Here is a 230,686-nt window from a genome sequence, read left to right as displayed (position 1 = left end):
AAACAAATAAAAGGGAGTGTCATAAATGAAAAAGTTATTAGCAGGATTATTTTTATCAATACTTGTACTAGCATTAGCAGCTTGCGGTACAGATAAAAAGAAGATGAAAAATCAGCATCTGGCGATCAAACAGATAACAAAGAAAACGTAACATTAAAAGTAGGTGCTTCTAATACACCGCACGCAGTTATTTTAGAAAAAGCAAAACCGATCTTAGCTAAAGAAGGCATAGACCTTGAAATTGAAACGTATACAGATTATGTTCTACCAAACCAAGATTTAGAGTCAAAAGATATTGATGCAAACTATTTCCAGCACATTCCTTACTTAGAGCTACAAATTAAAGACAATGGCTATGATTTCGTTAATGCAGGTGGCGTTCATATTGAACCAATCGGTATTTACTCTAAAAAATATAAAACGTTAGAAGACCTGCCTGAAGGCGCAACAATTTTACTTTCTAATTCAGTATCTGACCATGGTCGTATGCTGTCATTGCTAGAGGCTAAAGGCTTAATCAAATTAAAAGAAGGCATTGATAAAACAGCAGCAGAATTAAAGGATATTGAAGAAAATCCTAAAAACTTTAAATTCGATGCAAATACTGCCCCAGAAATGCTTGTACAAATGTACGAAAATGATGAAGGCGATGCAGTACTTATCAATTCTAACTTTGCCATCGATAACGGTTTAAACCCAATTGAAGATGCTATTTCTCTTGAAGATAAGGAATCTCCATATGTTAACATCATCGCTGTACGTGCAGGTGATGAAACAAAACCTGAAATTAAAAAATTATTAGAAGTATTAACATCTAAAGAAATCCAAGACTTCATTTTAGAAGAGTGGAAAGGTGCAGTAGTACCGGTAAAATAAGAATTAAAAATTTTATAAAAGGGTACATAAGTTTAACGACTCATGTACTCTTTTTTATTTGTAGTTAAATTGATGAGAAACTATGTATTTTTTATGACGTCTATTTATGTTTAGATATTGTTTAGTCATATTTATTACTATAGTAATGTTGTTAATCTACGAAATAAATGATAGAAAGTAATAATAAGAAAAAACTAGATGGAGTGATTCTAATGAATGATATAAAATTCACCCATGACATCATGCAAGAACATGAAGTAGAGCGCTACTTTAAAATATGGCGAGAAAGTGTTATTAGATCACGCCTTACTATAACAGCAGTCTTTTTAAAAACAGCTAATGCTACACAACTGAATGAAAATGTGAATGATCAAGTTACCTCGTTTTTACAATCAAAAATACGCAAGACAGACTTGCTTTTTCAATTATCCGACGGAGATCATTGGGGCATCTTCTTTTACAAAGTAGTGAAGTAGAAGCTAGGGCGTTTTTAAAACGAATATTTGCCATCTTAAAAGCAGAACGGAAGTTCCAACAGATTGCATTAAAGGCCTCTATAACAGAAATAAGAAATAATAACGTTATTTTTGAAGAGCTGTTAAATAAAAATAAACAGATGTTATCAGGGGATGAGCAATTAACATGGAGTATAGCAGAGGTAAAGGATTACTGTGAGCAACCAACTGAATTAGTGAAAGTTAGTATTATTGAGCAAAACGCCATTTTTAGACAAGTATTAGAGTCAACGCTTAAGCAAATAAATATCCCTTATTTTTCTTTAGATGTAAAGGTTTATGAGGATGGCTATAGCTTTTTGCAATCGGATGATTATAAATCAGGGCATATGCATCTAATTCTTATGAATGATATTTTACCTCTGAAAAATGGCTTAGAAATATTGCATATCTTACGACATATGCCAAATGAAAAGAAATTTATTATTTATATGATGTCAGAACGCAATTCTGAAGGAGCAGCGCTTAATGCTTATGAGGGCGGTGTTGATGAATATATTGTCAAACCATTTAATTTACGTTTGCTAGAAGCCAAAATTAAAAGAACGTTTGCGAGGTTTTGGCAATGATCAAGCTGACTGTTTCGACGCTTTTGGCAATAATTTTCTTCTTATTAGTTGTGCTCTTTATCTTTTTAATGTATTTACTTGTTCAGCGCCAGCGTGAAAGCTATTTTGAAAAAGTTCGTGACCGTTATTTACAAAATTATTCTCAACTTTGGTATGATTACTTATTCAATAACGCATTATTTAGTATCGTATTGGTTCCTCGAGGCAGGGCCCAAGTAGAAGCTATTGAAAAAATTTTTTCATCCTATTTAAAGAATATAAGGAATGAACAGGTGGAACTAAAAATAAAACAATTCTCCAATCAATATTTAAAAGCATTCTACGAAAAAGATTTATCAAGTAGACGATGGAGTATTCGAATGAATGCCCTTTATCGAATTGCAGACTTACAAATAGATGAATTGCTAACGAAGTGCCAAGAATTCGAAAAAAATAACATTACAGATGAAGAACATTTCCAGTTATTAAAAATATACTCCCTTTTCCAACCAGATTTATTTATGGAGAAAATAAAAAATTCCAATGTAAATTACGCTGAAAGTGAATATAGAAGACTATTTGTATTATTAGATGATAATGTATTCATTCAATTTCTCCATGATTTTAATAGCTTGCCAGCTAATATGCAATTTGCTGTTATTGATACTGCTGCTGTAAAAAGAAAGATGGAGTATTTGGATGAATTAAAAAAATTATTACACCATGATACACCGGAAATTAACATCAGAGCATTAAAAGGGCTTTATGAAATTGGTATTATTGATGAGATGGATCCCTTTATCCCTTTTGTGACCTCTGAAATGTGGGAAGCCAGGTTAATGGTTGCCAAAATTTTCAAGCATGTACCGCTTACTTACACTTATAGTTATTTAGAGCAGCTTCTTCAAGATGAGAATTGGTGGGTACGTTCCCAAGCGGCAAAAACGATTGTAGAAGATCGACATGGTATTGCCAAATTACAGCAATTCATTGAATCCTCAAATGATCAATATGCAATTGAAATGGCCCAAGAAATTGCAGCGAGAAAAGAGGGGAAGTAAATGAAAATAATTGATTATTGCATGATGTTTTTTGGGGGCATTATTTTATTTTATATGCTGTTCGTTATCGTGTCATATTGTACAATGTTCATCATTGCTATGCTGGATTTAAGAAAACGCTATCGTCTCGATCTATCAGAGTATGATGATGCACATATCGATGCCTTTTATTCAAAACCGGTATCGTTACTTGTTCCTGCTTACAATGAAGAAGTAGGAGTTGTAGATACAGTATATTCATTATTGAATTTACGTTATCCTCAAACTGAAATTATCATTATTAACGATGGATCTACAGATCAAACCCTTCAAACGGTCATCGAACATTTTCAAATGAAGCCAATCAATAAAATTGTTCGAACTAACATCCCTACAAAAGACATTAAACAAATATATGAATCAGAAATCTATAAAAATTGTATTTTAGTTGATAAAGAAAATGGTGGTAAGGCTGATGCACTAAATGTGGGTATTAATGTATCTCAATATCCATATTTTTGCTCCATTGATGGGGACTCCATTTTAGATGAAAAATCCTTGCTGCGGGTGATGAAGCCTATCATTTTATCTGATGGTGAGGTCATTGCAGCAGGAGGTAATATTCGTATTGCAAATGGTGCAAAGATGCAGTTTGGCTCTATTTATGAGACTCAATTACCTAGTAATTACCTAGTAATCATGCAAGTAATCGAATATTTGCGGGCATTTTTAATGGGGCGAATAGCGTTAAGTAAATTCAATTTAGTCCTTATTATTTCAGGAGCATTTAGTGTTTTCTCTAAAAAATGGGCTGTTGAAGCAGGTGGATATTCAACCAATATTATTGGGGAAGATATGGAACTAGTGGTGAATATCCATCGACTTATAAAAGAAAAAAAAGAAAATAAGCGTATTGAATTTGTACCTGACCCAGTTTGCTGGACGGAAGCACCTCAAACATTAGGAGTACTACGCAATCAACGAAGAAGGTGGCATCAAGGGTTATTTGAAAGTCTATGGAAGCATAAAAAAATGACCTTGAATCCTAGATATGGAATGATTGGATTTCTTTCGTTCCCGTATTTTTGGCTAGTGGAATGTCTAGGGCCTCTTGTCGAGTTAGGAGGATATATTTATATTGTCATAGCCTTTTTCTTAGGGAAAATTTATTATGAGGTTGCGCTCATGCTGCTACTACTATTCGTTATTTATGGTGTTATTTTTTCAATAGCGGCAATATTGTTTGAATCGTGGAGTATGAATACGTATCCGAAAAAAAGAGAGTTGTTACGCATGATTCTTTTAGCGTTTACAGAAATTTTTTGGTATCGCCCACTAACATTATTCTGGCGCTGTGAGGGATTACTTCGTTTTGTCTTAAGAAAAAGTGACTGGGGTAATATGAAACGTGTCGGCATTGCTGAAAAGGAGAAAAGTGTATGAAACGAATCTATATAGGGGTTATGGTCGTACTAGTCCTCATGATAATCCCTATTACATGGTGGTACTTAGAAGATGAAAAACAGCTTAATGTGGCCATTATAGATAAAACCGTTCCGAATGAGTCTTACCGAGAGCACTTAGGAGTGAATTGGTTTTTAAACCATTATAAATATAGATTAAATAATGAACCTTATGACGTAGAACGCGATTACTATGGTACGGTTCCAAATGATGAAACTAAAAGTGTTGTTGAAAAGAATTTGCCAAATGATTATAGTGACTATGATGTCATTTATTTGGCAGATACGTACGGAGTTTATAAAGATGATTTACAACAAACAAAACGTTTAGGTGAACGTTCTGAAAAAATTGTTGGAGGACTTGAACAAAAAGAATGGCAGTCAATCGTCGAACGCTTAGCCAGCAAAAAAAAGAGCATGTTAATTGCTGAGTATAACACGTTTGCTTCACCAACATCAGGGGAAGTTCGTAAAGAATTACAGGATTATTTAGGAATTACATGGTCTGGCTGGATCGGACGTTATTTCGATGAGCTTGATTATCATAAAAATTTAGAAATACCACAATGGGTGATCGATGAACATGGCGATAATTGGTCATATAAAGGTGGAGGCTTTTTACTATTTAACGAAATAACTGAGGAGCTTCTTGTTCTAGAAATGGACAAGCATGTTAAATCTGAAGGCATTCAAGTGCAGTTTACTGAAAATGGGAAAAAATTCTTTCATTCATCTGCAAGGGCGCAATACGATTATTGGTTTGATATTATTACACCTAAATATGCTGAAGATGCTCTTGCAAATTATAAATGGGATTTAACAAAAAAAGGAACAGAGCTGTTAAAGGCTAATGGCATTCCTGAACAATTTGCAGCAATTGTAGGCCAAGATAAAAGTTACACATCTAGTTATTATTTTGCGGGAGATTTTAATGATATCGCACGGGTACCGAATATTTATAAAATAAAAGGGTTACCTACAATCTATAAATATGCTGAGAAGTATGCGGACAGTTCGTTTTATTGGTCCATTTACATCCCAGTAATGCATAAAATATTTGATTCATTTGAACACAAAGAGGTTCAGGACACTGTAAATCATGAGAAATTAAACTATAATGCACGAATTCAGGGACAATCTTTTGAGGTGCTAAGAGATGGCAAATGGGAACCAACCGTATTTAAGGGTGTCAATATCGGAATGGGGAAACCTGGCGCTTTTCCTGGAGAAGCAGCAATTACTGAAGAGGAATATTATCGATGGTTTAAACAAATAGCAGACATGAATGCTAATACGATACGAGTCTATACAAAACATCCACCAGGCTTTTATAGAGCACTTGCTAAATATAATGAAGAACATCCAAAAAAACCATTATATGTTTTACATGGAGTTTGGATTAATGAAGAGGGCTTAGCAGGTTCATTGGATGCCTATGACAAAGATACATTAGAAGATTTCCAATTAGAAATGAAACAAATGGTAGATGTCATTCATGGAAATATCTATGTGGAGCCTCGCCCAGGACATGCATCTGGCTTGTATGATGTAGACGTATCAAAATATGTTATAGGATGGGTACTAGGAATTGAATGGTATCCACACATGGTTGTGGGAACGAATGAAAAACATGCAAATATTGGTCAATACAACGGTACTTTTTTTGAAACCAAGGGTGCCTCTCCGTTTGAGCATTGGCTAGCAGAACAAATGGATGTGGTGTCAGTTTATGAAAAGGAAAAATATAACTGGCTACGTCCAATGAGTTTCACAAACTGGGTCACAACTGACATTCTTGAACATCCGTCAGAGCCATCTGAGGATGAAGATTTAGTAGGGGTCAATCCAAATGTTATTCATACAAAAGGAGAGATGACTGCACCGGGACAATTTGCTTCCTATCATGTGTATCCTTACTACCCTGACTTCTTTAATTTCGATAAAGATTATTTAAATTATGTCGATTTCCGAGGGAACAAAAATAGCTATGCAGGTTATTTAAAAGAGCTCCATGAAGCTCATACTATGCCTGTTCTTATTGCGGAATTTGGTATTCCAGCATCACGTGGTAAAACACATGATAATGTATATGGTTGGAATCAGGGGCAAATGTCAGAGCAAGCACAGGGAGAAACACTTCAACATTTATTTGAGGATATTATGCATGAAGGGCTCATGGGAGGACTTGTTTTTACATGGCAAGATGAGTGGTTTAAACGAACGTGGAATACGATGGATTATGATGATCCGAATCGTCGACCATTTTGGTCCAATGCTCAAACAAATGAGCAACAGTTTGGATTATTAAGCTTTGATAGACTTAAGGTAAAAGTAGATGGAGAGACAACGGAATGGACGGGTAAACAGCTATATGATACTGCACCAAACAATCCAACAGATTTTGCAGTAGACTATGATGAGCGCTATTTGTACATTAAATTAAAAAGTGAGGAGTTAGCCAATACCTCCCCTCGCATTTTATTAGATGTTGTACCAGGTCAAGGAAATATGTCTGCTACATCTATAAAAAATATGACGTTTTCCAATGGTGTTGATTTTATAGTTGAGCTCAATAAAAATGGTCAATCTAGGGTTGTTATTGATGAATACTACGATTTCTATGATTATTTATATGGCCACCGTTTAAATTTAGTTGCTCCCCGAATGGCAAATGCCTTGAAAAATAGTGGAAAGTTCGCCCCTATTTACTATGTGTTAAATAAACAACTATTTTTACCTGAGCAAAATAGAACGACTGATTTTAGTATCTACGAAACAGGAAAATTACTTCAAGGAAATGCTAATCCAGAAGCAAAAGATTATGATTCTTTAGTTGATTATACTTGGACCGATGACAATGTTATCGAACTTCGCATCCCTTGGTTATTGATTCAAGCTAAAGATCCGAGTCAGCGTGAGTTTATAGGTAACCTGTATAAAGATGGCGATAAAGCGGCGGTTAAAGTAGACAATATTTATATTGGTGCTTTATTTGTAGATAAAGAGAACAACGTTGTTCAATCTATGCCAGCAGCTTCTAATGGTGTTTTACCACCACTGTCTGCTTTTACATGGGAAACATGGCAAGTTCCAAAATATGAAGAGCGCTTAAAACAATCCTATTATATTTTACAAAAATTATTTAAAGCATATTAAAGGAGCTAAGGGTAGATTGTTCTGCCCTTAGCTCTTTTTTATTTACCAATCCCCTTAAGTGTCGGTGGACAACCGAGGCTTAAGGGGATTTTTAGAATTGTAGAAAGAAAAATTTTTCTAAACAAAAAATTTACAGTTAATGGTTAATGTAAAAAACGTCGTAAATAGACGTTTTTATAATGAAAATTTGATTTATTTTTTAGGAGAATAGGTTTTTATTACCTTGGATGTAATTGTTTAGAAATTGTTTAGCTTCAATTAGTACTATATAAACGTTAATAAACTTATTTTGAGTGATGTTATCCTACTGATCTATTTCGACTAAAGAGTCCTGTGTAAGTTTGAATGTTGAAGGGGGTTTTTACAAAAGATGACGAGAATTGAACCATTGCTTTATGGAATGCGTTCCTCAATTAAATAAAGAAAAAACAATGAAAATACAGATTAAATAAAGGAGTAATTTTAATGACGAGCGAAACGAAATCACTAAGTACAGCTTTATTGAAAAAAATCCAAACAAAAAAAGCAACAATTGGAGTGATTGGACTTGGCTATGTAGGTTTACCGTTTGCTGTGGAAATAGCTCAAAATGGATTTAAGGTAGTTGGCTTTGATAAGAATCAAGGAAAAATCAGACAATTGCAAAATGGTGAAAGTTATATTGCTGATTTACCGAGAGAAAATATAGAGCAAATGATCGAAAGTAAACATTTTGAAGCAACTAAGGATTTTTCTATGCTTTCACAAGCAGACGTTGTGATTATTTGTGTACCTACACCTACTACTCCTGATGGAACACCTAATATTTCATATATCGAAGAAGCAACGCATGCCATCGGTCAAAATATTAAAGCCAATGTGCTAGTTATTCTTGAAAGTACGACTTACCCTGGGACAACAGAAGAAATGGTCCAGCCTATTTTACAAAAATATGGTTTTACTATTGGTCATGATTTGTTTTTAGCGTATTCACCAGAACGTGTTGATCCAGGAAATAGCAACTTTTCCGTGTCGAATACACCAAAAGTGATTGGGGGAATAACAGCCACATGCCTAGAATTATCAAAGATTTTTTATGAAACAGTTCTTCATACCCATGTGTGTACTGTGACAAGCCCTAGAGTAGCTGAAATGGAGAAATTACTGGAAAATACTTTTCGCCAAATTAACATAGCCCTTGTAAACGAGTTAAGTCAGATTTGCTATAAGATGAACATTGATATTTGGGAAGTTATTGATGCAGCTTCTACAAAGCCTTATGGTTTTATGCCATTTACACCAGGGCCAGGAGTGGGGGGGCATTGTATTCCAGTCGATCCTAAATATCTACTATGGGCTGGGCAACAACATGGTATCTCTGCAACGTTAATTGAAGCAGCTGATAAAATCAATGACTCAATGCCCAACTTTGTAGTAGAGAGATTAAGTAATTACTTACGTACTCAAAATAAAGAGCTGTATAGAGCCAATATTGTTGTCATTGGTGTCACTTATAAACCTAATATAAACGATTCACGGGAATCGCCAGCACTTCATGTTATTCAGCAACTACTAGATAAACAATGCCAATTAACAATCATTGATCCTTATATACAAACATTCACTATCGAACAATCCCATTTCGATACGGTTGCATTAACAGCACCAATAATCCAACAAGCAGATGCAGTATTAATTTTAACGAATCATTCAACTATTGATTACTCTTTAATTGATCAACAAGCTTCTTTAATTTTTGATACACGTAATACCCATTTTTTGTTCGAAAATAAAAATTATTACAAATTATAAGGGGGAATTCATAGGAAATGAAACTACTAAAACTATGTGGTCTGCTCATCATACTATTCTTAGTGGGCTGTCAGTCAGCGACCCAAGAAACGATTCATCCCATTGATTCTTCTATAGAGGTTAAAAAATCTGATGGAAGTAAAAGTGATGTAATCAGTCATGCCAATATTGTAGTGCCGAAAGTATCGTTAACATTTAATGGTTTAGCAGATAACGACACAATGAAATTGCTATTAACGAAACTAGATGAATCGAATATGAAGGCTACCTTTTTTCTGGACGGAATGCGTGTTGCTCAAGAGCCAGAGCTTGTGAAAGATATCTTAAAAAGGGGACATGAGGTGCAAAACGGTACATTGACATTTCCAGATGTAACGTCTTTGGATTATGACCAAACGTATGAAGAAATCATGTTAACCAATCAAATTTTTGAAGAGCATTTAGGCTATACACCAAAATTTGTTCGTAGTCGTTCAGGCGATGTTACCGATAATATGCGCTTAGCAGCTAAGGCGCTTGATATGAAAGCCGTTATTGGATTATCTATTAACCCACTTGATAGAAAAATGCAAAGTGCTCAGGAGCTGATTAATTATATCAGTAAATATATTGATAGGGGCTCTATTATTCATCTCAACACATACATTAATCCTGCCATTATTGATGCTATACCATTATTAGCTCAATTAGCTAAAGAACGCGAGTATACCATTACTACTTTGAGTGATCTATTGGATAAACGTTATTTAACAAAGTCCGTGGAAGAAATTTCAGGATATGATGCTGTCAGTCCAAATGTAAATTATGAGCAAGCCAAGCCGAATTTATATTATCGAAAAGAGACAACAAAAAAGGAAATAGCTATTACTTTTGATGATTGGGCACATGAAAAACGAGTAAAAGAAGTGTTGGATGTTTTACGTAAATATAATATCAAAAGTACCTTTTTCCTAATAGGAAGTGGTGTGGAGAAGAATCCACAATTAGCGAAGATGATTGTAGAGGAAGGTCATGAGGTAGCGAGCCACTCCTATTACCATTTAGATGTTACAAAAATGACACCCGAAGAATTACAAGATGATTTAGTGAAGGCACATCAGGCATTAACCTATGCTTTACAAGAGCCCCCGCTTCTATATTTCCGACCAGCCCAAGGAATAATGGATGAGCGAACGGCCAAGATCATTACTGCTGCGGGAATTAAAACGATTGCTATGTATGATATCGCTTCTTTTGATTGGAATTTAGATTACTCAGCACAAGACATTTACGAACGGGTGATTTCTAGGGTTGGGCCCGGCAAGGTCATTGTCATGCATATCCTAGATGGAACAAATACGGTAGAAGCACTTCCACTCATTATTGAAAAACTTCTAGAAGATGGTTATAGCTTTAGCAAAATGTCTACTTGGATTGAAGAAGATTCAAATAGGGATGTGAATGAACAATGAAAACAAAAAAGAGATCTTAACGATACCACGCTCTGACCGTCGGATTCTTTCAAATATTCCCGATCCCGAAAATGTAAGGAGCCTTGTGAATCGTCGTGGCGCCTCCTATCAGAAAGAGGAAATTGATCCGACAGATGTGAATGAAATCTATCGACTTCAACAATTAAGTTTACGCTACGAAACTCATTTTGAGGTTCATATTAAAAGGGCAAAACGCCAAGTGAACGCAGAAAAACTTTTTGCAGAGGATATTTCGGTAACGGGTATCCTCGTTTACTCTAATCAACCTCATGAATTTTTAATAAATGAAATTTTAACAATGAATTTCAACATACCGGGTGGTGCAATGCCTGAGGGCTATGAAGCCAAAGTGAAGTTAAAGGCTAAGGTTGTCCGTTATTTTACGAAAGAAGTGGATGGAGAACTACGTTATTATGCTGCCTGTGAATTTTTACAGCCTTTAAACGAATATATGACAAAAAAACGTTGGGGCATTTCTATTTTTATGGCTAGTTTATTTTTATTGGTCGTATCGATTATTGTCATGTTAATGAGAGCAGAAAGCGTGATTTACTTTAGGTTTAATAAATTTTTATATCTTTATAGTATTATTGCAGCAACATTTCTGTTAAGTAGATATTTATTTGGTATTTTCTATAAAAATGTACCGATCAATCCAAAGTTTGAACCAGGTGTCTCCATTATTATTCCAGTCTTTAATGAGGAAGAGTGGATTCATCGCACGATTTCTAGTTGTATCAATCAATATTACCCAGTAGATAAATTAGAAGTAATCGTTGTAGATGATTGTTCAACAGATCGTACAGAGGAAAAGGCATACGACATGATTAACCTTATTCATCAAGAGGGTGAACGATTTAAGACGAATGATCGATTAAAGTTTTATAAGCTTCCACAAAACGGTGGGAAACGGGAAGCGTTAGTTGCGGGTGTTCATCAAGCGAAGCATGATTTAGTTGTTTTTGTGGATTCCGATAGTTTTTTAGAGCCACATGCAATCCGTAATTTAGTGCAACCTTTTCAAGATCCCAAAATGGGCGGTGTGGCTGGCCGAACAGAGGTTGAAAATAAATTTACTAATGCGCTAACTAAATTACAGACGGTTCGTTATTATATTGCCTTCCGTATTATGAAAGCAGCTGAAGCATGGTTTGATACGGTTACTTGCTTATCAGGACCACTAGCCTGTTACCGGAAAGAGCTAATTTTAAAAAATGAAACAGCATGGCTTAATCAAAAATTTCTTGGTCAGCCAGCAACTTTTGGTGATGACCGTAGTATGACGAACTATATTTTAAAAACACATCGAACAGGCTATCAGGACAATGCCATTTGTTCGACAATTGTTCCATCTGACACAAAAGTTTTTCTGTCCCAGCAAATGAGATGGAAACGTTCTTGGCTTCGAGAATCTTTGCGTGCATTTTTATTTATGTGGAAAAAAGAACCGTTTATGTTCCTTTTCTTCATTATTGGTTTAATTGTTCCTATTGCAGCACCAATTGTCGTTGTTTATAACTTAATTTATGTACCAGTCATGTATGGTATTTTTCCTACAACGTTTTTAATAGGTTTACTATTAATGGCCATGCTTATGAGTTTGGCTCATCTATTCTTTAGAAAAAGTAAACTATGGGGATTTGGTTTTATCTTTGTCCTTTATTATGAATTTATTTTGCTATGGCAGATGCCAGTTGCTTGGGTGACTTTTTGGAAATCTACATGGGGGACAAGGGAAACACCTCAGGATGTTCTAGCGAAGGAAAAGAAAATGGAAAAGCAAAAATTACGAAAATCCCGATTTTCGATGGTGAAAATTAGAAAAAAGGGTGAGAAGGAATGAACGGAAAAAGTGTAGAGCTTCAGCCAGCTAAAAAAAATCGTCGGAAAATCATCCGTTCGATCGCTCAATTAATAATAGTAGTATTGTTAGCTGTCATTTTAATTAAAGCTGTTTTTCTAACAGAGAAAAGGGGAGCTGAAACAGTTCCATTAAATAATAAAGAGGGTTTTATTGCCCTTTCCTATTTTGGTGTCAGTAGAAATGAATCACCTAAATATGTGTCTAAAAAGAATTTAGAAGAACAATTAACTTTGTTAGAAAAACAAGGGTATCAAACCATTACTCAAAAGGATATTTTAGACTTCTATCAGCATGATAAACCATTGCCAGAAAAAGCTTTGTATCTATCATTTGAAGATGGACGTACAGATTCTAGTATTTTTGCTCAAAATATTATGGAAAAATTAAATTATAAGGCGACGATGTTTACGTATGCCAATAAAATGGATACAACCGATAATAAATTTTTAAAGCCCAAAGATTTAAAACTGATGGAAAAAAGCGGTTATTGGGAAATGGGCTCCAATGGATATAGGTTAACCTATATTAATATTTTTAATGATAAAGGACAGTCCTTAGGCGTCATAGATGAAAATAACGTACCTAATAAAACAACAATAGAATACTATAATCATTATTTAATGGATTTTATTCGTAATCAATATATGATACCAAGTGAAACTCGACAAGAGATGGAGGCTCGTATTAAGAAGGACTACAATTTAATGCAGGATATCTATCATGAAGAGTTGGGGGAAGTCCCTAAAGCCTACGCAATTATGCATGCAAACTCACTTTATAACAATATGGATCCTCTCGTGGAAAGTGTGAATAACAAAGAAATTAAAGACAAGTTTCGTATGCATTTTAATCTAGAATTAGGAGCCTACAATGATAAAGAGGCAGATATTTATAATTTAAGCAGATTACAAGTATCGCCATATTGGTCAACTAATCATGTGATGATGAAGATCAGACAGGCCAGTAGGCAAAACATACAATTTAAGATAGGAGATCAGGAAGTAGCACAACACTGGAAAGTGATAAATGGTGCGGCAGAATATGAAAATAATGAGATTACATTAACTTCAGCACCATCAAGTGAAGGCAGAATTCTTTTAAAGGAGGAACTACCAGATCAATATAATGTGAATTTTGCGTTTAAAGGGAATGTGGTTGGCCAACAAGCTTTCTATGTAAATTACGATGAAAAAACAAATAGTTATTTACGAATTGTGCTAGCCGATAATGAGATTGTAATAAATGAAAAATTACCAGGCGGGGGAATTGTTGAAAAAGAACGCTTTCTATTAAATGGAATTAAGTGGAATGAAGAAGAATACGCATTTAATAAAGCAACAGTTTACACTTACCATGATACGCAAAAAGGGTCACGTATAGATGAAGAAGAGTACCCAAGAAACTTAACGGAAAATAGAGTATTTAACATTGTTATAAATAAGGATAAAATAGAAATAGATGTAGATAATGTATTATCCGAGACCGTTCAAATAAATCCGAAATTACAAGGGGCACAGATTGGATTTGGTGCGTTGTACAGCAATAAGAACACTTCACACGAACAGTATGCAGATGATATTTACGATACATTAATTGAAGATATTTTGATTACAGATAAAAACAATCAAACTATTTTTACGAACCAATATACGAATTTCGAGAAGGTTAAGTATAAATCCACTGAGTTATTTAATCATGTCGTTGATTTCTTTATCGAGACCTTCTAAATCGGGGTGAAATTAGAGTCAAGTGAAGAACATTATGTTATTTATTTGTATTGCGCTACTATTAATTACAGCTTGTAGTAATAGTAAAGAACAGCCAGCGAAAGCAAAAGAAGAATTTAACGATAAGGAGAAGCTCCGATTATCTATTTGGTTACCAGAATGGCAAAATAAATCCGCCATGAAAGATGTAGAAAATTCTCAGCTTGGATTACAAGATATACGTGTTTTTGGCGCATATTTTAATAGCAATGATGAACTATTGTTAACAGAAAATGCCGTAGATATGTTGCAAAAGACCAAGCAGCAATTTAATGATTCCCATCATGTGATCCTAACACTCATCAATGATTATGTAACAGAGAATGCTCCATCTGTTCAAAAGGATAGCACGCTTTTGCATAGATTATTGCAGGATTCCTCAGCAAGGCAAAAGCATATTGGAAATATTTTGCGGGTTGTGGAACAATATCAAGTAAATGGCATTGAGATTGATTATGAAAAGGTGGCTAAAGATGACCTTCAAAACTATATCCTATTTTTAGAAGAGCTTTACCAAGAGCTTTCCAAAAAGGATGTTACATTGCATGTTGTACTCGAACCACGCTTTCCATTTGATGTGAAATTGCCAGATGGACCTCACTATACAGTAATGGCCTATAATGTTCATGGTTACCACAGTGGGCCAGGTGCTAAAGCTACTTTTTCTTTTCTAGATGATTTAGTAAAAAAAATGAAGAAGTCTAATCAAGATTTAGCTATCGCCTTTGCCACTGGAGGTTTTGATTGGGTAGCTCAGGGCAAAACAGTCGCTTTAACAGAGCTTGAGGCCGAACAATTACTAGCCGATAGAAAAGCAGCTAAGCAGCGTGATCAAGCAAGTGGAGCCGTTTATTTTTCATATGTAGATGACAATAATGTCAGCCATGAAGTTTGGTATGCTGATCAAGAAACGCTAGAAAAATGGGTTACTTACGTTCAAAAGAAAAGCTATCATGACGTTGTATTATGGCGTGCAGGAGGCTTAGGAGAGAAAACAATAGAATGGATTGCTGAGCAATCAACAGAATAATAAAAAAATCGCCCAAAAGGCGATTTTTTTATTGGAATTGGGAAAGACGAGAAAAAAAGTTTTTTACAAAGTCTAAGAAAATGATTTCTGATGGTGCAATTTCTCGATTTACGGGTGAAATAATACCAACAGTTCTAGGGATTGTAGGAGATTCAATAGGGACCTTGATGGTAAAGCGAGCTGCTGAATCATAAAGAGAACTTTCTGGTAATAGACTAACACCTATGCCTGCGGCGACTAAGCCCTTTAGTGCATCCAAATCTTCCCCCTCTGAAATGACATTTGGTAAAAAGCCTGCAGCTCTACAAGCATCCATCGCTACCTTATGCAAAATGTAACCATCTGGAAATAATACGAATAAATCATTTTTCAACTCTGCAAGCTGTATGCTTTCTCTTTTAGCTAATGGATGATTGGCTGGTAGGAGTGCGGCAATATTTTCAGTAAACAGAATGGTTGATTGAATGGATTCGTCCTTCGGGGGCAGGGGTCCCAAAAAGGCGAGGTTCAACTCCCGATTTTTAACTGCATCAATCAAAAATCGATAAGACCCTTGACGGAGTTGAAATTGTAAATCAGGATATTCGCGTTTAAAGGCTGAAATAACGGTTGGCAGAACATAGCTAGCTAAACTTGTTGGAAAGCCGATTTTAATTGAGCCCTTTGCAGGATCAAGATATTCTTCTACTTGCTTTGCTGCAAAATCGATGGCCTTTAATGCCGTAATGGTATGCTCAAGAAATGTCTTCCCTATTGGTGTTAATTTGACATTTCGTCCCACTCGTTCAAATAACGGAGTGCCTAACTCATCTTCAAGATTTGCGATTTGCCGACTAATGGCAGATTGGGCTACATGAAGATGCTCAGCAGCCTCTGAAATATGCTCACGTTCAGCAACCTCTACAAAATAGCGTAATTGACGTAACTCCACTAACATTTCACCTCTATTAATCTAAAAATAAGATTGATTATACCTTAATTATATATTATTTAAGATAAAAAATGACTGTTTATGTCAAAATAAAAATTATAAGCTGTTAGATATTTGAGAGTTCGCTATTGTAAGATGAGGAGGAGGTGGGATTCATGATAAAAAAAAGTTTAAGTTGGTTATTTATTTTATTAGCCATCACGATGCTAACTTATTTAATTTTTAACGATCAAGATACAAGCAATACTAAGTTACAGGCGGTGGATGGTCAATTAGATTTATCAGAAATAACAAAAGAGGAAGAGATTGTAGCATTGTCTGGAGAATGGCGTTTTATAGGCCATAAATTTCTTGAACCTGCTAATTTTCCTGATCATGCTCCAATTGAAAAGGTTCCTGGACCATGGCAGGCCGATGCAGAGTATGGTACTTATCAACTTAAAATTAAGCTACCACCTCATTTCAAAAAAATAGGTATTCGGGTACGAAATATTTGGTCATCTCATCGACTTTTTATAAATAATGAGATCGCTGCCTCCTATGGTAAACTTGCTACTGCTCGTGAAGCATCGAAACCAAGTAATCCTGTTTATGAAGTGTATTTTTCACCTTCTTCAGATTCGGTGATCCTAACAATACAAGTTGCAGATTTTCATAATGCAAGGCATGGCATTATATTTCCTATAGATATAGGAGATGCGGATGCTCTTGCAAAAGATGTCATTCAAGATGTGTACTTAGAAAAAACAACGATTATCATGTTATTAATATTTTCAATCTTTCATTTTAGTTTGTATTTATTAAGAATAAGAGACAAAGCGTTTTTTTATAGTGCAATGTATTTTTTTACGTTGGCAATTTTGGTATGTACAAGAGGCGAACGAACTCTTTATAGAGAGTTTCCTACTATAGAATTTGAATTTTATTTTCGTTTGCAAGATTTTATAACCTATATAAATGCAGTGATGCTATTCCTGTTCTTTGCCTATACGGTAACAGCTATGATGAAGCGTAGGACAGCTTTATTATTTGTGTCACCACTATTATTATATGGCGTTGGAACACTGCTTTTACCAGCAAGATCCTTATCGGAGCTACAATATATATTTTTTACCTATATAAATTTCCTAGCATTTTTTATAATAGGACGATTATTGTATTTGATCATGAAGAAAAGTGCTCATGTTCCGAAAAATGAACTGATAATATTAAGTGCAACAATTATATCTCTATTAATTTTTAGCATAAGTGGAACATTTGATCAGCTTTTTTTCTCTGGGCGAAATGTTTTTAATCGTATTGGTCTGCTATTCTTTGTAGTATGTATGAATATTTATTTGGCAATGCGACTAATTAATCGAACAAGAGACGCTGAATTATATAGCCAACGTCTGGAAAAGGCGACAATCGGTAAGGATTCCTTTTTAGAAGTGACAACAAATGAATTAGAACAACCTCTTTATCATGCATTAAATATTACAAAATCCTTATCAACTCAATCTATGACGGATAAGCAACAACTACTAGAACAACAATTAGAACGTTTATTATATCTAGTAAATGACTTAAAAGATTTCACTAGAATAAGGTTTCAGGATTTTAAAATAGATGTACACCCAGTTAATATTCAAATGATTATTCAGCATGTATTAATTATGCACGAAAAGAAAATAAAAAAAACGCATATTCGTTTATACAAGCACACCAATCCAAAATTATTAGTTCAAGCTGATGAGCAACGTCTAGGTCAAATCTTATACAGGGTACTTGAAACAGCTATTGCTCATGCTGGGAATGGGGATATGATTCTAACTGTTTTACATCTTGATACAGACGTAAGAATCTTGGTAGAAGGAGCTGGCCCTGAGCCTATACAGCAAAAAGCAGCAGATGAGACTGGACAGTCGATAGGGAAAGCCATCATTGAGCAGATGGGTGGTACATATTCGGTAGATTTATTACAAAATGGCATTCGATTTATCATCACCTTGCCATTCGGGGCTATGAGCAAGTGCTAAAAGACAATGAGATGATTATCATTATGAATGATCAGCCACTGTTCAATGAAAATTTGCCAAGATTACTCATAGTTGAGGATGATGTCATTCATGCAGAGGTTTTACAATCGTTACTACAAAGCCACTACGCTATAGAGGTAGTGCATTGTCCTGAGGAGGCACTCAACGTTATTCAGCAAAAAAGACCTGATTTTTTATTGATAGATGAAGTGATGCCTGGAATGGGAGGCATTGCCCTAACCAAATATATACGTCAGTATTATAGCTATATAGATTTACCGATTATGATGTTAGTAGCCAATGAATATCCAACGAATATTTCACTTATCCTGGAATCAGGGGCCAATGATTATATCCGTAAGCCAGCTACAAAAGAAATGTTACTTTCACGTTTATCGGCTATAGCATTAACGAAAGAGGCTATGGGCAAAGCGATACAGCATGAAATGGCTTTTCTACAGGCACAAATCAATCCTCATTTTTTATACAATGCACTCAGCAGTATTATTTCGTTTTGTTATACAGACGGAGAGCGAGCAGGGCATTTATTAACGATGCTTTCTACCTATTTACGTTATATATTAGAATCAGGTAAGGATGGGCAACGCGCAACGTTAGAGAAAGAGCTTGAAATTATACGTGCCTATGTAGAGATTGAACAAGCACGCTTTGGTGATAAGTTAACGGTTATTTTGACAATAGAAAATACATTAGATGCTGAAAAGATAGAAATCCCAAGTTTACTGATACAGCCTTTAGTTGAAAATGCAATTCGTCATGGGATTTTGAAAAGGATGGAAATGGGACAGTCTTTATTGAAATTAAAAGGCAGCAAAATAATTTAAGCATTCAGGTGAGGGATGATGGCGTTGGTATGACTGAGGAACAGGTAAAAGCTTTAAACAATGGAGAAAATATATTTTCAAATGGCATCGGATTTACCAATGTTCTACGTCGAGTAAAAGAAATGCCGAGTGCTACTCTTTCTATTACTTCTAAGAAAGATGAAGGTACAACAATGGTATTCATACAACCTTTAAAGGAGCTTCAACATGTGGAAAATTATTATGGTAGAGGATGAACAGCCAATTTTAGATTTGCACAAACTATTACTTGAAAAAGAGGGGCTTTTTCAAGTTATTGCCACCTTTACATCACCTTTAGAAGCAATAACTCAAATTTTGTCCATTAAGGGTGAATATGATGCGCTAATTTTAGATATTGAAATGCCAAAGATGAATGGATTAGAGCTTGCAGCTATTTTAGTAGAAGAAGGCATTGATGTCCCTATTATTTTTTCAACAGCCTATGCAAAATATGCTGTAGATGCATTTCGAGTCCAAGCACTAGACTATGTATTAAAGCCCATGACACCAGGTATTGTACTACAAGTAAATGAAAGACTTACAAAATATTATGGGCGTCAAACACAGCGAAACACTACAAAATTGGAAGTTAGTTTAAAAGGTGAGGTTGGAACAAGGATACATGACAAAGCTATTAAATGGCGAACAAAGGTTACGGAGGAGCTTTTTTATTATTTATTAGTCCATGAAGGAATCGTAGTATCGAAGTATCGTATTTTAGATGATATTTGGCCTAATATAGATGAGAAAAAAGCGTTAGCTAATCTTTATAATACGATTTACCGTCTACGTCAGCTTTTTATAGAGCTAGGTTTACCTATTCAAATAGAACGCGTGAATGAAGGCTATGAGCTGAAGACAAATGATGCAATTGTTATCACTTCTACCTTAGAGTCAGATGCTTTTTTACTGGAATCAAAAGGATATTTATGGGCATATCATCTAAATTAATGGAGAAATGGCAGAAATGTTGGATACAATCTACGTTTCTGTCTTTTCATTTGCCTAAAATTACTTTCTTTTGAGGAGACAATCCATTAATTTTTATAGCAAAATTTCTTTCTTCCAATATGAACTTAAATTGATTCCATTTTAATGAAATAGGTTATAGTATAGATATGTTGTTTATGCTAATTTGTCACAAAACCGCTACAATTAGCACTTTTCTCGAGGTTTTCACTATGTAGCTAGATGAAATCAATTCTCAATTAGGTAGATTTTATTGAAAATGAAGAAAGTCTATTCTCATTGTTTAGGTGAAGTAGTAATAATCTGAAAATGCTTACAAAGTCTTTATTTTTAAAGATTTTATTTAAGGAATGGGAAAGTAATTGAAATGGTTTGCATAGAGAACGATTTTCAGTTAAGATTAGAATGATGATAATTAAGGAATGGTTGACCCATTCACTGAACACTATGGAGGTATTTTCATGTCAACTTTAGTTATTAAAGATCTTCACGTTGCTATCGACGGAAAAGAGATTTTAAAAGGCGTAAATCTTACAATTAATACAAACGAAATTCACGCAATTATGGGACCAAACGGAACTGGTAAATCAACACTAGCTTCTGCTATTATGGGTCATCCAAAATATGAAGTAACTTCAGGTACTGTTGAGTTAGATGGCGAAGATGTGCTTGAAATGGAAGTAGACGAGCGTGCTCAAGCTGGTTTATTCCTAGCAATGCAATATCCATCTGAAATTGCTGGTGTTACAAATGCTGATTTCTTACGTTCAGCAATTAACGCGCGTCGTGAAGAAGGCGATGAAATTTCATTAATGAAATTTATCCGCGAATTAGATAAAAACATGGAATTTCTTGAAATGAACGAAGATATGGCTCAACGTTATTTAAATGAAGGTTTCTCTGGCGGCGAGAAAAAACGTAATGAGATTCTTCAATTAATGATGATCAAACCAACATTTGCAATCTTAGATGAAATTGACTCTGGTCTTGATATCGATGCATTGAAAGTTGTCTCAAAAGGCATCAACGCAATGCGCGGTGAAGGCTTTGGCTGCTTAATGATTACACACTATCAACGCCTATTAAACTACATTACACCAGACCATGTACACGTAATGATGCAAGGACGTGTTGTAAAATCAGGTGGTGCAGAGCTTGCACAACGCTTAGAAGCAGAAGGTTATGACTGGATTAAAAAAGAATTAGGAATCGAAGAAGAAACAGAAGAACAAGAAGCATAAGAAGGAGGACGAACTAGCATGACAGTGGAACTTAACTTGCCTGTAACAGTACAGGACGTGCGCTCGTTCTCAGAAGCAAATGGTGAACCTACTTGGTTTACAGAACTTCGCGCGGCAGCACTAGACAAAGTAGCTGGTTTAGATTTGCCAAAACCAGATAGAACGAATATTACAAAATGGGATTTCATGAACTTCCCAGTGTTTGCAGTTCATAGTGAGGCATTCCCTTCATTGGATGCTCTACCTGAAGAAGCAAAAGGTTTAATTGACCTTGAAGCACAAGAAAACCTATATATTCAACGTAATAATACACCAGCATATATTAAGGCATCACAAGAACTTGCTGATAAAGGTGTTATTTTTACTGATATTTTCACAGCAGTTCGTGAGCATGGCGAACTTGTACAAAAATACTTTATGACAGAAGCTGTTAAAGTAGATGAGCATAAGTTAACAGCACTTCATACAGCACTTGTTAATGGTGGAGTGTTTGTATACGTACCAAAAAACGTGATCATTGAGCAACCACTTCAAGTTGTTTTCCTTAATGACAATGCGGAAGCTTCATTATATAACCATGTTTTAGTAGTAGCAGAAGCGAATTCAGCAGTAACATATGTGGAAACTTATGTTTCAACAGTTGAAGAGGCAAAAGGGCAAGCGAATATTATTGCGGAAGTCGTTGTTCAAGATAATGCACAGGTGACATATGGTGCAGTAGATGTCCTTGCAAAAGGATTTACGACATATGTTAATCGTCGTGCACGTTTAGCGCGTGACGCAAAAGTTGACTGGGCTCTTGGTCTAATGAATGATTCTGATACAATCTCTGAAAACATTACGCATTTGATTGGTGACGGTTCTCATGCAGATACAAAAACAGTCGTAGTTGGTCGTGGAGAACAAAAACTTAACTTCACTACTGAGGTTCGTCACTGGGGTAAAAACTCAAACGGGCATATCTTAAAGCATGGTGTAATGAAAGATGCAGCTCAGTCAATCTTTAACGGTATTGGCTATATCGAGCATGGTGCGACAAAAGCCGATGCACAACAAGAATCACGTGTATTAATGCTGTCAGAAAAAGCTCGTGGGGATGCAAACCCAATTTTATTAATTGACGAAGATGATGTAACAGCAGGACACGCAGCATCTGTTGGTCGAGTAGATCCATTACAGCTTTATTATTTAATGAGCCGTGGTATCTCGAAAGCAGAAGCAGAGCGCCTTGTTATCCATGGATTCCTTGCGCCAGTTGTTACGCAATTACCAATTGAAGGCGTTCAAAAGCAACTGACGGAGGTTATTGAAAGGAAAGTTCGCTAATGATGAATAAAGACATTAAAAGCTATTTCCCAATTTTAAATCAGGATGTAAATGGTCATAGACTTGTATATCTTGATAGTGCAGCGACGTCTCAGAAGCCTGTTCAAGTGATTGAAGCGATTAAAGCTTATTATGAATTTGATAATTCCAATGTTCACCGTGGCGTGCATACACTAGGAAACCGTGCAACAGATAAATATGAAGGTGCTCGTGAAAAGGTTCGTAAGTTTATTAATGCGCAATCAACACAGGAAATTATTTTTACGCGTGGTACAACAACCGCTTTAAATACAGTTGCGACAAGTTATGGTCGTGCAAATGTTGTTGAGGGTGATGAAATTGTCATTACTCATATGGAGCATCATTCCAATATTATTCCTTGGCAACAATTAGCCAAAGAAAAAAATGCAACTTTAAAATACATTGAGCTTGAAGCAGACGGCACTCTTAGCCTAGAGAAAGTACGTGCGACAGTCACACCTAAAACAAAAATTGTTTCGGTGTCTATGGCATCAAACGTACTTGGAACAATAAATCCAATTAAAGAAATTGCTCAAATTGCACATGCTAATGGTGCTGTCATGGTAGCCGATGGTGCACAAGCTGCGCCACATATGAAAATTGATGTGCAAGATTTGGATGTAGATTTCTTAGGTTTCTCAGGGCATAAAATGTGCGGACCAACTGGAATAGGTGTACTATATGGTAAAAAGGAACACCTTGAAAAGATGGAGCCAATTGAGTTTGGTGGCGAAATGATTGATTTTGTTGGGCTTTATGAGTCAACGTGGAAGGAATTACCGTGGAAATTTGAAGGTGGAACGCCTATTATTGCAGGTGCAATAGGTTTAGGAGCCGCTATTGATTTCTTAACTGATATCGGGTTAGATAACATTCTAGAGCATGAGCATAAGCTTGCAGGCTACGCAATGGATCAACTTGAAACAATTGACGGTTTGAAAATTTTTGGCCCACGTGACCCTATGAAGCGTTGTGGATTAGTAACATTTAATCTAGATGATGTACATCCACATGATGTGGCAACGGTGCTTGACATGAATGGTATTGCTGTTCGTGCAGGACATCATTGTGCACAGCCACTAATGAAATGTCTTCAGCAAGTAGCGACAGCACGAGCAAGCTTCTATCTGTACAATACAGAGGAGGATATTGACCGTTTAGTTGCAGGGTTACGTTCTGCGAAGGAGTATTTTGGCGATGTCTTTTAATAATTTAGATCAACTATATCGTTCAGTGATTATGGATCACTATAAGAATCCTCGTAATAAAGGATCTTTAGATGAGAATGCTGTAACGATCGATATGAATAATCCGACTTGTGGCGACCGTATTCACTTAACATTGAAAGTGACAGACGGTGTTGTAGAGGATGCAAAATTTGATGGTGAAGGCTGTTCTATTTCTATGTCCTCTGCATCAATGATGACACAGCTCATCAAAGGAAAAAAAGTAGAGGAAGCTATTGAGCTTTCTGATATTTTTTCTAAAATGATGATGGGTGAGGAGTACAGCGATAAATATGACCTTGAGGATGTTGAGGCACTGCAAGGTGTTTCACAATTCCCAGCACGAATTAAGTGTGCAACATTGGCTTGGAAAGCAATGGAAAAAGGTGTGAAATAAATCTTACTTCCTTGTTCTTGAGTGAAAGCTACTATGCCTTCACTCAAAGCAAGGGATGATTACCTAGAAAAATACATCTCAATGAACGGAGGAGAAACGATGGCTAAAAAAATGCCTGATATCGGCGATTACAAATACGGTTTCCATGACAAGGACGTATCAATTTTCCGTTCAAAACGCGGTTTAACTGAAGAAATCGTCCGTGAAATTTCAAATATGAAACAAGAGCCAGAATGGATGCTAGAATACCGTTTAAAAGCTCTTGAAACTTTTTATACAAAACCGATGCCACAATGGGGTGGCGATCTTGGAGATTTAGATTTTGATGAAATTACGTACTATGTAAAACCATCAGAAGCTACTCAAAAATCATGGGATGAAGTACCTGATGAAATCAAAGCAACTTTTGATAAATTAGGTATCCCAGAGGCAGAGCAAAAATATCTTGCAGGTGTATCTGCACAATATGAGTCTGAGGTAGTTTATCACAACATGAAAAAAGACCTTGAAGATCTTGGTATTGTGTTCAAAGATACTGACTCTGCTCTACGTGAAAACGAAGATATTTTCAAACAATATTGGGGCAAAGTGATTCCTTACACAGACAATAAATTTGCTGCTTTAAACTCAGCGGTATGGTCAGGTGGATCATTTATTTATGTGCCACCAGGTGTTAAAGTAGAAACACCGTTACAAGCTTACTTCCGTATTAACTCAGAAAATATGGGTCAATTCGAACGTACACTTATTATTGTAGATGAAGGCGCTCACGTACACTATGTTGAAGGTTGTACAGCTCCTGTTTACACAACAAACTCTTTACACTCAGCAGTTGTAGAAATTGTTGTACGTAAAGATGCCTATTGCCGTTATACAACAATCCAAAACTGGGCGAACAATGTTTACAATCTTGTAACGAAACGTACAGTTGTAGAAGAAAACGGTACAATGGAATGGATTGATGGTAACATCGGTTCTAAATTAACAATGAAATACCCTGCATGTATCCTTAAAGGTGAAGGTGCTCGTGGTATGACATTATCGATTGCATTAGCAGGTAAAGGACAACATCAACATGCTGGCGCAAAAATGATCCATATGGCACCAAACACATCTTCAACAATCGTTTCTAAATCGATTGCTAAACAAGGTGGTAAGGTAACGTATATGGGACAAGTTCGTTTCGGTCCTAAAGCAAGTGGTGCTCGTGCTAACATCGAATGTGATACGCTGATTATGGATAATCAATCGACTTCCGATACAATTCCTTATAACGAGATTTTTAATGATAATGTATCTTTAGAGCACGAAGCAAAAGTTTCAAAAGTATCTGAAGAACAATTATTCTATTTAATGTCTCGCGGAATTTCCGAAGAAGAAGCGACAGAAATGATCGTAATGGGCTTCATCGAGCCATTCACAAAAGAACTACCAATGGAATACGCAGTAGAAATGAACCGTCTGATTAAATTCGAGATGGAGGGCAGTATCGGGTAATACACCTGAAATGCTTGATATATAAGGATTTTAGAGGCGTTAGAAAAACAATCAAAATCTGCCGTGCCGAAAACGTGCCGATTCAGATTTTATCATTTGTGTAGGAGGCGAACTTTTTTAGTTCGTCTTCTTCTATTTTCTCAGAAATATCTAAGTAAGTATCAGAAGTTGTTTTAATTGTTTTATGCCCTAATCGGTTAGAAACAAATTTTATACTAGCCCCCGATTTTAAAAGCAACACTGTATGTGTGTGTCTGAAACAATGAGTACCTTTATAATCTACACCAGCTTTTTTACAATACTTCTCTATACTTTCTCGAACCGTAGAAGGTGTTAAATAATTTCCAAGATAGTTTTGAAAAATGATATTACCATTATTTTCATTTGAATTTGTTTAGCCATTGCTTTCTTCTTACCAAAGCCAGTGAATTTAATTGTTTCTGCTATTGTATCCATGTCATGCACCCCTTACAGATATTTGTAATCTTATTTTATAGAAATATTACCAATAATACATATAAAAAAAGCCACTCAGTTGAGCGGCCTATACCTATTTTTCATTTAAAGCTGGGTGTTCATTATAATTAGTAACTACATCTGGGAAGCTTTCTGTTAAAAAATTATCCCAATTTATTTTATCTAGTGTTGCTTTATCTATACTAAACTTCATTACTGCGGAATCGTTCTCTTTACCGTAATTGTCAATAAGAGGTAGCTGCCAATCGACATTTATTTGTTTAATATTATCAACTTTTGAAAGTGGTTCTAAAATTTTTATAGAATCCATCCACATACCACGTTTCATCATATCTAATGTGAAATTATCCGAAGCATTTAAAGTTAGATTTAAACCACTATCGGTTGCTTCTACTTTTTCTATTACTTTTTTCTGCGAGTTATTATTTTTTCCTAGTTTATCAGTAATGATTTTTTCGACTTCTTCTGTTGAAACTTTACTAATTATTTGGGCAATGTTTTCATCAATTTTCTCTTTTTCTTCTTTAGTTAATTCTTTTTTGGGTTCTAATAAGCCAGTTTCAATAAGTGTCTCTAATTTTCCATCTTTAAAAACAAGTGATACAGAAGATTCTTTATCTATCCCATTTTCTCCGTCATAGTCTAAAAACAATCGTAAGTCTTCATTTTCTTTTGCTTCTGGATTTTTTGATTTGCCACCTACTATTTCTTCTACTTCATCTAAACTCATACCTTGTTCCAACTTTTTAAATTCGTCTGGGGTTATTGTAGCAATGTTTTCATCACCGCATGCAGCAAGTAATAATACTGATAATGACCCTATGTATAGTAATTGTTTCATTATACATTCCTCCCTCCATAATTACATTTTAGGGAATTTATTGGTGAAAGTACATAAAAAAACAGACAACCAATATTAGTTATCTGTGTCCTTGTCTATATGCTGCTGTAAGTCACCTAAGTTCTTTACATCCAATGTAATCATGATTTTTTCTAACGCATCCTTTGGATACATCCAGGAGCCTGTCATTTGAAAGCTGCCACTATTGCTGCAGCATTGGAGATCAGCACAAAGACAGTTTATCGTAGCGTTAAAAGTTAGAGAAATTAGGCATCATCGAAAAAGTACCAAGAATGAGATTAAACGGTAATAAAGGGGCTAGTATTTATCGCATTTTACCTTATGTCCCATCGAGTGTGTCCCAACGAGAGACAGACGATAAAGTTAAATTGTGACTAGGGGTTTTTTGTGTTTTTATGTTGCGAATAAAAATGGAGAGAAATAGTACTGGATTTTTTTAAGATTACATACTAAAATGATAATGAGAATCAATATCAATTAAGAAGGGGTTGATAAATCTAGAAGATGTTCAGTACTTCAATAAGCCAGATGAGATAGTTAATCATCTTCAAAGGAGAATATGTAAATGAAAAAGAAGTTTTTATTTATTAGTTTCATAGCATTATTTATGCTCATTCTCGCCGCATGTGGAGAGAAGAAGGCAGTAGAAGAGGAATCTTCCACTGATACACCAAAAGAAGAAGAAGTGACACAAACAAAAGAAGAATCAACAAATGAAAATGGCACGAGAACGATTGAATATCTTGGTGAAAGCTATGAAGTGCCAGAAAAAGTGGAAAGAATTGTTGTAACAGGAGCTATGGAAGCAATGGAGGATATGGTGGTGCTGGATGTTCACCCAGTTGGAGCTATTGCTATTGGTGGCAAGTTCCCTGAGCTCTATGCTTCTGTAACAGACAAAGCAGAATCTATTGGTGAGAAGATTAAACCAAACTTTGAAAAAATATTAGAATTAAATCCAGATGTAATTTTAGGGTCCACAAAGTTCCCAGAAGAGGTACAAAGTAAATTAGAGAAAATTGCACCTACAATTTTAGTTTCACATATTTCGACGAACTGGGAATCTAATTTGAATTTACTAGCAGAACTAACTGGTAAGCAAGCAGATGCTGAGAAGATCTTATCTACATATAAAGCTGATATTGAAGCTGCTAAGTCCACGTTAACTGAAAAACTACAAGATCAAAAAGTAGCGGCTATTCGTATTCGTGGGGGACAAGCGTATGTTTATCCAAAAGAAGTATTTTTAAATGCAGTTCTTTATGGCGAGCTTGGTTTAGCAGTACCTAATGAAGTTGCTAAAGCTAAATCTCAAGAGGCCATTTCTGTAGAACAGCTTGCAGATATGAATCCTGATTATTTATTTGTGCAGTTTTCAACAGATGAAAATGCGGACGCGCCGAATGCTTTAGAAGACTTTAAAAAGAATCCAATCATCCAAAATATTACTGCATTTAAAAATGACCGAGTATTTGTTAATGTTCTAGATCCACTAATGGAAGGTGGCCCTGCATATAGCCGAATTAAGTTTTTAGAGGCTATTCAGCAAAATCTTGTGAAATAAACGTCGCCTGTTATAGTAGCATGAGTTCAATGGAATATGGACTCATGCTTTTTCTTTGGCATAATTAAGTGATAAAAGAAGGTATATTTTTTACATGATGTTTATTTGTAGTGACATACTGTGTGCTATGATTATGTACATAGAGGAGGATGTCACATGATTGTAGTAGGATTAACTGGTTGGGGCGATCACCCTTCACTTTATAGTGGAGTGACTACTTCAAAGGATAAATTATTTGATTACACAGGTCATTTTTTAACGGTTGAAGTAGATACTTCTTTTTATGCCATACCAGCCAAAGAGCATGTTCGGAAATGGTGTGAGGATACACCTGAAAACTTCCGTTTTGTTGTGAAAGCTTACCAAGGAATGACGGGTCATTTACGTGGAGAGATTCCCTTTGAATCAAAAAATGATATGTTCAATGCATTTATTGAATGTGCCAATGAATTTAAACGTTATGGAAAGCTAGGCATGGTATTAGCACAATTTCCACCATGGTTTGATTGCCAAGGAAAAAATGTGCAATATTTATTGTATATCCGACAGCAGCTAAAGGATTTTGAAGTAGCGATTGAATTTCGAAATCAAACATGGTATGCAGAAAATGTTGTCAAGCAGACGATAGATTTCTTACGAGAACATCAATTTATCCATACGATTTGTGATGAACCACAGGCTGGTGTAGGATCTGTTCCTTTCTACCCTGTAGTGACTGCAAATAAAGCGTTGATTCGTCTCCATGGTCGCAATATACATGGATGGCGGAACACAGGAAATGCAGAAAATTGGCGTAAAGTTCGCTTCTTATATGATTATAATAAAGAAGAATTACAGCAGCTTGGGGATAGCATGAAAAAGCTTGAACCAGAGGTCAATGAACTCTTCGTTTTATTTAATAATAATTCTGGTAATCATGCAGCGAAAAACGCAAAGGAGCTACAAGGTATGTTGAATATTAACGATGTCGGGTTGGCACCTAAACAATTAAACATGTTTGAAGGGGAACTATAATGGAGTTTATTTTATTAGTCATCATTGCCTTGCTTGCTGGTCTAATTGGCTCATTAGTTGGGCTAGGTGGTGGTGTAGTATTAGTACCAGCAACATTATACATCGGCTTAAATTTAGGAATGATCCCAGATATTACACCACAAAAAGTAGTCGGTTTATCAGTGGTGATGATGATTTTCACGGGACTTGCCTCCACGCTAAGCTATATGAAATCTAAGACGGTGGATTATAAAAGTGGTTTTATATTCTTTATTGGAAGTATTCCAGGAACAATCCTTGGCGCATGGGTCAATAAAGGATTAGATTTACCATCCTTTAATTTATATTTCGGTATTTTACTTATTATTTTATCGATTATTTTGCTTGTGAGAGACAAACTGAAGCCTGTAAAATGGTTTGTAAAAAATGGTATGCAGCAAGAGTTTACTGACTCTGAGGGAAAAACCTATGTATATGGCTATCCCATTTGGTTTGCTATTACATTAACATTTGGTATTGGCTTTGCTTCTGGTTTATTTGGAATAGGTGGCGGCTCCATGATCGTGCCAGCAATGATTATTTTATTCTTATTCCCCCCACATGTCGCGGTGGCAACATCGATGTTTATGGTATTTTTAACGTCCATTGTTAATTCTGCAAGCCATGTTTATTTCGGTCATGTACCCTGGCTTTATACTATTCCAGTTATTCCTGGGGCTTATGTTGGAGCAAAGCTGGGTGCTGCGTTAAATAAGAGGATTAAATCCGATACACTTGTACTAGCTTTAAGGATTATTCTATTATTACTAGGAATTCGATCTATTATAGAAGGCATATTAGCTTAATTTGAAGTGAGGTGGCTTTAATGCTTGAAAAGATCCATATTTTTCACACAAATGATTTGCATAGTCATTTTAAGTATTGGCCACGAATGCAAAGCTATGTGAAAGAAATGCGCAATAAATTAGGGAATATCGGGGAAACAAGCTATTTGTTTGATGTTGGAGATCATTTAGATCGTTCCAACATTTATACAGAAGCAACAGTTGGGAAAGGTAATGTGCGATTGCTAAATGAGGCGGGTTACGATGTAGTGACAATCGGCAACAATGAAGGCATTACATTATCCCATGAAGAGCTCTTCCACTTATATGACAATGCTAATTTTGATGTTGTAGTTGCAAATGTATATGCCTCCCACGGGAAGAAGCCAGCATGGATGAAGCCTTATGTAATCTTAACAACAGCAATGGGTACGAAGATTGGCGTCATTGCAGCCACGGCCATGTTTGAAGTATATTATGAAGAATTAAATTGGCATATGGACGACGCTAGAAGTACACTGCTACGTTTAGCGCATCAACTACGTGAAGAAGTAGACATTGTTGTATGCTTATCCCATTTAGGCATTACAGAGGATGAGCTCTTAGCGGATGAGTGTCCAGAAATTGATGTTATATTCGGCTCTCATACTCATCATGTCCTACCAGAGGGCAAAGTGATTAATGGGGTTTTACTGACAGGTGGAGGTAAGTTTGGCCAATATACTGGACATCTTATCATAGAATATGATAAAAAATTGAGGAAAATTGTTGAAAAAAAGGATACTTTAATTCATAATAAGGATTTGCCAATTGTTAAAAATGAACAGAAAGTGGTACAGTTTTTGGAGGATGAAGGAAACAGAATATTGGATACTCCAGTTTTTACAACAAAGAAAGCCTACAACAAGGAATGGTTCCATTATTCACAGCTATCTGATTTATTTGCACATGCAATTTTGGAAAAAAGCGGAGCAGACTGTGCATTATTCAATGCAGGGATATTTTTAGATGGTCTTCCTAAGGGAATAGTGACTGCCTTAGATTTGCACCGAATTTTTCCACATCCAATTAATTTATGTACAATTGAATTATCCGTCGCTGAAATGAAAGAAATTTATATGCAATCCAAAAATGAAGAATGGCCCTATATCGAACTAAAAGGACTAGGGTTTAGAGGCGTCATTTTTGGAAAAATATTGACATATGGATTTTCCATGAATGAAAATCGGCAATTATTAATTAATGGTAAGCTAGCAGATCAAAATCACATTTATAAACTGGTCACATTGGATCTGTTTACATTTGGTTATTTTTATCCAAGTTTTAAATATGCAAAAAAACAATATATTTTACCTGAATTTTTACGAAACATTATGATAGATTATGGTCAAAGATTCTTTAAACAATAGAGAGAGTTTAAAGAATGGAATGGGGAAGAAGTCATGCGATTAATTTCAATCGATGTATTAAAAGAAGGAATGGTATTAGGAAGAACCATTTGGAATGAGGCAGGTCATCCGCTTTTAAAGAAAGATGTTGTCATTAATGACCGTATTATTCAAAGACTTCAACAGTTAAATACACATTATTTATATATTGACGATGAGATTTCTGAGGGAATAGAAGTAGAAGAGACCGTTCCACCTGCTATGCGAAATAAAGTCATCAAAACTATAAAGGATTCGTTCCAGTCCATTGATGGTTTGAATCCAGTAAATGCTTCTTATATATTAGATCAGCAATCAAAGACAATTGTTTCGATCGTAGATGAATTACTTTCTGCAGTTACTGGAAATAATGAAATTCTAACCATTTTAACAGATGCTTATTTATTTGATGAATATTTATATCAACACTCTTTCCAAGTGACATTGTATTCTATTGCCATTGCCAAAGAACTTGGCTACTCTGCTGAGGATTTACGTTTGATCGGGATAGGTGCATTATTACACGATGTCGGTAAACTAATGGTACCGAAAGATATTTTAACAAAGCCAGGACGTTTAACGAATGATGAGTTTGAAATGATGAAGATGCATGCTCGTTACGGTTTTGATTTATTACGGAATTTACATTCAATCTCTCTGCTTGTGGCGCACTGTGCTTTCCAACACCATGAACGTATTGATGGAAGTGGCTATCCAAGAGGACTTGTTGACTTTGAAATTCATCCATTTGCCAAGATAATTGGTGTTGCAGATGTTTTTGATGCGGTGACAACGAATCGTGTATACCGGGAGAAGATGCTCCCTTCACAAGGACTAGCTATTGTTGAAGCTGGCTCGGGCACTCTTTATGATGCTCGAATTGTAAAAGCTTTAAAAAGAGCTGTTGTTCATTATCCAAATGGTGTTATTTTAAAATTATCAGATGGACGCCGTGGGATTGTATCTAGACAAAACACGTTGGATGCGGCATTACCATGGATTCGTATTTTTGAAGAACAAGATCAATTGCTCGCAGCTACATATGAAATTAATTTAGTGGATTATCCTGATGTAACAATTGAAAATGTTGAGACGGATTATGTGGTTCCCGCAAAAGTAGAATAAATTACTCCTCCTGTTCATACGTTATGGAACAGGAGGAGATTTTTTTGTTTTTCCCTCGAAAAAGAATGAAATTACGCTCATATGGTAGAAGGGGAATGCGTCTTAATAAATTAACGATTTTAATTGTTAGTATGGTTGTTTGCCTTATATTATTTATTTATTATTTAAATGAACGGCTCATGCCAACCTATTTGCAATATGCGGAAGTGCAAACTACGAAGATTGCCTCATATGTTGTGAGTAAAGCCATTAATTCACGTACCTCTAATGTATTAGATGTAAATGATATCATTGAAGATATTCCTCCAGGTACGTCTGAAATGATGACGACTAAGTTTAATACAGAAATTATTAATCGTGTTCGAGCAGAGACATTAGAGCTTGTTAAAATGTATTTAGAGCAAGCTGAACAGGGAGAGCTATCCCATTTACCTGAATTAGATAATGTTGAATATGATATTAACAGGATCCAAGATGGTGATGGCATTGTCTTTTTTGTACCGCTTGGTCAAGCAGCCAATATTCCCTTGCTTGGAAATTTGGGGCCAAAGATCCCGATTCGCTTCCATGTGATTGGGAATGTTCATAGTAATGTGACATCCTCTATTCAAGAATTTGGAATCAATAGTGCTTATGTGGAGGTAGGTATTCATTTAGAGGTAAATGTTCAGATTATTGTTCCTTTCGCTAGTAAATCTTCTACCGTTGCACAGGATATACCTGTAGCGATGGGCCTAACAAGGGGACCTGTTCCAAACATTTATACCAATAGTAGTGACGCGCCACAACCGTCCATAGAAATACCTGTCCCTTATAAATAGAAATGTTTGTTGTGATAGTTGTTGGAGTGCCTTTAATATGTTACATTGACAACAGTGAAGATAGTTAATATTAAAAAATGTATATTTTTGATAGGGGCGATATTCGTATGACATCTTGTAAACCTACAAGTAAAGAAGAACATGTAAGAAAACCAGATTGGCTAAAAATAAAACTAAACACGAATGATGAATATAAAGGGCTTAAAAAGCTGATGCGTGAGAAAAATCTGCATACAGTATGTGAAGAAGCTCGTTGTCCAAACATCCATGAATGCTGGGGAGAGAGACGTACTGCTACCATGATGATTCTTGGTTCCGTTTGTACACGTGCTTGTCGTTTCTGTGCAGTGAAAACAGGTTTACCAAATGAACTAGATTTGGCAGAACCAGAGCGCGTTGCAGATTCAGTAGCCATTATGAATTTAAAGCACGTTGTTATTACAATGGTCGCACGTGACGATTTAAAGGATGGCGGAGCGCAAGTTTTAGCAGAAACAGTACGTGCAATTCGTCGTAAAAGTCCTTTCACATCTGTTGAGGTATTGCCATCAGATTTAGGCGGGATGAAGGAGAACCTTCAAATGTTAATGGATGCAAAACCAGATATTTTAAATCATAATATTGAAACAGTACGCCGTTTAACACCTAGAGTGCGCGCTCGTGCAAAATACGAACGCTCTTTAGAGTTCCTGCGTTTAGCTAAAGAGATGCAGCCTGAAATTCCAACGAAATCATCACTAATGATTGGATTAGGCGAAACACATGAAGAAATTTTAGAAGTCATGGACGATTTACGTGCAAATAATGTAGATATTATGACGATCGGTCAATATTTACAGCCAACGAAAAAGCATTTACCAGTTAAAAAATACTATTCACCAATAGAATTTGGTAAACTGCGTAAGATTGCCATGGAGAAAGGCTTTAAGCATTGTGAGGCTGGCCCACTTGTACGTAGTAGTTATCATGCAGACGAACAAGTAAATGCTGCAACGAAAGAACGTCAATTACAAGCGGAAGTGTAAACGTCAAGGCTGAACGAAAAGGGTGGTGTCACTTTGATCATAGTTGAAGGATTAGAATATGAATTAATAGAAGATTATCGCGAGGCCTTTCAGGAGGAAGTTTTTCAGGAAAGATACTCAGATATCTTAGCCAGATACGATTATATTGTAGGTGATTGGGGCTATAACCAGTTACGTTTAAAGGGGTTTTTTGATGATAAAAATCAAAAATCCACTTTTGATACAAAAATAAGTACGCTTCAAGATTATCTATACGAATACTGTAATTTTGGCTGTGCTTATTTCGTATTACGTAAATTGGGGAAAGTTATGAAACAGCCAGAAGTAGTGGATATGAGTGAAGTAACAAAGCCAACAGACCATGAACCTTTAGCAGAATAAACTCTTATACAAAAACCTGATGTGATAGGCATCAGGTTTTTTTTTTCATGATTGTTAGCTTTTGTGTAATTGGGGAAAACTAAAGCACAAAACAGCTTATCGAAGGTGTGTTGCAAATGAAAAGAGCCGTATTTTTAGATCGTGATGGTGTTATCAATGAAGTACTGACCAATCGTGTGAAGTTTGTGAATAAGCCTAAGGATTTGTATTTTTTACCGCAAGTGCCTGAGGCAATCAGAAAGCTAAATAAGCATTTTGATTATGTGTTTGTCGTGACAAATCAAGGTGGGGTCGGTTTAGGCTTTATGAAGGAAAGTGGCTTACAGAAAATACATGAACATATGGTGAAGGAGTTAAAGAAAAAAGGGGCAGTGATCCATGAAGTCGTTTATTGTCCGCACAAACCTAAGTCAGGTTGTGCCTGCCGCAAGCCCAATAGCAAATTAATTGTGGATTTAGGAAAGAAATATAACATTGATTTATCAAAATCCTATATGGTTGGTGATACAGATACGGATATTATTGCAGGAAAACGGGCAGGAACAAAGGGTGTTTTCCTAGGAGAACAAGATCCATTAGCAGATGCTGTCTTTCCAGATTTAATAAGCGCTGCCCAGTGGATTATTAAGGATGTCACAGCTTAAATGTATTGAGAAAAAGGGCGTATAAATCATTAAAAAAGGGATAATTTATGAATGGAGGTGATGATGTTGGGAAAAGAAAAACGCAATAAAAAGCCATTAGATCGAGAGGAATATGGGTATGGTTTTGATATTAGTGTAGACGATTTAGCTGTGATTGGTCAAAATCAGCAAGCGAAAAAGCAAAATGATAATGAAAATAAAGACAAGCCCCATAATAAAGATAATCCATCCACTTTAAATAAATAACAATACGTAAAAAGATTTCGCAATCGCTCAGGGTTAGCGAAATTTTTTTATGTTATATAAAAAAACACCCAATAAAATGGGTGTTAGTTCAATAATTCACGCAAGTATTCCCGTAATTCGATTGTTTCTTCCTCTGTGCGATTGTACACATGTTCTAAGTAACCAGGCTCTTCTACATCATCAGGACCAATAATAGCAAAGCGACCGAACTGGATATCCATGACAAGCACTTTTCCAAAGAAGCGGCCAGATTGTAATATAGCTAAATCATAACGTAGCTTTTGTCCAGCAAAACTAACAAATCTTGTTTTCGTATCTTCTACATCATCATATAAAAAAAAACGTTCCATCTTTTAATCTCCTTCCAATCCTATAGTTATGGTACTATAGAAGAGAAAAGACTATCAACTTTTAAAGATTTGAATGGGGGCTTTCCTTGTGTATTTTGTAGATCGTAATAAAATCACAAAAAATTTACAGTACTTAGATGGGCTATTAACTATTTTGGAGACAGAGGATAACTGGCTTCAGAATGATATAAAGAAATTAGCTATCGAGCGAATTGGACACAACATTATGGAGTCAATGATGGATGTAGGAAATTTAATGATTGACGGTTTCATTATGCGCGATCCAGGAAGCTACGAGGATATTATTGATATTTTAGTCGATGAAAAAGTTGTAGCTGCTGATTTGGAAGCACCATACAAAGCAGTTGTTGGCTTACGTAAAATGCTAGTGCGTGAGTTTATAGAGGTAGATATCCAAGAGGTTATCCATGTATTAACAGCCAATCTAATGGCTTTAAAGCAGTTCTCGCCAGCAGTTCATAATTATTTAACAAATGAATTAGGACCTGTTTCAGCATTTTTGCCAGAGGATCATCAATGAAACAATATAAGGCCTATTGCTTTGATTTAGATGGTACTGTCTACCGTGGGAAGGAAGGTATTCCTTCTGCGGTAGCTTTTATTCATCGTTTACAGCAAGCAGGAATTGAGCCATTCTATGTAACGAATAATTCTTCGAAGACGCGAGAACAACTGCAAGAAGCTTTACTGTCTATTGGCGTGAACGCGCCATTAGAGCATATTTATTCAAGTGCATTGGTCACAGCAAAGTATGTGGCCCTACATTTTCCAAGCAAAAAAGTAGCGATGATGGGTACAGATGGTATTCGTCAGGCACTACTCAATGAAAATATTGTGCCTGTTGAGGATGAGCCCGATGTATTTGTTATGGGGATTGATCGTACGCTTGATTATATGGCACTTGCTAGGGCAACGGTTTTTGTTCAGCAAGGAGCGACCTTTATTGCCACGAATCAAGATATTAAATTCCCAACAGAATATGGGTTCTTACCAGGCAATGGTTCTTTTGCACGCTTGGTAGGAGAAGTTGCAGATGTTGAACCAATCTATATTGGTAAGCCATCGCCAGCCATGCTGGAAGTAATTGCGACCGAACATGGAATTGCGAAAGAAGACATGGTAATGATCGGTGATAATTATGATACGGACATTATGTGTGGCATTCGATTTGGCTGTGACACCATTCATGTGAATACTGGGGTGACGCCTACAAAGACTGTCCTCGAAAAAGAATGCCAACCTACATATGTAGTGGACGTACTAAAGTAATAAAAGGATGTTTATGCTAATTTTCAGCATAACATCCTTTTTATTTGTTCAAATTTATTCATATAGGCATTTTAGAAAACTACCATAAAGGATTTTCTTCAATAAATTGATAAATGGCTTTCGTTAATTCATCAGGAGAATCAGCTTCTACTAATTCACCGTTTACTATTGCATAGAAGGATTCTGAGCACTTTGTACAATAACTGAGGCAGCCATATTCCAAAACGTCGATGTTTGGATCGCGTTCGAGTACTTCATAAGTTGCTTGAGAGCCATTTGCTAAATTACTTATACAAAATTCAACCATTGGATTCATCCATGTCACCTCACCAAAGTAATGCTACTCGGTTTTACGATTTTCGTCAATTATTTATGTTTAAGAGAAAAGAAACGTTTTTTAATAAAAGATAAAGGGAATTTGTTATTAATGGCTTAAAAATCAATAGAAATGAACAGGTTCTCGTTTATTTTGTGAAATCTTTCACAAAATTTCATTCTGATATTGTGAAACTTCTCACAATCGGTTATACTCGTTTGTGGATACTTTGTGAACAATTATTAAAAGAGATATAAAAGGAGACTATTATGGGAAAATTAGTACTTTTAGGTGGCGGCTACGGCAATATGCGTGTCATGCTTCGTCTATTAAACAGCCTACCATTAGACAGAGAGGTAGTTATAGTAGATAGAGCCCCTTTCCATAGTTTAAAAACAGAGTTTTATGCATTGGCGGCAGGGACAGCAACAGATAAAGAAATTCGTGTAAGCTTCCCAGAGCATGAACGTTTAACAGCCGTATATGGAGAAGTCGTTGAAATTAATCGTGCGGAAAAAGTAGTCATTCTTGAAGACGGACAACGTATAGAATATGATGATTTAGTCATTGGGCTTGGCTGTGAAGATAAATATCATGGTGTACCAGGTGCGGAAGAGTATACGTACAGCATTCAAACAATGGGTAAATCACGTGCAACATTCCAAGCACTTTGTGGGTTACCAGCTGGGTCTACAGTTGGAATTATAGGGGCTGGCCTAAGTGGAATTGAGCTTGCAAGTGAGCTACGTGAAAGTCGCTCAGATTTAAAAATCAAGCTATTTGACCGTGGTCAACGTATATTGAAAGATTTTCCAGAAAAACTCAGTAAGTATGTAAAGGATTGGTTTGTTAAGCATAATGTTGATGTGGTTGCCAATTCAAATATTACAAGAGTAGAGCCAGGTAAAATTTTTAATCATGATGATGAAATTTTACTCGATGCAGTGGTTTGGACTGCGGGGGTTCAGCCAGTCAAAATTGTGCGTGATATGGATGTTGAGAAAGATAAACATGACCGTCCACTTGTCACACAGTATTTTAATTTACTCGATGATGAACATGTCTATGTTGTAGGAGATTGTGCTTCATCAGATTTAGCCCCAACAGCACAATTAGCAGAGGAACAAGCGGAGCAAATTGTGAAAGTACTTCGTATGCGTTGGAAAGGTGAACATTTACCAGAGAAGATGCCAGATATTAAATTAAAAGGCTTTATGGGAGCTCTTGGTAAAAAACAAGGCTTTGTATACTTAGCTGATACAACAGTAACTGGGCGTATCGCTCGCTTAATGAAATCAGGATTATTATGGTATTACAAACGTCAAAATGATTAATTAGCTGAAAGGGATTGTTTCAAAAATCATTTTGAAACAATCCCTTTATTTTTATTAAACCGTTTCGTCTGGGACAAACCCTAAATTTTCAAGGGCCGTAAATACAGGCTTTAATTGGACATAGCCCTCTCCAACTACCTCATTGTTAATGAGGACAAGGGGGTAGAAAAATTCATCGTCTTGAATACGTGACGCATACTCTTGGTCGCGTTCATTCTCAATTGGACCTTCAATATCGATATAGCGAATATCATATGCTTGATCTGGATATTTGCGATTGATGGCTGCTTGTAGCCACTCATATGTATCCTTGGAAGATGGGGCATTGACACAACTAGCACAGATGACAGCTGTTCCATAAATTTCAATCATAGGTTTTGTTGATGGCATAGTATTTTCTCTCCTTGTGATTCAATATTGGATTTTTTCTGTTGCTAACATTATAATCATTATAAGGAAAGGAGTCGAGATAAATGGCAGAAGCAACAATTAACGACCAAGTTCAAGAGGTATTAGATAAATTACGTCCATTCTTACTACGTGACGGTGGAGACTGTGAATTAGTAGATGTTGAGGATGGCGTTGTGAAATTACGTTTATTAGGTGCTTGTGGCAGTTGCCCAAGTTCTACGATTACATTAAAAGCTGGTATTGAACGAGCATTATTAGAAGAAGTACCAGGTATCGTGGAAGTAGAGCAAGTATTCTAAGCCTTTTTAAAAAGTTCTAGCTGTTTGCAAGCTAGAACTTTTTTATTTACCTATTTATGACGCGCATGTTCTTTTTCTTCACGAATAATGGCCCACTGTTCTTTCGCCATATCTATAATTTTTGCCTCACCACCGACACTTTGTTTTTCAATGACTCTAGAAAAGAAGCGTGTCGCATTTTCAATATCTCCAATACGTCTAGATAATTCAGCAATCATATACATAATTCGGACAGCTGACATTTGTGTAGAGCTGTAGTCCTCGGTAGAATAAGATTCCATATAATAATCACGTGCTAATTTCATAAAGCGCTCTTCTTGTCCACTATTGTTTAAGGAACGATAAAGCCATGCAAGACGTAAAGTTAGTCCAGCAATCGCTACATTTTTTTCTTTTTTAATCGTGCCACAAAGAAACGCTAACTTATAGGCTTGAATGGCTTGAAATACGGTACGTTCACCCTTGAAATCATGATGCACCCATTTTTCTGTAATTTGTGTACGTATATCATCTTGGATACCCGGTGCAAAATATTTTGTAAAGTCTTCTGTAAAGGAAAAGCCACAATGCTCACATACAAAAACATTATAATAGAGAGCATTCACTTCATCTGCATAAATAGGTTGAAAATCTGTTTCCGTATGATCTACTTTAATAAATTTTGAACGCACTTTTAATGTTGGAAATTCTTTTTTGCAATTTAAACATTGAATTTTTTTCTCATAATATGGTGAAATCTCCATATATATTACCCCCTGCCAAGAATTCGTTGTAACTATTATACCAATGATGTTTTTATTAACATGAATAAAAAATACTATTAATGTGAAAAATATGAGAATTATAACTTATAATCGACTTGAAGCTGAATGTTTGTCATACAATGGTCAAAATTGTTATGATAATACGTAAGAAGGAAGGTGATTGGGATGACAAGTACAAAGCAAATTATAGAAGTGACACAGGCTGCTGGCTTTCATATTAATGAAATGATGGAGCATAATGAAGAACAAGGTTCTTTTTTACGTGTAGTGGTGAATGGTGGCGGCTGTAGCGGGCTATCCTATGGCATGCATTTTGATAAAGAGAAAAAAGATGATGATTTTGAAGATGTTCAGCATGGTTTAACAATTCTTGTTTCCCGTGAAGATGCGCCGATTTTGATGGGAACAAAAATTGACTATAAACAATCGCTAATGGGCGGTGGCTTCACAATCGATAATCCAAATGCCATTGCATCATGTGGCTGTGGTACGTCTTTCAGAACAGCAAAGCGTGAAGGTACGCCTGAGGTTTGTGAGTAAAAGTAAATAAATCCATTCGAATAATGGGCTAACAATAATAGGCTTCTTTGATTGATGATGTTGCAAAACATGATGAATGAAAGGAGCTTTTTTTTTCTTTTTATTTACCTGTTTGTAAGTAACTATGTTAAAAATCATCTGACACTTCCAACAAATTTTTATGACCTTATTTAGTGAAATTCAAGGCAATGTATAATAGCTTCTTTCATTGAGGTTGAATGAAAGAAGCATTTTCACTGTGGATTAACTGTAAAATTCAGAATAAATGCTTCATTCCATAGAAAGTGAGCAGGTATAATAGGTAGATAGAGGTGAAGGTTATGAGAAAAGATCGAGGGAAAATATGGTTGGGTGTATCAGGTGTTACGGTGAATGAGCTTGGGCAATGGTTGGTTGTAAAGAAGGCTTATAGTGGCTTGAAGGGGCGTTGGTCATTGCCAGCAGGTTTTGTTAATGCAGGAGAAACGGTAGATGAGGCGGTTATTCGTGAAATCAAAGAAGAAACAGGCATCGATTGTAGAGTCTCAGGCTTAATTGGATTTAGAACAGGTGTCATCCGTGATGATATCAGTGATAATATGGCGATTTTTTATTGTCGAATGCTAGATGAGCAGCAGCAGGTTTCCATTCAAGAAAAAGAAATTTTAGAAGCAAAATGGTTGTATCCACAGGAACTAGCACAAGATGAAACAACCTCTGTGATGTTAAAGGAAATGGCTTCCAATCAATTTGAAAGACATCAATTAGAGGCGATAGAAGGGATTAATCCGGGTGATATTTTTGGTTATACCTCTTATCGTTTATTCTTTAAAAAATAATATGACTTTTAGGAGGTGACCTTTGATGGAGCTGTTTTTATTTATGTTAGAGCGAGTTGGGCTGATCATTGTGTTTGCCTTTTTAATGTCAAGATGGCGACTCTTTCGAGAAAAGCTGTTTCAGGAGCAAGGAACGAAAGAGAAAATATGGCTCATTATTATCTTTAGTAGCCTATGTATTATCAGCAGTTATACAGGGATTAAAATTGAAAGTGGGACAATCCATCCTTTAAATCAGATGATACATAGTACGATCAATGCGGAGGAGGCCATTGCTAATACGAGATTAATTGGTGTCGCTATTGCAGGAATTTTTGGTGGACCACTTGTTGGTGTATGTGTAGGAATTATTGCAGGTATTCACCGAATTACACTTGGTGGTTTTACAGCAATAGCCTGCGGTGTTTCAACAATTCTAGCTGGCTTTATTACAGGTGGTTTAAGTAAACGCTTTAAAATACGTCAAACTTTTTCCTATAAGAAAGCAGTCATTATCGGCATCTGTGCAGAAACGATTCAAATGCTGGTGATTTTAGTAGTCGCGAAGCCATTTGAGCAGGCCTTGCAGTTAGTTTCATTAATTGCAATGCCGATGATTTTAATGAATGCCTTTGGGATATTTTTATTTTTCATGATTATTAAAACGTTTATTGATGAAGAGGAGCGAACAAAGGCATTACAAACCCATCAAGCTTTTTCAATTGCCCAACAAACAATTGAGCATTTTCGTAAGGGCTTGAATGAAGAATCATGCCAAACGGTTGCAGAAATTATTAAAAGAGAAATAAAAGTAGATGCGGTCGCTATTACCGATAAAAATGGGGTGTTAGCACATGTTGGCGTTGGTGAGGATCATCATTTAATTCATCGAGAAATCATGACAGCTTTGACAAAACGAGTATTAGAGGAAGGCAAAATTTTAATGGCTACATCTCAAAAGGAAATTCAATGTCCACACGCTAGCTGCCCATTAAGTGCTGCTATTGTCTTGCCCTTGAAGGTACAGCATCGAACAGTGGGAAGCTTAAAGCTTTATTTCACTAAAGCGGATTCTTTGACAGGGGTGAAGAAGGAGCTAGCAGAGGGTTTGAGTAGACTATTTTCCTCTCAGCTTGAATATGCTGAAATTGAGCAACAGCGAAAATTATTAAAGGATGCTGAAATCAAGGCATTACAAGCACAAGTTCATCCACATTTCTTCTTTAATAGTCTGAATACTATTTCAAGCTTGATTCGGACAGATGCAGATGAGGCAAGAGCATTATTAATCAAGCTTAGTACATTTTTTAGAAGCAATCTGCAGGGCGCACGGCAAATGCTAATTCCACTGAAAAATGAAATAGATCATGTTGAAGCTTATTTATCTATTGAGCAAACACGGTTTCCAAATCGTTACGAAGTTGAATTTATCATGGATGAAACACTCTTTGATGTGCAAATTCCTCCATTTACCTTACAGCCTCTTGTCGAGAATGCTATTTATCATGCCTTTAAAAATCGTAATGAAGGCAAAATCTATGTCAAAGTACAACGTGTGAATGATAAGCTGGTCCTGTTAACGGAAGATAACGGCTGTGGTATGAGGAAGGAGCAGGTAAAACAACTTGGCAAGCGCATAATGCAATCTGAACAGGGGACAGGAACCGCTCTTTGGAATATTTATCAGAGGATCCATGAAATTTATGGTTCTGAAGCGGATTTTCATATAACAAGTACGTTAGATGTGGGCACAAAAATTATGATTCAACTGCCGTTAAAGGCGACTAGATGGGAGTAGAAAAATTTGAATGTATATATTGTGGATGATGAACCCTTAGCACGCGCGGAACTGCGATATTTATTAGAGCAAACAGCATTAGTGAATGTTTGTGGTGAATCTGAAAATCTTGAGGAGTTGTGCAAAGCGTCACAGCTTGAAGAAGTCGATTGTATATTTCTAGATATTGAATTAGGCATGAACAATGGACTTGACTTAGCCAAACAATTATTACTGAATGCACAGAGACCTGAAATTATTTTTGCTACAGCCTACGATGACTATGCTTTGCAGGCATTTGAAGTCAATGCATTTGATTATATATTGAAACCCTTTGAGGCAGAAAGGGTACAAACAGCTGTGGAAAAACTGTTAGCTAAAAAAAGAGCTGCGCAAGCAAAAACAATGGAGGAGTTAAAGGCATCTCAGTTGGACAAGCTCGATAAGTTAACAGTTTATGTAAACGATCGAATTTTATTATTGAAAATACAGGATATTTTGTATTGTACCTCTGAGGATAGTAAAACGGTTGTTGTGACAGAGCAGGGGCGTTTTTTTGCTTCTGAATCATTGGCCGCGTTAGAAAAAAGACTTACCTTAAAAGGCTTTGTACGTGTCCATCGCGCGTATATTGTCAATTTAGAGCATATTGTGGAATTAGAGCCTTGGAGTAGTTCTAAATTTAATTTAATTGTGCATAACAGACATTCCATTCCAGTAAGTAGGCTATATATGAAGGATGTACGGAAAATTTTTGACCTTTCGAAGTAGTTGCATTTCAACGGACAACTACTACCTTTCAACTTTAATTTCTGACATTTCAGTTATTTTACGAATAATATGGACATTCCTTTGCTATGATGTGGAAAAAGTAAAAGGGGTGTTTGCATGAATGCGATTACAATAGTGATAGGGTCTATTTGTATTTTGATGATCAGCTATCGTTTGTATGGCATTTTCTTTACAAAGAAGGTACTTAAAATAAAAGATGATACGCCCACCCCAGCCCACGCTTTGGAAGATGGTAAAGACTATGTTCCGACGAATAAGTGGGTAACCTTTGGGCATCATTTTGCAGCGATTGCAGCAGCAGGACCTTTAGTTGGACCAATCCTAGCTGCACAATTTGGGTATTTGCCTGGACTTATATGGCTATTAATCGGAGCAGTAATTGGTGGGGCAGTTCATGATGCTGTTGTTTTATTTGCTTCCATGCGTCATGGTGGTAAATCCCTATCGGAAGTGATGAAGGAGGAGTTAGGCCCTATCGCAGGTTTCTGTACAGGCCTTGCGATGCTATTCATTATTACGATTACAATGGCAGGTCTCTCGATGGTGGTGTTAGGTGCTTTAGAGCGCAATCCATGGGGAACGTTTGCTGTAGGTATTACGATACCAATCGCCATGCTTGTGGGTATTGCCTATCGTAAAACAGGCAATTTAATTGTTACATCTACTGTAGGCTTTATTTTATTAATGATTGGGGTATTTATCGGACCGCTTATTCAAGGCACAGCATTCGGTGATTTTTTAACATTTGATCGGGATACATTAGCTATCATCTTACCAATCTATGCCTTTTTTGCCGCTGCATTACCTGTGTGGCTTTTATTAGCACCTCGTGATTATTTAAGTAGTTTCATGAAGATTGGGGTATTTATTGCACTAATTATTGGCGTGTTCTTTGTTAATCCTGCTATTCAATTCCCACCATTGACAGAGTTTATTCATGGTGGTGGACCAGTAATTGCCGGTCCTGTGTGGCCGTTTGTTTCTATTACAATTGCCTGTGGTGCCATTTCTGGCTTCCATGCTTTTGTAGGCTCAGGAACAACGCCTAAGATGATTGATCGTTGGGAGGACATCCGTATTGTAGGCTTTGGTGCTATGTTAGTAGAGTCACTAGTAGGTGTGATGGCTTTAATCGCAGCTACTGCTCTTCATCCAGCCGACTATTTTGCGATTAACTCAGCACCAGCTGTATTTGCTACATTAGGAATGGAGCCGGTTCATCTACAAGCATTGTCTCAAAGTATCGGCATGGACTTGGAAGGACGAACAGGAGGTGCTGTAACGCTAGCAGTTGGTATGACAGATATCTTTACAGGTATTCCTTGGTTCGCAGAGTTATCTTCGTACTTCTATCAATTTGTCATTATGTTTGAAGCGGTTTTCATTCTTACAGCCATTGATGCTGGAACAAGGGTAGCTCGTTATTTAATACAAGATTTTGGTGGCAATGTTTATAAACCACTGAAGCGTACCAATTGGGTACCAGGTACAATTTTTGCTAGTGCACTTGCCTGCTTTATGTGGGGCTATTTATTGTATTCAGGGGATATAAGCTCAATCTGGGTATTATTTGGTGTATCCAATCAGCTAATGGCAGCCATTGGTCTAGTATGTGGCGTGACGATGGTATTGAAGGTCGCAGATAAACGCATCTATGCATTGACATGCTTTATCCCATTGGCTTATTTATACATTACGGTCAACGTTGCAGGCTATTGGATGATTAAAAATGTATACTGGAATCCAGCCGCTGCAGGCTTTAATATGTTAAATGGGATTTTATCTGTTATCATGTTAATGCTTGGCTTCTTAATTGTGCTGACAGCATTTAAAAAATGGGCACAGCTTTGGAAATCACCAAAGTTTTTAGTAGCTTAATCAACTTCATAAAATCATAGAAACTATTGAAGATAAGCATTTGTCTTCAATAGTTTTTTGGTGAAAAAAGCATCTACGACGAAGGAGAAGCAAATACCCGCGGAAGAAGCATCTACCCCTAAATTCAAAGATCAACCATAGATGATCGATTGATGATTTTCCTAAATATGACGAACAAGCGAAAACAAGGATATGTTCATTGAAAGCGGTGTCGTAATCATGTAAACTAATGAGAGGAAAACGGAGGTTATACATACATGGATGGTCCAGTTTCATTAGTGCAGTTAATCATTTCTATTTTGTTATTTTTCGTCATGTTCTTTGGTATCGGATTCTTGTTAAATATGCTGTTACGGATGACATGGTTAATGGCAATTGTGTATCCAATTGTTGTCATCTTTATTGTAGATGAAGTAAGCTTCTTAGATTATATTTTTAAGCCAGGCTCAGCATTCCCAGCATTAATTGATAAATTACAGGCACTTCAGTTTGTGGATATTGCTATTTTATCAGGTGGCTTTGCGGGTTCTATTGTGGCTGGTATCGTGATGATTTATTTACGTAAAAGTGGCTATCGAATGTTCTAACGTGCTTAGTATTCTTTCTTCAATTGAAGAAAGAATACTTTTTTTATACAAAAAAACACAGCCTCCTCTAGAGGATGTGTTGATGTCTGTTAGATGAAAAACTCGTAGGCTATGATGGCGATAAAAATACCCGTTAGAGCCCCAAAAAATACTTCACTTCGTTTATGGCCTAATAATGTTTTTAATTCCTCCATTTTTTCTTGTCCGTCCATCTGTGGCCATTTTTTTAAATCATGAAGCAATGTTTGGAAATCCTTACGCAGTTGATTTAAAATGGCTGCATGCTGACCTGCTTGGTAACGAACACCACTAGCATCATACATCACGATAATGGAAAACATTGCAGCTACCGCAAAAATGGGGGATTCCAAACCCGTCTCATAGGCAATTGAGGTTGCCAATCCAGTGACAGAAGCAGAGTGAGAACTAGGCATTCCACCTGTTGAGGTAAAAAGTCCCCATTTTACTTGTCTGGTCATTAAAAAATGAATGGGGATTTTAACAAACTGTGCAAAGAGAACCGCAAAGAGGGCAATTAGTAATGGGGTATTGTGGAGTAAACTCAATTTCATCACAACCTTCGCAAATAATTGCTTTTATTATAACATTCATTATTTTCTAAAAGAAGATATAGGCAAATATTACGCGCTTTTCAGAAACTTCGTTATAATAGTATATGGAATGGAGGAATTTACATGCATATTGTAAAAGAAGCAAAAACATTTGAAACGATTTCTACTGAACTATTAGTGGTAGGAGTCTCAAAACATCGTGAACAAATGCAGGACTGGGCAAGCTTTTCATCTTTTTACGGTGAAGCCCTTGATACATGGATTAGTGCAGGAGACGTCTCAACTGAATTAAAGAAACTAACGAAATTACCATTTGTGAAAGACCATGCTAACCTGAAACGTATTGTATTTGTAGGTTTAGATGAGCGTAAAAACCTCACAGAAGGTGATATTCGCACAGCATTTGGTTTAGTGGGAAAAGAATTAAGATCTTTAAAAGTAAAAGAGTATTCCATCTGGCTTGAATCATTTACAACAGAGTCAATTTCAACAGCAGATGTAGCATTTTTAGCAGGTGAAGGAATTGGCCTTGGCTATTATGCTGTCCCACATTATAAAACAACTTCAAACGAAGTAGATAAACGTATTGATGCTGTTCACCTTGTGACTACAGCAGAGGATTTAGATGAAGTGGTGGCAAGCTTTGAGGTAGGTGTGATTTATGCAGATGCTGTCAATGAAGCTCGTAGCTTAATTAATTTACCTCCAAACCTACTAACAGCTACGGATTTAGCTAACTATGCACAATCTCTTGCTGTGGAATACGATTTTGAAGTAGAGATATTAGATAAAGCACAATTAGAGGAACTAGGTATGGGTGGTATATTATGTGTTAACCAAGGCTCTTATGAAGAACCACGATTAATTACCTTAAAATATAAAGCGACTGAAGATTTTGAAGATCCAATTGGCCTTGTTGGTAAGGGTGTAACGTATGATACAGGCGGCTATTCTTTAAAACCAAAGGACTCTATGGTTGGTATGAAAGGTGATATGGGCGGTGCCGCTGCTGTACTTGGTGCGATGAAAATTATCGGTGAATTACGTCCAAATAAAAATGTTGTAGCCGTTATCGGTTCTACAGATAATATGGTGTCTGATACAGCGTTTAAACCAGATGATGTGATTACGACGTACAGCGGAAAAACGGTAGAAGTATTAAATACGGATGCAGAAGGGCGTTTAGTTCTGGCAGATGCAACTACATATGCTAAACAGCAAGGGGCTACATCACTGATCGATGTTGCTACTTTAACTGGAGGCGTTATTACTGCACTAGGTATGGATAAAACAGGTGCTCTTGCAAATGATGATGCATTTTTTGAAGCATTTATGGAAGCTGCAAAAGAGACCGATGAATTTGTTTGGCGTATGCCTTTAACAGAAAATGATAAAAAACGAATTCGAAAATCAGATGTAGCTGATTTAAATAATTCACCTGGTCGTGATGGTCATATGATTTTCGGCGGCGGTTTTGTGGGCGAATTTGTTGGTGATACACCATGGATTCACCTGGATATAGCAGGCACATCTGATGCAGTAGCTGTACATGATTTAGGACCTAAGGGTGGTACTGGTGTTATGGTCCGTACACTCGCGAATTTTGTCCAACGTTTAGGGGAAGAAAAATAATAAAGCGTGTCAATCAGCGGGAGTTTATTCTCGCTGATTTTTTGTGATTTATGCACTAATCCCGATAGAATAGGCATTCTACATATGATAGATGTATCTTCCTTCATACGATAGAGTAAAAAGGGGAGGTAGCATATGCGCAATTTCGGAGGTTATCCAGGCGGAGGATTTGGAGGCTTTATTTGGCCATTTGGCGCACCGTTTTTTGGTGGTTTTTTAGGCAGTTTCCTTGGCTCTCAATTTAATCAATATCCTTACAATCCATATTATCCAAACTATCGACCATATCCACCAGGTCCATATTTTCGACCAGGTCCGCGATATCGTAGACCATGGTAAGCACATAATTAGATCAGCCAGTTGTCGATCTTGATATCGACAACTGGTTTTTATTGTGCCTAACGAAGTATCAAAATTAGTGTTGACAGAATATACTAAATTATTTATTATTCTTATTATATTACTAAGAATTAAATATGTGGCTGACTAGCAAACTAGAGGCTTTTATTATTCATAGGCATTTTTGTGTCTAAGGATAATATTAGCCTTTTTTCTTTATCTTAATTTAGTAAAAGTTTTTGTACCGAAAGCAAAGTGTCAGGTTTAGAAAATCGAGGACCCTTATTAGTAAGTTTAATCAATCTGAAATGCCATGACAACGAGGCGTAATTGACAGAAGGAGTGAGATGAAATGGGGAAAGTTTATATTGTTGGTGCAGGTCCTGGAGATGTTGACCTCCTTACGATTAAAGGATTACGTTGCATTGAATGTGCAGATGTCATTTTATATGACAGACTCATTAATAAAGAGCTATTAGCCTATGCCAAGAAAGACGCTAAATTAATCTTTTGCGGGAAATTGCCTCAGCAACATGCCATGATTCAGGAGCAAATCAACCAAACGCTTGTTGATTATGCCCAACAAGGATATGTTGTCACAAGATTAAAAGGAGGAGACCCATTTGTTTTTGGTAGAGGGGCAGAGGAGGCAGATGTGTTAGCGAAACATCAAATTCCCTTTGAAGTTGTTCCTGGTATTACGTCAGGTATAGCAGCTCCAGCATATGCAGGTATTCCTGTCACACATCGTAACTTAGGTTCAAGTTTTGCTATGGTTACTGGGCATATGCAGGATGGAAAAGAAGATGCTATCCGTTGGGAAAGTCTTGCAAAAGGAATTGATACGATTGCCATTTATATGGGTGTTGGTAATCTTCCGTATATACGTCAACAATTACTCAAATATGGCCGTGATGAAAAAACACCTGTGGCTGTTATTCACTGGGGAACAGTTTCTACTAAGCAAAGAACTGTTACGGGGACTTTAGCTACAATTGAGGAAATTGTGCGTACAGAAAATATTCATAACCCTAGCATCATATTAGTAGGGAAGGTTGTGACCTTAAGAGAAACCATTCATTGGTTTGAGCAAAACCCCGCACAGCCAATCCAAATAACGGGATAAGGTTGTGGGATTATGCAGGCTATTTTATATATTGCACATGGCAGTCGTGTCAAGGAAGGTGTAGAGCAGGCCGTAAACTTTCTTCAAGGCGTACAACAAGAAGTGACAGTAGCTATTCAGGAAATATGCTTTCTAGAGCTGGCAACACCAACCATTGCAGAAGGCATTGCTAGCTGTATTCGGAAAGGGGCAACAGCGATTGCCGTAATGCCTATTCTCCTACTAGCTGCTCAACACGCAAAGCATGATATTCCGAAAGAAATGGCAAAAGCTCAAAAACTATACCCATATGTAAAGTTTACATATGGTGAGCCTCTTGGCATTCATGAACGATTAATTGACACATTACAAGCTAGGATAATAGAAAAACAGCAACCTAACAGCAATGCAAGTGTTTTACTCATAGGACGTGGGAGTAGTGATCCAGCCGTCAAGAGGGATTTAGCCAAAATTGCCAAAAGGCTACGTACTAAATATCACTATAAAGCCGTTGATATATGCTTCTTATACGGAATGGGACCAACCTTTGAAGACTGGTTACTGCAAGTTAAAGGGAAGCAACAGCAAATTTTTATTGTCCCTTATTTATTATTTACAGGCATTTTAAGACAAAGTATTGCCAAGCGATTACAAGGCTTTGACAGTCAAAACATTATGTTATGTGAAAGCTTAGGCTATGACGACAATGTGAAAAAAGTATTAGTGGAACGTATTGATGAATTACTACATTTTAAAGAGGAAGGTGTTTCGTAATGGTAGATAAAAGAACTGAAAATGTAAATCTAGCATTAGATAATGTCCGCCAAATGTTAAATACTGTGAACCACGGATCAATTACATTGATTGTTCAAAATTCCTATGTGGTTCAGATTGAGAAAAAGGAAAAAATAAGGCTTCGATAAATTAAAAAATATGAAATGAAGATGATTCGTGAGGTGGCAAAGATTGAAATTACAAGTAATAAACAGTCCATTTAATGAAGAGCAGGTGAAGTTATTAAACGAGCTTCTCCCTAAATTAACAATTGAACAAAAATTTTGGCTAAACGGTTACCTAAGTGCTCCCCAAGCAACTCTTGAAGCAATTGTTGAACAGGCACCACCAGCAGCCCAGCCGATTACCAAAACAATAACAATTTTATATGGTTCCCAAACAGGCAATAGTCAAGGATTAGCTGAAAAGTATGCAGCAGCTTTAAAAGAGCAGCAGGTAGATGTAACTGTCTCATCATTAGGGAAATTTAAAGCTAGTAATTTAAAAAAGATCACCAATCTATTACTTATTGTGAGTACACATGGAGAGGGAGATCCACCAGATCAAGCGATACAATTCTATGAATTTTTGCATAGCAAGCGGGCGCCTAAGCTAGAACACCTACAATATTCGGTTCTTGCTTTAGGGGATAGCTCCTATGAATTTTTTTGTAAGACAGGTAAGGACTTCGATGAGCGATTTGCGCAATTAGGTGCAACAAGAATTGTTCCTCGTATAGATTGCGATGTAGATTATGATGACGCAGCTGCACAGTGGTTCTCCGCGGTTCAACAGGAATTTCTTCAGCATACAACTTCAGCAACGTCTACTTCAGCACACACCGAAGGGGCGCAAGTACTTGAAGAATCTACATATTCAAGAAAAAATCCATTTTACGCTGAAGTACTTGAAAATATAAATCTAAATGGTCGTGGCTCCAATAAAGAGACGCGTCATCTTGAATTATCGATTGAGGGAGCTAATTTTCATTTTGAACCTGGCGATAGCATTGGCATTCTGCCAGAGAATGATGAACAATTAGTCAATGCATTGCTGACAGCACTTCAATTTGATTCGGAGACAGAAGTGACTGTTTTTGATGAAACAATAACAATAAAAGAAGCACTACAGAAAAAATTAGAAATTACGGTGTTATCTAAACCGTTACTCGAAAAAATTGCTGCTTATACAGAGCATAAAGAATTTTCTAAGCTATTTGAAGAACCAAAAGCCTGGAAGGACTATGCAAAAGGAAGAGACTTGCTCGACCTAGTAGAGGAATTTACACCATTTACTTGGAGTGCACAGCAATTTGTAGAGTTACTGCGTAAAATTCCAGCTCGACTTTATTCTATTGCTAGTAGCCAAAAGGCCAATAGCGAAGAGGTTCATTTAACGATTGGCAAGGTAAGCTATGAAACAGCAGGTAGACAACGTCTTGGTGTTTGCTCTGGAAGTGTGGCAGAACGAATACAAATAGGTGATACATTACCAATCTATGTTCATAAAAATCCGAATTTCAGATTGCCAGAGAATAATGAAACGCCAATTATTATGATTGGTGCAGGCACAGGTGTTGCACCATATCGAGCTTTTCTAGAGGAGCGAGAAGAGTTAGGGATTGAGGGGAAAGCATGGCTCATCTTTGGTGATCAGCATTTTGTTACGGATTTCCTCTATCAAACGGATTGGCAACGTTGGCTAGCTGCTGGCACATTAAGTCACATGCATGTAGCCTTTTCACGTGATACAGACCAAAAAATCTATGTTCAACATAAATTGCAAGAAAATGCCGCAAGTTTTTATGAGTGGCTGGAGCAGGGGGCTGTCATTTATGTATGTGGTGACGAAAAATCAATGGCATCTGATGTGGATGCAACCATTCATCAAATTATTGAGCAGCAAGGACAGAAAACACCAGAGGATGCAAAAGCCTATGTGAATGAATTAAAACAGCAAAAACGCTACCAACGTGACGTTTATTAATGGAGTTCAACACAAATTTCTCGAAAACCTTCCCTTATTAATGAGTTGATCTCTTTGTTAGCAAGTAAACCCTCAGGTATGCCCAATACGCTGAGGTGTAATGGATTAAAGGAGCGATAAAGAATGACTGAAAAAATAGTGTTACCTCCACAGCCCGGGAAACCAAGTGATGTAGAGCGTATTAAAACCGAAAGTAATTACCTACGTGGAACACTCGAACGTACCATGAATAATCCATTAAGCTCTGGTATCCCAGAGGACGATAATCGCCTTATGAAATTTCATGGCAGTTACTTACAGGACGATCGAGATCTTCGGAATGAACGTCAGAAACAAAAGCTGGAACCGGCCTATCAATTTATGGTACGTGTACGAACACCAGGTGGAGCAGCTACCCCAGCGCAATGGCTTGTGATGGATGAAATGGCTAGAAAGTATGGCAATGGCTCTTTAAAATTAACAACACGCCAAGCATTTCAAGTACATGGCATTTTAAAATGGAATGTTAAAAAATATATGCAGGAAATCAATGAGGTGTTATTGGATTCTCTTGCTGCATGTGGAGATGTGAACCGTAATGTGATGTGTAATGTCAATCCAAACCAGTCTGCATTACATGAAGAGGTTTATAATTGGTCTGCAAAACTAAGTGAGCATTTACTGCCGAGAACACGTGCTTATCATGAATTATGGTTAGATGGAGAAAAGGTAGTAGATAGTCAGGATGTAGAAATTGAACCGATTTATGGAGCTCAATATTTGCCGCGTAAATTTAAAATTGGTATTGCGATTCCACCAAGTAATGATGTAGATGTTTTTTCACAAGATATCGGACTGATTGCCATCGTTGAAGACAATCAGCTTGTTGGTTTTAACGTAGCGGTTGGTGGAGGCATGGGCATGACACATGGTGATCATGAAACCTATCCACAGCTTGCTCGTGAAATTGGCTTTATAACGCCAGATAAATTACTAGAAACAGCAGAAAAAATAATAACGATACAGCGTGATTATGGGAATCGCTCTGTCCGTAAAAATGCACGATTTAAATACACGATTGATGCGAGAGGACTTGAATGGTTCCAAGAAGAATTAACGCGTCGTCTAGGCTGGGAAATTCAGCAGGCTCGTCCTTATACTTTTGAGCGTACAGGTGATGAATTTGGCTGGATTAAAGGGGCAGATGGTCATTGGCATTATACGTTATTTATTCAAAATGGCCGTATAAAAGACTTTGAGGATTATCAGTTGTTAACTGGCTTACGTGAAATAGCTAAGGTGCACACGGGTGATTTTCGTTTAACACCGAACCAAAACCTAATGATTAGCAATGTAACACCCCAGAAAAAGAAACAAATAAATACGCTTATTGAACAATACAAGCTAACAGACGGTGCGCATTATTCTGCCTTACGCCGCAATTCCATTGCCTGTGTCTCATTACCGACATGTGGCTTAGCCATGGCAGAAGCAGAACGCTATTTACCTTCTCTTATAACAAAAATTGATGCCATTATTGATGAGGCTGGCTTAAATGAAACAGAAATTGTTATTCGCATGTCTGGTTGTCCAAATGGCTGTTCACGTGCAGCAATGGGTGAAATCGGCTTTATTGGCAAAGGGCCAGGTAAATATAATATGTACCTTGGTGCAAGTTTTACAGGCAATCGCTTAAATAAAATCTATCGTGAAAATATTGGTGAGGAGGAAATTTTAGCAGAGCTACGACCAATTCTTCTGCATTTTTCAAAGGAACGTTTAGAGGGCGAACATTTTGGAGACTTTGTCATTCGTGCTGGGTATGTCACAGCTGTCTATGATGGAAGAGAATTTCATTAAAAATAAAAACCATGTAGCAAAGAAAAATTTGCTACATGGTTTTTTATATAGAATAATCCTCAGGAATAAATACCTTTAATTGTTTCGGCTTTACAAATACCTGATCGCCCACCTTCAGTTGAAGAAGATGAAATTGTTCTTTTGATAACTCCGCTTCTAAAAATTCATCAAGATCCTCACGGCGTAGTTCAATTTGAACGATAGGTCCTAGCAAATGAATGTGGCTGATTTTAACAGGAACTGTACCTGAAATACTTGTTTTCTCAATCTGAATATCATGTGGACGTACATAGCCTATCGCATTGTCCTCTGAATGTGTTAGGGCCTCAGGTACATCAAGTGCAACTTCACCCTGCATGAGCTTACCATTATGTAAGCGACCTTTAAATAGATTAACATTGCCCAAGAAGTCATAGACAAATGGACTTTTGGGGTTTGTATAGACCTCATCTGGACTACCAATTTGCTCGATTTTGCCATTATTCATGACCACAATGCGATCTGCAACATCGAGAGCTTCCTCTTGGTCATGTGTCACAAAAATACTTGTAATATGAAATTCATCATGTAACTTTCGAAGCCAGCGACGTAACTCCTTGCGTACTTTTGCATCGAGAGCTCCAAATGGTTCATCTAGTAACAGTACCTTTGGCTCTACAGCAAGCGCTCTTGCCAGTGCGACACGTTGTCGTTGCCCACCTGAGAGCTGTGTTGGATATCGATCTGAGAAATTTTCAAGCTTCACAAGTTGCAATAATTCCATCACTTTATCTTTGATTTGTTGTTTTGAAGGTCTGCTTTTTCGAGGACGTACCTTCAGGCCATAAGCTACATTGTCAAAGACCGTCATATGGCGAAAAAGCGCATAATGTTGAAAGACAAAGCCCACATTGCGTTCCTTTGGATGACGATCTGTGATGGATTGACCATCAAATAAAATATTGCCGACATCCGTTGTTTCAAGCCCAGCAATCACACGTAATAATGAGGTTTTTCCTGATCCAGAAGGGCCAAGCAGTGCTACTAGCTCCCCAGACTGAATATGTACGGATATATCCTCTAGTGCCTGAAAGGACCCATATTTTTTGGATACGTTTTGAATTTGTATACTCATTGAGACCATCTCCTTTTAACTAGATTTTGATTTCCAAGCAATAATGTCTTTCACAATTAATGTAAAGATGGCCATTACGCTCATTAAGGAAGCAACTGCAAAGGCTGCTGCAAATTGATATTCATTATAGAGAATTTCAATATGAAGGGGCATCGTATTTGTCATGCCACGGATATGACCAGATACCACAGACACAGCCCCGAATTCTCCGATGGCTCGTGCATTACATAAAATCAAACCATAGAATAGTCCCCATTTAATATTGGGTAATGTGACATACCAAAAGGTTTTAAAGCCACTTGCCCCCAATGAAATGGACGCTTCTTCCTCAGATATACCTTGGGTTTGCATCAGCGGTATTAATTCACGTGCAACAAAGGGCAATGTGACGAAAATTGTGGCAAGGACAATGCCAGGTAGTGCAAAAACAATTTTAATATCATGTGCAAACAACCATTCACCAAATAGTCCCTGTGAGCCAAACAATAAAATAAACACTAAACCTGCGATAACAGGTGAAACTGCAAAAGGTAAATCTACCATAGTAAGTAATAGATTTTTCCCCTTAAAATTAAACTTTGTAAGTGCCCAGGCAGCCATTACGCCAAAGATCGCATTGAGGGGTACAGTAATGGCTACGACGATTAATGTAAGCTTAATAGCAGCTAATGCATCTGGATGTGTAATCGCAGCAAAGTAAACATCGGATCCTTTTTGAAAGGCTGTAATAAAAATAGATACTAAAGGTAGTACGATAAAGAAAGCTAAAAAAGCTAAGGCAATAAATATTAACGTATAGCGAATAATACGAGGCTCCTGTAAGGCAGCAGTCTGTGTAGCTGCTTTCCTTTTTCCTGTACTAGCCTGCTGAATAAAAGTTGATTGTTCCATATAGTACCTCCTAATGTACAAACCGACGATTGGCTAGCCATTGTATCAAGTTAATGGTGAACAACAAAATAAAGGATGTCACAAGCATGACAACAGCTATGGCAGTTGCCCCCGCATAATCATATTGCTCAAGCTTTGTCATAATAATTAACGGCGTAATTTCCGTTTTCATCGGCATATTTCCTGCAATAAAAACAACCGAGCCATATTCACCTAAAGCGCGCGCAAAGGCCAAGGAAAAGCCAGTTAAAATTGCTGGTACTAGCTCTGGTAAGATGACTTTACGGAAGGTTTGTAAACGATTGGCTCCAAGGCTTGCCGAAGCTTCCTCCACCTCAGCACTGATATTTTGTAAAACGGGCTGGACCGTTCGTACAACAAATGGTAGCCCGATAAAGGTTAAAGCAATAATGATGCCAAGAGGTGTAAAGGCAATTTTAAAATCAAAAAATTGACCAATCCAACCATTTGGTGCATAAAGAGATGTTAAAGCAATTCCAGCGACAGCAGTAGGCAATGCAAAAGGTAAGTCTACAAGCCCATCAATGATTCGTTTAAAGGGAAATTGATAGCGAACGAGAACCCATGCAATAGTCGTACCGAAAAAAACATTTAGTAAGCCTGCAATCAGTGCAGTGCTGAAGCTCACTTTGTAGGAAGCAACAGCACGGGGATCTGTAATGATATTAATAAATGCTGACCAGCTTAAGGACATGGTATGAATGAAAATCATGGAAAGTGGTAGTAACACTAGTAAACTTACGTAAAGCATTGTATAACCAAGAGATAAATGAAAGCCTGGAATAATTCGACGCGATTTTTTAGGAATGATTAAACTGCTCATCAAAACGCTCCTTATTGTGGTACGTATATTTCATCAAAGGTACCACCATCTTTAAAATGGGTTGCTTGTGCTTGTGACCAACCACCAAAATCATCGATGGAAACAAGTTCAAGCTGAGGGAATTGATCTTTATACTTTGCTAGAATCGTTTCACTACGTGGTCGATAATAATTTTTCGCCGCAATTTCTTGCCCTGTATCACTATATAAATGCTGTAAGTAAGCTTCAGCGACTTCACGTGTCCCTTTTTTATCTACGATTTTGTCTACAACTGCAACTGGTGGCTCTGCTAAAATACTTAATGAAGGCGTGATGATTTCAAATTCATCCTTACCTAATTCATTGAGAGAGAGGTATGCTTCATTTTCCCACGCAATTAAGACATCACCAATTTTACGTTCTACGAATGTTGTTGTAGCTCCACGAGCGCCAGAATCAAGTACTTCTACATTGCTGTAAAGTGATTTCATAAATTCCTTTATTTTTGTCTCATCATTGTTATATAACTTTCCGGCATAAGCCCAAGCAGCTAAGTAGTTCCACCGTGCACCTCCAGATGTTTTGGGATTAGGCGTTATGACAGATACATCATCTTGAATCAAATCATCCCAATCTTGTATGTTTTTTGGATTGCCCTTGCGAACTAAAAAAACAATTGTAGATGTATAGGGAGTCGAATTAAGATCAAATTCGGTTTGCCAATCTTTATTCAGCAGCTCACGAGTTTGAGCAATTTCATCAATATCGTAAGCGAGTGCGAGTGTCACAACGTCGGCTTCAAGACCATCAATAACTGCACGCCCCTGTTTGCCAGATCCACCATGTGATTGATTGATTGTGACGTCTTGGCCAGTATCATCCTTCCATTTTTTTATAAAATCTTTGTTGAACTCATCGTAAAGCTCCCGTGTTGGATCATAGGAAACATTTAGTAGCTCTACAGACTTCTTGTCTTCCTGACCGCTTGTTTTTTCATCTGAGTTAGCACTTCCACAGCCAGTTAAACTAAGCGTTAGAATAGTTAATAATGCCAAGGATTGTAGAACATAGCTCTTTTTTTTCATAGTTAATCCGCCCCTTTTCTGTCTTAAGAATGCAAAAAGCCATCACCCACAATGACATGACAACATTGGGTAGATGGCCTTCAGATCCTCTGATCAGCGTTTTTTTAGGTCAAAGCTTTAGTAATACATTAAACATATATTTCCTATTAGTCAACAAGGAATTATAAAAAAGATTATTTATTTTGAAAATTAATAAAAGTGTCCTTAGATACCACTCATCATATGCAGCAAAGAGCAAAAAAAATGGGTGTATGGAAAAGATATTTAAAAAACCTAGTTGACTGCTTGGTGTACTTTAGTATATATTTGGTAATAAGAAGAATGATTGTAGTACGAGGTAACAACTACTAGTGAACAATCATTAAATATAGAGCTGGCTAGTCAAACTAGAGGCGTTTTAACAAAGACCTGTTTTTCCTATGTCTTTTGTTAGAACGCCTTTTTTGCTATGAGGGGGATTCGATGTTAACTTACGAAAATTGGCAAGAACCGATCATTGATTTTCAGGTTGATGATATGTATAAGGCTGCACTAGAGGTTTTACAGTGGAGCTATCAAGAATATGGAGATGAAATCGTCTATGCATGTAGCTTTGGTATTGAGGGCATTGTCTTAATTGATCTCATTTCAAAGGTAAAGCCTAACGCTACGATTGTATTTTTAGATACAGATGTACACTTTAAAGAAACATATGAAACCATTCATAAAGTCAAAGAAAAATATCCACAACTCAACATTGTCATGAAAAAGCCAACCCTTACACTTGAGCAACAAGCTACACAACATGGTGACGAACTATGGAAAACCAACCCAAATAAGTGCTGTGATATTCGTAAGATAAAACCTTTACACGAAGCCTTATCAGGTAAAAAGGCTTGGATATCAGGTTTACGTCGTGAGCAATCACCAACACGTCAACAAACAAACTTTTTAAATCGTGACGATAAATTTAAATCGATTAAAGTTTGTCCATTGATTCATTGGACTTGGAAGGATGTCTGGCGTTATGTTTCGAAGCACAGTTTGCCATATAATCCGTTACACGATCAAGGCTATCCAAGCATCGGCTGTGAGCATTGTACGAAACCATCATTTACAATGGAGGATTTACGTTCAGGTAGATGGCAAGGTTCTGGTAAAACCGAGTGCGGGTTACATGAATAAAGGAGTTCTGCCATGCTTGAATATTTTGCAATAGCTATTAGTTTATTTTTTGCGATGAACATAGGAGCAAGCGGTGCAGCAGCCTCAATGGGTGTTGCTTATGGGGCAGGTGCCATCAAAAAAGCGTGGCAAGCATTGCTTTTATGCGCGATAGGCGTCTACAGTGGAGCTGTATTAGGCGGAGGAGAGGTAGTTAAAACGATAAGCTCAGGCATTATGCCCCAGGAATATATTACGGTAAAGGTTGTCATCATTATCTTGATTTCTGCGACAAGCTCGTTATTTTTCGCCAATCTTTTAGGCATTCCCTTATCAACAAGTGAAGTAACAGTGGGTGCTGTCGTGGGTGTAGGAATTGCCTATAAAGTACTATTCGTCAATTCGCTGCTTGTCATTATATCATTTTGGGTGATTGTACCGCTTGTTGCCTTTGTCATTGCTCTTGTATGTGGAAAGTTATTATATAAGTTACAAAACACAGGATTGCTGAAAGATCGGCCAATTTTAACTGTTCTTCTCGTTTTAGCAGGATTTTTCGAAGCATTTTCAGCGGGGATGAATAATGTTGCCAATGCAGTTGGGCCGTTGGTGGGAGCAGGAATGATGGATGTGACAACGGGCATTGTGCTTGGCGGTGCATTTGTCGCAATAGGTGCTCTGCTACTTGGTAAACGAGTGCTTGAAACAAACGGTAAAAAAATAGTGCGCTTTCAAAAGGCAGAGGGCATTCTTATTTCAAGTACAGGTGCACTGCTTGTTGGCGTAAGCTCAATTTTTGGGCTTCCAGTACCCTTAACACAAGTCACTTCTTCATCCATCATTGGGATGGGGATGGCGAAAAACGGAAAACAAATCTTCCATAAGCATATTGTGAAAAAAATTATACGTATTTGGGTTGTATCACCCATCTTTTCATTAGTCATTTCTTATTTTTTAGTGCAGTTATTTTTAGAAAAAGACCTTTATACCATTATTTTAAATGGCAGCATTATTGTTGGGACGCTAGGGGTCATTAGTCTGATGCGTACGATGCGTGAAGAAGAGCAGTCTATCTATGATGCAGGGGAAGGCATTTAAATTGAATCATATCATCACTATCTTTTGACTACAAAACTTAGTATTTAACTAGAATTAGGAGGAGATTTTTATGAGTCTACAACCACATGGTGGACTACTTGTGCAAGCATTTAATCCGGAAAAAAAAATCACAACTATTCATAAGGAAATTGAATTGGATGCAATTTCGTTGAGTGATTTAGAGCTAATTGCTATAGGGGGGTATAGCCCAATTGAAGGTTTTTTAACACAAGTAGACTATGAGTCAGTCGTGGCACAAAGTCGTTTAGCATCAGGCGTAGTATGGAGTATTCCGATTACATTACCTGTTACAAAAGAGAAAGCGTCCATTTTACAGCCTGGTGACGAGGTGAAGCTGGTTTATGGTGATGAAGTATATGGCGTTATTGAAGTAGCAGATATTTATGAGCCGAATAAACGGAAAGAGGCTTTACTTGTCTATGGAACAGAGGATTTAGCACATCCGGGCGTTCAAAAGCTTTTTGATCGTCCTGCCATTTATGTTGGAGGGAAAATTACGTTAATTAAACGTCTTACACAAAAGTTCCCTGCTTATTCATTTGACCCAATAGAAACGCGACAATTATTTGCTGACAAGGGATGGAAAACTATTGTTGGCTTCCAAACACGTAATCCAGTCCATAGGGCGCATGAATATATTCAAAAGGCAGCACTTGAAACGATTGATGGGTTATTTCTAAATCCACTTGTTGGAGAAACAAAGTCAGATGATGTGTCAGCTGCTATACGTATGGAGAGCTATGAGGTTTTATTAGAAAACTATTATCCTGAAAGTCGTGTACAATTAGGTATTTTCCCAGCCGCTATGCGATATGCAGGACCAAAGGAAGCTATTTTTCATGCACTTGTTAGAAAAAATTATGGCTGTACTCATTTTATTGTTGGTCGTGATCATGCAGGTGTTGGTGATTATTATGGCACATATGATGCACAAAAGATTTTTGAACAGTTTACTGAAGATGAATTAGGAATTGTCCCACTGAAATTTGAGCATAGCTTTTATTGCCAGCAATGTGAAGGCATGGCGACGACAAAGACGTGTCCACATGATAGCTCTGCCCATGTCATTCTATCAGGAACGAAGGTACGTGAGATGCTACGAAATGGAGAAGTACCACCAAGTACATTCAGTCGTAAAGAAGTCGTAGACATTTTAATTAAAGGCATGAGTAAGGAGGTAGTGAAATGAGTTCAAACATTGTTTGGCATGAAGCCTCCATTACAAAAGAAGAACGCCGTTCAAAAAATAAACATCAAAGCTTTATTTTATGGTTTACGGGTTTATCTGCTTCAGGAAAATCATCAGTGGCTAATGCATTTGCCCGTCGATTATTTGAAAGGAGCAATCAAGCCTTCGTATTAGATGGTGATAATGTGCGTCATGGCTTAAATAGTGACTTAGGATTCGATGAGGCAGGGCGCAAAGAAAATATTCGTCGAATAGGTGAAGTCTCAAAGTTATTTATAGAGAGCGGTCAAATTGTGCTAACGGCTTTTATTTCACCTTATCGAGAAGATCGTCAGGTAGTCCGTGAACTTGTAGAGGATGGTGAATTTTTAGAGGTCTTTGTAAAGTGTTCAGTAGAAACATGTGAAAAAAGAGATCCTAAAGGTTTGTATAAAAAAGCAAGGAATGCTGAAATTGCTAATTTTACAGGGATTAGCGCTCCATATGAAGAACCGATTAACCCAGAAGTTATTTTGGATACAGAACAGCATTCCATTGAAGAATGTGTGGAGCAACTGACAAATATTTTAACTGCCAAGGGATATATTTAACTAAAAAAATCTGCTCGATTTAGTAATCGGGCAGATTTTTACGTTTATTTTACACCTTGTTCCTTTTTCATTCTGTCAATTTCAGGACCTAGTTCATCACGTACGGTACCTTTCCAAGGCTTAACACCAGCAATATAGGAAGAACGCGTCATAATGTGTCCGCCAACAGGACCAGTAATAAAGAGGAAGAGTATCCCCAGTAAAATACGAGGGTTGAAATGATCTTCAATCAGCCAAAAGTGAAAGAATACACCAATCAGTACACACATGACGCCAAGTGTTGCACTTTTTGAAGCGGCATGTGCACGTGTATACAAATCAGGTAAGCGGACAAGTCCGATAGCTGTCACGACAATAAAGAGTACTCCAACAGTAATGAAAAAGATAACTAAACTATTAGCGAGAATTGTCACGTTTGATGATATCTCCTTTCTCTATGAATTTAGAGAAAGCCATCGTACCGATAAACGATAAAATTGCTAGCAATAAAATGATTTCAAGAAAGAAGCTTGTTTCCACTAAAATCGAAAATAGTCCGATTAAGGAAATGAGTGAAACACCAAGTGAATCCAAAGCTACAACACGATCGGATGCGGAAGGACCTTTTACCATTCGATAAATGACCGCTATCATTGATAAGCAAATCACTACGATTACAGCAATAATAAATGTTGTCATGATTTACTCACCTCCAAAATCGCTTTTTCAAATGAATCTCGAATGGAAGCAATGGCTTCATCCACATCGTTAATATCAATTGCATGTACATACAATGTTTTCGCATCATCCGAAACATGCACTACAACTGTTCCTGGTGTTAAAGTAATAAGACTTGATAATAACGTAATTTCCCAGTCTTGTGTTAAAACAGTTGGATAAGCAAAAAAGGCTGGTTGCATGTCCAGTTTAGGCTTCAACACTACTTTTAACACTTGAACATTTGCTAAAATTAATTCTTTAAAGAACAACAACGTTAATTTTAGCAGGGCCCATAATCGATAGACATAAAGACGGGACTTGAAAAACCTCCGCATGAGAATAAGTAAAAGTATCCCCATCATGAATCCTATGATAAAACCAGTTGCTGTGTAATTAGAGGAAAGGAACATCCAGACAAAGGCAAGTACAAAATTTAAAATCATTTGAAATGCCATAGTGCTAATCCTCCTTCATCACAGCATCTATATAGATAGATGGATCATTTAATAGTTTTGCAGCATCATCCATAAATGGCGTAATCCATTCAGAACCCACACCATATGCGACCGTAATAAGTACTAACAAGGCAGTAGGCATAAACAGCATTTTATAGGTAGATTTGTCGACGGTACCTTGTGTTTCTTTTTCCTCACCCCAAAAGGCATAGAGGAAAATACGAATCACGGATAGTAAAACAAGCAGTGAAGATGCTAAAATGAAAATACTGCTCCACATACTTCCAGCCTCAAAGCCTCCCTGAACAATTAACAGCTTTCCAACAAACCCGCTAAGTGGTGGAATTCCAGCTAAGCCAAAAGCTGCTATTAAATAACACCAACCCAGTGCAGGGTATTTTTTCATAAGTCCACCCATTTTACGCAAGTCAGATGTACCAGTAATGTAGATGACAATGCCGATTAACATAAAGAGTGCTGCCTTAATCAGCATATCGTGAATTAAATAAAACATCGCTCCTTTTAAAGAAGCCTCATTCATTTGAGAGACACCAAATAAAATGACACCTACTGCAATGACAATGTTATAGATAATAATGAGCTTTACATCAAAATAAGCGAGTGCTCCAATACAACCAGCCACAATTGTTGCAATAGCTAATGCCATTAGTAAATCATGCGTATAGGATAAATCATGTACAAAAAATAGTGTGTAGGTACGTGTAATGGCATAGACCCCAACCTTTGTGAGCAGAGCGCCAAATAGAGTTAAGACAGGGATCGGGGCTGCTGCATACGAAGTAGGAAGCCAAAAGTATAATGGGAAAATAGCTGCTTTTAGTCCAAATACCATTAAAAATAGTACGGCAATAACAGTAATAATCCCTGGTTGATTAATTTCAGCAATTTTTACCGCAATATCAGCCATATTTAATGTCCCTACTACAGAATATAAATAGGCCACGGTTATAACAAATAATGCCGAAGAAATAACATTAATTAAAATATATTTAATTGACCCTTTCAGTTGCCCCTTCTCACCACCTAAAACGATGAGTAAATAGGAAGCCATTAACAATACTTCAAAGAACACAAATAAGTTAAAAATATCACCTGTTGTAAAGGCACCATTGACCCCAGTTAAAATAAACATAATACCAGGGTAATAAAAGAAGCGTTCGCGTTCCTTCGTGATAGAACCGAAGCCATACCAAACAACAAATAGTGCAATAAGCAATGTCGTTGTAACGAGCAATGCAGACACCATATCAGATACCATTGTAATACCGTAAGGAACAGGCCAATTTCCAAATGTGACCTTTTGAATACCATCTTCTTTCACTGTTAAAAGCAGTGAGAGGGCAGAGAGGAGGGCTAGTCCAATCCCAAGTAATGAAAATGATCGCTGATAAGTTAGATTTTTTTGTCCAAACATTAAAATCATACCGAAGAAAAACGGGATGATAATGGGTAATAGTAGGAAGTTATTCATCCTCATCACTTCCTCTCATTAAGCTAATATCATCCATGTTAAGCTCTTGATAGGAACGGTAGGCAAGTACAAGGAAGAATGCTGTCACCCCAAAACTTATAACAATTGCAGTTAAAATAAGTGCTTGGGGTAAGGGATCAGCAAATGTTTTGGCTCCTTCGTTTAAGACAGGTGGAGCTTCACCACCAAGACCACCCATTGTTAAGATGAGTAGATGAGCACCATGACTTAACAGACCTGTTCCAATAATAATGCGCAATAAACTTTTTGATAAGATTAAATAGACCGCTGCCATAAAAAGAAAGCCGATCACAAAGGCCATAATTATTTCCATTATTCATCCTCTCCAATCGTTTGAATAATGGTCATCGTAACGCCGACAACAACCAAATAGACCCCGCTATCAAAAAGCATAGCCGTGTGTAATGACTGTTTGCCTAGAAGCGGTAAATCGAAATAATCAAAGAAATGTGTGAAAAACGGTTTGCCCACAAACATTGGGTATGCCGCAGTAGCAAGGGCTAATAGTAAGCCAATGGCTGTTAAATATGTGTAATTAATAGGTAGAATACGGCGGACTGTGTTGATATCATAGGCTAACACTAAAAGAACAAGTGCACTTGATGTTAACAGACCTCCAACAAAGCCTCCACCAGGTGTATAGTGACCAGCTAAAAAAATATGAATGGAGAAGAAGAAAATAATGAAAAATACAATTTTAGCTGTAAATTGTATTATCACATCATTTGTTTTCATGAGTGTTCTCCTTTCTATTCATACGTAACTTAATCATAGCTAAGATGGCCATGCCAGCTATGCCGAGTACTGTAATTTCAAACAATGTATCGAAACCACGATAGTCTACTAAAATTACGTTTACAATATTTCCGCCACCAGCTAATGAATAGACGGTTTCCTCGTAGTACTTAGCAATAGAGGGAATTAGTTTTTGGGAATGAGCTGATAGCGCAACAAGTGTTACCATCACACCAACTGCAATGGAAACAATGGCACGATTTAACTGGAACCTCATACGCTCCTCGCGTTTACCAAGCTTAGGTAAATGGTAAAATGCTAATAAAAATAATGCTACTGAAATCGTTTCTATAACGAGCTGTGTCAGCGCTAAATCAGGTGCGTTAAAAATGACAAAGAATAAGGCTACTGTATAGCCTACAGTACCAAGCCCAATAATGGCTGTTAAACGTGATTTGGCCAAGATGGTGATGGCAGTACCAATTAATAAAACTACGATCAAGATAATTTCATACAAATTAATTGGTGAGGCCCCTTGGAATGAAATACTAAATGCATCTTTCACGAATAGAGAGCCGATAACAATAATAGTTATTCCGCTAAACATATAGAGTAAATAGTGACGCATAGAACCTGTCATATAGCGTCGGGAAATACGATTTAAGCCAACATCTAATCCCTGCATGATTTTGTCATAGGCATTGTTTAATGTTAACGCTTGCGGGAATCGTTGATACATCCCTTGCCATTTTGGTAAGGCAACAAATAACAATACCCCAACTATTATAATTCCAATGGTCATCAGTAACTCTGGGGTAATGCCATGCCAAGCAGATACATGAATATCAACAGCTTGAGGTGAATCATACAAAAATGGCTGTATCGCTTGAACGGCTGGTTTTACAAAGGTATTACCGATAAAGTTTGGAATAAAGAAGATTGTCACAACTAAAGCTGCTAAAAGAATAGGAGAAATTAGCATACCAATCGGCGCCTCATGTGGTTTATGAGGTAACTGCTCTGGTTTGTAATTCCCATTAAATGTTCGGAAAACAAAATAGAAACTATAGATAAATGTAAAAATACTAGCAATCCACGCAACAATAGGGAAGAGTGCTCCCCATGTTTCAAAGCCGAAGAATTCAAACTTTTGAAGTGCAAGCATCGCTGTTAAAAACATTTCTTTACTTAAGAACCCATTAAATGGTGGAAGACCAGCCATTGATAAACTTCCTATTGCAGCCACTGTAAAACTAATTGGCATAATACTCATTAAACCACCGAGTTTACGAATATCTCGAGTTCCAGTTTCATGATCCACAATGCCTGCAATCATGAAGAGACTGCCTTTAAATGTTGCATGATTAATAAGGTGGAAAATGGCAGCAAATGCAGCAAATTTTATGGTATCGATTGAGCCATTTGCATGAAAAGCAACAGCACTTGCCCCGAGTAGTGACATAATAAGCCCAAGCTGACTGACTGTAGAGAATGCTAGAATACCTTTTAAATCAGTTTGCTTCACTGCAAAGAAGGAACCCCAGAATAAAGTTAAGATACCTACACCTGTTACAAGCCACACCCAAAGTTCAGAGGCTGCAAATATCGGCGTAAATCGTGCAACTAAATAGATACCTGCTTTGACCATTGTAGCTGAGTGAAGGTATGCACTTACTGGTGTTGGCGCCTCCATGGCATCTGGTAACCAAATGTAGAATGGGAATTGCGCGGATTTTGTAAATGCTCCCAAGAGTAATAGGACAAGTGACCAAGTGAATAAAGGTTGGTCTACTAAATTTGGTGCCATGACTATCAATTCTCGAATCGAGTAGGTTCCTCCCATTAAATAAAGAAGAACGAAGCCACCTAACATCATTAAACCGCCGCCAACGGTAATCATCATAGACTTTAATGCACCGAAGCGTGAGGCATCCCGATTATACCAATAGCCGATGAGTAAAAATGATGATATGGATGTTAGCTCCCAGAAGAAATAAAGAGTAATTAAATGATCTGACTGTACTACTCCCAGCATGGCTGACATAAATAACAGTAAGTAAACATAAAAGTTATGTAATTTTTCTTTATGTTTATCTAAGTAAAAAATGGAGTAAAGCACAACTAACGAGCCAATTCCAGTAATGAGTAATGAGAATAATAAGCTAAGTCCATCTAAATATGAGATGATGGAAATATCAAGCGATGGAATCCAAGGTAGCTCTGCAGTAAATACTTCACCTTTAGCAACTTGAGCAATATATGTTGTATAAATAACAGCAAGCGTAACAGGTACAGCAAGAACAAACCAACCTGTGTGAATATTATTCATGCGTTTATATAATAATGGCACTAATATTGCAACAAGCATTGGAATAAAAATATAAAGTACTTGTAACAAAAAAACCCTCCTTTATGCAGGTAAGTAAATCAATTATAACGTACTTTAATTGGGAATGCATATGTACTATTGGGATTTAGCTTGCGGTCGTTGGAGAATTTTCGTTATATTATAAATAGGAAGTTATCAATAAAAATAGAGGAAAAAAATTTTTTATGAAGAACCCATATATCTATGGTTATCTACCATTAATTACAATTTTATTGTTTAGTTTGACATTTGGGATGTATGCTGTTGGTAAATCTTTACAGATTTTTCAAGCCATCGGTGTGTATTCAGGAATGCGAGAGTTTTTATCAGATTTTGAGTTACGTGTATTTCTTCTCATCGTCTTTGCCATTGTTTTTTTTATGTTATTTTCTGCCCTTAAACTAGTAGGCGAAACCATTCATGAAGTAGGAATGCTGTTCTTTTCAAAGGACAACGAAGGAGCCACAGTTAGTCAGGCTCGAGGTGGCTATATTATCTTATTTGTAGGTGCTATGTGTTCTGCATTTGCCATCCAATTTATTTATGTTTTAATAGGTATTTTCGTCATAACGATATTTACCTACTTTATTTATCTGATTTATAAAATGAGTCATTTTATATCAATGGGCGGCACAATCGGTCTATTAATCTTTGAGCTTTTTATGTGGACGATTCTTTTAACATTAGTTATTTATGTCGTATTAAAGCTATATAATGGCATTTTGGCAAGTTTGCCGTTTGCAAATTAATACATACTATTAAAATGGTGATGTTAATAGTAGAAAAAGAGAGTTTGAAAGGCGAGGGGTTGATTTCCGCTCCGCCAGCGTCCTTTCCAGGGGGCGTTGATGAGCCGCTTCACTCCTTTACATTCGCTCCAGGGTCTCCTCTGTGACGTTAAATCCCATGGATAGTGAGACAGGCGAGCCCCTGTACGGAGCGGAGGAAGCGGCTCGGCGCTCGTCCACAGGAAAGCAAGTAGCCTGTAACGGAAAACCATTTACATCTTTAATAAAAATTTAATTGATGGTTTTGTTTTTTAACACTTTAAAAAGGTAGTAGTCTTAGCGACTACTACCTTTTGCATGTTTCACTACTCAAGCAACACGTTAAATAATTGGTGATGAATTTTGTACTCTTCTAATTGCTGCATCGATTGAGGTTTATCATACCCTAGCCATACAGCAGCAGTATATTCATTATTGAGTCCAGCAAGCCAGTAGTCACGATAGTCATTCGTTGTCCCTGTTTTTGCACCAACGTAGCTGCTATTACTATAGACACCTTGACCCGTACCGTTTGCTACAACATCTGCAAGGAGTTCACGCATGTATTTTACTGTTTTAGGAGACCAAATTTGATCACGCTGTGTATCCCAACTATAAAGCTCTGTTCCATCTAATGCTGTGACTTTTCGAATACTATGTGCAAGTACATAAGAGCCATCAATAAAGCTAGTATAAGCATCTGCTAGTTCTAATGCTGTTACACCATAGGTTAGTCCTCCTAATGATGCAGCATAATTATAATCTTTCTCTACAATCGAGCGGAAGTGAAAGCGATTAAGGTAATGAAAGGCTGTCTCGACGCCAACGGTTTGAAAGAGACGAAGTGCAGATGTATTATAGCTATGTCGAAAAGCAGTACGAATTGACACATCACCATACGTATAGCCCCCATAGTTTTGTGGGCAAAACGAGCCCACACAATAACGCCCACCATTGACAATCGAATCAGGTGTATGAGATGTTGTTTCGAAGAATGGAGCATAGACTGCCAGAGGCTTAAAAGCTGAACCAGGCTGACGTGTTCCTTGGAATGCACGATGGAAATCAAATTTTTCATAGTTCTTTCCTGCATACAGACTGACTATTTCTCTTGATTGGTTTTCAATGGCTGCACCTGCAGCTTGCCATGGGCTAGTACCTAAAATAGCTGACATTTTTTCCTCATCATGTTGCTGTTTAGTAGGATCAAGTGCTGTGTGAATGATGAGTCCATTTTGAAATAATGTATTGAGTCGAATGTCTAATTGTGCTTTAATTTTTTTCTTTTCTTCCTCATTATCTGTAGAGCTTAGTCGATCCGCATAACCTTCTTTTTCTGCAATAAGCCATTTTAGCTCTTGAAGAACATAAGTGCTATACATTGGATAACTTTGAATTTTATCTTTCACATTTAATGTAATGGCATCAGCCTTATAGTTTTTTGCCTCTCCCTCTGTAATAGCCCCATTTGCTGCAAGGGTATCTAACAAACGCTCCTGCCTTGCTTTAGTTTGATCATAATTCTTTAAAGGATTATAAAGGGAAGGGTTATTTGGGATGGCAGCAATGAAAGCTATTTCAGCGATGGATAATTCTTGGAGTGGCTTTTGAAAATAATAGGTGGCTGCTCCGCCAATGCCATAAACTTGATTGCTGAAATAGGACTCATTTAGGTACATCGTTAAAATGGCTTCTTTATCAAATTCTTTTTCTAATTCATAGGCATAAAAAAGCTCTGTTAATTTCCGTTCATATGTTTTTTCTTCGGATAAATAACGCATCCGAACAAGCTGCTGCGTAATTGTACTACCACCTTGAGAGGTTGTGTTGCTATTTGAATTGGCTACAACTGCACGAATAATAGCACTTAAATCAAAGCCAATATGCGTATAAAAATCAGCATCCTCACTGGTAATGAATATTTCCTGGGCAATTTGTGGAATTTCTTGTAAACTTAGTGGCTGCCGCCATTCGACATATTCCTCACTAAATGTTTGCCCATTTCGATCAATAAGTGTAACAGGTAGTTGGGCCTCTACCTCGGGTAAATGTATTGCATTAGTCATTTGTTCCTCATGTGCTTGTGCAATATTGATTTCTGTTTTAATGTTTGTGCTAATCCACCATAAAGCAGGAAGGGATAGAACGATAATAAAAAAACCAAAAGCCTTTTTCATGTGTGCCTCCACTCTTTCGATAAATCCTTCATCAGAATAACATATTTTGGATTGATTCCAAATACTCGCTCAGACCTATTTACATAGTTTTAAACATGAATAGTAAAAGTGCAAAAATCGTCAATACTTAGAGGGAGAAAACCAGTAGGAAGTATGTTAGACTAAAATGAGGTCGGAAAAGGTGCAAGGGCATCTTTTTCATTGAAACTGAAATTTATCATTAAAGGAGAGACTTCCATGTTTCCACAGTTAACAACAGACGTACAAGCAGGCGAAGTGCTTGTAGAAATGAACACAACATTAGGTGCTATCAAAATTAAATTATTCCCTGAGCACGCACCGAAAACGGTTGAGAATTTTTTAGGTCATGCTAAATCAGGCTACTATAACGGCATTATTTTCCACCGTGTTATTCAAGACTTCATGATTCAAGGTGGCGACCCAACTGGTACTGGTATGGGCGGAGAATCAATTTGGGGTAATTCCTTTGAAGATGAGTTCTCAGAGCAATTGTTTAACCTACGTGGAGCGCTTTCAATGGCAAATGCAGGACCAAACACAAATGGTTCTCAATTCTTTATTGTACAAATGAAGCACCTTCCAAGTGATATGCTTCGTCAATTACAAGGGGCGGGCTTCCCTGAAGAGATCATCGAAGCTTATGCTCAAAACGGTGGTACACCTTGGTTAGACCATAAACACACAGTATTCGGTCATGTAGTAGAAGGTATGGACATTGTGGATAAAATTGCAGATGTGGAAAAAGATTTCCGTGACAAACCATTAGAAGATGTGAAAATTGAGTCAATTACAGTCTTTGAATAATACGTATAAGGACGTGTAGAACATGCAGAACTTTATGTATCAATTTTTATATTTCCCAGAAGACAAATCAGGTTATATTCCAGCAGCATTTGAATTTTTAATTATGCTTATTTTATGTATTATCGTGTTTACGCTTTTCAGAAAAATTTCTAAGAAACAAGAATTAAAATCAAAAGAAATTGAAGCACGTATTTTAGCAGAAAAGAAAAACACAAACAATCAACAGAATATATAAGAAAAAGAATCCGCTTGCCACAGAGGGCGAGCAGATTCTTTTTTATTGTATCAATTTTTTTTAAAGCGTCGAATAGTATTTTGCAGGGCCTTGATGGCAGTGAAACAAACCAGTACAAGTGACAAGCCAATCCCACTCAATGCAGTAATAAAGGCTACCCATTCAAAGAGTGTATAACTACCGATGCTATCGAAATCACTGCTATCTTTCCACCCTTCAATGACTAAGTTCATCCCATAAATGCCCGATACCACAGTAAAGACTGTTAAAATAAATAGTAAATTATTACTTCGATTATCGGATTGATCTTCCTGTGTTCGATACAAACTATTCAATGTTTCTTTCGTTTCTACATAATGTTCATTTATACGGAAGTACTTTCGTAGCAATTGAGCAATTTCTCTGCCTTCTGTTCGTACGATGACTTCTTCAAAATAATAGCGTGCAGAAAACTTTGTAATCAGCTCGATTAGTTCATTGACAACCTGTTTATCTTTGCCCCACTTTATTTCACTATACTCATAGGAAAGCTTTAAGAGCATCATTTTATAAAAATAATGAATGAACAAATTGTAATAGTGCGTACCCATAAATTCTTGAATACTATGTGTACATTTGGCAAACGGCCTATTTGTAATCGTTATTTGTGCTTGTGAGGAGGTGATAATATAACTGTTAGGAGCCCAGCGTGTATGGGCATGCTCTTGTACATAATTAGAGATATATGAAGGATTAGTGCTAGAAATAAAGGGTTTGCCAGCAGGTGTCCTACCGTCTACTTGTCCTAAGCGAAATAAATGCTCAGGTATAATTTTAGCTTCTTCCTCTGCAATTAAATAAGCTGAGGCAAACATTCTCTCATCTTCAAAGAAAGGTAAGCCTTCATAGCTATGGTCTTGTTGATGTAATAGAAAGGGTTTTAAATAAGGTATAAAATACTTAAATAATAATTCACTCGTAGAAGAACAATGACCAAATGAAAAATGATGACTTGCACCTTTTTCCTCTCTTAGTTTAGCCTCTAATACTCTAAAATAGTGGATAAAATTTAAGATATCACTTAGATCATGCGATTGATCTGTAATATTTGTTCTGACTGTTATAATCCCATTCCCAAAAGGACATAATGTCACATCAATACTCATCACTTCGTAATCATAATTGATTTGACTTTCTTGCAGATGTAAGGTGCCTTGTGTATAAAAAGCTTTCGAAAAACGAATAAAGTCAGGGTTATTCATTTTGTTTGGAAATAATTTATCCTCCAAAAAAGGATAGAAAAATTGGGCAAGTTCCTCATGTATAATCGTCATATCACCATAAAAAGCGTCTTCAAGAGATGTATTGTTTAAGGTGAAAAAGGAAAAGCCCTCGTTTAGTAGTATATCACTGATTTTTTGACGATTTTTTTCGGAATAGGCGAAAGGAAATAGGAATGTCATATAAGCACGTTTAATCGTTAATGGGACAATGTCCATGTAAAATCACCTCTGTATAAATCCGTTTGATAAGAACCTTTTCCACAAAATTTTGTTTTTAAACATAGAAAAAGGATAGCTCTAAGGGGAGAGATATCCTTTCAATCATTTTATTGCGCAAAGACCTTTTTAAAACGCTCGACTCCATCTTTCACAGTATCAAATGAACAAGCAACATTCATACGTAGGAAGCCACGACCTTCTTCTCCGTATTTTGTCCCTGGTTCTAGAGCAAGCTTTCCGATTTCAAGTAAGCGGTTCATGATCTCCTTCTCTTCAAGCGCTAGTTCTCGGTAATCAATCCAGATTAAATAAGTGGATTGAGGAATCGTAACACGAATACCTGGGATCTGCTCTAACTCCGTTTTCACATAATCCATGTTGGCAGAAATATAAGGAAGTAATTCATCTAACCAAGGAGCCCCTTCTGTGTATGCTGCATGAAGGGCAACAGAGGCAAATGTATTTAATGAGCCTTGACCACTTGCCATATTGATGGCCTCTAGCTTCAAGCGTTTTTTCTTATCTGTTACGATCATATATGAAACTTGAATTCCTGCTAAGTTAAATGTTTTAGTAGGAGCCATACACGTAACAATGCGATTGATTTCATCACCTGCAACTTTAGCTAAAGGAATATGTTTATCCCCATTAATCATTAAATCAGCATGGATTTCATCAGAAATAATGATGACATCATATTTAGCGCAAAGTCGTACAATTTCCTTTAAAGTAGCTTCATCCCATACATAGCCTCCTGGATTATGCGGGTTACATAGTATGTAGGCTTTCACATCTTGAGCTAAAGACTGCTCGAAGGCTTCAAAATCATAGACAAACAATCCGTCTTTTTCAATTAATGGGCAGCTCACAACTTCACGACCATTACTTTTTGGTATGTTAAAGAATGGCGGATAAACTGGAGGTGAAATGAGTACTTTGTCCCCAGGGTTAGTTAGGGCAACAATGCTGTTAGCTAATGCAGCCACAACACCATTACAGAATAGGATGGCTTCTTTCTCTATGTGCCAGTCATGGCGAGTACTTTGCCAGTCTACAATGGATTGTATCGCTTCTTCGCTCATATAACTATAGCCAAAAATAGTATGTTCAGCATGTTGTTGTAAAGCCTTTGAAACGGCTATTGGAGCAGGAAAATCCATATCGGCTACCCACATTGGTAAGATATCTGAGGCATCGTTTAGGCCATAAACCTTTTCCATTGCGTCCCATTTTACTGAGTTTGTACATCGACGTTTGATAGTTTGATCAAAAATAGACAAGCAAATCACTCTTTTCTTTTTTTTTACTATGGTATCATACGAGTATGATCAAAGGATAATAGGTGAGTATTTTGGAAAATATAAAAATGAATCAAGCAGCTGTCCATCTGCTAGAGGAGTGGGATCCATTCCACTTAGGTCCAGACCATTATGATACAGAAACAGCAGATGTAGTTGCAGCATTGCAAGGGATTGATGATCCATCAACACTTGCAAAAGTTATTCAAGAAACATATGAGCATTCGTTTGAGCAATGGATACCGTTTGAAGATTGTGTAGCCATTTCTTACAAACTAATTGCCATTAAATTTGAAGCGAAATGTATTATTTAAAATATTTTGCATATTCCTTATAAAAAAAGGGGTTGTCAATGGACAACCTCTTTTTAATGCATCATGAGGCTATTACTTATTTAAATAAAGGCAAAATCCCCTGAATGAAAATAATAAAAATGGCGAGTGGGGAGACGTAGCGAATTAAAATGTACCAAATATTAAACATGAAGCTAGACGCAGCTAATTCTTTACGTGAAATATCCCTTGTATAATAATAACCTGCAAAAATTGAAATCAACAAAGCTCCAATCGGCATTCCGATGCTATTAGTCATAAAATCCACAAAGTCAAAAATAGAGCGATCTACTATTTTTACATCTGCTAATATGCCAAATGAAAGGGCACTTGGAATACCAAAGATGAAAATAATGATTCCACCAATCCAAGCAATTTTTCTACGTTTTTCTGGTTTATCACCAATAGCGATTGCCACGACTATTTCTAACATGGAAATGGAAGAAGTGACTGTAGCAAAAAGCAATAGAATGAAGAAAATAGTTAAGAATAAGCCACCAAGAGGTAACTGCTCGAATACAGCTGGCAAAATAATGAATACTAAGCCTGGCCCTTGATCAGGCGTATAACCAAGCGCAAATACTGCTGGGAAAATAACAAGTCCTGCAAGTAAAGAGATAATAATATTCATAGATGCTACATTAATCGCAGAGTTACCAATCTTCTCTGTTTTAGATAAATAGGAAGCATATGTAATCATAACCGCAATACCTACACTTAATGAGAAGAATGCTTGTCCTAAGGCCATTAAAAATGTTTCAGCATTTAAATAGGACCAATCAGGTACAAACATAAATTTAACGCCTTCCATAGCCCCGTCTAAAGTTAAAGAGCGAATAACTAGGACAATAAAGAAAATAAAGAGGAGAGGCATCATCCATGTGCTGGCTTTTTCAATTCCGCCCTTAATACCTGCTGACACAATGACTACTGTTAATAACATAAATAGTCCCTGTACAAGTACTGCTTCAAAAGGGCTTGAAATAATATCGCCAAATAAATCAGCGTAGTTGATGTCAGAGCCAGCATTCGTTAGCTTAAATGTAAAGGCACGACCTAAGTAGCTTAAAATCCATCCACCAACAACGCTGTAGAATGATAAGATAAGGCCTGCAATTACCATACCGCCCCAGCCAATCAAATACCATGGCTTTCCTGGTGCTTGTTCCTTAAAGGAAGTGACGGCATCCTTTTGACCTCGACGACCTATCATGAACTCAGCAATGAGGACGGGTAAGCCAATAAAGAAAGTACATAAAATAAATAATAAAATAAAGACACTACCGCCATTCGTACCCGCCATATAGGGGAATTTCCAAATGGCTCCTAACCCTATAGCACTTCCTGCGGCAGCTAAAATAAACCCAATTTTTGTTGTAAATTGATCCCTCGATGACACGAAAATAAATCCTCCTTATACTAAAGTATTATTTTACCTCAATATTCTCATAACACAAGCAAATATCAGAAAATTGATGATAGCAAGAAAGACATTTGATGGAGTAAAAATATAGAGAGATGACATATGAGGAAAGACATTTAAATTATGTAACAATTAGGTAGAATACTTCGTTTCATTATCAAAAAGGGGGGAGAGCTATGACGGAGGTTGAACTAATAGCAAGGGCGCAGCAAGGAGATAAAGAAGCCTATATCGAGCTTATCCGCATACATCAGCAAACCGTTGAAAAGTTTGCCTTTCAATGTGGCGTACATACAAATGATTTAGCTGATGTTTCACAGGAGGTATTTGTTAAACTATATCGCTTTTTACACCAATTTAAACAGGATCGATTTACCACGTGGCTCTATAAAATCACATTAAATGCTACGCGTGATTATTATCGTAAGGAACAACGGCAGCAGGCTAAAGAGGACAAGCTACAAGCCCAACAGCAGAAGACTCATTCATCTGCTGAAGAGGATGTTCTTTTGTTTGAAGAGGACAGGCATCTACATCGTGCTATTCAGGCACTTGACGAAAAATACCGTTATCCTCTCGTGTTGTATTATTTCCACGAATTAAAATACGAAGAAATCGCTGAAGTTTTAAATATTTCGTTATCGACGGTGAAAGTGCGATTATTACGAGCGAAGGAAAAGCTAAAGGTAGCATTAATGCAAGATGGGAGTGTTGAAAATGGATGATAAGCAATTTGACCAACGTATGGCACTACTGAAAAAATCCTATGAACGAATGGAAGCGAAGCTTGATCCTGATACTGTCTTTAAACAAATTGAAGAAGAGGATATATCCAAGGAATTATCTTTTGAAATTATCAATAAAGGTCATCAGCGCCCCTCAAGATGGCAAAAGTCGGTTGTTTGGTTTGTAAGTATTGCGAGCGTGTTATTAGTGGGTTTATTAGGAACTTCATATATGATTAGACAGCCTGAAACATACAATAACAGTGATAAACAGATTTCCCAAGAAAATGATGACAAAACGATAGGGACGTATGAAAAATGGGTAGAGCGAATCACCAAGAAATATAAGAGAGTGAAAGAAGATATAAGTAGAGAGTTGAAAGTTTCAGTAGAAGAACTGAATACTTTTTCATATATTCAAAATGCAGATTCCATGTTGGCCTTCTATACGAGTTACGAACGTCCGATAGAAGAGGATTGGGAATTGCAAATAATGGAGAAAGAAATTTTAGACGGATTAATGACCCCAAGACGAGCCTTAGAGACAATCAAAGGATATGGGCCATTATCCTTTAATGAATCTTACGGAATCTTTAGCTTATATAAGCAATCGCTTAATGACATAGAAATGTATTTTAATTCTTTACTTGAACCTTATGAACAGTTTTTCAAGAAAAAGATAGATCGTAGTCAGTATCCATCAGATTTAAAAGCAATCATTGAAACAGCAAGCAAGCAATATATGGAACTTCATTTGGATACGGATGGTTCCTATTATTTTAAAGCTAATCCCATCGATGGGGAATTTGCTTTTGAGCCTACAAAATACATGCACCCTGATATTTTTGGTTACTTTGAGTTTTTACAAAAAGGATTTTTAGTAGGAGAAGAAGGCTTGAGGTATACACGAGAAGAAACAGCTGAATCCTTGAAAATTATGGAGCGTTCATTGTTGTTTGATATCAATACGGCGAATGTTACTTATAAGGAATTAAAGGCAGTATTTGAAAATACTTGGTTAGCTCTAATGAAAGGATCCACTAATTATCAAGTGTATGCTGAAAAGGGAATCGTTAATAAAGAATACCTGAATTTTTTACAAAAAGTTGCTAATGGAAAGTATGGGGAGGTAATGACAAAGAATGCGGCAACTATTTTAAATGAATTACACCAATATAACAACTCAGAAACGTTAGTAGGGCTGTCAATACAAGATATTTCAACGGCCATTTTGCAAGTTAGGAAAGATACGGCAGTTGAAGAATTTAATATTGTAGACATCGATGATGCAGAGATTGCACAAATTAAGAGAATTTATGATCAGTATTTGAAAAGTGACCCTGAACCATTTATTAATCAGCTCAGTCCTTTAAATATGGTATCCCTTTATTTATATGCAATTTCTATTGGAGATGAATCATTGCAAGAGAAAGTAATCCTATCAAATGTAGAAATAGAGTCTGATTTTTTAAACAAAGTAAAAGGATTATCCATAATTAGCCAAATATCACAATACAATGGAATTTATCCAATGGTGGCTGTACGACTTGATGAAGAACATCAAAAAGAGTATGGCAAGCAAATTTTGTTTAGATTATCTCAAAATGAAGATGGTTTTTACCGTATAATTGGTATCATGGATTGATGAGATGATTTTTTGCCCCGTTTTTACACGTATGTTATAATTTAAGCGATATATACGTAGCAAACAAAAGAAAGTGGGCAAAGGTTATGGTAAAAAAATATGAATTAGGAGACGTGTTGACCGGAAAAGTTACAGGTATTCAACCATACGGTGCATTTGTTGCACTAGATGACAATACGCAAGGCCTTGTGCATATTTCGGAAATAACATACGGCTTTGTGAAGGACGTTAGTGAATTTTTAGCTGTTGGGCAAGAAGTTGAAGTCAAGATTCTTGAAATCGATGAAGAGGCCGAAAAAATTAGTTTATCGATGAGAGCGCTACAGGATCGCCCAGCAACAGTAAGAAAAAAAGATGCACCACCACGTAAATCATTGCAGGACCGTGTAGATGAATCGGATGCAAATGGTTTTAATTCCTTAAAAGATAAATTGCAGGACTGGATTGAACAATCTGGTCAATAAAGAAACGAGGATGCTTTCGAATGAAAGTATCCTCGTTTTTTCTATTGCTTTTTTATTTTGCGGATTCGATATTGCAGGTTTTGTCTGCTCATACCAAGTGCATTCGCTGCCTTTGTAATATTGCCCTCATATAAATTTAAGACATTTTGCACATAATATGATTCGGCTTCACGCAAATAGGCATCGAGTGGCATGACATTGTGATTTTGATGGAACATAAAAAATTCTGGTTCACGATTATTTGTATCTTGCTGCTGCACTTTGAAGCGGAAATGTAAAGGTAATAAATCCGAAGTAACAGTGGACTCCGTTGTCATAAATGAAACAATTTCATCCAGTAGTAGCTCAAGCTCTTTTAGATTTCCTGGCCAATCATATTGTAAAAATAATTCCTGTACATCTGGTGCAAGTTCAGTGACTTGTGAAGCAAATCGTTCTCGATGTCGACTAAAATAATCTTCTACAAATGGAAGAATGTCTTCTTTTCGATCCGTTAAATTAGGAATGGTAATGGCCATTGTAGCAAAGAAATAATATAGAGATTTTGACAGCTTCTTTTCGGCAATCAATGTAATGGGATCACTGCCCACACTGCCAATTAGCATATATTTGGACTGTGGAAGTGAATGTAGTATATCCAAAAGTTGCTCTTGAATGTCTAAGCTTAAAAAATCTATACGTTCGAAGAAGAAGGTGTAATCTTTATCTTCTTCTAATAATTGCTGTAATTTATCAAGCACCGATTGAGCTGAACGGCGACTAACGAGTGTCACAAAGGCATCAGGATCAGGTGAAGCGGCGTGGTGAATGCCCTCTGCTACTAAGTCTTTCCCTGTGCCAGATTCGCCAATTAATAATACTGGTAATTTTACAGCAGCTGCTTTTTTAGCGTTGTCGATAACCTGCTTCATGGATTCAGAATCAGCTTTAATCATATCAAATGTTAATGGTTCATCGTAACGACGAAGGGGTTGATAAACAAGCTTTTCCAGAGAGGTAATATCACGTGCAAATTCAATTGCGCCAATCAGTTTGCCTTCAACAAAAAGTGGAAAAGTATCATTGATTGTTGTAATTTCATGACCATTTTTATTCCAGTAGGATTGTTTAACGTTAATTTCTTTTTTTCCCGTTTGTAAAACACGCATTAACGTACTTTCATGTTGACGGAAGGAAAACATTTCAATAATGGAACGATCCGCAAGTTCATCAAAATGAAATCCTTCAATTTCTTTCATTTTCGTATTGTAAATAATCGTTTTGCCAGATAGGTCTACTGCATGAATACCAACGGATACATTTGTTGCAATAAACTCATAAAAAGGTAGTAAAGGTTCAGAATTTTTCATAAAAATGTGCACCTCAAAAATTTTTACTTGAAATATGCAACGAAATTTTGCATTATAATAAGTGTAAGAATATTTTATACGCAAAGATATTTTGCGTCAATGTTTTTTGCATACCCAAACACATCTCACAAGGGAGGATTAAGTATGATTCCATACAAACACGAACCATTCACAGATTTTTCACAAGAGGCAAACTACAATGCTTATGTAGAGGCTTTAAATAAAGTTGAAGGTTACTTAGGTCAAGACTACCCACTAATTATTGGTGGCGAGCGCATTACAACAGAAGATAAAATCGTTTCGTACAATCCTGCAAAGAAAACAGAAGTCATTGGTCGCGTTTCGAAAGCAAGCAAAGATTTAGCTGAAAAAGCGATGCAAGCGGCAGATGAAACATTCAAAACATGGAAAAAAGTTGATCCAGCCATTCGTGCGGACGTTCTTTTCAAAGCGGCAGCGATTATCCGTCGTCGCAAACATGAATTCTCTGCACTATTAACAAAAGAAGCGGGGAAACCATGGGCAGAGGCTGATGCAGATACAGCGGAAGCAATCGACTTCATGGAATACTATGGTCGCCAAATGCTACGCATTAAAAACGGTCAGCCAGTCGAAAGCCGTCCAGGTGAATATAATCGTTATGACTACATTCCATTAGGAATCGGTATTGTCATTTCTCCTTGGAACTTCCCATTTGCAATCATGGCTGGTACAACAGTAGCTGCTTTAGTAACAGGGAATACAGTGTTATTAAAACCAGCTTCAACAACGCCAGTTATAGCGTATAAATTTATCGAAGTATTAGAAGAAGCTGGTCTTCCAGCAGGTGCGGTGAACTTCGTACCAGGTTCTGGTGCTGAAGTAGGTGACTACTTAGTGGATCATCCAAAAACACGCTTCATCAGCTTCACAGGTTCACGTGATGTCGGCTTACGTATCAACCAACGTGCATCTGTATTAAACGAAGGCCAAATTTGGATTAAACGTGTCATCGCTGAAATGGGCGGTAAAGATACAATCGTAGTGGATAAAGAAGCAGATTTAGAATTAGCTGCACAATCCATCGTGAAATCAGCATTTGGTTTCTCAGGTCAAAAATGTTCAGCATGTTCTCGTGCTGTCATCGTAGAAGATGTGTATGAGCAAGTGGTAAATCGCGTAGAAGAGTTAACAAACGCTTTAACAGTGGGTGACCCAACTGATTACAGCAACTTCATGGCAACAGTAATTGACCAAGCAGCATTCAATAAAATTACAGAGTACATCGAAATCGGTAAAGGCGAAGGTCGTTTAGTAGCTGGTGGTACAGCAGACGATTCAGTCGGCTACTTCGTACAACCAACTGTATTCGCGGACGTAGATCCTTCTGCTCGTATTATGAAGGAAGAAATCTTCGGACCAGTGGTAGCCATTGCAAAAGCAAAAGATTTCGACCATGCGATTGAAATTGCAAACGATACAGAATACGGTTTAACAGGCGCTGTTATCACAACAAACCGTATGAACCTAGAAAAAGCACGTGAAGAATTCCATGTAGGAAACCTTTACTTCAACCGTGGCTGTACAGGTGCAATCGTAGGTTACCAACCATTTGGTGGCTTCAACATGTCAGGTACAGATTCAAAAGCAGGTGGCCCAGACTACCTACAGCTGCATATGCAAGCAAAAACAACTTCAGAAATGCTTTAATTTTCACATTGACGTGAGGGCTGTTCAAAGTAGGTAGAAATTGAGGCATTTTGAATGAATTTGTGACACTTCTCCAGGTAACGCTACCCTGGCTAAAACCGTAGACTTTCATGACGTAGTTTACCTTGGAGAAGTTAGCAAATTTACCGTTTGAATTGTTGCTATATTCTTAATCATTCTACTTATAGTGATACATAGTCCCTTTCTTTTATAAAGTTTTTCAACATGATTAGTAAGGAGAGAATAGGATATGACAAAAACTCAACAAGTTATTGAACAAACACAAAATTTTGGTGCAGCAAACTATCATCCACTGCCAATCGTTATTTCAGAGGCTGAGGGTGCTTGGGTTAAAGATCCAGAAGGTAACAAATATTTAGATATGTTATCTGCTTATTCAGCAGTAAACCAAGGACACCGTCACCCAAAAATTATCGCTGCTTTAAAAGAGCAAGCTGATAAAGTAACGTTAACTTCACGTGCTTTTTACAGTGAAAACCTTGGTGAATGGTATGAGCTAGTAGGGAAACTAACAAATAAAGAAATGGTATTACCAATGAATACTGGTGCTGAAGCAGTAGAAACTGCGTTTAAAGCAGCTCGTCGTTGGGCATATGATGTAAAAGGCGTAGAAGAGGGTAAAGCTGAAGTTATTGCATGTAATGGTAACTTCCATGGTCGTACAATGCTAGCTGTATCTTTATCTTCTGATGAAGAATACCGTCGTGGTTTTGGTCCAATGCTACCAAATGTTAAATTAGTAGATTATGGTAATCTCGAAGCTTTAAAAGCGGCTATTACACCAAACACTGCTGCATTTTTAATTGAGCCAATTCAAGGTGAAGCGGGTATCGTCATTCCAACAGAAGGCTTCTTAAAAGCAGCTCGTGAACTTTGCCGTGAAAACAATGTACTTTTCATTGCTGACGAAATTCAAGCTGGTTTAGCACGTACAGGTAAAATGTTTGCTTGTGATTGGGAAGAAGTAGAACCAGATATGTATATCTTGGGTAAAGCTCTAGGTGGCGGCGTATTCCCAATTTCTTGTGTGGCTGCAAACCGTAGTATTTTAGGTGTATTCAACCCGGGTTCACATGGTTCAACTTTTGGCGGTAATCCTTTAGCTTGTGCAGTTTCAATTGCATCAATTAAAGTATTATTAGATGAAAAATTAGCAGAGCGTTCACACGAACTTGGCGAATACTTCAAAGGTAAATTAAAAGAAATTAACAACCCAGTTATTAAGGAAGTACGTGGTCGTGGTTTATTTATCGGTATGGAGCTAACAGAAGCAGCTCGTCCATACTGTGAAAAACTTAAAGAATTAGGTCTATTATGTAAAGAAACACATGATACAGTAATTCGTTTTGCACCACCACTTGTTATTTCTCAAGAGGATTTAGATTGGTCAATTGAACAAATTGAAAAAGTATTTAAACTTTAACAAAATGTTCACATTTTAATTCGGAAGTATGTTACAATGATGCCGATAACTATCATTAAAAAAACAAAGAGGCGATTTAATAATGTCTGAAAACTTAAATCTTTTCACATCAACACAAGATGTCATTCAAGATGCTCTAAATAAACTTGGCTATGATGAAGCAATGTATGAATTACTAAAAGAACCGCTTCGCATGCTACAAGTACGTATCCCAGTGAAAATGGATGATGGTACAACAAAAGTATTTACTGGTTACCGTGCACAACATAATGATGCTGTAGGACCAACTAAAGGTGGGGTTCGTTTCCACCCACAAGTGTCTGAGGAGGAAGTTAAAGCGCTTTCAATGTGGATGACATTGAAATGTGGTATTGTCGATCTACCGTACGGCGGTGGTAAAGGCGGTGTCATTTGTGATCCTCGTCAAATGTCAATGGGCGAAATCGAACGTTTAAGCCGTGGCTATGTTCGTGCGGTAAGTCAAATCGTAGGACCAACAAAAGATATTCCTGCGCCAGACGTATTTACAAATGCACAAATTATGGCATGGATGATGGATGAATATAGCCGAATGGATGAGTTCAACTCTCCAGGCTTCATCACTGGTAAGCCACTAGTACTTGGTGGTTCTCAAGGTCGTGACCGTGCGACTGCACAAGGTGTTACAATCGTAATCGAAGAAGCAGCAAAAAAACGTGGTATTGATATTAAAGGTGCTCGTGTTGTTATTCAAGGATTTGGTAACGCAGGAAGCTTCCTTGCAAAATTCATGCATGATTTAGGTGCGAAAGTAATCGGTATTTCAGATGCTTATGGTGCACTTCATGATCCTGAAGGTTTAGATATCGACTATTTATTAGATCGTCGCGATAGCTTCGGAACAGTAACTACTTTATTTGAAAACACAATTTCAAACAAAGAATTGTTAGAACTTGATTGTGATATTTTAGTACCAGCTGCTATTGAAAACCAAATTACTGCTGACAATGCACATAATGTGAAAGCAAATATCGTAGTAGAAGCAGCAAATGGTCCAACAACAGCTGAAGCAACTAAAATCTTAACAGAGCGTGGCATTTTACTTGTACCAGACGTATTAGCCTCTGCAGGTGGAGTTACAGTTTCTTACTTTGAATGGGTGCAAAATAACCAAGGTTATTATTGGACAGAAGAAGAAGTGGAAGAACGTCTATACAAAAAAATGGTCGAAGCATTTGATAATGTATATACAACAGCAACAACACGTAACATCAACATGCGCTTAGCAGCTTACATGGTAGGTGTTCGCCGTACTGCAGAAGCTTCTCGCTTCCGTGGTTGGGTTTAAGTAAAAAGAAGATAATGAGTCATTCCTATATTATTGGGATGACTCATTTTTTTCGTTTTTATTTGATTGAAGAAGGTGGTCTAGGCGCTGCTCTAATAGCATCTTTTTTTCGTTCCTTATTTTTTTGATTTTAAAAAATCTTAGCAGAAAAAAGCCCAAAATTATGGTTACGACAACAATTACAATAATAAGCATGTGCAAAAATTCCTTTTATTTTATGTAATGAGTAGTACTATACAACTATTGTCTGAACAAAATCTGAACAGTTTGAAAAAACGCTTTCGAAATAGCAAAGTGTTGACAGCGTTTAATCTTTGCTTTCTCTAGCGTAATTATGAGAAAATCCAACTAGAAAGGGGCGAATTAGATGGATTCATTTACTTTTTTAACCCAGTGAAACTACATTTTGGTGAGGATGCACTTGAAAAATTGCCGAAAGAATTAGAGCAATTTGGAAACAAGGTATTAGTTGTATATGGTGGCGGAAGTATTAAATCGAATGGTGTATACGATGCTGTTATAGAAAAATTACAACAGGCGGATAAAACCGTATTTGAATTAGGTGGTGTAGAGCCAAATCCACGAGTAGAAACAGCTAGACGAGGTATTGAGATATGCAAAACTGAAGGAATTGACTTAGTTCTTGCTGTGGGTGGTGGTTCAGTAATCGATTGTTCTAAATTAATTGTTGCTGGCGCTAAGTATGATGGCGATGCTTGGGATATCGTGAAACGTAAAGTGTTTGTAGAACAAGCTATACCACTAGGTACGGTATTAACACTTGCTGCTACAGGCTCAGAAATGAATGCTGGATCTGTGATAACGAATGCTGCTACAGAAGAAAAACTAAGTTGGGGTAGTCCAGCAGCCTTCCCGAAATTTTCAATACTAAATCCAGCATATACAGTGACTGTACCTAAAAATCACACTGTGTATGGAATAGTGGATATGATGTCGCATGTATTTGAGCAATATTTCCACAATACAACGAATACTCCTATCACAGATGAAATGTGTGAAGGGGTATTGCGAACAGTTATTACGACAGCTCCAAAATTATTAGAGGACCTAGAAAATACGAAGTTACGCGAAACCATTCTATTAGCAGGGACAATTGGTTTAAATGGATTCCTATCAATTGGTTCACGAGGGGATTGGGCATCTCATAATATTGAACATGCTGTATCTGCTGTATATGACATTCCACATGCAGGTGGTTTAGCCATTCTTCAACCGCATTGGATGCGTTTAAATGTACCAGTAAATCCTGAGCGTTTTGCAGGTATAGCAACACGTGTGTTTGGAGTCGAGGCAATAGGTAAAACAGTAGAAGAGGTTGCTTATGAGGGGATTGATCGTTTATCTGCATTTTGGACATCATTAGGGGCACCTAGTCGTTTGGCAGATTACGATATTGATGATTCGAAATTCCAGCAAATTGTAGATCATGCTATGCAAAATGGCCCTTTTGGCAACTTTAATCGATTGCAAGAGGAAGATGTAAGAACCATTTTACGAAATTCTCTTTAATACTTTAAGTATGAGGCTATGCTTATAGCCTCATACTTTTTTTATTGCAAGGTTAAGAAAAATTAACGATTAATGTAGAATTTTGTCGTAGAAGTTTCTTTAGTCCTGCAATATAATAAAATAGATACATAATAGAAGGGATATAAATGTATTTTTCTTTATTTTAAGTGAGGAAAGTCATGTTTTTAATTGAGTCATTCAACCTATATTGTAGATTATTTTACTATAAGGTGATTTATGGGATGACAGAAAAGGATAGTTTTTTGTCGTAATCAGTCAATTCGTGTGTCAATGTTCAGAAGTTGTTCAGCCACCTTTACTAAAATAATTACAATATTAAACAAAGAGGAGAGGGATCAAATGTTGAAACAATTGCTACAGGATCGTATTGTTACATTAAGTTGTATAGAAATGCCATTTCAGCAACATGTTTATAAAATGCAAAATTGTGTAGAGGTATTGGGGATTGAAGCGAAATCATTGCAAATTGAAAATGATAAAATTATCACTGGATACATTGTAGATCAAAGTATATTTTTTAAAAGCGTGCGTTTTGGGCGAACGAATGTTATTTTTTCGGATGGTGTAAATAAAGCAATTGTACAATTATTTGTTCGTCCTTCTGGAGAAATTGTTGTAGAAGTTAAGCCGTATTTGGGGGGTGCTGAGATTGTTCCTGTTTATTATCGAACAATTTTAGCAGATACAGCTATTGCAATTGATTTAAAAGGTGCTTTAAAACATTATTTGGTAGCCCATCAATTTATGAATATAGAAGATTCAATTGCTGAAGTACATTACCAATCCATGCATCCGAATGTATTAAAGGATTCTTTTTTAGGAAATTTCGTGTTGGGTTGTCATGTGGATGGCAGAAATATTCTCAATGCAGAAGAATATGCATTAGCTAATCGTCAAGCCTCCTTACTATTTTCAAAAATCGTTATTCAGCAGAATGGTAAAAGACAAATGATTGCTTGTAATAAATTACTTACTTTTATGATTACAAACCATGTTTATGTAGGTTATGAGGATATTCCTAATTTAAAATTAGTCTAACAAATAGCCAACTGCCTGAAATACGGCAATTGGCTATTTGTTTTTATAAAGTATTAAATGGAGTTGTTTGGTTTTTCACCAACGTGTATCCAGCTTGTTTTCCCATCATCTTCGTCGAATAATATAGCTACTTTAGATACTCCTTTTTGGCTTAGGATTACCTCTGTTAAATGATCCCGAACATCATCTAAAAAGGCTAACGATAAAAGCGGATCAGCTTCAGCCACTAATTCTACATGTAAAAACTCTCCTTCTTTAATCACTTCAAGACGCACAATATCTTTGATATTTGGATCATCCATTACGAGGTGAGCGATATGGTTTAACATCTCTTCATCAGTTTCACCAATGACACCACGTGCGTTATCAAGGAATACCTTACCTACAACATAAAACATCATGACCCCAATTATCATCGAAACTAGTCCTTCTATTCGACCCCAACCTGTAAAATAAGCAATTAAAATAGCAGCAAAGGCTAAGAAGTTGCCCCCAGTAGCAACTAAATCTTCCATAAAAACTAATTTTGTTGCCGGTTTTGCTCTATTCAAGTATGTGAATGCTTTCGGAATAGATGCGATACCTGCTTTTTCTTGACCTGATTCATGTAGCACTTCTGCAGCCGCTTTAGCTAGCACTGTCCCTTCTAAAACAATCCCGATGAATAATACTCCTAGGGCAATCAATATCCCGCTAGACTCTCCTGTGGGATGAATAAAATGATGCCAACCTTCTTTTATTGTTTCATAAGAAAGGATAGCTACAATTATTACGGCGAAAAGGCATACTAAATTGACAATACGACCAAAGCCACCGGGAAATTGTTTTGTAGGTGCCTTTTTAGAGAGTGCTGACCCTATATACACAAATAATTGGTTTGCTGCATCGCCTAGAGAGTGCATCATTTCTGCAAACATCGCAACGTTACCTGTAAAGAAAAAGGCGATTCCTTTAATAATTCCTAAAAATGCATTTACACATGCAGCCATTAGAGAGGGTTTGTTACCGTCTTTTAGTAGTTTTAATAGTTCTGCCATAAAAAATCCTCCAACTAGTTTAAAATTTCCATTTCGATTTTTTCTATATAAGATAGTGCTCGTAATGAACGATAAAATGACAACAAATTATCCGAGACGATTAAGGAAAGACGTAAATCTAACTCATGTAAAACACTATCATTTTTTAAGTGCACATCTTTAATGCGTATATTTTCAATGATAATGTTGTTGTCCTTTAAAAATAATAGAAATGATTCTGTATGGTTGTCATCATCAATTTGGACTTTTAATAAAATTTCCCGCATACGAATTCGCTTTGGTCCGATTTTCATAAGAAAAGGTGATAGTACTTCAATTCCAAAAACAATGATCACAACAGCTAGTGTTGCATCCATGTAAAAACCTGCACCAACCGCTATACCAATACCAGCGGCTCCCCAAATCATAGCAGCGGTTGTTAAACCTGTAATGCTGTCATTCCCGCGTCTTAGAATGACTCCTGCACCAAGAAAGCCAATTCCACTAACAATTTGTGCGGCTAAACGAAGAGGGTCCATCGTAATATTAATATCTTCTCTAGCGGGGGTTGAGTAGGCAGTTTCAATGGAGATAATCGTTAATAAGCAGCTGAAAGTAGCAATAACTAAACTTGTTTTTAATCCAACTGGTTTTTTCTTTAATTCCCTTTCGATACCGATTACTAAACTTAATGTGGCTGCAATAACTAATTTTATGCCAACTTCATATGTAATCATATTTTCGAATAATGTTTCCATACACAACCCTCCATTGATATTTCGTATTGCTAAGAGATATGCAAACTGTCATTATTATATGTGCATCACTTTTTTGTATTGTACAACATGAAGTAAGGACATATAAGTATTTTTTTAGGAAGGTGGGGTTTTTTGGAGCAGCCAAAAATCCATCCATACATCCCGATTGTGATTGGTGTAATTTCAGTATCGATGTCAGCTATTTTTGTGAAATTAGCATCGGCGGAAGCGGGGATTATAGCATTTTATCGCATGCTATTTTCCGTTTTAATCATGGCGCCATGGTTTTTAAGGGGATATACAAAGGAGTTAACGACTTTAAAAAGACGTGATTGGCTATTTTCTTCAGTTGCAGGGATTTTTTTAGCTTTTCATTTTATATTATGGTTTGAATCACTCAACTATACTTCAGTAGCAAGTTCAACAGTTTTAGTAACACTACAACCTTTGTTTGCGTTTGTGGGCACTTACTTTTTCTTTAAAGAGAAAATTACGATGAAAACAATCGTAGCAGGATCAATTGCAATAATAGGAAGTGTTTTAATTAGTTGGGGCGATTTTAAAGTAAGTGGAACAGCCTTATATGGAGATGTACTGGCACTCATTGCTTGTGCACTAGCGACAGCTTATTTTCTATTAGGACAGGATGTACGTAAGAGATTATCGCTTGTGACCTATACAATGGTTGTATATGTTGTAAGTACCATCACTTTATTTATATATGTAATGGTTAAAGGGGAATCTTTTGGTCCATATTCTTCGATGGATTGGTTATGGTTTATCTTATTAGCGTTAATAGCAAATTTACTTGGTCATACTTTGTTTAATTGGTCAATTAAATACGTTAGTACGAATGTTGTTTCAATTGCTATATTATTTGAGCCTGTAGGAGCTGCTCTTTTAGCTTTGGTGATATTTAAAGAGTATTTAATCATGACACAAATCATCGGTGGATTGATTGTATTAGCAGGAATTCTATTGTTTGTAATAGATATTAAAAAGATTTTTAATTTTTTTAAGAAAAATGCTTGATTTTTAAAATGCTATATTATATATTATTACTTGTCCTTAACAAGAAGGAACGCTTGAAAATAAAATTTTGGAAAGTTGTTGACTTTTAGTTGGGAATGAGATAAGATAATAAAGTCGCTGAAAACGACTTAAATAAAATGAACCTTGAAAACTGAACAAGCAAAACGTAATCAATAAAGTTTTAAGTAGCTAGTTTTGCTAGTGAATAAAACACAATTTTGGACATCAAACATGATGCCAGCAAAACAATTTGAGCTAATCAAATTTCTTTTATGGAGAGTTTGATCCTGGCTCAGGACGAACGCTGGCGGCGTGCCTAATACATGCAAGTCGAGCGAACAGAAAAGGAGCTTGCTCCTTTGACGTTAGCGGCGGACGGGTGAGTAACACGTGGGCAACCTACCCTATAGTTTGGGATAACTCCGGGAAACCGGGGCTAATACCGAATAATCTCTTTTGCTTCATGGTGAAAGACTGAAAGACGGTTTCGGCTGTCGCTATAGGATGGGCCCGCGGCGCATTAGCTAGTTGGTGAGGTAACGGCTCACCAAGGCGACGATGCGTAGCCGACCTGAGAGGGTGATCGGCCACACTGGGACTGAGACACGGCCCAGACTCCTACGGGAGGCAGCAGTAGGGAATCTTCCACAATGGGCGAAAGCCTGATGGAGCAACGCCGCGTGAGTGAAGAAGGTTTTCGGATCGTAAAACTCTGTTGTAAGGGAAGAACAAGTACAGTAGTAACTGGCTGTACCTTGACGGTACCTTATTAGAAAGCCACGGCTAACTACGTGCCAGCAGCCGCGGTAATACGTAGGTGGCAAGCGTTGTCCGGAATTATTGGGCGTAAAGCGCGCGCAGGCGGTCCTTTAAGTCTGATGTGAAAGCCCACGGCTCAACCGTGGAGGGTCATTGGAAACTGGGGGACTTGAGTGCAGAAGAGGAAAGTGGAATTCCAAGTGTAGCGGTGAAATGCGTAGAGATTTGGAGGAACACCAGTGGCGAAGGCGACTTTCTGGTCTGTAACTGACGCTGAGGCGCGAAAGCGTGGGGAGCAAACAGGATTAGATACCCTGGTAGTCCACGCCGTAAACGATGAGTGCTAAGTGTTAGGGGGTTTCCGCCCCTTAGTGCTGCAGCTAACGCATTAAGCACTCCGCCTGGGGAGTACGGTCGCAAGACTGAAACTCAAAGGAATTGACGGGGGCCCGCACAAGCGGTGGAGCATGTGGTTTAATTCGAAGCAACGCGAAGAACCTTACCAGGTCTTGACATCCCGTTGACCACTGTAGAGATATAGTTTCCCCTTCGGGGGCAACGGTGACAGGTGGTGCATGGTTGTCGTCAGCTCGTGTCGTGAGATGTTGGGTTAAGTCCCGCAACGAGCGCAACCCTTGATCTTAGTTGCCATCATTTAGTTGGGCACTCTAAGGTGACTGCCGGTGACAAACCGGAGGAAGGTGGGGATGACGTCAAATCATCATGCCCCTTATGACCTGGGCTACACACGTGCTACAATGGACGATACAAACGGTTGCCAACTCGCGAGAGGGAGCTAATCCGATAAAGTCGTTCTCAGTTCGGATTGTAGGCTGCAACTCGCCTACATGAAGCCGGAATCGCTAGTAATCGCGGATCAGCATGCCGCGGTGAATACGTTCCCGGGCCTTGTACACACCGCCCGTCACACCACGAGAGTTTGTAACACCCGAAGTCGGTGAGGTAACCTTTTGGAGCCAGCCGCCGAAGGTGGGATAGATGATTGGGGTGAAGTCGTAACAAGGTAGCCGTATCGGAAGGTGCGGCTGGATCACCTCCTTTCTAAGGATTATTTCGGAATACAAACCTTGGGTTTGTAAGATTACGTTTTGCGTTCAGTTTTGAAGGTTCATTCTTCTGAATGAAACACTTCAAAACTTGTTCTTTGAAAACTGGATAAAACGACATTGAAATTGTAACAAACACATTTATTTTTTAAGTTTTTTAGGCTTAATAACTTGGTTAAGTTATTAAGGGCGCACGGCGAATGCCTTGGCACTAGGAGCCGAAGAAGGACGGCACTAACACCGATATGCTTCGGGGAGCTGTAAGTGAGCTTTGATCCGGAGATTTCCGAATGGGGGAACCCACTACGTTTAATCGCGTAGTATCTTGACGTGAATACATAGCGTCTTGAAGGCAGACCCAGGGAACTGAAACATCTAAGTACCTGGAGGAAGAGAAAGAAAAATCGATTCCCTGAGTAGCGGCGAGCGAAACGGGAAGAGCCCAAACCAAGAGGCTTGCCTCTTGGGGTTGTAGGACACTCTATACGGAGTTACAAAAGAGCGAGTTAGATGAAGCGACTTGGAAAGGTCCGCCAGAGCAGGTAAAAGCCCTGTAGTCGAAAGTTCGTTCTCTCCTGAGTGGATCCTGAGTACGGCGGAACACGTGAAATTCCGTCGGAATCCGGGAGGACCATCTCCCAAGGCTAAATACTACCTAGTGACCGATAGTGAACCAGTACCGTGAGGGAAAGGTGAAAAGCACCCCGGAAGGGGAGTGAAAGAGATCCTGAAACCGTGTGCCTACAAGTAGTTAGAGCCCGTTAATGGGTGATAGCGTGCCTTTTGTAGAATGAACCGGCGAGTTACGATTACGTGCGAGGTTAAGCTTTAGAAGGCGGAGCCGCAGCGAAAGCGAGTCTGAATAGGGCGAAATAGTACGTGGTCGTAGACCCGAAACCAGGTGATCTACCCATGTCCAGGGTGAAGGTGAGGTAACACTTACTGGAGGCCCGAACCCACGCACGTTGAAAAGTGCGGGGATGAGGTGTGGGTAGCGGAGAAATTCCAATCGAACTTGGAGATAGCTGGTTCTCTCCGAAATAGCTTTAGGGCTAGCCTCGTGATGAGAATACTGGAGGTAGAGCACTGTTTGGACTAGGGGGCCATCCCGGTTTACCGAATTCAGACAAACTCCGAATGCCAGATATTTATACACGGGAGTCAGACTGCGAGTGATAAGATCCGTAGTCAAAAGGGAAACAGCCCAGACCACCAGCTAAGGTCCCAAAGTAATCGTTAAGTGGAAAAGGATGTGGCGTTGCACAGACAACCAGGATGTTGGCTTAGAAGCAGCCATCATTTAAAGAGTGCGTAATAGCTCACTGGTCGAGTGACGCTGCGCCGAAAATGTATCGGGGCTAAACGATTCACCGAAGCTGTGGATTGACATCTACGATGTCAGTGGTAGGAGAGCGTTCTAAGTGCGTTGAAGTCAGATCGGAAGGACTGGTGGAGCGCTTAGAAGTGAGAATGCCGGTATGAGTAGCGAAAGACGGGTGAGAATCCCGTCCACCGTATGACTAAGGTTTCCTGAGGAAGGCTCGTCCGCTCAGGGTTAGTCGGGACCTAAGCCGAGGCCGATAGGCGTAGGCGATGGACAACAGGTTGATATTCCTGTACCACCTCCTCACCGTTTGAGAAATGGGGGGACGCAGTAGGATAGGGTAAGCGCGCCGTTGGTTGTGCGCGTCCAAGCAGTAAGGCGTGTGTGTAGGCAAATCCGCACACTGTAACGTTGAGCTGTGATGGCGAGTCCGTATGGACGAAGTTCCTGATTTCACACTGCCAAGAAAAGCCTCTATCGAGGTGAGAGGTGCCCGTACCGCAAACCGACACAGGTAGTCGAGGAGAGAATCCTAAGGTGTGCGAGAGAACTCTCGTTAAGGAACTCGGCAAAATGACCCCGTAACTTCGGGAGAAGGGGTGCTCTTGAGCGTGCAAGCGCATGAGAGCCGCAGTGAATAGGCCCAGGCGACTGTTTAGCAAAAACACAGGTCTCTGCAAAACCGTAAGGTGACGTATAGGGGCTGACGCCTGCCCGGTGCTGGAAGGTTAAGAGGAGTGGTTAGCGCAAGCGAAGCTGCGAATTGAAGCCCCAGTAAACGGCGGCCGTAACTATAACGGTCCTAAGGTAGCGAAATTCCTTGTCGGGTAAGTTCCGACCCGCACGAAAGGCGTAACGATCTGGGCACTGTCTCAACGAGAGACTCGGTGAAATTATAGTACCTGTGAAGATGCAGGTTACCCGCGACAGGACGGAAAGACCCCGTGGAGCTTTACTGTAGCCTGATATTGAATTTTGGTACAACTTGTACAGGATAGGTAGGAGCCAGAGATCTCGGAGCGCCAGCTTCGAAGGAGGCGTCGGTGGGATACTACCCTGGTTGTATTGAAATTCTAACCCATGCCCCTTAGCGGGGCAGGAGACAGTGTCAGGCGGACAGTTTGACTGGGGCGGTCGCCTCCTAAAAGGTAACGGAGGCGCCCAAAGGTTCCCTCAGAATGGTTGGAAATCATTCGTAGAGTGTAAAGGCACAAGGGAGCTTGACTGCGAGACCTACAAGTCGAGCAGGGTCGAAAGACGGGCTTAGTGATCCGGTGGTTCCGCATGGAAGGGCCATCGCTCAACGGATAAAAGCTACCCCGGGGATAACAGGCTTATCTCCCCAAGAGTCCACATCGACGGGGAGGTTTGGCACCTCGATGTCGGCTCATCGCATCCTGGGGCTGTAGTCGGTCCCAAGGGTTGGGCTGTTCGCCCATTAAAGCGGTACGCGAGCTGGGTTCAGAACGTCGTGAGACAGTTCGGTCCCTATCCGTCGTGGGCGTAGGAAATTTGAGAGGAGCTGTCCTTAGTACGAGAGGACCGGGATGGACACACCGCTGGTGTACCAGTTGTCTTGCCAAAGGCATCGCTGGGTAGCTATGTGTGGACGGGATAAGTGCTGAAAGCATCTAAGCATGAAGCCCCCCTCAAGATGAGATTTCCCATTACGCAAGTAAGTAAGATCCCTCAAAGACGATGAGGTAGATAGGTTCGAGGTGGAAGTGTGGTGACACATGGAGCTGACGAATACTAATCGATCGAGGACTTAACCAAAAAAGTTTGAAACATTCAATGCACCGTTTATCCAGTTTTGAAAGAGCAAATCTTTCTAAAAAGAGAGCTTCTAGACACAGCAGTACGCCGTGTATGGAAGGTCGACCATAGTCTAGTGATGATGGCAAAGAGGTCACACCCGTTCCCATACCGAACACGGAAGTTAAGCTCTTTAGCGCCGATGGTAGTTGGGGGCTTCCCCCTGTGAGAGTAGGACGTCGCTAGGCATAATACCCAGGAGGATTAGCTCAGCTGGGAGAGCATCTGCCTTACAAGCAGAGGGTCGGCGGTTCGAGCCCGTCATCCTCCACCATATGCCGGTTTAGCTCAGCAGGTAGAGCAACTGACTTGTAATCAGTAGGTCGTGGGTTCGATTCCTATAGCCGGCACCATTTTTTCGAGCCATTAGCTCAGTTGGTAGAGCATCTGACTTTTAATCAGAGGGTCGAAGGTTCGAGTCCTTCATGGCTCACCATTTATAAATAATAATAAGCGGGTGTGGCGGAATTGGCAGACGCACTAGACTTAGGATCTAGCGCCGCAAGGCGTGGGGGTTCGACTCCCTTCACCCGCACCATTATTTTCATTGCCAGATAAAAAAGCTTATGCACATGCGGAAGTAGTTCAGTGGTAGAACACCACCTTGCCAAGGTGGGGGTCGCGAGTTCGAACCTCGTCTTCCGCTCCAAATGTGCCGGGGTGGCGGAACTGGCAGACGCACAGGACTTAAAATCCTGCGGTAGGTGACTACCGTACCGGTTCGATTCCGGTCCTCGGCACCATTTTAAATGCGCCCGTAGCTCAATTGGATAGAGCGTCTGACTACGGATCAGAAGGTTATGGGTTCGACTCCTGTCGGGCGCGCCAAAAGAACAACGGGAAGTAGCTCAGCTTGGTAGAGCACTTGGTTTGGGACCAAGGGGTCGCAGGTTCGAATCCTGTCTTCCCGACCATTTCCAAAAAGATTATGGGGCCTTAGCTCAGCTGGGAGAGCGCCTGCCTTGCACGCAGGAGGTCAGCGGTTCGATCCCGCTAGGCTCCACCATAAGTAAATTAACCAGTATAAAGATCCTGGCGGCGTAGCTCAGCTGGCTAGAGCGTACGGTTCATACCCGTAAGGTCGGGGGTTCGATCCCCTCTGCCGCCATCTTAAAGGACCTTTAGCTCAGTTGGTTAGAGCAGACGGCTCATAACCGTCCGGTCGCAGGTTCGAGTCCTGCAAGGTCCACCATTTATATATTGTAACGGAGGTATACCCAAGTCTGGCTGAAGGGATCGGTCTTGAAAACCGACAGGCGGGTAACACCGCGCGGGGGTTCGAATCCCTCTACCTCCTCCAGTTTTAAATTTTTATAAATGGTGCTTTAAAAACTCGAAACAACATAAAATTATCGCGGGGTGGAGCAGTGGTAGCTCGTCGGGCTCATAACCCGAAGGTCGTTGGTTCAAATCCGGCCCCCGCAACCAAAAGGTCCCGTGGTGTAGCGGTTAACATGCCTGCCTGTCACGCAGGAGATCGCCGGTTCGATCCCGGTCGGGACCGCCATTTTTAAAATAAAAGTCATGAGAAGCAAAAAAGTGAGCAAGCTTAGCATGGACGAAATGGGTCAGTAGCTCAGTTGGTAGAGCATTAGATTGAAGCTCTAAGTGTCGGCGGTTCGATTCCGTCCTGACCCACCATTTATGCGGGTGTAGTTTAATGGTAAAACCTCAGCCTTCCAAGCTGATGTCGTGGGTTCGATTCCCATCACCCGCTCCAAGGGCCTATAGCTCAGCTGGTTAGAGCGCACGCCTGATAAGCGTGAGGTCGATGGTTCGAGTCCATTTAGGCCCACCATTATTCCGAAGTAGCTCAGTTGGTAGTAGCACCTGACTGTTAATCAGGTTGTCGCAGGTTCGAGTCCTGCCTTCGGAGCCATTTTTATTTTGGGGAAGTACTCAAGAGGCTGAAGAGGCGCCCCTGCTAAGGGTGTAGGTCGGGTAACCGGCGCGAGGGTTCAAATCCCTCCTTCTCCGCCATGGGCCCGTTGGTCAAGTGGTTAAGACACCGCCCTTTCACGGCGGTAACACGGGTTCGAATCCCGTACGGGTCATACTAGAAACAGTAGATGCAATTGCATCTACTGTTTTTTGATATTCATAGATACAAAATTTACTCTTGATTCAATGCATTTTCGTCCATATAAACTACTTCCCAGATATGCCCATCTACATCTTGAAAACCCCAACCATACATAAATCCGTGATCTTGTGGTTCACTATAAGGTTTACCACCAGAGGCAAGTGCCTTATTCACTAGTTGATCTACTTGTTCTCGGTTTTCAGCAGAGAGACATAAGATTGCTTCTGCAGAAGTAGTAGTATCTGTAACTTCTTTTTTACTAAATCCTTTAAATCGTTCTTCAACCATTATTAATACGAAGATATTTTCACTAATAATCATTGAGGCTGTTGTTTCATCACTGAATTGTTGATTGAACTCAAAACCTAATTCCTTAAAAAACTGATAGATTTGTTTAGATCTTTTACTGGTAAATTGATAAAGATATTTTTCGATTGAAAAGCCATTTAGTATCACCTCCAAATTGACAGTATCATGGAGCATAAAGTCGTGTCAATTATAGCAAAGCGGGGCGCAAATGGAAGCCATTAGCACTATTAGAAGTAGGCGTTATGTGAACAAAAACAGAAAGGTTATATCTTCAACCTTTCTGTTTAAAAAGTTTTAACTATTTATCCTCTGGCTAGCATTCTTTCAAGTGAACTAAGTGCTTCAGCGGTAGTATGTTCATCTACTTGTATACGGTTATGAGGTTGACCTTGCTCAATATTTTCTAAGCTCCATAACAAATGTGGAAGGTCAATTCGATTCATTGTTAAACAAGGACAAAAGTTTTCGTTTAAGGAGACAATATGTTTATCAGGATGCTGCTTAATAATGCGATTGACAAGGTTCATTTCTGTTCCAATTGCCCATGCAGATCCGCTTGGAGCTCGATTGATTGTATCAATAATGTATTTTGTGGAGCCTGCATCATCAGCCGCTGCAACCACTTCACGGCTGCACTCAGGGTGAACAATTATCCTCATAGTCGGGTGTTCTTTGCGAATAACCTCTGTATGTTGAACAGTAAAACCTTCGTGCACAGAGCAGTGACCCTTCCAAAGAATAACCTGGATATTTTCAAGTGGCTCTTTTGTTTCGAGCAAGTTCTTATGCGGATTCCAAACAGCCATATTTTCAAGAGGTATACCTAAATCATAGGCAGTATTTCTTCCTAAATGTTGGTCAGGTAAAAAGAAGATACGCTGTTTTTGGGTAAAAGCCCATTGAACAAGTTCCTTTGCATTCGATGAAGTGACACAAGCACCACCATGTCTTCCAGTAAAGGCTTTAATAGCCGCAGTTGAGTTAACATAGGTTAGAGGAATAATCGTATCACCAAAGAGTTCTTGAAGAATTGGCCATGCTTGTTCAGTTTGATAAATATCAGCCATATCAGCCATTGAACAACCAGCGCGCATATCTGGTAAATAGATATGTTGCTGTTTCGTTGTCAGCATATCAGCAGTTTCTGCCATAAAATGTACACCGCAAAATACGATGTGTTCAGCTTCCTTATTTGCTGCGGATAATTGAGCTAACTGTAAAGAATCCCCAGTTGCATCTGCAAATTGAATGACTTCATCTTTTTGATAATGGTGGCCAGGAATAAATAATTTAGGACCTAATTTTTTCTTTATTGATAAAATACGAGATTCCATTTCCTTTACAGATAGTGCCCGATAATGCTCTGGGAGTAATGTCGTCTGTTGTAATAAACTAGTGATGGACAAGGGAATGATCTCCTTTCATTTGAACGAGTGCACTAATATCAAAAGCTTTAACTGAATGTGTTAAGGAGCCAAGTGAAATCCATTGAATACCCGTTTGGGCATAAGCCTTTAAATTTTCAAGTGTGATGCCCCCAGATGCTTCAGTCGCAATAGTGGGAGGAACAATGGGAAGCCATGCACGGATTTCTTCTGGGCTACGGTTATCAAACATAATAATATCTGCTCCTGCGTTGATAGCTTCTTCTAATTGTTCTTTTGTTTCAATTTCAACTTCAATTTTTACGGTATGACCGACTTTCGCTCTAGCGGTCTGAACTGCCTTTGTAATGCTACCAGCAAAGGCAATATGATTATCCTTTAGCATAATTGCGTCATACAGGCCATTACGATGATTAAAAGCACCACCAATTCGAACAGCATATTTATCTAGCATACGCAGTCCTGGTAGTGTTTTACGCGTATCACATATTTTTGCGTGAGTACCTACTGTTTCTTGAACGGCAAGATGGGCAGCCGTTGCAATAGCAGACATACGTTGAATAAGATTTAAAATGACACGCTCACCGATTAATAATTTTTGTAAGGGACCTTTAATCACAGCGAGTACATCACCTGACTTCACCATCTCTCCATCTTTTGTATGAAGATTGACTTCGATTGATCGATCGAGTAAGAGAAAGCCATGCTCAATAATGTTAGCCCCACAAAAAATTCCGCTTTCTTTCGCGTAAAAAGAAAAAGCTCCCTGTTGTTCGGCTGAAAAGATAAATTCACTCGATAAATCTCCATCTCCTAAATCCTCATTAAAAAATTGCTTGAGCATTTCCTCAAGTTTGATGATATTCATACAATGAGTTCCTCACTTTCATTTGTCCTTGCGAAAAAATAATCCATCGGCTTGCCCATTGTGATTTCATTTCGGATTTATCCTTCCGAATATGAGCTCCTCTTGTTTCCGTTCGCGTAATTGCTGCATGTGCCATTAATGTGGCGACTACATGCATCATAAATAATTCCAACTCAGCTAGTTCTAGACCCTTTAAATTAACTTGAATAAGTGATTGCAAGGAGGGTAGTTGCTTTACAAAATGCTGCAAGTCATCAATATTTCTAACAATACCTAGGAACCGCATCATGTGTTGCTGTAATTGGGGTTTGCTAAATAAAGGTGGCATTTTATCAGGACATTGATGCTTTTCCAGTAAAAAGTTTTTTTGATGACACCCTTTTTGAATAATGAACTGCGCCATTTTTTGACCAAATGTAATACCTTCCAATAGGGAGTTACTTGCTAAACGATTCGCACCATGTACGCCTGTACAGGCAACCTCACCGACTGCATATAAGTTCGGTATAGTAGTTCTTCCTTTGTCATCAGCAATAACACCACCCATCAAGAAATGACTTCCCGGAGCCACGGGGATTAGACCATCTTGTAAATGAACGTGATGAACATGGCACAGCTGAGCAATTGTTGGAAACTTTGCTTCAAAGTCTTGAATGTTAGTGATATCAATAAATGTTTCTTCACCCGCTGCACGTTTTGTAAATAGGGCAAGTGCAGTAATATGTCTTGGTGCTAGGTCAAGTTGAGCATGTAAACCTGTCATAATGGGCTGATGCTGGGCATTAACAAAAATACCACCAGCCCCTCTGACAGCTTCAGAAACTAATCCCTTTGCTTCATTTTTACACCACAGAAGACTCGGGTGAAATTGCATAAATTCCATATCACTAATGGCAGCGCCTGCTCGAAATGCTAATGCGATCCCATCCCCTGTATTAGTTGGGAAATTAGATGTACTTGAATAAAGGGCACCTGCGCCACCTGTCGCTAAAATAACATGATGAGCCAAATAACGTTTTGTACCTTTTTCTCCTTTAGTTAGTACTCCTACACAGTCACCATCTGTATTCCGTAAAAGCTCATAAGCCATTTCATAGCAATTGATCTTTGTTTTGGGCGAAAGTTTATGAAGCAAGTAATCTATGAAAATCTGACCAGTACGATCACCACCTGCATGTAGAATACGATGATGACTATGTGCTCCTTCAAGTCCTAGAGCAGGTTTTCCATCGACCTGCCGATCAACAGGGAGGCCATCCTTTAGATAGTTTTGCATAATCTCAGTGCCATCTTTTATAAGTGTTTTAACATGCCTTTTCTCATGATGATACTCTCCAGCTTTCAATGTATCAGCAATATGATGTTGAATATGATCCTCCTCACTGGTAACAGCAGCAATCCCACCTTGTGCACGATAAGAACTACTCATATATATAGATGATTTTGTAACAATTTGTATTTGAAAATGTTTTTCAAGCACTAAAGCAGCCTGAAGTGCAGCAATACCACTACCAATTATAAGGACGTCTGTCTTTACATCCATTGTTATACCTTCTTTACAGTTGTCTTGACACTTATCTTTACATAAAATATAAAAGAAAACAAGACCTGATGAACAAGAGAGGAAGAAGACGATGATTTATATGGATTATGCTGCAACATCACCTATGATGAGGGAATCTCTTGAGGCATATGTAGAGGTGGCACAACGGTATTATGGAAATAGTGCGAGTTTGCATGATTTAGGGGGACAAGCTTTTTATTTTGTCCAGCAATCAAGGGAGGTTGTAGCCCAAGCCCTAGGTGTAACTAGTGATGGCGTAATTTTTACGGGTAGTGGAACAGAAGGAAATCTCATAGCCATCTTGTCGTTAGCGCTAGCCTCAAAAAAAGGAAAACACATTATTTCATCTCAAGCTGAGCATACGTCAGTGCATGCGGCTTTGAATACACTTGAGAAAAAGGGCTTTACTGTAACAAAATTACCTTTGCAGAAGGATGGTTGTGTTGATCTGGGGCAATTGCAACAAGCAATCCGGGAAGAGACTGCTTTGATTACCATTCAACATGTCAATTCTGAAATTGGTTCAATCCAGCCTGTAGAGAAAATCGTAAAGATGGCAAGAAAATCAAATATATTCTGTCATGTTGATTGTGTACAATCATTTGGCAAACTAGCTATACCACAAGGGGCAGATGCGATTACCATCTCGGCTCATAAAATAGGCGGACCAAAGGGCTGTGGTGCTATATATCTGAACCCTGCAATCAGAGTACCTGCATTAACACCAGGTTTGACACATGAGAGGGGTCTTAGAGGGGGGACATTAGATACTCCTGCAATCGTGGCCTTTGCCGCGGCAATTGAAAACTATCAATATGAATTGCAACATTATGAAACGCTAAGAAATTATTTTGAAAATAATTTACCTGAAAAATGTCAGCTCGTTGAGTGTAAACAGCAACTACCTAATATTTGTGGGGTAATGATGGAAAAAGTAGAGGGGCAATATGTTCTTTTAAAGTTAAATGAGGCGGGAATCTGTATCTCTACAGGTAGTGCATGTGATATTCATAGTGAATCGGGAACAAAGGCTATTCTATCAATGGGATTTTCTTTGGAAGCGGCACGCCAATTTTTTAGAATATCTTTTGGTCCTTCCACTACACTTGAGGATATTGTAAAATTAAAAATAGAGCTTTCAAATATTTAACGAAAAGACGAGTGAAGGATTATCTATATTCTTCACTTGTAGTGAAATAGATTATAAGCTAATAATATCGGCCAAATAAAATAATTGTTTTCTTTTGAACCAACAATTGCTATAATATTTTGCAGGGCAATATTTTCTCTTACTTAACAAAAATATCTTTAAAAAGTAATAATTTCTTTTTTTTATAAAAAAGTATTGCACAATGTTAGAAAACGTTATACAATAATTCTTGTCTTGAAGGACAGGTAAACAACTTCAAAACATGATACATAACCAAGTCTAGTGATGATGGCAAAGAGGTCACACCCGTTCCCATACCGAACACGGAAGTTAAGCTCTTTAGCGCCGATGGTAGTTGGGGGCTTCCCCCTGTGAGAGTAGGACGTCGCTAGGCATAATACCCAGGAGGATTAGCTCAGCTGGGAGAGCATCTGCCTTACAAGCAGAGGGTCGGCGGTTCGAGCCCGTCATCCTCCACCATATGCCGGTTTAGCTCAGCAGGTAGAGCAACTGACTTGTAATCAGTAGGTCGTGGGTTCGATTCCTATAGCCGGCACCATTTTTTCGAGCCATTAGCTCAGTTGGTAGAGCATCTGACTTTTAATCAGAGGGTCGAAGGTTCGAGTCCTTCATGGCTCACCATTTATAAATAATAATAAGCGGGTGTGGCGGAATTGGCAGACGCACTAGACTTAGGATCTAGCGCCGCAAGGCGTGGGGGTTCGACTCCCTTCACCCGCACCATTATTTTCATTGCCAGATAAAAAAGCTTATGCACATGCGGAAGTAGTTCAGTGGTAGAACACCACCTTGCCAAGGTGGGGGTCGCGAGTTCGAACCTCGTCTTCCGCTCCAAATGTGCCGGGGTGGCGGAACTGGCAGACGCACAGGACTTAAAATCCTGCGGTAGGTGACTACCGTACCGGTTCGATTCCGGTCCTCGGCACCATTTTAAATGCGCCCGTAGCTCAATTGGATAGAGCGTCTGACTACGGATCAGAAGGTTATGGGTTCGACTCCTGTCGGGCGCGCCAAAAGAACAACGGGAAGTAGCTCAGCTTGGTAGAGCACTTGGTTTGGGACCAAGGGGTCGCAGGTTCGAATCCTGTCTTCCCGACCATTTCCAAAAAGATTATGGGGCCTTAGCTCAGCTGGGAGAGCGCCTGCCTTGCACGCAGGAGGTCAGCGGTTCGATCCCGCTAGGCTCCACCATAAGTAAATTAACCAGTATAAAGATCCTGGCGGCGTAGCTCAGCTGGCTAGAGCGTACGGTTCATACCCGTAAGGTCGGGGGTTCGATCCCCTCTGCCGCCATCTTAAAGGACCTTTAGCTCAGTTGGTTAGAGCAGACGGCTCATAACCGTCCGGTCGCAGGTTCGAGTCCTGCAAGGTCCACCATTTATATATTGTAACGGAGGTATACCCAAGTCTGGCTGAAGGGATCGGTCTTGAAAACCGACAGGCGGGTAACACCGCGCGGGGGTTCGAATCCCTCTACCTCCTCCAGTTTTAAATTTTTATAAATGGTGCTTTAAAAACTCGAAACAACATAAAATTATCGCGGGGTGGAGCAGTGGTAGCTCGTCGGGCTCATAACCCGAAGGTCGTTGGTTCAAATCCGGCCCCCGCAACCAAAAGGTCCCGTGGTGTAGCGGTTAACATGCCTGCCTGTCACGCAGGAGATCGCCGGTTCGATCCCGGTCGGGACCGCCATTTTTAAAATAAAAGTCATGAGAAGCAAAAAAGTGAGCAAGCTTAGCATGGACGAAATGGGTCAGTAGCTCAGTTGGTAGAGCATTAGATTGAAGCTCTAAGTGTCGGCGGTTCGATTCCGTCCTGACCCACCATTTATGCGGGTGTAGTTTAATGGTAAAACCTCAGCCTTCCAAGCTGATGTCGTGGGTTCGATTCCCATCACCCGCTCCAAGGGCCTATAGCTCAGCTGGTTAGAGCGCACGCCTGATAAGCGTGAGGTCGATGGTTCGAGTCCATTTAGGCCCACCATTATTCCGAAGTAGCTCAGTTGGTAGTAGCACCTGACTGTTAATCAGGTTGTCGCAGGTTCGAGTCCTGCCTTCGGAGCCATTTTTATTTTGGGGAAGTACTCAAGAGGCTGAAGAGGCGCCCCTGCTAAGGGTGTAGGTCGGGTAACCGGCGCGAGGGTTCAAATCCCTCCTTCTCCGCCATGGGCCCGTTGGTCAAGTGGTTAAGACACCGCCCTTTCACGGCGGTAACACGGGTTCGAATCCCGTACGGGTCATACTAAGTGCAGTAGATGAATTTACATCTACTGCACTTTTTAATTTACTTGATATTTAGATTTATAACATAGCTATAATAAATGAAAGCCTACACAGAATGATTAAACTGTGTAGGCTTGTTTGTTGTTTTTTAAATTAGTGATTAAATTTTTCGTCCTTTTCCATATGGGATGCAAAGAGGTGTACCAAAGATTGGATCTGTCGTCATTTGGCAATCAAGGTCAAACACATGATTAACTAAATCAGTGGTCATAATTTCTTCTGGTTTCCCTTGACGATAGACACCACGGTCACGCACTGTAATAATATGATCGGCATAGCGACAAGCAAGATTAATATCATGTAGTACCATAATAATAGTTCGCTTTTGCTGTTGGTTCAATTCGAATAGTAAATCTAAAACGTCTATTTGATGAGTTAAATCTAAGTATGTCGTAGGCTCGTCTAAAAGAATGATATCTGTATCTTGAGCAAGCGTCATAGCTATCCAAGCACGTTGACGTTGTCCTCCTGATAGCTCATCTACTGGTCTATCTTGTAAATGCTCTGTACCTGTAGCTTTTAAAGCGCTTAAAACGATTTCTTCATCCTTTTCAGTCCACTGTTGTCGCCAACTTTGGTAAGGATAGCGACCTTGTTTCACAAGTTGTAGGACAGTTAAGCCTTCTGGTGCAACAGGAGATTGAGGAAGAATAGAGAGGTTTTTAGCCACTTGTTTTGTAGATAATTTAAAAATATCCTCACCGTCTAATAAAACGGAGCCTTTTTTAGGTTTTAATAATCGAGCAATGGAGCGTAAGAGTGTGGATTTACCACAGCCATTCGCTCCGATTAATACAGTAATTTCATTCAAAGGAATAGATAAATTGAGATCTTCGATAATATTGAAATCACCATAACTTAATGTTAGAGATTTGGTTAATAAAGATTCAGTCATGTAGTATAGACTCCTTTATTTTTTAGGGTTTCTAAATAATAAATAGATAAAGTAAGGAGCACCGATAGCAGCAGTAAAGACGCCTGCGGGTACTTCTAATGGGCTAAATGCTGTACGACCTATAATATCTGCAACCATTACAAGCAATGCACCAATTGCTGCGGATGCCGGAATAAGTACACCGAACGATGAACCAACAATGCGTCGTGCAATATGAGGAGCCATTAATCCTACAAACCCAATAGCACCAGCAAATGCTATGGCACTCGCTACTAAACTGGAGCATAATAGAATTAAGTAAAGGCGTGTTTTTTGAACAGGCTGCCCTAGGCTTGATGCTGTATCATCACCTAATTCTTGAACATTTAACTGCCGAGTAATAAAAAAGGTTATAAGTAGAAGTACAAAAATCAATGGAATAACGATTTGTACTTGATCCCAATCCGAACTTTTGACACTACCCGTAATCCATTTATTCGCTTCACTTGCTTGATAAATTGGGCCGATAATCATTAACATTGTAGTAACTGCTTGCATGAATGCCGACACGCTAATACCGATTAAGACAAGACGATTTGGTGTGACACCATCTTTCCAAGCAAATAGGTAGACTATACATCCGACGATAGTAGCACCTATGAATCCTGCTAATGGCAACCACTCTATACTAACTGTTAAAGAGTGATTAGAATCACTGAAAATGGCTAAGAAACCAACAACCGCTGCCCCACCACCAGCAGATATGCCGATTATATCAGGTGAGGCAAGTGGATTTTTAATGATTCCTTGTAAAACTGCACCTGCGACGGCTAACGCCATTCCAGCAAACAAGGCCATGAAAATTCGAGGCATTCGAAAATCAATAATAATCAGTTGATCAAAATCTGAGCCGTAACCAAAAAAAGCTTGTAAAACTTTAAATGGATTGATGAATGAATCACCAAATGATGCACTAAGAAAGAACACGGCAAGAGTTAGTATGCAAATCACTGTTAATTTTTTTATAGCTTGTACATCTATTAAAAATGAAATTTTTTGTTGAAGTAAACGAATTGTTTTTACATGTTTCATTATTTTTTTCCACCTTTTCGCGCAAGGTAAATAAAGAATGGTGTGCCAATCATAGCAGTCATGACGCCTACTGGAACTTCTTGTGGCATGATAATATAACGAGCCGCAACATCAGCCAGCAATAAAAGTATCCCCCCAAGTAAAGCAGCCATAGGAATAAGCCATCGATGATCAGTGCCGACAAACTTGCGCGCAAAATGGGGAACGACAATCCCTATAAAACCAATGGGGCCAGCAATTGCAACTGCTCCCCCTGCTAAAAAATAACAATAAGACCGACCAATATCTTCATAAGTCCTAAACGTAAACCAAGACCTCTTGCTACATCATCGCCAAGAGCGAGAATATTCATTTTGGGGGAAATGATGAGGGCAGCAATCCACCCAATTACTAGATACGGTAGAACAGATAGTAGAATTTCAAGTTTTCTACCTTGTACAGAACCTGCTAACCAAAACAAAACTTGATCAAGTTCTGCTTCATTTGTAGCGAGTAAACCTTGCGTAAATGATGCAAATAGGGCACTGATGGCAGCACCAGCTAAAGTTATTTTCACTGGAGTAACAGCATCTCTACCTGAGAAACTAATTCCATAAACGGATAAAGCAGCGATTGCTGCACCAAGAAATGCAATCCACGCAAAAGATTGCAAGCTTGAAATGTGGAAAAAAATCATGGCAAAGACAACAGCAAAGCCTGCTCCTGCATTAATGCCCAAAATTCCAGGAGAGGCTAATGGATTTTTCGTTAAGGTCTGCATAAGCACGCCTGTAATAGCTAATGAAGCACCAACGCAACTGGCTATAAGAGCTCTTGGAATTCGAACATTTTGAATAATAAGATGCTCATTTGAATTGTTAAATTGTCTAAAAGATTCATACGTAGTTTGAATAGAAGTATTTGCATAACCATACACAATACTGATCCCCATAGAAAGAAGTAATAGTATGACTCCTACTAGTAAAGCAATCATTTTAGAATAATTATTTTTTAATATCATATTTAACGTGTACTCTTTTCTTGGAAAATTATTAAATTAGTTATTGACATTGATAGTTACATACAATACGATTAATATCGTTCTTAGACAGATGAAAGTGATTTTCATTCTCGTCAAATATGCTTAAATATTTTATCATATACAATGGAGGAAGAAAAGGTGCAAAAAGCTTTTCAAAAACTATTAGTTTTACTAGCTGTGGTTGCTATTTTTGTTCTGGCAGCATGCGGTACTTCTAAAGATAATGCCAAAGAAGAAAGTACAAAAGAAAGCAATGCTTACAGTGTTGACCATGCAATGGGGACAACTGAAGTAAAAGACACACCAAAACGTATCGTTGTTTTAACTAATGAAGGAACAGAAGCATTATTAGCTCTAGGTATTAAACCAGTAGGTGCTGTTCAATCTTGGACAGGCGATCCATGGTATGATCACATCAAGGATCAAATGGAAGGTGTAGAGGTTGTCGGTATTGAACATGAAATAAATATCGAAAAAATTGCTTCTTTAAAGCCAGATTTAATCATTGGCAATAAATTACGACAAGAAAAAGATTATGCTAAACTTAGCAAAATTGCTCCAACTGTGTTTTCTGATACATTACGTGGTGACTGGAAAGAGAATTTTAAATTATACGCTAAAGCAGTAAATCAAGAAACAAAAGGTGAAGAAGTTCTAAAAGCTTACGAAGATAAGTTACAAGCTCTGAAAGAAGAACTTGGAGAACAAACCAACCAAGAAGTTTCATTTGTACGCTTTATGGCCGATAAATCTCGTATCTATTACACAGATTCATTCTCAGGTGTGATTTTTGATGCTTTAGGATTTAAACGTGTTGCAGCGCAAGCAGATTTATTTAAAGATAATGCTAAACTAGGAAACTTAGCGATTGAAGTAGGGAAAGAAGCGATCCCTCAAATGGATGGGGATGTTATTTTCTACTTCACGTACATGCCAACAGGCGATGATTCAGCACTAGCAACTGAACAAGAGTGGACACAAGACCCGCTTTGGAAAAACTTAACAGCAGTCCAAAAAGGCAATGCACATAAGGTGGATGATGTCATTTGGAATACGGCTGGAGGCATTTTAGCTGCGAATATTATGTTAGATCAAGTGAAAGAAATCTTTGTTAAATAATTTTCTTATAAACTATACATTTATCGATGTTCGATAAATGTATAGTTTTTTTACTTCCTAATATATACTCTCCTAGTACTTTAAAGTTAGATAGACTATGATGTAGATATTGACCATAAATTGAGGGGGATGGCGATGAAGGAAAAATTAGGGTGGGTTTATAATCAGCATTATTTAAAGCAAGATCATATAAAACAAGCAACAGCAATACTTCCATATTTTTCACTAGATCAAGTGAGGAAGGTTGGTCAATTTCAGCGTACATATGAGCAATCTGAGAAGACACCACTTCATCATCTTGAGGCACTATCTTCATATATGGGTGTAGAAAAAATTATGGTTAAAGATGAATCTTATCGATTTGGTTTAAATGCCTTTAAAGTTTTAGGAGGTATTTATGCAATTGCGCAATATGTTGCCAATAAGCTTGGAAGGAATATAGAAGAGCTATCGTTTGAACAGTTAAAAACTCCAGAAGTAAGAGCGCAAGTAGGCAATCTAACATTTATTTCAACGACAGATGGAAATCATGGTCGTGGTGTGGCATGGGCTGCAAGAGAACTGGGTTTTCAAGCAAGAATATATATGCCAGCTGGTAGCGCCGCTGAGCGGTTACTGCATATTAAAAGTGAAGGGGCTTTTGCTGAAATTACGACAATGAATTATGACGATACTGTTCGTTATACCTCACAGCTTGCACAAGAAAATGGCTGGGTCTTGATTCAGGATACGATGTGGGAAGGCTATGAAGAAATTCCATTATGGATTATGCAGGGGTATACAACCCTTGTACAGGAGATTGATGAACAGATTCAGCAAGCCCCTACACATGTATTTTTGCAAGCTGGTGTGGGGTCCTTTGCCGGAGCAGTAGTAGCATTTTTACAGCAATACTATGAGCAGGATATTACATTTGTCTTGGTTGAGCCACATGTCGCTAATTGCTATTATGAAAGCTTTAAGAAAAATACAGATCAATTTGTCACTGTTGGTGGGGAGATGCAAACTATAATGGCAGGTCTTGCTTGTGGTGAACCGAATCCACAAGCTTGGCAAATCTTAAAAGCCTACACAAAAATAAGTATCTCCTGTGAGGAAGAAATAGCAGCAACAGGTATGCGCGTTCTAGGAAATCCTTTAGCTACAGACACTCGCATTATAGCTGGTGAATCAGGAGCGGCGCCATTTGGTTGCTTTTATGAAATAATGACTAATGAACAATATAAGGAATTAAAACATGCCTTGCACCTAAATGAACAGGCAAGGGTGCTGTTTATTAATACAGAGGGTGATACAGATAAAGAGAGTTATCGAGAAATAGTATGGCATGGGAAATATGCGAATCAATAGCAAACTAGTGATTTACTAGTTTGCTATTTTCCTTTTGTAAAAGGATTTGAAAGTATAATTAAGTTTAATTAAATTTTTTTATTTTAACTCTTGACCTTAACGTTGCGTCAAAGCTTACAGTAGCATTAGTGGAGGTGATGAGATGGAATATACCATTCAGGAGCTTGCTCAACTATCGGGCGTTAGTACAAGAACATTGCGTTATTATGATGAAATTGGATTGCTGAAACCAGCAAGAACCAATGAGGCAGGTTATCGATTTTATGGCCAATGGGAGGTCGATATGTTGCAGCAGATTTTATTTTACCGTGCTTTGGATATGAAATTAGCGACAATTCAGGCTATTATTCAAGCACCAAATTTTCAGCATGCTGAGGCGCTCAAAACACATAGAGCTGCTTTGCTTCAACGCAAAGAGCAGTTGGAAACGATCTTACAGACAGTAGAAAAAACAATACAATCCATTGAGGAGGAACAACCAATGTCTAATGAAGAAAAATTTAAAGGCTTTAAAGAAAAGTTAATTGAGAATAACGAAAAGCAGTACGGCAAAGAAATCCGTGAGAAATATGGGAATGAAACAGTGGATGCATCCAATGCTAAGCTTATGAACATGACGGAGCAACAATATCAAGCGATGCAACAGCTAGAACAGCAAATGTTTGAACGTTTAGCAGAGGCAATGAAACTTGGAGATACAACAAGTGACATTGCGATGGAAGTTGCAGAGTTGCATAAACGCTGGCTCAACTTTACGTGGAAAGAGTATTCCAAAGAGGCACATGCAGGGCTGGCACAAATGTATATTGCTGATGAACGCTTTACCGCTTATTATGATGAGCGTGGTGAAACAGGAGCAGCAAAATTTTTGCATGACGCCATTATAGCTTATACAAGTAAGTAAATAGGTCTTCCTTATGCTGACATGTTTTAGAAATCGTAAAACAGGAAAAAATGAAAGCATGAGGAGGAGATTATTGTGGATCAACAGGTAATGCAACAATTAAAAAGACAACTAGAGCAAGAATTACAAGAAATAGAACAACGAATAGAAGAATCAGAGCGACCTCAAGCGACAGAATTATCGAATTATGATAATCATCCAGCTGATAATGCAAGTGATTTAACGGATCAGCTTACAGAAATGGCTATTGATGAGCATCGTGGTGATAATGCTGAAGAAATAAAAGAAGCTCTTCAAGCAATGGCAGACGGTACATATGGCAATTGTACAGTCTGTGGTAAGGAAATTCCGATTGGTCGCTTAGAGGCAATGCCGCAAGCTCTGACTTGTGTGGAACATGCAGAAAAGAAAGAAGACAATTTACGACCAGTGGAAGAAGATGTTCTTTCTTCAACACCAAAATCAGATGATTTTATCGAGCTGGAGGAATACGGCTCTTCTGATACACCACAGGATAAAATTTAGTAAGTTTTACCTCGCAGAAGCAGTATAATAACTGTAGAGGTGAGGATATGAAGATTATTGATTTACATTGTGATGCGCTTTTAAAGTTAACTACTCTTGAAACGGCAAATTTTGCTGAGGATGTGCGAATACATGCTAATCAAAAAAGATTGCAATTAGGGCAAGTAGAGGCTCAAGTATTCGCTATCTTTATTGACCCAACAATCCCACAAAGTCTACAATTTCTTGAGGTCATGCGCCAAATCGAAGCATTCCATACTCACGTATTACAAACAGAGGGCATGGTGCATATTACAGGTTGGGCACAGTTAGATCAATTAGCTCCCCACGAAATAGGAGCCATTCTAAGCTTAGAGGGCTGTAGTGCCATTGGCGAAGATTTAACAAAACTGACAGCTGTACTGGATGCAGGGGTGAAGTTGGTAGGTTTAACATGGAATGAAGAAAATGCTGTGGCCCATGGTGCTGAACAGGATGCAATTCTTGGTTTAAAGCCATTTGGTAAAGAAGTTATACAATTATTAAATGAACGCGATATTATTATTGATGTGTCCCATCTAAATGAGCAAAGCTTTTGGGATGTCTTGCCGCTTGCAAAGCATATTATTGCAAGCCATAGTAATGCACGTGCACTATGTGATCACCCGCGTAACTTAACTGATGCCCAGGCAAAGGCACTTGTTGAGGCGGGAGGACATATCCATGTAGTTTATTTCCCACTCTTTATAGGCAAAGGTGCAACACTAGACCATTTAGTGGGGCATGTGGAGCATTTAGCTAAACTGGTAGGTGTGGAGCATATTGGATTAGGCTCCGATTTTGATGGGATTGATAGGACTGTCAGTGGCTTAGCCCATGCAGGAGAGGCACAAAATTTACTAGAGGCATTACGTACACGCTTTTCAGATGAAGAAGTGTATGGTATTGCAAGCCAAAATTTCCGACGCTATGTAAAAAAAGCAGCAACCCGTTAAGGCTGCCGCATCTTAATAAAAGAAATAATGAATTAATAAACCGATTCCTAATAGGAAGCCGAAGAATGTATTTGTTTGCGCTGTATATTTCATCGCAGGCATTACCTCTTTGGCTTCTTTTTTGTCTCGGAAAATTTGAATGGCACGTAATGGTTTTGGAACACTTAGGAAGATGATTAATGCCCAAAAAGTAATACCATCAACTGCTACAAGAGCAATCACCCATAAATAAGAGACGATAAAAAAGCCTGATAACACGGAAATTGCATTATCACGTCCTACCAAAATAGCTAAGGTTTTTCGTCCGCCTTCTGTATCGCCAACAATATCACGTATATTGTTCGATAGCATAATGGCACCGACTAAAATCATGCTTGGTACAGAGAGCAAGACAGCATCTAGTGTTACTGTAAGCGCTTGAATATAGAAGGCAATTAATACAATGCCCATCCCCATTACTGCGCCAGAAACAATTTCACCAAATGGCGAATAGGCGATTGGGTATGGTCCACCTGTATATAAAAAGCCAATAAGCATACAAACAAGTCCGACAACAGCTAACCACCAAGATGTTGAGGCACATATGTAAATGCCAAGAAGCATGGCAATAGCATAAAAGCTTAATGCAATCATCATAATTGTTTTTGGCTGTACACCATGACGGACAATCGTTCCGCCAATCCCGACGGAATGCTCGTTATCTAATCCTAATTTGTAATCATAATATTCATTGAACATATTCGTTGCTGCTTGTATAAGCATACTTGCAATGAGCATAGCAAAAAATAGTCCAAAATCAATTGTTTCTTTTTCAATTGCTAAGGCAATTGCTGTTCCTAGGAATACTGGAACAAATGAAGCGGTTAAAGTATGTGGACGTGTTAAATGCCACCACACTTTAAAACCCCTATCAGCTTCAATGACTTTGGTCATAAGGTCTTTCTCTCCTTCAAATGTTGTCGACTCTTCTTATTTTAAACGAAGATTGAGAAAATGGGTAGGTTCACAGCTTATTACATACTGTTTAATGAAAAAAAGTGATACAATAGAACATGCATTTATGAACTGAAAATAAAAAAGAACAATTAGCAACAGTACGAATAACGTGTTGCCAACTAAAATATGATGTGTTATTTAACCATCATTCATTATGTACATTGCAACAACGGAGGTAATTTTCATGCAACAGAAGTGGTACCAAGCCACAGAAGTAGAAGTGGACTCTTTGGGCCAAAGCCTTCATTTTTATATGGAAACAATTGAAGTAAGTCGCCTATCTGCACTGGCGTTCTATGCAGCTGGCGAGGAATGTTATAAAGGTGAACGATTTTATTGGCAAAATAGAGAAAAAACAATGACATTAGTTGGGCTAGGACATGCTCATACTATTCAAAACAACGCTAAAGAAAACCGCTTTGATGCAGTTGAAGCGGAATGGAAAAACATAACGAAAAACTGTCCAAAAGGTCAACAAGCGTTACAACCAATTTTGTTTGGCGGTTTTACATTTGATCCTCAAAATAATGTAGACGGGGAATGGACGGATTTCCCAGAGGCTTATTTTGCATTAGCAACGTTTCAACTGGTGATACGCGATGATAAAGCATACGTAAGTATTCACCTTTTGACACAAGACCAACAGGCTGAGGATCAGTTCGAAGCGCTAAGAAAAGAGCGCGATCATTTAATCCATGCAGCTCAGGTTAAAGAAGTGAAAACGTATACAAAACCTGAAATCATAAGTTATTTTGAACCATATAAAGAGCCTTATTTAGCCTCAATCGATCAAGTGACAGCATTAATTAAACAGAAAAAGGCAGATAAAGTGGTCATTGCACGATCACTTGCTTTGCAATTTAAAGAGTATGTATCCGCACCACAAGTACTTTCTCAAATTATTCATGAACAACCAGAAAGCTATTTATTCGGTTTAGAGCATAGACATTTATTATTTTTCGGAGCATCACCTGAACGACTTGTGAAAGTAGAAGATGGTCGAGCATTTTCTTCTTGTGTTGCTGGCTCAATTAAACGAGGTAAGACTGCAGAGGAAGATGAGGCTTTTGGACAAAGTTTATTAAATGACCCTAAAAATGGCGGAGAACATCAGTATGTTGTGGATATGATTGCGGAAACATTCCGTAAAAATTGTGTGGACATGACGGTGCCAGATAGACCACGCTTGTTAAAAATACGAGATATTCAACATCTGTATACGCCTGTTGAAGGTCAGTTAAATCAGGATGCAACAATCTTACAATTGACTAAATCATTACATCCAACACCCGCTTTAGGTGGTGTACCACGCAAAGAAGCATTGGCAGCCATCCGGAAATATGAGCCGATGAATCGGGGACTGTATGCTGCGCCAATAGGCTGGCTAGATGCAGAGGGTAACGGTGAGTTTGCAGTTGCCATACGTTCAGCAGCCTTACTAAATGATAAAGCTTATTTATATGCAGGCGGTGGAATCGTCGCAGATTCAGAGCCGCAATCTGAATATGAAGAAACATTAGTAAAATTCCGTCCAATGCTTCGTGCGCTAGGGGGACAATTACATGAGTGAACGAAAAATACTAACAGATTATGTTTATAAAATGGTCGCATCGCTAGTGCAAGCTGGTGTAGAAAATGTTGTCGTTAGTCCAGGCTCACGTTCAACACCGCTTGCTTATGCGGTTGCTTCTACTAAACAAGTAAAAATGTATCGGCAGGTAGACGAGCGCTCAGCAGCATTCTTTGCGCTAGGGCTTGCTAAGGCAACTACTAAGCCTGTGGTTCTTTTATGTACATCTGGTACAGCAGCAGCTAACTATTTTCCTGCGATTGTGGAGGCAAGCTATGCACGTGTACCATTAATCATTATAACAGCTGATCGCCCACATGAATTACGTGAGGTAGGCGCTCCACAGGCTATCAACCAACCCAATTTATATGGTTCACATGTAAAGTGGAGTGTTGATTTTCCGTTAGCAGATGGTGCTGAACCAACATTGCCTTTTATTGAGCGTCATCTTGCTCGTGCGGTAGCCATTGCCACGAGCGCACCTTTTGGACCAGTCCATATTAATGTACCTTTCCGTGAACCATTATTAATTGATTTACAGCAGGAGCTACCAGCAGTGACGTTTAAGCACAGCAGTATGGGACAATTAACCCCAACACGCGTGGATCAACAGGTACTATCCTCTATTATACAATCAACTAAAAGAGGTTTTATGATCATTGGTGAGTTAGCTCTTGGTACAGAATTATCCATAGTTTGGGAATTTGTACGTCAGCTGAAGTGGCCTGTCATTGTTGAAAGTTTATCGAATATGCGTACATCCGTACCAGCGGATTGTTTACCATTTATCGTGACAACCTATGATGCCATTATGAAGAGTGATGACTTCAAAGCACTGGTACAACCAGATACAGTAATCCGAATAGGGGCACAACCAGTTTCGAAGTTTATAATGCAATTTATTACAAAGTCACGCCCAAATGCGTATGTGATTATCGATGAAGACCCTATGTTTAGAGATGCTACAGGCGTATCTACGCATTTTATTCATGCGAATGTCGATCAGTGGCTAACAGAATTAGCTATCACTGAAACGGCTATCGAGGAAACATACTTAGTCGAATGGCAAAAAGCAAATCAGCTTGCTTCTATGTTTATTGAACAATACGCAGAGGTAGAAAAAGATGAAGGGGCTATAGTCAGTCGTTTACTCAAAATGATTCCTGACGGTAGTGATATTTTCGTAAGCAGTAGTATGCCAGTACGAGATATTGATACATTTTTATTGGCTACACCGAAAGATCTACGTGTTTTTGCCAATCGAGGAACGAACGGGATTGATGGTGTCGTATCAACAGCAATCGGTTTCAGTCAGGGAAATAATCGAGAAAGTTATTTACTGATTGGTGATTTAGCCTTTTTGCATGATGTGAATGGACTCATTGCTTCCAGATATCAGGAATGTAACTTAACGATTATTGTGATGAATAATGATGGTGGTGGTATTTTTTCTTATTTACCACAGTCAACTGTTGAAGATCACTATGAGGATTTATTTGGCACACCAACAGCCCTTGAATTCCGTGACATTGCACATATGTATGATATGGACTATGTACGTGTCGAAACAATATCGGAGCTTTCTGAGAAATTTTCAACATGTAAAAACCATTCTTTACGATTAGTTGAAATATTTACAGATAGAACCGAGAATGTGAATGCACATCGAGGTTTATGGAATCGAATTAATGCGGAGTTAAAAGTATGACAAAGTGGATGATTCGTGGGCTTGAAACCCATGTCGACATATGGAATGAAAAAGGTGAATATACAGTCGTTGCCTTACATGGATTTACCGGTAGCTCAGCAACATGGCATAATCTAGCACAAGCTCTACCTCATGTGCGTGTTATTGCCGTTGATTTAATCGGACATGGTCAAACAGCTATTCCACAGCACGTACAGCGTTTTTCTATGGAGGAGCAATTACAGGATTTAGAAGAACTATTTTGCCAGCTTCATTTAGAGAAATTTACGCTGTTAGGCTATTCAATGGGTGGAAGAATCGCTTTATCCTATGCCATTTCGTATCCAGCTCGTATACATCAGCTAATTTTAGAAAGTGCATCTCCTGGCTTGCGAACAATGGAAGAGCAAAATGAACGTTGTAAGCGAGATGAAGCACTAGCGCAAAAAATAATGACGAATGGTGTACTGTCCTTTGTCAATGCTTGGGAAAGCATACCGCTTTTTGCTTCACAGCAACGTCTACCTAAAACTGTAAGAGAAACTATTCGAGAAGAGCGACTATCACAGAAGGAAGAGGGACTTGCTGGTAGCTTGAGAGGTATCGGGACAGGCGTTCAACCTTCAAATTGGGATAGATTGTCGCAACTAGAAATACCTGTCCTGTTAATTACAGGTTCATTGGATGAGAAATTTTGTAAAATTGCACTAGAAATGAAAGCGCTATTAAATACTGTTAAGCATTTAACAGTAAATGACGCTGGACATGCAATTCATGTGGAAAATCCCGCTGAGTTTGCTACAATAGTAGAGGAGTATTTAACGTAATATACGATTACGTTAGCGCCTCGCTAGAAACGAGACGAATTTAATGATATAGGAGGCAATTCAATGACACGTCAATGGACAACATTACATACTTATGAAGACATTAAGTATGAGTTCTATAACGGTATCGCAAAAATTACGATTAACCGTCCAGAAGTGCGTAATGCATTCCGCCCAAAAACGGTAATGGAAATGATTGACGCATTCTCACGTGCACGCGATGATAAAAATATCGGTGTTATTATTCTAACTGGTGAAGGTGAACATGCTTTCTGCTCAGGCGGAGACCAAAAAGTTCGCGGTCACGGTGGCTACGTAGGAGAAGATGAAATTCCACGTCTAAACGTTCTTGATTTACAACGTTTAATCCGTGTAATTCCAAAACCTGTAGTAGCAATGGTAGCTGGCTACGCAATTGGTGGAGGTCACGTTTTACATGTTGTCTGTGACTTAACAATTGCAGCTGACAATGCTCGCTTTGGACAAACTGGACCAAAAGTAGGTTCATTCGATGCTGGTTATGGCTCAGGCTATCTTGCTCGTATTATTGGTCATAAAAAGGCACGCGAAATTTGGTACCTATGCCGTCAGTACGATGCACAACAAGCACTTGATATGGGCTTAGTCAATACAGTTGTGCCTTATGCGCAATTGGAAGATGAGACAGTTCAATGGTGTGAAGAAATGCTTCAAATGTCACCAACTGCACTACGCTTCTTAAAAGCAGCGATGAATGCAGATACAGATGGTTTAGCAGGTCTTCAACAAATGGCTGGAGACGCTACACTTCTTTACTACACAACTGATGAAGCAAAAGAAGGCCGCGATGCATTCAAAGAAAAACGTCAACCAGATTTCGGTCAATTCCCAAGATTCCCTTGATTAATATGGGGTTTAAAGCTCGTATCTTTTGAGATACGAGCTTTTTATATGTCTTGAACAGAGTGAAGATAAAAATAGGGGATAGAAGTGGCTAAGAGGTGGATAAAACTCTCAAAGTAGCGGATAGAACTCAAGAGGTGAAGGATAGAGGTATTCACTAAAAAGCTAGATACTACATGGATAATAGACAAACTAGATGGGAAAGCGTTAAGATGTAGGGTGATTGGAGTGACAAAGATGTATCCTAACTGGATTTTACAAAGAGCTTATTTAACACCTTTCCGTAAGGCACTTACCTTTAAAAAGCAAAGCTGGACTTTTCAAGAATTGAATGATGAATCGATAAAACGTGCTCGACAATTAGTGACACTCGGTATTCAACAGGGTGATCGAATTGCTATTATGGGGCCAAGTAAGCCTGAGCTTGTAATCATGATGTATGCCTGCATGCATCTGCAATGTGAAATGGTGATGCTTAATCGTAGACTATCACAGGATGAGCTGGCTTATCAGCTAGAGGATTCAGAGGCTGTAGCGGTATTAGTTGCCGATGAGGATGTAGAAAAGCTACCATTTGAAACAACCTATCATTTATTTTCAGCAATTGAAAAGGGTGCAGAGGGTGCAGTAGATATTGTCAAGGAATGGCCTCTTCATCAAACAACAACTATTATGTATACGTCTGGTACAACCGGCTTCCCAAAAGGGGTTCGCCAAACAGTTGGAAATCATCAGGCTAGTGCCACTGCCTCCGTTTTAAATATTGGGCTACAGGCTCAGGACGTTTGGCTATGCGCGGTCCCTTTATTCCATATTAGTGGGTTCTCCATTTTAGTGCGTTCACTGCTATATGGAAATCAGATCTTTTTATATGAGAAATTTGATGTGGAATCTATCGCACAAAATATTATGGATGGGGATGTCACCCATATGTCTGTTGTAGCGGTGACCTTGGAACGAATTCTACATACGCTAGAGCAACGCAATGCGAAAGCGTCATCTTATTTTAAGTTAATGTTAGCTGGAGGTGGACCTGTTCCCGTTGATTATTTAGCGAGAGCACATGCGTTAAATTTAGCTGTCGCACAAACGTATGGGATGACAGAAACCTCCTCACAAACAGCCACATTGGCAAGTGAAGATGCTATGAGGAAAATTGGTTCTGCTGGAAAGCCTTTATTTTTTAATCAAATAATGATTGCTGAGCCAAATGCTAAAGGTGAAGGGGAAATTTGCATACGAGGTCCTCATGTCACACCTGGCTATATTGGACGTTTTGCACAAAAAAATGCAACGAAGGCTGGCTGGCTTCATACAGGTGATATTGGTTATGTGGATGAAGAGGGTTATTTATTCGTCATTGATCGAAGGGCAGATTTAATCATTTCAGGGGGAGAAAATATTTATCCTGCAGAAATAGAAAATGTACTACTCACACACCCAGCTGTCAAAGAGGCGGGTGTATGCGGTATGCCTGATGAACAATGGGGTCAGGTACCCATTGCATTTATCGTGTTAAATGAGCAGGTATCTGTTGAGCAACTAAAGGCCTTTTGTTTACAGAAACTTGCTAAATATAAAGTGCCTAAAGAAATGATTATTACAGACAGTCTTCCGCGCAATGGTGCGGATAAATTGTTGAGACGGAAATTATTACAATAAAAACTTCGTGAAAGAAGTCTTCTAAAAAGGAAGGCTTCTTTTTTATTTGAACTTTTAGCATGAAATTAATCATTTATTAACATAATAAAAAAAGAGAGGCATAAACTATTTAGTAAAGGAGAATGACTCATATGAGGAAATATGTATATAATGTTGTCATTATATTATTTGTTCTACAAATGAGTCATGTGCAAGTATTTGCAAACTATGAAAAAGAAGATGTAGCAACAGCTCATTCAATTGAAACACTACAATCTCTCATTAATAAAGAAGTTATGCATCTATCATCCGAATTCTCGATTCGTTATACTGGTGACTTAGCCGAGATAAAAGATGAACTAACAGAAATTACTAAAAATGCAATTGAAAACTCTTATATTTATACTAATATTTCAAGTTTCCAATGGAAGTACGAAGGTTATAGCAATAATATTGTCATTGCCTTTGCATTTACGTACCATCTATCACAAACAGAGGCGTTATTTGTCGAGCAAACTTTGGAAAATATTATTGTACCTATGCATGGATTAAGTGACATAGAAAAACTACAGGCTGCACATGATTTTATTGTATTGTCCGCGGAATACTCTAAGGAAACAGAAGGAAGTCAATATTCTCCATATACATTATTAACGGAGAATAAGGGCGTCTGTCAGGCATATGCTTTAGTGCTATATCGAATGTTAGAAATGCTGGGTTTTGAGGTACAATATGTACCAGGAAAAGTAGGAGAACAGCTACATGCCTGGGTATTAGTGAAACTTGATCATGCTTGGTATCATATTGATGTGACATGGGATGACCCTTTGCCTGATCGTAAAGGAGAAGTTCGCTATCAATATTTTTTAGTGTCGGATCGCCAATTAGCACAAGATCATACATGGGATTATGCAAGTTTCCCTGCTGCAACAAGCGAAAAATATATAGATTTACAGGAAGAAACAAAAAGACAAAGTTTAGCGTCACCTATACAACATCAATTGAATGAAATTATGGGGTTATCAATCATCGGAGAAAATCGGTTAGCCGTACAACAATTAGTGGAGCAGCCGATGAAGCTTGTTACTCAAAAAACAAATAAACAAGACAATTTAGTTCAGTTTAACTTTACTGAGTGGCCACCTATGCTAGTAGAAAGTAGTATAATGGCTTTTGTTGTCCTTCAGCCAAAAGCTAAGCATGTGACTAAGCAAAAAACAATGAAGTGGCTAGGGTCTTTTTATCGAACGGAAAAACGGATGCCACAAGAAAAATACGTCATAATAAAGGAGGTGTCCCAATAGAGGGGCACCTCCTTACTCATATTATTGAACGCTTAAAGCTTTTTCTAATGTTTGAATATTTTTTTGCATCAATGTGAAATAGGTTTCCTTATTTTTTTCATCATCAGCTGTTAATACGCTTAAATTATGCAAGACAAGAGATTCTGCACCAACTTCTTTTTGAATAATCTCTGCTAATTTGGAAGAGACATTTTGTTCAAATAAAATATAGTGAATGTGCAATTCATTTGCTTTGTCTACAATCTTTGTTAATTCCTTTTGAGATGGCTCATTTTGTGAATTCAAGCCAGCAATCGGCACTTGAGTTAAGCCGTATTGACCAGCAATATAGCCAAATGCAGCATGGGATACAAAGAATGTTTTATTTTGTGCTTTGTCAGTCATTGCTTCGAAATCTTGATCTAAATCCTGTAATTCTTTTACTAATGCATCATAATTTGTGTTAAAAGTTGCCTCCTGAGCTGGCATTTTTTCAACTAGTGTGTTTTTGATAGCCAGTGCTAAGTCTTGACTAATTGTAGGAGATAACCAAACATGCGGATCGATATCGCCATGCTCATGCTCATCATGTCCATGTTCTTCACCTTCATGTTCATGCTCTTCCTCGGTTGTACCGTGCTCATGCTCATCATGAGCGTCTGCTTCATGTTCTTCCTCTTCTGCATGAACATGTCCTGTGCTTACAGCTAATTTATCATCTGAAACGTCATCAGCAGTTGCCACCATTGTGACATCTTCGTTCGCTAGAGTTTTTTTAGCGTTTTCTACAAAGCCTTCAAGTCCTAAGCCAATATAGAAAAAGATATCAGCATCTGCTAATTTCATCATATCTTTTTGAGTTGGCTCGAAGGTGTGTTCATTCGCACCAGCTGGGTAAATTGAAGCTACTTCAACATAATCTCCACCAATGCGCTGTGCAAAATAGCTTAATGGATAAACCGTTGTATAAATACTTAATTTATCTTTTTCCTCAGTCTTTTGGGATGTGGACGATTTGTCTCCACAAGCGGCAGTAAATAAAGCAAGAACTGCGACTAACAATAATACAGATAGTTTTTTCATATAAGTAAGATACCTCTCTTAAATAGTAATCATTACGATTTGTTTTTTAGAACAGTTATTATGATAACGCACAACTTAAAAAAGTACAAGAAAAAAATGCCCTCCGAAATTAATTCTTTTTCGAAGGCCATTTTTCAGGCACAGGATCAAAGCCACCAGGATGAAATGGATGGCATTTGGATATACGTGTAATGGTTAAGAGGAAGCCTTTGAATGCACCGTGCTTTTGAAAAGCTTCGAGCCCATAAGAAGAACAGGTAGGATGAAAACGACAAGTAGGTGGCGTCATAGGTGAAATAAACTTTCTATAAAACTGGATGAGCCAAATAAAGGGGTATTTCATCGTTGCTCTTCCTTTTGCTGAGACGTATGTTGTTCAGGCTTTGGATCAATTGTTTGTGTAAAAATATTATTTTTTTTCTTCATAATGATAATGACAGAAACACCAAACATTAGCATCATCATCGCAATCATAATGATAATTGGTAAAGGTACGCCCATTTCTTTCACTCCAAATTCAGTAATGGTATTTAATTTTCCTCTTGATGATAGTTTTGCTTCGGTTTTTCATCAACAGTATGTTTAAAGGCATAGGCACGGTTTACACTGATAATTGTCGCAATGGTGATTAAAATAACGATGATAACTGCGACTATTAAGAGCGTAGTTAAACTCATAGTATTCACTCCGTTCTTTATTCATCATACCTATTATAAATTATCTGGTCCTATTAATTGTGAAGGAAGTTTGACATAAAAGCGAATAAAACCCCACCTATCACTCCATACTATGGAAAAAGGAGTGAATCGTAAAGATGGATCGTCAGCGCGTATATTTTTCACTTGCCAATAGAACGTATTATACCAACCCCTATGCAGGACCATGGAATTTCGAACTCAATGTAGATCGACAGGCATTAGATGTATTTGAGAGAATCTTTCAGCAAATGCAACTGTTAGAAATTTCGAATGCATGGCGTGCTCAGTTACCGTATATACAGTATCACCAAGATAGAGAAAATGATGAAATAGATAAAAGATTAATGAAAATCTATGCACTTGTTCATGAATATGGAGATGATGATACGAAGGCATTCGTTGAGCAGCTTCCTTATTTCAACAAGCGTGTCTAGCGAATGGGAAAAGGTCACTGAATCAGAAGTGACCTTTTCTTCTATTAACAAATGGCTTTTAAAATTGTAAAAACCGCTTCTCGGGGGACGATGATGGGGATAGTGAGTTGATCTTTAATCATGTTTTTCATTGTTGTGGAATAGCCCATACAATCAAGAATAAGCAAATCGGCTCCTTGCTCTTCTAATTGTTGTGCTTTTGACAATAAATGTTGGTTATCAAAGTGGTATGGGGAGCTTGCTGAAAAAGTTACATCGAACTGTGCTTTTTGCCATTTCTCTGCAACCGTTCGATGTTGTTCGGGTTCGGGGCCTATTAAACCAATGGCTAATTCTGTATGTAAGCCCTTCACTAAATTAGTCATCATACGATCAGGTAGTAAAAGATTTTTATAGGATAATTTATTCGTAAAATCTCCTGTACACATAAGTAGTATCCAAGTGAATTCATGTAGATCATCAATGCAGTTTTGAATATAAGGCATGAGTTTTTGTTTACTGAGCTTTACTTGTCGACCATTGGTAAGAAGTGTCACTAAAACATCTGAGTCCTCAAGAGAAGGCGAAAGTGTAGCTATTTCCTCTGAGGATAGTGAATCAAGTACACCGAATTCATGAACATGTAAACCTGCTTCTCTTAATTGCTGTATATCCTCTGCCATATCTTTACGAGGTGCCTGACCAATTGTTACAACGGCAATTTTCGAATGTTGCATTACGCTCACTCCGCTTCGTAATATTTTTGTCCATTTACATAAGTTTGTAAAACCTTTGCTTCTGTTTCAAAAATAGGGTGCGACCAAACAACAAAATCAGCATCTTTGCCTTCCTCAAGGCTGCCAATGCGGTGATCAAGCTGTACAAGCTTAGCTGCATTGATCGTAATACTTTTGAGGGCTGTGTCTTCATCTAAACCATAACGAATCGCTTCTGTGGCACAATACTTTAAGTATTGAATTGGTACAAATGGATGATCTGTCATGATAGCAAATGGAATATTATGTTCTTTAAAAACGGCAGCAATTGCTGGTGTAGAATGACGCGTTTCGTATTTAGATGGCGTTAACATATAGGGCCCAAGCGTTGCATGGAATCCACTTTCTTTAACGGCATCCACAATGAGATAGCCTTCTGTGCAGTGCTCTAAATGAAGCTTCACATTAAATTCTTTGGCAATTCTAATTGCTGTCATAATGTCATCTGCTCTATGGCAGTGAAGGCGAAGTGGCATGTCGCCTCGAAGTACCTCAATAAACGGGCGTAACTCAGCATTTTCTTTAATTTGCTCAGTTTGTTGTTGTTCATTGAGTTGACTTGCACGTTGGAAACCATCTCGTAAAAGCTGTGCAATGGCCATACGAGTCATCGGCTTGCGCTTATACTGATTGCCAAAGACGTTTTTCGGATTTTCCCCTAGGGCCCCCTTTAAACCGCTCCGCTCTACTAAAACACGAGAGGAAAGGGTAGGTCCTGCTGTTTTAAGAATGCTCCAAATACCACCTATGACATTGGCACTACCTGGCCCAGTTTGCACAGTGGTTACGCCCCCTTCTAACGCATGTTGAAAGGAAAAGTGTCGGATATCTACACTATCTAAAGCGTGCATAAGAGGTGTAAAGGGTTCGCTATATTCATTGGCATCATTAATGTCTTCAGTGACTTCAGCCCATGTTCCGACATGTGCATGAATATCAATTAACCCTGGTGTAACATAAGCTCCCTGTAGATCAACTAGCTCTACTTGTGGGGGAAATTCTTTGGCTGGTCCAATATAGACAATACGCCCATCTTCGATCCATAACTGTTCACAAGTATCGTTCTGCTCATTGACTGTAAGAAACTTTGCATGATGATAAATAATCATTGTGTAAACCCTTCTTCCCGTGCATAAACTTTTGTTCCTTTAATATAGGTTGCGACAACCTGGGCATCTAAATTTAATGGATGCTTATCCCAAATAACAAAATCAGCAAGAAGACCATCACGAATAGCACCTGTTAGATGGGCAATCCCTAGAAAATTTGCAGCTCCCGTTGTCAGAGCATATAGCACGTCCTGGCGTGCCATACCTTCTCTTACAGCTAAGCATCCTTCTAATGTTAGATGCGAGGTGCTACTAACAGGATGATCCGTACAAAAAACGAATGGAATACTATGCTTATACAGTTGATGATACAGTTTGGGTGATAGTGCCATCATCTCATTGTGCTCAATATATCGAAATGTAGGACCAGCTATAACCGTATTAAAGGATGTTTCATGAAGGAATGTAATTTCAGTGCCATGGATAATATGAAAATCAAAAATTGACCCAAATTCTTGTTGAAGGCGGCTAATGAATTCAAGATCAACGGCTTTGTGCGCTCGAATAACGATTTTCGTAATGGACGGCTCTTGTTGCTGAATTTGTTGTAATGTTTCTCTTAAAATTTTGGCGATGCCCATACGAGTGAGTGGTTTTTTCTTTTCTGCGAAAAATGTACTTTTTGCCTGATGTCCAATAGAGAAGGAATAAGCCACATCTTTTGAAATAACCATTTCATCAACCGTTGTATGTGTATGGTGAATAATAGCCGTTTTTGCACCTATCAAGCTTTTAGGAGAGGGAACAATATGAGATGCAGTCACCCCATGAGAAACAGCTTTTTGAAAAGCAGTATCAAATGGGTATATGCCATCAACTACAGAGTATTGCAAATGTGAGTCAAATTCATAGCTATCATCACCTTCCCAACGAATCCCTATTTCAGTTAGACCGATTTGTGAGCAGCTATCGATAAAACCTGGTGTAATATAGTAGCCATCTAAATCCAACTCTGTTTCAGGTGAATGAGTAGCGGGTTCAAAGTATTGCCCTTGCACTTGAAAAGATTGCTTATTAAAGCTACGAGTCTCAGAATTAAAAACAAGTCCATTTATATAGCGTGTCATCGGGTCAAATCTCTCCTTATGAAGAGAAAAGCGGAGACTGGTATCTCCACTTTTCAAGTTTAATTATTTAGTAATGGATACGTTTGTACCATTTGGATGCACAATTTGTACGGAGTTATCAGCAGAAACCTCAAAGCCCTGTACTTTTTTGTTTACACCTGCAACCGTTTGTGTTGCCTCTAATTCAATACGAGGAACATCCGCTAAAATCAGCTTTAATGCTTCTTGGTATAATTTTGCACGTTCTTCTTGCACTACTGTTTCTGATACGGCGCGTTCTAATAATTTATCCACTTCTGGATTGCTGTAGCCTTTACCATTTCCTAACGCACCAATTTGATTTGTGTGGAATAATTGATAAAGGAAGAAATAAGGATCTGGGTACCAAGTCCAGCCACCAATATTCATTGGCGCATTACCCTTTGCCACAGTATCACTGTAAGTACCCCATTCAAGCACTTTTATTTCCACATCAATATTTAAGTTCTTCTTTAACTGACTTTGGAAAATCGTTGCGTAAGGAACACGTGCTTCTGATACGAAAATCTCTGTCTTGAAGCCATCAGCGTAACCAGCCTCTGCTAGTAATTTTTTTGCTTCTTCTGGATTATATTTTGGTACCATATCAACTAACGATTGATCATATCCCCATGAACCAGGTGGTAATGGTAAATAAGAAACATCGCCGCCACCCCATTGGTTAACGCCAGAAATAATTTCCTCTACATTTGTTGCCATATAAATCGCTTCACGAACGCGTTTGTCAGCAGTTGGACCTACTTTGTTATTAAGATCAAGATAAACAATCGATAGACCTGGATTTGTTAAAAGCTCAAGGTTACTATCTTGGTTGATGATTTCTCGGTTTTGACCTTTAACGTCCATGGCAATATCAATATCACCAGAACGTAATGCGTTTGTCATCATATTTTGATCGGAGATAAACTTCATTGTTAAGTTATCGACATTTGGCTTATCGCCCCAGTAATTATCGTGACGAACTAATTTTACTTCTTGGTCTTTTTTCCATTCTGTTAGTTGGAATGGACCTGTACCAACAAAGTGTTCAGAAAAATTATCGCCCCATCCTTCAACTTCTTCTTTTGGAATAATAATATTCCCTGCATCCGTTAGCATAGCAAGTAGGGCAGCATTTGGTGTAGCTAAGTGAATCTCTACTTCATAATCCGATAACACTTTCACTTCTGTTACACCACTTAAACGATTCATAGCAGATTCTTTAGCAGAGCGTTCTAAAGAGTATTTCACATCTTCAGCTGTCATTTCACGGCCATCCTGATACTGACCTTTTTGGAATTTAACACCTTCGCGTAATTTGAATGTGTAGACTAACATATCCTCTGATACATTCCATTCAGTTGCTAACGAAGGGATGATATCAGATAGATCTTTGTTATAAACAACTAACGTATCACCCATTTGGCGCATCACCTGTGATTCATAAACCCCTGTATATTTGATAGGATCAAATGTTTTTGCATTGGCTGACAGACCAATATTTAATGTGCCTCCAGAAGTAGCTTCTCCCTCTTTTTCATCCGTTGAAGTACTTTTCTCAGTGTTTCCACCACAAGCAGCTAAAACACCAATTAGTAAAGTTAAAAAGAGTAGTAGTAAAGACTTTCTTACGTTTAATTTCTTCATATGCACTAGCCTCCTTAGTTTTTGTTTCACAATATGAACCGTTGATTCAAAAATGGTAGGTTCGAGATTAAAATTAGCACACTTGTAAATAGAAAGTAAATATAAAATTACAAAGATTCAGAAAAAAATATATTTACAAACAATTAATGAGTGGTGTACTATGTGATTATTCACAATATGAACCACTGATTCTAATAATGAAAAGGAGGTCTTGCTAAGATGGGCTCATTTATTTTAAAAGATTAGTTAATCTCATCCCGACACTGCTAGTAGTAGGAATTATCGTTTTTATTATTACGCGAATGATTCCTGGTGACCCGGCTTCAGTCATGCTTGGACCACAAGCGAGTGTAGAAGATGTAGAGAATTTAAGAGAAGAGCTAGGATTAAATAAATCCATGCCTTCGCAATTTATTTCATATGTAGGAGATCTAGCACAGTTAAATTTAGGATATTCCTATTCTTATAGTGAGTCTGTCATCGGACTTATTCTCGAAAGGTTCCCTAATACAGTGATATTGGCATTGGCAGCGCTGTTAATAGCAGTCGTGATTGGCATCCCAGCAGGAATATTTGCAGCGAGAAAGCAAAATACCATCATTGATTATGTTGTAATGCTTGTGTCATTAGTTGGTGTATCTATGCCAATTTTCTGGTTGGGCATCATGCTTGTCTTATTCTTTAGTGTTAACCTTGGTTGGTTCCCAGCAACTGGGATGGGGAATATCAGCGATGGCCTATGGACCTATTTGAAGCATTTAATTTTGCCAGCATTTGCTTTAGCAACGATTCCAATGGCCACATTTGCACGGATTACCCGTTCAAGTATGTTAGAGGTTATTTCGCAAGATTATATTAAAACAGCTCGTTCTAAAGGTATTAAAGAATATTTAGTAATTGGTAAACATGCATTTAAGAATGCGCTAACACCGATTTTAACCGTGTTAGGAATGCAAATTTCTAATTTACTGGGCGGAGCGGTTTTAACAGAAACAATTTTTAGTTGGCCTGGGATGGGTCGATTAATTGTAGATGCCATTGATAAACGTGACTTTGTAGTCGTCCAAGGTACTGTTATTTTCATTGCGTTTATCTTTGTGCTTGTTAACTTAGTAGTCGATGTACTTTATAAAGTGGTCAATCCTAAGGTCAATTTAGAATCGGATGGGGGGAAAAAATAACAATGACTCAAGCAATCATCCAAGAAACGAAAAAAAGAAATACGTTATTGCGCAAGTTGCTAAAAAATAAATTAGCGACAATTGGGTTAATCATTGTCACTTTAATGGGTATTGTTGCTATTTTTGCCCCATTGATTGCTACCCATCCACCGAATGAAATGATTGTCGGTAAATCGTTTTTACCGATGAATACAGAAGGACATTTATTAGGAACAGATAACTATGGTCGTGATCTGTTTAGTCGCTTAGTTTACGGTACACGAATCTCAATGATTGTTGGGATTGCGGCGGTGCTATTTGGTGCTGTGTTTGGCACACTGCTAGGCTTAGTGGCAGGGTATTTTGGTGGACGCATTGATTCCATTATTATGCGCACAATGGATGGTCTTTTCGCATTCCCATTTATATTACTAGCTATTACATTAATGACGGTATTAGGGCAAGGACTTGTCAATGTTATTGTTGCGATTGGTATTGCTAATATTCCAGGTTTCGCACGACTTGTTCGAGGACAGGTGTTAAGTGTAAAAGAGGAAGAATTCGTTGAAGTAACGCATTCTTTAGGTGCTACACATACGAGGATCATTTTTAGCCATATATTACCGAACTGTTTAGCCCCTTTAATTGTCTATGGAACGATGAGTACAGCTGGCGCTATTATTTCAGAAGCTGCCCTTAGCTTTTTAGGATTAGGCGTTCAACCACCGACAGCTTCATGGGGCAGTATTTTAAAAGATGGCAAAGACTTTTTAGTATTAAATCCCCAAATGGCGACATTTTCAGGCATTTGTATTTTATTAACAGTTCTTGGAATTAACCTATTAGGGGATGGATTACGCGATGCATTAGATCCGAAAATGAAAGTTTAATGGAAGGGGGTGGAGTCATGACTGAACGTTTACTAGATGTAGAAAACTTAACAGTAGAATTTAAAAGTGGCGGCTCTACAATGAAAGCTGTTAATGGAGTAAATTTACAATTAAATAAGAAGGAAACACTAGGTATTGTGGGAGAGTCAGGATCAGGAAAAAGTGTTACAGCCACTGCTCTCATGCGTTTAATTCCATCTCCGCCAGGAAAAATAACGAATGGAAAAATTCTATTTAATGGCCGCGATTTAATCGAAATTTCTGAAAGGGAAATGCGCAATGTGCGAGGCAATGACATCTCAATGATTTTCCAAGATCCAATTACAAGTTTGAATCCTGTCTTAACAGTGGGCAATCAAATTATTGAAGTCATCCAAGCACATGAAACAATATCGAAGAAAGATGCCGCTATCAAAGCCGTCGATATGTTAAAAATGGTTGGGATTCCTGAGCCAGAGAAACGATTAAAAATGTATCCTCACGAATTTTCAGGTGGAATGCGTCAGCGTGTCATGATTGCTATTGCCCTAGCTTGTAACCCGAAACTACTCATTGCTGATGAGCCAACAACTGCACTAGATGTAACTGTACAAGCTCAAATTCTTGATTTAATGAAAAAATTACAACAAGAACATGATACAGCCATCATTATGATTACGCACGATTTAGGTGTAGTTTGGGAGCTATGTGACAAAGTAAATGTTATGTATGCAGGTCGTACAGTAGAGTCTACTACAACAAAACAGCTCTATGAAAAACCTTTACATCCCTATACGTGGGGATTATTAGAGTCTCAAATTACAATGGGGACACAAGAGCAACAAAGGCTGCCGGCTATTCCTGGTAGTCCACCAGATTTAACAATGCCACATAGTGGCTGTCACTTCTCAGCACGATGTCCTTTAGCGACAGATATTTGTCGTAGTACTGTGCCTGATTTAGTGGAAGTACAGGACAACCATTTTGTAGCCTGCCATTTACAAGCAAAAGATCAAATTGTCCCTAGGAAGGAGGGGATTTTTAATGCAACAGTACAATGAACTTGTCTTAAAGGTAAGTAATTTAAAAAAGCATTTCCCCATTAAAAGTTCAATTCCTTTTAAAAAACCAACACAATTTGTGAAGGCGGTAGATGGTGTAAGTTTTGAGTTATATAAAGGTGAGACACTGGGGATTGTGGGAGAGTCGGGGTGTGGTAAATCAACGGTTGCCCGTTTGATCAACCAGCTAATTTCACCAACAGAGGGAATAGTTGAATTTAAGGGAACGGATTTAGCAAGCTTAAATTCAAAAGATATCCGCTCTGCTCGAAAATCCATCCAAATGGTTTTCCAAAATCCTTATGCATCACTCGATCCTCGTAAAACGATTGAATATCTTATTGCTGAGCCATTAGTGATCCATGGGATTGGTGATGAGGCATCCCGTAAAAAGCGAGTGGTTGAATTACTTGAAACAGTCGGATTAAGTGCATACCATGCAAAGCGCCATCCACATGAATTTTCTGGTGGACAAAGACAACGTATAAATATTGCTCGGGCTCTTGCACTGAATCCAGATATTGTGGTGTGTGATGAACCTGTTTCCGCATTAGATGTCTCTGTACAGGCTCAGGTTATCAATCTATTAAAAGATTTACAGAAAGAATTCGGCTTAACCTATATTTTTATTTCACATGATTTGAATGTGGTGAACTACATGTGTGATCGTATTGCTGTCATGTATTTAGGAAAAATAGTGGAAATTGGCACATACAAGGAAATTTATGAGAACCCTCAGCATCCTTATACACAAGCCTTGTTATCGGCCATACCTAAGGAAAATCCTTTTGATAAAAAGGACCGTATTATTTTATCTGGCGATGTTCCAAGCCCGGTTAATCCCCCGAGTGGCTGTGCATTCCATAAGCGGTGTCGTTTTGCTACAGAAAAATGTGCAGAGGTCCAACCGACACTTGATACAGTATCAGCTACACAACAAGTATCGTGTCATTTATATAAGTCGATACAGCAAGAAGTATCATCAATTTAACGAAAGATAAAATTTATTGAAGCAGAAAAAGGAGCGGACTGATTATGTCATTGAAGCATGTTATTGAATTATACGAGGTAATGGATAGTATTTATGTAAACGGAGACACGATTAAGAAGTATTTACACAATATTGATTCCACAGCAGATGTCAAGGTAAAAACTATTCAAGGCGAAAGCGGCTCAACAGATTTTGTTCGCGTCCTCGTGAAAGGAAAGAATGGCAAATCCTCTGGCGGAAATGCACCTACATTAGGAATTATTGGACGATTAGGTGGTATCGGAGCACGCCCTGAAATGACAGGCTTTGTATCAGATGGAGACGGCGCACTGGCATGTCTGGCAGGAGCAGCAAAAGCTATTGATATGGCCTTAAAGGGTGATCAATTAGAGGGTGACGTTATTTTCTCCACACATATTTGTCCAACAGCTCCAACCTTACCACATGAGCCAGTGCCATTTATGAACTCGCCAGTGGATATTAGTGTCATGAACGAAAATGAAGTAGAAGATATAATGGATGCTATTCTATCAATTGATACAACAAAAGGCAATCAAGTATGTAACCATAAAGGATTTGCGATAACGCCAACTGTCAAAGAAGGTTACATATTAAAAATTAGTGATGATTTATTGCACGTATATACACAATCTGCTGGCATTTCTCCAGTTGTCCTGCCAATCACGATGCAAGACATTACACCATATGGTAATGGTTTATTCCATATCAATAGTATTTTACAACCAGCAGTTGCAACATCTAGCCCTGTTGTAGGTGTAGCGATTACTACTGAATCTGTTGTGGCAGGCTGTGCAACAGGTGCAACCCATGTCACAGATGTAGAAAATGTTGTGCGATTTGTGTTAGAGGTAGCAAAAACTTACGGTGCTAATAAATGCTCTTTCTTTGATGAAACACAATTTACACATATGAAAGGCTTATATGGTAGCATGAGTCATCTACAAACGAAAGGAAACGAGGTACACACACATGAATGATTTACAAGCACTTAAAGCTCAATTAGTAGAGGCAGTTGAAAATCATCAAGATGAATTGATAGCGTTTTGTTCAAAGCTCATTCAAATCCCAAGTGTCAATCCTCCAGGGGATACGACTGAAATAACAGCTTTTATCGAAAACTATTTAAATGATGTAGACATTTCTTATCAAAAATATGAAGCTGCTGATAAAATGTTTAATTTAGTAGCTTCTATTGGAAATGGGGAAGGAAAAGAACTCGTTTATTGTGGCCATACCGATGTTGTTCCTGTCGGTGATCTATCAAAATGGGATTTTGATCCATTTTCAGGAGAAGTGAAGGATGGCTGGATGCTTGGACGTGGGGCGAGTGATATGAAAGCCGGTTTAGCAGGTATTATTTTTGCAACAAAGTTATTAAAGAAACTGAACATTGAACTACCAGGGAAATTAACTTTGGCGATCGTACCAGATGAAGAAACTGGCGGTGAATTTGGTGTTCCTTGGCTGTTAGAGCGAGGCTATGTGCAGGGAGATGGTTGTTTAATCGCTGAGCCCTCTTCACCTCTAAACCCAACTATTGGACAAAAAGGATCTTACTGGTTTGAATTAGAGGTGCGTGGGGAACCTGGTCATGGAAGCCTATCACCATTGGCTGGACGAAATGCCATTGTTGATGCAATCCGAGCTATACAAGAGATTCGTACACTATGGGATGTAGAAATCACAATTCCTGAAGAGATACAGCCACTTATCGAGGTATCAAAAAAATACATGCGTGAAGTGGAGAAAGATCGCTTGAAATATCAAGAAGTTTTAGAGAAAATTACTGTAAATATTGGTACAATTGAGGGAGGTACGAAGTCAAACGTAATCCCAGATTACTGTAAGGTCCAGGTCGACTGTCGTTTACCATTTGGTATTACACAAGAAGAAGTAACAGAAATCTTGACAACTAAACTAGATGGCTTGGCTATCGATTATTCAATCCAACGTTTTGGCTTTAAAAGCGTAGCCAATTATACGCCTGCTGAAAATCCTGTATGCCAATCGATAGTGGAAAATATATCATATGTTACAGGGCAAGAGGCATATGGTGTCATGCAATGGGCAAGCAGTGACGCTCGTCATTTCAGACAATATGATATTCCTGTATTGCAATACGGCCCAGCTTATTTACCAAGTATTCATGGTTATAATGAAAAAGTGCGTGTTGAGGATATCGTACGCTGTGCAAAAGTTTATATAACTGCTGCTGTTGATTTCCTATATCAAAAGTAAGAGATTAGCTACTCTCTTACTTTTGATAAAGTGATATCAGGTGCTGACGGCTGCTAAATCTGTCGATTATTTCCCCCTTAAGAGAGAGATTTGCAGCCGTTTGTACAGATAAATAGTTCAGAAGGATGAGAGATATGCTAAAGACATTAAATTTATCAATTGCGGTTTTAAAAATGTTTACAAAGGAAAAACCCACATGGGGTGGTCGAGAGTTAGCACTGGCGATGAACATGAATCATACAAATTTATATCGCATTCTTGAAACCTTCGAAAATAATGGGTTTATAACAAAAGATCCTATAACAAAAAAATATTCTCTTGGTATTGCATTATGGGAAATAGGTATGAATATGTATGATTCATTAAACATAGATCAGCTATGTATGCCAGTTCTTGAGAAATTAAAGGATGTCACTGGTGAAACAGCTATTTTTACCGTACTGAATGGACTGGAAGCGTTAACATTACTGAAAGCAGAGCCTGTAAATAAGGTGAAGTTTACAGTTTCAAGAGGAAGTAGATCGCCACTGTATGTAGGAGCATCTTACCGTTCAATGCTTGCTTTTTTAAATGAAGAGCAAATTGCAAAGGTCATAGATGAACCATTAACAGCTTATACAAATAATACGATGACAGATGCCACAGAAATAAGGGCAGAGCTAGAAAAAATTAGAACATGTGGCTATGCACTTAGTAACAGTGAGTATTCGGTCGATGTATTGGCGCTAGCTATGCCTATATTTAATAGTGAGGAACAGGTCGTAGCGTCTATTACCGTTTCTGGACCAATTTATCGTTTTACAGAGCAACGTGTTCCTGATTTTTTGGGACCTTTAACGGAAGCTAGAAATGAAATAGAAGGAATTATTCGTAGATATCATTTGAATTTTAATTAAGGAGCCCTATTATGCATCATTTACATGATATTGCACTAAATGTTTTAAAAGGCAATTTAAATGTTCAATCTTCTGAGTCACTATTAATTTTGACAGATAGCCACAAACAAGACATCGCGAAAATTTTTTATGAAGCTGGACTGTCAATTACTGCAAATACAATGTTCATGGTGATGCCCCTGTTAGAGAAATCTGGGCAGGAGCCAATCCATGCAGTTTCTGAGCTTATGGCAAATGCCGATGTTACACTGTGTATTACTTCCCACTCACTAACACATACACTGGCTCGTAAACATGCCTGTGAAAAGGGTGGACGTGTAGCAACAATGCCAGGGGTAACATTGGAGATGCTGGAGCAAGGTGCCCTTCATGCAGATGCACAGGAGATCGAAGCTACGGTAGAAAAATATGTCCTTTTACTTAATACGACAAAAGATATTCGTATTGTCAAGGATGGTCATGAGCTGACGTTTAGTGTAGACGGCCGTTTCGGAATTCGTTCTACAGGGGTTATTCGTCAACCTGGTGAGTACGGGAATATTCCTTCAGGAGAATCGTATATTGCACCAATAGAAACATCTGCGAATGGAGAGATTTTAGTAGATGGCTCTATTGCTAATATTGGTGTTTTAAAGGAGCCATTATTATTAAAAATAAAGAATGGTCGCTTAGAAGAAGCAATCGGTCCTGATGGTCCACGACTACTGGCATTACTTGGTGAAGGCAATGGTAGAGTCATTGCAGAGTTTGGCATCGGAGCCAATAAAAGTGCTATCCTATGTGGCAATGTATTAGAGGATGAGAAGGTGTATGGGACCATCCATATCGCTTTTGGCAGTAATGCGCCATTTGGTGGAGCCAATGCGTCAGATGTTCATATTGATTGTGTTGTGAAAAGTCCTATCGTCTATTTTGACGGTCAGCAAGTAATCTAAAGAAAAGCGTGTCTTCCTATGAAGCACGCTTTTTTTCATGCTTTACAAGACTGTAGCTTAGGGTTGCTTGTCATTGTAGGTTTACAATATAGTTAATATAGATAGGAATAGGAATGATGATTAAATTCCGTCCATAAAATAGAAGTAATGATAAAGAAAGTAACTTTTGTTTTGCAACAAGAAAGAACGTGAGGTTGAAGAGATGTTAACATTTACAGATTTACATGGCCTACAAGTAGATTTGAGTTTTACAAGAGGCGAATTTAAAGTAGAACCTAAACACGTCCTTGTCCTTTTAAAGCATGAAAATAAATGGTTATGTACTGTCCATAAACGACGTGGTGTAGAAGTGCCAGGAGGGAAATTAGAAGAAGGGGAAACCTTAGAGGAGGCGGCGATTCGAGAAGTTTTTGAAGAGACGGGTGTTCATGTGAAAAATCTTCAATGGTTTGCAGAGTATGCAGTGTATGATGAAAACGTTTTTTGTAAATCCGTTTTCACTGCACAATTTTTGGCGCAAGAGGATATAGAATTTGATTTAGAGACGTCAGGCATGCTTTGGTTAACTGATGAAGAATTTGCTCAGCATCCTAACTTGAGTTTTCACATGAAGGATGAGGGGATGAAGAAAATGCTGGAGGAGCTGAAACATCGTGACACACAATGGTGATATTATCGAAAAACGCCCCTATCCTTCACCAAATCCAGCTATCCGTTTAACGGAAATAACCTATCTTTCACAGGGCTTACGTATAAAAGGATTATTAGCAGAGCCAAAGACTGAAGGTACATATGATGGCTTTTTATATTTAAGAGGCGGCATGCAAAGCATTGGGATGGTAAGACCCTCTCGTATTGCACAATTTGCGGCGCAGGGCTTTATCGTATTTGCCCCATATTATCGTGGGAATCGTGGGGGAGAGGGGCGTGACGAGTTTGCAGGGGCAGACCGTTACGATGCGGTCTATGCCGTAGATGTACTCAAACAATTCTGCAATGACAATATCCATGTTTTTGGTTTTTCACGAGGTGGTATTATGGCTCTGTGGACAGCTATTTTAAGAAGGGATATTACTTCTGTTGTAACATGGGCAGGTGTTTCTGATGCAACGGCCACTTATTGGGAACGTACAGATATGCGCAGAATGATGAAGCGTGTTATTGGAGGAACACCTAATCGTGTACCAGAAGCGTATGATGCAAGAACACCACTTTTTGAGATAGAGCGTATAACAGCTCCCGTTCTTATCATTCATGGCTATCGTGATGAAAATGTGGATATTGAACATGCCAGACAATTGGCATTTTTTTTAGAGGAAGCAAATAAATCATTCGAAACTTGGTATGATCTTAACTATGCACATCAATATCCACCAGCAAAAAATCGTGAAACTGTCCGTGCTCTTTGCAAGTGGATGAAACAACAATAAAGCATAGAGAAAACAAAAAGACAAAGGGAACGAATAAATTGTTCCCTTTGTCTTTTATATAGACGTTATTTTAATGGACCACCAAGTGTAGTGATGGCTTCAGAAACGTTTGAGAATTTCTTGAAGTTTTCGTTGAATAAGCCTGCAAGCTCAGCAGCTTTTGCATCGTATGCAGCTTTATCTGCCCAAGCTTCACGAGGATTTAACACTTCTGAAGGTACGCCTTCAACTGCTTTTGGAATGTGTAAACCAAACACAGCATCTTGTGTTGTTTCAACATCTGCTAATTTACCATCGATTGCTGCACGGACCATTGTACGTGTGTAAGATAGTTTCATACGGCTACCTGTGCCATATTCGCCACCAGTCCAACCAGTGTTTACTAAGTATACCTGTGCACCGTGCTCGTCAATTTTTTGTCCTAACATTTCTGCGTATACTGTTGCAGGAAGTGGAAGGAATGGAGACCCGAAGCAAGTAGAGAATACTGGTTCTGGCTCAGTCACACCACGTTCAGTTCCAGCAAGTTTAGAAGTGAACCCGCTTAGGAAGTGATACATCGCTTGTTCTTTTGTTAATTTACTGATTGGAGGTAATACGCCAAATGCATCAGCTGTTAGGAAGATGATTGTTTTTGGATGACCTGCAACAGAAGGATCAACGATATTTTCGATGTATTGGATTGGATAAGCTACACGTGTATTTTCTGTTAGTGAACCATCATCATAGTCACAAATACGAGTTTCTGGATCAACAGCTACGTTTTCTAATACAGAGCCGAAGCGGATTGCATTGTAGATTTCTGGTTCTTTTTCAGCAGAAAGGTTGATTGTTTTTGCATAGCAGCCACCCTCAATGTTGAATACACCATTATCAGACCAACCGTGTTCATCGTCACCGATTAGCTTACGATCAGGATCAGCTGATAACGTCGTTTTACCAGTACCAGATAGACCGAAGAATAACGCTACATCGCCAGCTTCACCAACGTTTGCTGAGCAGTGCATTGAAAGAATACCTTGTTGTGGTAATAAGTAGTTCATGATACCAAAGATAGATTTTTTCATTTCACCAGCATATTCTGTACCACCAATTAAAATAATTTTCTTTTCAAGTGATACGATGATGAATGTTTCAGAAGCAGTACCATCAACCGCAGGATCTGCTTTAAAGTTAGGAGCTGAGATGACAGTGAAGTCGGCAACATGAGAAGCTAATTCATCTGCTGTTGGACGGATAAATAATTGATGAGCAAAAAGATTGTGCCATGCGTATTCATTGATAACTTGAATGCTTAATTGTGAGTCTTTGTCAGCACCTGCAAAGCCTTTGAATACGAATAACTCGTCACGTTCTTTTAAATATTTTATTACTTTTACATATAGGTTATCGAACACTTCAGAAGAAATCGGTTGGTTGACTTTACCCCAGTCAATTTGATCTTTTGTGCTTTCTTCTTCTACCGTATATTTATCTTTAGGTGAACGACCAGTGTATTTGCCAGTTTCTGCACGAACTGCGCCATCTACTGTTAACATTGCTTCACCACGAGATGTAGCTTTTTCTGCTAATTGTGGTACTGAAAGTTGAACATTAATGTTACCGCCGTTTAATAATTCCTTCAGTTCGTTTGCAATTTCTACTGAATTCATCGATTAAATACCATCCTTTTTTATAGTATTCCCTTGATTTAGAGGGATTTTTTCTTAATTTCAAAAATAGTATAACACAATTGCTTAAATAATCTATACTAATTAAGAAATTATTTTAGAGTTTTTACCACTTTTCAATAAACTGACAAAAAATAATGTTTTTCGAGTAGAATACCATCAATCCTACTGTAATTAGGCACGAAAATTGAGCCACACATATGTTACCACAAGTAGCTAGGTATGTTGTAGGGATTAATTTGCTTCTATTTACATCATCATCCAAGTATGAAAAGTTTTTGTGTAATAAGTTCTTTCCTTTCTATACAGTAATACATAAGAAAATATTTGACAACGTTCGACCTTTTCAGTAACATGAGATTGAACGGATACTCTTATCCCGAGCTGGTGGAGGGTCAGGCCCTGTGAAACCCGGCAACCTGCATGAACTATTTCACGACATGCGTTGGTGCCAACCTGATGCAAGGGAACATCCCTTGAACGATAAGAGTGAAAGGTTACGCAGTCATTATTCCTTTCCTCATGTAAAGTAACGTGAGAAAAGGATTTTTTTATTGTTAAAAATCAATGTAAAGGTAAGTATATGTAGTTCTTTCCTTATTATAATGACGGATCTTTCGAAATCCTCGTGTTAAAAGCAGCAGTAACGGCTTGAGAGTTCAATCCTTAGGAGCGGACTTGACATGGGTAATGAGTACCGTATTCATACACAACTACTTATTGTAAGAGTATTTAGGAGGAAAACCAAATGACAAACCGTCGACTGTTTACATCAGAGAGTGTAACAGAAGGACATCCAGATAAGATTTGTGACCAAATCTCGGATGCCATTTTAGATGCTATTTTAGCAGAAGATCCAAATGCACGTGTAGCGTGTGAAACAACTGTAACAACAGGATTAGTATTAGTAGCAGGAGAAATTACTACTTCTACTTATGTGGATATTAAAGGTATTGTTCGTGACACTGTAGCTGAAATTGGCTATACACGAGGTAAATATGGCTTTGATGCTGAGAACTTAGCGGTGCTTGTGGCAATTGGCGAACAATCACCTGATATTGCTCAAGGTGTTGATCAGGCATTAGAGGCACGTGAAGGCTCTATGACAGATGCTGATATAGAAGCAATTGGTGCTGGTGACCAAGGCTTAATGTTTGGCTATGCATGTAATGAAACACCAGAGCTAATGCCATTACCAATTAGCTTGGCACACAAATTAGCACGCCGTTTAACAGAAGTACGTAAATCAAGTGAACTTGCCTATTTACGTCCTGATGGTAAAACGCAAGTAACGATTGAATATGATGACAATAATGTACCGGTTCGCGTGGATACAATTGTTATTTCAACACAGCATGATGAAGAAGCAACACTTGAACAAATTCAAGCAGATTTAAAAGAATTTGTTATTGCACCAGTTGTACCGAGTGAATTATTAGATGCTAATACGAAATACTTCATCAATCCAACTGGCCGTTTTGTAATTGGTGGGCCAAAAGGTGATGCTGGATTAACAGGACGTAAAATCATTGTTGATACATACGGTGGTTATGCACGTCACGGTGGTGGTGCCTTCTCAGGTAAGGATGCAACCAAGGTAGACCGTTCGGCGGCATATGCAGCACGTTATGTAGCGAAAAACATCGTAGCAGCTGGCTTAGCAGAGCGTGCTGAAGTGCAACTTGCCTATGCGATTGGCGTTGCTCAGCCTGTTTCCATTGCTGTCGATACATTTGGCACAGGTAGAGTGAAAGAAAGCGAGATCGTTGAATGGGTACGCGAGCTATTCGATTTACGCCCAGCAGGTATCATTAAAATGCTTGATCTTCGTCGTCCAATTTATAAACAAACTGCTGCGTATGGACATTTTGGTCGTACAGATTTAAATGTACCATGGGAGCAAATTGATAAAGCAGACGCGCTACGAGAAAAAGCACGTTTATAAACTATTGAACTAAAGTAATGAAGTCATTAGAAAATTATTCTGATGTATTAATAAGCAAAGGGGCAACATTGCTCCTTTTGTTTTTTTTACAAAAATACCTCGCTAGGATTCGTGAACATATTCGGTACACGAAAACGCGAGGGATTTTTTCGTTAGTATTGATTTTTTGTGTAGGTTATTTATTTCTGAAGTGATTTATAATATTGACCTTTTTCTGCGTATTCTCGTACGATGCGTTCCATATCCTCTTTATCTTCAGCATTTAATTCTCGGACAACTTTTGCTGGACGACCTAATGCTAAACTATTTGGAGGAATGACTTTACCAGGAGGTACTAGGCTTCCAGCTCCAATAAATGCACCTTCTCCAATCTCAGCTCCGTCTAAAATAATGGATCCCATACCGATTAAGGCATTTTTGCGAATTGTACAACTATGTAAAGTGACTTGGTGTCCAACTGTTACCTCATCTTCAATAATGAGCGGATATTTTGGGCTTTGGTGTAAACAGCAAAGATCCTGGATACTGACACGTTTACCAATAATCGTTGGGGAAACATCACCACGAATAACCGTATTAAACCAAATAGTTGTTTCGGCGCCAATTGTTACGTCGCCCGTAACAGTTGCGTAATCAGCAATGAAAACAGACGGATCGATCTTTGGCGTTTTATCTTTAAATGGATAAATCATGAAAATCGCCTCTTTTCTTTCTATAATGTAGTATTATCGTATCAAATACGCAACTTTATGGAAATATAAAATTAAAATGTGCTATTTATTTCGATATAATCAAAGTGTAATCATTTTTTAGGAGGACTATGTAATGTGGAAATGGGAAGCTGATGGACAAGCAAAAGCTGTGATTGCTATTCTTCATGGTGCTTATGAAAATCACCGTTGGTATGCATGGCTGATAGAGAAATTAAGATTAGAAGGCTTCCACATAGTCATGGGAGATTTACCGAATCATGGAGGTAATGCAAGGTTTGCTCGAGTCCATGATGAAGACTTCAAATTGTACAATAAGTATACAAGAAACCTGATTGAAAATGCTTTTTCATATAATTTACCAACCTTTGTAATAGGGCATGGACTAGGTGCAACATTAATCCTCCATACACTGCAAAAGAGACAATATGAATGTGCAGGCATTATTTTAACATCACCTTGGTTGCAACTAAAGCTATTACCAGGTAAATTAACAAATGCTTTAACAAGTCTAAGTGCGTTAACAGCCAATGTTAAGTTGACACATGATATTACATTAGAGAAATTAACGCGTAGTGTTGAAGGCAGAGAAGAAATGAAAGATGATGTACCCCTCATGTCTGTTGTTTCTGTGAAATGGTATCGAGAACTTCAGCAGATGATGAAAAATTTAGTGATGCTGCCTAAAGGTGAAATGCCTAATATGCCTATGCTAATTATGACAGCTGAGAAGGATAAAATTACGGACACTCGCCAAACTCGAAATTGGCTTCATCAACAGGAATTCACGGAATTTCAGTTTAAAGAATGGGCAAATTGTTATCATAATTTATTTCATGAGGGAGAGCGCGAAGAGATTTTTATGTATATACGAGATTTTATTAATAATGCTCTTCGAAGAATTGGTTATATAATTAAATAGGTTTATACCCTTCCATTTACTAGGTTACTTACTTAAATATTGTTACTTAAAAATAATATTGTAATTTTCAGAAAAGTGTAATACTATAATGACTTAAAGTAAGGTAATTCAAATTGGAGGGGTAAAATGGATGTAATTGTAGAGAAGTTGAATGGTATTTTATGGGGACCATGGTTTATTTATGGCATCTTATTAATTGGGTTATTTTTCTCAATTATTACAAGGTTCCTACAAGTAAGGCACATTAAAGATATGTTTGTTTTAATGTTTAAAGGGGAGAAGTCAGAAAAGGGAATATCTTCATTCCAAGCAATGTCTATCGCATTATCAGGACGTGTAGGTACAGGTAATATTGCTGGTACTGCGACAGCGATTGGAATGGGAGGACCTGGTGCTGTCTTTTGGATGTGGGCAATCGCTTTCATAGGTGCGGCTACCGCGTATGTAGAGTCAACATTAGCTCAAATCTATAAAGAAGAGAAAGATACAGAATATCGTGGTGGACCAGCCTTTTACATAGAAAAAGGAATGGGCCAAAAATGGTTTGCAGTTATTTTTGCTGTGGCGGCTTTAATAGCAATGTTAATTTTGATGCCTGGTGTGCAGTCGAATGCCATCGCAGGTGCTGTTGAAAACGCTTTCGGTTTGGAAACATGGATCACAGGACTTATTATTGTTGTTTTATTAGGTGCTATTATCATCGGGGGTGTTAAATCAATCGCAAATGCTGCCCAGATTATTGTACCGTTTATGGCATTAGCCTATATCATTATGGCCATTATCATTATTTTTATGAATATTTCACAAGTACCAACGGTTATCGGATTAATTTTTTCTAGTGCATTTGGGGCTCAAGAAATTTTTGGAGGCATTATTGGTTCAGCGATTGCTTGGGGTGTTAAACGTGGAATTTACTCTAATGAGGCTGGTCAAGGAACTGGTGCTCACCCTGCGGCAGCTGCGGAAGTATCACATCCTGCTAAGCAAGGAATTGTACAAGCGGCGTCTGTTTATATTGATACATTATTAATTTGTTCTGCTACGGCATTTATGATTTTATTTACAGGCATGTACAATGTACAAGATGAAAAGGCAGCTGAGGGAGCAGATCCATTTATCCATATTGGAGAATTTAATAGTGGTGGATTAGCAGGCGATGAGCAAATGACTTTTGCGAAAAGTATTGAAGCAGGTGCAGCCTATACACAATATGCAGTTGACTCATCATTACCTGGCTTTGGTGCTCCATTTGTAGCCATTGCGTTATTCTTCTTTGCCTTTACAACAATCATGGCTTACTACTATATTGCAGAGACAAATGTCGCTTACTTATTTAGAGGTAGCACAGAAAAGGTATTCATTTGGATTGCGAAAATTGCCATTTTAGTTGCAGCTTTTTATGGTACAATCCGTACGTCTGGTCTGGCATGGGCAATGGGAGATGTAGGTCTTGGTTTGATGGTTTGGATTAACGTTATAGCTATTTTAATTATCATGAAACCAGCTATTGTCGCATTAAAAGATTACGAGAAACAGAAAAAAGAAGGAAAAGACCCAGTCTTTGATCCTCGTAAACTAGGAATTAAAGGTGCAGATTTCTGGGTTGACTATAATGAAAAACGCAATAACAAGTAGATAAAGAGCAAGGCGATCAGCTAGTTTGATAGAAACTAGCTGATCGCCTTTTAGCATGTAATTATTGAATAGGATGTTCTTTCATTTTCTCTAATGCAATGACGAAGGGTGGATCATTTTGTTGATTTAGAAATGCATATTTTAAGACATGAACATATTTTTGTGGCAGTTGGCTTACATAATCAATGACCTTATCACGCTCTTCTTTTCCACCTGGATGACCATGATAAATAACAAGAACAATCAAACCGCCCACTTTTAAGAGCTTTAATATATTCTCAATGGCTTGGATTGTTGTATTAGGTCTTGTAATAATATCATGGTTGCTACCAGGTAAATAGCCGAGATTGAAGATTGCCGCAGTTACTGGCTTGTGTACAAACTGTGTAACTTCTTCATGCCCTTTATTTAAAACGAGTGCTCGATGTTCTAAACCATGATCTAAAAGTCGGAGGAGTGTCGCGTCAACCGCCTCTTTTTGGACATCAAAGGCATAAACTTGCCCTTCATCCCCAACAAGCTGTGCCAGAAACAATGTGTCATGGCCGTTTCCAGCAGTTGCATCAACAACTGTATCTCCCTCTTTTATATTATCTTTTAATAACTGCTGGGCATATTGTAAAACGCGTTGTAGTATCATTTCATAACCTCTGCCTTATACAACTTCCCTTGCCAACTACCACGACGTTCAAGCTCAGCATCAATGCCATTCAGTACTTCCCATTTATTCACACTCCACATGGGTCCAATCATTAAATCAATCGGTCCATCACCTGTAATACGATGAATGACCATCTCTGGTGGTAAAATTTCTAATTGGTCTGCTACTAGTTTTGTATATACATCTTGATCTAAAAATTCTAGCATACCTTTTTCATATTGCTTCACCATAGGCGTTCCTTTTAATAGATGAAGTAAGTGGATTTTAATGCCTTGGACATCTAATTGTGCAACTGCTCGTGCCGTTTCCATCATCATGTCATAGTCTTCAAGAGGCAATCCGTTAATGATATGTGAGCAAACACGAATGCCATGCTTACGCAATTTTTCAACGCCTTCCACATACGTTGCATAATCATGGGCACGATTAATAAGATTAGCCGTTTTCTCATGCACCGTTTGTAGACCGAGCTCAATCCATAAATACGTCCGCTCATTTAGCTCTGCTAAATATTCGACAACATCATCGGGTAAACAGTCAGGACGAGTAGCAATAGAAAGACCTACTACACCTTCTTGCGCTAAAGCTGCTTCAAATTTTTCTTTTAAAACTGGCAAAGGGGCATGTGTATTTGTGTAGGCTTGGAAATAGGCCATGTATTTGCCATCCTTCCATTTCTGGTGCATTTTGTCTCGGATTTCAGCAAATTGAACATCAATTGGATCTACCTTATTACCAGCAAAATCACCAGAACCTGCAGCACTGCAAAATGTACAGCCACCGAAAGCGACTGTGCCATCGCGGTTAGGGCAATCAAATCCTGCATCTAATGCCACTTTAAATACTTTATGACCAAATTGGTCACGTAAATAGCGATTCCATGTATAGTATCTTTTCCCCTCTGAAGGAAAAGGAAAATTCGTCTCTGTCATTTATTTCACTCCTCTAACGCTCTATTCTATCATGTGCATTTCGTTCCGTCATGGGGTAAGGGTAATATCATGATTTGGATAAAGAAAAATGGAAAGGAACAAAACTAAATACGATTGAAAATAGGATAGAAGTCTTGTAAAAAAGGTAAAATTATTTTCCTTGTACTTTTAAGTATTTCAGCATACACTAACTATTTAGAGAAGCGAAATAATGGAGGTCATCCTATGCCAAAACGTGTTTGGTTTTTAATTATCGGAATGCTTGTGAACACAACAGGCAACTCTTTTTTATGGCCTTTGAATGCCATTTATATGCATGATTATTTAGGCAAATCTTTAGCTATGGCTGGTTTTGTCTTAATGCTGAATTCTGCTGCTGGAGTATTAGGTAATCTATTAGGTGGTTACTTATTTGATAGAATTGGTGGCTATAAAGCTATTATGCTTGGTATCCTGTTAACGATTGCTTCATTAATTGGCTTAACAATTTGGCACGGTTGGCCACATTATGTGTGGTTTTTAACGATACTAGGCTTTAGTGGGGGTATTGTTTTCCCAGGTATGTTTGCCTTAGCTGGGGCTGCCTGGCCAGAAGGTGGACGTAAGGCTTTTAATACTATCTATTTAGCACAAAATGTCGGTGTTGCCGTAGGTCCCGCTCTTGCCGGTATAGTGGCAGATTATCAATTTGACTATGTGTTTAAAGTGAATTTAGGTATGTATATTTTATTCTTTTTCATTGCCTTATTTACATTTAAGCGTTTGGAGGCGGGCAGTATTGCACCTAAAAATGTCTTGAGCGAAAGTAAGCGAATCGTAAACAAGGCACCTTTCTATGCTTTGTTAATAATTAGTGCATCCTCCGTTTTATGCTGGCTAGCATATTCTCAATGGAGTGCAACCATTTCATCTTATACACAAGATTTAGGATTGGGATTAAAGCAATATAGCTTACTTTGGACAATCAACGGTCTTCTAATTGTCATTGGGCAACCACTCATTGCACCGCTCGTAAAGCGGTGGGAACACAATTTAAAGCGTCAGTTAGTATTTGGTGTAACGCTGATTGCACTTTCCTTTGGTATTATTGCCTTTGCAAACGATTTTAAAATGTTTGGAGCAGCGATGCTTGTCTTAACATTTGGTGAAATGTTTTATACGCCTGCATTACCAACGATTGCTAATCAACTGGCACCAAAAGGTCGTCAAGGATTCTATCAAGGGATTATCAATAGTGCTGCTACTGGAGGACGGATGATTGGTCCACTATTTGGTGGTATTATGGTAGATCAATTTGGCATGATTCCTCTCGTTTTAACATTGGTGGTCATCGTACTATTGGCGATTATTCCATGTTTAACATACGATTATCCTTTAAAGAAGAACAAAATAGTAGCAGATTAATAATGTCGCACTGAAAAGAGCAAAAACAAGTGTTAAGCACTTGTTTTTGTTCTTTTTTTAATAGTAGATATTGAAAAAATGTTGTGACAGGATTACAATCATACATATTCAAATATTTGAATATGTAGTTATATGGAGGGGTTTTTTATGGACGAGGGCTTACAACAGTTTAAAGCGGATTTTTTCAAAGCATTAGCACATCCGTTACGCATCAGAATACTTGAACTCCTTGTAGATGGACAGAAAAGTGTCAATGAGATTCAAGATTGCTTAGAGAAAGAGGGTTCTGCCGTTTCTCAGCAATTAAGTGTATTACGTGCTAAAAATATTGTTTATGGCGTGAAGGAAGGAAAAAAAGTTTATTATTCTTTAAGTGACCCAATGATTGGTGCATTACTTGGGGTGGCAAAGGATATTTTTAATAACCATTTGGTTAATACCATTTCGAGATTAGAGGAAATGACAAGTAATGAAGGTGACGAAGAGAATAAGTAAATCAATGATGATGAAAAATTGGGCTTTGCTTATTATTTCGAAGGGAAGATTTATCTATGAAGTCACTGTTTACAGGACGCTTTGAAGGATATTCAGTTCAACATGTAAAGAAGGATTTATTGTCAGGGGTTATTGTGGGAATCGTTGCTATTCCACTTGCCATGTCCTTTGCCATAGCATCGGGTGTGAAACCTGAATATGGGATTTATACGGCTTGCATTGCAGGTATTCTTATTTCTCTCTTTGGAGGTTCTAAATATCAAATAGGTGGGCCTACGGGAGCGTTTGTCCCAATTCTATTGGGGATTGTTCTTACCTATGGCTATGAAGATTTATTACTTGCGGGTTTGATGGCAGGGGTATTGCTTTGTGTCATGGGCTTTTTTAAGTTAGGGACTTTAATTAAGTTTATTCCACGTCCTGTAACAGTTGGTTTTACAGCAGGGATAGCAGTGATTATTTTTACAGGTCAAATCGCTAACTTTCTAGGGCTCACAAATGTTAAAAGGCATGAATATTTTATCGCCAACATACAGGAAATCATTAAGCAGCTTGGTACGACAAATACGTATAGTATTCTTACTGCTGTCGTATGCTTGGCGACAATAATGATAACTCCAAAGTTTTTTCCAAAGGTTCCAGGAGCATTAGCGGGTATCGTTGTCTCTACACTTTTGGCAACTTTCTTCTTTTCAGGACAAGTTGCTACCATTGCAACGGCTTATGGGCAAATTCCTAATACATTACCTCATTTCGCCTTACCGAACATCACGCTCGAACGATTACAACAACTTATTGGCCCAGCGTTTGTCATTGCAATGCTAGGTGGTATTGAGTCTCTATTATCGGCAGTTGTGGCGGATGGGATGACAAATAGTAAGCATAACAGTAATCGTGAGTTAATTGGTCAGGGGATTGCTAATATTGTGACGCCTTTATTCGGTGGTATTCCAGCAACAGGCGCCATTGCACGCACAGCGACCAATATCAAAACAGGCGCAGTATCTCCTATGTCTGGTATCATTCATGGTGTGTTTGTTTTAATCACATTATTGTTATTAGCTCCATATGCATCTCATATTCCGTTAGCAAGCATGGCTCCGGTATTGATGGTCGTAGCTTGGAATATGAGTGAGCGACATCATTTTTCACATATCGCAAAATTAAAATCAGGCGACTCACTGGTATTATTGATTACCTTTTTATTAACGGTATTCACTAGTCTTACATTAGCAGTAGAGGTAGGGCTTGTGCTGGCTGTGCTATTATTTGCGAAACGCATGAGTGAAAAGCTTGTTGTTACAAAAGTACTTCCAGATCATTCAAATAAAAGTGAAAAGGTACAGCCACATGTAGTGCATCAGCAGCATGATTGCCCGCAAATTAGTATGTACACAATTGAAGGGCCGTTGTTTTTTGGTGCTGCACAAATGTTTGAACAAACGATTGAAAGTACTTTGCATCAGCAACCAAGAGTTTTGATATTACGGATGGGGAAAGTGCCCTTTATGGATTCTACTGGAGAAGCATATTTTAGTAATATCATTGAAAATTATACAGCACAGGGCGGTACTATTTTGGTAACGGGTGTGCAAGGAGATTTAAAGGATGCTCTTCAGCACAATGGACTTTACGATAAAATAGGCGCGCAGCATTTTTTTCAGCATACTGGAGAAGCGATTACAAAAGCTTTCCATTATTTAAACGTCAATCAATGTATTGGTTGTCAGCACTTTGCTTTTCATGAATGTCAGGATTTATCAAAGTCTAAGGAAGAAAAGGATTTAATTGTTCAGTAATGGGTAAGCTGTAAACAAAGGCTTGTGCTTTTCAATACTTTCCATTAGAATAAATGCAATATCATGTAAAGACTGTGATGAGGAATAGTAGATTTGTGGTTCTTTTTAGAGAGCTAGCGGTTGGTGGGAGCTAGTAAGAATGCAAGTTGAACTCGCCTTCTGAGTCTGCCCGCGTGAAACAGCGTGTGTCGTTTCTTCCGCGTTAAGGAAGCTTGAGCCGAGTGTAATCACTAATTTGGGTGGTACCGCGGGAGTACAAATTCTCTCGTCCCTTCTATAAGAAAGGGGCGAGTTTTTTTATTTTTTAAATATTTTGTCAATTATGATGGAGAGCAGCACGATCAATCGAAGGAGGAAAAAAAATGAGTTTTAATCATGAACAAATTGAAAAAAAGTGGCAGCAATATTGGGCTGATAACAAAACATTTAAAACTGAAAATGAAACAGCGAAGCCTAAATTCTTTGCTTTAGATATGTTCCCTTATCCATCTGGCGCAGGACTACATGTAGGCCATCCAGAGGGATATACGGCAACTGATATTCTATCACGCTTTAAACGTATGCAAGGCTATAATGTACTTCATCCAATGGGCTGGGATGCTTTTGGTTTACCAGCTGAGCAATATGCACTTGATACAGGGAATGATCCAGCTGAATTTACAGCTAAAAATATTGCGACATTTAAACGTCAAATTCAAGAGCTAGGCTTCAGCTATGATTGGGATCGCGAAATTAACACAACTGATCCAGAGTATTATAAATGGACACAATGGATTTTTATCCAGCTTTATAAGAAAGGTTTAGCTTATGTGGATGAAGTAGCTGTTAACTGGTGTCCAGCACTTGGCACGGTATTAGCTAACGAAGAAGTAATTGATGGGAAATCAGAGCGTGGTGGTCATCCAGTAGAACGCAGACCAATGAAGCAGTGGATGCTTAAAATTACAGCCTATGCTGATCGTTTAATCGATGACTTAGAAGAAGTTGATTGGCCTGAATCTATTAAAGATATGCAACGCAATTGGATTGGCCGTTCAGAAGGGGCAGAAGTGACATTTGCCATTGACGGTTCAGATCAAAACTTCACAGTTTTCACAACACGTCCTGATACATTGTTTGGTGCTACATACTGTGTGCTTGCACCAGAGCATAAATTAGTGGAACAAATTACAACAGCTGACCAACGCCAAGCTGTTGAGGCTTATTTAGAGAAAGTTAAAATGAAATCCGACCTAGAGCGTACAGATTTAGCGAAAGAAAAAACAGGTGTATTTACAGGTGCTTATGCAGTGAATCCGATTAACGGTAAAAAAGTGCCGATTTGGATTGCTGACTATGTGTTAGTGTCTTATGGTACAGGTGCTATTATGGCGGTGCCAGCACATGATGAACGTGACTATGAATTCGCAACTGAATTTGGCTTAGACATCGTTCCTGTACTTGAAGGTGGAGACATTAGCAAAGAAGCATTTACAGGTGATGGTCAACATATTAACTCTGAATTCCTGAATGGCTTAAATAAAGCAGATGGCATTGCGAAAGCCATTGAATGGTTAGCGGAAAAAGGTGTAGGGGAGAAGAAAATTTCTTATCGTCTACGTGACTGGTTATTCTCCCGTCAGCGTTATTGGGGTGAACCAATTCCAATGATTCATTGGGAAGATGGCACGATTACGCCAGTTCCAGAATCAGAATTACCTTTAATGCTACCAAAAACAGATAATATCCGTCCATCAGGTACTGGTGAATCACCATTAGCAAATATTGAAGAATGGGTAAATGTTGTCGATCCAGAGACAGGTAAAAAAGGACGTCGTGAAACAAATACAATGCCGCAGTGGGCAGGTTCGAGCTGGTACTTCCTACGCTATATCGACCCTACAAATACAGAGGCGATTGCAGACCCAGAGTTACTAAAACGTTGGTTACCTGTTGATATTTATATTGGTGGTGCGGAGCATGCTGTATTACATTTACTATACGCTCGCTTCTGGCATAAAGTTCTCTATGATTTAGGTGTTGTTCATACAAAAGAGCCATTCCAAAAATTATTTAACCAGGGAATGATTCTAGGTGAAGGTAACGAGAAAATGTCTAAATCTAAGGGCAATGTTGTCAACCCGGATGAAATCATTACGTCACATGGTGCCGATACATTACGTTTATATGAAATGTTCATGGGCCCACTAGAGGCTTCTGTTGCATGGTCTACAAATGGTTTAGATGGAGCACGTCGCTTCTTAGACCGTATCTGGCGTCTATTTGTCAGTGAAGAAGATGGCGCAATTTCAGCAAAAATTCAAGTGTCTAACGATCAATCACTTGAAAAATCATACCACCAAACAGTGAAAAAAGTGACAGAGGATTATGAAGGCATCCGCTTTAACACAGCTATTTCACAAATGATGGTCTTTATTAATGATTGCTATAAAGCTGATGTGATTCCAACGACTTATGCTGAAGGCTTTGTGAAAATGCTAGCTCCAATCGCTCCACATATTGCAGAAGAACTATGGCAACTATTAGGACACGATTCAACTCTTTCATATGAGCAATGGCCAACATATGATGAAGCAAAGCTTGTGGATGATGAAGTAGAAATTGCTGTACAAGTTGCTGGTAAAGTTCGTGCTAAGATCGTCGTAGCAAAAGATGCTTCAAAAGAGGATATTGAAAAAGTAGCACTTGCCGATGAAAAGGTTCAAGAATACATGGCAGGAAAGAGCTTAGTGAAAATCATCGTTATTCCAGGCAAACTTGTCAATATTGTCGTAAAATAAAGAGATATAAAGTAAAAATGTACATTACTAAATTCAATTTTAGTAATGTACATTTTTTAATTTAGAGCTTAAGCAGTAAAATAAGGACTGCATCCATCTAACTGAGTGCAATTCAATAAATAGCTCCTGATACAATTAAATAATCAATCCCACAATAATAGCTGTTAGGATACTTACGAGTGTAGCACCGTACAACAACTTTAGTCCAAATCGAGCAACGACATTCCCTTGCCTTTCATTCAAACCTTTTACAGCTCCCGAAATAATCCCGATCGATGAAAAGTTGGCAAAAGATACGAGGAATACAGAAATAATACCTAATGTACGTTCACTCATGGACTCAGCAACATCGCCAAGGTTAATCATAGCAACAAATTCGTTTGTTACTAATTTGGTTGCCATAATACCGCCAGCAGCCACAGCATCTGCCCATGGGATACCCATTAGGAAAGCGATTGGCGCAAAGATATAGCCTAATATTTCTTGGAAAGATATACCGATAATCATATCGAATAATGAATTGATTAAATCCATTAATGCTACGAAACCAATAAGCATTGCCCCAACAATGATGGCTACTTTAAAGCCATCCATAATATATTCGCCAATCATTTGAAAGAACGCTTGCTTCTGTTCATCTTCAATTGTTAAGATATCTTCTTTTTCATCCACAGTATATGGATTAATGATGGAAACAATAATAAATCCACCAAACAGGTTTAATACAATGGCCGTAACAACATACTTTGGCTCAATCATCGTCATATAAGCTCCAACTACTGACATCGAAACAGTCGACATAGCAGAAGCGCATAATGTATACATACGTTGTGGTGCAATCTTATCTAATTGCTTTTTAACAGTTATGAACACTTCGGATTGGCCTACCATAGCAGAAGCAACAGCATTATAGGATTCCAATTTCCCCATGCCACTTACTTTACTTAAAAATAAACCTACCCATTTCATCAGAAAAGGAAGAATTTTAAAATGCTGCAAGATCCCAATCAGAACAGATATAAAGACGATCGGTAATAAAACTGTTAAAAAGAAGGGTGATTCGCCTTCATTTGCTAAGCCACCAAAAACAAATGATATACCTGCATTTGCATAGGACAATAAGTGATCAAACACTTTGGTGATTCCTTTGATTAGCACATAGCCGACCGTTGTATTAAGTAGTAAAGCTGCCAATAAAAATTGGATGATCAACATAATCACTATATATTTATATTTTATTTCTTTTTTGTTTTTACTCATTAATAAAGCTAAGGCAAAAACAAGTAACAATCCACAAAAGGATATTAAGTATCTCATAAGTTCCTCCATAAGTATCTGTGATATTTTGTCCTGATGTTCCAATTTCAGAAGAACAGCTAAAGATCTTAATTAGTCAGACGTCAGACAAACAATCTCACTATAACAGTTTTTTTGCTAGTTATTCAATAGATAAAAGAAAAAAAGTATGCAACATGGCATACAAATAAATTCACTCTTAAAAATGTAGGTTATTTCTTTAGGAGTTACTATTCATAAAAATACCCTCTTATTGTGTGAGGATTTTTTCTTTTTATGACCCTCATGTTAACGAAACTTTTCGATTTTTTTTGAAACCAACTAAGTTCGGATTACGACTATAGGGTGAATGTTTATAGGAGGTGTTTGGATGAGTGAGCATTTAGTGGCCATTATGGAAGAACACGGAGAATATTGCTTACGAGTGGCTTATCTTTATGTAAAGGATTGGGCGATGGCAGAAGAAATAGTCCAGGATGTCTTTTTTTCTTATTATCTGCAGCAGGATCGCTTTGAACAAAGAGCATCTCTAAAGACCTATTTAGTTAAAATAACTGTACATAAAAGTCATGATTATTTGCGAAGCTGGAAAAATAAACGCCATCAACTGTTGGAAAAATTGCATATTGGTACAAGTAAACGAACACCAGAAACGATGCTATTAGCACAGGATGAACGGACAACATTAACAAATGCTTTATTTGAGTTACCTATTACTTATAGAGAAGTCGTCATCCTTTATTATTATCAGGAATTAAAGGTTAGAGAAATTGCAGATATTCTTACATGTGCAGAAAATACAGTTAAAACCAGATTGCATCGAGCAAGAAAAATGTTACAGGAAAAATTAGCGAATAATAAGTGGGAGGTGTTAATGAATGACAACTTTTAAAGAGAAATTGGATCAAGAACTTGGCGAAGCACCACGATTTACGAAATCCTTACAGGAGGATATTTTACGGCAAGTGCGGCAAACAAAAAAGACAAGACGCTGGTCATATCCATTGATTATCATAGGCGCGATAGTTATGTTTCTATTGATAATAGAAATCGGTCCATTAGGGCAGATAGAGCAAACGCAACATGCTTCAATTGTTCAATTAGCACAGCAGCAATCAATAAAAAAATATACAATGATTTACAATTCGGATGAGGAGATCTTTAAGGCTGGAAGACCTGGGTGGGTCATTGGACAACGAGTAATGGAGCAAAGTTCAGAAAAAGTGTTATTACAACAACTATTACAGCAAGCTACAGTGACTCAAATGAATGAGCAAACTTTTTTTAGATTACAACGTGATGTCTGGGTAGAATTTAAAAAAGGTCAGGTTATGAAGCTGAAAATGTTCATAAACGAGGAGGATATCGGAATTGTTGATTATGATAACAATTCATTTTATAAAGTAGAAAATAAAGATTTGGCCAAGGCTTATTTAGAGCTTATTCTCAATGATGATGCTAAATTTGAAATGTCAGGTTTAATCGTTATGCTAGTTATTTTTCTAGCTATCCAAATGCTTGGCGATAAACTAATGAGGAAAATGTTTAATATACCAAAGGAGTATGTCAATAGTCATCATAGACGTGCTGTTTGGGCTATTAAAATTTTGAATACCATGATGCTCATGGTGATCATAATTAAAGGGTGGATTTTATTTACTGTTATCATTGGAGGATATTTAGTTGTCAGCCTTTTCAGCTCTATTTTCATTGACTATTACTATGGTCGAGAGGAAAAAAGACATTATCTTTCCATTAGTTCGGCCATTGTTGGCTTGCTATCACTAATCCTATTTTTATTTTATATCAGTTAAATAACTTATAAACCTGAACCCGAATAATCTCGAGTTCAGGTATTTTTTTCTATCGTTTCAGTCTGAAGCATTAATTGATAAATACTCGAGATCATAAAGCTGGTAGCTAATCCGTAAAGCGTATTAAAGCTTAAACCAACACCAATGCCAATGATGATGGATAGCAGGATGACAAGCCAGCTATGCTTATGAATATGTCGATTCGTAAATAAAAGGATTAACACAAACGGTAGCATGGTAATGTGCAGAAAGGCAAAAGAATAAATAACACCTAAAATCGTTAAATCGATAGATAAGAAACAGGTGAATAAAATAATCATCAGGCCAATCAAATAGACATAATAGGGTCTTTTCGTCACAAAAAAACGTTTCGTTGCCCGCATGTCTACAAGCAAGGTTGTGACAATGGCTAATAGGACAATGACGAGAAAAGCAAATGTCAGAAAGCCTGGTTGTACTTCATATAAAAACGTAAAAATCAGTATTTGGAATTGGCCAAATGATCCGCTATATAGGGCAATCATTAAAATTGCCGTAAATGATAGCGTTAATAACGCTAAAATTACACCAGAGGAAAACAGACTGCTACGTACTTTTTTAGGTTTTATAAAGGCAATTAAATACCATGTTGATTTATCAAAAAATACTTGTCCTAAAACGGCTAGTTGAATAATGACATAGAACAGCAAAATTTCGCTATTTTTAAAATAAAATAAATAAGGGTGATATAAGCGAATACCCTCATATACTGTGCTTGCCCCATTTAGTACAAAGTAATAAATAGGGATAAAAATAAGTAATGAAAAAAGAGCAATAATAAATAAAATTTCCAACCATAGTATACTTTTCACTGACATGATGCGGTCAAGAAGTAAGATGCCGATTAAAAAGAAAAAAAGTGTAATAGGGACTGGAATATTTAACATAATTTCAGACAATACACTAATGCTTATTAATTGAATAAGCCAAAGTTCAATACCTGTTAACAAGTAAAATAGACGTATAACCTTTAAATTCATTCCAGACAATTTACGCTGTATGGTAAAGAGCAAAAAGCTTTGTGTATGCTGATTTTGTGTGTAATCGCTCTTATTCAGCAATGAGCCAAGTATGATAAACGAAATAGCTGTTGCTAATGTATAACAAATGCCCGCCATAAAACCAAAAGAAATAAGGGCTGAAGGAGAGGACAATAATAAATTACCATTAATCCATCTCGCTAAAAGAATAATGACTCCTGCTGCTGTGCTTAAACTTGCAAATGGAACAAGCAATGAAAACTTCCTTAGCATACTATTAAAGACCTTTACTCATTTTAGAGGATTTATATTGACGTGGTGATTGATTATATTTTTTCTTAAACGCAACACTAAAATAGTGCTGACTATTAAAACCACAGCTCTCAGCAATTGCAGACATACTTGTGTCTAGATTTTCATTGATTTTCTTTACAGCCATTTCTAGGCGATAATTATTAATATATTCATTAATGCCAATAGACTGCTCCTCCAAAAATTTACGACTTAAATAGCTCGGATTCAAATGAATTTTTTCAGCAATAATATTGAGACTCAGTTTTTCATAATAGTTTTCATGAATATAGGAAAGTGCGCTTTGAATCGCATCATGGTTAGAACTCCACACCTTATATTTTTCCACAATAGCATCTAATTCACTTGCAATGACTGGTTTTGTAAGATAATCCTTTACCCCGATACGCAATGCTTGTTGGGCATATTCAAAGGTTTGATAAGCTGTTACCATGATGATGTCTACCTCATAAAGCGCTTTTAATTCCTTGCTCAACGTGATTCCATCTTTCCCAGGCATTTGAATATCCAAAAAGGCGATAGTCATACGGTGCTTCTTAGCTAATTGCAGAGCTTGTGAGGCATCTTGGGCAGTATGGAAGGTCCAATTCGGAAAATGTGGCTTTAATAAATAAATCATTTGCTCAAGCTCTAATGGCTCATCATCTGCGATTAAAATATTCATGGCGAGATACTCCTTTCTCCTTCCAGTTGATAGAATGCCTAAGCGGGAACATGGATGGTAACAGTGTAATGCTGTTCATTGTTTTGAATCGAGAATAAAATATTTTCGAGCCCATAAATGAGCTCAAGCCGTTTTCTAATATTTTCGAGCCCATAACCTTGCTGCAGTTCGTCTACTACCTGTTCAGTAGTCATTTCTATTTTTTCTAAAGGCTGTGTATTTTTAATTTCAATTAATAAGCTATTATCCATTTTTTTGATTGTAATGGATAGCTCTGCAGGTCCTATATGTTTTTCAAAGCTATGTTTATAGGCATTTTCAATAATAGTCTGCAGAATAAAAGGTGGTATTTGGACGGATAGTGCTTCATCATCAACATATTTATTTACAGTCAAACGATGGCCAAATCGCAATTGTTGAATATTTAAATAACTATCGACAAATTGTATCTCGTTCTTTAACGCAATTAACACCTCATGATTATTGTATTTAAATTTAAAAAATGTTGCCAAAGCCTCAATGCCCGCAACCAAATCTTCCTTACGATTGATGCGAGCTAGGCTTAATAATGAATTTAATGCATTAAAAAAGAAATGTGGCTGTATTTGCTGATTCAACTGGAGAATATTTGCTCTTTGTAAATCCTGCTCAAGCTCTAAATTTCTTTTTTCCTCCTCAAGGCTATCGATTTGCTTTTCGAAAATAAATATAAAAGTAAGCAGAAAAGCTCCAATAATTGGAGCAATTACACATAGGAGAATATATATGTTGAAGGTTTCTGGTTGTAACATAATGACCTCTCCGTTTATTTTGTAAGTGTAAGATACATTAAACTAAATTTTCTGCGAAATGGCAAGCTACCTTATGTGTTGCAGTGATCGCTCGTAGTGCTGGCACTTCTGCTTTACATTTATCCGTTGCGAATGGGCAACGTGTGTGAAAGCTACAGCCAGTAGGGGGACTAAGAGGTGATGGTAGGTCACCTTTTAAAATAATACGCTCCTTACGATACTGCTTATCAATAACAGGTATAGAAGAAAACAGTGCTTTTGTATAAGGATGATGTGGCTGAGTAAAAAGGGAATGCTTATCAGCAATTTCTACGACCTTTCCAAGATACATCACCATAATTCGGTCTGAAATATGTCGAACAACACTTAAATCGTGTGAGATAAATAAAAAGGTTAAATCTAAATCTCTTTGTAGTTGTTTTAGTAAATTTAGTATTTGAGCTTGAATGGAAACATCTAGGGCAGAAACAGACTCATCACAAATAATAATTTTAGGATTAACAGCAAGGGCTCTGGCAATACCAATCCGCTGACGCTGACCACCCGAAAATTCATGTGGATAACGCTCTAAGTATTCAGGACGTAACCCAACAAGAGACATTAATTCAATCATGCGTGCTTCTTGATGCTCAGGTGGTACAATTTTTTGAATAGACATGGCCTCTGTTAACATTTTACGAATGGTTCTTCGTGGGTTAAGGGACGCATAGGGATCTTGGAAAATAATTTGAATGTCCTTGCGTGCAGCACGAAGCTCTTTTTTGTTCATATTCACTAAATTTTTACCGAATAATAATACCTCTCCAGCAGTAGGCTCATCTAATCTTAAAATAGAACGACCAGTAGTTGATTTTCCGCAGCCAGATTCTCCAACAATACTGAGCGTCTCACCAGGCATGATGTCGAAAGACACCCCATCCACAGCTTTTACAACCTGCTGTGGACCGAAGAGCTTTTCTTTTTTTAAGAAAAAATGCTGCTTTAAATCATTTACTTGTAATAGTGGTTGTGTATGTTGCGCTGTTGTCATACTGTCAGCTCCTTCATAAGTGTTTCTCCTTGCCATTCATTACTGTACATCCAGCATCTTACCTTTTTTCCTTGCTCAACAGTCAAAAGCTCAGGCTGTTGTTCACGACATAAATCTGTAGCAAATGGGCAACGTTCTGCATAACGGCAGCCAATTGGATAATTATAGGGACTTGGGACAGTTCCGTGAATAGTAGATAATTCTTCTTGGTCTTCATATAGCTTTGGTAATGATTGAATTAATCCATTTGTATAAGGGTGTAGCGGTTTTTCAAAAAGACTTTCTGTTGTGCCTTCTTCTACAACCTGTCCCGCATACATAACAGCAATCTTATCGCAGATTTCTGCTACAACACCAAGGTCATGGGTAATGAAGATAATGCTCATGCCTAGTTGTTTTTGCAGGTTTTGAATAATATCAATAATTTGAGCTTGAATAGTTACATCAAGGGCAGTTGTCGGTTCGTCAGCAATTAACACATCTGGTGTACACGCTAGTGCCATGGCAATCATAATGCGCTGTCGCATCCCACCACTTAACTGATAAGGCTCCTGCTTCGCTCTTTTTTCGGGTGCAGGAATCCCAACTAGGCGAATCATATCGACAGCCTTTTGCCATGCTTCTTTACGTGATAAGCCTTGGTGCAATCGAATGGATTCAGCAATTTGCTCTCCAACGGATAATACAGGATTTAAGCTTGTCATAGGCTCTTGGAAAATCATCGAAATTTTATTGCCCCGAATTTTACGTAGCTCTTCATCTGAGAGCTTCAATATGTCTGTATTATTTAATAAAATTTCGCCATTGATGATTTTACCAGGAGGCGATGGTACTAAACGAAGTAATGACAGGGAAGTCATGGATTTTCCACAACCAGATTCACCAACAATGCCCAGTGTTTCTCCTTTTTGAAGAGTAAATGATACCCCATCGACAGCTTTGGCAACCCCTTCACTCGAATAAAAATAGGTTTGTAAATTTTTTACTTCCAACACGGTTTCTTGTTTCATCCGTTTTTCCCCTCCTTAGTTTAAATCCATTCGTTTATTAAAGAATCGATACAATATGTCTACAAAAAGATTAATGAAAACAAATATTAATGAGGCAACAAGAACGCCACCTTGTACGACTGGTATATCACGTGTTCGAATGGCATCTACAATCATTCGTCCTAATCCGTTTACAGCGAAAACAGATTCAACTAAAACTGTTCCGCCAAGTAAACTACCAAACTGTAAGCCTACTACTGTAATAACTGGAATCAAGGCATTGCGTAATGCGTGCTTTAAAATGATGATGTATCCTTTTAAGCCTTTTGCTTTCGCTGTTCGTATATAGTCTTGGTTTACAACCTCTAACATACTAGAGCGAGTCATACGAGCGACGATGGCAGCTCCACCAGCACCAAGTGTGACAGCTGGTAGAATAATATGTTTGGCACTATCCCAGCCTGCTACAGGAAGCCAGTGTAACTGTACAGAGAATACATACATTAATAAAATTCCTAACCAGAAGCTTGGAAGGGAAATCCCTAATAAAGCGACTACCATTAATCCTACATCCATCAAAGAATAAGGACGGATAGCGGAGATAATACCCGCAATAAGCCCCAGAACAATGGTGATTAAAATACTATAAAAGGCTAGCTCTATGGTAATCGGTAATCGGGAGGTAATTTCCTCGAATACTGGTTGATTATTTTTTAAAGAGTTACCCATATCTCCTTGTAGAAGATTTTTAATATAGTCTGTATATTGAACTGCTAATGGTTTATTGAGCCCTAAATTTTCACGTAATTCTGCAACCGTTTCTTGAGAAGCTCCTTCTCCTGCTAAAATAATCGCTGGGTCTCCGGGAATCATCTGCATAATTAGAAAAACAACAAGCGTTACACCAAGTGTTACTGGAATAATTTGAGCTAGTCGTTTTAAGATAAATAATGTCATGTGTCTTCTCTCCTTTAATTTTTCATTCTTGGGTCTAGCGCATCGCGTAAACCGTCACCAAATAAGTTAAAACCTAATACAAGTATAGAAATCATAATACCTGGGAATAGCGCCATATAAGGAGCGGTAAATAGGAAATCTCGTCCGTTAGAAAGCATGGCACCCCATTCAGGAGATGGTGGCTGAGCACCTAAACCTAAGAATGATAGTCCTGCTGCAGATAGAATAGCGGTTGCTAAGCGCATAGATGCTTGTACAATAATGGGTGATAAAATATTTGGAAAAATATGCTTAATTAAAATCGTCATATCATTTGCTCCAAGTGTTTTGACAGCATCGATATATTCTAATTTTTTAACCTCCATTGTTGAGCCACGTACAATACGAGCAAACATAGGAATAGAGAAAAAACCAACAGCAATTGTGACATTGATAAGGCTCGGCCCCAATGCACTAACAATCGCTAAAGCTAGCAAAATACCTGGGAACGCAAGCATGATATCTAAAATTCGACTAATAATAGAATCAACCCATCTGCCATAATAGCCAGCAATAAGACCTAAGAAAGTGCCAATTGTACCACCGAATAAAACAGCTGAAATACCAACACCAATTGATAAACGTGATCCATATAAAATTCGACTTAAAATATCTCGCCCTTTGTCATCCGTTCCCATTAGATGTTCAAGGCTTGGTCCTTGTAATTTTTGATCTAATTGTACGTCGTAGGGATCGTAAGGGGCTAAAATGGGCCCGATAAGAAACATCAATATATATAGAAGAATGATGATGCCTCCTACGACAGCTGCTTTATTCTTTTTGATTTTGTTTAGGAAAGAAACAAGATTCTTTTTTCTAGATGCCTTGCGTGCATTTACTAAAACAGAATGATCAATAGTAGTTGTTACTTTATTCATATCGAATACTCCTTTTCTATTTGATTTGATTTCAATTTAGTGAAAAGCGTAAAGAATGTAAATATTTTATGGCTTATTAGTCAGAAAATTTAAAAAACACGTAAAAATTTTAAAAAACAAGTGAATTTTATTTCTTTATAATTCGAAATGTAAGGAACAAATCACACAAGGAGGAAATGTTGATGAAGAAAATGAAGTTGTTTTTATTCATGGCACTAATAACTGTACTTATTCTGCAAGCCTGCTCTACTGCTAGCAATAATAGTACAGAAGGTTCCAAAGAGGGATCAAAAAGCGTAGGAGGAGAATTAGTTGTTCTAAGAGCAGCAGATGCAACAAGTCTTGATCCTCACTTTATTACAGATATTCCATCAGCAAATATTATTCATGGCAAGGTATATGAAACACTTGTCGCTTTTGATAGAGATCGTAAAATTGTTCCATTACTTGCAAAAGAGTGGGAGCAAAAAGATGAAGTCACTTGGACATTTACATTAAATGAAGGCATTAAATTCCATGATGGAGCAGATTTTAATGCAGAGGCTGTAAAAGCGACATTTGACCGAATTCTAGATCCTGCAACTGGATCACCACAGCGTGATAAATTATCTATGATTAGTGAAGTAGTGGTAGATGATGAATATGTTGTAACGTTGAAATTAAAAGAACCATATGCTCCGCTTCTATCTATTTTAGCCAGCCAAGAGGGTAGCATGATAAGCCCGAAAGCGATTGCTGAAGCAGCGGACGAATTAGCAACTCATCCAGTAGGGACAGGCCCATTTGTATTTGAAACTTGGAAATCTGGTCAAGAAATTACTTTAACTTCGAATAAAGACTATTGGGGAACTGTACCGAAAGTAGATAAAGTAACATTTAAAGTTGTACCAGAGGATTCTACTCGTCTAGCAATGATTGAAAGTGGAGAAGCACATATTGCTGAACAAGTACCTGTAACAGAGATTGATCGTATTGAAAATTCTTCAACGATGAATTTATTCCGTGCAGAAGGACTAGCAGTAGAATTTATCGGATTCAACGTGAAAGATACGTTATTATCTGATGTAAAAGTACGTCAAGCTATTAGCTATGCTGTTGACCGTGAAGCAATTATTAGCGGTATTTATGATAATGTAGGAACACTTGCAAATTCTGCAATGAGTCCAAAAATTATTGGATATTCTAGTGAAACGAAACCGTATGACTATGATGTAGTGAAGGCTAAAGAATTGTTAAAAGAAGCTGGCGTTCAAGAGGGAACAAAAGTTAAATTACTGACAAGTGACCGTAAAGAGCGTATCAACATGGCGGAGGTTATTCAATCTCAATTAAAAGGAATCGGATTAGATGTTGATATTCAAGTAATGGAGTATGGTGCATTTATTTCTGAAATTACGAAAGAACAGCATCAAATCTTTATTAGTGGTTGGGGTAATGCAACGGGTGATGCTGATTATAACCAATACAATCTATTCCACACTGCATCTATGGGGCCTCCAGGAAACCATTTCTACTATTCAAATCCAGAAGTAGACAAGCTAATTGAGCAAGGGCGTTCTGAAGCAAACCAAGAGGCACGTAATGAAATCTACAAAAAAGCAATGCAAATCGAGTTAGACGAAGCTGTGTATATTCCAGTGCGTAACTATGAGCATTTAGCAGTTTACAGCAATGCTGTAAAAGGTTTCTGGTTAGATGCATCTAACTACACGATGATCAGTGGCGTTGAAATTGTAGAGTAATCAAATTTGGTGATAGACGAAAAAATACCAATTGGGAGGAAACTATGAGTAAACTATTGCTGAAAAATGTGAGATTAGAAGAAGCATATGAGCGCGAAAATGAACACATTGTTGCTACTCGTACAGGTATTTATGATGTTCTAATCGAAGATGGACATGTTCAACAAGTAGATAAGGATATAGTGGCTGATGAAGATGTAGAAGTAATAGATGCACAACAGCAACTATTAGTCCCTTCATTCCGTGAAATGCATATTCATATTGATAAAACGTATTTCGGCGGAGAATGGCAGGCACCAAGACCCATTACTAAAGGGATTTTAACACGCATTGAAGAAGAAAGAACACTACTACCTAAACAATTGCCGACAGCTGCTTATCGAGCTGAGGAAATGGTGAAGTGGCTCATTTCCCAAGGACACACACATATTCGTTCACATTGTAATGTTGACCCACAAATTGGGACAAAGCATATTGAAATTACAAAACAAGTTTTAGCAAACTATCAAGATCAAATCACCTATGATATTGTAGCCTTTCCACAGCATGGCTTATTACGCTCCAATGTAGAGGGACTAATCCGTGAGGCAATGGCGATGGGAGCAACGCTTGTTGGAGGCGTTGACCCATCCATTGTAGATCGCAATATCGAAAAGTCATTGCAAACAACGATGGGTATTGCACAAGACTATAATGCAGGGATCGATATTCATATTCACACAGCGAACACACTAGGCGAATTTGAATTTTATAAACTGATTGAGTTAACGAAACAGGCGAAAAAAGAAGGTCAAGTCACAATTAGCCATGCGATGGCACTTGCTGATTTAGAACAGTCACGTTTAGAAAATTTAGTTCAAGCCATGGCTGAGGTACAAATGGATGTAACAACAACTGTACCAATCGATTTGAACCGTTCGACAATACCAATTCCTTATCTTTATAACAATGGTGTAAAGGTATCTGTGGGACATGATAGCTTAACAGATCATTGGTCACCATATGGTACTGGTAATACGATTATGAAATTAAATGTCATGGCGGAGAGATTCCGTTTTATTGATGAATATTCATTAAGTCGAGCTTGGAAATACGCCTCTGGCGGTATCACACCATTGAATGATGTAGGAGAACGTGTTTGGCCACAAGTTGGTGATAAAGCGAATATGCTGTTAGTGGATGGCGTGAGCACTGCACATGTGATAGCAAGAAGATGCCCAATTACTACGGTCATTTCACAAGGCAAAATGATTCACCAACAGGATGTAGGAGAGTTGAAAGGAGAATTCAGATGAAGCACTGGCTTACAAATGTTCTACTTGAAACAGGAGAATATCTAAAGGAAAATGATACAGTTGGAACGAAAGTGGAGCTTTTTCACCTTGAAATTACAGATGGCTTCATTTCGCAAATTGTACCCGCAACAGACGCAATCGATTCTCAAAACGAAGTCACAGATATGAAAGGGAAGCTGCTATTACCTGCCTTTAAGGAAATGCATAATCATTTAGATAAAACATACTTATCTTTACCGTGGAAGGCTTGTGTGCCCGTAAAGAATTTAAAGGAACGACTTGATCGTGAAGCACAAGAGTTATCCGTACTTGCTACAACAGGTAAACAACGTGCAGCTGCAATGATTGAAAAAATCCTTAAGAATGGTGCGAATCATATTCGTACACATGTCAATATCGATCCATATATTGGATTAAAAAATTTAGAAGGTGTACTAGCGGCATTGGACGATTATAAAGATGTCGTGACATCCGAAGTCATTGCCTTTCCACAGCATGGTCTACTAAGAGATGATGTCCCTAAATTATTGCGTGAAGCTTTACGCAATGGAGCGACGATGATTGGCGGCCTAGATCCAGCTGGCATCGATAACTCGATCGAGCCTTCTCTTTATGAAGTGATGGATATTGCACAGGAATTTAATGTTGATGTCGATATTCATTTACATGATGGTGGACATGTTGGGTATTATACAATCGATAAATGGATAGACATCGTGGAGGATGCCAAATATCAGGGGAGAACGGCAATAAGTCATGCCTTTTCACTTGGTGATGTATCAATCATGGAGCAACATAAAATTGCAGATCGTTTAGCACAACAACAAGTAAAAATAATGTCAACGGTGCCATTTGATTTGCGACGATTAATTCCACCGATTGAATTGCTAACAGAGCACGGCGTGGATGTCCATTTTGGTTGTGACGGCTTTTATGATTCTTGGAGTCCTAATGGCTCAGGAGATATTTTAGAAAAAGCGACTACTTTTGCAGATATTTCTCGTAAACTTGACGAACGCTCTATTCGACAAACATTAAAATATATTACAAGTGGTGTCACGCCATTAGATGCAAATGGTCAGAAGGTTTGGCCGAATGTGAAGGACGAAGCAAGTTTTGTATTCTTTGACGCAGTATCAAGCGCGGAAGTTATTGCACGTAAACCATCCAACCGAGTGGTTATGTCTAAAGGAAAGTTTATCAATTAAGCATAAATCTAAATCCCCCTTATTTAGATAACATAGCAAACTAGAAATTTTCTAGTTTGCTATACTTATGTTTTAATAGAAAAGATGAATAAAGGAAAGGGAAGTAGATTTGCCATTACTTATGTAGAAATCTCTTTATTTGCGGGTGCGATAAAATATGAAACAACTAACAATCTATATGATTTTATTTAGCTGTGTATTTTTTTGGGCCAGTAACTTCATTATTGGCTCTATTTTAATTGAACATTGGGATCCTTTAACGGTTGCCATTTTTAGATTGATCGTCATTGTTCTCTTTTTAGGAGGGATTAGTTGGAAAGCAATCTACCGAACAACATTTACAAGAAATGATTTATTGTTATTGATCCTTGCAGGAATACTGGGCGTTTCCATTAATCACTATAGCTTTTATGCTAGTCTCCAGCACACTTCTCCTATCACTGCGGCTTTAATATTAGCCTGTGCACCGATTGTCACATCTCTGCTGAATAAAATGATCTATCATGAATCACGTAACGGCATATTTTGGCTAGGTGCAATACTATCATTTGTTGGTGTTGGCCTCATCATTACAAAAGGGGCACTTATCACCATTTCAATCGGTAAGGGTGAGGTGTTGAGCTTAATTACAATGCTAAGCTTTGCTTTGTTCCTCATTATTGTCAATCATCTTAGTCTGAAAATGTCAGCCCAGTCGATTACGTTCTATACAAATTTAATAGGTTTACTGGTGCTTGTGCCGTTTTCATTTACTATTTTGCCGCAGACGAATTGGCAAGTTGCAATACCCTACTGGTTTTTGCTCATCTTATCAGCGATTATTATTCATGGGGTAAGCAATTTAATGTGGAATCAAAAAATGAAGGAGGTCGGCTCAACAAATGCGTCGTTGTTGTTAAACTTTGAGCCAGCTATAGCCATGCTATTGAGTGCTGTATTTTTAAAACAATTCCCTACAAGTGTTCAAATATATGGCTCTTTATTAATTTTAGTAGGAATTTTGTTGTGTATTTATTATAAAGAAATTAAAATTTTGCTTTTGCTAAAAAGAAAAATAAATTAAAAAAAGCACTTTTCTGTACAGTATGTTAGAAATGATTTCTGGCATGCTGTTTTTTTGTAGATTGGATGTATTGTTTTTGTGCAAAAATAATATTACTTCAAAAAAATCTCCTTTTAGAATATTTCCATCATGTAGAAGCAATTGATACTGAGTTAATAGAATTTTATCTCTTATTCTTTGTAGAGAAAATATATATTTGGATAATAAAAATCTTTAGGTATTGAAAGCATTTTATAAAATATGCATTCACTGTATTGTAAAAAAATTATTTTTTATTAATTTAAGTAAACATATATCAGTTTATAAAAAATGCTAAGTATTTATAAATATAAAAATTTTGTCTATTACATTTATAAAATGCTCTTTTGTTCTATAAATTTCTACATACTATTGATTTGGTGTGCTTCTTTTTATGAGAGATACTCATAATGATTCTGCTGGTAAAATAAGACGTATACATTTAGCGAATGTGAAAATATGCACAATTTTAATTATATTAATATAATTAATTGGTGTTTAAAGAATAGAGTAGAAAAGTAATATTAGCTAAATGGTGTTATGTTTTTTGTAAGAAATACGTAGTTATACTTAGAGACTGTAAGGTTTTTGAGACAGAATATATTAATGAAAAAGAGAAAAACTTTTTGGAGAAATAATATTTTTTAGAAAAACATCTTGCATTTGAATAATTCTAAGTGGTAAATTGTTTTACATGGACGTTCATAGAATTTTCACAGGTAGCAAAAGAGGGGAGAAATGAGAATTTATGAATAAAAATAGATGGTTAATTGCATTATCTGCAATCGCTATTCACCTTTCAATCGGTGGAGCCTATGCATACAGTGTATACAAGCTACCGATTGTCACAGAAATGGGATGGAGTGAAACAAAGGTAACGATTGCCTTTACCATTATGATGGGATTAGCTGGTTTCTCAGCTGCATTATTTGGTAGTTTAGTAGAAAAAATGGGACCACGTAAATCGGCGATGGTAGCAGCTGTCTTATTTGGAGCAGGACAAGCTGGTGCTGGTGTAGCCATTTCAATGGATTCTGTTGTTATGTATTGGTTAACATATGGTGTTCTTAGTGGATTAGGAATGGGGATTGGCTATATTGCACCTGTATCAACACTTGTAAAATGGTTCCCAGACCGTCGTGGTCTAGCAACAGGTATGGCCGTACTTGGTTTTGGATCGGGTGCACTTATTACAGCACCAGTCGCAGCCAACTTAATGGAGGCAGTTGGCATATCTACAACATACTTTATTCTAGGGGCAAGTTACTTCACGTTAATGATTTTAGGGGCTTCATATATAGCACCACCTAAGCCAGGTTATATGCCTGCTAATATGAAAGCAGCTGCCAATAATGGTAAGGACGTAGTTAAGAAAGATTTAGCTGTTATGTCAGCACGAGAAGCTGTTAAAACAAAGCACTTCTGGATGCTTTGGTCCATGCATTTAGTTAATGTAACAGCAGGGATTATGATGATTTCTGTTGCTTCACCAATGGCACAGGAAATTGTCGGTCTATCAGTAGCAGGTGCTGCCGCAATGGTAGGAATTATGGGGTTATTTAATGGTGGTGGTCGTTTAATCTGGGCCGCTGTGTCTGATTATATCGGTCGTTCTAACGTTTTCGTTATTTTCTTTACTGCACAGCTAATCACATTTATCGTTTTACCACATACAACTAACGTAATTATTTTCCAAGCACTTATCTTCTTAGTTGTTAGTTGCTATGGTGGTGGGTTCTCAAATCTACCTGCATTTGCAAGTGATTTATTTGGCACAAAGCAACTTGGTGTGATTCATGGTTATTTATTAACAACGTGGTCATTGGGTGGAGTTTTTGGACCATTGTTAGTAAGTGCAATCAAAAATGCGTATGGAAGCTATATTCCTGTATTCTATGTATTCGCAGGTTTAATCGCAGCTTCGTTGATTATTTCCTTAACGTTACGTGCAGATGTACGTAAGCAAACAGCTTTAAAAGCAGCGCAAAATGTTGGAGATGTATCTGCTACACAATAATATGAACTTTCAATTTACTATATAGGTGTCATTTCGTGGATGGCACTTATATAGTTATTTTTTTTGAAGTGTTTGTTATATAACAATTGTAATTTCTTTGTTTAATGTATAACAGCACATGTCTGATGTCAATAACATTACTGGAAATAAAGTGATTTCGTAATTAAAAGAGAAATTTTGTAACGAAATTCATGATGAGGAACAAACTATTAAAAATTGAATCTTTTCTCAAAGAACAACGTATATAAAGTAATTAGGGAGGGATCAATCATGGGGAAATTTTCTTTAGATGAATTTGTTCATAAAACACAGCAGGACGATAATGAGAATGATTATTTTGAATTGGAAACTGAACGTGTATTAGAGGTTAATCTAAACGGTGAAGTGTGGTCAAAAATGGGCGCTATGATTTCTTATACAGGTGATATTAAATTTGAACGTGAGCGCGTCTTGGAGCATGGTTTTGGAAAAATGTTTAAAAAGGCTTTAACGGGTGAAGGTACGCAATTGATGAAAGCTAGCGGAAAGGGCAGACTCTATTTAGCGGACCAAGGAAAGAAAGTAACTGTTTTTGATTTGAAAAACGACAGTATTTGTGTCAATGGCAATGATTTACTTGCCTTTGAGCCTAGCATCGAATGGGATATACGTTTGATGCGTAAAATGGCTGGCATCATGTCAGGTGGTTTATTTAATGTAACCCTTCAAGGAACAGGGAAGGTTGCGATTACAACTCATTTTGAACCACTGACATTATTAGTGAAACCAGGTGAAACAGTATATACTGATCCGCATGCTACTGTCGCATGGTCAGGCAACTTAACACCTGAATTTAAAACAGATATTAGCTTCCGTACATTTATCGGCCGAGGCAGTGGAGAATCCATCCAGATGGCGTTTTCTGGTGAGGGCTTTGTTATTATCCAACCATTTGAAGAAGTTTATATGTCTAGTGAAAGCTAAAAAAGCGTGTCCGTTGTTCCACGGACACGCTTTTTCTCCTATTATAATGCCGCATGCATTCCTGCAATACGTCCCGTTACGAGGGCTGAAGTGATGTTATAGCCGCCTGTATAGCCATGAATATCAAGAATTTCTCCACAAAAGAACAGTCCTTCTTTTTTCCTTGAGGCCATTGTTTTTGGCTCGATTTCTTTTACAGAGACACCGCCACCTGTTACAAACGCCTTATCAAGTGACTGTGTGCCACTCACTGTTAACGTGAAGTTTACTAGTAAACGTGCTAGTTGACGAATTTTCTCTTGGGATAATTCAGCGCCCGTCAATTGAACATCAATATGTGCTCGCTCACATAAAAACAAGAGCCATCGTTCAGGTGCTATGCCTTTCCAAACATTTTTCACAGCCTTTTTCGGATCTTCTTTTATTAATTTATTTAAATATTGTAGACATGTTTCTTCATTATAATGTACCAGTGTTTGAATACGCATTGTCACGGGCTCATAGCCTGTTTTCATTAATTCTTTCACAACGAATTGACTACAACGCAAAATAGCAGGACCACTTAAACCAAAATGGGTAAAGAGCATATCCATTTGATGGGTGACGAGTGTCTTGCCTTTTTTATTTAGCACGGAGACAGCAACATCACGCAATGCTAGTCCTTGTAGTTCACGTGCTTGAATAAAATCTTCTTTTGAAATAACAGGGACTTCTGTTGGGAATAAGGTAGTGATTGTATGACCCGCACGTTCAGCCCAAGGATAGCCATCACCTGTTGAGCCTGTTTGTGGAACCGCCTTGCCCCCAACGGCTACAACGACTGCTTGACTACGGACTTCGGTGCCATCAGCAAGACGTACACCCAAAATTTTATCTTCATCCATTAGAAGCTTACTGACAGCTGTGTGTAAACGAACTTCAATATGAAGACGCTGTAGCTGTCTAATCAGCGCATCAACGACATCTTGTGCGCGATTGGATACAGGGAACATTCTACCGTGGTCCTCTTCCTTTAGGGCGACACCAAGCCCTTCAAAAAATGCAATTATATCTTCATTATTATAAACGGTAAATGGACTATAGAGAAAACGGCCATTACCGGGTATATGCTTCACAATTTCTTCAACAGGCAAACGATTTGTAACATTACAGCGTCCTCCGCCAGAAATGGCCAATTTCTTGCCTAGTTTTGTGCCTTTTTCTAACAATAACACCTTCTTTTTGCGCTCTCCAGCAGCAATCGCCGCCATTAAACCAGATGGGCCACCACCAATCACGATTACATCATACATAGTTAGAAACTCACTTTCTGTTCAAATTAGGAATCTTTCCTATTATACATGAAGTCTATATAGAGAGGGACTTTCTTTGACATTGAAAATAATAGAAAAGTGTTTTATAATTCTTTATCTCTTCTTTTGGGATGAAGAGCTTATACAGTAGAATGAAACACAATATTCTTTGTTATACAATTGGATGAATGAAAGTTTTCCTTTATTAGCATTGTCAGCATGAAATGAATGTCTTTTCGTGCTATTATGGTAAAGGTTATGCACTAAATTATGAGGTGAAAAATAGAATGTGCGGATTTATAGGTTATATTAATGGAACAAATGTGATTGATCATCATCAGACGATAGAAAATATGATGAATACAATTATTCACCGCGGACCGGATAGCGGCGGTATTCATAGTGACGATAAAGTAACGTTAGGTTTCCGTCGATTAAGTATTATTGACTTATCAGACGTAGCGAATCAACCATTATATAGTGAAGACGGCAATATCGTGCTTGTATTTAATGGAGAGATTTTTAACTTCCAAGAGCTGCGTGCAGATTTAATTGAAAAAGGTCATACGTTTAAAACGCAGTCAGATAGTGAAGTCATTATTTATGGCTATGTAGAATATGGCGTAGATTTTGTGAAGAAACTGCGTGGGATGTTTGCCTTCTGTATTTGGGATAAAAAGAATGATTTACAGTTCATTGCGCGCGATGGCTTTGGAATCAAACCATTGTATTACTCTGAGCATACAACAGACGGTACGTTTATTTTTGGCTCTGAGATTAAATCGTTTTTACCACACCCATCATTTATTAAAGAGTTAAATAAACAGGCACTTCGCCCCTATTTAACATTCCAGTATTCATCTATGGATGAAACATTCTTTAAAGGTGTCTTTAAATTACCACCAGCACACTATATGCTGATTCAAAATGGACAAAAGCAAATCGTTCAATATTGGGATAAAAAATTCCATGCAAAAGAAGCACCAATCGAAAAATATATTGAAGAAATTCGTTCAACTGTTAAAGAATCTGTAGAGGCTCATCAAATCAGTGATGTAAAAGTTGGTTCATTCTTATCGGGTGGTATTGACTCTAGTTATATTACGTCTTTATTACGCCCAGATAAATCCTTCTCAGTCGGGTTTGCGGACTATGAAGATATGTTTAATGAGACAAATCTTGCAAAAGATTTATCAGATACGTTGAATATTCAAAATGAACGTAGATACATTACCGCAGATGAGTGCTTTGAAGCGCTACCTAAAATTCAATGGCATATGGATGAACCACAATCCAATCCATCTTCAGTGCCACTTTACTTCCTTTCGGAGCTTGCTTCAAAAGATGTAACGGTTGTTTTATCAGGTGAAGGTGCTGATGAAATTTTTGGTGGGTATGCTTGGTATCAAAACTCAGGAAGAATGCAAAAATACGAAAAATTACCATTAGGTCTTCGTAAAACATTACGTGGAATGGCAGAAGCCCTACCGAAAAATCAATACACGAATTTCCTTATTAAAGGTGCTCAAACAGTAGAAGAGCGTTTTATTGGGGAAGCGGTAGTTTGGGATGAAGTGGATGCTATTAATGTTTTAAAGCCAGCTTATAAAAATGCCCCATCTGTAAAATCGATTACAAAACGTATTTATGATGAAGTACCTGGCGATGATGATGTGACAAAAATGCAGTATCTAGATCTAAATCTTTGGATGCCTGGTGATATTTTATTAAAGGCAGATAAAATGAGTATGGCACACTCAATTGAATTACGTGTACCATTTTTAGATAAAGAAGTAATGGAATTAGCGAAAAATATTCCTTCAAGATACCGTGTGAATGATATCGATACAAAATATGTTCTACGTCAAGCTGCGCATCAGGAATTGCCAGAAGAATGGGCAAAGCGTCCGAAACTCGGATTCCCAGTGCCAATTCGCCACTGGTTACGTGAAGAAAAGTATTACAGTATGGTAAAAGAAATGTTTACAACTGACTTTGCAAATGAATTTTTTGATACAAAACAATTAGTTGGCTATCTAGATGAGCACTACGAAGGGAAAGCAAATCGCGGTCGTTATATTTGGACAGTTTATGTATTCCTAGTATGGTATAAAAAGTTCTTTGTGGACATGGTATAAGAAATACCTAATCGGTGGGGATGTTCAATTCCTCACCGATTATTTTAAGGCCTTTTTTCATCAAGTTTCTTTATGAATGAACTTTTTGGTGTTTTTATGCGTCTCATTTCCTATAAATATGTTAAGATTACAGTTGGTTTACTTTATTGCTCTTAGAGTGACAGCGCTTGCATATCGTTTGTTTTAAAACGAAAAAGTTTTATAAGTATCCTTTGAAGTGTTACGATAATAATATTGATTTTACAATGAATGGATGGGTATGATGTCCAATTTAATGAAAGGTACTGCGATATTAACAATGGGGATGTTTTTATCGAAGGTACTCGGATTAATTTATATTTTTCCGTTTTATGCAATTGTTGGCGAGAAGAACATTGCGCTTTACCAATATGCATATATTCCCTATTCAATTATGCTGGCAATCGCCATTTCAGGTGCGCCAATAGCCGTCTCTAAATTTGTATCCAAATATAATGCAATGGGAGATTATCAATCGGGGCGCAAGCTGATGAAATCTGGCATTCTTATTATGATGATGACTGGCTTTGCAGCATTTATTGCCCTCTTTCTACTTGCTACGCCAATTGCAGGGCTAGTTATTAAGAGTGAGGAACAGGTCTTTACAGTTGAACAAATTGCTTCAGTAATACGATGGGTTAGTTTTGCCTTAATCGTAGTGCCATTTATGAGTCTATGGCGGGGCTTCTTCCAAGGCTACGACAAAATGGAGCCAACTGCCGTTTCACAATTGGTGGAACAAATTGTGCGGATTGTTGTGTTACTTGGTGGGTCGTTCCTAGTGGTGATTGTGTTTAAAGGAAAACCAGAGACAGCCATCTCCTTTGCTGTGTTTGCTGCATTTATCGGGGCAATCGGTGGATTAGGTGTTCTTTATTATTACTGGAAAAAATATCAGCCTGAATTTAACTTATTACGTAGCCAAAGTGTGACTTCCACACAGCTACCAATGTCCAATATTTATAAAGAAGTGATTACCTATTCCATCCCAATGGTGTTTGTAGGGGTGGCGAATCCGTTGTTCCAATTAGTCGACATGCTTACGTTTAATGGAGCAATGACGTCCATTGGTTTAGCAGAAGTAACAGATACTTATTTATCGATGATTAACTTTATGACACATAAAGTTGTTATTATCCCTGTTATGCTAGCGACTGGATTTTCGATGGCGCTTGTACCAACAATTACAAAATATTTTACACAGGGGGAGTATTTAGCGCTCCGCCATGCAATGGATAAAACCTATCAAATTTTAATCTTTATTACATTGCCAGCTGTGGTTGGTATTTCTCTATTAGCCAATGAAATTTATTTTATGCTTTATTCAGAAAGCGAAATGGGAGCAACCATTTTAGCGCATTATGCACCTGTTGCGATTTTATTTGCGTTATTCCAAGTCACAGCAGCCTTACTTCAAGGAATTGATTTTCAAAAGTGGATTGTTTTTAGCTTATTATCTGGAATTTTCGTAAAGCTAGCATTAAATATTCCTTTAATTCGCTGGTTAGAGGCTGATGGTGCTATAGTAGCTACAGCTATTGGCTACAGTGTTTCGATTATCATTAATATGCTTGTGTTACGAAAAACGTTGAATTATCGATCAGAAATGGTTGTGCGTCGTGTCATGCTAATTGCTTTATTGACAATGGCGATGGCCATTAGCGTGCTGATTGTGCATAAATTATTGGAATTACTAATGGGACCAGTTGATAGTAAATTCTCAGCATTACTATTCTCAATTATTTGTGCGGGTGTTGGTGCGGCTGTTTATGGCTTTTTATCATTACGCCTAGGTTTAGCCCAAAAGCTATTAGGTGAACGATTAACCCGTATTATGAGTAAACTGGGATTGAAATAGGAGTGGAACGATGCGTTTAGATAAATTACTAGCAAATATGGGGTACGGCTCTCGTAAGGAAGTAAAGCAGCTATTAAAGCAAAAAGCAGTCACAGTAGACGGTGATTATGTCAAGGATGCAGCTTTACACGTAGACCCAGAAAAGCAAATTGTATCAGTGTTTGGAGAGCGCGTTGTTTATACAGAATTTGTTTATTTTATAATGAATAAACCGCCTGGTGTTATTTCTGCCACTGAAGATTTAAGAGATGAAACAGTCATTGATTTATTAGAGCCATTACACCAGCATTTTCAACCGTTTCCTGTTGGTCGATTAGATAAAGACACAGAAGGATTGCTCTTATTAACAAACGATGGTCAATTAGCTCATAATTTATTGTCTCCCAAAAAGCATGTGCCAAAAGTTTATTACGCACAGATTGAAGGCGTTGTGACAGAAGAAGATGCCGAGAAATTTGCAAATGGTGTTGAGCTAGATGATGGCTATGTTACAAAGCCTGGAAAGCTTGTGATCTTAAAGTCTGCACAGCAATCTGAAATAGAGCTAACGATTCAAGAAGGCAAGTTTCATCAGGTAAAGCGAATGTTTGAGGCTGTAGGAAAACGTGTAACATATTTAAAGCGTATTTCCATGGGAAGCCTGAAATTAGATGAAAATCTAGCGTTAGGTGAATATCGTGAGCTCACTGCTGAAGAGCTAAACGGTCTACAAAACAATCATTAAACATATTATTCCTCGATGCCTCACATAGCATCGGGGATTTTTATATACAGTAATATGACTGTAACTGTATAATATGAAATGAGTTATTGTGATATAGTCATAGAATGTATCATATTTTGAAATATTCCCCAAAAGACGATGGTATAAAATAAGTAGAGGACAATTAAATGAAGAACCTGCGTATTAAATTATTACTATCTCTAATAGCATTTGCAGTCATACTTGTTGCTGTTATTTCATATGTGAACCGACAAATACTGGTAACAGAGATAGAAAAGCAAGTGAGCATGAATAAAATATTAATTGAAAATCATATTTTGACAGATATGCAAACTGTCGATGATGCCCATTTTTATTTTGATAATAATATTTCAGACAAAATGGAACAGGAGCTTAGACAGCTAAAAAACTATTACCATGAAAACCCTAATGTAGCTACTTGGGATTTGCAGCAAATGAAAAAGAAACATGGTATGGATATTTACATAGTGGATCAATCAAATACAGTAGTTTACACAACTTTTGTCAAAGATATTGGCTTGGATTTCTCGCTTTGCTGTCAACGTTTTTCTGCTTTATTAGATGAACGGCGCGCTAGTGGCGAATTTTTTACAGATGGACTCGATATTTCAACATCAACAGGTGAATATCGGAAATTTGGCTATCTGGCAACACATGATAAGAAATATTTGCTCGAGTTAGGTATAGACCTACTAAATGATCCTGTCTTCCAAACCTTTAATTTTGAGAAAACTGCACAGTACTTAATAGGTAAGTATATTGATTTAGTGGATGTGCAAGCTATTAATGCAGGTGGCGTTTTCTTTAATGATTCGAGATCGAAGAGAATCACTGTACAGGAGCAATCTAAGAAATTTCAAAAATACTTCGAGCTAGCTAAGAAAACAATGGAGCCAGTTGAGTATGAAAAGGCATTAGACAATGGTTATATAGAAACACATCGTTTTCTGCCCTATGAAGCAGAGACAGTGAGAGGGGAGTCATCCAAAAGAATTGTCTATGTGAAATTTATCAATTTCACTAAAATGGAAGCTCTCCAAAAAAATACAAAGCAATTTTGGATCTTACTGTCTATTGCCCTACTAACATCCTTTATTATGCTGTTAGTTATTAATAAAATTTTATCTAAAACAATACACCTAGCTACCTTCGATCCGCTAACTGGTGTCTACAACCGTGCTACATATATTAGGAAAATTGATAATTTATTAAGAAAAAGAAAAATGAATGTGCCAGGTTTATTGTTAATTGATTTAGATAACTTTAAACAAGTAAACGATCAATTTGGTCATGTAGAAGGAGATCATATCCTCATTGAAACAGCGAAAATTTTAAAGCATGTTGTGAAACAAAGTGGCTTTGTTGTACGCTTCGGTGGGGATGAATTTGCCATTGTTTTATACGATACAACAGAGGAACAGATGCAGCACATGGCAGAGGACATTTTGACTCAAATAAGGTCAGTTAGATATGATGGCCAAGCTAGCGAGAAATGGTCTGTGTTGTCTGTGAGCATGGGCGGAGCCATTTATAACCATGCTGAGGATACAGAAAGGAGCTTATTTGAACGGGCCGATAAAGCGCTTTATCAATCAAAAAATGCTGGTAAGGATCAATATTCTAGTTATGCAGAGGTCGCTGCTGACGAGGATTATAATAGTTAAAAAACGCCCCATTCTATCGATAGCATAGTTAGCTATTCTGATAGCAATGGGGCGTTTATTAATGAGCAGCTATTTTTGTTCTATAAAAGATACAACTACATAAAACAAGAACAGCGATGACTGGAAACATAGCGTTCATATAATGAGTCAAGAGCCAACCGCCTATTATTGGGCCAATAAAGCCACCTAAATTTTTAAATTGTGCAGCACCTAAATAGGTTGCCTTTTGAGTATCTGGCGCAATTTCATCAATCATGACATTCATTGTAGGGAAGGCAAAGATTTCACCTATGGTAAAAATAATCATGGCAATGATATAGAGTGTATAATTATTGGAGAATCCAAACATACATAATCCAATAGCAAAGAACAGTACACCTACTAATAATGTTGCTGTAGATGAAAAGCGCTCTGATACTATACTAATAGGTAATTGTAGTAATAACACAACTGCTGCATTGAGAGAGATTAATAACGAATAAAGTTTCGCACCTTCATCAATTTTTAATTCGATAATTTGTGGTAGCGTTGAGTCAAATTGCGAGTAACCAATATTGATTAAAATGGCACCCAATATGAAGCTAAGCAGCACACGATTTGTCAAAAGAATCGTGAATGTACTGAGTATTTTTGTTTGTGTAACCGCTTTGGGTTGCTGCATTTGATAGCGATTTAACACAAAAAATAAAAAGACTGCGTAAATAATATACATCATCCCTGTCAGCATAAAAGGGATACTTGGACTGGATAGCTGTGAGATATACACGCCAATAATTGGACCAATAACCGCTGCAATATTAATGGCTGTATAACGTAAGGAAAATAGTCTTTTTCGTTTATCGGCAGGTGTAAAATCGATCATCAATGCCTGTGTGGAAGGTTCAAAAAATGATCGACAAAGTCCATTCAAAGCATTGAATAGGATAAAAAGCCAAACAGCATGAACTGTTGCGAAGCCAAAGAACACAAGACTCCAAACGATAATTGTTAATAGAATAACGCTTTTTCTACCAAAGCGATCTGTTAAATAACCCCCGAAAAATCCACCTACTGTGGAAATGAGCGGCGCGATACCAATTGTCAATCCAATTTGTAAGGGAGAGGCTTGAATTTCATTATGTAAATAAATAGCTAAAAAAGGCATTGCCATAAAGCTTGCAATACGTGTAAAAATTGTTCCACCTAAAATAATCCAAACTAATGGATGAAACAACTTTGACAAAGTCATATAAAATCCTCCTCTCAACATTTAGAATGTTTCGAGTTTAACGGATTGTTAAGCAACTGTAAATAGTTAAAATAATCTTGAAAGAGCACAGAGCAGATAATGGCGCGCAGATTTATGTTGCTATGCTAAGATGTGAAGCTTAGATTGAAGGGTAAAGGAGCAATGTAAATAATCGTTTTATATAGATGAATGGAAGTAAGATAAAAATCATTGCTTTGCATAGATAGATGACTAAAAAAGTGATGTAAATAATTACTTTACACAGAAAGCAAGCTGGAGAAGTCAGTAAGCAAAGTGGGAAAAAAATCTAAAAATCTTCTAACGACAAAAAAGAATGACCCCGACGAAAGGTCATTCTTTTTCCATACACAATGCTTTACGTACAAAACGTAAAACTAAGACGTTAATTTTACTTTTTTCTTCGTCGTTGTCCATCTGCCTCGACTTGGACTCGTCACCAAATCGTTAAAGGCTAACACGTTCAAATCTCTTTGAACGGTGCGAGGAGTGATACTAAACTCTTCGACTAAATCCTGTGTAGACACGGTTCCTTTGTCTAAAATAAACATGTACACGTCTTTAATACGATTAAGCATTCGATCAGTAGTTGGTTTCATTAAATGAACCACTCCTTCATCTTAATTCTCTTGGCAAAGACTAGCGGACGACAATATGTGCGGAGTGCACTTAGGCTAATAAGTAGCTGCCTTAGACATCCCCTTTTCTAATTTTATAGTCAGAACAATTATTCTGATAACTTTATTATATAGAAAAACTACTTAATTTTCTAGTGAATGCAAGAGAAATTTACAATTTATATATAAAATTTATACTGTATTTTGTGGGAATACGTGAAAAACGTGCTATATATGGTAGTGACAGTAGAAGTTACTGAAAATAGTTGTCAGAAAGCTGATTGTCATATATGTTGTAAGATGTAGAATAATGTTAATACTTTGAAGGAGGTACATGGTATGGATTGGTTACAAGCTGCAAAAGAAAGGCAAGACGAATTAATACAAGAGTTACAGGAGCTTGTGCAAATAAATAGTGTGCTCGATGAGGATACAATAACTACTGAAGTACCTTTTGGAGATGGTCCACTTCAAGCGCTTGAATGGTTACTTGCAAAAGGTCAAAATGAAGGCCTGCTCACGAAAAATGTTAATAATTATGCTGGACATATTGAAATGGGAACTGGTGAAGATTTACTTGGTATTTTATGTCATGTTGATGTTGTCCCAATTGGAGAAGAAGCAGATTGGACTTACCCTCCTTTCAGCGGCACAGTAGCTGATGGTAAATTATTTGCACGTGGTGCGATTGACGATAAAGGGCCTACGATTGCGGCATGGATGGCCATGAAACTTGTGAAAGATGCAGGTATTCCGTTAGAAAAAAGAGTACGAATGATTATTGGTACAGACGAAGAAACAGGATTCCGCTGTGTCGACCACTATTTTAAACAGGAGGAAATGCCGACAATTGGTTTTGCACCAGATGCGGATTTCCCGCTCATCAATGCAGAAAAAGGCATTGCAGAGCTTGTGTTCTCTCAAAATAAAGTGGGTGATGCAACGAAAGAACAACTACTACTATTTAATGCAGGAAAGCGCCCAAATATGGTACCTGATTTTGCAAAAGCAATAATTCAGCACGTAACAGCATCATTCGAACAGAATTTTCAAACATTTTTAAGTAAAAATCAGCTAGAAGGCTCTTTATTAATGGAGGAGTCTCGCTATATAATAACTATCAAAGGTAAAGCAGCCCATGCAATGGAACCAGATAAAGGTATCAATGCAGCTGTTTATCTTGCAGCATTTTTACAACAAGAGTTGACGACAGAAGCAAGTAAACAATTTGTCGACTTTATTGCAGATGTTTTTTATCAGGATCATTATGGTAGTCAGCTCGATCTGCAGTTTGAGGATACAATGTCAGGACAAACAACATTAAATCCAGGGATCGTAAGCTATGATGTCCATAAAGGAGGCAGTTTAGTAATTAGTATGCGCTATTCAGTTTCCTATCCATTCGATGAAAAAATAACAGCAGCACAACGCTTAACGGTAGAAAAAGGGTTTTCTCTAGACATACAAGACGACTCCAAGCCACATTATGTCAGCGAAGATGATCCATTCATTCAGACATTAGCAGCTATCTATAGACGTCAAACGGGAGATACAGAAACACCTTTATTATCAACTGGTGGTGGGACGTATGCACGTGTGATGAAAAAAGGCGTGGCATTTGGCATGCTCTTCCCAGGGGAGCCAGATGTAGCGCATCGAGCGGATGAGTTTGTTGTCGTTGAAAACCTTGTAAAAGCAGCGGCAATTTATGCTGAAGCAATTGTTGAACTTGCAGGAAAAAAATAACTCAAAGACGAAAAGGATGAACAAAACATGGCATATTCATTATGGAATGATCAAATTGTTGAAGAAGGATCCATTGCAGTATCACCAGAAGATAGAGGCTATCAATTTGGTGACGGTATTTATGAAGTAATCAAAGTTTATAACGGAAATATGTTTACAGCACAAGAGCATATTGATCGTTTCTATGCAAGCGCCGAAAAAATTCGTCTTGTTATTCCTTATACAAAAGACGTTTTACACAAATTATTACATGAGCTGATTGAAAAAAATAATCTTGATACAGGGCATGTTTATTTCCAAATTACACGTGGTGCCAATTCACGTAATCACGTTTTCCCAGATGCAAGTGTTCCAGCTGTATTAACGGGTAATGTGAAAGCTGGTGAACGTGCATATGAAAACTTTGAAAAAGGGGTTAAGGCTACGTTTGTAGAGGATATTCGTTGGTTGCGCTGTGATATCAAATCTTTAAACTTACTTGGTGCAGTATTAGCAAAACAAGAGGCAGCTGAAAAGGGCTGCTACGAAGCAATTTTACATCGCGGGGATATCGTAACAGAATGTTCATCAGCAAATGTTTATGGGATTAAAGACGGTAAGCTTTATACACACCCAGCAAATAACTTCATTTTAAACGGTATTACTCGTCAGGTCATTTTAAAATGTGCAGAGGAGATTAGTTTACCTGTAGTTGAAGAACCAATGACAAAAGCTGATTTATTAACAATGGATGAAATTATTGTATCTTCTGTATCTTCAGAAGTTACTCCTGTTATTGATGTGGATGGAAACCAAATCGGTACTGGTGTGCCAGGTGAATGGACGCGTAAATTGCAACAAGCTTTTGAGGCGAAATTACCACTTTCTTTGAATTCAAAATAAAAGAACCGTTTAAGAGAACTATCGATAAGGGTAGTTCTCTTTTTTATGGATGTAATGTTTGGTATCGTCATGTAAAATAAAAAGGATAGTAATGAATAATTTTACAGATTGAAATTTGTAGAATAATTGTCGATGTATTGAATACAATGCCTCTTTTCTACCAAAGCAATCTAGATAAAAAGAGAACTATAGATATGGTGAGTAAGAATGGAGTGACCTTTACATGGCACAATTGGTGAAATTACAAGATTACATTTCACGCTATCAAATTGATTTAGCGAGATACCCAACACAATTTGTGCGCTTGAAGAAAAACCAATGGGAGCGCATTAAGCGACAGTGGGAGTTGGGAGAAGATATTAGCGAGTGGCAACATGTCGACAATGAGGTGGAAGCGGAGGCTTACGAGGAAAAAGAACGTTTTACCTTCATAAAAAAATGGTTTGCTGGACGGCAAAAGGAAACAACAGAGGATGTTGAAGAAGTAGAAATATCAAATGAGCTTGTCAGCGATGAGGATATAATTCCTGAAGAAGAAACGACACTCACATTTGAACCTAAAATTGTGTATGCACCACAATCCATCCATGAGTTGAAACGAATGTTTATTGATCAGTTCTTTCATTTTCAAATGAAATGGGCCAGTTCAACATTACGGGAAAAATCATATGTAGATCCTCGCTTCATGCGTGACTCATTGCTCCGTATGCTATTGCAAACATTGCCAGATAATTATCTATTGTTTTATTATCCAATACTACAAATTAGAAAAGCACCTATAGAGCTAGATGTAGTGTTAATGTCGCCGACAGAGTGTATTTGTATTACGGTCTTAGAGGCTGAAAATCAAGCTGTATATGTAGGTGGCAGTGATCGCTTCTGGATTAAAAAAGTAGGGACGAAGGATTCTAAAGTTTTGAATCCAACGATTAACTTAGGGCGGATGGAATCAGTCCTGTCGCAATTATTTAAACAAGAGGATATTGATATGCCCATCCGTAAGGTTGTGCTATCTCGTAATGGGTATTTTGATTATCCTGGTTCACCATTTGGGGTACGCTTTGTTGATCGTCGAAATTACCATGAATGGATAGAGCATTTAAGAAAAGTTTCCTCTCCTATGAAGCATATGCAAATCCGAGCTGCACAGACAATTTTAAATACGGTCCAAACCACCTCCTTTAACCGAGATATATGGCAGCAAGCATCTCAGCCAACAGAGGAATGATGTATGAACGTTCTATTTATTGTCAATGAGGCCGCTGGGAATGGAAAAGGAAAAAAAGTTTGGCTCCAACTTCAAGAGCAACTAACGATTTCCTATCAAGTGGCTTTTACTGAATATGCAGGACATGGACAGGAAATCGCTCAACAATGGGTACACCAGCAACAAGAGAAGAAATTGCTTGTCGTTGTTGGTGGTGATGGCACCATTCATGAAGTAGTTAGTGGTGTTATACATAATAAATACATCATAATTGGTGTAGTTCGTGCTGGCTCTGGTAATGACTTTGCACGTTATTTTCATACCTTTTCCAATGCCCAGCAAATCGAGGATTATGTAAAGACTACCTTGGCTAATGTAAGAATGGATGCAGGGATCGTTCAGATTGATAATCAACGAAAAGAAATATTTGTTAATAATGCTGGCATAGGCTTCGATGCCTTTGTGACAAAATCAATTAACACTTCTCGTCTTAAGTTTTATCTCAATAAGATTGGATTAGGGAAACTTTCGTATGCTGTCGCTGTAATTAGAGGGTTATTTCGCTTTGAACGCTTTGACATAACGATACGTTCAGAGGGACAGGAATGGCAATTTCAGCAGACGTGGTTTGTGGCGATGAGTAATCAACCTTATTTTGGAGGCGGCATGAAAATATCACCTGCCGCAAAAGCAGATGATGGGCAAGTGGATATCACAATTGTACATGGTATTTCTCGTATCAAATTATTACTGGTATTTGTCACTGTGTTTTTTGAAAAACATACAAAATTTAAGGAAGTTACTTTTTTACAAGGGCAGGTCTTTGATCTTATCGTAGCAGATAAGGTTGACTGCCATACGGATGGTAATTATATTGGCATTGTCAATCAAGAGACCAATATCCACTGTACAATACAACAAAATGCTTGGCAGGTTATTGTTAAGGATTCATAAAAATATCATTGTGCAATAATTTCATGCGAATTATAAGGGAATACGTTATACTATAAAAAAATCAATAATTTCACAAGAAAGAAATGAGGAACAACATTGAGATTAAGAAATAAGCCTTGGGCAGAGGAAATGATTACAGATCACCCAGAGGTGATTATTCCAAATCCTGAAGACTTTAAAGGAAATTGGCAGGCTGTTTTCGGCAATGACAACCCTATTCATATTGAAGTAGGGTCTGGAAAAGGACAATTTGTGACCGGTATGGCTTTGCAAAATCCAACAATCAATTATATTGGCATTGAACTTTACGATAGTGTCATTGTTTGTGCACTAGAAAAAGTGCTAGAGGCAAAATCTCCAGCGAATTTACGTTTACTAAAAGTAAATGGCGCAGATTTATATAAATTCTTTGACAAAAACGATGTATCACGTGTATACCTGAATTTCTCAGATCCTTGGCCAAAAACACGACATGCAAAAAGACGTTTAACGCACGGGGATTTTTTGAAATTATATGAGTCGATTTTAGTGGATAATGGGGAAGTCCATTTTAAAACGGATAACCGAGGTCTTTTCGAGTATTCTTTAATCAGTATGTCTGAATATGGGATGTTATTAAAGTATGTATCTCTCGACCTGCATGCAAATATGCCAGAGGATAATGTGATGACAGAATATGAAGAGAAGTTTTCTGCGAAGGGGCAGCCGATTTATCGCTTAGAATCGCAATTTATCACTAAATTGTAGGGGGAATATGGATGGATCAGTTACAGTTTCACAATATGTCATTATCATGGCTAAACGGGGGTGTTACGTGCCTAGATGGTGGTGCGATGTTTGGTGTTGTACCAAAGCCTCTTTGGTCCCGCAAATATCCAGTCAATGAAAAAAACCAAATTGAATTACCAACAGAACCTATTCTTATTCAATTTGGGGGCAAAAACTACCTTATTGATACGGGGGTTGGCTTTAACAAATTAAATGAAAAGCAGCTACGAAACTTTGGTGTAACAGAAGAATCTTCGTTAGCTGATAGCTTACAAGAGTTAGGATTAACGACAGCAGATATTGATGCAGTGTTAATGACGCATTTACATTTTGATCACGCTGGAGGGTTAACGCAGTGGGAAGGGGATGTACTTGTACCAACTTTCCCAAATGCCAAGATTTTTGTAACGAAAATTGAATGGGATGAAATGCGTAACCCCAATATCCGTTCTAAAAATACTTATTGGAAAGAAAATTGGGAGCCAGTTCAGCATTTAGTTGAAACCTATGAAGAGTCATTGGAAGTAGTACCTGGAATCGAAATGCTTCATACTGGTGGTCATAGTGAGGGACATGCTGTCATCAAGCTAACGCAAAATGATGAAGTGTTATTGCATATGGCAGATATTATGCCGACTCATGCTCATCAAAATCCATTATGGGTATTAGCCTATGACGATTATCCAATGACAAGTGTATTTGCAAAAGAGCGACTGATGAAAGAAGCCCTTGCAAATAACTATGGCTTTATTTTCTATCACGATGCTTATTACCGTATGATTCGATGGGATGAGTCAGGCAAAGAGATTGTGGATAAACTAGAGCGTAGTAGACAAGCTGTTATTACATTTTAATCGAGCAAGCAAAGGCGAGGTATTTGGCATATAAAATGTCAATACCTCGCGTTTTTGTTCGTGAACAGGATAGAAAATATGATACACTTAACACGATACTAAAATACAAAAGAGAGTTGAAATAAACATGGCAACTGAACAACCATTTTTACCCGTTTTACTTGGATCAGATATGAATGCATATGGTATGGCACGTGCGTTTTATGAAGCATATGGTATTAAACCACTTGTTTTAGGACGTTCTCATTTAACAGCAACACAAGATAGCCATATCCTACAATTTCAAGAAATAGACCGTTTAAATGAACAAGATGTTTTTGCACCTGCCCTTGCAGAAGTTGCAAAAAAATATGCTGATAAAAAACTATTACTTTTAGCATGTGGAGACGATTATGCCAAGCTGATCATCAAAAATAAGCCAGCATTACAAGAGCATTTTACCGTACCTTATATCGACGAATCGTTGATGGATGAAATTTTATTGAAAGAAAATTTCTATAAAATGTGTGATCAATATAATTTTAAATATCCAGGTACAACAACGGTGACAGCTGACAACTATGAAAACTTTACACCACCATTTGCTTACCCTATCATTTTAAAGGCTTCCAACTCTGTAGAATATTGGGCTTGTAAATTCCCTGGGAAGAAAAAAGTATTTGTTGCACATGATGAAGCGGAAAAAACGGCTATATTAAAAGCTATTTATAGCTCTACTTATCAGGATACAATGATTATTCAAGAATTTATTCCTGGGGACGATTCCTATATGCGCGTGTTAAATGCCTATGTAGGAAAGGATGGGAAAGTGAAGCTGATGTGTCTAGGTAACCCTATTCTAGAAGAACATTCTCCTGAAGGAATCGGAAGTTATGCAGCCATCGTGACAACCTATGATAAAGAATTAATGGATCAAGTACGTTTCTTCCTAGAGGACATTGGCTATACAGGTTTTGCGAATTTTGATATGAAATATGATATTCGAGACAAGCAATATAAACTTTTTGAAATCAATTTACGTAATGGGCGTTCTAGCTATTATGTAACAGCAAGTGGGCATAATTTAATGAAGTATGTTGCGGATGACCATATGTTAAATATCGAGCAAGAAGTCACATATGTGCAGGACAAGCATTTATGGATGATTATTCCTAAAGGTGTATTATTCAAATATGCATCGAATGAAAAGCTCAAACTAGAAGCAAAAAAATTAATTAGTGAGGGTAAATACACAAATTCTCTTTACTTTAACGAGGATATGAATGCGAAGCGTTGGGTGAAACTAACACTCAATAATTTAAATTATTACCGTAAGTATAAAAAGTACTTTAATAATAAAGGTTTATCCGAATAACATAGAGAAGCCATCTTCATTTTATGAGATGGCTTCTTATGTTGTTGAATTAGATATTATGAGTAGCAGAAAAGGCCCTTTAGCAAGGTGAGGGGTTGATTTCCGTTCCGCCAGCGCATTGGAAATCTCTTTTCACCTTTCACAAAAATGTTTTGTTTTTTAACATTATAAGAAGCCATCTTCAATTTATGAGATGGCTTCTATTGTATATACATAATTAAACTTCTGTTAGTTCCACGACAACACCAGAGCGTGCATCGGCTGCAAATTCGAATGTCTGCATCTCACCTTCATGCATACGCGAGATCCCCCCACGATATACTGGGATGGTAATAATACCGTTTGTAAAATCTTCAGTTTTCATAAAAATCCAAGAACCATCAATCGGTGAATCCTTTTTAAATTCTCTTTTTATGTTTTCAAGTACTTGTCCTGCAGGTACGAACGGAGAAACTTTTTCACTAGCTTCTTTAATAATGACTGCGGCAGCTAAGCCAGTTGCGACACCAATTAAAAAATCACGTAATTTCATACTTTTTTCCTCCTTTTTCTATACCTTTATTTTAGCATAGCCTATAGAGTGAATGCACGTTCACAATTAAGCGGATTGAGGAAATGTATCAATATTTCGAATTCGGAAATAATTGTGTTACAATAGGCAAGGAAGAATATTCTACTTCGTGGGGAGAGAGTCATCATGAATGAGGAAACATTACAATTATTTAAAACATTAACAGAATTACCAGGCGCTCCGGGTAATGAACACGCAGTACGCGCGTTCATGCGTTCTGAGTTAGAAAAGTACTCGGATGAAATCGTTCAAGATAATTTGGGGGGTATTTTTGGTGTTAAGCACAGTGATGTTACGGATGCACCGAAAATATTAGTTGCTGGTCATATGGATGAGGTAGCATTTATGGTTACTTCTATCACAGATAATGGAATGATCCGTTTTCAAACATTGGGCGGCTGGTGGAACCAGGTTATGCTTGCACAGCGTGTAGAAGTATATACGAAAAATGGGGTAATTCCTGGTGTAGTTTCATCCATCCCACCCCATTTATTAACAGATGCAGAACGAGCGAAGCCAATGGATATAAAAAATATGCTTATCGATGTTGGTGCTGATAATAAAGAAGATGCTATGTCTATGGGTGTTCGTCCTGGACAATCCATCATACCAATTTGTCCATTCACACCAATGGCTAATCCGAAGAAAATTATGGCTAAAGCTTGGGATAACCGCTATGGCTGTGGTCTAGCGATTGAACTAATGAAAGAAGTACAGCACGAAAAATTAGGTTCACATTTATACTCAGGTGCAAATGTAATGGAAGAGGTTGGCTTGCGCGGTGCACAAGTATCAGCAAACATGATTAAACCAGATTTATTCTTTGCACTAGATGCTTCTCCTGCCAATGATATGTCAGGTGAAAAAAGTCAATTTGGACAGCTCGGCAAAGGTACTTTACTTCGTATTTTAGATCGTACAATGGTAACACATCGTGGTATGCGTGAATTCATTTTAGATACGGCTGAATCCAATCATATCCCTTATCAATACTTTGTCTCCCAAGGTGGAACAGATGCTGGTCGAGTGCATACGGCAAACGATGGCGTTCCAAGTGCAGTTATTGGTGTATGCTCACGTTATATTCATACATCAGCGTCAATTATTCACATTGATGATTATGCAGCTGCCAAAGCTTTAATTGTTGAATTAGTGAAAAAAGCAGATCGTTCGACATTAGAGTCAATTCACGCTAATGTATAAGAAGCTAGGAAGATGCCTTTTAAAGGCATCTTTTTCTATGGAAAGAAAGTGGGGATTAAATGAAAATAGCAATTGGCACAACCAATAAGGCCAAAACAGAAGCAGTTGAAGTAATTGTTCGCAAATACTTTGAGGATTCTCTCTTTACTCATGTCAAAGCTGCTTCTGAAGTATCAGATCAACCGATAAGTAATGAAGAAACTAGATTAGGGGCAATGAATCGTGCTAAAAACGCCTTGATTTTAACGGATGCAGAATTATCATTTGGCTTAGAAGGTGGCGTAACTGAAATCGATGATGACATGTATGTTTGTAACTGGGGTGCATTAACTGTGTCAGACGGAACAATGTTTACAGCTGCTGGCGCACAAATTATTCTGCCAAAAGAAATTGCCCAGGAAATAAGAACTGGTGGAGAACTTGGACCGATTATGGAGCAATATACAAAGCGTCGAGATATTCGTCAAGGCGCAGGTGCTGTAGGTATTTTTACGCAAGGTTTAGTTAGTAGACAGATGATGTTTGAGCATATTGTCTCGCTTTTAGTTGGTCAATATTTGTTCACATTTTTACAAAAATAGTTAAAAAGAATTAGTGGTGAGAGGATAGTTAGGTTGCATCTTATGATTAATTTTTTTAAAATAGAAAAAAGTTAGTAGTGAAAGGAAGAGAGACATGTTATTTTCATGGCTAAGAGCAATTGGCCTAATGCTTATACTTCTTGTCCTTTCTGGCTGCAATCAATCTATTGATGATCAAATTGCTAATGGGCTCCAATTAACGGAGAAGGTTTTTGCTGAAGAGCCAGAAGAACATACAGTAGAAATTGGGGATATCAAATTATACTTACCTTCAAACTTTAAAATTGAAGACAGTTCAGATGCTTATAATATTGTGATTTCAAAAGGCAAAGAAAGCTACATTCTTTTTATCAATGATCGTGAAGCACAAGACAGTAAACTTTATTATAATCTTTTAAAAGAAAATGAAGCGGACAAAATTATCGAGGAATCGACTTTTGATAAGGATGGTCGTTTTGGCTTCACAGCGGTTCTAAAAACGGACGAAGAAAATGAAATGGAGCTCATTGTTAGTAGTGGTGGTGTGAAGATGACAACCATTTCAAAAGCAAAACAAATTGAAAATAATTTGCGTGAGATGACGAAAATCGTTCATTCGGTTAAGATGAAGTAAATAGAAGGAATGAACAGAACGGTTCACAAACATGTGAGCCGTTTCATTTTGAAGTTAGGATGTGAAAAAGATGAAGCGAATGAAGTCTGAACAACTAGTCGAGCTATTAAAAAAGCAATTAACTGAAGAGAAATATGAATTTCATTTTGATAAAAAGTACGATAAATTACGCTTGAATCATAAGACAATTGAAAAAGGGATGGAGCTCTCCTTACCTGGGATCTTAGCAAAATATAATGACAAGCAAGAGTCAGCGATTGAAGAAGTTATATATACAATTGAGCAAACCTTTAATGCAATGGTACAAGAAAAAGAACAGGGTTTCCAAACGACTACACAGATTTATCCCGTGATTCGTGCCACTTCTTATCCACAGGCATCGAAAGAAGGGCATGCCTTTATTACAACTGAGCATACAGCTGAAACGCGCGTTTTTTATGCACTCGATTTAGGTAAAACCTATCGCTTTATTGATGAATCCATGCTAGAAGCCTTACAATTAACGGTAGAACAAATTCGAGAAATGGCACGCTTTTCGGTGAAACAACTACCAACCGCCTATAAAAAAGATGAGGTAGCAGGTAATATTTTTTATTTTGTCAATGTGAATGATGGCTATGATGCTAGCCGTATTTTAAATGAGAGCTTTTTAAAAGAAATGCAGGCACAAGTAGAGGGCGATATGACATTATCCGTGCCTCATCAAGATGTATTAATTATAGGTGATATTCGTAATGAAACAGGGTATGATGTATTAGCACAGATGACGATGCATTTCTTTGCAGTCGGTACTGTACCGATTACGTCATTATCTTTTATTTATGAAGATGGAGAACTAGAACCAATCTTTATCTTAGCAAAAAACAGAGTGAAAAAGGAGCAAGAATAACAATGAACGTATTTTACAACAAAGAGCATGTAGGAGATGTCTTACTAGTTCAACTAGCAACGGAGGCTATTGTGAAAACAGAAGTAGAACGTGCTGGTGATATTGCTATTTTAAGGGAAGCTCAAACGGGAGAAATTAAAGCCTTCAATTTATTTAATGCGAGCAGTTACATCCAAACAGATGCTAAAGGCTTAGTAGAAGTGACACCAGAATTAGTAGCACAGCTAGCAGTGGCAATCGAAAAAAATGGAGCTAATATTAATCTTGATGTTGATTTTTCACCAAAATTTGTGGTTGGTTATGTAGAAACAAAGGACAAGCATCCAAATGCTGACAAATTGAGTATCTGTTCAGTCAATGTAGGAGATGAGATACTACAAATTGTATGTGGAGCTCCTAATGTAGAAGCAGGTCAAAAGGTAGTTGTTGCGAAAATTGGTGCCGTAATGCCTTCGGGAATGCTTATTAAAGAAGGAAATTTACGTGGTGTTGAGTCTTACGGCATGCTTTGTTCAGCGCGTGAATTAGCGATTCCTAATGCACCATCTGAAAAAGGAATTTTAGTATTACCAGAGGATGCTATAGTTGGTAGTGCTTTTGAATCACCAACTAAATAAAAATTCCCCTATTTAAAAAAGAAATTATTAAAATTTAAATGTTTTATCATGATATTATTCCTTGTGTCAAGGTGAAATGCCCTAAATCGTTATGTTACTAATATGCTAGTAGCATAACGATTTTTTTGTTTAGAATGAGCCTCTAAATGCAAGTTTCAAGACCGTTTTTATGGTATGCTTTTTGATGTAGACATTGAGCTATTGATAAATTTAAAACTAGACAATGCTATAAATGAAGTGTAAGAGAAATGAGTGAAACGAAGTGAACTGGTTTAAAAAACAAATTAGTAAATTTATTAATAAAGAAGATGAAGACTATGAGTATGAAGAATATTATGAGGATTATGGAGAAGTTCAGTCGGAGCAATTACATACACAAAAAGAACCACCAATCGCTAAGCAAAAGACTTTCCGTTTCCCTTTGATTGACGATGATGAAGGTGAAGGTGAAGCATCCTATACGCACTCAAAAGAAATGTTTGATCAAATGGAAGATGATGATTATGGACAAATTGGGGATTTATCGTTACCAAAACATTTAAATCATCATATTGTCGATTCTAGTGTTTATGATGTTGAGGTTTCAGGAATTCGAGATTTACTAGCAAATCGCTCTAAACGTACAGGTAGAAAAACAATGATGAAAAGTCAGCCTTCAGAACAAGAATTTCGTTCAAGAGCAAGCTTAGTGTTTCGAGATGCACAAAATGAAACAGCTACTATAAGTCCTATGACTGCACCTGCACCAAAAGAAAAGAGTCAGCGAAAAGAACAAAAAGTTGAAAATATTATGCCTGAGAATCGCAAACGATTTGTTCCAACAGATGTGCCTTCACCTGTCTATGGTTTTGCAAAACCAAGTCCCATCAAAGATTTATTAGATAAAAGAAAAGAGGAATATGAGAAGCAAGAAACCGATGTACAGGCAGTTGAAAGGGTTACTGTTGCAAAGCCTTTAAAAGAAGCGACAACAAATGAGGTCAATGAAAATATACTAGAAGAAAAAGAGCCGGCTAGCACAAACCAAACGGTTTTAACGGAACACCATGAGATTATTCAATCGAAAGAACTTTCGACAGTAAGTGAACCAATTATTTTTGAGGAAGAACTGTTGGTTGAAGAGAACGATGATAAGGAAAATTTGTCATCAAATGTAGCTGTGCCTCAAACGACTTCTTTTGCTATGGATTTTGAAGGGCAAGAGAAGGAAGCTGTTGTTCAAGATCAAACAGTTCAACAACTTTCAGCAGATCAATCGGAAATCCATGTCAAAGAAATGATTGTGGAACAAGTACAAATAGAAAATTCTACGATCCATATTGGAGAAGTTACTGTCGTTCAACCGTCAATGGATGACCAATCTCCTGATACTGCATCGAGGGAAGAAAAAAGTCGAATTCCATTTAATGTACTAATGTTAAAAACAGATAAAGAAAAATGGAGAATCCAACAGCAATTGAAGATGGCTCAGCAGCCTATACGTGTAGAGAGCATGCCAGAAACAGAGAAAAACAAACTTGTGGATGTGATGCCAGAAAAATCATCGTCCTTAGACAGCATGACAACAAATGAAATGTCCGTTTCACCACCAGAAGATGACAACGATTTCCATATGTCAGAGACTGTTCAATTGCAAGTAGATGGTCCAGTGCAACTTGAGGTAAAAGATGAAGTAGAAAGTGTCCCTACAACAAGTAGTGCTGAAGAGCCTATTGCTGTAATTACAATGGCTCCTGTTACATCAATGTCAAGTATCTCAACAAATGAAAGAATAGAAATTGAAAAAGCAGCTGCTGATGAAATTTCTGCAACTATTGAGCCAGAGCTTGAGTTAGAACCAGAACTTGAACTATCTTCAGAACGGGACCAAGTGTCAGAACCAGAACTAGCTATCGAACCTGAAGTAGTTTCAGAAATTGTAGAGTATGCTCGGGTAGAATCTGTTGAGAATCAAGTAGCACCACAAGAAGTAGAAGTAGAAGCTGAGATACCAGCAAAGCCTATACACGTCTATCAAAAGCCAACGGATGAATATCTAGAGCCACCAGAAGAAAAAACACAGGATACGGATTGGATGGAGCAACAGGGCGACACATTAGTCGAAGCACTATCCTATTTCCAAGTTTCTGCTCAAATTGAATCGATTATGCAAGGTCCTGCTGTTACTCAATTTGAAATAACGGTGAGCCATGGTACAAAGGTGAGTAAAATTCGAAACTTAGCAGATGATTTAAAACTTGCCCTAGCAGCAAAAGATATTCGTATTCAAGCACCAATTCCTGGGAAGAGTTCGATCGGTATTGAGATCCCAAATAGAGTATCACGTGCTGTTCGCTTATCTGAGGTAACAAATAGTGCCTCCTTCGTTGAGTCAGATTCACCATTAGAGGCAGCATTAGGACTTGATTTGACTGGAAAACCTGTTACGTTAGATCTGCGTAAAATGCCACATGGCTTAATCGCTGGTGCAACGGGTTCGGGTAAATCCGTTTGTATTAATTCTATTTTGGTTAGTTTATTATATAAAGCTGCACCACACGAGCTAAAACTCATGCTGATCGACCCTAAAATGGTAGAGCTGGCGCCGTTTAACCATATTCCGCATTTAGTTAGTCCTGTCATTACAGATGTAAAGGCGGCAACGGCTGCACTAAAATGGGCAGTTGAGGAAATGGAGCGTCGCTATCAACTATTCGCTCATGCAGGTGCACGTGATATTACACGTTTTAATGCCATAGCTGATAAAAATAATGAACATAGCCTGAAGTTGCCTTACATTTTAATTGTCATTGATGAGTTAGCAGATTTAATGATGATGTCTCCAGCAGATGTAGAGGAGGCCATTTGCCGTATTGCTCAAAAGGCACGTGCATGTGGTATTCATTTAATTGTTGCAACGCAAAGACCTTCAGTGGATGTTATTACAGGGTTAATCAAATCAAATATCCCTACACGTATTGCCTTTGCAGTTTCCTCTCAAATTGATTCTCGTACCATTTTAGATGGGCAAGGAGCTGAAAGGTTACTTGGTCGAGGGGATATGCTATATTTAGGTAATGGTATGTCAGCGCCCGTGCGTTTACAGGGAACTTTTGTTACAGATGATGAAATTGAATCGATTATTGAGCATGTTCGTGAACAGGGTGAGCCTGATTATATTTTCGATCAAGAGGAATTATTAAAGAAAACAGAGGTGTCCGCAGAACAGGACGATTTATTTGAAGATGTTTGTCGATTTGTCTATGAGCAAGGTGGCGCTTCTACCTCATTGATTCAACGAAAGTATCATATTGGCTATAATCGTGCTGCTCGTTTAATTGACATGTTAGAATCACATGGTTTTGTTTCGGAAGCAAGAGGAAGTAAGCCACGTGAAAGTTACATTACAGAAGAAGATTTAATTACTATGTTTGAATAAGAATTGCATTGTTTTCGTCTAGATTATCTAATTTACGTCGAATTTAGTTTTTTTAGAAAAGTTACACATCTATCCTTATGCATAAAAAGTGCTATAATAGACAAGATGTGTTGAATAGTACGTATTTTTTAACACTTGTGAAGGTATTAATACCTAACCATTCGTGAAATAATACGATACACCTAATAGATGATAGATGGGATATTGAAATTCCCGGGGGGTTTAATTAATGACAGTTTTTCATTTCACAGGCATTAAAGGTTCTGGCATGAGTTCGCTTGCACAAATCTTATTTGATGCTGGTGAACAAGTACAGGGCTCAGATGTCGATAAATATTTCTTCACGGAGCAACCGTTACGTGAACGTAATATTCCAATTTTTACATTTAATGCAGATAATATTAAAGAAGGTATGACAGTGATCGCAGGTAATGCATTTTCCGATGATCACCCTGAATTAGTACGTGCTCGAGAAATAGGTGTAGAAGTCATTCGTTACCATAAATTTTTAGGTGAATATATTGGCAACTATACATCTATTGCCATCACAGGTGCACATGGTAAAACATCTACGACTGGTTTAATGGCACATGTGGTAGGTGGCTATAAACCGACATCTTATTTAATTGGTGATGGTACTGGGGCAGGTCATGAAAATGCTGATTTCTTTGTAATGGAGGCGTGTGAATACCGCCGTCACTTTTTAGCATATAATCCTGATTATGCTGTGATGACGAACATCGATTTTGATCATCCAGATTACTTCGCTAATATAGAGGACGTATATTCTGCATTTCAATCATTAGCATTACAAGTGAAAAAAGCAATTATAGCGTGTGGTGATGATGAACAGCTTCAACGTATTCAAGCAAAAGTACCAGTTGTGTATTATGGATTTGGTGCTGAAAATGACTTTGAAGCTCGTAATGTTGAAAAAACAACTGAGGGTACAAAATTTGATGTTTTTGTACGTAATGAATTTTATAGCACTTTCTTTATCCCATTATTTGGGGATCATGCTGTTTTAAATACATTGGCGGTTATTACGCTATGTGAATATGAAGGCATTTCTCCAGATATTATTCAGGAGCGTTTACACACGTATAAAGGTGTAAAAAGACGTTTTACTGAGACGGATATAGGGGATAATGTTTTAATAGATGACTATGCACACCATCCAACGGAAATTCGCGCGACAATTCAATCAGCACGACAAAAATTTCCTGAACGTGAGCTAGTTGCGATTTTCCAACCACATACATTTACACGTACACAAGCTTTTTTACAAGATTTTGCGGATAGTTTGAGCCTTGCAGATACAGCCTATTTATGTGATATATTTGGCTCTGCGAGAGAAACGCAAGGCGCGCTTTCTATTCATGATTTAGCGTCACTTATTGAAGGCAGTGCAGTGATTACCACTGAAGGAATTGATATATTAACAAAACATAATGGCGCAGTATTTTTATTTATGGGCGCTGGTGATGTTCACAAGTTCCAAGATGCTTTTGAAGACGTGCTTAAAAACAATGAAACAGCTTAGTCCGTAGGGGTTAAGCTGTTTTTTCTCAAATTTAAGCAGGAATTCCGTTTTTTTTGTCGAAGATAGGGAAAGTAATAGTAAAGACAATTTACTAGCAGGAGGTCAACTTATGGAAGTGATTTTGTATATTGCAGCCATTATTGCTGCAATCGGTTTTTTAATTTTATGTGTGAGCGTGGGCATGACATTATTCTCGCTTAAATCCATCTTAAACAGCTTAGCAGGGACATTATCTGGGATTGAAGGCCAAATGGAAGGCATTACACGCGAAACAACTTCTTTATTATCAAAAACAAATAGCTTAGCAGAGGATATTCAACATAAATCTGAACAATTAAATTCAGTTGTTCAAGCTGTTAAAGGTATTGGTGACTCCGTTAATGGTTTAAATAATTCTGTTCAGCAGATTACTACTTCTGTCTCTAAAAGCGTAGAACAAAATGAAGAAAAAATTGCACAAGTTGTACAATGGAGTAATGTTGCGATGGGTATTGCTGATAAATGGAAAAAGCGAAAAATCATCGAGCAGGAAACGGTATCACCTGATGCCTATGCATTTGAAACTGTGCAAGTAGAAGAAACACCAAAAAGAAAATGGGGTCGTAAAAAATGATAATTATTCAGTGAGTATTGTATGCTGGCTGAATAAAAATAAAGTCTTAGACATATAAGTTGAAGATGCATCTGTGAAAATAGATGGACAACCAGTCTAGACAAATTTGATAATTAGATGGGGAGGAATTGTTGCATGACAACTCAAAAGCCAAATTTTAACGAAGTAAAGGAACAGCAGCTTGAAAGTTCTTTGCCTCAGCTTTATCATCCGCAAGACTCGATTTATGAAGAGGAGCGTGTAAACATGAAAGATTTTGTGATTGGCGCATTAGTTGGTGGAATCGTAGGGGCTGCTGCAGGTCTACTGTTAGCTCCAAAATCAGGAAAAGATTTACGCAGTGATGTGGCTGTACAAGCTGTTCAGCTAAAAGATAAGAGTGCAGACTTCTCGACAACTGCAAAAGATAAAACAGTTCAACTTTCTAAACAAATTCAAGAGCAATCTACACAATTAGTAGAGAAAGTAAAAACACTAAAAACGGCAAAAGCACCAACTGTTTTTGATGATGGTACGGTTTCCTTTGAAGGGGAAGAACCATTAGAGGATTATATTCCAAGTGAGGAACCAAAAGCCGAAGAAACGACAGAAAAAGCAGATCAAAAAGAAGAAACAAATGAAGAAGTTCGTGCATAATGCATAATATAAAGGGATACGTTACAAGATAAAGTTGTAACGTATCCCTTTTTTTAAATGATAGGTGTAGCTTCTAATATTATTTCTAATTGATCACCACCAAATATCTCTGTATCAAAGCTCGCTGGCTGACCATTTCTTAAAATCGTAAAATTCCCCTTAAAGGCACTTGGCAGCTGCCAATTAGAGAATCGGAAAACATCTTGATAAATCCAACGACTACGATCCTTTTCTTTAAATACTAAAGTCGCTCCATTGGGTACAGTGGATTGTGGTGACACAACCATTTTATTAACAATCGCTTCATTTGCAGTCTTCTTTAGTTCCAAAACTTCCTGTTGGAAATGAATAATGATTTTATCCTCTAGCAAAAGATTCATTTGGTCTGCGATATGCTGTACTGTTGGTAGAGATGGTTGTTGGAAGCTTATCACATCTCCATTTTGTACAGCATAGCTCAATTTGGCTACTTTTCCATTAATCATTAGCTGAGAAGAGAACTCTGGTAAATATAAAGGTTGTCCATCTACTTGAATCGTATAGGACTCAAATTGCTTTAACAAATGCCAATTATTAGTGATTTTGAATACATCCTCAATTGTTTCGGCAATATCAAAAACGACGATATCACGATCATTTAAAACGGTATCGAGTGATGCAGAAGAGTTATTGACAGAAATTTTGGGCTCAATCACATATTTGGTGTTTTGGATTGTCACAGTCTTTATTGCTGCATCATCTATAAGATCTCTTACTGTAGCCGTCGCCTGTTGCCCATCTTGGCCTTCTATTAACTGAATGGCATCTCCAGTTTTAATCAGGCTTTTTGTTGATGCCTGTTGCCCGTTTACCAATATTTCAGCAGGCTGACCATGTCCACCTGGTATAAATATGTCCTGTCCGTTGACACTGATAGATAGTCCATGTCCTGGTTTTCCATATAATTGCTTTGCACGAATATTTGCAGCTAGAAAGGCATCTGCAACAGTCATTTCTTTTAGTTCAAAAAGGCGTACCACTTGGTTATTGACTGTTAAACTCATATATTGAATCGGCATTTTTTTAGCAGCAATGGCAATACCAATAGGTGTGACTAATTCAGGTGAGGCTTTTATATGATCTTCTTTTGTTAAGTTTTGAATAGCATCAATGCCTCGAACAGCAATACGATTAGCTGGTAAATCTAGAACTTGACCTAGTTCTGTAGTAAGGTTGGGTGTTAAACTACCGCCACCAACCAGCATAACGGCTTTGGGTGCTACTCGATTATTGAGTCGTAGAATTTCTTCTCCGATAGACTTCGCCAACTGTTTCACTGCAGGCTCAATTGCTAAAAAAACCTCTTCCTTTGGATAGAACTGATCAAAGCCTAGAATATCTTGAATCAATATCTCTTCAGAGGTTTGTAGCTGACGTTTAGCCTCTTCAGCTACAGGGAAGTCTAGCAAATAGTGGTCGCTTAAAGCTTCTGTTATTTCATCGCCAGCTGTAGGGACCATGCCATAAGCTACAACTGTACTTTTATCCGTAATGGCAATATCTGATGTACCTGCCCCTATATCAACAAGTGCCACATTTAGGCGACGCATCGTTGGAGGAATCAGCACATTAATGGCAGCAATCGGTTCTAACGTCAATGCTTCCATCTCTAAATCAGCTCGTTTAAGAGCGGCAATCAATGATTCCACAACTACACGAGGTAGAAACGTTGCTATCACTTCGATTTGGGCTTCATCCCCTTGTTGATCCAGCAAGCTTCCGATCTCCTCGCCATCCAAGCGATAATACAGGACTGAGTAACCTACACAATAATAGTGGCTAATTTTTGCATCCTCTTTTTGTTGCAAGAGTTGCTGCTGTGCTTGTTGAACAGCCTGAAGTTCCAAGCGACTAATATCTTCTTCAGTAAAAATTGGTCGATTACGAATATTGATGGTCACACTAGCTTGTTCAGTTTTCAAAGATCGACCTGCTGCAGCGACACTTACCTTTGTGAGAGGCCCATGTTTCTCTTCAAGTTCACGTTTTATTTCATTAATTAATTCTGCCACATACATGACATTATGTATTTGTCCATCTACCATGGCACGTTCTTTATGCTCTTTTACTAAAATATCTTCCACATGAAAATGATCATTTTCTTCTTGGAGAATAATCCCGACCACTGAGCGAGTGCCAATATCAAGTGCGAATAGTTTAGAACTCAATGTAATCGCTTCCTTTCGCGTCATACTTGAAAATAATTTAGCGAGTTGAAGCGCTAAATTAAAAATGCGTGACATTCTGAACAACATTGATTATAATAATGCTATTATCTAAAAATGTAACATACATTTCAGAGTTCTGAAAGTGTCTGTCATGAGGAGAGGAGCAAGAAAGCATGAGCCAAAAAGATTTAGAAAGCTTACGTAGTCAAATAGACGGTTTAAACTTAGAAATTCTTCGTCTAATTAATGAACGTGCAGCTGTAGTTGATGAAATCGGTAAAATTAAAGAAAAACAAGGTGTGAATCGCTATGATCCGCTGCGTGAAAGACACATGCTTGATCTTATTAAAGAACACAATCAAGGTCCATTAAACCAAATGACGGTTGATTATATATTTAAGCAAATCTTTAAAACAGCTTTAAAACAACTTGAGGCTGATAAAAAGAAAGAGTTGCTTGTATCTCGTAAGAAGAAGTCAGAAGATACAATTATTAATATCAATGGTGAATTAATTGGGCAAGGAAAACCATCTTTCGTATTTGGTCCTTGTGCGGTTGAGTCTTATGAGCAAGTAGCAGCAGTTGCTGCTTCTATTAAAGCAAAAGGCGAAAAGTTAATTCGTGGTGGTGCTTATAAGCCACGTACTTCTCCTTATGACTTCCAAGGTCTTGGATTAGAAGGTCTGAAAATCTTAAAACGTGTGTCCGAGGAATATGGTTTAGGTGTTATTACAGAAATCGTGACACCAGGTCATTTAGAGGAAGCATTGGATTATATTGATGTCATCCAAATTGGTGCACGTAATATGCAGAACTTTGAATTATTAAAAGCAGCAGGTGCAACAAATAAACCTGTCTTATTAAAACGAGGTTTAGCTGCAACAATTGATGAATTCATTCATGCTGCAGAATACATTATGTCTAAAGGAAATGAAAACATTATCCTTTGTGAACGTGGTATTCGTACTTATGAAAAAGCAACTCGTAATACATTAGATATTTCAGCCGTACCAGTTTTAAAACAAGAAACGCATTTGCCAGTATTCGTAGATGTTACACATTCAACAGGGCGTCGTGATTTATTATTACCTTGTGCAAAAGCAGCTATTGCAATTGGTGCTGATGGCGTCATGGCAGAGGTGCATCCAGATCCATCTGTGGCATTGTCTGACTCACAACAACAAATGGACATCCCAACATTTGACGCATTCTATGAAACGCTACAAAAATTCATGAAAAACCATGAAATTCATGCTTAATTGTTAACAGCGAACACCGCTTGCTTACTTCGGCAGGCGGTGTTTATTATATCGTGACAAAATAATGTCTAGAATAGGACTATTAGTACTTGGTTTTTACGTAGTTCTTCTTGAAAATAATATGAAAATTATCGTATGATAAGGCTATAATAGGAAAAAAGGGAGGCACGTACGATGACTGTTACAATTTATGATGTTGCAAGAGAAGCAAATGTTTCCATGGCAACGGTCTCTCGTGTAGTCAATGGTAATCAAAACGTAAAACCAGCAACACGAAAAAAAGTACTAGAAGTAATTGAACGATTAGAATACCGTCCAAACGCAGTAGCGCGAGGTTTAGCAAGTAAGAAAACAACAACAGTTGGCGTGATTATCCCAGATATTGCAAACAATGTTTATGCGGAGCTGGCTCGTGGTGTAGAGGATATTGCCACAATGTATCGTTACAATATTATTTTAGCCAACTCAGATCAACATGAAGATAAAGAGTTACAGCTACTGGATACAATGCTTGGAAAACAGGTTGATGGTATTGTCATGATGAGTGATGAGGTTACAGAAAAGATGCAGCAAACGATGGATCATTCGCCAGTACCAATTGTGCTTGCAGGCTCTGTGGATGAATCCCAAACAATTGCAACTGTGAATATCGATTATTTCCAGGCGGCTTATGAAGCTATTTCATTACTTATTCAAAATGGCCATACACGGATTGGTTTTGTAACTGGCCCACTTTCGTATACAATTAACGGAAAATTCAAGCTAGCAGCCTATAAGAAAGCATTGCAGGATGCTGGTTTACCAATAGATGAAGCATTAATTGCTGCAGAAGAGTCCAGCTATGATATGGGCTTAGAGGCTTGGGAGATTTTATCTGCTCTTGAACAGCCACCAACAGCTTATTTTGCAGGAAGTGATGAATTGGCCATCGGTTTAATTCATGGCGCACAAGATGCGGGCAAAAATGTTCCAGAAGATATTGAAGTTATCAGCTTTGAGAACTCAAAGTTAGCACGAATGGTTCGCCCACAGTTAACAAGTGTCGCGCTACCGCTTTACGATATTGGAGCTGTTGCAATGCGCCTGCTGACAAAATTAATGAGCAAGGAAACTGTCGAGGACGAAGCGGTTATTTTACCACACCGTATTGAGCATCGACAATCTGTCAAAAGTAAATAATGATACTAACACGTAAATCGCTTATGAAGGATTTGCGTGTTTTTATTTGCTGGATGGAACGTCAAAAATAGAGGATAGCGTTTCAAAAGTGAGGGATAGAACAAAAGAAATGATGGATATACCACCAAAAGCATTCATCTAATTTAAAAAGCCCCACGAATAACGTGAGGCCAAGAAATTAATCCCGTCTTTCATTCCGAATAATATGTAGCGATTTGGCTAACATTTGAGCATTCTTTTCCTCTATTTCCGCTTTACGAGGAATTGGCTCATATAAAGGAATCGGATCCTCCCATGTTGGAATAAAAGGAACAGGTGCTTCTGGTTGCCAGCGATCCAGCCATGCTTGAGGGAGTGGCCCCATTGGTAACGCTTGGTCAGTCATTTCCAACCATAACATGGACCAGGCACGGGGCACCACTCGCCAAATATCGTAGCCACCGCCCCCCACTGCAATCCATCGACCATCACAATACTCATGTGCTAATTGATGAGCTAGCTTAGGAATTTCGCGATAAATATTCATTGTTCCATGTAAATGTGTTAATGGATCAAAATAATGTGCATCTGCACCATTTTGTGTTAATACAACATCTGGCTTGAAAAATTCAAAAATCTCTCGCATTGACTGTTCATAGATCTCTAGGAAACTTTCATCCTCAGTAAACGCATCCATTGGAAAATTAAAGGAGGTTCCATAGCCTTGCCCATTGCCGCGCTCAGTAATATTTCCGGTTCCAGGGAATAGATAACGACCAGTTTCATGTATGGACAGTGTACAAACATTAGGATCCTCATAAAAGCTCCATTGGACACCATCCCCATGATGAGCATCTGTATCTACATAAAGTACACGAGCGTTGTACTTTTCCTGCAAGTAACGAATAGCCACTGTGCTATCATTGTAAATACAAAAACCTGATGCACGACCACGGAAACCATGATGGAGTCCTCCACCAAGGTTAAGGGCGTGTTCGGCTTTTCCTTCCATTACATAATCAACAGCGGTTAAAGTTCCACCAACTAGCTGTGCACTTGCTTCATGCATATTTTCAAAAATAGGGGTATCTTCAGTGCCAATCCCATAGCTTTCACATTGTGCTTCTGATAATTCACCATGTCCTGCTTTTTTTACAATATCTATATATTTTGAATCATGTGCAAGCAATAGCTCTTCTTCCGTTGCAACACGTGCTGGTACAATATCTACATCATCGAGTGCATTAATATTTTTTAGTAGATCCATAGTTAGCGTCAAGCGTTTATGATTGAAAGGATGTGTATCTGAAAATTTATATCCGAGTTGTTCTGGCGAGTATACGAATACGGCCTTTTTCATTATAGCGAAACACCCGGTAAATTTGGCCATAGGACATCAAAGCCCTCTTTGCGTAGATCTTCAATCATTGCTAAAGGATTTAGTGTTTTTACTCGGACGCTTAAAATTTTGTTTTGTGTATTTTCAGAGTCAGGATAAACTAAGACGCTTTGGACATTGGCATGATGTTGATGAAATATTTTTGTAATTTCAAATAAAACTCCTGGGGTATCGGATACCCGAATCTCGATTTTTGACCCAGGCTCGGTAGCACCAGTCAGCTCTATATATGTATAGAGTAAATCTGTTGTCGTAACAATGCCTACCAATTTTCCACCAGAGACAATAGGTAAACAGCCTATTTTTGATTCGTAAAACGTAAGTGCCACCTCTTCAACAAAATCTAGTGGATGACCTATAAGGGGGTCTTTCACCATAATATCCTCTACTTTTGCATTAAAAATAGGAGAGTTTGGTTCATCCTGCAAAGATGAGGGCAAGACCTCTTTAATATCTCGTTCAGTAATTACACCTAAAACGTGGTGTTCATCATCTACAACTGGTAAATGACGAACTTTCTTTTCACGCATTAACTTTAGTGCCTCCTGCACTGTATTGGTAGGAGCTAATGTATAAGGCTTATCATTCATAATTTCTTCTACAATCATATATGCATCCCCTTTGTATTAGTTTTAATACATGAAACGATTTCTAAAACGAAGTCTATCAAATCTTTCCATTGTCTCAGGAGGCACCCGTTTTCCTTCGCGCGCCATCAGGCAATTGGCTGGATGTGATGTAATTTCAGGATCATCTGTTGCAAAATATTCGAAACCAGCAGAGCTCATCATTTTCTCCATCATTTTGCGGTAATCCCAAACATTTAAACCAGTTCCTTTTAAATCCCAATGCCAATAGTACTCGGTAGTAATCACAAGATAATCTTCCATTTCATCCCCCATAAATGAAACGGCTAGTAGCGCCTTCCCAGCACCAGTACCACGGTAGTCAGGAATGACTTCAATGGCACCTAATTCAATCATGTCATCGATACGATCTTCTGCCCATCGTTCAAGTGGATCAGGGTAAAGATAGGTAACATAGCCTACAATAATATCTTCGTTTCGAATAATAATAATTCGGCCTTCGGGTAGTCCAGCAATTTCTATAATGGCCTGCTGTTGCTGTTTTGGAGGTCTGAAGGCAACCAAGCCTTCATGGAATGAATATGTAGCTAATTTTTCTGGAGGCACAGGTCCTTCCACATACACAGTACCATGCTTTGTTTCCTTTGTGACAGAAAAAAAAGTTTTTTTATGTTCCATAATTACACCACCTGAGTTTAATAATTCCATTATAGCTGATTTCTTGCGTAAAAACGCTTATTTTTGCAAAATATACCTGTATTTTTGGAAAAATAAAAATATTGAGACAATCTATCTGAATTCGTGTAAAATAAGATTATATTGCTTCTGTTATTTAACAGATAAAAGTAGTGCTATTAGGGTTTCGAACATTAATACTATGGATAACTGTTATATAACAATTGCTACATATCAATTTTGCTTTTGGAAAATTCTCTGAATTTCAACAGGGGGGATTGTTGAAATTTAGTCAAAAACAAAAGCAAAGAAAGGGGTATTTTCATGGGGATGAAAATGAAGGAGAAGTTAATGGCTTTACCTGGTCAACACCATTTAACGAATTATGAAGAAGTGGCAGAATCTCATAATTGGGCAGATACGGAAAAGGCATTTAGTTGGAGTGAAACAGGTTTAGTGAATATGGCATATGAGGCTATTGATCGCCATACAGAAACACATCGCAAAAATAAGGTGGCATTGTATTTTAATGATGGTAAACGGAAAGAGGCATATTCATTTAATGAAATGAAAAGGTTAACAAACAAAGCAGCAAATGTTTTTAAAGCGACTACTAATCTGCAGAAAGGTGATCGTTTATTTATTTTTATGCCTCGTTCACCTGAGCTTTATTTTTCATTATTAGGTGCGTTGAAAATGGGGGTTATTGTTGGACCATTGTTTGAAGCTTTTATGGAAGGTGCCGTGTATGATCGACTTGCTGATAGTGAGGCGAAAGTATTAGTCACGACACCTGCTTTACTTGAACGTGTACCTTTAGCTAAATTACCTAAATTGGAGCATATCTTTTTAGTAGGGGAGGGCGTTGAGGAAACAGCTCAAATACTAGACTTTACTAAACATTTAAAAGAAGCTTCAGCTCATTTTGATATAGAGTGGGTAGACAGAGAAGATGGGATGATTCTTCACTATACCTCTGGATCAACAGGTGCTCCAAAGGGTGTATTGCATGTCCATAATGCTATGATTCAGCAATATCAATCGACACAATGGGTACTTGATTTACGTGAAGATGATATTTATTGGTGTACAGCTGATCCTGGATGGGTTACAGGGACAGCCTATGGCATCTTTGGTCCGTGGTTAAACGGTGTAACAATGCTAATCGTCGGAGGAAGATTTTCACCACAAGCATGGTATCAGGCTATAGAAGATTATAGTGTGACAGTGTGGTATAGTGCACCAACAGCGTTCCGTATGCTGATGGGCGCAGGTAGTGGCTTGCTTGAAAGCTATGATCTCACATCTTTACGCCATGTGCTGTCTGTTGGTGAGCCTTTGAATCCAGAAGTTATTCGCTGGGGAGTAGAGGAACTAGGTCATCGTATACATGATACATGGTGGATGACAGAGACGGGAGCGCATATGATTTGTAATTATCCATCGATGGATATTAAGCCAGGTTCAATGGGGAAACCTCTTCCTGGTATTCATGCGACGATTGTAGATGATGCAGGCAATGAGGTTCCACCATTTACAATGGGGAATCTAGCTATTCGTCGTGGTTGGCCTGCCATGATGCGCCAAATTTGGGGCAATCCAGAGCGCTATGAATCTTATTTCCTAAAAGGAGAATGGTACGTGTCTGGAGATTCAGCCTATATGGATGATGAAGGTTACTTCTGGTTCCAGGGGCGTGTGGATGATGTCATTATGACGGCTGGTGAACGTGTAGGACCTTTTGAAGTAGAAAGTAAGCTACTTGAGCATCCAGATGTGATTGAAGCGGGTGTTATCGGGAAACCAGACCCAGTGCGAGGTGAAATCATTAAAGCCTTTGTATCCTTACGAGAAGGGATTGAACCTTCTGATGCATTAATTGAAGATATACGTGATTTTGTTAAAAAAGGTTTATCTGCACATGCAGCACCACGTGAAATAGAATTTAAAGATAAATTGCCAAAAACACGTAGTGGTAAAATTATGCGTCGCGTTTTGAAAGCTTGGGAATTAAATTTACCAACTGGTGATTTATCAACCATGGAAGATTAATTAATTATCTAAAACATCAATTGATATTTATACAACATGTGCATAAAAAGAAGGCAGGGATTCATTCGATGGCGAAAGGATTCTTGCCTTCTTTTTTCTGGATTTACAATAGTATAGAGGTGAGAGTAGGTGAAATATTATCTATTTCAAAAAACAATGAATTAAATAAAAATTCAGTTGACTTAATAAATATGCAGACGTATACTATTTTTAACTTATTTCAGAGGTGAGTGCAGTGAAAGTATGTATTATTGGAGCAACTGGATATGGTGGTCTAGAACTTATTCGATTTTTACATAATCATCCAGCTGTGGAACGAATTGATTTATTTACTTCTTCAGAAGAGGGTGTCCAATTTTCTTCGAAATTTGGCCATCTTGTTAGGATAGCTGATACATCGTTACAAAAGATAGCGTATGACACTTTAGAAAAATTCGATGTTATTTTTACGAGTACACCATCTGGGGTGACAAGTGAGCTATTACCGCCTTTGGTTGGGAAAGGACCAAAGTTAATCGATTTATCTGGTGATTTTCGGTTAAAAGATCTAGCAAGCTATGAAACCTGGTATGGCAAAAAAGCTGCACCGTTCCATAGTGTTCAACAAAGTGTATATGGTTTAACAGAATGGAATGAAGAGCTTATACGTCAAGCAACACTTGTTGCTAATCCGGGTTGCTACCCAACAGCAGTTTTATTATCCTTACTACCACTTGTAAAAGAACGTTTAATTGATCCTAGTTTTCTAGTTATTGATGCAAAGAGTGGCATTTCAGGAGCAGGCAATAAGCCCTCACAAACTACCCATTTTAGTGAGACAAATGAGAATTTTTCGATCTATAAAGTAAATACACATCAACATATTCCCGAAATTGAACAGGCACTTTCCATGTTTGCTCAAGCAGATACAAAGGTTACTTTTAATACGCATCTGGTTCCCATGACCAGGGGAATTTTGGCGACATCCTATGCACCAGTAATACAGGGAATTACAGAGTCGCAATTGATCACTTGCTTACAGGCAACCTATGAGAATCATCCATTTGTTCGAATCGTTACAGATGCATCTAGTTTAGGGACAAATCGTGTCAAGGGATCAAATTATTGTGACATTCTAGTGAAAGTAGATTCCCGTACAAATCGCGCCACAATTGTTAGTGTAATTGATAACCTTGTCAAAGGAGCAGCAGGGCAAGCTATCCAAAATATGAATGTGCAATTAGACTTACCACAAACGACAGGGCTAGATGTCGTACCGTTCTTTATTTAGCAGCATGCAGGAAACTGTATGCTTCTCTTATTTATTAATCTAAGGAGGAATTTCGGATGACAGTTACCACTTCAACGAATGTAATGAAAAAATTATCAAGTAAAAATATTGTTTCACCAAAAGGCTTTAAGGCAGCCGGATTACACTGTGGTTTAAAGCACAAGAAAAAGGATTTAGCCATTTTAGTAAGTGAAGTCCCAGCAAGTGTTGCGGGTGTTTTTACTACAAACTCTGTGCAAGCAGCACCATTAAAAGTCACGAAGGAAGTTGTTTATGCAACTAAGAAAATGCAAGCGATGATCGTCAATTCAGGCAATGCGAATGCTTGTACAGGTAAACAAGGTGTAAAAGATGCCCAAACAATGCAAGCGCTAGCTGCTGAAAAATTAGGGATTGCACCAAATTTGGTGGGAGTTTGCTCGACAGGTGTTATTGGAGAAATGATGAAATTAGAGCCAGTAGCAAACGGTATTCTACAGTTAGAGCCAAAGGACAATTTAGAAAGTGCGATTGACTTTGCACAGGCTATTTTGACAACAGATACCGTCATGAAAAACACAAGCTACAGTACAACTGTGGATGGCAAGGAAGTTATTATTGCTGGTGTAGCAAAAGGTTCAGGTATGATCGAACCTAATATGGCAACAATGCTAGGCTTTATTACAACAGATGCTAACATTGAATCTGAGGTGTTACAAGCAGCTTTATCGACTATTACTAATTTAACATTTAACGCTATTACAGTTGATGGGGATACATCCACGAATGACACAGTGGTAATATTGGCTAATGGCTTGGCAGGGAATAATTCTTTAACACCAGAGCATCCAGATTGGCAAAATTTCTTTTACACTTTGCAAACAGTAGCGGAAGATTTAGCAAAAATGATTGCCAAAGATGGTGAAGGAGCAACGAAGCTTATCGAAGTGGAAGTTGTTGGTGCAATTTCAGACGAGGAGGCACGTAAAATTGCAAAAACAGTTGTTGGTTCACCACTTGTAAAGACTGCAGTTTTCGGCTGTGATGCCAACTGGGGGCGTATTATTGCAGCAGTAGGGTATAGTGGCGCAACAGTTGATCCAGATAAAATTACTATCCAAATCGGTGGTGCTACTATGGTAGAAAACGGTGAACCAATTCCCTTTTCTGAGGACGAGTTAATTCAAATATTAAAAATGCATGAAGTAAAAATCTATGTGTCCCTTGGTGTGGGTGATGGTAAGGGGCATGCTTGGGGATGTGACTTAACATATGACTATGTCCAAATCAATGCATCATACCGCTCATAAACGTGTGGTCATTAAGCTTGGGGGCAGTACACTGGAAGGTTTAAATGAGGCTTTCTTTGATAATTTTAAAAGATTACAAGAGAGTGGGGTAGAGCTGATTATTACCCACGGGGGTGGGCCAGCCATAAATCGAGAACTAGCTGCTCAAGGTCTACAATCACATACATTAAATGGAATACGTGTCACGAACGAGGCTGCTATTAAAGTTGTCCAATCGACCCTAATAGGGCAAGTAAACACTGCATTAGTTCATGAGTTAACAACAGCTGGTATAGCAGCCATCGGATTAAATGGCTTTGATGGTCAGTTGATAGTCGTAGACTTTTTAGATCAAGAGACTTACGGGTATGTAGGAGCTATTAAAAAAATCAATACATCCTTATTGGAAGCTTTAATGGGTGTAGGGCTTGTACCTGTTATTGCCTGCGTAGGTACAACCGAAGCAGGTCAGGCTCTTAATATTAATGGCGATACGGTAGCAAGTGAAATTGCTTTAGCCGTCGGAGCAGATAGCTTACTACTCGTGACAGATGTGAGTGGTATCCGTATTGAAGATGAATATCAAGCAATAGCTACACCTAGCCTTATAGATCAATGGACAGAGCAGGGCCATATTTACGGTGGAATGATTCCGAAAGTGCAAGGAGCGATTGACTGTTTACGGGCAGGGATTCCTTCTGTACAAATCGTAGGCGCAACTTTAATTGGTACAACAATTGTAGCCACAAGTGAACTTCTTTCTTCCTAGTGTTCTAAATAGGATAGCTTGAGAAGTATAGTTGTTGAAAGAAACTATTTTAAATGATAGTGGAGATGATAACATGAGTGTTTTATTTGAGAATTACGGCAAGCGTCGTGCACAAATTGTCAAAGGTCAGGGGACAATTGTTGAGGATTCAACAGGGAAGCAATACTTGGATTTTACTAGTGGCATTGCTGTGGTGAGTCTTGGTCATGCCCATCCAGCCGTTGTACAGGCACTTCAAGAGCAAAGCGAAAAGCTATGGCATATTTCAAATCTTTTTGAAATACCAGGTCAGGAAAAGGTGGCAGAAAAATTAATTGCTAATACACACTTTTCACATGCCTTTTTTTGTAATAGCGGGGCTGAGGCTAATGAAGCGGCCATTAAATTAGCTCGTAAGCATACAGGCAAACATCATATTATTACATTTGAAAAATCATTCCACGGTCGTACCTTTGGAGCAATGTCTGCAACAGGTCAAGGCAAAGTACATAATGGCTTTGGACCACTCGTAGAAAAATTTTCGATTTTGCCATTTAATGATGCTGCTACACTTGAAGCAACCGTTGATGATTCAGTTGCAGCTATAATGCTAGAAATGATTCAGGGAGAGGGTGGCGTCAATAGTGTATCAGCAGAATTTGCCGCAGCTATTGCAAAAGTCTGTGAGGAGCAAGGTGTACTACTAATTGTTGATGAAGTGCAAACGGGCATTGGAAGAACAGGAACACGCTATGCATTTGAACAAACGGTATTAAAGCCACATATCGTAACTTTGGCAAAAGGCTTAGGGGGTGGTTTCCCTGTTGGTGCAATGCTCGGAACTGCTGAGCTTCATGCTACATTTAGTCCAGGAACACATGGTACAACATTCGGTGGAAACCCTCTTGCGATGAATGTGGCACAAGCTGTTTTAAATCATGTGTTTGAGCCAGATTTTTTACAGCAGGTACGAGAAATATCTGCCTATTTTGTGGCACAACTAAGGGCTCATTTATCTTCTAGCTATACTGTTCAAGGCCAGGGTCTCTTGTTAGGGATTGGTTGTGGGGACACGGAAGTTGCGCCTTATATCGCGGCAGCGGAAGAAAGTGGTCTTTTATTAGTAGGGGCAGGGCCAACAGTTATTCGTCTTTTGCCTCCATTAACGGTCACAAAGGAAGAGATTGACAAAGCAGTAGCTATTTTAAAGAACATATTACCGTGATAATACACTTTCGTTCAGCAGAAAGTGAGGCATTAGCGGCAAAAATGACTAGACATTAGGATGAACAAAGAATCTGCTAGATATTAGCAGATTCTTTGCGCTATAAATGCTATTGTAGCTGTTTTACTAATGTTGTCACTAATTTTGGTAACCAATCTTCAAGCTGACTAAACGTAAATCCTGCCTTCTCAGCCTTAGCATTGGACATATACCAATCAGCAGGCACCCCATAAGGAGACTGTGATTCCTCATCACCACCAATGAGGGAAATTTTTGCGCGCTGACCACTTGCTTCTTCAATTAGAGCAATTAGATCTTTGAGAGATATGGCCCCTGATGCGGTAGCATTGTATGGTCCCTCAATAGGAGTAACGCCCGCAAAGTATAAAAATTCAGCAGCTTCCTCATCTGTAATATAACTCATCTTTGCATCAATGTTCGGTAAAGTAATCGGCTGATTCTGTAAAATATGTTCAACGTGGAAATGTAAACGTCGAGTATAATCATCTTCACCCATCACAATTGGAAAACGTACAGCTACGACTGGGAATGAAGCTTCTTTGAATAAGACTGCCTCCGCTTGTCGTTTTCCTTCTCCATAAGAAAATTCCTCTTGATGTCCCATACGAATTTGATACTGGTATGGATCAAAGTCTTCTTCCTTTTTCATCTTACCATCTACCTCATATGTTGAAAGAGTAGAAGTAAAGACCAGCTTTTTCGTTTTTCCTTTTAATATCTCGCAAATCGCTTGTGCCTCGTTGGGCGAATAGCAAATATTATCATAGACAATGTCCCATGTTGTATTGGCTAGTGCCTGTTCTAAAGCATCACGATCATTACGATTTACTACTAATTGCTTAACATGTGTACCAAAGGGATTGCCACTTTGACCACGTGTTAAAATCGTTACATTATGTCCATTTTGAATACAAAGATCAACTAGCTTTTTTCCAAAAAAACGTGTGCCTCCTAAAATCAATATGTTCATATATTTTCACCCCTTCAAAATAGTAGTCCTCTTAATAATGACAAAAAAACAGACTTACTACAATTCATAAGGAATATGCAGTAAGTCTGTTTAATTGATTATCTAATACAAATGCTTTTGCTAAGGCATAATGGATTAGCGCCTTGACGTTTCAGTTGGAGTAGTGGTATTACCATTGTCTCCTCCATTTGTGCCATCTCCGGGGTTATCAGATCCATCGCCATTGCTTCCGGAGCCATTCCCGTTATTGGAGCCATTGCCATTGTTACCAGAACCATCACCGTTATTGGAGCCATTGCCGTTATTACCAGACCCGTCCCCGTTATTGGAGCCATTGCCATTACTACCCGAACCATTACCATTACCATTGCCATTAGTAGGTGGTGTTGTAGGTGGTATTGGTTCTTGGTCGTTTTCCTCTGGGTCAGGTTCATTTTCACTACCGCCAGTAGACACAACATTGGAGTGTGGTGATGTTAAACCTGTAATATCTACAGCGACCACTACATAAGCTTGTCCACTAGCAACCGTAATGCTTTGTGTTGACTCTAGTACGGACGTTACAAGTGTATTACCGCCATTCGTAACGTTGTAGATACGATAACCAACAACATCATTCGATGACTCTGACCATGATAATGTAGAGCCATTTACTGAAGCTGAGACAGCTGCTGGAGGGCTACCATCCGCTGGGAAATCAACTGCTGATACAGATGAATTCGACAATGTAGAATTCTTTGGTAACAGACTAGCAGGGTTCCCGCCAAGTCTACCTAACATTCGTTTAATAAAGTCTTGATTAATGCCTGCGCCACCTGCTTTTACAAACTCTGCTGGTGTATTTGGCAACGCATTATAAGTTTTTCCTTTAATCGTCACAACACTTGAAGAGGCTAAGCTATCATCAGGTTGTGATGGTAAAAATACTTTCGCATTAAATAAATCTGAGCGTACAAGACCTGCGCTAGCACAAGCTGCAGAAGGGGCCATGCCGGAAATACCACAGAATGATGCTGTCACAACATTTTTAGGCGCCTTAAAACTTGTTGGAGGGTCAATTAGCTGAGGGTCCGCATCGTAAACAGCATTCATTAAAGTACCCCATAGCTTATTCACCCGAACGCTTGGCTGTAAATAGGTGTTGTTAAATGCATAAAGTGTACGAGGTTGATCGTAACCCATCCAAACACCAAGAGATACATTAGGGTTATAACCAACTAACCAAACATCTTTATATTCTTGAGAAGTCCCTGTTTTTGCAGCGAAATCAGAAGAGAATTTTAATGTATTTCGTGCCATTGTCCCTGTTCCTTTAGTGAGAACATCACGTAGCATATCTGTCACGATATAAGATGTTTCTGGGCTAAATACTTGAACAGGTTCTACTTCATGTTGGTAAACAATATTTCCTTCTTGGTCTTCAATTCGATCAATCATATAAGCGTCAATGAATTGGCCACCATTTGCAAAGGTAGCAAATGCATTTGTATTTTCTTCAACAGTAGTTCCTTCGCTTAAAGCACCGATCCCAGTTGCTAGGTTAGTAAAATCATCTGGATGTAATTTTGAGAATCCCATTTTTACTAACAAATCTGCAGGGCGTCTACTAATAATATCATTATATAAACGTAGTGCTGAAATATTTTGAGAATCTGCTAATGCTTCACGTGCTGGAATAAGACCTCGCTCATCACTCGTAATATAGTTACTTGGACTCCAAGAACCGATTGAGAATTTCACGTCAACTAATGGACTACCCGCACCGATTACGCCATACTCAATGGCAGGCCCATAAACAAGTAATGGTTTCATTGTAGAACCGTTAGAACGATAAGCTTGTGTTGCATGGTTTACTTGAGTGGTTTTAAAGTCTCGACCACCGACAAAGCTTAAAATACGACCTGTCGTATTTTCTATTAAAATACTACCTACTTGTACTGGCATCTCAATATCAATTTCTTCACCAGTAACAGGATCTTTCCCTTTACCAGTATACGTATGACCATAATACTGGAAGTCTTTTGCTGCTTTTTGCATCGCATCATACATATCTTTATTAATGGTTGAATAAATACGATAGCCTTTTGAACGAACATCACGATCTGCTAAAATCGTATATTTATCTTTTAATTTTTTTTCTGACTTTAAGCGCTCTGGGTCAATCCCATCATCTTTTGCTAGTTTTTCAGCAATAATATCTTTTGCACGAGCTTCAAGCTCATAAGTCAACCAAGGATAACGATCCTCCGCGCGCATTTCTGGTCCACGGAAATCGGCAGCGATATCATAGTTTAACGCTTCATTGTACTGTGCATCATCAATATAACCAGCTTCTTTCATACGATAAAGTACTGTTTTCATACGATCAATACCTGGTTTCAAAGCTTCTTCACTTTTCAGTTCACCTGTATTTGTAAATGGTGTATAAGCAAATGGTGCCTGTGGAATACCAGCTATGTACGCAGCTTGAGGAAGAGTCAATTCTTTTGCTTTTACGCCAAAAATTCCTTCCGCAGCTGTTTCAACACCTGCAATATTTCGTCCTGAAGAGTTACGACCATAGGGAATGATATTTAAATAAGCCTCTAATATTTCTTCCTTGGTCATAAAATGTTCTAAACGCATCGCCAGTAAAATTTCCTTAGCTTTACGCTCGTATGATACTTCATTAGTTAGTACTTGGTTTTTAATAAGCTGCTGGGTAAGTGTAGAACCACCTGTCTGCGTTGCAGAGTTTGTGACATCTTGTAATAACCCACGAATAACGGCTTTAGGAACAATTCCGTTATGCTCTCGGAAATATTCATCTTCTGTTGCCAGAACAGCATTCACGACCTCTGGTGCAACATTGCTAAGCGAAGTTTCACGTCGATCTAAATCTGTCCTTAATTTCCCAATATAAATATCGTTGGCAAAATAAATCTCACTGGTTTCTTCATAGCTAAAAATTTGATCCCTTAACTCTTGTTTTGAGCGTAACGGTTCTTCTTTTACAAGAGAAGCAAAATAACCAGCTCCAACTGAACCGACAAATACAGTGCCAACCAATGCAAAGACTAAAAATAGTAAAAATAAGTTCCAGGTAACACTACCTGAAATACGTAATTTCTTCATCCATTTTTGTTCAAGTAATTCATCGATCTTTGCATTGATTTTTTCAATCCAATCTTTCAATGTATCGACCTCCTAAAATCTTGTCTATTATAGCACATATTGTTTTAGCACGAACATAGTTATTGACTTTGAAAAAGAATCGTATAAAATTATGCTTATAGTTTTCTGGTGATGAAGAGCTTGCAGTAGTGTCTATATTCCCTGTTTAGAGAGCCAGTGGTTGGTGAAAACTGGTCATATTGTAGAGACGAATTACGTGCTTGGAGCTTAGACGTGCGCGCCTGCGATAAAGGCGGCTGAATGAAGTGGAAGGTGGATGACATCTTCAAGCTGGGTGGTACCGCGTTAGTTTGCAACTTAACGTCCCTGCATGCAATTGTTTGCGTGTAGGGACTTTTTTTATTTAAACATGTCCATGCACGTAATGAATTTAACCATTTTAGGAGGAATGAACATGACAAACGAATTATTACAAGATTTAGAATGGCGTGGTTTGCTATACCAACAAACAGATGCGGAAGGCATGGCAAAATTATTAGATGAACAATCTGTATCTTTATACTGTGGGGTAGATCCAACAGCTGACTCCATGCATATTGGACATATTGTTCCATTGTTAACGCTTCGTCGATTCCAAAAAGCGGGCCACCGTCCAATTTTACTTGTTGGTGGTGCGACAGGGATGATCGGTGACCCATCTGGCCGTTCAGAAGAGCGCCAATTACAAACAGTAGAGCAAATCGATAAAAACGTTCAAGGAATCCGTAGTCAATTAGAACGTATTTTCGAATTTGCGGAAGATGGCAATGGTGCTCAGCTTGTGAACAATCGTGACTGGATTGGTAATATAAACACAATTGAATTTTTACGTGATTACGGGAAACTAATTAACGTAAACTATATGTTAGCAAAAGATACGATTGCTTCTCGTCTTGACACAGGAATCTCGTTTACAGAGTTTGCCTATACGTTAATTCAAGGTATTGATTACAATCATTTATACAATCACTACAATTGCCGTATTCAAGTAGGTGGCTCTGACCAATGGGGTAACATTACAACAGGGTTAGAGGTTATTCGTAAAACACACGAGGAAGAAACGAAAGCCTTTGGTATTACGATTCCATTAGTAACAAAGGCAGATGGCACAAAGTTTGGTAAAACAGCAGGTGGTGCTGTTTGGCTAGATGGTAAGAAAACCTCTCCATATGAGTTCTACCAATTCTGGATCAATGCAGCTGATGCAGATGTCATAAAATACTTAAAAATCTTTACGTTCCTATCTCGTGAAGAAATTGAAGCTTTAGCCGTTTCTGTAGAGGAGGAGCCACATTTACGTAAGGCACAAAAGGCGCTAGCTGAAGAAATGACTCGTTTAATACATGGTCAAGAGGCATTAGAGCAAGCCATCCGTATTACAGCTGCTTTATTCTCAGGAGATCTAAAAGCACTTTCAGCCGAAGAAATGAAGGACGCTTTTAAAGACGTTCCTTCTATTGAAATGGCTAAAGAGGATAAAAACATTGTGGACCTACTTGTGGAGGCTGGCATTTCCTCTTCAAAACGTCAAGCACGTGAGGATGTATCAAATGGTGCTATTAGTGTAAATGGTGAAAAGGTAACAGATTTAGAATATGTAGTTGATGCGAAGGATCGTTTAGAGGATGCATTTAGCATTGTCCGTCGAGGTAAGAAAAAATATCATATGGTGAAATTTATCTAATTTCTATTTGCAAAACCACATCCCCTAAAACACTGGATGTGGTTTTTTCATCATAAGAAACTTGGAGGTTTTATTTGTTCATATTCTTTAGGATGCAGTATTTTTCCAAGCTTTATAGCACCTTCAATAAGTCGTGGAGAAGGGCGACAATACAGCCATTCTTCCATTACATGGAGCTGTTCCGATTGAATGGCATGTAACTCTTTGGCATATGGACGTTTTAATAAATTAGCAGGTTGGATACGCTCAAATGCGACACCAACCCAAGCCATCATGATATAGTCAGGCTGGCGTTTAACAACATCTGTCCAATCTGTTTGAACACTAGCAAGCTCAACATCTTGAAATAGATTTATGCCACCAGCAAGAGCGCTAATTTCTGTTAGCCAATTTATTTTCCCAGGAGTGAAAATAGGGTTCGGCCACCATTCCCAATACAGGGTAGGTTTCTTCGGAATTGTTTGTGCAATGGAATACATTTTTTCGATGGAATGCATGTACTCTTCAGCAATTGTCTTTGCTTGTTCCTCCACTTGACAAGCTTTCCCGAGTGTCAGAAGATCTTGCGCAATTTCTTCTAATGAGTTTGCATTAAAAATAATATGAGGAATATTTCTTTCTTTTAGTGCCTCAATGTTTTTTTCCATACCAGGTACACTCAAGGAAGCCAGAACAAGATCAGGCTGTAATGCCTCTAATGCATCCATGTTAATTGATAAATCAGGCCCAAGCTGTGGTAGATCTTTAACCGATGATGGCCAATCAGAATAATCATCAACTCCAACGAGCTGGTCTGTCAGCCCTAAATAGGCGACTAATTCTGTATTGCTAGGACAAATTGAAATTAAACGCATATTATTTTCTCCTATTCTTTTTAAGAAAAGTATAGCGAGAGTTCCCGTGATAGACAATGTGTGTGTATCGAGTCCATAAAAAAGTGGAGAAAACATTTGTTTTCTCCATCCTTTGTATAGGCTTATAGGAAACCGTCGATTAAGAAAGGGCAACTGCCTCGAGTGACTCTTCTTTTTTCACAATAGGACCCATTGCATTTGTGATGATTTGTTTGATATCCTCTAGTGTTGCTTTACGAGGGTTCGTCTCAGCACACACATCTAATAATGCATTTTTTGCTAAGATCTCAATATCCTCATCTTTTGCACCTAATTCACGGAAGCCGCTAGGAATATTTAAATCTTGTGATAACTTCTCAATAGCTGTAATAGCCTTTTCAGCCGCATCTCGCTTACTTAAACCTTCTACATTTTCTCCTAATAATTCAGCGATACGAGCAAAGCGCTCTGTACGTGCTGTGACATTAAATCGACAAACATGTGGCAATAAAATAGCGTTGCACACGCCATGTGGTAGGTTATAGAAACCACCCAATTGATGAGCAATTGCATGAACATAGCCAAGTGATGCATTATTAAAGGCCATTCCCGCTAAAAATTGTGCATATACCATTTGTTCACGCGCTTCTATATCAGCTCCATTTGCATAGGCACGTGGTAGATATTCAGGAATTAGCTGAAGGACCTTTTCAGCACATGCGTCCGTGATTGGTGTAGCATTCGTAGAAACGAATGATTCAATAGCATGTGTTAGTGCATCGACCCCAGTAGCTGCCGTAAGAGCAGGAGGTAAACCAATCATTAATTCAGGATCGTTTATAGAAAGTAACGGTGTCACATGCTTATCAACAATGGCCATTTTTACTTTGCGTGCTGTATCCGTGATAATAGTGAAACGAGTCATTTCACTGGCAGTACCAGCAGTTGTATTAATTGCAATTAATGGCACAAGTGGATTTTGTGATTTATCAACGCCTTCATAATCATGAATGCGTCCACCATTCGAAGCAATAAGTCCGATACCTTTTGCTGCATCGTGTGCGCTGCCTCCTCCAAGAGAAACAATAGAATCACAGTTTTCCGCATGATACACGGAAATGCCATCTTCTATGTTTTGATCTGTTGGATTTGGTTCTGCTTTAGGGAAAATTGCTACATCAATTCCAGCAGCTGTAATGATGTTTGCAATTTGTTCTGAGAGACCTAATTTGTGTAGACCCTCATCTGTTACGATTAATGTCTTTTTCACTTCTAAATCATTTAAGCGTTTACCAACTTCTTGAATTGCTCCAGGTCCAAATAAGTTTGTTTTCGGCATAACAAATTGCTTTAGAACGTCTGACATATTTCCAACCCCTTTTAAAAAATTATTATTGCTTGAATGATGGTGAACCACCTTTCGCAATTCATCGTATTCTATTTTTTGTAAAAGTTCAACTCGTATTTTTATTAAAATTGTTAAATTTCTTCATGTTATTATTTTACAAAAAAGTTAAGGTAATGATAGGAGCATTGGAATGTTGTTATGTTGTAGAATATTGAATTTAAAAAGGTTTTAAAAATATTTTACTATGAAAGTAAAATATATTTTTTGGAAAACAGTTCTATTTTGATGATCTAATGAATAGTAAATAACTGATATTTTGTTTTTATTATAAAGGTAGTGATTATGTTATTTTGAAACTATGTAATTGTTATTTTAAAGTACATAAAATTGCCACAATATAAGAGAAAAAATTATTGTTGGTTATAATAATCTGGGCAATGCGTCTGCGCTAAAAAAGTAGTGCATCATTTTGAAGAAATCAGTGAAAATAAAAATTCTTGCTTTGGATTAAATTTATAGTTAGAATAGTTGATAGTTAGATAATCTAATTAAAAGGTGATTGTAATGACAAAAAGTAAGAAATCGTACACACATGAAGATGATTTACCTGTATTAGGGGTAGAGCCGTATTTTGAACTGATTCAAACGTCTTCTTCAAGTGATACAAATCGAGAAGATGCCAAGCTGGGATTAATGTTGTTATGGTTAAGTGATTATGTGCTGGATGTAGCAGACAATGAGTTAGCTCCTTTTGGCATTACGGAAAGTAAATTAGACTTATTACTATTGCTGACTCTACATGAAGATAGACGAGCGACTCCATCAGCTTTAGCTCAACGATTAGGAATTACGAGAGCATCAGCAACGTCAATGCTTGATTGGCTAGAAAAGAGAAATCTTGTTGTACGGAATCATAGTAAAGAAGACCGGAGGAAGGTCTATGTAAGTTTAACGGATGAAGGTCGTGCTTTTATAACGAAAGTGTTACCGACTTATTGGTCGTCATGTGCTTCTAATTTAATTGATTTGGAACCTGATGAACGAAAAGTATTTGAAAAGCTAGTGAGTAAATTATTAAAATCTATTCAAAGAAAATTAAAGGTGGAACGTTAAACTGTAGCTATGTTGGTACAGTTTAATTTTTAATCGTTTAATTAGATTATCTAACTATAAGTTAATCGAACTAAAAAGGTGATGTATTTAAATGAACATTGTAATTTCAGGAAATCGAGCAAATTATGCTTTAATGACAACTATTTTATCCTGGACAGGTATGGTAGTGATGTCGAGTCTCTATTTAACAATACCTCTGATTAGTGTATTCAGTGATTATTTTCATATTTCATTGACTAAAGCGGGTTTTACATCTAGTGTTTTTTCACTTGGATTTGCACTAGGGTGTTTTTTCTATGGTGCGATATCAGAAAAATATGGTCGTAAAAATATCATTGTATTTGGGCTTTTTTCATTAAGCGTAATAACGTTACTTCTAGGTTTAGTTAATGACTTTTCTTTTATCCTTCTATTGAGAGGATTACAGGGGCTTGCGGCAGCAACATTTTCACCAGTAGCACTTGCCTATACTCTTGAGGTTTTTCCAAATGATCGAAAAGTTGGGGCAGTAGGTTTTATCAGTACGGGATTTCTTGTAGCGGGTATAGTTGGTCAGGTGTTTAGTGGATATGTAAGCGACCATAGTCATTGGCACGTCATCTTTTATGTACTTGCTGTAGTGTATGTTATGACTGCTTTGTTAGTCGTGTGGATCTTACCGAAGGGAATAATTCAGAATGAAACTAAAAATATATGGGCTCCTCTGAAGAGAATTGGTATTATTTTCACCAATAGAAATTTGATCTTTAGTTATATCATTGCGTTTGCATTATTAATGTCATTTGTCAGTATGTACATTATTTTAGGGGCTTATTTAACGAGTGATTTCTTTGGTATGAAAAGTCAGAACCTTATTTACATTCGTATCTTTGGGATAGTGGGGATGGTTATGTCACCATTTGCGGGGAAAATAGCAAAGCGTTTTAATGTGCTGTTTGTACTGAAAATGGCCTTAACTCTTTCGATTATTGCACTGACCGCGATGAGCTTTATTTCAACTATAGCCGGTTTAACAATCAGTAGTATTTTATTTGTTGGTGGGATTGCACTTGCTGTTCCTTCATTAGTAACGCTTGTTAGTCAGTTAGGTTGGAATATGGGAGGAATTGCAGTTTCTATGTACACAGTAATTTTATTTGCTGGAACAAGTGTTGCACCGTTCATATCTGCTTATTTCATACAATTTGGTAGCTTTACTGTAGCCTTCCTCCTACTTGCTACAATACTCGGTACTGGATTAGTTTTTGCGCTAATGATTAAAAGCGGAAAAAACGTAGGTTCTAATTGATTGTTCATAGAAAAAAAGCCCTGAAGCCTTGGTATACAAGGGATTTCAGGGCTTTTATTAGCATCAATTGATTAACGAGAGTAGTACTCTACGATGAATGCTTCGTTGATTTCAGCTGATAATTCAGAACGCTCTGGAAGGCGAGTGAATGTACCTTCTTTTTTGTCAGCATCGAATGTTAAGTAGTCAGGTACGAAGTTGTTTACTTCGATTGCTTCTACTACTACAGCAAGGTTTTGAGATTTTTCACGAAGAGAAATCGTTTGACCTGGTTTTACGCTGTATGATGGGATATCAACGCGTTTGCCATCTACTAAGATGTGACCGTGGTTAACTAATTGACGAGCTCCACGACGAGTACGAGCTAAACCTAAACGGTAAACTAAGTTGTCAAGGCGAGTTTCAAGAAGGATCATGAAGTTTTCACCGTGAACACCTTTCATTTTACCAGCGCGGTTAAATAGAGTACGGAATTGACGTTCGTTCATACCATACATATGACGAAGTTTTTGTTTTTCTTGAAGTTGTAAACCGTATTCTGATAATTTTTTACGTTGGTTTGGACCGTGTTGTCCTGGTGCGTAAGGACGTTTTTCGATTTCTTTACCTGTACCGCTTAGTGAGATACCAAGACGACGTGATAATTTCCAAGATGGACCTGTATAACGAGACATATTGTTGTCTCCTCCTTTAAATTTGGTTTTTTTGTTGTAAAACAAAAACCAGTAGTACCCATTCTTACACGCATTTTATTTTCATGTACTTTCGCCTATGCAGCCGTTAGGTTACACAATACACCATCTAATTTTCATTGCTGATCATCTAAGTGGTTGTACATCAGAAAATAGAGGAATAAAATACAATCATAAGCTTATACCACTGCTGCGTTTATTTTACACAACCTCCATTGTAACTGCTTCGGACAAGGACGTCAATTATTAGCTAGTAAAAAAATATAAAAGAACATAGTAGGAAATTCCTCACTACCTATTTAAAATAATATGGGAATAGTTAATGATACGCTGTGTTATGTAAATTGTAAAAGTAAGGGATAATTACATAGTCAAAATGACACAAATTATGTATAATATATTATAAGTTAATAGTAATTGATTTGGACGTTATATAGAAAAGGTGATTTCATGACAGACCATTTACAAACGCTAAAATATATAAAATCTGATGTTTTGAGCTTTTGGGTGAGTTCTTATGAAGAACAAACTAGTTTTAATGGGTATTTTTGTTCATTGAAACAGTTTCTAAAGAAGCGCTTGAAAATTGATAATGCTGCTTTTCTTAGTTTTGAAGGTAATTCCTTAATCCCAATCGAAGAGATGGCTTCATTAACAATTGAAACAAAGCTAAATGCTGTGTCATGGCTGATGATCGAAGCTAGTTTTTATCAACAAAAAGTAGTGAAAATTCCTTATATATTGAAAGCAAGACAGGCCTATTCAATGATGACAGATATGGTGCTTTTCCAAGCAGAGGGCAAAAATCCCATTGGTATATTACTTGTGGAGGCAACAGAGTCTTGGACAGACTTTATGACCTCGGAGTATGGTGAAGAGTGTATAGAAACACTTTCAAAGGTTCTTCAAATGATTAGAGACAATTTAGATGTCAAAATAAATGAAGACCAATATAGAAAACTATATAACATGACTGACTTATTTCATTCAACAATGGATATTGATTTAATTTTAGAAAATGTATTAAAAAATATACGGGATAATTTTCCTGAGTTTAATGTGGAGCTTATTTTATCGAATGATCAAGATCGACACACGACCATCGATATTAAGCTTTTTGATTATTTATCAGAAAGACCTGCTACAATTGAAGCCTTTGTATCAGGAGAGTTGACGACAGAGCTAGCGAGCGATTTAAATTGTCGGTTGTTAAATGCGCCGATTAAGGGCAGGCAAGCTATTTATGGCATCTTGCAAGTAAGTGCACCCACCACTTATCTTTTTTCAACAACCGAAAAAGATTTTGTACGGATGCTGGCACAAGCTTCAGGAAATGCTCTTGAAAATGCAAAGTTATATCATCAATCGCATCGCCTCGTAAGTGACTTACAACTCATCAATGAAACTTCGCATCGTTTAAATATGCGAATTGACATTCATGAAATGTTACTTTTCCTACAAAAGCAGTTACTGAAATCCTTTCAGCCAATGGAAGTATGTTTCGCATTTAAAAAACACGATACATTTGAAATAACAGGTGCAAGTACCTCCCTGTTCCATTCAGAAAACGGTCAAAGTTATATAAAACATGTTGAACAGCACTTTGCTCAAACGAATGATCCACTATTTGTTGCCGATTTCAGCCGTCTAACTCCTAATCAAATTGAGTATCGCTCTATTATGGCGATTCCTATACTTATGGAGGAAAAGATTAATGGTTTTAGTATTGTCTTACATAAAGAGCCATATTTCTTTTCATTCGATAGTTTCAAATTAATGCAATCTTTAATTCACCATTCATCATTAGCCATTGCAAACTCAATTTTACGAACACAGCTTCAGGAAATGGTCGATTTGGATCATTTAACGAAACTGTATGCTCGTAGTTACCTCGATCAGTTTGTAGAAAAATCACTTGAATATGATCAATCTGGTATGTTTTTGTTAATTGATATTGATAATTTTAAACGCATTAATGATACGTATGGTCACCAAGTTGGAGATAAAATTCTTGTTCAGATTGCGGTTCAATTAAAAGAGACTATTGGAAGTCGTGGGATTTGTGCAAGATGGGGTGGAGAAGAAATGTCTGTCTATGTCCCTAACATCGATGAAAAAGAAGCTTTAGAATTAGCATCAACCATTGTGGAAGTCATCCCAAGTACCACAGATCCACAAGTAACCATTTCTGCGGGTCTTATAACATGGGATGAGCGAGATCGACCAGCATTCCAATCTGTGTTTTTACATGCAGATACAGCCTTGTATGAGGCGAAAAACAGCGGGAAAAATCGCTTTTGTACTCACAATGGATCGTTCCAAACGAATTCATAGGATTATAAAGCAAAACGTAAATGGTTGTTTAAATAAATCGCCCTGAAATGACAATATAAAACATTTCAGGGCAATTTTTAATATTATATTATAAATGGTTAAGAAGTGTTTTAACAAATTCCTCTAGGCCATTACGATCTTCCTCTGAAAAGCGATTCACGATAGGACTATCGATATCTAACACACCAATAATTTCACCTTGCTTCATTAGCGGTATAACAATTTCAGACTGCGATGCAGCATCACAGGCAATATGCCCTGGAAAATCATGTACATCTTTTACAACAACTGTTTCTCTTGTTGCCACAGCTGTACCACAAACACCACGCCCAATAGGAATTCTAACACAGGCAGGAAGACCCTGGAATGGTCCTAACACAAGCTCATTATCCTGCAAGAGATAAAAACCAACCCAGTTAATGTTCGTTAAAAATTGATTTAACAGAGCAGAGGCATTACTTAAATTGGCGATTTGATTGGTTTCGCCAGTTAATAGTGCATCTAATTGTTTTGATAATGTCAGATACTGGTCAGCAATTGATCCTTCGTAATTAATTTGTGTAAACATACTAAGCACCTCGTTTAAAAGTTATTTAAATTGGTAATATAACATTATAGTGTTGATGTAAATCTTCTGCGCAATGTGCATCTGAACCAAATACATATGGTAGTTTAATAGTTTGACTATAATTGATAAGGGCAAATGGTGGATAAGGCTCCTGACAATATTGTTTACTTAAACCTGCACTATTTAAATCTAATTCATAGCCCGCGAATTTCATGCTGTCTAATACTTCTTTGATACGTGGGGTGTCATTGATTTTTTCGTTGTGCGCTAGTTGGAATTTATGAATAAGTGATGGATGTCCAATCCGTTTTGGTTTGTATGGTCCAAGATCTGCTCTAATCGATTGTAGGACAGTATCATAATATAAATCATATACCAGTTCAACAGAGCCAACTTTTTTTGAAAAATCAATAAAGCATTCAGAAGAAAAGTCGATACATACAAAGGTATCTTGCCATTTTAAAAAATGGACTGATAAAATAGCGTCATCTAAAAGATGTCCATAGGTATCAAGGAATTGACGAGTTTCTTGTTCGTAGCCTTGGATGTAGTCAACTTCTAGTCCGATGCGGATACGAATATCTTGTGCATACTGTTGTTGTAGATGTTGCAATTCTTCAATGTAAGACATGAGATCATCAGGATTCATGCCACTATCTTGTTGCGGGGTTGGATCGACAAAACTTTTGGGCAATGGGGCGTGTTCTGTAAATGTTATATCTGTGAAATGTTGAGAAATTGCTTTTTCAATATATTGCTTGAATGAGTCCGTAGTGCCATGTGGACAAAAAGGACTATGTATATGCCCATCACGTTTCATAATTTACCACTCCTTTAGCTCTATAGATACGCTATTTAAATATTTCACAATAGCGAAAATACAGTTTTCTGAAAAACACTTAAATTTTAGTACAAAAGGCGAAAACATAGTATATAATAAATACAACTAGCCAATTCGTTTATTGTAGAATAGGAGGCTTACGATGGAGTATATCATCATTCCGATTATCCTACTATTAATTTTAGCCATAGTAGGATTTATGATGCGAAGAAAACATGTTGCAATTATTGCAAAACTAGAAAATGAAAAATTACAAATACAACATAATCCTATAAATGAAGAAATTTCAAAAGTAAAATCTTTAAACATGAACGGTGAAACGGAAGAAATGTTTGAACGATGGCGCAATACTTGGGATGAAGTCATCGACGTACATATGACTAAAATCGATTCTCTTCTATTTGATGCTGAGGATCAAATTAATCGACTTCGTTTTAAAAGGGCAACTTTAATAGAACGTGAAATTGAAGATTACATTGAGAAATGCGACCAAGATAAAAATAAAATTTTAGAAGAACTGAATGAATTAATTGGCAGCGAAGAAAAAAATCGAATTGAAATCGAACAATTAAAAGAATACTATCGCTCTGCAAGAAAGACATTGCTGGCTCATCAGCATTCATTCGGTGTAGCATTACCTGCATTAGAGAAGAAGCTAGAGACATTTGTTCAAAAATTTGAAGAGTTCGATGTCCTAACGAATGAAGGTAATTATTTGCAAGCGCGAGAAATTGTCATTAGCTTAAATCAAGAATCGCAGCAGACATTCGAATATATTAATGATGTTCCAACCATCTTAACGGAAATTCAAGTGAAGCTACCAGGTGCGGTTCAGGAATTGCGTAATGGTCAGCGTGAAATGGAAGACCAATCTTACTATTTACAGCATTTAGAATTGACAGATGCACTTAATAAATATGAAAAAGAATTCGAGGCATTAAAACTCGAACTTGCAGAGCTGAATTTAAAAGTTGTTAAACCGCGTGTGACAGAAATAAATGAAGAAATCGACCATTTTTATGATTTACTTGAAAAAGAGGTTATTGCTAA

General features: G+C 37.9%; 201 protein-coding genes, 40 tRNA genes, 4 rRNA genes, 3 pseudogenes, 1 riboswitch and 1 other annotated feature (1 of these 250 only partly in view). Of the genes and pseudogenes, 178 read left to right on the top strand and 70 right to left on the bottom strand.

Annotated features, from left to right (window positions below; translation table 11 throughout):
* Nucleotides 1-25 precede the first annotated feature (25 nt).
* The 11 genes and pseudogenes from LBYS11_RS18345 (at nt 26) to LBYS11_RS18300 (ending at nt 15,521) form a co-directional block, all read left to right on the top strand.
* Nucleotides 26-876 (top strand): annotated as a pseudogene (locus LBYS11_RS18345) (MetQ/NlpA family ABC transporter substrate-binding protein).
* A 212-nt stretch (nt 877-1,088) separates the two neighbouring features.
* A complete protein-coding gene (locus LBYS11_RS23800) occupies nt 1,089-1,352 on the top strand; it encodes a hypothetical protein (RefSeq protein ID WP_233732155.1) in 264 nt (87 codons plus the stop codon).
* Complete coding sequence (locus LBYS11_RS18340; protein ID WP_233732152.1) at nt 1,319-1,960, top strand: response regulator; 642 nt, start codon at nt 1,319-1,321, stop codon at nt 1,958-1,960. Before LBYS11_RS23800 ends, LBYS11_RS18340 begins: the two co-directional genes overlap by 34 nt.
* On the top strand, nt 1,957-3,000 hold the full coding sequence (locus LBYS11_RS18335; protein WP_103118734.1) for a HEAT repeat domain-containing protein: 1,044 nt from the start codon (nt 1,957-1,959) through the stop codon (nt 2,998-3,000). The genes LBYS11_RS18340 and LBYS11_RS18335 overlap by 4 nt, the downstream gene beginning before the upstream one ends.
* Nucleotides 3,001-4,422, top strand: coding sequence for a glycosyltransferase family 2 protein (locus tag LBYS11_RS18330; RefSeq protein WP_054549456.1), 1,422 nt, complete (start codon nt 3,001-3,003; stop codon nt 4,420-4,422).
* Complete coding sequence (locus tag LBYS11_RS18325) at nt 4,419-7,598, top strand: hypothetical protein (RefSeq protein ID WP_103118733.1); 3,180 nt, start codon at nt 4,419-4,421, stop codon at nt 7,596-7,598. Before LBYS11_RS18330 ends, LBYS11_RS18325 begins: the two co-directional genes overlap by 4 nt.
* 465 nt (nt 7,599-8,063) lie before the next feature.
* Complete coding sequence (locus LBYS11_RS18320) at nt 8,064-9,389, top strand: nucleotide sugar dehydrogenase (RefSeq protein ID WP_103118732.1); 1,326 nt, start codon at nt 8,064-8,066, stop codon at nt 9,387-9,389.
* A gap of 17 nt (nt 9,390-9,406) precedes the next feature.
* Nucleotides 9,407-10,840 carry a polysaccharide deacetylase family protein gene (locus tag LBYS11_RS18315; RefSeq protein ID WP_103118731.1) on the top strand — a complete coding sequence of 478 codons (1,434 nt, stop codon included), beginning with the start codon at nt 9,407-9,409 and terminating at the stop codon, nt 10,838-10,840.
* On the top strand, nt 10,830-12,704 hold the full coding sequence (locus LBYS11_RS18310; protein ID WP_103118730.1) for a glycosyltransferase family 2 protein: 1,875 nt from the start codon (nt 10,830-10,832) through the stop codon (nt 12,702-12,704). The genes LBYS11_RS18315 and LBYS11_RS18310 overlap by 11 nt, the downstream gene beginning before the upstream one ends.
* Entirely contained in the window at nt 12,701-14,452 is a 1,752-nt protein-coding gene (locus tag LBYS11_RS18305; protein WP_103118729.1) for a polysaccharide deacetylase family protein, read from the top strand. Before LBYS11_RS18310 ends, LBYS11_RS18305 begins: the two co-directional genes overlap by 4 nt.
* Nucleotides 14,453-14,474: 22 nt before the next feature.
* Entirely contained in the window at nt 14,475-15,521 is a 1,047-nt protein-coding gene (locus tag LBYS11_RS18300) for a glycosyl hydrolase family 18 protein (RefSeq protein WP_233732149.1), read from the top strand.
* A 28-nt stretch (nt 15,522-15,549) separates the two neighbouring features.
* Here the strand turns inward: LBYS11_RS18300 and LBYS11_RS18295 are convergent, their stop codons facing one another.
* The gene (locus tag LBYS11_RS18295) at nt 15,550-16,452 is read right to left on the bottom strand and encodes a glutamate biosynthesis transcriptional regulator GltC (protein ID WP_048394390.1); all 903 of its coding nucleotides are present in this window, start codon (nt 16,450-16,452) and stop codon (nt 15,550-15,552) included.
* Nucleotides 16,453-16,607: 155 nt separating this feature from the next.
* On the opposite strand from LBYS11_RS18295, the gene LBYS11_RS18290 reads away from it, so the two are divergent.
* From LBYS11_RS18290 to sufB, 9 genes are all read left to right on the top strand, one after another.
* On the top strand, nt 16,608-18,470 hold the full coding sequence (locus tag LBYS11_RS18290; protein WP_103118727.1) for a sensor histidine kinase: 1,863 nt from the start codon (nt 16,608-16,610) through the stop codon (nt 18,468-18,470).
* Nucleotides 18,464-19,315 carry a response regulator gene (locus LBYS11_RS18285; protein WP_103118726.1) on the top strand — a complete coding sequence of 284 codons (852 nt, stop codon included), beginning with the start codon at nt 18,464-18,466 and terminating at the stop codon, nt 19,313-19,315. Before LBYS11_RS18290 ends, LBYS11_RS18285 begins: the two co-directional genes overlap by 7 nt.
* Before the next feature lie 8 nt (nt 19,316-19,323).
* Nucleotides 19,324-19,551: a sensor histidine kinase gene (locus LBYS11_RS18280; RefSeq protein ID WP_233732145.1), complete on the top strand. Its 228-nt coding sequence runs from the start codon at nt 19,324-19,326 to the stop codon at nt 19,549-19,551.
* Nucleotides 19,523-20,287 carry a response regulator gene (locus LBYS11_RS18275; RefSeq protein WP_103118724.1) on the top strand — a complete coding sequence of 255 codons (765 nt, stop codon included), beginning with the start codon at nt 19,523-19,525 and terminating at the stop codon, nt 20,285-20,287. The genes LBYS11_RS18280 and LBYS11_RS18275 overlap by 29 nt, the downstream gene beginning before the upstream one ends.
* Nucleotides 20,288-20,766: 479 nt before the next feature.
* On the top strand, nt 20,767-21,546 hold the full coding sequence (sufC, locus tag LBYS11_RS18270) for a Fe-S cluster assembly ATPase SufC (protein WP_016994918.1): 780 nt from the start codon (nt 20,767-20,769) through the stop codon (nt 21,544-21,546).
* A gap of 18 nt (nt 21,547-21,564) precedes the next feature.
* Nucleotides 21,565-22,872, top strand: a complete 1,308-nt coding sequence (sufD, locus tag LBYS11_RS18265; RefSeq protein WP_103118723.1) for a Fe-S cluster assembly protein SufD — start codon at nt 21,565-21,567, stop codon at nt 22,870-22,872.
* Complete coding sequence (locus LBYS11_RS18260) at nt 22,872-24,101, top strand: cysteine desulfurase (RefSeq protein WP_048394396.1); 1,230 nt, start codon at nt 22,872-22,874, stop codon at nt 24,099-24,101. Before sufD ends, LBYS11_RS18260 begins: the two co-directional genes overlap by 1 nt.
* Entirely contained in the window at nt 24,091-24,516 is a 426-nt protein-coding gene (sufU, locus tag LBYS11_RS18255; protein ID WP_016993621.1) for a Fe-S cluster assembly sulfur transfer protein SufU, read from the top strand. The genes LBYS11_RS18260 and sufU overlap by 11 nt, the downstream gene beginning before the upstream one ends.
* Nucleotides 24,517-24,615: 99 nt before the next feature.
* Nucleotides 24,616-26,013 carry a Fe-S cluster assembly protein SufB gene (sufB, locus tag LBYS11_RS18250; protein WP_016993620.1) on the top strand — a complete coding sequence of 466 codons (1,398 nt, stop codon included), beginning with the start codon at nt 24,616-24,618 and terminating at the stop codon, nt 26,011-26,013.
* 82 nt (nt 26,014-26,095) lie between these two features.
* Here sufB and LBYS11_RS18245 read toward each other — a convergent pair whose 3' ends face one another.
* From LBYS11_RS18245 to LBYS11_RS18240, 3 genes are all read right to left on the bottom strand, one after another.
* The gene (locus LBYS11_RS18245; RefSeq protein WP_233732843.1) at nt 26,096-26,377 is read right to left on the bottom strand and encodes a tyrosine-type recombinase/integrase; all 282 of its coding nucleotides are present in this window, start codon (nt 26,375-26,377) and stop codon (nt 26,096-26,098) included.
* The gene (locus LBYS11_RS24010; protein WP_255409625.1) at nt 26,347-26,469 is read right to left on the bottom strand and encodes a hypothetical protein; all 123 of its coding nucleotides are present in this window, start codon (nt 26,467-26,469) and stop codon (nt 26,347-26,349) included. Before LBYS11_RS24010 ends, LBYS11_RS18245 begins: the two co-directional genes overlap by 31 nt.
* Nucleotides 26,470-26,563: 94 nt before the next feature.
* Nucleotides 26,564-27,331 (bottom strand): hypothetical protein, encoded by a 768-nt coding sequence (locus LBYS11_RS18240; protein ID WP_103118722.1) that lies wholly within the window; start codon nt 27,329-27,331, stop codon nt 26,564-26,566.
* A gap of 586 nt (nt 27,332-27,917) precedes the next feature.
* Between LBYS11_RS18240 and LBYS11_RS18230 the strand changes: the two genes are divergently transcribed.
* From LBYS11_RS18230 to LBYS11_RS18185, 10 genes are all read left to right on the top strand, one after another.
* Nucleotides 27,918-28,916, top strand: coding sequence for an ABC transporter substrate-binding protein (locus LBYS11_RS18230; protein WP_103118721.1), 999 nt, complete (start codon nt 27,918-27,920; stop codon nt 28,914-28,916).
* Between the two features lie 156 nt (nt 28,917-29,072).
* Nucleotides 29,073-29,930: a DUF72 domain-containing protein gene (locus LBYS11_RS18225; RefSeq protein WP_066038194.1), complete on the top strand. Its 858-nt coding sequence runs from the start codon at nt 29,073-29,075 to the stop codon at nt 29,928-29,930.
* A complete protein-coding gene (locus tag LBYS11_RS18220) occupies nt 29,930-30,754 on the top strand; it encodes a sulfite exporter TauE/SafE family protein (protein WP_054549446.1) in 825 nt (274 codons plus the stop codon). Before LBYS11_RS18225 ends, LBYS11_RS18220 begins: the two co-directional genes overlap by 1 nt.
* 20 nt (nt 30,755-30,774) lie before the next feature.
* The gene (locus LBYS11_RS18215; RefSeq protein WP_048394403.1) at nt 30,775-32,142 is read left to right on the top strand and encodes a bifunctional metallophosphatase/5'-nucleotidase; all 1,368 of its coding nucleotides are present in this window, start codon (nt 30,775-30,777) and stop codon (nt 32,140-32,142) included.
* Between the two features lie 33 nt (nt 32,143-32,175).
* Complete coding sequence (locus LBYS11_RS18210; RefSeq protein WP_066038192.1) at nt 32,176-33,285, top strand: HD-GYP domain-containing protein; 1,110 nt, start codon at nt 32,176-32,178, stop codon at nt 33,283-33,285.
* 23 nt (nt 33,286-33,308) lie between these two features.
* Nucleotides 33,309-34,106 carry a sporulation protein YunB gene (yunB, locus tag LBYS11_RS18205; protein WP_048394406.1) on the top strand — a complete coding sequence of 266 codons (798 nt, stop codon included), beginning with the start codon at nt 33,309-33,311 and terminating at the stop codon, nt 34,104-34,106.
* Between the two features lie 107 nt (nt 34,107-34,213).
* A complete protein-coding gene (gene lipA / locus LBYS11_RS18200) occupies nt 34,214-35,131 on the top strand; it encodes a lipoyl synthase (protein ID WP_004228269.1) in 918 nt (305 codons plus the stop codon).
* A 33-nt stretch (nt 35,132-35,164) separates the two neighbouring features.
* Nucleotides 35,165-35,512, top strand: a complete 348-nt coding sequence (locus LBYS11_RS18195) for a YutD family protein (protein ID WP_004228271.1) — start codon at nt 35,165-35,167, stop codon at nt 35,510-35,512.
* 116 nt (nt 35,513-35,628) lie between these two features.
* The gene (locus LBYS11_RS18190) at nt 35,629-36,156 is read left to right on the top strand and encodes a D-glycero-alpha-D-manno-heptose-1,7-bisphosphate 7-phosphatase (RefSeq protein WP_054549444.1); all 528 of its coding nucleotides are present in this window, start codon (nt 35,629-35,631) and stop codon (nt 36,154-36,156) included.
* 51 nt (nt 36,157-36,207) lie between these two features.
* Entirely contained in the window at nt 36,208-36,402 is a 195-nt protein-coding gene (locus tag LBYS11_RS18185) for a hypothetical protein (RefSeq protein WP_196333040.1), read from the top strand.
* An 83-nt stretch (nt 36,403-36,485) separates the two neighbouring features.
* Here LBYS11_RS18185 and LBYS11_RS18180 read toward each other — a convergent pair whose 3' ends face one another.
* Entirely contained in the window at nt 36,486-36,752 is a 267-nt protein-coding gene (locus tag LBYS11_RS18180; protein WP_009371988.1) for a DUF3055 domain-containing protein, read from the bottom strand.
* An 88-nt stretch (nt 36,753-36,840) separates the two neighbouring features.
* Here LBYS11_RS18180 and LBYS11_RS18175 point away from each other — a divergent pair, with 88 nt between their 5' ends.
* On the top strand, nt 36,841-37,293 hold the full coding sequence (locus LBYS11_RS18175; RefSeq protein WP_048394413.1) for a DUF86 domain-containing protein: 453 nt from the start codon (nt 36,841-36,843) through the stop codon (nt 37,291-37,293).
* Nucleotides 37,290-38,042, top strand: coding sequence for a TIGR01457 family HAD-type hydrolase (locus tag LBYS11_RS18170; RefSeq protein WP_048394415.1), 753 nt, complete (start codon nt 37,290-37,292; stop codon nt 38,040-38,042). The genes LBYS11_RS18175 and LBYS11_RS18170 overlap by 4 nt, the downstream gene beginning before the upstream one ends.
* Before the next feature lie 79 nt (nt 38,043-38,121).
* On the opposite strand, the gene LBYS11_RS18165 is transcribed toward LBYS11_RS18170, so the two are convergent.
* Nucleotides 38,122-38,358 (bottom strand): YuzB family protein, encoded by a 237-nt coding sequence (locus tag LBYS11_RS18165; RefSeq protein WP_004228286.1) that lies wholly within the window; start codon nt 38,356-38,358, stop codon nt 38,122-38,124.
* Nucleotides 38,359-38,627: 269 nt separating this feature from the next.
* On the opposite strand from LBYS11_RS18165, the gene LBYS11_RS18160 reads away from it, so the two are divergent.
* Entirely contained in the window at nt 38,628-39,692 is a 1,065-nt protein-coding gene (locus LBYS11_RS18160) for an NAD(P)/FAD-dependent oxidoreductase (protein WP_004228288.1), read from the top strand.
* Nucleotides 39,693-39,746: 54 nt separating this feature from the next.
* On the opposite strand, the gene LBYS11_RS18155 is transcribed toward LBYS11_RS18160, so the two are convergent.
* Nucleotides 39,747-40,082 (bottom strand): YuzD family protein, encoded by a 336-nt coding sequence (locus LBYS11_RS18155; protein ID WP_054549443.1) that lies wholly within the window; start codon nt 40,080-40,082, stop codon nt 39,747-39,749.
* 83 nt (nt 40,083-40,165) lie between these two features.
* Between LBYS11_RS18155 and LBYS11_RS18150 the strand changes: the two genes are divergently transcribed.
* A complete protein-coding gene (locus LBYS11_RS18150; RefSeq protein ID WP_004228295.1) occupies nt 40,166-40,402 on the top strand; it encodes a NifU family protein in 237 nt (78 codons plus the stop codon).
* A 50-nt stretch (nt 40,403-40,452) separates the two neighbouring features.
* Here the strand turns inward: LBYS11_RS18150 and LBYS11_RS18145 are convergent, their stop codons facing one another.
* Complete coding sequence (locus LBYS11_RS18145) at nt 40,453-41,145, bottom strand: DUF2225 domain-containing protein (RefSeq protein WP_048394419.1); 693 nt, start codon at nt 41,143-41,145, stop codon at nt 40,453-40,455.
* Between the two features lie 186 nt (nt 41,146-41,331).
* Between LBYS11_RS18145 and LBYS11_RS18140 the strand changes: the two genes are divergently transcribed.
* The 6 genes from LBYS11_RS18140 to LBYS11_RS18115 all read left to right on the top strand — a co-directional run bounded on the left by LBYS11_RS18140 (nt 41,332) and on the right by LBYS11_RS18115 (nt 47,537).
* The gene (locus LBYS11_RS18140; RefSeq protein ID WP_048394421.1) at nt 41,332-41,706 is read left to right on the top strand and encodes a HesB/IscA family protein; all 375 of its coding nucleotides are present in this window, start codon (nt 41,332-41,334) and stop codon (nt 41,704-41,706) included.
* A 320-nt stretch (nt 41,707-42,026) separates the two neighbouring features.
* Nucleotides 42,027-42,524 (top strand): NUDIX hydrolase, encoded by a 498-nt coding sequence (locus LBYS11_RS18135; RefSeq protein ID WP_036078588.1) that lies wholly within the window; start codon nt 42,027-42,029, stop codon nt 42,522-42,524.
* 25 nt (nt 42,525-42,549) lie between these two features.
* Nucleotides 42,550-44,301, top strand: coding sequence for a sensor histidine kinase (locus tag LBYS11_RS18130; protein WP_054549439.1), 1,752 nt, complete (start codon nt 42,550-42,552; stop codon nt 44,299-44,301).
* Between the two features lie 6 nt (nt 44,302-44,307).
* A complete protein-coding gene (locus tag LBYS11_RS18125; RefSeq protein ID WP_054549438.1) occupies nt 44,308-45,051 on the top strand; it encodes a LytR/AlgR family response regulator transcription factor in 744 nt (247 codons plus the stop codon).
* A 117-nt stretch (nt 45,052-45,168) separates the two neighbouring features.
* A complete protein-coding gene (locus LBYS11_RS18120; protein WP_103118720.1) occupies nt 45,169-46,950 on the top strand; it encodes a carbon starvation CstA family protein in 1,782 nt (593 codons plus the stop codon).
* Nucleotides 46,951-47,207: 257 nt separating this feature from the next.
* Nucleotides 47,208-47,537, top strand: coding sequence for a YuiB family protein (locus LBYS11_RS18115; RefSeq protein ID WP_004228336.1), 330 nt, complete (start codon nt 47,208-47,210; stop codon nt 47,535-47,537).
* An 89-nt stretch (nt 47,538-47,626) separates the two neighbouring features.
* Here LBYS11_RS18115 and LBYS11_RS18110 read toward each other — a convergent pair whose 3' ends face one another.
* Nucleotides 47,627-48,109, bottom strand: a complete 483-nt coding sequence (locus LBYS11_RS18110) for a divergent PAP2 family protein (RefSeq protein WP_048394429.1) — start codon at nt 48,107-48,109, stop codon at nt 47,627-47,629.
* Nucleotides 48,110-48,232: 123 nt separating this feature from the next.
* On the opposite strand from LBYS11_RS18110, the gene LBYS11_RS18105 reads away from it, so the two are divergent.
* The 7 genes from LBYS11_RS18105 to cysI all read left to right on the top strand — a co-directional run bounded on the left by LBYS11_RS18105 (nt 48,233) and on the right by cysI (nt 55,784).
* A complete protein-coding gene (locus tag LBYS11_RS18105) occupies nt 48,233-49,741 on the top strand; it encodes a leucyl aminopeptidase (RefSeq protein ID WP_103118719.1) in 1,509 nt (502 codons plus the stop codon).
* Nucleotides 49,742-49,876: 135 nt separating this feature from the next.
* The gene (locus LBYS11_RS18100) at nt 49,877-50,080 is read left to right on the top strand and encodes a hypothetical protein (protein ID WP_016991509.1); all 204 of its coding nucleotides are present in this window, start codon (nt 49,877-49,879) and stop codon (nt 50,078-50,080) included.
* Nucleotides 50,081-50,432: 352 nt separating this feature from the next.
* Entirely contained in the window at nt 50,433-51,206 is a 774-nt protein-coding gene (cobA, locus tag LBYS11_RS18095; protein WP_103118718.1) for a uroporphyrinogen-III C-methyltransferase, read from the top strand.
* Between the two features lie 12 nt (nt 51,207-51,218).
* Nucleotides 51,219-51,959 (top strand): sirohydrochlorin chelatase, encoded by a 741-nt coding sequence (locus LBYS11_RS18090; protein ID WP_103118717.1) that lies wholly within the window; start codon nt 51,219-51,221, stop codon nt 51,957-51,959.
* Entirely contained in the window at nt 51,959-52,108 is a 150-nt protein-coding gene (locus tag LBYS11_RS18085; protein WP_004228347.1) for a YezD family protein, read from the top strand. Before LBYS11_RS18090 ends, LBYS11_RS18085 begins: the two co-directional genes overlap by 1 nt.
* Nucleotides 52,109-52,151: 43 nt before the next feature.
* The gene (locus LBYS11_RS18080) at nt 52,152-53,945 is read left to right on the top strand and encodes an assimilatory sulfite reductase (NADPH) flavoprotein subunit (RefSeq protein ID WP_103118716.1); all 1,794 of its coding nucleotides are present in this window, start codon (nt 52,152-52,154) and stop codon (nt 53,943-53,945) included.
* 123 nt (nt 53,946-54,068) lie between these two features.
* Entirely contained in the window at nt 54,069-55,784 is a 1,716-nt protein-coding gene (gene cysI, locus LBYS11_RS18075) for an assimilatory sulfite reductase (NADPH) hemoprotein subunit (RefSeq protein ID WP_054549433.1), read from the top strand.
* A 43-nt stretch (nt 55,785-55,827) separates the two neighbouring features.
* Here the strand turns inward: cysI and LBYS11_RS18070 are convergent, their stop codons facing one another.
* The 4 genes from LBYS11_RS18070 to LBYS11_RS18055 are packed head-to-tail and all read right to left on the bottom strand — an operon-like array spanning nt 55,828 to nt 59,697.
* On the bottom strand, nt 55,828-56,898 hold the full coding sequence (locus LBYS11_RS18070) for a sulfate/molybdate ABC transporter ATP-binding protein (RefSeq protein WP_048394440.1): 1,071 nt from the start codon (nt 56,896-56,898) through the stop codon (nt 55,828-55,830).
* Between the two features lie 15 nt (nt 56,899-56,913).
* Nucleotides 56,914-57,789, bottom strand: a complete 876-nt coding sequence (gene cysW, locus LBYS11_RS18065) for a sulfate ABC transporter permease subunit CysW (protein WP_048394442.1) — start codon at nt 57,787-57,789, stop codon at nt 56,914-56,916.
* Between the two features lie 10 nt (nt 57,790-57,799).
* A complete protein-coding gene (gene cysT, locus LBYS11_RS18060; protein WP_103118715.1) occupies nt 57,800-58,633 on the bottom strand; it encodes a sulfate ABC transporter permease subunit CysT in 834 nt (277 codons plus the stop codon).
* Nucleotides 58,634-58,644: 11 nt separating this feature from the next.
* A complete protein-coding gene (locus LBYS11_RS18055) occupies nt 58,645-59,697 on the bottom strand; it encodes a sulfate ABC transporter substrate-binding protein (protein ID WP_054549432.1) in 1,053 nt (350 codons plus the stop codon).
* Nucleotides 59,698-60,159: 462 nt separating this feature from the next.
* Between LBYS11_RS18055 and LBYS11_RS18050 the strand changes: the two genes are divergently transcribed.
* From LBYS11_RS18050 to cysC, 4 genes are all read left to right on the top strand, one after another.
* Nucleotides 60,160-60,861, top strand: coding sequence for a phosphoadenylyl-sulfate reductase (locus LBYS11_RS18050; protein WP_103118714.1), 702 nt, complete (start codon nt 60,160-60,162; stop codon nt 60,859-60,861).
* 12 nt (nt 60,862-60,873) lie between these two features.
* Nucleotides 60,874-61,938 (top strand): sulfate permease, encoded by a 1,065-nt coding sequence (locus LBYS11_RS18045; protein WP_103118713.1) that lies wholly within the window; start codon nt 60,874-60,876, stop codon nt 61,936-61,938.
* A 70-nt stretch (nt 61,939-62,008) separates the two neighbouring features.
* Nucleotides 62,009-63,148 carry a sulfate adenylyltransferase gene (gene sat / locus LBYS11_RS18040; RefSeq protein WP_103118712.1) on the top strand — a complete coding sequence of 380 codons (1,140 nt, stop codon included), beginning with the start codon at nt 62,009-62,011 and terminating at the stop codon, nt 63,146-63,148.
* Nucleotides 63,145-63,738, top strand: coding sequence for an adenylyl-sulfate kinase (gene cysC, locus LBYS11_RS18035; RefSeq protein ID WP_048394453.1), 594 nt, complete (start codon nt 63,145-63,147; stop codon nt 63,736-63,738). The genes sat and cysC overlap by 4 nt, the downstream gene beginning before the upstream one ends.
* A gap of 44 nt (nt 63,739-63,782) precedes the next feature.
* Here cysC and mnhG read toward each other — a convergent pair whose 3' ends face one another.
* The 7 genes from mnhG to LBYS11_RS18000 are packed head-to-tail and all read right to left on the bottom strand — an operon-like array spanning nt 63,783 to nt 69,538.
* Nucleotides 63,783-64,151, bottom strand: a complete 369-nt coding sequence (gene mnhG, locus LBYS11_RS18030) for a monovalent cation/H(+) antiporter subunit G (RefSeq protein WP_004228373.1) — start codon at nt 64,149-64,151, stop codon at nt 63,783-63,785.
* Nucleotides 64,135-64,416: a Na(+)/H(+) antiporter subunit F1 gene (locus LBYS11_RS18025; protein ID WP_004228375.1), complete on the bottom strand. Its 282-nt coding sequence runs from the start codon at nt 64,414-64,416 to the stop codon at nt 64,135-64,137. Before LBYS11_RS18025 ends, mnhG begins: the two co-directional genes overlap by 17 nt.
* Nucleotides 64,413-64,892, bottom strand: a complete 480-nt coding sequence (locus tag LBYS11_RS18020; RefSeq protein ID WP_048394455.1) for a Na+/H+ antiporter subunit E — start codon at nt 64,890-64,892, stop codon at nt 64,413-64,415. The genes LBYS11_RS18025 and LBYS11_RS18020 overlap by 4 nt, the downstream gene beginning before the upstream one ends.
* Nucleotides 64,893-64,896: 4 nt before the next feature.
* On the bottom strand, nt 64,897-66,384 hold the full coding sequence (locus LBYS11_RS18015; protein ID WP_054549430.1) for a Na+/H+ antiporter subunit D: 1,488 nt from the start codon (nt 66,382-66,384) through the stop codon (nt 64,897-64,899).
* Nucleotides 66,377-66,718, bottom strand: coding sequence for a Na(+)/H(+) antiporter subunit C (locus tag LBYS11_RS18010; protein WP_103118711.1), 342 nt, complete (start codon nt 66,716-66,718; stop codon nt 66,377-66,379). The genes LBYS11_RS18015 and LBYS11_RS18010 overlap by 8 nt, the downstream gene beginning before the upstream one ends.
* Nucleotides 66,718-67,140, bottom strand: a complete 423-nt coding sequence (locus LBYS11_RS18005) for a Na(+)/H(+) antiporter subunit B (protein ID WP_103118710.1) — start codon at nt 67,138-67,140, stop codon at nt 66,718-66,720. The genes LBYS11_RS18010 and LBYS11_RS18005 overlap by 1 nt, the downstream gene beginning before the upstream one ends.
* Entirely contained in the window at nt 67,127-69,538 is a 2,412-nt protein-coding gene (locus LBYS11_RS18000; protein ID WP_103118709.1) for a Na+/H+ antiporter subunit A, read from the bottom strand. The genes LBYS11_RS18005 and LBYS11_RS18000 overlap by 14 nt, the downstream gene beginning before the upstream one ends.
* A gap of 155 nt (nt 69,539-69,693) precedes the next feature.
* On the opposite strand from LBYS11_RS18000, the gene LBYS11_RS17995 reads away from it, so the two are divergent.
* Nucleotides 69,694-70,257 carry a DUF5366 family protein gene (locus LBYS11_RS17995; protein ID WP_048394459.1) on the top strand — a complete coding sequence of 188 codons (564 nt, stop codon included), beginning with the start codon at nt 69,694-69,696 and terminating at the stop codon, nt 70,255-70,257.
* A 344-nt stretch (nt 70,258-70,601) separates the two neighbouring features.
* Here LBYS11_RS17995 and LBYS11_RS17985 read toward each other — a convergent pair whose 3' ends face one another.
* Complete coding sequence (locus tag LBYS11_RS17985) at nt 70,602-72,452, bottom strand: transglycosylase domain-containing protein (protein ID WP_103118708.1); 1,851 nt, start codon at nt 72,450-72,452, stop codon at nt 70,602-70,604.
* Between the two features lie 237 nt (nt 72,453-72,689).
* Here LBYS11_RS17985 and LBYS11_RS17980 point away from each other — a divergent pair, with 237 nt between their 5' ends.
* Nucleotides 72,690-73,277, top strand: a complete 588-nt coding sequence (locus tag LBYS11_RS17980; protein WP_004228389.1) for a peptidylprolyl isomerase — start codon at nt 72,690-72,692, stop codon at nt 73,275-73,277.
* Between the two features lie 22 nt (nt 73,278-73,299).
* Nucleotides 73,300-73,512: a hypothetical protein gene (locus LBYS11_RS17975; protein WP_004228391.1), complete on the top strand. Its 213-nt coding sequence runs from the start codon at nt 73,300-73,302 to the stop codon at nt 73,510-73,512.
* A gap of 50 nt (nt 73,513-73,562) precedes the next feature.
* On the opposite strand, the gene LBYS11_RS17970 is transcribed toward LBYS11_RS17975, so the two are convergent.
* Both LBYS11_RS17970 and LBYS11_RS17965 read right to left on the bottom strand, forming a co-directional pair.
* Nucleotides 73,563-74,990, bottom strand: a complete 1,428-nt coding sequence (locus tag LBYS11_RS17970; protein WP_103118707.1) for a magnesium transporter CorA family protein — start codon at nt 74,988-74,990, stop codon at nt 73,563-73,565.
* Between the two features lie 110 nt (nt 74,991-75,100).
* Entirely contained in the window at nt 75,101-76,273 is a 1,173-nt protein-coding gene (locus LBYS11_RS17965) for a MalY/PatB family protein (RefSeq protein ID WP_048394465.1), read from the bottom strand.
* A gap of 71 nt (nt 76,274-76,344) precedes the next feature.
* On the opposite strand from LBYS11_RS17965, the gene LBYS11_RS17960 reads away from it, so the two are divergent.
* On the top strand, nt 76,345-76,605 hold the full coding sequence (locus LBYS11_RS17960) for a DUF1871 family protein (RefSeq protein WP_004228396.1): 261 nt from the start codon (nt 76,345-76,347) through the stop codon (nt 76,603-76,605).
* A 76-nt stretch (nt 76,606-76,681) separates the two neighbouring features.
* Here the strand turns inward: LBYS11_RS17960 and LBYS11_RS17955 are convergent, their stop codons facing one another.
* The gene (locus tag LBYS11_RS17955; protein ID WP_054549427.1) at nt 76,682-78,022 is read right to left on the bottom strand and encodes a sodium-dependent transporter; all 1,341 of its coding nucleotides are present in this window, start codon (nt 78,020-78,022) and stop codon (nt 76,682-76,684) included.
* Between the two features lie 200 nt (nt 78,023-78,222).
* Here LBYS11_RS17955 and LBYS11_RS17950 point away from each other — a divergent pair, with 200 nt between their 5' ends.
* The 3 genes from LBYS11_RS17950 (at nt 78,223) to yugI (ending at nt 80,880) form a co-directional block, all read left to right on the top strand.
* A complete protein-coding gene (locus LBYS11_RS17950; protein WP_103118706.1) occupies nt 78,223-78,771 on the top strand; it encodes an RNA polymerase sigma factor in 549 nt (182 codons plus the stop codon).
* Nucleotides 78,764-80,416, top strand: coding sequence for a hypothetical protein (locus LBYS11_RS17945; RefSeq protein WP_103118705.1), 1,653 nt, complete (start codon nt 78,764-78,766; stop codon nt 80,414-80,416). The genes LBYS11_RS17950 and LBYS11_RS17945 overlap by 8 nt, the downstream gene beginning before the upstream one ends.
* A gap of 86 nt (nt 80,417-80,502) precedes the next feature.
* On the top strand, nt 80,503-80,880 hold the full coding sequence (gene yugI / locus LBYS11_RS17940; RefSeq protein WP_004228409.1) for a S1 domain-containing post-transcriptional regulator GSP13: 378 nt from the start codon (nt 80,503-80,505) through the stop codon (nt 80,878-80,880).
* A gap of 41 nt (nt 80,881-80,921) precedes the next feature.
* On the opposite strand, the gene LBYS11_RS17935 is transcribed toward yugI, so the two are convergent.
* Nucleotides 80,922-82,229: an AAA-type ATPase lid domain-containing protein gene (locus LBYS11_RS17935; protein ID WP_103118704.1), complete on the bottom strand. Its 1,308-nt coding sequence runs from the start codon at nt 82,227-82,229 to the stop codon at nt 80,922-80,924.
* 144 nt (nt 82,230-82,373) lie between these two features.
* Between LBYS11_RS17935 and pruA the strand changes: the two genes are divergently transcribed.
* From pruA to LBYS11_RS17910, 5 genes are all read left to right on the top strand, one after another.
* A complete protein-coding gene (gene pruA, locus LBYS11_RS17930; protein WP_103118703.1) occupies nt 82,374-83,918 on the top strand; it encodes an L-glutamate gamma-semialdehyde dehydrogenase in 1,545 nt (514 codons plus the stop codon).
* A gap of 250 nt (nt 83,919-84,168) precedes the next feature.
* Entirely contained in the window at nt 84,169-85,362 is a 1,194-nt protein-coding gene (locus tag LBYS11_RS17925; protein ID WP_004233780.1) for an ornithine--oxo-acid transaminase, read from the top strand.
* A gap of 82 nt (nt 85,363-85,444) precedes the next feature.
* Nucleotides 85,445-86,689 carry a Glu/Leu/Phe/Val family dehydrogenase gene (locus LBYS11_RS17920; RefSeq protein ID WP_004233781.1) on the top strand — a complete coding sequence of 415 codons (1,245 nt, stop codon included), beginning with the start codon at nt 85,445-85,447 and terminating at the stop codon, nt 86,687-86,689.
* Nucleotides 86,690-87,082: 393 nt separating this feature from the next.
* Nucleotides 87,083-88,219 carry an iron-containing alcohol dehydrogenase gene (locus tag LBYS11_RS17915; RefSeq protein ID WP_233732143.1) on the top strand — a complete coding sequence of 379 codons (1,137 nt, stop codon included), beginning with the start codon at nt 87,083-87,085 and terminating at the stop codon, nt 88,217-88,219.
* Between the two features lie 360 nt (nt 88,220-88,579).
* The gene (locus LBYS11_RS17910; RefSeq protein ID WP_048395809.1) at nt 88,580-89,278 is read left to right on the top strand and encodes a hypothetical protein; all 699 of its coding nucleotides are present in this window, start codon (nt 88,580-88,582) and stop codon (nt 89,276-89,278) included.
* A 53-nt stretch (nt 89,279-89,331) separates the two neighbouring features.
* Here the strand turns inward: LBYS11_RS17910 and LBYS11_RS17905 are convergent, their stop codons facing one another.
* Together LBYS11_RS17905 and LBYS11_RS17900 are read right to left on the bottom strand one after the other, a co-directional pair.
* Nucleotides 89,332-90,315 (bottom strand): cation diffusion facilitator family transporter, encoded by a 984-nt coding sequence (locus tag LBYS11_RS17905; RefSeq protein WP_048395811.1) that lies wholly within the window; start codon nt 90,313-90,315, stop codon nt 89,332-89,334.
* A gap of 14 nt (nt 90,316-90,329) precedes the next feature.
* Complete coding sequence (locus LBYS11_RS17900) at nt 90,330-91,052, bottom strand: MgtC/SapB family protein (protein ID WP_004233792.1); 723 nt, start codon at nt 91,050-91,052, stop codon at nt 90,330-90,332.
* 132 nt (nt 91,053-91,184) lie between these two features.
* Here LBYS11_RS17900 and LBYS11_RS17895 point away from each other — a divergent pair, with 132 nt between their 5' ends.
* From LBYS11_RS17895 to LBYS11_RS17780, 24 genes are all read left to right on the top strand, one after another.
* A complete protein-coding gene (locus LBYS11_RS17895; protein ID WP_103118701.1) occupies nt 91,185-92,084 on the top strand; it encodes a DMT family transporter in 900 nt (299 codons plus the stop codon).
* A gap of 269 nt (nt 92,085-92,353) precedes the next feature.
* A 16S ribosomal RNA gene (locus LBYS11_RS17890) occupies nt 92,354-93,905 on the top strand.
* 178 nt (nt 93,906-94,083) lie between these two features.
* Nucleotides 94,084-97,010, top strand: a 23S ribosomal RNA gene (locus tag LBYS11_RS17885).
* 111 nt (nt 97,011-97,121) lie between these two features.
* A 5S ribosomal RNA gene (rrf, locus tag LBYS11_RS17880) occupies nt 97,122-97,237 on the top strand.
* The 16S, 23S and 5S rRNA genes sit together here with 20 tRNA genes alongside, the layout of an rRNA operon.
* A gap of 10 nt (nt 97,238-97,247) precedes the next feature.
* A tRNA-Val gene (locus tag LBYS11_RS17875) sits at nt 97,248-97,323 on the top strand.
* A gap of 3 nt (nt 97,324-97,326) precedes the next feature.
* Nucleotides 97,327-97,402 (top strand) — tRNA-Thr (locus tag LBYS11_RS17870).
* Between the two features lie 7 nt (nt 97,403-97,409).
* Nucleotides 97,410-97,485, top strand: a tRNA-Lys gene (locus tag LBYS11_RS17865).
* A 17-nt stretch (nt 97,486-97,502) separates the two neighbouring features.
* Nucleotides 97,503-97,587, top strand: a tRNA-Leu gene (locus LBYS11_RS17860).
* A 36-nt stretch (nt 97,588-97,623) separates the two neighbouring features.
* Nucleotides 97,624-97,698, top strand: a tRNA-Gly gene (locus LBYS11_RS17855).
* Nucleotides 97,699-97,703: 5 nt separating this feature from the next.
* Nucleotides 97,704-97,792 (top strand) — tRNA-Leu (locus LBYS11_RS17850).
* A gap of 8 nt (nt 97,793-97,800) precedes the next feature.
* Nucleotides 97,801-97,877: transfer RNA gene (locus tag LBYS11_RS17845), tRNA-Arg, on the top strand.
* A gap of 9 nt (nt 97,878-97,886) precedes the next feature.
* Nucleotides 97,887-97,963: transfer RNA gene (locus LBYS11_RS17840), tRNA-Pro, on the top strand.
* Nucleotides 97,964-97,979: 16 nt separating this feature from the next.
* Nucleotides 97,980-98,055: transfer RNA gene (locus LBYS11_RS17835), tRNA-Ala, on the top strand.
* 28 nt (nt 98,056-98,083) lie between these two features.
* Nucleotides 98,084-98,157: transfer RNA gene (locus LBYS11_RS17830), tRNA-Met, on the top strand.
* A gap of 7 nt (nt 98,158-98,164) precedes the next feature.
* Nucleotides 98,165-98,241, top strand: a tRNA-Ile gene (locus LBYS11_RS17825).
* A 15-nt stretch (nt 98,242-98,256) separates the two neighbouring features.
* A tRNA-Ser gene (locus LBYS11_RS17820) sits at nt 98,257-98,349 on the top strand.
* Nucleotides 98,350-98,402: 53 nt separating this feature from the next.
* Nucleotides 98,403-98,477: transfer RNA gene (locus LBYS11_RS17815), tRNA-Met, on the top strand.
* Nucleotides 98,478-98,480: 3 nt separating this feature from the next.
* A tRNA-Asp gene (locus LBYS11_RS17810) sits at nt 98,481-98,556 on the top strand.
* Nucleotides 98,557-98,614: 58 nt separating this feature from the next.
* A tRNA-Phe gene (locus LBYS11_RS17805) sits at nt 98,615-98,690 on the top strand.
* Between the two features lie 5 nt (nt 98,691-98,695).
* Nucleotides 98,696-98,769, top strand: a tRNA-Gly gene (locus tag LBYS11_RS17800).
* Nucleotide 98,770: 1 nt separating this feature from the next.
* Nucleotides 98,771-98,847 (top strand) — tRNA-Ile (locus LBYS11_RS17795).
* A 4-nt stretch (nt 98,848-98,851) separates the two neighbouring features.
* Nucleotides 98,852-98,928 (top strand) — tRNA-Asn (locus LBYS11_RS17790).
* 10 nt (nt 98,929-98,938) lie between these two features.
* Nucleotides 98,939-99,029: transfer RNA gene (locus LBYS11_RS17785), tRNA-Ser, on the top strand.
* Between the two features lie 2 nt (nt 99,030-99,031).
* Nucleotides 99,032-99,103: transfer RNA gene (locus LBYS11_RS17780), tRNA-Glu, on the top strand.
* Nucleotides 99,104-99,162: 59 nt separating this feature from the next.
* Here LBYS11_RS17780 and LBYS11_RS17775 read toward each other — a convergent pair.
* The 4 genes and pseudogenes from LBYS11_RS17775 to nadB form a co-directional block, all read right to left on the bottom strand.
* Nucleotides 99,163-99,578: pseudogene (locus tag LBYS11_RS17775) on the bottom strand (VOC family protein).
* Between the two features lie 165 nt (nt 99,579-99,743).
* Entirely contained in the window at nt 99,744-100,847 is a 1,104-nt protein-coding gene (nadA, locus tag LBYS11_RS17770) for a quinolinate synthase NadA (RefSeq protein WP_103118700.1), read from the bottom strand.
* The gene (gene nadC / locus LBYS11_RS17765) at nt 100,834-101,694 is read right to left on the bottom strand and encodes a carboxylating nicotinate-nucleotide diphosphorylase (protein WP_048395910.1); all 861 of its coding nucleotides are present in this window, start codon (nt 101,692-101,694) and stop codon (nt 100,834-100,836) included. The genes nadA and nadC overlap by 14 nt, the downstream gene beginning before the upstream one ends.
* Complete coding sequence (gene nadB / locus LBYS11_RS17760; RefSeq protein WP_103118699.1) at nt 101,675-103,237, bottom strand: L-aspartate oxidase; 1,563 nt, start codon at nt 103,235-103,237, stop codon at nt 101,675-101,677. Before nadB ends, nadC begins: the two co-directional genes overlap by 20 nt.
* A 100-nt stretch (nt 103,238-103,337) precedes the next feature.
* On the opposite strand from nadB, the gene LBYS11_RS17755 reads away from it, so the two are divergent.
* From LBYS11_RS17755 to LBYS11_RS17650, 22 genes are all read left to right on the top strand, one after another.
* On the top strand, nt 103,338-104,408 hold the full coding sequence (locus LBYS11_RS17755) for a cysteine desulfurase family protein (protein WP_066038274.1): 1,071 nt from the start codon (nt 103,338-103,340) through the stop codon (nt 104,406-104,408).
* A gap of 278 nt (nt 104,409-104,686) precedes the next feature.
* Nucleotides 104,687-104,802: ribosomal RNA gene (gene rrf, locus LBYS11_RS17750) — 5S ribosomal RNA — on the top strand.
* A 10-nt stretch (nt 104,803-104,812) separates the two neighbouring features.
* A tRNA-Val gene (locus LBYS11_RS17745) sits at nt 104,813-104,888 on the top strand.
* Between the two features lie 3 nt (nt 104,889-104,891).
* Nucleotides 104,892-104,967 (top strand) — tRNA-Thr (locus tag LBYS11_RS17740).
* A gap of 7 nt (nt 104,968-104,974) precedes the next feature.
* A tRNA-Lys gene (locus LBYS11_RS17735) sits at nt 104,975-105,050 on the top strand.
* Between the two features lie 17 nt (nt 105,051-105,067).
* A tRNA-Leu gene (locus LBYS11_RS17730) sits at nt 105,068-105,152 on the top strand.
* A 36-nt stretch (nt 105,153-105,188) separates the two neighbouring features.
* A tRNA-Gly gene (locus LBYS11_RS17725) sits at nt 105,189-105,263 on the top strand.
* Nucleotides 105,264-105,268: 5 nt separating this feature from the next.
* Nucleotides 105,269-105,357, top strand: a tRNA-Leu gene (locus tag LBYS11_RS17720).
* Nucleotides 105,358-105,365: 8 nt separating this feature from the next.
* A tRNA-Arg gene (locus LBYS11_RS17715) sits at nt 105,366-105,442 on the top strand.
* 9 nt (nt 105,443-105,451) lie between these two features.
* Nucleotides 105,452-105,528 (top strand) — tRNA-Pro (locus LBYS11_RS17710).
* A gap of 16 nt (nt 105,529-105,544) precedes the next feature.
* Nucleotides 105,545-105,620, top strand: a tRNA-Ala gene (locus tag LBYS11_RS17705).
* 28 nt (nt 105,621-105,648) lie between these two features.
* Nucleotides 105,649-105,722 (top strand) — tRNA-Met (locus LBYS11_RS17700).
* Nucleotides 105,723-105,729: 7 nt separating this feature from the next.
* Nucleotides 105,730-105,806 (top strand) — tRNA-Ile (locus tag LBYS11_RS17695).
* A 15-nt stretch (nt 105,807-105,821) separates the two neighbouring features.
* Nucleotides 105,822-105,914 (top strand) — tRNA-Ser (locus LBYS11_RS17690).
* A gap of 53 nt (nt 105,915-105,967) precedes the next feature.
* Nucleotides 105,968-106,042, top strand: a tRNA-Met gene (locus LBYS11_RS17685).
* 3 nt (nt 106,043-106,045) lie between these two features.
* Nucleotides 106,046-106,121: transfer RNA gene (locus LBYS11_RS17680), tRNA-Asp, on the top strand.
* 58 nt (nt 106,122-106,179) lie between these two features.
* Nucleotides 106,180-106,255, top strand: a tRNA-Phe gene (locus LBYS11_RS17675).
* Nucleotides 106,256-106,260: 5 nt separating this feature from the next.
* Nucleotides 106,261-106,334: transfer RNA gene (locus tag LBYS11_RS17670), tRNA-Gly, on the top strand.
* Nucleotide 106,335: 1 nt separating this feature from the next.
* A tRNA-Ile gene (locus tag LBYS11_RS17665) sits at nt 106,336-106,412 on the top strand.
* A gap of 4 nt (nt 106,413-106,416) precedes the next feature.
* A tRNA-Asn gene (locus LBYS11_RS17660) sits at nt 106,417-106,493 on the top strand.
* Between the two features lie 10 nt (nt 106,494-106,503).
* Nucleotides 106,504-106,594 (top strand) — tRNA-Ser (locus LBYS11_RS17655).
* Nucleotides 106,595-106,596: 2 nt separating this feature from the next.
* Nucleotides 106,597-106,668: transfer RNA gene (locus LBYS11_RS17650), tRNA-Glu, on the top strand.
* A gap of 143 nt (nt 106,669-106,811) precedes the next feature.
* On the opposite strand, the gene LBYS11_RS17645 is transcribed toward LBYS11_RS17650, so the two are convergent.
* From LBYS11_RS17645 to LBYS11_RS17635, 3 genes and pseudogenes are all read right to left on the bottom strand, one after another.
* On the bottom strand, nt 106,812-107,606 hold the full coding sequence (locus LBYS11_RS17645; RefSeq protein ID WP_054549894.1) for an ABC transporter ATP-binding protein: 795 nt from the start codon (nt 107,604-107,606) through the stop codon (nt 106,812-106,814).
* A gap of 15 nt (nt 107,607-107,621) precedes the next feature.
* A complete protein-coding gene (locus LBYS11_RS17640; protein ID WP_103118698.1) occupies nt 107,622-108,677 on the bottom strand; it encodes a FecCD family ABC transporter permease in 1,056 nt (351 codons plus the stop codon).
* Nucleotides 108,677-109,677 (bottom strand): annotated as a pseudogene (locus LBYS11_RS17635) (FecCD family ABC transporter permease). The gene LBYS11_RS17640 and the pseudogene LBYS11_RS17635 overlap by 1 nt, the downstream one beginning before the upstream one ends.
* 144 nt (nt 109,678-109,821) lie before the next feature.
* On the opposite strand from LBYS11_RS17635, the gene LBYS11_RS17630 reads away from it, so the two are divergent.
* The 5 genes from LBYS11_RS17630 to LBYS11_RS17610 all read left to right on the top strand — a co-directional run bounded on the left by LBYS11_RS17630 (nt 109,822) and on the right by LBYS11_RS17610 (nt 114,570).
* Nucleotides 109,822-110,817, top strand: coding sequence for an ABC transporter substrate-binding protein (locus LBYS11_RS17630; protein ID WP_048391036.1), 996 nt, complete (start codon nt 109,822-109,824; stop codon nt 110,815-110,817).
* Nucleotides 110,818-110,952: 135 nt separating this feature from the next.
* Nucleotides 110,953-112,167 carry a diaminopropionate ammonia-lyase gene (locus LBYS11_RS17625; protein ID WP_103118697.1) on the top strand — a complete coding sequence of 405 codons (1,215 nt, stop codon included), beginning with the start codon at nt 110,953-110,955 and terminating at the stop codon, nt 112,165-112,167.
* Between the two features lie 142 nt (nt 112,168-112,309).
* Nucleotides 112,310-113,071 carry a MerR family transcriptional regulator gene (locus tag LBYS11_RS17620; RefSeq protein ID WP_103118696.1) on the top strand — a complete coding sequence of 254 codons (762 nt, stop codon included), beginning with the start codon at nt 112,310-112,312 and terminating at the stop codon, nt 113,069-113,071.
* Between the two features lie 75 nt (nt 113,072-113,146).
* Nucleotides 113,147-113,596, top strand: coding sequence for a TraR/DksA C4-type zinc finger protein (locus tag LBYS11_RS17615; RefSeq protein WP_103118695.1), 450 nt, complete (start codon nt 113,147-113,149; stop codon nt 113,594-113,596).
* 47 nt (nt 113,597-113,643) lie between these two features.
* Complete coding sequence (locus LBYS11_RS17610) at nt 113,644-114,570, top strand: dipeptidase (RefSeq protein ID WP_103118694.1); 927 nt, start codon at nt 113,644-113,646, stop codon at nt 114,568-114,570.
* A 12-nt stretch (nt 114,571-114,582) separates the two neighbouring features.
* Here LBYS11_RS17610 and LBYS11_RS17605 read toward each other — a convergent pair whose 3' ends face one another.
* Nucleotides 114,583-115,503: a 1,4-dihydroxy-2-naphthoate polyprenyltransferase gene (locus LBYS11_RS17605; protein WP_054549900.1), complete on the bottom strand. Its 921-nt coding sequence runs from the start codon at nt 115,501-115,503 to the stop codon at nt 114,583-114,585.
* Between the two features lie 247 nt (nt 115,504-115,750).
* Here LBYS11_RS17605 and LBYS11_RS17600 point away from each other — a divergent pair, with 247 nt between their 5' ends.
* From LBYS11_RS17600 to LBYS11_RS17575, 6 genes are all read left to right on the top strand, one after another.
* Nucleotides 115,751-117,136: an isochorismate synthase gene (locus tag LBYS11_RS17600; RefSeq protein WP_066038112.1), complete on the top strand. Its 1,386-nt coding sequence runs from the start codon at nt 115,751-115,753 to the stop codon at nt 117,134-117,136.
* Nucleotides 117,129-118,844 carry a 2-succinyl-5-enolpyruvyl-6-hydroxy-3-cyclohexene-1-carboxylic-acid synthase gene (gene menD, locus LBYS11_RS17595; RefSeq protein WP_103118693.1) on the top strand — a complete coding sequence of 572 codons (1,716 nt, stop codon included), beginning with the start codon at nt 117,129-117,131 and terminating at the stop codon, nt 118,842-118,844. Before LBYS11_RS17600 ends, menD begins: the two co-directional genes overlap by 8 nt.
* Nucleotides 118,841-119,650, top strand: coding sequence for a 2-succinyl-6-hydroxy-2,4-cyclohexadiene-1-carboxylate synthase (gene menH, locus LBYS11_RS17590; protein ID WP_054549903.1), 810 nt, complete (start codon nt 118,841-118,843; stop codon nt 119,648-119,650). The genes menD and menH overlap by 4 nt, the downstream gene beginning before the upstream one ends.
* Before the next feature lie 63 nt (nt 119,651-119,713).
* Entirely contained in the window at nt 119,714-120,532 is an 819-nt protein-coding gene (gene menB / locus LBYS11_RS17585; RefSeq protein WP_004225917.1) for a 1,4-dihydroxy-2-naphthoyl-CoA synthase, read from the top strand.
* A 237-nt stretch (nt 120,533-120,769) separates the two neighbouring features.
* Complete coding sequence (locus LBYS11_RS17580; RefSeq protein ID WP_048391054.1) at nt 120,770-122,194, top strand: o-succinylbenzoate--CoA ligase; 1,425 nt, start codon at nt 120,770-120,772, stop codon at nt 122,192-122,194.
* A 131-nt stretch (nt 122,195-122,325) separates the two neighbouring features.
* Nucleotides 122,326-123,477, top strand: coding sequence for a transglutaminase domain-containing protein (locus LBYS11_RS17575; RefSeq protein ID WP_103118692.1), 1,152 nt, complete (start codon nt 122,326-122,328; stop codon nt 123,475-123,477).
* 21 nt (nt 123,478-123,498) lie between these two features.
* Here LBYS11_RS17575 and LBYS11_RS17570 read toward each other — a convergent pair whose 3' ends face one another.
* From LBYS11_RS17570 to ytzI, 4 genes are all read right to left on the bottom strand, one after another.
* Entirely contained in the window at nt 123,499-124,539 is a 1,041-nt protein-coding gene (locus tag LBYS11_RS17570) for a metal ABC transporter solute-binding protein, Zn/Mn family (RefSeq protein ID WP_103118691.1), read from the bottom strand.
* Between the two features lie 109 nt (nt 124,540-124,648).
* On the bottom strand, nt 124,649-124,882 hold the full coding sequence (gene yidD / locus LBYS11_RS17565; RefSeq protein WP_016992521.1) for a membrane protein insertion efficiency factor YidD: 234 nt from the start codon (nt 124,880-124,882) through the stop codon (nt 124,649-124,651).
* A complete protein-coding gene (locus tag LBYS11_RS23320; protein WP_004225927.1) occupies nt 124,879-125,040 on the bottom strand; it encodes a hypothetical protein in 162 nt (53 codons plus the stop codon). The genes yidD and LBYS11_RS23320 overlap by 4 nt, the downstream gene beginning before the upstream one ends.
* Before the next feature lie 29 nt (nt 125,041-125,069).
* The gene (gene ytzI / locus LBYS11_RS17560) at nt 125,070-125,216 is read right to left on the bottom strand and encodes a YtzI protein (protein ID WP_004225932.1); all 147 of its coding nucleotides are present in this window, start codon (nt 125,214-125,216) and stop codon (nt 125,070-125,072) included.
* Nucleotides 125,217-125,353: 137 nt separating this feature from the next.
* On the opposite strand from ytzI, the gene LBYS11_RS17555 reads away from it, so the two are divergent.
* Nucleotides 125,354-125,671, top strand: a complete 318-nt coding sequence (locus LBYS11_RS17555; RefSeq protein WP_009371464.1) for a hypothetical protein — start codon at nt 125,354-125,356, stop codon at nt 125,669-125,671.
* A 44-nt stretch (nt 125,672-125,715) separates the two neighbouring features.
* On the opposite strand, the gene LBYS11_RS17550 is transcribed toward LBYS11_RS17555, so the two are convergent.
* From LBYS11_RS17550 to LBYS11_RS17535, 4 genes are all read right to left on the bottom strand, one after another.
* Entirely contained in the window at nt 125,716-126,387 is a 672-nt protein-coding gene (locus LBYS11_RS17550) for an AroM family protein (RefSeq protein ID WP_103118690.1), read from the bottom strand.
* A gap of 5 nt (nt 126,388-126,392) precedes the next feature.
* Nucleotides 126,393-127,535, bottom strand: a complete 1,143-nt coding sequence (locus LBYS11_RS17545) for an amidohydrolase (protein ID WP_103118689.1) — start codon at nt 127,533-127,535, stop codon at nt 126,393-126,395.
* Nucleotides 127,532-128,602: an amidohydrolase family protein gene (locus tag LBYS11_RS17540; protein WP_103118688.1), complete on the bottom strand. Its 1,071-nt coding sequence runs from the start codon at nt 128,600-128,602 to the stop codon at nt 127,532-127,534. The genes LBYS11_RS17545 and LBYS11_RS17540 overlap by 4 nt, the downstream gene beginning before the upstream one ends.
* Before the next feature lie 63 nt (nt 128,603-128,665).
* Nucleotides 128,666-130,267: an ABC transporter substrate-binding protein gene (locus tag LBYS11_RS17535; RefSeq protein ID WP_103118687.1), complete on the bottom strand. Its 1,602-nt coding sequence runs from the start codon at nt 130,265-130,267 to the stop codon at nt 128,666-128,668.
* A 227-nt stretch (nt 130,268-130,494) separates the two neighbouring features.
* On the opposite strand from LBYS11_RS17535, the gene LBYS11_RS17530 reads away from it, so the two are divergent.
* From LBYS11_RS17530 to LBYS11_RS17485, 10 genes are all read left to right on the top strand, one after another.
* Nucleotides 130,495-131,448 carry an ABC transporter permease gene (locus LBYS11_RS17530; RefSeq protein WP_103118686.1) on the top strand — a complete coding sequence of 318 codons (954 nt, stop codon included), beginning with the start codon at nt 130,495-130,497 and terminating at the stop codon, nt 131,446-131,448.
* A gap of 2 nt (nt 131,449-131,450) precedes the next feature.
* Nucleotides 131,451-132,317 (top strand): ABC transporter permease, encoded by an 867-nt coding sequence (locus tag LBYS11_RS17525; RefSeq protein ID WP_103118685.1) that lies wholly within the window; start codon nt 131,451-131,453, stop codon nt 132,315-132,317.
* A 17-nt stretch (nt 132,318-132,334) separates the two neighbouring features.
* Complete coding sequence (locus LBYS11_RS17520; RefSeq protein ID WP_066038102.1) at nt 132,335-133,357, top strand: ABC transporter ATP-binding protein; 1,023 nt, start codon at nt 132,335-132,337, stop codon at nt 133,355-133,357.
* Entirely contained in the window at nt 133,341-134,348 is a 1,008-nt protein-coding gene (locus tag LBYS11_RS17515) for an ABC transporter ATP-binding protein (RefSeq protein WP_103118684.1), read from the top strand. Before LBYS11_RS17520 ends, LBYS11_RS17515 begins: the two co-directional genes overlap by 17 nt.
* 44 nt (nt 134,349-134,392) lie before the next feature.
* Nucleotides 134,393-135,346: a DUF1177 domain-containing protein gene (locus tag LBYS11_RS17510; RefSeq protein WP_103118683.1), complete on the top strand. Its 954-nt coding sequence runs from the start codon at nt 134,393-134,395 to the stop codon at nt 135,344-135,346.
* Complete coding sequence (locus LBYS11_RS17505; protein ID WP_103118682.1) at nt 135,339-136,607, top strand: M20 family metallopeptidase; 1,269 nt, start codon at nt 135,339-135,341, stop codon at nt 136,605-136,607. The genes LBYS11_RS17510 and LBYS11_RS17505 overlap by 8 nt, the downstream gene beginning before the upstream one ends.
* A 134-nt stretch (nt 136,608-136,741) precedes the next feature.
* Nucleotides 136,742-137,503: an IclR family transcriptional regulator gene (locus LBYS11_RS17500; protein ID WP_004225962.1), complete on the top strand. Its 762-nt coding sequence runs from the start codon at nt 136,742-136,744 to the stop codon at nt 137,501-137,503.
* Nucleotides 137,504-137,514: 11 nt separating this feature from the next.
* Nucleotides 137,515-138,438, top strand: a complete 924-nt coding sequence (locus LBYS11_RS17495) for an aminopeptidase (protein WP_048391078.1) — start codon at nt 137,515-137,517, stop codon at nt 138,436-138,438.
* Nucleotides 138,439-138,640: 202 nt separating this feature from the next.
* A complete protein-coding gene (locus LBYS11_RS17490) occupies nt 138,641-139,108 on the top strand; it encodes an NUDIX domain-containing protein (protein WP_048391080.1) in 468 nt (155 codons plus the stop codon).
* Nucleotides 139,092-139,868, top strand: a complete 777-nt coding sequence (locus LBYS11_RS17485) for an alpha/beta hydrolase family protein (RefSeq protein ID WP_048391082.1) — start codon at nt 139,092-139,094, stop codon at nt 139,866-139,868. Before LBYS11_RS17490 ends, LBYS11_RS17485 begins: the two co-directional genes overlap by 17 nt.
* Nucleotides 139,869-139,933: 65 nt before the next feature.
* On the opposite strand, the gene pckA is transcribed toward LBYS11_RS17485, so the two are convergent.
* Nucleotides 139,934-141,520: a phosphoenolpyruvate carboxykinase (ATP) gene (gene pckA / locus LBYS11_RS17480; protein WP_048391084.1), complete on the bottom strand. Its 1,587-nt coding sequence runs from the start codon at nt 141,518-141,520 to the stop codon at nt 139,934-139,936.
* 389 nt (nt 141,521-141,909) lie between these two features.
* Nucleotides 141,910-142,028, top strand: a riboswitch (SAM riboswitch).
* Nucleotides 142,029-142,286: 258 nt separating this feature from the next.
* On the opposite strand from pckA, the gene metK reads away from it, so the two are divergent.
* Complete coding sequence (metK, locus tag LBYS11_RS17475) at nt 142,287-143,483, top strand: methionine adenosyltransferase (RefSeq protein WP_048391086.1); 1,197 nt, start codon at nt 142,287-142,289, stop codon at nt 143,481-143,483.
* 179 nt (nt 143,484-143,662) lie between these two features.
* Here metK and LBYS11_RS17470 read toward each other — a convergent pair whose 3' ends face one another.
* Nucleotides 143,663-144,175 (bottom strand): gamma carbonic anhydrase, encoded by a 513-nt coding sequence (locus LBYS11_RS17470; protein WP_016994472.1) that lies wholly within the window; start codon nt 144,173-144,175, stop codon nt 143,663-143,665.
* Between the two features lie 133 nt (nt 144,176-144,308).
* Here LBYS11_RS17470 and LBYS11_RS17465 point away from each other — a divergent pair, with 133 nt between their 5' ends.
* The gene (locus LBYS11_RS17465) at nt 144,309-145,115 is read left to right on the top strand and encodes an alpha/beta hydrolase (protein WP_054549914.1); all 807 of its coding nucleotides are present in this window, start codon (nt 144,309-144,311) and stop codon (nt 145,113-145,115) included.
* A 126-nt stretch (nt 145,116-145,241) separates the two neighbouring features.
* The gene (locus LBYS11_RS17460; RefSeq protein WP_048391090.1) at nt 145,242-146,750 is read left to right on the top strand and encodes an alanine/glycine:cation symporter family protein; all 1,509 of its coding nucleotides are present in this window, start codon (nt 145,242-145,244) and stop codon (nt 146,748-146,750) included.
* Nucleotides 146,751-146,811: 61 nt separating this feature from the next.
* Here the strand turns inward: LBYS11_RS17460 and LBYS11_RS17455 are convergent, their stop codons facing one another.
* Entirely contained in the window at nt 146,812-147,390 is a 579-nt protein-coding gene (locus LBYS11_RS17455) for a tRNA 5-(aminomethyl)-2-thiouridylate-methyltransferase MnmM (RefSeq protein ID WP_048391092.1), read from the bottom strand.
* Nucleotides 147,387-148,343 carry a tRNA modification radical SAM protein MnmL/YtqA gene (locus tag LBYS11_RS17450; RefSeq protein WP_048391094.1) on the bottom strand — a complete coding sequence of 319 codons (957 nt, stop codon included), beginning with the start codon at nt 148,341-148,343 and terminating at the stop codon, nt 147,387-147,389. The genes LBYS11_RS17455 and LBYS11_RS17450 overlap by 4 nt, the downstream gene beginning before the upstream one ends.
* A gap of 225 nt (nt 148,344-148,568) precedes the next feature.
* On the opposite strand from LBYS11_RS17450, the gene LBYS11_RS17445 reads away from it, so the two are divergent.
* From LBYS11_RS17445 to leuS, 4 genes are all read left to right on the top strand, one after another.
* Nucleotides 148,569-149,747 carry an MDR family MFS transporter gene (locus tag LBYS11_RS17445; protein WP_048391096.1) on the top strand — a complete coding sequence of 393 codons (1,179 nt, stop codon included), beginning with the start codon at nt 148,569-148,571 and terminating at the stop codon, nt 149,745-149,747.
* A 147-nt stretch (nt 149,748-149,894) separates the two neighbouring features.
* A complete protein-coding gene (locus LBYS11_RS17440) occupies nt 149,895-150,242 on the top strand; it encodes an ArsR/SmtB family transcription factor (protein ID WP_048391099.1) in 348 nt (115 codons plus the stop codon).
* 56 nt (nt 150,243-150,298) lie between these two features.
* Nucleotides 150,299-152,041, top strand: coding sequence for a SulP family inorganic anion transporter (locus LBYS11_RS17435; protein WP_103118681.1), 1,743 nt, complete (start codon nt 150,299-150,301; stop codon nt 152,039-152,041).
* 65 nt (nt 152,042-152,106) lie between these two features.
* Nucleotides 152,107-152,317, top strand: a binding site (T-box leader).
* Nucleotides 152,318-152,403: 86 nt separating this feature from the next.
* Nucleotides 152,404-154,821, top strand: coding sequence for a leucine--tRNA ligase (gene leuS, locus LBYS11_RS17430; protein ID WP_054549916.1), 2,418 nt, complete (start codon nt 152,404-152,406; stop codon nt 154,819-154,821).
* A gap of 135 nt (nt 154,822-154,956) precedes the next feature.
* Here the strand turns inward: leuS and LBYS11_RS17425 are convergent, their stop codons facing one another.
* On the bottom strand, nt 154,957-156,138 hold the full coding sequence (locus LBYS11_RS17425; RefSeq protein WP_048391105.1) for a NupC/NupG family nucleoside CNT transporter: 1,182 nt from the start codon (nt 156,136-156,138) through the stop codon (nt 154,957-154,959).
* Nucleotides 156,139-156,487: 349 nt separating this feature from the next.
* On the opposite strand from LBYS11_RS17425, the gene LBYS11_RS17420 reads away from it, so the two are divergent.
* Nucleotides 156,488-157,009 carry a sigma-70 family RNA polymerase sigma factor gene (locus tag LBYS11_RS17420; protein ID WP_048391107.1) on the top strand — a complete coding sequence of 174 codons (522 nt, stop codon included), beginning with the start codon at nt 156,488-156,490 and terminating at the stop codon, nt 157,007-157,009.
* The gene (locus LBYS11_RS17415; RefSeq protein WP_103118680.1) at nt 156,996-157,931 is read left to right on the top strand and encodes a DUF4181 domain-containing protein; all 936 of its coding nucleotides are present in this window, start codon (nt 156,996-156,998) and stop codon (nt 157,929-157,931) included. Before LBYS11_RS17420 ends, LBYS11_RS17415 begins: the two co-directional genes overlap by 14 nt.
* A gap of 35 nt (nt 157,932-157,966) precedes the next feature.
* Here the strand turns inward: LBYS11_RS17415 and LBYS11_RS17410 are convergent, their stop codons facing one another.
* Genes LBYS11_RS17410 through LBYS11_RS17380 form a run of 7 tightly spaced genes read right to left on the bottom strand, consistent with a single transcriptional unit; the run spans nt 157,967 to nt 164,610 of the window.
* On the bottom strand, nt 157,967-159,205 hold the full coding sequence (locus tag LBYS11_RS17410) for a permease (RefSeq protein WP_233732141.1): 1,239 nt from the start codon (nt 159,203-159,205) through the stop codon (nt 157,967-157,969).
* A 22-nt stretch (nt 159,206-159,227) separates the two neighbouring features.
* Nucleotides 159,228-159,926 (bottom strand): response regulator transcription factor, encoded by a 699-nt coding sequence (locus LBYS11_RS17405; protein ID WP_004226027.1) that lies wholly within the window; start codon nt 159,924-159,926, stop codon nt 159,228-159,230.
* Nucleotides 159,927-159,964: 38 nt separating this feature from the next.
* Complete coding sequence (locus LBYS11_RS17400; protein WP_048391114.1) at nt 159,965-160,717, bottom strand: sensor histidine kinase; 753 nt, start codon at nt 160,715-160,717, stop codon at nt 159,965-159,967.
* A 37-nt stretch (nt 160,718-160,754) separates the two neighbouring features.
* The gene (locus LBYS11_RS17395; protein WP_048391115.1) at nt 160,755-161,747 is read right to left on the bottom strand and encodes an ABC transporter ATP-binding protein; all 993 of its coding nucleotides are present in this window, start codon (nt 161,745-161,747) and stop codon (nt 160,755-160,757) included.
* Nucleotides 161,744-162,757, bottom strand: a complete 1,014-nt coding sequence (locus tag LBYS11_RS17390; protein WP_054549920.1) for an ABC transporter ATP-binding protein — start codon at nt 162,755-162,757, stop codon at nt 161,744-161,746. Before LBYS11_RS17390 ends, LBYS11_RS17395 begins: the two co-directional genes overlap by 4 nt.
* 15 nt (nt 162,758-162,772) lie before the next feature.
* The gene (gene nikB, locus LBYS11_RS17385; RefSeq protein WP_048391119.1) at nt 162,773-163,693 is read right to left on the bottom strand and encodes a nickel ABC transporter permease; all 921 of its coding nucleotides are present in this window, start codon (nt 163,691-163,693) and stop codon (nt 162,773-162,775) included.
* 14 nt (nt 163,694-163,707) lie between these two features.
* Nucleotides 163,708-164,610: an ABC transporter permease gene (locus LBYS11_RS17380; RefSeq protein WP_103118678.1), complete on the bottom strand. Its 903-nt coding sequence runs from the start codon at nt 164,608-164,610 to the stop codon at nt 163,708-163,710.
* 182 nt (nt 164,611-164,792) lie between these two features.
* Between LBYS11_RS17380 and LBYS11_RS17375 the strand changes: the two genes are divergently transcribed.
* From LBYS11_RS17375 to LBYS11_RS17350, 6 genes are all read left to right on the top strand, one after another.
* Nucleotides 164,793-166,352, top strand: coding sequence for a glutathione ABC transporter substrate-binding protein (locus LBYS11_RS17375; protein WP_103118677.1), 1,560 nt, complete (start codon nt 164,793-164,795; stop codon nt 166,350-166,352).
* Nucleotides 166,353-166,396: 44 nt separating this feature from the next.
* Nucleotides 166,397-167,647 carry an amidohydrolase family protein gene (locus tag LBYS11_RS17370; RefSeq protein ID WP_066038087.1) on the top strand — a complete coding sequence of 417 codons (1,251 nt, stop codon included), beginning with the start codon at nt 166,397-166,399 and terminating at the stop codon, nt 167,645-167,647.
* Entirely contained in the window at nt 167,644-168,855 is a 1,212-nt protein-coding gene (locus LBYS11_RS17365) for an amidohydrolase (RefSeq protein WP_048391128.1), read from the top strand. Before LBYS11_RS17370 ends, LBYS11_RS17365 begins: the two co-directional genes overlap by 4 nt.
* A 157-nt stretch (nt 168,856-169,012) precedes the next feature.
* Nucleotides 169,013-169,918: a DMT family transporter gene (locus LBYS11_RS17360; protein WP_103118676.1), complete on the top strand. Its 906-nt coding sequence runs from the start codon at nt 169,013-169,015 to the stop codon at nt 169,916-169,918.
* A gap of 766 nt (nt 169,919-170,684) precedes the next feature.
* Nucleotides 170,685-171,953, top strand: a complete 1,269-nt coding sequence (locus tag LBYS11_RS17355) for an L-lactate MFS transporter (RefSeq protein ID WP_004226054.1) — start codon at nt 170,685-170,687, stop codon at nt 171,951-171,953.
* A gap of 270 nt (nt 171,954-172,223) precedes the next feature.
* Nucleotides 172,224-172,916, top strand: a complete 693-nt coding sequence (locus LBYS11_RS17350) for an AIM24 family protein (protein ID WP_054549925.1) — start codon at nt 172,224-172,226, stop codon at nt 172,914-172,916.
* A 41-nt stretch (nt 172,917-172,957) separates the two neighbouring features.
* Here the strand turns inward: LBYS11_RS17350 and LBYS11_RS17345 are convergent, their stop codons facing one another.
* On the bottom strand, nt 172,958-174,208 hold the full coding sequence (locus LBYS11_RS17345; RefSeq protein WP_103118675.1) for a BaiN/RdsA family NAD(P)/FAD-dependent oxidoreductase: 1,251 nt from the start codon (nt 174,206-174,208) through the stop codon (nt 172,958-172,960).
* Between the two features lie 287 nt (nt 174,209-174,495).
* On the opposite strand from LBYS11_RS17345, the gene asnB reads away from it, so the two are divergent.
* The 4 genes from asnB (at nt 174,496) to LBYS11_RS17325 (ending at nt 180,631) form a co-directional block, all read left to right on the top strand.
* Entirely contained in the window at nt 174,496-176,346 is a 1,851-nt protein-coding gene (gene asnB / locus LBYS11_RS17340; RefSeq protein WP_048393475.1) for an asparagine synthase (glutamine-hydrolyzing), read from the top strand.
* Between the two features lie 262 nt (nt 176,347-176,608).
* Nucleotides 176,609-178,222, top strand: coding sequence for a putative polysaccharide biosynthesis protein (locus LBYS11_RS17335; RefSeq protein ID WP_081011001.1), 1,614 nt, complete (start codon nt 176,609-176,611; stop codon nt 178,220-178,222).
* A gap of 10 nt (nt 178,223-178,232) precedes the next feature.
* Entirely contained in the window at nt 178,233-178,946 is a 714-nt protein-coding gene (locus tag LBYS11_RS17330) for a pseudouridine synthase (protein ID WP_048393477.1), read from the top strand.
* 167 nt (nt 178,947-179,113) lie between these two features.
* On the top strand, nt 179,114-180,631 hold the full coding sequence (locus LBYS11_RS17325; RefSeq protein WP_103118674.1) for a GGDEF domain-containing protein: 1,518 nt from the start codon (nt 179,114-179,116) through the stop codon (nt 180,629-180,631).
* Nucleotides 180,632-180,689: 58 nt separating this feature from the next.
* Here LBYS11_RS17325 and LBYS11_RS17320 read toward each other — a convergent pair whose 3' ends face one another.
* Entirely contained in the window at nt 180,690-181,859 is a 1,170-nt protein-coding gene (locus LBYS11_RS17320; protein ID WP_004226066.1) for an MDR family MFS transporter, read from the bottom strand.
* A gap of 395 nt (nt 181,860-182,254) precedes the next feature.
* Entirely contained in the window at nt 182,255-182,476 is a 222-nt protein-coding gene (locus LBYS11_RS17315; protein ID WP_004226074.1) for a DeoR family transcriptional regulator, read from the bottom strand.
* 357 nt (nt 182,477-182,833) lie between these two features.
* On the opposite strand from LBYS11_RS17315, the gene pepV reads away from it, so the two are divergent.
* From pepV to LBYS11_RS17280, 7 genes are all read left to right on the top strand, one after another.
* Nucleotides 182,834-184,240, top strand: a complete 1,407-nt coding sequence (gene pepV / locus LBYS11_RS17310; protein WP_103118673.1) for a dipeptidase PepV — start codon at nt 182,834-182,836, stop codon at nt 184,238-184,240.
* Nucleotides 184,241-184,267: 27 nt separating this feature from the next.
* A complete protein-coding gene (gene dat / locus LBYS11_RS17305) occupies nt 184,268-185,122 on the top strand; it encodes a D-amino-acid transaminase (protein ID WP_103118672.1) in 855 nt (284 codons plus the stop codon).
* Between the two features lie 223 nt (nt 185,123-185,345).
* Entirely contained in the window at nt 185,346-186,350 is a 1,005-nt protein-coding gene (locus LBYS11_RS17300) for a nuclease-related domain-containing protein (protein ID WP_054549930.1), read from the top strand.
* A gap of 3 nt (nt 186,351-186,353) precedes the next feature.
* The gene (locus LBYS11_RS17295; RefSeq protein WP_103118671.1) at nt 186,354-187,283 is read left to right on the top strand and encodes a diacylglycerol/lipid kinase family protein; all 930 of its coding nucleotides are present in this window, start codon (nt 186,354-186,356) and stop codon (nt 187,281-187,283) included.
* Between the two features lie 96 nt (nt 187,284-187,379).
* Nucleotides 187,380-188,030 carry a tRNA (guanosine(46)-N7)-methyltransferase TrmB gene (trmB, locus tag LBYS11_RS17290; protein ID WP_016991781.1) on the top strand — a complete coding sequence of 217 codons (651 nt, stop codon included), beginning with the start codon at nt 187,380-187,382 and terminating at the stop codon, nt 188,028-188,030.
* Nucleotides 188,031-188,041: 11 nt separating this feature from the next.
* Nucleotides 188,042-188,905 (top strand): YtnP family quorum-quenching lactonase, encoded by an 864-nt coding sequence (locus tag LBYS11_RS17285; protein WP_048393489.1) that lies wholly within the window; start codon nt 188,042-188,044, stop codon nt 188,903-188,905.
* Nucleotides 188,906-189,032: 127 nt separating this feature from the next.
* Nucleotides 189,033-190,259: a carboxylate--amine ligase gene (locus LBYS11_RS17280; protein ID WP_066037570.1), complete on the top strand. Its 1,227-nt coding sequence runs from the start codon at nt 189,033-189,035 to the stop codon at nt 190,257-190,259.
* Between the two features lie 217 nt (nt 190,260-190,476).
* On the opposite strand, the gene LBYS11_RS17275 is transcribed toward LBYS11_RS17280, so the two are convergent.
* Entirely contained in the window at nt 190,477-190,791 is a 315-nt protein-coding gene (locus LBYS11_RS17275; protein WP_004226089.1) for a hypothetical protein, read from the bottom strand.
* Between the two features lie 165 nt (nt 190,792-190,956).
* Here LBYS11_RS17275 and LBYS11_RS17270 point away from each other — a divergent pair, with 165 nt between their 5' ends.
* The 9 genes from LBYS11_RS17270 (at nt 190,957) to LBYS11_RS17230 (ending at nt 200,943) form a co-directional block, all read left to right on the top strand.
* Nucleotides 190,957-192,033 (top strand): M42 family metallopeptidase, encoded by a 1,077-nt coding sequence (locus tag LBYS11_RS17270; RefSeq protein ID WP_103118670.1) that lies wholly within the window; start codon nt 190,957-190,959, stop codon nt 192,031-192,033.
* A gap of 59 nt (nt 192,034-192,092) precedes the next feature.
* Nucleotides 192,093-192,614: a DUF84 family protein gene (locus LBYS11_RS17265; protein ID WP_103118669.1), complete on the top strand. Its 522-nt coding sequence runs from the start codon at nt 192,093-192,095 to the stop codon at nt 192,612-192,614.
* Between the two features lie 94 nt (nt 192,615-192,708).
* Nucleotides 192,709-193,227 carry a hypothetical protein gene (locus LBYS11_RS17260; RefSeq protein WP_048393497.1) on the top strand — a complete coding sequence of 173 codons (519 nt, stop codon included), beginning with the start codon at nt 192,709-192,711 and terminating at the stop codon, nt 193,225-193,227.
* Between the two features lie 70 nt (nt 193,228-193,297).
* Nucleotides 193,298-194,116 carry a DUF1444 domain-containing protein gene (locus LBYS11_RS17255; protein ID WP_081011002.1) on the top strand — a complete coding sequence of 273 codons (819 nt, stop codon included), beginning with the start codon at nt 193,298-193,300 and terminating at the stop codon, nt 194,114-194,116.
* A 2-nt stretch (nt 194,117-194,118) separates the two neighbouring features.
* On the top strand, nt 194,119-194,733 hold the full coding sequence (gene ytpR, locus LBYS11_RS17250; protein WP_048393499.1) for a YtpR family tRNA-binding protein: 615 nt from the start codon (nt 194,119-194,121) through the stop codon (nt 194,731-194,733).
* 262 nt (nt 194,734-194,995) lie between these two features.
* A complete protein-coding gene (locus LBYS11_RS17245) occupies nt 194,996-198,151 on the top strand; it encodes a DNA translocase FtsK (protein WP_103118668.1) in 3,156 nt (1,051 codons plus the stop codon).
* Nucleotides 198,152-198,380: 229 nt separating this feature from the next.
* Nucleotides 198,381-199,694 (top strand): UDP-N-acetylmuramate--L-alanine ligase, encoded by a 1,314-nt coding sequence (gene murC / locus LBYS11_RS17240; RefSeq protein WP_004226102.1) that lies wholly within the window; start codon nt 198,381-198,383, stop codon nt 199,692-199,694.
* A gap of 109 nt (nt 199,695-199,803) precedes the next feature.
* On the top strand, nt 199,804-200,307 hold the full coding sequence (locus LBYS11_RS17235) for a DUF948 domain-containing protein (RefSeq protein WP_048393503.1): 504 nt from the start codon (nt 199,804-199,806) through the stop codon (nt 200,305-200,307).
* A gap of 135 nt (nt 200,308-200,442) precedes the next feature.
* Nucleotides 200,443-200,943, top strand: a complete 501-nt coding sequence (locus LBYS11_RS17230) for a YtxH domain-containing protein (protein ID WP_004226105.1) — start codon at nt 200,443-200,445, stop codon at nt 200,941-200,943.
* 53 nt (nt 200,944-200,996) lie between these two features.
* Here the strand turns inward: LBYS11_RS17230 and pilM are convergent, their stop codons facing one another.
* A complete protein-coding gene (pilM, locus tag LBYS11_RS17225) occupies nt 200,997-203,150 on the bottom strand; it encodes a pilus assembly protein PilM (RefSeq protein WP_048393505.1) in 2,154 nt (717 codons plus the stop codon).
* 173 nt (nt 203,151-203,323) lie between these two features.
* On the opposite strand from pilM, the gene LBYS11_RS17220 reads away from it, so the two are divergent.
* Nucleotides 203,324-204,409 carry a bifunctional 3-deoxy-7-phosphoheptulonate synthase/chorismate mutase gene (locus LBYS11_RS17220; RefSeq protein WP_004226108.1) on the top strand — a complete coding sequence of 362 codons (1,086 nt, stop codon included), beginning with the start codon at nt 203,324-203,326 and terminating at the stop codon, nt 204,407-204,409.
* A 174-nt stretch (nt 204,410-204,583) separates the two neighbouring features.
* Nucleotides 204,584-205,588, top strand: coding sequence for a catabolite control protein A (ccpA, locus tag LBYS11_RS17215; protein WP_048393506.1), 1,005 nt, complete (start codon nt 204,584-204,586; stop codon nt 205,586-205,588).
* A gap of 178 nt (nt 205,589-205,766) precedes the next feature.
* Here ccpA and LBYS11_RS17210 read toward each other — a convergent pair whose 3' ends face one another.
* Genes LBYS11_RS17210 through LBYS11_RS17200 form a run of 3 tightly spaced genes read right to left on the bottom strand, consistent with a single transcriptional unit; the run spans nt 205,767 to nt 208,231 of the window.
* Nucleotides 205,767-206,927: an acetoin utilization protein AcuC gene (locus LBYS11_RS17210; protein ID WP_048393507.1), complete on the bottom strand. Its 1,161-nt coding sequence runs from the start codon at nt 206,925-206,927 to the stop codon at nt 205,767-205,769.
* Nucleotides 206,927-207,574 carry an acetoin utilization AcuB family protein gene (locus LBYS11_RS17205; protein WP_048393508.1) on the bottom strand — a complete coding sequence of 216 codons (648 nt, stop codon included), beginning with the start codon at nt 207,572-207,574 and terminating at the stop codon, nt 206,927-206,929. Before LBYS11_RS17205 ends, LBYS11_RS17210 begins: the two co-directional genes overlap by 1 nt.
* A 24-nt stretch (nt 207,575-207,598) precedes the next feature.
* Nucleotides 207,599-208,231, bottom strand: a complete 633-nt coding sequence (locus LBYS11_RS17200) for a GNAT family N-acetyltransferase (protein WP_036078398.1) — start codon at nt 208,229-208,231, stop codon at nt 207,599-207,601.
* A gap of 321 nt (nt 208,232-208,552) precedes the next feature.
* Between LBYS11_RS17200 and acsA the strand changes: the two genes are divergently transcribed.
* From acsA to LBYS11_RS17175, 5 genes are all read left to right on the top strand, one after another.
* Complete coding sequence (gene acsA, locus LBYS11_RS17195) at nt 208,553-210,280, top strand: acetate--CoA ligase (RefSeq protein ID WP_369823925.1); 1,728 nt, start codon at nt 208,553-208,555, stop codon at nt 210,278-210,280.
* A gap of 235 nt (nt 210,281-210,515) precedes the next feature.
* Nucleotides 210,516-211,550, top strand: a complete 1,035-nt coding sequence (gene argC, locus LBYS11_RS17190) for an N-acetyl-gamma-glutamyl-phosphate reductase (protein ID WP_199768275.1) — start codon at nt 210,516-210,518, stop codon at nt 211,548-211,550.
* Nucleotides 211,551-211,606: 56 nt separating this feature from the next.
* Nucleotides 211,607-212,839 carry a bifunctional glutamate N-acetyltransferase/amino-acid acetyltransferase ArgJ gene (argJ, locus tag LBYS11_RS17185; RefSeq protein WP_103118666.1) on the top strand — a complete coding sequence of 411 codons (1,233 nt, stop codon included), beginning with the start codon at nt 211,607-211,609 and terminating at the stop codon, nt 212,837-212,839.
* Complete coding sequence (gene argB / locus LBYS11_RS17180) at nt 212,802-213,587, top strand: acetylglutamate kinase (RefSeq protein WP_103118665.1); 786 nt, start codon at nt 212,802-212,804, stop codon at nt 213,585-213,587. Before argJ ends, argB begins: the two co-directional genes overlap by 38 nt.
* A gap of 73 nt (nt 213,588-213,660) precedes the next feature.
* Nucleotides 213,661-214,791 (top strand): acetylornithine transaminase, encoded by a 1,131-nt coding sequence (locus tag LBYS11_RS17175; protein ID WP_103119106.1) that lies wholly within the window; start codon nt 213,661-213,663, stop codon nt 214,789-214,791.
* Nucleotides 214,792-214,900: 109 nt separating this feature from the next.
* Here LBYS11_RS17175 and LBYS11_RS17170 read toward each other — a convergent pair whose 3' ends face one another.
* Both LBYS11_RS17170 and LBYS11_RS17165 read right to left on the bottom strand, forming a co-directional pair.
* Nucleotides 214,901-215,782, bottom strand: coding sequence for an NAD-dependent epimerase/dehydratase family protein (locus tag LBYS11_RS17170; RefSeq protein WP_066037564.1), 882 nt, complete (start codon nt 215,780-215,782; stop codon nt 214,901-214,903).
* Between the two features lie 135 nt (nt 215,783-215,917).
* Complete coding sequence (locus LBYS11_RS17165; RefSeq protein WP_103118664.1) at nt 215,918-218,956, bottom strand: transglycosylase domain-containing protein; 3,039 nt, start codon at nt 218,954-218,956, stop codon at nt 215,918-215,920.
* Between the two features lie 394 nt (nt 218,957-219,350).
* Between LBYS11_RS17165 and tyrS the strand changes: the two genes are divergently transcribed.
* Nucleotides 219,351-220,619, top strand: a complete 1,269-nt coding sequence (tyrS, locus tag LBYS11_RS17160) for a tyrosine--tRNA ligase (RefSeq protein WP_054549939.1) — start codon at nt 219,351-219,353, stop codon at nt 220,617-220,619.
* Between the two features lie 50 nt (nt 220,620-220,669).
* Here the strand turns inward: tyrS and LBYS11_RS17155 are convergent, their stop codons facing one another.
* Together LBYS11_RS17155 and LBYS11_RS17150 are read right to left on the bottom strand one after the other, a co-directional pair.
* Nucleotides 220,670-221,473, bottom strand: a complete 804-nt coding sequence (locus tag LBYS11_RS17155) for a cobalamin-binding protein (protein WP_103118663.1) — start codon at nt 221,471-221,473, stop codon at nt 220,670-220,672.
* Between the two features lie 139 nt (nt 221,474-221,612).
* Nucleotides 221,613-222,818 (bottom strand): iron-containing alcohol dehydrogenase, encoded by a 1,206-nt coding sequence (locus LBYS11_RS17150; RefSeq protein WP_004226138.1) that lies wholly within the window; start codon nt 222,816-222,818, stop codon nt 221,613-221,615.
* A gap of 546 nt (nt 222,819-223,364) precedes the next feature.
* On the opposite strand from LBYS11_RS17150, the gene LBYS11_RS17145 reads away from it, so the two are divergent.
* Nucleotides 223,365-223,913 (top strand): MarR family winged helix-turn-helix transcriptional regulator, encoded by a 549-nt coding sequence (locus LBYS11_RS17145; RefSeq protein WP_054549941.1) that lies wholly within the window; start codon nt 223,365-223,367, stop codon nt 223,911-223,913.
* 91 nt (nt 223,914-224,004) lie between these two features.
* On the top strand, nt 224,005-225,201 hold the full coding sequence (locus tag LBYS11_RS17140) for an MFS transporter (protein WP_103118662.1): 1,197 nt from the start codon (nt 224,005-224,007) through the stop codon (nt 225,199-225,201).
* A 71-nt stretch (nt 225,202-225,272) separates the two neighbouring features.
* Here the strand turns inward: LBYS11_RS17140 and rpsD are convergent, their stop codons facing one another.
* Complete coding sequence (gene rpsD / locus LBYS11_RS17135) at nt 225,273-225,875, bottom strand: 30S ribosomal protein S4 (RefSeq protein WP_004226141.1); 603 nt, start codon at nt 225,873-225,875, stop codon at nt 225,273-225,275.
* 468 nt (nt 225,876-226,343) lie between these two features.
* Here rpsD and LBYS11_RS17130 point away from each other — a divergent pair, with 468 nt between their 5' ends.
* Complete coding sequence (locus LBYS11_RS17130; RefSeq protein ID WP_048393527.1) at nt 226,344-228,227, top strand: sensor domain-containing diguanylate cyclase; 1,884 nt, start codon at nt 226,344-226,346, stop codon at nt 228,225-228,227.
* An 88-nt stretch (nt 228,228-228,315) separates the two neighbouring features.
* Here the strand turns inward: LBYS11_RS17130 and LBYS11_RS17125 are convergent, their stop codons facing one another.
* Together LBYS11_RS17125 and hisJ are read right to left on the bottom strand one after the other, a co-directional pair.
* Complete coding sequence (locus LBYS11_RS17125; protein WP_048393529.1) at nt 228,316-228,795, bottom strand: GAF domain-containing protein; 480 nt, start codon at nt 228,793-228,795, stop codon at nt 228,316-228,318.
* A 25-nt stretch (nt 228,796-228,820) separates the two neighbouring features.
* A complete protein-coding gene (gene hisJ / locus LBYS11_RS17120) occupies nt 228,821-229,615 on the bottom strand; it encodes a histidinol-phosphatase HisJ (RefSeq protein WP_066037559.1) in 795 nt (264 codons plus the stop codon).
* Between the two features lie 163 nt (nt 229,616-229,778).
* Here hisJ and ezrA point away from each other — a divergent pair, with 163 nt between their 5' ends.
* Nucleotides 229,779-230,686: the 5' portion of a septation ring formation regulator EzrA gene (gene ezrA, locus LBYS11_RS17115; protein WP_054549944.1), read on the top strand. 793 nt of this gene lie beyond the right edge of the window; only the first 908 of its 1,701 coding nucleotides appear in the window; it begins with the start codon at nt 229,779-229,781; the stop codon falls past the right edge of the window.

The sequence above is a fragment of the Lysinibacillus sp. YS11 genome, assembly GCF_002896375.1.
In the GTDB taxonomy this organism is placed as follows: Bacteria; Bacillota; Bacilli; order Bacillales_A; family Planococcaceae; genus Lysinibacillus; species Lysinibacillus capsici.
Note: the sequence above shows the minus strand (reverse complement) of the source record. Positions and strands in the feature narration are given on the sequence as shown.

Excerpts from the sequence above, each read along its gene's own strand:
- LBYS11_RS23800 (WP_233732155.1), top strand. The coding sequence starts at position 1,089 with ATGAATGATATAAAATTCACCCATGACATCATGCAAGAACATGAAGTA.
- LBYS11_RS18335 (WP_103118734.1), top strand. The coding sequence starts at position 1,957 with ATGATCAAGCTGACTGTTTCGACGCTTTTGGCAATAATTTTCTTCTTA.
- LBYS11_RS18330 (WP_054549456.1), top strand. The coding sequence starts at position 3,001 with ATGAAAATAATTGATTATTGCATGATGTTTTTTGGGGGCATTATTTTA.
- LBYS11_RS18325 (WP_103118733.1), top strand. The coding sequence starts at position 4,419 with ATGAAACGAATCTATATAGGGGTTATGGTCGTACTAGTCCTCATGATA.
- LBYS11_RS18320 (WP_103118732.1), top strand. The coding sequence starts at position 8,064 with ATGACGAGCGAAACGAAATCACTAAGTACAGCTTTATTGAAAAAAATC.
- LBYS11_RS18315 (WP_103118731.1), top strand. The coding sequence starts at position 9,407 with ATGAAACTACTAAAACTATGTGGTCTGCTCATCATACTATTCTTAGTG.
- LBYS11_RS18310 (WP_103118730.1), top strand. The coding sequence starts at position 10,830 with ATGAACAATGAAAACAAAAAAGAGATCTTAACGATACCACGCTCTGAC.
- LBYS11_RS18305 (WP_103118729.1), top strand. The coding sequence starts at position 12,701 with ATGAACGGAAAAAGTGTAGAGCTTCAGCCAGCTAAAAAAAATCGTCGG.
- LBYS11_RS18290 (WP_103118727.1), top strand. The coding sequence starts at position 16,608 with ATGATAAAAAAAAGTTTAAGTTGGTTATTTATTTTATTAGCCATCACG.
- LBYS11_RS18275 (WP_103118724.1), top strand. The coding sequence starts at position 19,523 with ATGTGGAAAATTATTATGGTAGAGGATGAACAGCCAATTTTAGATTTG.
- sufC (WP_016994918.1), top strand. The coding sequence starts at position 20,767 with ATGTCAACTTTAGTTATTAAAGATCTTCACGTTGCTATCGACGGAAAA.
- sufD (WP_103118723.1), top strand. The coding sequence starts at position 21,565 with ATGACAGTGGAACTTAACTTGCCTGTAACAGTACAGGACGTGCGCTCG.
- LBYS11_RS18260 (WP_048394396.1), top strand. The coding sequence starts at position 22,872 with ATGATGAATAAAGACATTAAAAGCTATTTCCCAATTTTAAATCAGGAT.
- sufU (WP_016993621.1), top strand. The coding sequence starts at position 24,091 with ATGTCTTTTAATAATTTAGATCAACTATATCGTTCAGTGATTATGGAT.
- sufB (WP_016993620.1), top strand. The coding sequence starts at position 24,616 with ATGGCTAAAAAAATGCCTGATATCGGCGATTACAAATACGGTTTCCAT.
- LBYS11_RS24010 (WP_255409625.1), bottom strand. The coding sequence starts at position 26,469 with ATGGATACAATAGCAGAAACAATTAAATTCACTGGCTTTGGTAAGAAG.
- LBYS11_RS18240 (WP_103118722.1), bottom strand. The coding sequence starts at position 27,331 with ATGAAACAATTACTATACATAGGGTCATTATCAGTATTATTACTTGCT.
- LBYS11_RS18230 (WP_103118721.1), top strand. The coding sequence starts at position 27,918 with ATGAAAAAGAAGTTTTTATTTATTAGTTTCATAGCATTATTTATGCTC.
- LBYS11_RS18225 (WP_066038194.1), top strand. The coding sequence starts at position 29,073 with ATGATTGTAGTAGGATTAACTGGTTGGGGCGATCACCCTTCACTTTAT.
- LBYS11_RS18220 (WP_054549446.1), top strand. The coding sequence starts at position 29,930 with ATGGAGTTTATTTTATTAGTCATCATTGCCTTGCTTGCTGGTCTAATT.
- LBYS11_RS18215 (WP_048394403.1), top strand. The coding sequence starts at position 30,775 with ATGCTTGAAAAGATCCATATTTTTCACACAAATGATTTGCATAGTCAT.
- LBYS11_RS18210 (WP_066038192.1), top strand. The coding sequence starts at position 32,176 with ATGCGATTAATTTCAATCGATGTATTAAAAGAAGGAATGGTATTAGGA.
- yunB (WP_048394406.1), top strand. The coding sequence starts at position 33,309 with ATGGAACAGGAGGAGATTTTTTTGTTTTTCCCTCGAAAAAGAATGAAA.
- lipA (WP_004228269.1), top strand. The coding sequence starts at position 34,214 with ATGACATCTTGTAAACCTACAAGTAAAGAAGAACATGTAAGAAAACCA.
- LBYS11_RS18190 (WP_054549444.1), top strand. The coding sequence starts at position 35,629 with ATGAAAAGAGCCGTATTTTTAGATCGTGATGGTGTTATCAATGAAGTA.
- LBYS11_RS18185 (WP_196333040.1), top strand. The coding sequence starts at position 36,208 with ATGGAGGTGATGATGTTGGGAAAAGAAAAACGCAATAAAAAGCCATTA.
- LBYS11_RS18180 (WP_009371988.1), bottom strand. The coding sequence starts at position 36,752 with ATGGAACGTTTTTTTTTATATGATGATGTAGAAGATACGAAAACAAGA.
- LBYS11_RS18170 (WP_048394415.1), top strand. The coding sequence starts at position 37,290 with ATGAAACAATATAAGGCCTATTGCTTTGATTTAGATGGTACTGTCTAC.
- LBYS11_RS18165 (WP_004228286.1), bottom strand. The coding sequence starts at position 38,358 with ATGAATCCAATGGTTGAATTTTGTATAAGTAATTTAGCAAATGGCTCT.
- LBYS11_RS18160 (WP_004228288.1), top strand. The coding sequence starts at position 38,628 with ATGGGAAAATTAGTACTTTTAGGTGGCGGCTACGGCAATATGCGTGTC.
- LBYS11_RS18155 (WP_054549443.1), bottom strand. The coding sequence starts at position 40,082 with ATGCCATCAACAAAACCTATGATTGAAATTTATGGAACAGCTGTCATC.
- LBYS11_RS18150 (WP_004228295.1), top strand. The coding sequence starts at position 40,166 with ATGGCAGAAGCAACAATTAACGACCAAGTTCAAGAGGTATTAGATAAA.
- LBYS11_RS18145 (WP_048394419.1), bottom strand. The coding sequence starts at position 41,145 with ATGGAGATTTCACCATATTATGAGAAAAAAATTCAATGTTTAAATTGC.
- LBYS11_RS18140 (WP_048394421.1), top strand. The coding sequence starts at position 41,332 with ATGACAAGTACAAAGCAAATTATAGAAGTGACACAGGCTGCTGGCTTT.
- LBYS11_RS18135 (WP_036078588.1), top strand. The coding sequence starts at position 42,027 with ATGAGAAAAGATCGAGGGAAAATATGGTTGGGTGTATCAGGTGTTACG.
- LBYS11_RS18130 (WP_054549439.1), top strand. The coding sequence starts at position 42,550 with ATGGAGCTGTTTTTATTTATGTTAGAGCGAGTTGGGCTGATCATTGTG.
- LBYS11_RS18120 (WP_103118720.1), top strand. The coding sequence starts at position 45,169 with ATGAATGCGATTACAATAGTGATAGGGTCTATTTGTATTTTGATGATC.
- LBYS11_RS18115 (WP_004228336.1), top strand. The coding sequence starts at position 47,208 with ATGGATGGTCCAGTTTCATTAGTGCAGTTAATCATTTCTATTTTGTTA.
- LBYS11_RS18110 (WP_048394429.1), bottom strand. The coding sequence starts at position 48,109 with ATGAAATTGAGTTTACTCCACAATACCCCATTACTAATTGCCCTCTTT.
- LBYS11_RS18105 (WP_103118719.1), top strand. The coding sequence starts at position 48,233 with ATGCATATTGTAAAAGAAGCAAAAACATTTGAAACGATTTCTACTGAA.
- LBYS11_RS18100 (WP_016991509.1), top strand. The coding sequence starts at position 49,877 with ATGCGCAATTTCGGAGGTTATCCAGGCGGAGGATTTGGAGGCTTTATT.
- cobA (WP_103118718.1), top strand. The coding sequence starts at position 50,433 with ATGGGGAAAGTTTATATTGTTGGTGCAGGTCCTGGAGATGTTGACCTC.
- LBYS11_RS18090 (WP_103118717.1), top strand. The coding sequence starts at position 51,219 with ATGCAGGCTATTTTATATATTGCACATGGCAGTCGTGTCAAGGAAGGT.
- LBYS11_RS18085 (WP_004228347.1), top strand. The coding sequence starts at position 51,959 with ATGGTAGATAAAAGAACTGAAAATGTAAATCTAGCATTAGATAATGTC.
- cysI (WP_054549433.1), top strand. The coding sequence starts at position 54,069 with ATGACTGAAAAAATAGTGTTACCTCCACAGCCCGGGAAACCAAGTGAT.
- LBYS11_RS18070 (WP_048394440.1), bottom strand. The coding sequence starts at position 56,898 with ATGAGTATACAAATTCAAAACGTATCCAAAAAATATGGGTCCTTTCAG.
- cysW (WP_048394442.1), bottom strand. The coding sequence starts at position 57,789 with ATGGAACAATCAACTTTTATTCAGCAGGCTAGTACAGGAAAAAGGAAA.
- cysT (WP_103118715.1), bottom strand. The coding sequence starts at position 58,633 with ATGAGCAGTTTAATCATTCCTAAAAAATCGCGTCGAATTATTCCAGGC.
- LBYS11_RS18055 (WP_054549432.1), bottom strand. The coding sequence starts at position 59,697 with ATGAAAAAAAAGAGCTATGTTCTACAATCCTTGGCATTATTAACTATT.
- LBYS11_RS18050 (WP_103118714.1), top strand. The coding sequence starts at position 60,160 with ATGTTAACTTACGAAAATTGGCAAGAACCGATCATTGATTTTCAGGTT.
- LBYS11_RS18045 (WP_103118713.1), top strand. The coding sequence starts at position 60,874 with ATGCTTGAATATTTTGCAATAGCTATTAGTTTATTTTTTGCGATGAAC.
- sat (WP_103118712.1), top strand. The coding sequence starts at position 62,009 with ATGAGTCTACAACCACATGGTGGACTACTTGTGCAAGCATTTAATCCG.
- cysC (WP_048394453.1), top strand. The coding sequence starts at position 63,145 with ATGAGTTCAAACATTGTTTGGCATGAAGCCTCCATTACAAAAGAAGAA.
- LBYS11_RS18025 (WP_004228375.1), bottom strand. The coding sequence starts at position 64,416 with ATGACAACATTTATTATTGCTGTAATCGTAGTGATTTGCTTATCAATG.
- LBYS11_RS18020 (WP_048394455.1), bottom strand. The coding sequence starts at position 64,892 with ATGGCATTTCAAATGATTTTAAATTTTGTACTTGCCTTTGTCTGGATG.
- LBYS11_RS18015 (WP_054549430.1), bottom strand. The coding sequence starts at position 66,384 with ATGAATAACTTCCTACTATTACCCATTATCATCCCGTTTTTCTTCGGT.
- LBYS11_RS18010 (WP_103118711.1), bottom strand. The coding sequence starts at position 66,718 with ATGGAAATAATTATGGCCTTTGTGATCGGCTTTCTTTTTATGGCAGCG.
- LBYS11_RS18005 (WP_103118710.1), bottom strand. The coding sequence starts at position 67,140 with ATGAAAACAAATGATGTGATAATACAATTTACAGCTAAAATTGTATTT.
- LBYS11_RS17995 (WP_048394459.1), top strand. The coding sequence starts at position 69,694 with ATGAAGAACCCATATATCTATGGTTATCTACCATTAATTACAATTTTA.
- LBYS11_RS17985 (WP_103118708.1), bottom strand. The coding sequence starts at position 72,452 with ATGAAAAAGGCTTTTGGTTTTTTTATTATCGTTCTATCCCTTCCTGCT.
- LBYS11_RS17980 (WP_004228389.1), top strand. The coding sequence starts at position 72,690 with ATGTTTCCACAGTTAACAACAGACGTACAAGCAGGCGAAGTGCTTGTA.
- LBYS11_RS17975 (WP_004228391.1), top strand. The coding sequence starts at position 73,300 with ATGCAGAACTTTATGTATCAATTTTTATATTTCCCAGAAGACAAATCA.
- LBYS11_RS17970 (WP_103118707.1), bottom strand. The coding sequence starts at position 74,990 with ATGGACATTGTCCCATTAACGATTAAACGTGCTTATATGACATTCCTA.
- LBYS11_RS17950 (WP_103118706.1), top strand. The coding sequence starts at position 78,223 with ATGACGGAGGTTGAACTAATAGCAAGGGCGCAGCAAGGAGATAAAGAA.
- LBYS11_RS17945 (WP_103118705.1), top strand. The coding sequence starts at position 78,764 with ATGGATGATAAGCAATTTGACCAACGTATGGCACTACTGAAAAAATCC.
- yugI (WP_004228409.1), top strand. The coding sequence starts at position 80,503 with ATGGTAAAAAAATATGAATTAGGAGACGTGTTGACCGGAAAAGTTACA.
- LBYS11_RS17935 (WP_103118704.1), bottom strand. The coding sequence starts at position 82,229 with ATGAAAAATTCTGAACCTTTACTACCTTTTTATGAGTTTATTGCAACA.
- pruA (WP_103118703.1), top strand. The coding sequence starts at position 82,374 with ATGATTCCATACAAACACGAACCATTCACAGATTTTTCACAAGAGGCA.
- LBYS11_RS17925 (WP_004233780.1), top strand. The coding sequence starts at position 84,169 with ATGACAAAAACTCAACAAGTTATTGAACAAACACAAAATTTTGGTGCA.
- LBYS11_RS17920 (WP_004233781.1), top strand. The coding sequence starts at position 85,445 with ATGTCTGAAAACTTAAATCTTTTCACATCAACACAAGATGTCATTCAA.
- LBYS11_RS17910 (WP_048395809.1), top strand. The coding sequence starts at position 88,580 with ATGTTGAAACAATTGCTACAGGATCGTATTGTTACATTAAGTTGTATA.
- LBYS11_RS17905 (WP_048395811.1), bottom strand. The coding sequence starts at position 90,315 with ATGGCAGAACTATTAAAACTACTAAAAGACGGTAACAAACCCTCTCTA.
- LBYS11_RS17900 (WP_004233792.1), bottom strand. The coding sequence starts at position 91,052 with ATGGAAACATTATTCGAAAATATGATTACATATGAAGTTGGCATAAAA.
- nadC (WP_048395910.1), bottom strand. The coding sequence starts at position 101,694 with ATGAATATCATCAAACTTGAGGAAATGCTCAAGCAATTTTTTAATGAG.
- nadB (WP_103118699.1), bottom strand. The coding sequence starts at position 103,237 with ATGGATGTAAAGACAGACGTCCTTATAATTGGTAGTGGTATTGCTGCA.
- LBYS11_RS17755 (WP_066038274.1), top strand. The coding sequence starts at position 103,338 with ATGGATTATGCTGCAACATCACCTATGATGAGGGAATCTCTTGAGGCA.
- LBYS11_RS17645 (WP_054549894.1), bottom strand. The coding sequence starts at position 107,606 with ATGACTGAATCTTTATTAACCAAATCTCTAACATTAAGTTATGGTGAT.
- LBYS11_RS17640 (WP_103118698.1), bottom strand. The coding sequence starts at position 108,677 with ATGAAACATGTAAAAACAATTCGTTTACTTCAACAAAAAATTTCATTT.
- LBYS11_RS17630 (WP_048391036.1), top strand. The coding sequence starts at position 109,822 with ATGGAGGAAGAAAAGGTGCAAAAAGCTTTTCAAAAACTATTAGTTTTA.
- LBYS11_RS17625 (WP_103118697.1), top strand. The coding sequence starts at position 110,953 with ATGAAGGAAAAATTAGGGTGGGTTTATAATCAGCATTATTTAAAGCAA.
- LBYS11_RS17620 (WP_103118696.1), top strand. The coding sequence starts at position 112,310 with ATGGAATATACCATTCAGGAGCTTGCTCAACTATCGGGCGTTAGTACA.
- LBYS11_RS17610 (WP_103118694.1), top strand. The coding sequence starts at position 113,644 with ATGAAGATTATTGATTTACATTGTGATGCGCTTTTAAAGTTAACTACT.
- LBYS11_RS17605 (WP_054549900.1), bottom strand. The coding sequence starts at position 115,503 with ATGACCAAAGTCATTGAAGCTGATAGGGGTTTTAAAGTGTGGTGGCAT.
- LBYS11_RS17600 (WP_066038112.1), top strand. The coding sequence starts at position 115,751 with ATGCAACAGAAGTGGTACCAAGCCACAGAAGTAGAAGTGGACTCTTTG.
- menD (WP_103118693.1), top strand. The coding sequence starts at position 117,129 with ATGAGTGAACGAAAAATACTAACAGATTATGTTTATAAAATGGTCGCA.
- menH (WP_054549903.1), top strand. The coding sequence starts at position 118,841 with ATGACAAAGTGGATGATTCGTGGGCTTGAAACCCATGTCGACATATGG.
- menB (WP_004225917.1), top strand. The coding sequence starts at position 119,714 with ATGACACGTCAATGGACAACATTACATACTTATGAAGACATTAAGTAT.
- LBYS11_RS17580 (WP_048391054.1), top strand. The coding sequence starts at position 120,770 with ATGTATCCTAACTGGATTTTACAAAGAGCTTATTTAACACCTTTCCGT.
- LBYS11_RS17575 (WP_103118692.1), top strand. The coding sequence starts at position 122,326 with ATGAGGAAATATGTATATAATGTTGTCATTATATTATTTGTTCTACAA.
- LBYS11_RS17570 (WP_103118691.1), bottom strand. The coding sequence starts at position 124,539 with ATGAAAAAACTATCTGTATTATTGTTAGTCGCAGTTCTTGCTTTATTT.
- yidD (WP_016992521.1), bottom strand. The coding sequence starts at position 124,882 with ATGAAATACCCCTTTATTTGGCTCATCCAGTTTTATAGAAAGTTTATT.
- LBYS11_RS23320 (WP_004225927.1), bottom strand. The coding sequence starts at position 125,040 with ATGGGCGTACCTTTACCAATTATCATTATGATTGCGATGATGATGCTA.
- ytzI (WP_004225932.1), bottom strand. The coding sequence starts at position 125,216 with ATGAGTTTAACTACGCTCTTAATAGTCGCAGTTATCATCGTTATTTTA.
- LBYS11_RS17555 (WP_009371464.1), top strand. The coding sequence starts at position 125,354 with ATGGATCGTCAGCGCGTATATTTTTCACTTGCCAATAGAACGTATTAT.
- LBYS11_RS17550 (WP_103118690.1), bottom strand. The coding sequence starts at position 126,387 with ATGCAACATTCGAAAATTGCCGTTGTAACAATTGGTCAGGCACCTCGT.
- LBYS11_RS17545 (WP_103118689.1), bottom strand. The coding sequence starts at position 127,535 with ATGATTATTTATCATCATGCAAAGTTTCTTACAGTCAATGAGCAGAAC.
- LBYS11_RS17540 (WP_103118688.1), bottom strand. The coding sequence starts at position 128,602 with ATGACACGCTATATAAATGGACTTGTTTTTAATTCTGAGACTCGTAGC.
- LBYS11_RS17535 (WP_103118687.1), bottom strand. The coding sequence starts at position 130,267 with ATGAAGAAATTAAACGTAAGAAAGTCTTTACTACTACTCTTTTTAACT.
- LBYS11_RS17525 (WP_103118685.1), top strand. The coding sequence starts at position 131,451 with ATGACTCAAGCAATCATCCAAGAAACGAAAAAAAGAAATACGTTATTG.
- LBYS11_RS17520 (WP_066038102.1), top strand. The coding sequence starts at position 132,335 with ATGACTGAACGTTTACTAGATGTAGAAAACTTAACAGTAGAATTTAAA.
- LBYS11_RS17515 (WP_103118684.1), top strand. The coding sequence starts at position 133,341 with ATGCAACAGTACAATGAACTTGTCTTAAAGGTAAGTAATTTAAAAAAG.
- LBYS11_RS17510 (WP_103118683.1), top strand. The coding sequence starts at position 134,393 with ATGTCATTGAAGCATGTTATTGAATTATACGAGGTAATGGATAGTATT.
- LBYS11_RS17505 (WP_103118682.1), top strand. The coding sequence starts at position 135,339 with ATGAATGATTTACAAGCACTTAAAGCTCAATTAGTAGAGGCAGTTGAA.
- LBYS11_RS17500 (WP_004225962.1), top strand. The coding sequence starts at position 136,742 with ATGCTAAAGACATTAAATTTATCAATTGCGGTTTTAAAAATGTTTACA.
- LBYS11_RS17495 (WP_048391078.1), top strand. The coding sequence starts at position 137,515 with ATGCATCATTTACATGATATTGCACTAAATGTTTTAAAAGGCAATTTA.
- LBYS11_RS17490 (WP_048391080.1), top strand. The coding sequence starts at position 138,641 with ATGTTAACATTTACAGATTTACATGGCCTACAAGTAGATTTGAGTTTT.
- pckA (WP_048391084.1), bottom strand. The coding sequence starts at position 141,520 with ATGAATTCAGTAGAAATTGCAAACGAACTGAAGGAATTATTAAACGGC.
- metK (WP_048391086.1), top strand. The coding sequence starts at position 142,287 with ATGACAAACCGTCGACTGTTTACATCAGAGAGTGTAACAGAAGGACAT.
- LBYS11_RS17470 (WP_016994472.1), bottom strand. The coding sequence starts at position 144,175 with ATGATTTATCCATTTAAAGATAAAACGCCAAAGATCGATCCGTCTGTT.
- LBYS11_RS17465 (WP_054549914.1), top strand. The coding sequence starts at position 144,309 with ATGTGGAAATGGGAAGCTGATGGACAAGCAAAAGCTGTGATTGCTATT.
- LBYS11_RS17460 (WP_048391090.1), top strand. The coding sequence starts at position 145,242 with ATGGATGTAATTGTAGAGAAGTTGAATGGTATTTTATGGGGACCATGG.
- LBYS11_RS17455 (WP_048391092.1), bottom strand. The coding sequence starts at position 147,390 with ATGATACTACAACGCGTTTTACAATATGCCCAGCAGTTATTAAAAGAT.
- LBYS11_RS17450 (WP_048391094.1), bottom strand. The coding sequence starts at position 148,343 with ATGACAGAGACGAATTTTCCTTTTCCTTCAGAGGGGAAAAGATACTAT.
- LBYS11_RS17445 (WP_048391096.1), top strand. The coding sequence starts at position 148,569 with ATGCCAAAACGTGTTTGGTTTTTAATTATCGGAATGCTTGTGAACACA.
- LBYS11_RS17440 (WP_048391099.1), top strand. The coding sequence starts at position 149,895 with ATGGACGAGGGCTTACAACAGTTTAAAGCGGATTTTTTCAAAGCATTA.
- LBYS11_RS17435 (WP_103118681.1), top strand. The coding sequence starts at position 150,299 with ATGAAGTCACTGTTTACAGGACGCTTTGAAGGATATTCAGTTCAACAT.
- leuS (WP_054549916.1), top strand. The coding sequence starts at position 152,404 with ATGAGTTTTAATCATGAACAAATTGAAAAAAAGTGGCAGCAATATTGG.
- LBYS11_RS17425 (WP_048391105.1), bottom strand. The coding sequence starts at position 156,138 with ATGAGATACTTAATATCCTTTTGTGGATTGTTACTTGTTTTTGCCTTA.
- LBYS11_RS17420 (WP_048391107.1), top strand. The coding sequence starts at position 156,488 with ATGAGTGAGCATTTAGTGGCCATTATGGAAGAACACGGAGAATATTGC.
- LBYS11_RS17415 (WP_103118680.1), top strand. The coding sequence starts at position 156,996 with ATGACAACTTTTAAAGAGAAATTGGATCAAGAACTTGGCGAAGCACCA.
- LBYS11_RS17405 (WP_004226027.1), bottom strand. The coding sequence starts at position 159,926 with ATGAATATTTTAATCGCAGATGATGAGCCATTAGAGCTTGAGCAAATG.
- LBYS11_RS17400 (WP_048391114.1), bottom strand. The coding sequence starts at position 160,717 with ATGTTACAACCAGAAACCTTCAACATATATATTCTCCTATGTGTAATT.
- LBYS11_RS17395 (WP_048391115.1), bottom strand. The coding sequence starts at position 161,747 with ATGACAACAGCGCAACATACACAACCACTATTACAAGTAAATGATTTA.
- LBYS11_RS17390 (WP_054549920.1), bottom strand. The coding sequence starts at position 162,757 with ATGAAACAAGAAACCGTGTTGGAAGTAAAAAATTTACAAACCTATTTT.
- nikB (WP_048391119.1), bottom strand. The coding sequence starts at position 163,693 with ATGACATTATTTATCTTAAAACGACTAGCTCAAATTATTCCAGTAACA.
- LBYS11_RS17380 (WP_103118678.1), bottom strand. The coding sequence starts at position 164,610 with ATGAATAAAGTAACAACTACTATTGATCATTCTGTTTTAGTAAATGCA.
- LBYS11_RS17375 (WP_103118677.1), top strand. The coding sequence starts at position 164,793 with ATGAAGAAAATGAAGTTGTTTTTATTCATGGCACTAATAACTGTACTT.
- LBYS11_RS17370 (WP_066038087.1), top strand. The coding sequence starts at position 166,397 with ATGAGTAAACTATTGCTGAAAAATGTGAGATTAGAAGAAGCATATGAG.
- LBYS11_RS17365 (WP_048391128.1), top strand. The coding sequence starts at position 167,644 with ATGAAGCACTGGCTTACAAATGTTCTACTTGAAACAGGAGAATATCTA.
- LBYS11_RS17360 (WP_103118676.1), top strand. The coding sequence starts at position 169,013 with ATGAAACAACTAACAATCTATATGATTTTATTTAGCTGTGTATTTTTT.
- LBYS11_RS17355 (WP_004226054.1), top strand. The coding sequence starts at position 170,685 with ATGAATAAAAATAGATGGTTAATTGCATTATCTGCAATCGCTATTCAC.
- LBYS11_RS17350 (WP_054549925.1), top strand. The coding sequence starts at position 172,224 with ATGGGGAAATTTTCTTTAGATGAATTTGTTCATAAAACACAGCAGGAC.
- LBYS11_RS17345 (WP_103118675.1), bottom strand. The coding sequence starts at position 174,208 with ATGTATGATGTAATCGTGATTGGTGGTGGCCCATCTGGTTTAATGGCG.
- asnB (WP_048393475.1), top strand. The coding sequence starts at position 174,496 with ATGTGCGGATTTATAGGTTATATTAATGGAACAAATGTGATTGATCAT.
- LBYS11_RS17335 (WP_081011001.1), top strand. The coding sequence starts at position 176,609 with ATGTCCAATTTAATGAAAGGTACTGCGATATTAACAATGGGGATGTTT.
- LBYS11_RS17330 (WP_048393477.1), top strand. The coding sequence starts at position 178,233 with ATGCGTTTAGATAAATTACTAGCAAATATGGGGTACGGCTCTCGTAAG.
- LBYS11_RS17325 (WP_103118674.1), top strand. The coding sequence starts at position 179,114 with ATGAAGAACCTGCGTATTAAATTATTACTATCTCTAATAGCATTTGCA.
- LBYS11_RS17320 (WP_004226066.1), bottom strand. The coding sequence starts at position 181,859 with ATGACTTTGTCAAAGTTGTTTCATCCATTAGTTTGGATTATTTTAGGT.
- LBYS11_RS17315 (WP_004226074.1), bottom strand. The coding sequence starts at position 182,476 with ATGAAACCAACTACTGATCGAATGCTTAATCGTATTAAAGACGTGTAC.
- pepV (WP_103118673.1), top strand. The coding sequence starts at position 182,834 with ATGGATTGGTTACAAGCTGCAAAAGAAAGGCAAGACGAATTAATACAA.
- dat (WP_103118672.1), top strand. The coding sequence starts at position 184,268 with ATGGCATATTCATTATGGAATGATCAAATTGTTGAAGAAGGATCCATT.
- LBYS11_RS17300 (WP_054549930.1), top strand. The coding sequence starts at position 185,346 with ATGGCACAATTGGTGAAATTACAAGATTACATTTCACGCTATCAAATT.
- LBYS11_RS17295 (WP_103118671.1), top strand. The coding sequence starts at position 186,354 with ATGAACGTTCTATTTATTGTCAATGAGGCCGCTGGGAATGGAAAAGGA.
- LBYS11_RS17285 (WP_048393489.1), top strand. The coding sequence starts at position 188,042 with ATGGATCAGTTACAGTTTCACAATATGTCATTATCATGGCTAAACGGG.
- LBYS11_RS17280 (WP_066037570.1), top strand. The coding sequence starts at position 189,033 with ATGGCAACTGAACAACCATTTTTACCCGTTTTACTTGGATCAGATATG.
- LBYS11_RS17275 (WP_004226089.1), bottom strand. The coding sequence starts at position 190,791 with ATGAAATTACGTGATTTTTTAATTGGTGTCGCAACTGGCTTAGCTGCC.
- LBYS11_RS17270 (WP_103118670.1), top strand. The coding sequence starts at position 190,957 with ATGAATGAGGAAACATTACAATTATTTAAAACATTAACAGAATTACCA.
- LBYS11_RS17265 (WP_103118669.1), top strand. The coding sequence starts at position 192,093 with ATGAAAATAGCAATTGGCACAACCAATAAGGCCAAAACAGAAGCAGTT.
- LBYS11_RS17260 (WP_048393497.1), top strand. The coding sequence starts at position 192,709 with ATGTTATTTTCATGGCTAAGAGCAATTGGCCTAATGCTTATACTTCTT.
- LBYS11_RS17255 (WP_081011002.1), top strand. The coding sequence starts at position 193,298 with ATGAAGCGAATGAAGTCTGAACAACTAGTCGAGCTATTAAAAAAGCAA.
- ytpR (WP_048393499.1), top strand. The coding sequence starts at position 194,119 with ATGAACGTATTTTACAACAAAGAGCATGTAGGAGATGTCTTACTAGTT.
- murC (WP_004226102.1), top strand. The coding sequence starts at position 198,381 with ATGACAGTTTTTCATTTCACAGGCATTAAAGGTTCTGGCATGAGTTCG.
- LBYS11_RS17235 (WP_048393503.1), top strand. The coding sequence starts at position 199,804 with ATGGAAGTGATTTTGTATATTGCAGCCATTATTGCTGCAATCGGTTTT.
- LBYS11_RS17230 (WP_004226105.1), top strand. The coding sequence starts at position 200,443 with ATGACAACTCAAAAGCCAAATTTTAACGAAGTAAAGGAACAGCAGCTT.
- LBYS11_RS17220 (WP_004226108.1), top strand. The coding sequence starts at position 203,324 with ATGAGCCAAAAAGATTTAGAAAGCTTACGTAGTCAAATAGACGGTTTA.
- ccpA (WP_048393506.1), top strand. The coding sequence starts at position 204,584 with ATGACTGTTACAATTTATGATGTTGCAAGAGAAGCAAATGTTTCCATG.
- LBYS11_RS17210 (WP_048393507.1), bottom strand. The coding sequence starts at position 206,927 with ATGAAAAAGGCCGTATTCGTATACTCGCCAGAACAACTCGGATATAAA.
- LBYS11_RS17205 (WP_048393508.1), bottom strand. The coding sequence starts at position 207,574 with ATGATTGTAGAAGAAATTATGAATGATAAGCCTTATACATTAGCTCCT.
- LBYS11_RS17200 (WP_036078398.1), bottom strand. The coding sequence starts at position 208,231 with ATGGAACATAAAAAAACTTTTTTTTCTGTCACAAAGGAAACAAAGCAT.
- acsA (WP_369823925.1), top strand. The coding sequence starts at position 208,553 with ATGGGGATGAAAATGAAGGAGAAGTTAATGGCTTTACCTGGTCAACAC.
- argJ (WP_103118666.1), top strand. The coding sequence starts at position 211,607 with ATGACAGTTACCACTTCAACGAATGTAATGAAAAAATTATCAAGTAAA.
- argB (WP_103118665.1), top strand. The coding sequence starts at position 212,802 with ATGACTATGTCCAAATCAATGCATCATACCGCTCATAAACGTGTGGTC.
- LBYS11_RS17175 (WP_103119106.1), top strand. The coding sequence starts at position 213,661 with ATGAGTGTTTTATTTGAGAATTACGGCAAGCGTCGTGCACAAATTGTC.
- LBYS11_RS17170 (WP_066037564.1), bottom strand. The coding sequence starts at position 215,782 with ATGAACATATTGATTTTAGGAGGCACACGTTTTTTTGGAAAAAAGCTA.
- tyrS (WP_054549939.1), top strand. The coding sequence starts at position 219,351 with ATGACAAACGAATTATTACAAGATTTAGAATGGCGTGGTTTGCTATAC.
- LBYS11_RS17155 (WP_103118663.1), bottom strand. The coding sequence starts at position 221,473 with ATGCGTTTAATTTCAATTTGTCCTAGCAATACAGAATTAGTCGCCTAT.
- LBYS11_RS17150 (WP_004226138.1), bottom strand. The coding sequence starts at position 222,818 with ATGTCAGACGTTCTAAAGCAATTTGTTATGCCGAAAACAAACTTATTT.
- LBYS11_RS17145 (WP_054549941.1), top strand. The coding sequence starts at position 223,365 with ATGACAAAAAGTAAGAAATCGTACACACATGAAGATGATTTACCTGTA.
- LBYS11_RS17140 (WP_103118662.1), top strand. The coding sequence starts at position 224,005 with ATGAACATTGTAATTTCAGGAAATCGAGCAAATTATGCTTTAATGACA.
- rpsD (WP_004226141.1), bottom strand. The coding sequence starts at position 225,875 with ATGTCTCGTTATACAGGTCCATCTTGGAAATTATCACGTCGTCTTGGT.
- LBYS11_RS17130 (WP_048393527.1), top strand. The coding sequence starts at position 226,344 with ATGACAGACCATTTACAAACGCTAAAATATATAAAATCTGATGTTTTG.
- LBYS11_RS17125 (WP_048393529.1), bottom strand. The coding sequence starts at position 228,795 with ATGTTTACACAAATTAATTACGAAGGATCAATTGCTGACCAGTATCTG.
- hisJ (WP_066037559.1), bottom strand. The coding sequence starts at position 229,615 with ATGAAACGTGATGGGCATATACATAGTCCTTTTTGTCCACATGGCACT.